Source organism: Bacillus cereus group sp. BfR-BA-01331 (assembly GCF_022663915.1).
In the GTDB taxonomy this organism is placed as follows: domain Bacteria; phylum Bacillota; class Bacilli; order Bacillales; family Bacillaceae_G; genus Bacillus_A; species Bacillus_A mycoides.
The window spans coordinates 1-230,686 of the sequence record NZ_JAKUGJ010000006.1; the positions used below are offsets into that span (position 1 = coordinate 1).

The following is a 230,686-nucleotide window of genomic DNA, read 5'->3' on the forward strand; positions in this document are numbered from 1 at the left end:
GCAACATTCACGCTCGCTATTTCTAGCCACGTTGTAGTTCAATCAGCTTTAGGGATTGCCCGCAGTTAACCCTCACTACTAGCCAATCACTTGACTAGCAGGGCTTACTGATATATTTAATTAACTTTGGTTATAATTGGTTAAATAAATCGTAACAGTTAGTTACCCTTCTCGTTGTATTGTAATCATATTAATCACTATATTAAGTATAATGGATAAAGTTTAAAAATTGAAATTAATTCTCATCTCAATTTGAGTAGAAACCTACTACCACTTGTGTAAAAACAAATAGTTCATTATCCTTAAACTATATAATCTCATTCGTTCGGAGGGAACTATGCTACAAAAATTCGGTTTCTCACAATATGAAAGCCAAGCTTATGAAGTTGTCGTATCAAGCAATGAACCATTAGATGCAACAACTATAGTGAAACATTCAGGTGTTCCAAAAGCAAAAATATACGAAGTGTTAGCACGACTCATTGATAAAGGGATGGTAATGGATTCTGTTTCTGAAAAGAAAAAATTGTATACAGCATTACCACTCAAGTTAGCAATTGAAAAGTTAACGACAGAATTCCAATCTAATATTAAAGAACTTGAAAATAATATTTCTAAAAAATCATTTACAGATGACCGCGTTTGGAGTTTAAAAATGCAGTCTTCTATTAAAGTACAAAGTAGGCAACTTATAGAAGATGCGAAAGAATCCATACGCATCTCCGCATGGAACGATACCCTTTTAGAATATCTTCCTTTACTAGAACAAAAAGAAAAACAAGGCGTCCAAGTCGAGTCCCTCATAGTTGGAAAAGTGGAAACTGACTTAGAAAACATGCATTTTTTAATCCCAGCTCAAGAACCTAACGCATTAGAGCGTTATTTACTACTCATCGTTGACGATCGTGAAATTTTATTTGCTGGTGTAGAGCAAGAATCATGGCAAGCGATGAAAACAATGTCACAACCTTTCGTGAAGTTCTTTACGGAGTTCTTCTATCATGACGTTGCACTTGCGAAGATTACAGAGAAGCACCATGACCTCTTTATGCAGGATGAAGAAATTAAGGAATTGTTGATGAAGTTGAGGTATTAACAAATCCCAAAATCGATTCTACCATTTGAATAGATAATATAATTTTTCATACAAAAAAAGCTGTACCAAACGGAGTTTTACATACTCATTTGGTACAGCTCTTTTTTACGCTTTCGCTAATTTAATTTTATGTAGGTGGTTTTTCGGATGGTTTTGATTTGTAAATACAGAACGTTCATTTTACGATTTTTTTTGCTCCTTTATCTCCCTCAAAAGCTCAATAATCTTCTCATTTTGCTCTACTTGTTTCTCAGAATTTTGATAGATGAAACGAATCCATCTAAATACAAAAATAATAAGAAATAATGGGACTAAAGAAATTAGAAAACCAATAATTGAAAAATTAGACTCCATATACTATCACCTCGCTATATACTTCCTTCTCCATTTCTCTACTAACCCCTGCATTTTTTTACACACAAAAAAAAGAACCTATCAAACGATAGATTCTTCTTTCCTAAGCTGATTCGAGCGTCCTCTCGTAATAGAGAAAATCGCACAAAGCAGTGCCAATATAATGAAAACGCCGCCTACCCAAGCGTTATATATAACAGATGATTTCTCAATAACAACTCCGCCTACTGTTGAACCGAGCGCAATTCCTAAATGAAGTGCAGAGTTATTTAAACCTTGCTGAATACCAGCTGATTCTGGCGCAATTTCAATTAAATAGTTTTGCTGTGCTGGCGAAATTGCCCAGCTCAGCATACTCCAAAGACCCATCATAATAATGAAGAGCGGGAATGAGAATGTCATCATCGGCAACATAAAGATTGCACATGCAAATACGATAATGATGGAAATAATACTTTTCTTCGATCCCCATTTATCAGCAAGCCAGCCGCCAAGGCCACCTCCAAGTACCGCTGCAATTCCGAAAATGAAGTAAAACACACTAATCCAATTTGCTTCAACATGCATCACATCTTTTAAAAACGGTGTTAAATATGCGTATAGCGTTAAATGTCCTGTTAAAAATAAAAATGATGTTAACTGTGCACTTACAATTTTTTTATCCTTTAACGTAGCAATTTGTTCTCTTATTGATAATACCGATGTCGGGGGTACTTTCGTTAAGAATAATGAAATACAAGCAATCGCCATAACCGTTAATATTGAAATTAATACAAATGGTGCACGCCATCCATATGCATTTCCGAGCACAAGACCTAGCGGTACTCCAAGTACGAGTGATCCACTAATACCCATGAAAATGATTCCAATTGCACGCGCACGGAAATGCGGCTCTACTACACTAGAAGCAAGTGTTACCGATAGTGCAATAATAAGCGATCCACTCGCTGCACAAATTACTCTCGAGAACATTAGCATCCCGTAATTCACACTAAATGCCGAAATGATATTTCCAATTAAGAAAATTGATAATGCCACAACATACAATTTCTTTCTTTCAAACTTGCCTGTTAATGCTAATAAAACTGGCCCTGATAGAGCGAATACTACTGAAAATATTGTAATAAGCTGACCAGCTGCACTAATCGACACACCTAAATCATTAGCAACTAAATCAAGCGTTCCTCCTATAATTAGCTCAACCGTTCCGACTACGAAAGCCGCAATAGCTAAAATATATACACGAAAATTCAAGCCTTTCCCCACACTTTCTCTTTTGGTTACTACCATTATAGTAACCAAAAGAGAAAGTGGACGCAAGTACAAATTTTTTTACAACAAAAAAAGCAGGCGTATAATACGCCTGCCCTTCAATCATTAAACTCCAGTTTCTTTCTTCTTATTTAAGTACCAATACACCGGAAGTCCAGTAAATACAATTCCAATTGATAAGAAGCAGCTTACCGGATCGTTAATAATTGCACTTCCAAGTACAAACAACGATCCTAAAATCGCAACGATTGGTACAATCGGGAATAACGGTACACTGTATGCACGCTCTTTATTCTTGTTACGTTTTCTTAAGATGAAGACACCTATAAATGTCATTACATAGAAAATATAAATAATGAATACGGAAATCTCGGATAGCTTATTCGGATCACTAATAATCATTAAAATAATTCCTAATATGATTTCAACAGTAATTGCATTCGCTGGTGTTTTAAATCTCGAATTTTCTTTTGCAATAAACTTAGAAAACGGAAGGTGTCCACGCTCTGCCATCGACATCGGAATACGTGGGAATGTTAAAATCTTTCCATTTAAACAACCGAAAATAGAAATGATAATACCGATACTAATAATTTTCCCGCCATATTCTCCAAGTAACATTCCCGCAGCTGTCGCCGTTGCATTTTCTCCAAGGGCTACGATTTTCGCTGCTGGTAATACATTTAGTAACGCTAAGTTAATTAATACGTAAGCAGCTGTTACAATTAAAATCCCAACTGTCATTGCCTTCGGTAATAACTTTGTTGGATTCTTCATTTCTCCGCCAATAGAAGCAAGCAAAATCCAGCCATCATAGGCAAATAAAGTTGCTAAAATTGCCATCCCGATACTTTGATTTTCTGATATCGGTACAACTACGTTGAAGATATCACTATTCCCTTTCCAAAACCCTAGCACAACAATTAATATAATTGGAATCATCTTCCCAACTGTCGTAACCGTTTGGACGATGCCCCCATATTTTGTTCCCAAACTATTTATAACGCCTAGGAACACAACTGTTCCAATTGCGATTGGTAAATTCCAGACTTTATCTAAATAGAAAAAATTGATCATTAAAGAACTAAAATACAAACCTAACGTTCCAATAATAGCTGGTCCATAAACAATTGTTTGCATCCAGCCAGATAAATACCCCCAAAAACTTCCGTAAATCTCCTCTAAATACGTATACAACCCACCATTTTTCGGAATTTGCGCTCCAATTTCGGCTACTGTTAAACCACTTGCTAACGTCAACAGACCACCAATTACCCAAGCAAGAATAGCCATATTAGAACTCCCTGAGTAATCTAATACGCTCCCTGGTTTCATAAACACACCAGACCCAATAATAGTTCCTACTACGATAGAGAGTGCTACTGTTAAACCAATTTTGTTTTTCTCATCATGATGCATGCTGCGTATCCTCCTTCCAATTCTAGTGTGATGCAAAAATGAAATAAAAAAACACTCCTCCCTAAAAAAGGGACGAGTGTTGTATTCGTGGTTCCACCCTTGTTTCAATTAGTAAAGTGACATACTTCACCAATTTCTCAAGTCTAAATAACGGTTTTTGCCGGCATGCAATTACTAGATATCCGTTCACTGCTGCAGTTCAGAGGTGGTAATCGATTTTTCCGTATTAGGAAGCTCACAGCCAAAGGCCTCCCTCTCTGATAATCGTAAAAAACTGATCATATCCTCATCATCACTTCTTGATGTCGAATTTTTTAGTTATTGTTCATTATATTGAATTGTTAGAAAAAATCAATATATTTTTTTATATAACATAAGAAATGTTTCTCTTCTTATATTATAACAGAAGTTACGACACTTCTCTAATTCCCTAAAAATGGTACAATCTATATAGGAGGTGCACCAATAATGATTGCTATTTTTTGTATCATCGCTACGGTTCTTTCTTTTATATTCGCTATCATGTATCAATATAAGTATCCTGGTTATAGCATTTTAGCGGTAGCTATTATACCAGCTGCTTCCTTCTACGTATTAGGTAAATACCAATATACTGAAGTGTTTATCGGTTTTGTAATCTTCTACTGCATCTTTGGATACATACTAACAATGAAAAGAATTTTATTGAATCATTAAAAGGGACCGATTTCTGCTTACAGAAATCGGTCCTCGCATGCATCATATCCCTCGGTTGCCCACACGAAAGATACGACATAGTTCAATTATTTATCTTCATTTTTCATAAAAAATTTATGATTTGGAAGATCCACATTTAAATCTGCTAATTGTTTCTTTTCCTTTTCTAGAATCGCTTTCGCTTTTTCTTTTGTCGCCTCATCTAAATTTGCAAAGATGTCTTCATGCTTCCCTTTCTCTGGAAGATTCACACCTAGTTTTGTCAATTCTTCTTTCGCTTGCTCGCGAGTTAATTTCCCGGACTTTTCTTGCTCAAAAATGGACTTCGCTTTTTCTTTTGTCGCCTCATCTAGATTCGCGAACATATCACCGTGCTTCCCTTTCTCTGGGAATTTCACACCTAGTTCTTTCAACTTCGCTTTCGCTTGCTCACGAGTTAGTGTTCCAGACTTTTCTTGCTTCAAAATTGCTTCCGCCTTTTCTTTTGTCGCCTCATCTAAATTCGCGAATATGTCACCATGCTTCCCTTTCTCTGGAAGCGTTACTCCTAATTCTTTCAATTTCTCTTTCACTTGCTCATGCGTTAATGCTCCGGACTTCCCTTGCTCAAAAATGGACTTCGCTTTTTCTTTTGTCGCCTCATCTAAATTCGCGAATATATCTTTGTGCTTACCTTTCTCTGGGAATTTCACGCCTAGCTTTGTTAATTCCTCATTTGCTTGTTCGCGAGTTAATTTCCCGGATTTTTCTTGCTCTAGAATCGACTTTGCTTTTTCTTTCGCCTGATCATCTAGTCCTGCAAACATTTCCTTGTGCTTACCCTTCTCTGGGAATTTCACACCTAATCCCTCTAACTGTTTCTTTGTATCATCCATAATCGTTTTTACTTTTTGTTTTGTTGCTTCATCTAAATTCTTCTTCGCAGTTCCTTTTGTAACTTGCTCAGCTGCTGGAGTATTAGTTGCCGCAAACGCTGGTATACCAGCTCCTCCTATAATTCCAAATGATAAAGCACCTGCAATTGCTAAATATCCAACTGTTTTCTTCTTCATAGGAAATTTCCTCCTTCATATTTCTAAAGCATGTACACTTTCGTATACAATGCCAATAGTAATGTTGGTTTCTTAAAATTTCCTTAACGATTTAAATAAAAAACACCGCTCATCACGAGCGGTGTTTTTCTAAGCTTTTTGTAATTGTAATTCTTCACGTTCCATTACTTTTCTTAATACAATTGTTTGTGTCATTGTAAATAAGTTACCTGTAATCCAATACAGCACCAGTCCTGATGGCGCCGCAAATCCCATAAATAGAATCATTGCAGGCATCATAATTTGCTGTATTTTCAGCATTTGAACTTGTTCTCCAGGCGTTACATTTGATTGGAACACCTTCATTTGAATAAATGTTGTTAACGCTGCGATAATCGGTAATATATGATATGGATCTGCATGTCCTAGGTTCACCCATAAAAATGAAGATGTACGAATCTCTTCAGTTCGGCTAATCGCATAATACAAAGCAGAGAAAATCGGCATTTGTATAAAGATTGGCCAGCACCCAGCTAACGGATTCCAACCGCCTGATTTCATTAGTTCTGACATTTCTTTTTGATACTGCTTTTGTTTTTCAAGATCTTTACCCACATCACCGTATTTCTGTTTCAGCTTCTGTAATTCAGGTTGCATTTTTTTCATTTTCGCTTGGCTACGATATTGCGAAACAGCTAATGGAATCATTGCTGAACGAATAACGAGCGTCATGATAATGATGGCAATCCCGAAGCTAGCTCCAGGTATATGATGAGCAACAAATTGAATCATAAATGAGATTGGATATACGAAATAATGGTTCCAAATTCCCGTACTATGTGAATCAATTGTACCTGCATTGCTGCAGCCAGATAAAACAAAAACAAGTAATAATGATAAACTAATGAGCCTAGCTCGGTATGATTTTAACATGTTCATTCCTCCAATGTTTCGTAATTAATTAGCGAAACATTGGTGTATACGGACCTACCTCGTCACTCTCTCCACTCGATTCTTGTCTGCGGACAGAACGAATCATTCCATATTTATAAAAAATAGAAAATAGCGGTACATTTCTTGTACCCTCTTCACACGTATCTACTAGTTTAAAAGCTCTCTGTCTACCGCTCGATGCTTGCTGACGCACAAAGCGAGAAACGTTAGCAAGAAAAAAGACCTCTAATACACAAAGCGCTGTCGTTACAAACGATATATATAGAATTGCATCCTGCAATAAAAATTCCATCGCTTCACATCCTTAATAAAGTCATTTTAGCATATTCAGCAAACATTCTCTATTTCCTTTTGTTCTCAAAAGTTTTTTTTGCATATTTTCTCAAAAAATTATGCTAGAAAACCAATGTATTCGCTTTCTTTAGTATATTCACACGTATCTTTGAATAGGTTTAATTTTTTAGAAATTTATAAAATTTTTGCATTATAATAAAACTATTGCCAGTTTTTGAAAAAAGCTTTATTCTCTTCTTGTAATCAAAAATGAATATGGAGATGAAACATACTATGGGTCAACTAGGAGACGCCGATTACGTTCCCGACACCGCCTTTTTATCCTTCCCAGCAGCTAAAACATTTCATTTAGAATTTATCATACAGTTAGTTGTTATTTTTATAGCTTCTATTTTGTATGCAATTTCTATGAATATGTTTTTTATCCCGCATAATATGATTAGCGGTGGATTCGCTGGTGTAGGGATGATTATCGGTTATTTAATGCACTACAATATCGGAGCACTTATCTTTTTACTAAACATTCCGCTTCTTATTTTAAGTCACTTTTACTTAGGAAAGAAGACAACCTTTTTAACGGCATACTTTGTGGCTGTATCATCTTTAGCGATGAACATTATCCCAGTACACCAAGTTTCAGATGATATTTTGCTGTCTTCTGTATTCGGTGGTGTCATCTGCGGTGCTGCCTCAGGAATCATATTCCGATTTGCTTCTTCAACAGGTGGTTTTGATGTTGTTGGATTGATTGTAGCGAAACATCGCGATGTTTCAATTGGAGCAATCATCTTTGGATTCAACTTAATCTTACTTGTTGCAGCAGGATTTATTTTCGGATGGGATATTACGCTTTATACGTTAATTAGTCGGTTTGTAGTCAGCAAAGTAATTGATGCCGTGCATACAAAACATATTAAATTAACGATAATGACAATTACAGAAAAAGGTGAGGAAATAAAAAGCTCACTATTACATCACGGCATACGTGGCGTAACAATGGTAGATGCTGTCGGCGGCTATACAAACCATAAGAAAAAAATGATTTACACTGTCGTAACTCGCTACGAGTTGGGCGAAATGAAACGTATTATCCGCCAAGTGGATAATAAAGCATTTATGAACATTACTGAAACAGTTGAAATTGTCGGCCGTTTCAAACGTATATAAAAAAGCGCAAGGAACTACAATTCCTTGCGCTTTTTATTTTTTACACTTATTACAAAATCAGATAATTCTATTATTGTATCACTAAATGTGTTATAATAAAACTAGACTAACAAAAAAGAGTATATAGACTTGGAAGTTTCTCTTATTTTTATAAGCAAAAAGAAACGAGCAGTCGGGTATATTTCAGACACCATACACGTAACGGTTTAAAAAAACCGATTATCTTAGTTATTCTTCACTGATCTTTTTATAAAGATACGTACAACTAAAATTCACTTCAATATACTATACCTACCTTTTTGACTTCCAAATCATCTTATTACATAAGGAGATGAACATATGAATCAATATATACGATACACACTAGCTGTCCTATTTGCCATCGTCGGCGGCGTGATCTGTTTCTGGACAAACACAGAGCTTGGAGAGAATATCATTTTTAATGGAATCGAAACCCTTGTAAGCGCTTCAATTTTAGGCGGATACATTTTCTTCCTCTTCAATCCAGAAGAAAATGCTCAAAAAACAATGTTATTAACAATGATCGGAATCGTTGGTGGATGTATTTCCTACTCAATGACAAACTATACATTACCACTTCAATTAAGCTCAGCTTTCTTCCATGGTCTATGGACTTGGTTTATCGCATTCTGCCTAGCAGACGTATTCAACCTATTACAAGACCACGAAGAAGAAAATGGTCAACAAATTGAAAGCAATTCTTAAGCTGGAAGATACTCTTCCAGCTTTTTTGTTTCCTGTTCTTTCCTGTTCATACCCCATCCCCAAAATAAAAAGAAGTTACCCCCACGGTAACTTCTTTTCCACATACCCCATCCGGTACTTACCGGAATATATCAACGATTCTCCAAATATATCGGCGATTTCTCCACTTATATCAACGATTTTTTCATTATATCGATTCAACGACATCCTTCGATAACCAAAACGCACAACATACCCTATCCCCCAAGCAGCTTACTGCCGAACTCTACAATTAAAAAGATAATTAATAGGACTGCGAGTATTTTTACTGCTACATATGCCACTTTAAAAATTACATAAATGAGTAAGACTAGCAAAATAATCGCTAAAATTTCCATATATAACTCCTCCAAACTTTGCTCTTCTTACCTCATTTTACTCGCCCCGATCTTTTTATGGAACGGCATAAGATTACATATAGAAAAGAGGATACCTCACCCATCGTAAGATACCCTCTCCTTCAACTGCTCGAACCACTCTCTATCCAATTGTAAATATCCTATTTCACTCTTCTCAGCGCTCTTCAATTCTTTATCCGCTTTCTTCATATAAATATGGCATGCTTCCATATCTTGCTCTAAATATTTGATAACCCCTTTTGCACGGTAATACCCATGTAAGTCCAGCATTGTAATTGCCTTCGCATGATTCTTCGCTTCTTGCAAGTAAAGATTTTCCTGCTGATAAAGTACTCTATATAAAAGATACCAACTATGAAAACTACCAACAAAATATTTATTTTCTTTTGTCACAGGTAACTGCACAATTTTCTCTAAATGTACTATCGCTTTTTCCATTCCCTCTTGATCAGCTCGGGCATAAAATACGAGCATAAGTCCGCTCATTATTTCTCTTATACTTTTATCCTCTTTTATTTTTTCTTCACTAATTTCTACTAATCTCTCATCCCAATCTTTCGGCCGTTTGTAGCTTAATAATTCACCCGATACTTGAATATTATATAAATGCCCTCTAGCCCTTTCATCATCTTTAATTAAAATGAGAAATTGCATGCCATCGCTCAGGAATGTTCCTTTTATCGGCACTATTGTAACGGCAAAAATCGTAAAGTGTAAAACGGAAAAATATAAAAGATATTGATAATAACTAACCATGTATATGTAACCTGAAGTAATACCGAATAGTGCACTTGTAATCGGACCACCTAAAGTCATCCACGCCCATTTTTTTGAAAGGTTCGATGTCTCTATAGAAGGCGGCACTAGCATCGCAACGCCTCCAAAGTACTCCCATAATTTATTTTCTCGAATTCGTATTTTTCCTTTCTCATTTTGCACAGTAATGGGTCCTACTGTCATAAATTTAAATGTCAAACCACCTATTACACCAAATGCTACATGTCCTAGCTCATGAATGGCTAACACTAACAATGAAATTCCAACTATTGCCCATAGGTTCAAAATTACTTCTAATTTCCCAGTTCGGATTACTCCGTATAAAATGGACAAAACTAGCGCCGCCGTCATGGAACCAGCTGGCCTTCTTAAAATATCCACCTTTTTCTCCCCTTAATAAATCATTTTTCTCTGCATTTCGTACATGAATTTTCCGAGATGCAATATCCAAATAAATGAGATTAAGCCAATTAATACAAAATCGATATCACTAGCTGCTGTATATATAACGGCAGCCCACCATACATATGCCAATATTGTATTCGTAAATTCATATGCTTTATATCCAGCCTCATGCACAATGTGCTTTAATCCTTCATCTGCGTTTTTCGTCCACATTTTCATAGATTCCATATATGTTACACCTTGTTCAGGATATAGCTTATTATAACGATTTTTTGTTATGAGCCCGATAACCACTACAATAGTTAAACAGACAATAGAAGCTACTAAATTCCACACTGCAAATGACACATTTGTATCCTGTAACAGTGCACGTCTACATGTAATAACTGCATATACAAACCATGCCTGCGTAACTATATCACCTACACGTAAATATATACTTATAATGCCTAATTTTCTGCCTTGTACGCTCTCTTCTTCATCGCGTACCTCCGCTAACATACGTGTATTCTTCCAAGTGTAGTACATCATTAAGATTCCAAAAATAGTACATACACCTATAAATGTATTAGATGATAATTTTCTCGGTTCATTCGAGAGTAAATTTAAAGCTATATAAGATGTTAAAAAGCCACCCATCATACTTAATGCTATTTTCCCCACAAAATCAAATTGTTTTTTTCGTTTACTCTTCATCTTCATCGTCCTCTTCCCCCTCCACTAACATAAATATCTCCTCCACCGGCGCTCCAAAAATTTGTGCGATTTTTAGCGATAACACAATAGATGGTGCATAATCCCCGCGCTCAATTAAACTAATGGTTTGCCGTGATGAGCCAATCGCTTTCCCTAAATCCCCTTGTGATAAACGATGCTTTGCTCGAAATTCCCTCACTCGATTTTGAAGCTTCATGTCTTCCCTCTTTTTCATTTATTTAATTAAAATTGTAAATAATATCCTTATCTTTGTCAATTATAATTGTCATTTTGACGCAGATACATGTCAAAAACGAATATATATTATACTAGACATAACGTATATAATAATCTTCAAGAACTACATAATTGAGGTCAACGTAAACTTCCTTATTACTGAAAATAGCACCTACCAAGGTTATAGCACTGGCTTTTCTAATGAATTTAATAAATATGAACCCCTTTCCGAACTAAGCGACGATACGTATGAACTTTCACCTAATAGAACGGGAACGTATTATATACCAGCCACCGGTTACGGTATCGATGGAAAAATAAAAGCAAACTGGAAAATACAATAAAAAAGGCAGTGCTTTTGCACTGCCTCCCTAAAATCTGACATAGAATGGATTCCATATTAACTTGCGTTTTGTAAAAATACTCGTTTTAGTTGCTTGCGGAAACGAATGCTTAACGTAATTGCTACAATGACAATGGCTCCGAAAATGATTTTGCCGATATGATCTCCTAGTAATCCGAAAATATCATGTAAGTTACCACCTAACCAGTAGCCACCGATTAAGAAGAACGATACCCAGAATAAAGCACCTGAATAAATTGTAATCGCAAAGCGGCGAAACGGTAAGTTAATGATACCTGCAAAGTATCCTGTAAAATGACGTACACCAGGAATGAAAAAGCCAATAAAGATAAGGAAATATCCGTATTTATCGAACCACATTCTCGTTAAATCAATTTTTCTTTGTGTTAAAAATACGTACTTCCCGTATTTTTGAACAAAAGGCATACCAAGCTTATTCCCTAAAAAGTATTGAATCGTCATTCCTACACTTGTCCCAATAAAGGATAGGATAATTAAAATAGGTAAACTTAGATCACCCTTCTGTGCTAAAAACCCCGCATATGCTAATGTTGGCTCTCCCGGAAACGGAAGTGCAATATATTCTAACAGCAGGCCTACAAGTACTACATAATACCCATATTGCTGAAATAATTCATGAACCCATTCCATGTCATCTCCCCTTTCATTCACGTACAACTTGTTACTATTATTGTATAAAAAAATTGTCGAAATAACTATCACAATAGCTTACATTTTTATTACATTTTTGTAAGGCTCATTCTAAAGTTTTTTGTTCTCTATTTACTTATATCTATTAGCATTTAAAAACAAGCTAACAACTATATATCACGCGAAGGAAATCCATTAATATACATTTTCCATCCAGTTTTTAACACTCGAAAACCACCTTATTTTGTTCTCTATAAAAAACCACCACAAACTCATATGAACTTCATATTAGCTTCATATACGTATTGTAAGATTATATCGGAATTTGTTGAAAAATTTAGCTAATATATGACTAAACATTAAACTGAATAAATATAAGTCGCTTTTCGAAATTGAAAAAAGGGTGAATAAGAAATGGAAGCTTATAAAATGCACGATTTTATTAATACGAATGTTGAATCTCATCAAAATGAAACCGTTTTTAATTTACAAATATGTGAAACAAATGAATTTGACGTAAGTTTAACAAAATCTACAACGCTGTCTTTTATCGTTTCAAAAAAGAACATTAAGATCGTCACGAGAAAATGGGTTAATTCAAATCAAGAAAGCATGATTGGCAAAAGCTACATCATTCCAACGAAAGCTTTTCACTATTTCTTACCGATTATTTCTGAAACTGAAGATGAACTAAATATTCAAGTTCAAAGTTTTGGACTACATGGTGAGCTTTTATTAAATGAAAGATTACTTATTGATAAAAACAACAAATGTAATACAAAGATTACTACCTTCTTTGAAACATTAGATGAAAATGTCAATCAAGCATTACGAGGATTACAAATTCATTGTATGTAAGACTACTACAATACGTAAAAGGAGAATATAATGAAAAAACTATTATTAAGTGCGCTATTATCATTAGGATTTTTAACTCTTCCATTCACTACTGCAGAAGCAGCTACGACGAAAGATCAGCTTATCGTAAACACAAAAATAAATAAAATGGATTATTATCAAGATGGAAAATTCATAAAAAGTTTCACTGTCGCTACTGGAAAAGCAGCAACACCAACACCTAAGGGTACTTTTCAAATCGTAAATAAAATTAAAAACCGTCCTTACTATACAGGAAAAATTAAAGGCGGCGATCCACGTAATCCACTTGGGGACCGCTGGCTCGGATTAAATATGGCAGGAACTTATGGAACAACGTATGCGATTCATGGAACTAACAATAATCAAGCAATCGGGAAAGCAACAACACTTGGTTGTATTCGTATGTTTAACAATGATATTCACTGGTTATTTGAGCGCGTTCAGCAGCAAGCTACTGTCACTGTAAATTAGCCTAGGAACAAGATTTATGTGTAGCCAAGAATTTTATGTCTTGGCTTATTTTATTTATTCATTTACAGTAGCAAAACAACTGTATTTACATATATAATAAAAATAGATTGCATTCAACATCATCGCAACATTGATAAACATGGATATTAAAATTATACAGTTATAATATTTTATAAATTTTACAATACATACTATAATAGAACTACTGTAATTCTGAACTATTCAATGACACTAAACAATCCCCCTTGCTACTTTCATTACTATTTTATAGCGGGGGCTTATTATATGTATAAACAATCTGAGTCATCCAAAAAATGATGAATTCGAATATTGCAGTAAAAAGCGTTATTTAGGAGGTGTTACTATGACGCATATACTGGTGATTGAAGACAACCCAGATATACAAGAACTTATTCGTGAATTTCTAATGGCACAAAACTTTACTGTTGATGTAGTTGGTGCTGGAACAGAAGGCATTCTTCTTTTCCAAAAAAATTCATACGATCTTGTCCTCCTCGATGTAATGTTACCAGATATAGATGGCTATAGTATTTGTAAAATTATGCGAGGACAATCTGATGTACCAATCATTATGTTAACTGGCTTACATAATGAAGAAAGTGAAATTAAAGGATTTGAGTTAGGTATTGATGACTATATTACAAAACCGTTCCATTACACCGTATTTATAAAACGTGTAGAAGCTGTATTAAGAAGGGCAGCAACAAAGGAAGCAGAAGCTGCAACTATACTACAATTCCATGAATTGATGTTAAATTCTACAGCATATGCCGCTTATGTTCATGGTAATCAAATTGAATTGACTACAAAAGAATTTGAAATTATATATACTTTACTGCAAAATCGGGGAAAAGTACTATCAAGAAGTGATTTGTTGAATAAGGTATGGGGCTATGAACATTATGGTGATGTGAGGGTTATAGATACACATATTAAAAACTTACGAAAAAAATTAGAAATTCCTTATATTAAAACGGTGAAAGGCATTGGCTACAAAATCGAATCGTAGCAAAGACAACATCACCAAAAATATATTCATCAAAACCTTATTATTTTGTATTCTGTTATCACTTTGTCTTTATCAAATTATTTATTTTCTAGCCTCAAATTACGATAAAGATCGTTTGAAAGCTTCTGGAACGCAAACTGCGGAACAAGCGGAATCAGACAAACAAAACGACCAAAGTAAAACAAAGCAAAATAAAGCTGTGTCAGAGAGTAGCATCTCTAATTTTCAATCTTCTCAAATAGACATGAAAGCACTCTCTACAGCCATCAATCATCTTTTGCAGCCTAGCCAAACTGCAAAAGCAAAAGAACATGCACAAAATATTCCAGGGAAAAGTAACACAACGTCTTCACTTACAGAAGCGGAAAAGCAAGTTACTAACAATGATGCCTTACATACACAAAATGCAGCAAGTAAAGCAAATGATACACATGATAATCCAAAGTTAACAGATGTGTTGCAGCAGTTAGCTCCACATATTGGGGCGACAATGCTAGCATTATCTCTGCTTGGATCTTTAATCTACGCAAAAATAATCGCCAAACCTTTCCGATATATGAGCGATGCTTTAAAAGATATTATGAATCTTGATTTCTCAGATAAAAAGCTACTTAACAAAAATACAGATCAAACAGATTTTAATTTGCAAGTAGCTGCCTCACAAGTACCTACTATTGTGAAAAATTTACATGAAAGCAATCAAGATTTAAGAAATGAACTCAAGAAGGAACAACAGTTAGAACAATCTCGTAAAGAATTTATGTCTATGATATCCCATGAATTAAAAACACCAATCGCAGCCGTTATGGGACAACTCGATGGCATGATTCACGGAATTGGCGCTTATAAAGATAGAGATAAATATTTAAAACGTTCATATGAGATGATGCAAGATATTAACATATTAACGGAAAAAGTGTCAGAATTATCCAAAATACAAAACCCTCAATTTAAACCAAATTTAAAAGTTATCTCATTAACTAATATTATTGAGGACGTTATAAAGAAAGTAGATTATTTTGTATCTGTAAAACAATTAAATGTTCAATCTAACATTAAACAAGATGCACAAATTTTAGCTGATCCTAAATTTATGCAAACTGCTATTTTTAACATCATTTCAAATGCAATTCATTATACAATTGACCATCAGCATGTATATATAAAACTTTATGAAAAGCCAAACGGTTACGCATTAGAAGTATTAAATACAGGTTCTCAAATTGATGAAGATAAACTTGCTCATTTATTTGAACCATTCTATCGCGCAAATCCTGACAAACATGGCTTAGTACAAGGTAGTGGTCTTGGGTTATATATTGTAAAACAAATATTAGATAAACATCAGTTTCCTTATGGAATACAGAACACACCTCAAGGTGTAAAATGCTCCATTGTATTCCCAAAAGCAATGTAAATTACTACTACAATTTCATACCCCAAACTCATACTTCGTATGAGTGGCGGAATTTTGTAGAGTCTCTGACTCTGTTTCGTTCGCCCGTTTTCCTTATTAGGATAACGGGCGTTTTTTATTTATCCCGCTATTTGCGGGCAGTAAAACTCCCACCTCAAAATTTGGCTGGAGCAAAGAAGTTAAGTGGGAGCCCTGCTGCCCGTAAACGCCCGATTGGTGCGGGCTGATAATCAGTGGTGGATGAAGAAAACCCCCACTGATTAAAGTTTCACTTTATATAAGGAGGTTTTCACATGGAGAAATTTAAGTATTCATTACTAGTTTTATTCGGCGCTTGTAGCTACGGCGTACTTTCAACTATTTTTAAACTCGGATTCATCGACGGATTTTCCGCACACCAACTACTAGGAGGGCAATATGTCTTCGGATGGATTGGGCTCCTTTTACTCGTTCTGTTCTTTTCACGTCATAAAGTATCAAAAAAACAATTCTTTTCGTTACTAACAGTCGGCACAACAATGAGTATGACAGGTATTTTCTATGCTATTTCCGTAGAAGAATTGCCAGCCTCTATCGCTGTCGTTTTACTCTTTCAGTTCACTTGGATTGGTGTAGTCATCGAAGCGATTGCCAACCGGACATTCCCAAGCCGTGAGAAAGTTATATCTATTATTATTTTATTTACTGGTACATTGTTTGCTGGTGGAGTATTTGAAGGCCTTGGACAAAACTTTTCTACGAAAGGTATTATTTTCGGACTATTAGCTGCCGTCTCTTTCTCATTCTATGTATTTGTAAGCGGGCGCGTTGCTACAGATGTTCCGCCTTATACGAAAAGCTTTCTTATGACAACGAGTGCTACTCTTATTGTATGCTTATTTTTCCCGCCTACCTTTTTAACGGACGGCGCTTTACAAGCAGGCCTATGGAAATATGCTTTCTTCCTTGGACTGTTCGGGGTTATTATACCTGTCATTTGTTTTTCAATTGGTGTACCAAAAGTCGGAACGGGACTTGGTACAATATTAGGTGCAGCTGAATTACCAACAGCAATTATCGCTTCTATTACACTTGTTCATGAAATTGTATCGCCAATGCAGTGGATTGGGATTGTAGTTATATTACTCGGTATTTTTACACCACAACTACTTACTGCTAGGAAAGAAAAAAAACATAATCGTGTGCATAGTGCGTGACAACATCAACTTGTATATAAATGCGAATAAAGTTACGATATGTTAAACTTTATTACTACCTTCAAAATAACATATGATATTGCGGCTATTATTCTCGTAATCCTTGCTGTACTTTTCTTTTTGAAAGATAAGAAAGAGGGATATACAGCATAACAAAAGACCTTTCATTTATTTGAAAGGTCTTTTCCTTATATTTCACTTTACCGCTCCATATAACTTCTCTACCTCATCTTCAATTTGTTTTACATCGATTCGCTCAAATAATGGCTGTACATTATCAATTCGGTTTGGCAACGTATTTTGAGGTTCCCAATTTACTTTAACACTCGATAATGTATTTCTAACTCTTTCACTTGAAAACGGTAAAAATGGTTCAAGCAGTTGTGCAAAGTTTGCTATTAGGTAAACACAATTATAAATTGTTTCCTCACATGAAACTGGGTCGTCTTCTCTTTGTTTCCAAGGCTGCTTTTCATCAAAGTATTTATTTGCAAAGCGTACTGCATCAAATATTGTTTCTAGTGCCACCTTAAATTTAGTTTGTTCAATCGCCTCTCCTACACTTTTATATAATCCTTCTACTTTATCTTTCAGCTCTACATCAATACTTCCCTTCGGTACAGCACCACCATAATATTTTTCAATAAACTTTAATGTCCGGTTCACAAAGTTCCCGTATGCACCTAACAATTCACTATTATGACTGTAAATGAATTCACGCCATGAAAAATCAGTATCACGATTTTCTGGTGCGTTAACTGTTAAAAAGTAACGAATAGAATCTGGATTATAGCGTTCCAATATATCAGGTACCCATACTGCCCAGTTTTTACTTGTCGATAATTTTCTTTTTTCTACTGTTAAATACTCATTCGAAACGATATGACGCGGGATCGCTTCTTCTCCTATTCCAAGTAATACCGCTGGCCAAATGATTGAATGAAACGGAATATTATCCTTACCATGTACATAATATGTTTTCGCTTCTTTATCCCAAAACTCTTGATCAGCTTTCTCTGTTTCTTCAGCCCAATGTTTACTCGCCGAATAATATCCTGCCACCGCTTCAATCCATACGTAAATTTTCTTATCTTCATATCCTGCCACCGGAATTGGTACCCCAATTGGTAAATCACGTGACACTGCCCTATCTTGTAATCCTTCCTTTAAATATCTCTCTGTTAATTGAATTGCATTGTCGCGCCATGTTCCTTTCTGCTTTGCAATTTCTACGACCTCTTTAATTTGCTGCTGAAATTTATGCAATGCAAAATAGAAATGCTCTGTTTCCTGTACTGATGGCGTACTACCACATAACTTACATTTCTTTTCTAACAAATCGAGTGGATCTAAAATAGCGGAACAAGCATCGCATTGATCGCCCCTTGCTGCTTCATGACAATGCGGACAAATACCTTCTACATATCGATCCGGTAAAAATTGCGTACACGTTTCGCAATAAGCTTGTTCAACTACTTTTTTATAAATATAACCTTCTTCTAATAGTCGCAAAAAGACTTTTTGAACCGTTTCATGATGATGCTCGCTATCTGTACGTGTATAGCAATCATAAGTAAAACCAAGGCTACGAAAACATCGCTCAAACTCCTCGTGATACTTATCAGCAATTTCTTTCACCGTCACACCGTCTTGCTTTGCTCTAATTGTAATCGGTGTTCCATTACAATCACTTCCTGAAACATACAACACATGCTCACCTTTTGCCCTGTAATAACGTGCTAAAATATCTCCTGGTAACAAACTAGCAATGTGTCCAAGATGTAACGAACCATTTGCATATGGCCAAGCGCCTCCAATAAAAATACTCATCTTATATTCCTCCTTTAAAATATAAAAAGCCCCGCCCTTATCTTAAAAAAGATAAGGGCGGGGCTGTATAAACAGTCGCGGTACCACCTTATTTCGTCAGTCATTCGCATAACTAACCTTAACAAGTACGGAGCTATATGCTCTTATACTGTGGTTTTGATAACGAGTACCAACTCTCGTCGCCGCCTACTATTATCATTTGATAAGTTCAGGACGAAGCTCAAAGGCCATTGTTCAAATGAATATTCTTGCTTCTTCTCAGCTACCGAAGCTCTCTGGACAGAATGATTTCATTCTACTTTTCCTTTTCAACGCTTTTATGTATAAAACGTATTTTACGACTTAACAACAGAAAAATCAAACTTTTATTCAAAAAAACAGGAAATTCTACTCACCCACCGAATAACTATACGTTCACAAAAGGAGTGATAAGATTGAATCAAAAGCAACTAAGTACTATTAATGAAAAAAGTTGGAACGCAGCTGCTTATGAAGCTTGGACAAATCGCCACGGGGCGCCAGAGGATTATGCGAAAAAGCTCATGGAAGATCCCGTGCGCGAGGTAAATCATTATTTACCTTACATACAATCTCCAAAAGGAACGCGTATTATTAATTTACTCGGATCAAAAGGAAATAAAGCAGTTGCTCTTGCTCTTTTAGGAGCCGATGTAACAGTTGTAGACATTTCAGCAAGTAATGAAAAATATGCAACCGAACTAGCCGAAGCTGCTGGTGTCTCTATTCAATATATCGTTTCCGATGTACTAGATTTAAATCTATCTCAATCATTTGATATCGTGTTACTGGAACTTGGCGTGCTCCATTACTTTTTAGACTTAAAACCACTCTTTCATATAATCTCTCACTTACTAAAACAAGATGGGACCTTTATACTACGTGACTATCATCCCGTTTATACAAAATTATTAGGAGTAGATCATCCATCATTTCGAGCAAATGGAAATTATTTCGACGAGGAACTTATTGAAGATGACGTAGCTTATAGCACTCTCCTTACGGGATCACAGAAATACGCTTTACCGAGAACAAAAATTAGGCGCTGGACACTAGGAGAAATCATTACATCAATGGCAGAAACAAATTTCAAGGTTGAAAAATTGATTGAAGAACACGGATCTCATCAAAAGTGGGTTTTCCCTTCTACTTCACCCGAAGGAATTGAAGAACGTATACCAGGTCTATACACATTAATTGCGACAACATGCAAAAAAGGATCCCTTCACGGATAGGATCCTTTTTTGCATGCTTACGCATATAAGTTGAGGTTGGAGATTACCATAATTCTGTAGAATAGGACACAAGATATTTCAACATTCGTCTCTGACTTACGTCGTCAAAAAGGGGTATGACCAACATAACGAAGAGTAATGTTCAGTTGATAGTGATAATCGTTATCAACTAATTAGAAGTATACAGGATGTTATTTCAAATTACAATACCATTTCTGATTTTTATTTATGAATTTTTTGATATACAAATGTATACATTTTAAGAACATTTACTCACATTAATCTGCCATATTCCATTATCTGCTATAATTTTCATTGAACAGATTAATAACTTCTTAATTATGTTTTTATTAGTTTCGTTCCCAATATTTATAAATTATAATAAATAGTTTTTCAAAAAAGGTAGGGGTAACAATGAAATATGTTAGCATTCGAAAAAAACTACTGTTCACACTCTTAAGCATTTCTTCCTTATTTAGCATTGCTCTTATTGTTATTCTTTCATTCGCGATGAATCAAGCAAGTGAAATCGAAACATTAAAGAATGATGTATCGAAAAGAGCAACGATTTTAAAAGAACGTGGCGATTGGTTCCAAGCGCAGGTCGCTGGTTTACAAGAATATTTACTATCACATGACCAAAAAGGATTGGATAAATTCAACCGGGAAGGAAAAAAACTAGCTGATACTAGGGAGAAAGTAACAAGTGATAAAAAACTCCCAGAAGGAATGAAAGAGGCCATTTTAATGGGAGCAAAATGGCGCAGCGTCGTAGATAATGAAGTCCTCCCTCTTGCACGGGAAGGAAAATGGGATGAAGCATCCAAAATTGCTCTTGCTCAAACAGATTATGTAAATGATCTTTTAAGTCGTTTTACTAAATATGCAAATGAAGAAAATGACAAACGGGACGTATTAATTGCTGACGTAGAGTCTTCTTCATCCCTTATTCAATATATTATTTTCTTCTCACTCATTACATGTACATTAACGTCTATTCTATTGGCATGGTGGTTCTCTGGTAAACTCGTTAAACCGATTCGACAAATTGATGCGAAGTTAAAAGAATTAGCTTCTCAAGATGGCGATTTAACCGCTAGATTACACGTAACGAGTAAAGATGAAATTGGTGACATCGCAAATTCCTTTAATCAAATGCTTGCTAACTTACAGCGTATAATAAAGCAAGTTCAACAAACATCAACAAGTGTAAAAGAAGCTTCTGAAAATGTGTTTATCGAAACAACTGCTTCTATGGAAAATACCGCAAAAACTAAAGAGACTATGAATGCTCTTGAGCACAATATTCGTTCACAAGTTTCTAGCATTGAAGAAAGTTCAACCGCAATGGATGATATGGCAACGAGTGTTCAGCGCATTGCACAAGCTGCCTCTTCTGCCGCTAGCCTAACTGTTACAACTTCTGAAAAAGCAGATGATGGAAATAAAGTCATTGAAAAATCTATTACACAAATGCATACAATTAACGAAGCTGTTAACGCTACATCACAAGTGGTAGAGCGACTCATTACACATACGAATCATATTGATACTGCACTTCAATCTATTTCTAATATTGCCGAGCAGACGAATTTGCTCGCTTTAAATGCTTCTATTGAAGCGGCCCGTGCTGGTGAACACGGAAAAGGATTCGCTGTTGTTGCCGATGAAGTACGAAAACTTGCTGAACAATCTCAGCTAGCAGCAAATGACATTAACCATTTACTTCATCAAATTCAAGCGGACACAAAAATAGCAAATGACATGATGACACAAGGTCAGTCAGAAGCTTCTGAAGGAATTACAGTCATTCGTACCGCTGGATCTTCATTCTCAGAAATTGTTAATCACATTAACAATTTCTCTACACAAATACAAGAAATGTCTGCAACTGCTGAAGAAATGGCCGCAAGTTCTGAAGAAATGAATGCAGCTTTAAATAATATCGCTTCTATTTCAAATGAAGTTGCTGCCGAAACATCGAAAACAGCAACTTCAGCTGGTGACCAAGTAAACAAAATGAGTGTCGTTGCTAAAAAATCATCAGAAATGAAAACAATTGTGCAAGAACTTGAAGTGCTCGTTTCTCATTTCAAAACAAATAGTTAAAATGAAAATTTCATTTATACTTCTACGAACTCTAAATTGTTAGAAAGAGCGATTTAGAGTCTCTCTTTTTTCACGCTAAAATATCTCTTTCTATCTCCCATTCTGTCTGCTATAATTCCTAAAGGAAAGAAGAAAGCTTTATTCCAGATGGAGTAAAGCTTTCTTTCAATTTTTTACATTAATTAATTAATTCTAATACTAAGATTTTACAAGGAGGATTTTTATCATATGAATTTTATTAGCATTCGAAAAAAACTAATGTTTATGATGGGAATGATTTGCGCTTTATTCGGTATCGCCTTAGCTTTTATTTTATTCTTTACCATGGATCAGTCTCATAAAGCTGAAACATTACAAAAAGAAATTTCTCCTCTTGCAACAGAATTGAAAGAGCGCGGAGACGCTTATCAAGTACAACTTTCTGCTTTAAGAGGTTATTTACTACAACATGATCAAGTCGAATTAGACAAGTTTAATGAGATGAGTAAACGTCTTGAAGATACAAAAGGGCAACTTCTTTCTAACCCTAACACTTCTCAGTCCGTGAAAAACACAACGGAATTAGGATCCACTTGGAGAAAGTTCATTGAAGAGAAAGTATTCACTCTTGCAAAAGAACAAAAATGGGAAGAAGCTTTACAAGTAGCTTCTTCAGAGAATGGCACTGTTTATAAAGTAATCGGTGATTTCACAAATTACAGTAATGAACAAGCTAAATTACGTGAACAAGCTATTGAAAAAATCGATCAATCTTCACTACGAATTGAATATGTTGTCTTCTTATCACTTGTTATTTGTATTGTAACTGCAATTATTCTTGCATGGTGGTTCTCTGGTAAGCTTGTAAAACCAATTCAACAAATTGATACTAAACTAAAAGAATTGGCCTCTCAAGAAGGCGACTTAACAGCCCGTCTACAAGTAAATAGCAATGATGAAATCGGTGCTATTGCCACATCATTTAATAAAATGTTAGAAAACTTGCAGCATATCATTAATCGTGTTCAAAAAACATCTGTAGAAGTACAAACGGCTTCTGAAAATATGCTAGAAAAGACTAATACATCACGCGAGGCGACAATAAGAGTTCAAAGCTCGATGTCCAACTTAAATTCAAGTATTCAATCGCAAACTTCTAGTATGGAAGAAAGCTCGACTGCGATGGATGATATGGCAATAAGTGTTCAGCGTATCGCTGAATCTGCTTCATCTGTAGCCGAACTTGCTGTAGCTACATCTGAACATGCTAACGACGGAAGTACTGTTATCCAAAAATCTGTTTCACAAATGACAACGATACATGAAGCTGTAAATGCTACATCAGAAGTAGTCGAACGTCTAATCACCCATACGAAATATATTGATACGGCTGTACAATCTATTTCTAATATCGCTGAGCAAACGAATCTACTTGCTTTAAATGCTTCTATTGAAGCGGCTCGTGCTGGTGAACAAGGAAAAGGATTTGCTGTCGTAGCTGATGAAGTTCGTAAACTTGCGGAACAATCAAAAACAGCGGCAAAAGATATTAACCAATTGCTTCATCAAATTCAAAATGATACGGAAACTGCTAGCTCTATGATGTCTCAAGGCCGCTCTGAAGCATTTGAAGGCATTACTGTCGTTCGTGAGGCTGGTACTTCTTTCACAACAATTGTTGAACAAGTAAATAAAGTATCAACTCAAATGCAAGACATATCAGCAACTGCTGAAGAAATGGCTGCAAGCGCTGAAGAAATGAACGCTTCACTTAATAACATTGCTTCTATTTCAAATGAAGTATCTAGTGAAACAGCCGCAACGGCACAATCTGCTGAACAGAAAGTCATCGTGATGAATGAAATGACTCTCACTGCAAAACAAATGAAACAAACAGTTGAAGAATTAGATCAGCTTGTATCTCATTTTAAAACTGAATAGCTTTTCAAAAAAATATTCCTCTCTCAGAGAGGAATATTTTTTTGAGCTCATTTCCTGCACTTATCCCGCATATCCGTTATAATGAGAACCGATATCATTAATATTTAGGGGGTGCTACACATGTCACAACAAGCGTTTGAAGAAAAGTTATATGCAAACTTAGAAGCTGTTATTGACCCTGAGCTAGGTGTTGATATTATCAATCTCGGATTAGTTTATGACGTTACAGCAGATGAAAATAATAATGCTGTCGTTACAATGACGATGACTTCTATCGGTTGTCCAATGGCTGGCCAAATCGTATCAGACGTTAAAAAAGTATTATCAACGAACGTACCTGAAGTAAATGAAATAGAAGTAAACGTTGTATGGAATCCGCCATGGACGAAAGAACGTATGTCGCGTATGGCGAAAATCGCACTAGGTATTCGTGATTAAATAAGGAAAAGACCTGACAATCCAGTCAGGTCTTTTTTCTCTTATTATTTTACTCCTACAGCGTCATAAGCTTTCGTTACAGCTTGTACCTCTTTAGAGTTTTTACCGAATAAATCTTCTGCTGATTGAAGTGCAGCTTGACGCATCATTTTGAAATCAGAGTTTGCAGTTAAATATTTTGTAAGAGCACGATAGTAAATTTTTTCTGTTGCTTCACGGCCCACTCCAGTTACTTTCACATTGTAATGCGTGCCGCCCTCAGAAACTAAATACGCCGCCTTATTGTTAATACTACTGTTAATATGAACGCCGCCATTATCAGCTGTTCCAGTATAACGTTTATTGTAGTGATCTGGGTAACCTTCACCTGGTTTTAATGGGTTTGGAATAGATGCTGGATCCTTCAGAGAACGAAGTGCATCTCCAGGTTTACCAGGTGTATAAATATCAGCACCTAAATCCCAGCTCTTCTTCTCAACCATGACGCCCATAATATCAGATAACGATTCATTTAACGCTCCTGATTCATTTTTATATACAAGGTTTGCTGTATGTTCAGTTACAGCATGCGTTAATTCGTGGCCAATAACGTCTAGGCCAGCTGATAATGGAATAAATGTCTTACCATCTCCATCACCATACATCATTTGTACACCGTTCCACGCTGCGTTATTCCAAGATTCACCTACGTGAACAGCAGAAATAAGTTTTGCACCTTTATCATCGAAAGAGTTACGGTTAAATGTCTTTTTATAATAATCATATACTTTTCCTGCATTCACATGCGCATCAACTGCCGCTTTATCTTCGAAGAACTTAGATTTACTTCCAATTTCTTCTCCTGTATATCCAAGAATTTGTGAGAATAAATTAAACCAGTCTTCGTTCATATTCTCTGCATCAAATGTATGGACACCTTGTCCTCGTGTACCATCAAATAAGTTGAACGCTCCTGTTTTCGTATCTTGAGCAATTTCAAATGATTGTCTAGCACCTAATACTCCGTAACCAAATCCAGTAATGTTATCTACAGCATTATATTTCTCAATAACATTTCCATTTGTTGCATCAACAAAGTAATGCCAATATCCTGGAGCTGGTTTCGAAACCGACGCTTTTACAAGATATGCAAGATAGTATTGACCATCTTTTTCATACACATATAAATCTTTTTTCACACCATCATAATTCTTTACTTTACCAATTTCTTTCTCAATATTAGCTTTTGCAATCGTTTCTGCTTGTTCCGCACTAATACTTGCAGATGCAGGAATATTTTTATTCTCTAAATTCGGAATAACTTGTCCGAAAAATGCTTTTACATTGTTCTCTTTATCAAGCGTAACTGTTTGATCTGAACCATACACAGGAATGTTATTATGCTTCTCAACTAACTTCACATGTGTTGTACCAGACTCAGCATCTTTTTCTTCACCAACGATATTGAAATGTTTGTCAATATTTCCTGCTAGTTTAAACATATCTTTTTTACTCTCTAAATATTGAAAGACCGTCTCTTTTTTATCTAGTCCTTCCGGCGCTTTCCATTCTTCACCTATGTAAGCTGGTGTTTTAAACTCTTGGTGATACTGGATTTTTTGCTCTTCTGCTTTCGTCGTAGTTGCTCCAAATGCCCCAAACCCACTTGCGATAACAGTTAATGCTAATGCTGATGAAATTACTTGCTTTTTCAATCTAACACTCCCCATTTCCCTAAAAGTTTTTAACACCTTTATAAATATTCTGAATAATCTTTCTAATACCTGCTCTCAAAAATTGAGAAAGTTTTTTCTGATAATTAAACTCACCAAAAAGAGGACATCGAAAAACGATGTCCTCTTTCCTATAACTTTTCATTCCGCTATTTATATGCTGGAAAGCCACCACCGATTAAAGCCTCACTTTATTGCATTTTCATTTCAATTGCTAAATAGTGAGACTTCTCTTTCGCTTGAATGTGAATATCTTCTTCTACAGCCTCCGCTGCATCACGCATTACAAGTGTTTCACCGTTTACAACGCTGCTACCGTCAATTTGTACAAGGTACAATTGACGTCCTTCTTTAACAGGAAAATGAATTTCTTTACCAGCTTCTAATGATAAAGAATATAAATTTGCATCTTGGTGAATATGAATTGGTGCATCTCCATCAGAAGGAGATACCATATGGAACCACTCATTTTCACGTTTACTCCAATCAAATTTAAACTCACCATAGTTTGGTTTATGACCGTCGCGGTCTGGTAAAATCCAAATTTGCAATAAACGTAATGTTTCACTTCCTAAGTTATGCTCACTGTGAAATACACCAGTACCTGCACTCATATATTGAACATGCCCACGCTCAATTGTCCCGCGGTTCCCCATACTATCTTCATGTGTTAATTCACCATCTATAACGTAAGAGATAATCTCCATATCACGGTGCGGATGCATATCAAAACCAGTTTGTGGCGCTATTAAATCATCATTCATAACACGTACTGCTCCAAAATTCATGTTGTTTGGATTATAATAATTTGCAAAGGAAAAATGAAAATGTGTATTTAACCACCCATGATTTGCTCTTCCCATATTTTTATGATCAACTTTTCTAAACATATCCTTCACCTCATATTATCTCGAAATCGAGATAATTATTTTTAATTTTTATCACTGCAACTTCTTCAGTAATTCTAATAATTGTTTTTGTTCTTCTCTATTTAACTTATCAAATTGCTCTGCTTGAAATGTTTCTTGCGGCGGGACTATTTCTTCATATAGAACCTTTCCCTTTTCTGTTAATGAAATATATTTCGTAGTACCTTCTTGTTCACGCTGAATCCAATCTAGTTGCTCCATCTTATTTAAAAGTTGAGTAACATTTCCTTTCGTAACAAACAACTTATTTCCAAGTTCTTGCTGCGTTAAACGATCGTTTCCTCCAATTTGAACTAATACATCAAACTGAGCGGCAGATACATTCCACTTTTTCAAATGCTGATTCGTCTCACGAATACTTCTATTATAAAAGCGTGATAAACGAAACCATAATAGTACTCCAAGTCTTTCCCCTGCTTTCATTCCATCACCTCGCTCATTTGATACTATTAGTTTAGAACTAAACTTATTAAAGGTCAACTACTTATTTTTAATTAGCAATAAATAAAAGCACAGTGATTTTTCTCCACTATGCTTCAGATTAAATTTCTATTTTTATATTCATCTAGCTTCCTCTCCGCGAAATGCCTCGCATCTTTCTCAATCCATCTTTCTTCGTATAGTTCATTTCCAACATATAGTACATCGTCCTTATGCTGCATCGCATGCCTGAATTCATGCAATAGCGTTTTGAGCACTTGCTCATACTCTTCCCACATACAAACGAAAATTAATTGTTTTTCTTTATGATAAAAACCACCTACTGGGAATAAAAACTCCTCTTCTTCTTCTCCTAATGATAAAAGTACATGATTCGCATCACACGTATCACAAAAAATAACTGGCGTTGCACTTACTTCAATAAGAGAAAATAAATCATTTCTTAACTTTTTGACATCCCAAGGAAGCTCCGAATCCAACACATACCAATTCTCAACTTGTTGATATACATTTTGAAACTGGAGTTCCATTTCTCAATAATCCCCTTCCTAAACTCCCTTTTCCTATATATATGCCACAATATGGTAAATATTAAACATACACTTTCATCCTTTAAAAAATGACGATAAAAAAGAATCTATGTCAGCATAGATTCTTTTTCCGTAATCACTTTTTTTTCATCATTTTTTTTAATATAAAATAACCAATTGCACAAACAATAGCAGCAAGTGCAAAGTATTTCACATATGGCCCAGCTACTTTATTAATACTTTCCCACTCTGTTCCTAATTTAAAACCTAAATATACAAATACAATTGACCATGGAATGACAGCTAGTGTAGTTAGCGTAATAAACTTAGCATGTGACATTTTCGCAATACCCGCTGGTATCGAAATAGCATGACGCACAACAGGAATAAAACGCGCTGTAAAAATAACACCAGTTCCGTAACGATTAAACCACGCTTCAGCATAATCAATATGTTTCTTCTGAATCAAAATATATTTTCCATATCGCTCAAGAACAGGTCTTCCTCCGTATCGACCGATCCAATAAATGAATAGTTGTGCGATTACACCACCAATTGTACCGAACGCGACAGCCCCCCAAAATGTAATGCTTCCTGTTGATACTAAATAACCTGCATAAGATAATACGATTTCACTTGGGATAACCTCTATCATTAATCCCAGCATAATTCCCCAATAACCAAGTCCTTCTAGAAAAACTAAAACTGAGTGAATCAACTCTCCTAACATCATTTACCTCTCTTTACTGTTTTCATTGCAAAAAATAAAAGTACAAGCAGTAAATATCTTGTACTTTTATTTTTTCAAAATTTATCTAGTCTTCGTATCCCACTTAAAGATTTTATTTAAAAATTTATATACATTCTTTGACTCTTTCGTCAGAAGTGGACCTAAGATCGATAGTATAAGCACGTATAGTGCTGAGAATGGTTTCAGTACTGACATTAAACCACCGGCGATGCCGATATTAGCCATAATGATGGAGAATTCTCCTCTTGAAACGATTGTTAATCCAATATTTGTTGATGCTTTATGAGATAATCCAGCTTGTCTTCCTGCAATCATCCCTGCAACAAAGTTTCCGACGATTGTAAGAAGGACAGCACCTAACGTTAACCATATCGCCCCGCCTAATGAAAACGGATCGATACTTAATCCGAAACTGAAGAAGAAAATAGCTCCGAAGAAGTCTCTAAATGGAACAACAAGATGTTCAATTCGATCACTATGCTCTGTCTCAGAGAAAACTAACCCTAAAAGAAGTGCCCCGATTGCTTCTGCAACGTGAATTGTTTCTGAAAAACCTGCAATAAAGAATAACGAAGCAAATACTACAATAATGAAAATTTCATCTGAACTAATATTGAGCAATTTATTTAATAACGGCGTCGCCTTTCTAGCTACAATAAAGAAGAGAAGCATGTATCCTAAAGCAATTCCAATTGAAGTAAGAGCACCTAAGAAGGAAGCATGATCCCCAAGAACTAAGCCTGAAACGACTGATAAATATACAGCAAGGAATATATCTTCAAACATAATAATTCCTAAAATTAATTCGGTTTCATTATTACCAGTTCTTCTTAAATCCACTAACACTTTAGCAACGATAGCACTAGAAGAAATCGTAATAATACCCGCAATAATTAAGATTTCGAGTAATGGGAATCCCATTATAAATCCGTATAATAATCCTAGCGAAAAGTTAATCAAAATATAGATTGTTCCACCAATCGCGATAGAACGTCCAGATTTAATTAGTTTTTTCATCGAAAACTCTAATCCCAGATAGAAAAGAAGGTACAGAACGCCAATCCTTCCAAGGAAGGATATCACACTTGCACTTTCAATAAATTTGAGATCGATAACACCTATTGTCGGCGCGTGCGGTCCTACTAACATCCCAAGAACAATTAGAAAAGGAATTACTGAGAATTTAAACTTTCCAGCAATTACCGCCGCAATTGCTACTAAAACTAAAGCTGTACCAACTTCAAAAATTAAAGTATCCATCTAGTCAGTCCCCCTATTCGAAAGTAATTCATTAATAATTTTTTTAATTTCTTCTCTCTCACCTGAAACTACAAGCATATCTCCTTCTTCAATCACCGTGTCTGGACCTGGATTAAATAGCTTTTTCATATTCTTTTTCATAACTGCAATTATCGTTACGCTATATGTTTTTCTTATTTCAAGATCACCAATTGTTTTTCCAATTGCTGGTGCTGCATTCTCCACTTTGAACCACTCAATTGCTAAACCTTCAAAGACCATCTCAACATTTTCTAGTGCCCTAGGCTTATATACCATCCCGCCTAATATTGCTGCAATTTGTCTTGCCTCTGAGTCGCGCAATGAAATGCTTGATAGACTTTCTTCATGGTCTGAATCGAAATGATACATTTCTCTACGTCCATCATCATGAATAACAATCACCATTTTTTCGTTACCTTTCGTAACGATTTGAAACTTGTAACCAATACCTGGAAGTTCACTTTCTCTAATATTCATCTTTAACTCCTCCTCAACGGATTTATATTTAAATTTTCTGTTTTTCTGTCTTTTATTCATCCAATCAATTTTAGAAATTCTAACCATTCAGGATATTTGTGATTTGGAAATCTTTTATTGTAATAATAAGCAGCTCCTAGAAACATACTTGAAGATGTAACGATAAAAAATAAATTACTTCTCGTTTTCAAAATCTTAAGGCTTACTTTTAATAAAGATTCTTCTTTCAAATTATCCCCTCTTTCTCGCTTTAAATTTAGTTTTTTAAAATGTAAATAATTCTAAAAACTTTATGATGTAACTTAATCATAACATAAAACACATTTAAGTAACATATTTTTTTGCAGGATTTGATTCTGGTATACTTTTTGCATATACTTTTCTTATTATGAAAAAAAGGAAGTGTATTATATGGTTGATATCTTTAGCAGATTCCTTGAAGTAACGAATAATATTTTGTGGTCATATATTCTTATTGCAATGCTAATCGGCTTCGGTCTTTATTTCTCTTTTAAATTAAAATTTGTCCAAATTACTCATTTCGGTGAAATGGTCAGTTTAATTAGTAAAGGGTTCAATCGAAAAGAAAAGAAAAAAGATAGCGTCTCTCCATTCCAAGCATTTTGCTTAAGTGCAGCTGCACGTATTGGTATCGGGAACTTAGCTGGTGTAGCACTAGCAATTTCAATGGGCGGACCTGGCGCAATATTTTGGATGTGGTTTATCGCCATTATCGGTGCAGCTACTAGTTTTGTAGAATGTACTCTCGCACAAATTTATAAAGTAAAAGACGGACGTGGATTCCGTGGTGGTCCTGCTTACTATATGGAAAAAGGCTTAAACAAGCGCTGGATGGGTATTTGGTTTTCACTTCTCATTACAGTTGCATACGGATTAATCTTCAACTCAGTACAAGCAAATACAGTAACAATAGCGTTTGAAAATGCTTTTGGACTAGAGCGAACTATCGTAGGAGCTGTATTAGCTTTATTAGTTGCTGTTATTATTTTTGGTGGTATTAAAAGCATTTCACGTATTACAGAATTGATTGTTCCTCCAATGGCAATCATTTATATCGGCGTAGCTGTTTTTGTCGTTATTAACAACTTCAATATGTTACCAAGCATTTTCATGGAAATATTTAACGGCGCATTTGGTTTAGACCAAGCCATCGCTGGTGGTATTGGAGCAGCAATCAAGTTCGGAATTCAGCGCGGTTTATTCGCGACAGAAGCAGGTATGGGTAGCTCTCCTAACGCAGCTGCAACATCAGATGTATCTCATCCTGTAAAACAAGGACTTGTTCAAGCATTAGGTGTTTTCGTAGATACATTCTTAGTATGTACATCAACAGCATTTATCGTATTATGTTCTGGACTTTACAAAGGATCAAATTTACAAGGAATTGAATTAACACAACAAGCATTAAGTTCACAAATTGGATCGTGGGCTAGCACTTTCTTAGCGATTATTATTTTCCTATTCGCTTTCAGTTCTTTACTTGGAAACTACTATTATGGTGAAACAAATATCGCATTCATTAAAGAAAGCAAAACATGGCTAATGATTTATCGTGTTGCAGTTGTAGGAATGGTTTTCTTCGGATCAACCGCTGCCCTTCAAACAGTTTGGAGCTTAGCTGATTTATTCATGGGACTAATGGTACTCACAAACTTAATTGCCATCTCATTCCTTAGCAAATTTGCCTACTCAGCATTAGTAGACTATATAAAACAAAAGAAACAAGGAAAAGATCCTGTTTTCCTTGCAAGTTCTATCCCTGGCTTAAAGAATACTGAGTGTTGGGATGGGCAAGATTTAGAAGAGAAGAAACAAGCTATATAATAATTAAAAGCGGATGCGGCTCGTTCAGAACAAGAGGGTGTTGGAACTCCTGATTCCGAGGCGCTCTTTGCCTCGAATGAAGGAGTGAAACAACCGACTGTTCTAGCCGCTGGAGCTGGATAGCATTAAAAGCGGATGCGGCTCGTTCAGAATGTGAGGAGGATGGAGCTTTTGATGTAGAGGCGCTCTTTGCCTCGCAGGAAGAAGCGAAGCCACCGAACATTCTAGCCACTGGAGCTATATATCAAATAAAAATCCCTATTACTTCACAGTAATAGGGATTTTTTATTTACAACAGTTCATAATTTGTTCAAATTAATTCCAGCAAAAGGGTTGATTTATACAAATTACTAGATTATAATAATTATAAATTAGTAATTCGTATAAAATAATAACTCAAGAGGAGATTGATCATAATGAATACACAAGTAATCGAAGCATTAAACAAACAAGTAGCAAACTGGAGCGTTTTATTTACAAAACTACACAACTTCCATTGGTACGTAAAAGGACCTCAATTCTTCACACTACATGAAAAATTTGAAGAGCTTTACACAGAATCAGCTACTCACATCGATGAAATCGCAGAACGCATTTTAGCAATTGGCGGCAAACCAGTAGCAACAATGAAAGAATACTTAGAACTATCTTCTATTCAAGAAGCAGCTTACGGAGAAACTGCAGAAGGGATGGTCGAAGCAATCATGAAAGACTACGAAATGATGCTAACTGAACTGAAAAAAGGCATGGAAATCGCTCAAGAATCTGACGACGAAATGACATCTGACCTACTACTAGGCATCTACACAGAACTAGAAAAACACGCTTGGATGCTACGTGCATTCTTGAATCAATAATAGATTTTAAAGCGGAGGTGACTTGCTCAGAACAAGAGGGCATTGGAGCTCCTGACGAAGAGGCGCTTTTTGCCTCACAGGAAGGCGCGAAATGACCGACTGTTCTAGTCACCGGAGCTGGATAGATTTAAAGCGGAGGTGGCTCGTTCAGCTCTGACTGGCTAAGGTTCTTTCACATAGAAGGCGCTTTTGCCTTCTTATGTGGAAGGTTCTTAGACACGAAGAGCTAGCCACCGGAGCTGGATACCACTTAAAGCGCAAGCGGCTCGTTCAGAACAGGAGGGTGTTGGAACTCCTGATTCCGAGGCGCTTTTTGCCTCGAATGAAGGAGTGAAACAACCGACTGTTCTAGCCGCTGGAGCTGGATACCACTTAAAGCGCAAGCGGCTCGCTCAGAATGTGAGGGGGATGGAGCTTTTGACGTAGAGGCGCTCTTTGCCTCGCAGGAAAAAGCGAAGCCACCAAACATTCTAGCCGCTGGAGCTGGATACCACTTAAAGCGCAAGCGGCTCGCTCAGAATGTGAGGGGGATGGAGCTTTTGACGTAGAGGCGCTCTTTGCCTCGCAGGAAAAAGCGAAGCCACCAAACATTCTAGCCGCTGGAGCTAGATACCACTTAAAGCGCAAGCGGCTCGTTCAGAGTCGCTTTTTTCTATTGATTGGTCGCACTTGATAATACATAAAATTATATCGATCGCAACTCACGATATATCAACGTTTCGACAAAGAATATCGCTTTACCAACAAATCACGACAATATTAGCCCCCCTCTCCTCTACTTTTATCAATATATTACAATCCCTTTTATGTTAAAATATAGGTAACACCCTTTAGTAAAATAGATCCAAAAAAGCTTTTCCATATTCATCATTTACTACTTAAATGGCGGGAGTGGTTCAGTTGAAAGACTACTTAATTAGAGCATTTTTTGCGTTAATAACAGTTGGGATTCTCTTACTCATAGCTAATATTTTCAACATACGTGTCGAGGTTAAAGACTATGCTTTCCTCGTTGTTGTAGCAATTGGTGGCGGCTGGGGTGGCTGGTACCTGTATAAAAAACAAAGTAATCAAAATGATAAAGGCATTCCGAAGTAATATGGAATGCCTTTTTTTATTTCCGTCTATAGTAGATAACGAAATTCAGACCACTGATCAAAACAATCCCAATAAACATATTAGAAGACTGCACATCGCCACCTAAACTATATTCATCAGCAATAAATCCTAGCATAACAAGTGTTATCGCAGAAACACCAATACATATAACCGAAATAAACCAAAGCGAAAACTCATTAATTAGCTCTTTCTTCTGTCTTAAAACAATTAGCATAACAAGAATAGACGCTGCTAAAATACTTTTAAAAACAGGACGTAAATACACAAACTCCTCCATCTATTTCTCCTTTTTGAAAACTTTATATTTTAACATTAACATATTTAACTATATTAAAAACACATGCCTTTTTACGATAAAAAGACATGTGTTTCTATAAATCGCTATAAAAATGTACTATGATAATTGCTTCCACTTCGTCCCCAAGACAGGACGCTCGTAATTTTGGATTTCATGAATTAGTTTATCTGCCGTCTCAGCGGAAACGATTAACTCTTTATTCGATGGATTCATAAAGCCTTCTTCCGCTGCGCGATCAACCATTTGCAGAATTGGCCCGTAAAAGTCTTTAATGTTTAATAAACCAACCGGCTTATCATGTATACCAATTTGTGACCAACATACAACTTCAAATAATTCTTCAAATGTTCCGTATCCACCTGGTAATGCAATGAAAGCATCCGCAAGCTCTGCCATTTTTGCTTTACGTTCGTGCATCGTTTCTACTTCAATTAATTCTGTTAATCCTGTATGAACGATTTCACCACGGAATAAACCACGCGGCATAACACCTGTTACACGTCCACCTAAACGAAGAACTTCGTTTGCTACTTCTCCCATTAATCCAACGCATGAACCGCCGTATACAAGCTCATAATCGTTCTCAACAAACATTTTCCCTAACTCTATTGCCTGCTCTTTAAATTCTGGTCTTCCCCCTAAATTTGAACCTGCAAACACACAAATCTTTCTCATCCCTACACCCCGAAACTATATATTGTTATGATACAATGAGTATTGTACAACATATTGAAGGGATGAGGAAGAAATGGATATCGTCGCATTTCAAAGATGGGTGGAGGAATTTTACGAAAAACGAAGCTGGTCACAGTACAACTCCTTTATTCGCTTAAATTTCTTAACTGAGGAAGTTGGGGAAGTTTCACGCGTTGTTCGCGCAATTGAAATCGGTCGTGATCGCCCTGATGAACAAACGAAAACACAAGAAGAGCTAAAACAAGAACTAAAAGAAGAACTTGGTGATGTACTATCTAATCTTATTGTTCTTTCACAAAAATATGATTTGGATTTACAAGACATTATGGAAACACACGTCACAAAGCTTTCAAAAAGATTCGAAACATCTAAATGAGAACATTATCAATTGTGATATAATGTTCTTGTCAAAATAATAAGGGGGATTTTATGTTATCTAAAAAATTGCACGACGCACTAAATGAACAAATGAATTTTGAATTTTACTCTGCCCACGCTTATATGGCAATGGCTGCTTACTGTACAGCGGAAAGCTACGATGGATTCGCTAACTTTTTCCTTGTACAAGCTGAAGAAGAGCGTTTCCACGCAATGAAGCTTTACAACTACATTAATGACCGCGGCGAGCGCGCTATTATTACTGGATTTGATCATCCTAATAACGAATATGAGTCTGTATTGAATGCTTTTGAAGTAGCACTTGAGCATGAACGTGAAGTAACGAAGCGCATTTATCACTTATCTGATATCGCTTGGGATGAGCGTGAACACGCAACAATTACCTTCTTAAAATGGTTCGTTGATGAGCAAGTAGAAGAAGAAGCTTCATTTGATAGCATCATCCAAAAATTAAAACGTATTACAAGCGATTCAAACGCACTATTTATGCTAGATGCTGAATTAGAGAAACGTACATTTACGCCTCCAGCTGAATAATATTTCAATCACCTTAATGAATGGATTAAGGTGATTTTTTTATTTCTTCTCTCAGCTTAATAACCTTACCCACATCTTTCTTATAAAACCTTGAAACCTTTTCAACAAAGTCACTATGAGTAAAAGTCCCGTCTCCTTCCTCTACTATGTTCAAATATCCATATATCAATTTTAAAAATGCTCTAGCATCTTCTCCAGTTAATTGATCAATGTTCTCTATAATCTCATCAAACTCCCTTAAACTATCTCGTTCTTTCACCCTAATTCCCCCTCTCTATATTATTTATCATACCAAAATAAAAAAGTCGTTCATCCCTCTAGGCGAGAGATAAACGACTTCTTTACTATTTTATTAAAGCATAACCCCAACGATAATCGCTGATAATATACTTACTAACGTTGCACCGTATACAAGTTTTAGTCCGAATGATGATACAACATTTGCTTGTTTTCCGTCAATACTCTTCGTTGCACCTGCGATAATTCCGATAGATGAGAAGTTCGCAAATGATACAAGGAAGATTGATAAAATACCTACTGTACGAGTTGATAACTCACCAGCTACTTTTCCAAGATCAAGCATTGCAACGAATTCGTTCGTTACTAATTTCGTTGCCATAATTTGTCCTGCTGTTAGCATCTCAGATGTTGGAATACCCATTACGAATGCTAATGGTGAGAAGACATATCCTAAAATGCTTTGGAATGTGATTCCGAAAATTGAATCGAATACACCGTTAATTGCTGTAATTAATGCTACGAAACCGATTAACATCGCCGCTACTGTTACAGCGATAGAGAAACCAAGCATAATATATTCGCCTAACATTTCAAAGAATGTTTGTTTTTTATCTTCTTGTAATTCTAAAATATCGTCTTCTTCTTTTACTTCATATGGATTAATGATATGAACGATAATGAATCCACTGAATAAGTTTAATACAAGTGCTGTTACTACATATTTCGGATCAATCATTTTCATATAAGAACCGACGATTGACATCGATACTGTCGACATTGAAGATGCACATAGTGTATATAAACGATTTCTTGGTAATTTGCTTAGTTGATCTTTTACTGTAATAAATACTTCACCTTGACCAACAATTGCAGCTGCTACCGCATTATATGATTCTAGTTTTCCTAAACCGTTAATTTTACTTAATACGAAACCGACTGCACGAATGATAATCGGTAAAACTTTAATATGTTGTAAGATCCCGATTAATACTGCTAAGAAAATAATTGGTAATAATACTGTTAAGAAGAATGGTGCTTGTCCATCGTTTGCTAGACCACCAAATACGAAATTAACCCCAGCTTCCGCAAATTTTAAAATAGCGCCAAATCCATCTGCAATCCCTTTTACTAATACAAATCCGACCTTTGTATTTAGTAAGAAATACGCAAGTACCAATTGAATGACAAGCATAAGTGCAATTGGTTTATATTTAATTTTCTTACGATCTGAACTTATAAGGAAACCTAGTACAAATACTACAAGTAAACCGACTAGAAACATTACTATTTTCATATGTGAATCCTCCACTTCTCCCACGAGTTATTGGTCGTATAACGTATAACGAATGACGTCTGACCATTGATGTTAAAAAAATTTAAAACCCCTAAATATTATTCAACTGTTTTCTAAAATCAGTAAGCGTTTACATAAATTGCAATTTATAAAAGGTAGCTTCTTCTCTCCTACCATACTTGAAAGTCTGAAATTGATACCACCTACAAATCAAATTGTAAGCGTTATCTAATCGAAATGCAATATAAATTTTAAAAGATTTTCATATGTAAATATATTCCTCACCAATTGGTTTTTTTATGAAATTTACCACAAAAAAATAGCCCTAGCTATGAACTAGGACCACCTTTTTTTACAACATAACACCAACGATAATCGCCGATAAAAGACTTACTAATGTCGCACCGTATACAAGTCGTAATCCGAATGATGAAACAACGTTTGATTGGTTTTCATCGATCCCTTTCGTTGCACCTGCGATAATTCCGATAGATGAGAAGTTCGCGAATGATACAAGGAATACAGAAAGAATACCGACTGTACGAGCTGATAAATCACCAGCTACTTTTCCTAGATCAAGCATCGCAACAAACTCGTTTGATACTAATTTTGTTGCCATAATTTGTCCCGCTGTTACCATTTCTGCTTGCGGGATACCCATTACGAATGCTAATGGAGAGAAAATATATCCTAAAATAGCTTGGAATGTAATACCGAACACTGAATCAAACAAGCTATTGATTGCTGTAATTAATGCTACGAAACCAAGTAACATTGCTGCTACCGTAATCGCAATCGTGAAACCAAGCATAATATATTCGCTCAGCATTTCAAAGAATGACTGTTTTTTCTTATTTTCTAACTTCAGTGTATCTTCTTCTTCCGTAATATCGTACGGATTAATAATATGAATAATAATGAAACCACTAAATAAATTTAATACAAGTGCTGTTACTACATATTTTGGTTCAATCATTTTCATATAAGAACCAACGATCGACATCGATACTGTCGACATGGAAGATGCACATAGTGTATATAAACGATGTTTTGGGATTTTACTTAATTGATCTTTTACTGTAATAAATACTTCTGCTTGCCCAACAATTGCGGCCGCTACTGCATTATATGATTCTAATTTTCCTAAACCATTTACTTTACTTAGCATAGTACCAATAGCACGAATAAATATCGGTAAAATTTTAAAGTGTTGCAGAATTCCGATTAACACTGCAAAGAATACGATTGGTAATAAAGCTGTTAAGAAGAATGAAACCTCTCCTTTATTAACAAGACCACCAAATACGAAAACGATTCCAGATTCCGCATATCCAAGAAGTGCTCCAAATCCATCTGAAATTCCTTTTACTAAAATATAACCAATTGGCGTATTTAATAAGAAATACGTTAACGCTAGCTGAATAACAAGCATAATTGCGATTGGTTTATACTTAATCTTCTTACGATCAGAACTTATAAGAAAGCCGAGTACGAATACAACTAGTAGTCCTACAAGAAACATAACAAACTTCATTAATAAAATCCTCCATTTAACTCTTCATTAACGTTGAACGTCTGACTACTCAAAACAAGGAATAATCCGAACTTTCCATTTCTCCTCCAAAACCTTCAATCGGATATGAAAAGCCATAAAATCTCTTGTCTCAAAGCCATTTTCCATTCTAACACAAATTATAACTCACATCCGCACTTTTCTTAAAAAAAATACATTTTATTATAAAACACTCATTAATGTTCGTATTTTCCCTCTTCCTTTAGTTTATCACCATAAAAAAAACGAGCATCAAATTCCTCTGATGCTCGTTCCTTTTTGTTATACAGCTTTTTCTTTATCTGCTACTGCTGGCTTGTCCCAGCACTCTGTATTGTTTAAACCAGGAATAGACTCCGCATAAAAGACTGGATCTTTTCCTTGTTTCTTTTGTTTTACGTAATCTGATAATGCCGCGAAAGCATACTTAGAAAGGAATACAATCGCCACTAAGTTAATAATAGCCATGATACCCATGAATAAATCTGCTAAGTCCCAAACAATTTGAATTGTTGCTACAGACCCTAACATAACCATACCAAGTACCGCGATTCGATAAACATTTAGTAAAACTTTACTTCCATTTAAAAACTCAATATTCGTTTCACCATAATAATAGTTTCCTACCAATGAACTAAATGCAAATAAGAAGATTGCAACTGCTACAAATACAGAAGCCCATGGTCCGATATGTTGACTTAACGCTTGTTGCGTTAATTGAATTCCGTTTAAATCAGCCGCTCCAGGCACATCTGATAATAAAATGATAAATGCTGTACAACTACAAATTAATAATGTATCTGTAAATACCCCTAAAGTTTGAATGAAACCTTGTTTCACTGGATGCGTTACGTTAGCTGTCGCTGCAGCATTTGGCGCACTACCCATACCAGCTTCATTTGAGAATAATCCACGTTTTACCCCTAGTAAAATCGCAGCTCCTAATCCCCCGCCCACTACTTCTTTAATTCCGAAAGCATGTAAGAAAATTTCTTTAAATACATATGGAATTGCCGTAATGTTTGTTACAACAACGAATAATGCAACTGCTACATATATAATTGCCATTACTGGAACAATCATTTCAACCGCACGTGCAATACGTTTTACTCCGCCGAAGATAATGATTGCAAGTAAACCAGCCATAAACAGACCTACAAACTTACCATCTGTGTTAAATGCTCCATCAAAAGCCGCCGCTACTGTGTTTGACTGCACGGCGTTGAAAATTAATCCGAAACTAACTGTTATTAGAACAGAGAAGACAACTCCTAGCCAGCGTTTCTTTAAACCCTTTTCCATATAATACGCTGGACCACCACGGAACGCATTCCCATCTTTTACTTTATAAATTTGCGCTAATGTGCTCTCTACAAATGCAGAAGCACCCCCAATTACCGCGATTAACCACATCCAGAATACCGCTCCTGGTCCACCTGCTGAGATTGCGATAGCTACACCAGCTAAGTTACCAGTACCTACACGAGAAGCTGTACTCATACAAAATGCTTGGAATGACGATACACCACTTTTTTCTTTTTGCGCTTTTCTTGTTTTTGAACTCGCTCCATCCCCAAGTAAACGAATCATTTCTCCAAAGTAACGTATTTGAACAAACTTTACTCGGAAAGAAAAATAAAGCCCAAGTCCAATTAGCATTGCAATAATAATATATGACCATAGAACATTATTTATATCCCCAATAACACTAGTTAAAAAATCCATCATTGCGTTCCCCCTCTTCATAACACTAAGAAGATTATATTCTAAAAACTTTTAACAATCAAGAATTTTCGACAAGAAATGTAAGGTTTTATGACATGAAAATGTTAACAATTATAACATCCGTATTTTTTATAGACATTATATCAATCATCTTTTAGCCTTAATATCATTAATATCATTAATATCATTAATATCATTAATATCATTAATTACAATAAAAAAACAAGCATCGAATTCATCTCGATGCTCGCCTTTTTATTATACTGCTTTTTCTTTATCAGTTACCGCCGGCTTATCCCAACACTCTGTGTTCATTAAACCAGGGATAGAATCTGCACGGAAGACTGGATCTTTTCCTTGTTTCTTTTGTTTCACATAGTCCGCTAATGCTGCATATGCAAATCGTCCAAGAAGTGTAATCGCAATTAAGTTTGTAATTACCATTAGACCCATAAATAAGTCTGCCATATTCCATACAACTTGAAGCGTCGCAATAGAACCGAATAACACCATTCCCACTACCGCAATACGGTAAATCGTTAACCAAGTTTTACTTTGCTTAATAAACTCAATATTCGTTTCACCATAATAGTAGTTTCCTAGAAGTGAACTGAAAGCAAATAAGAAAATGATAATCGCTAAGAAGCTACTTGCCCATGGGCCAATTTGTGAACTTAATGCATTTTGCGTTAATTCAATACCTTCTAAATTTGTTGCTTTATATGCACCAGAACATAGTACGATAAACGCTGTTGATGTACATACTAAGAACGTATCTACTAAAACACCGATTGTTTGAATAAAACCTTGTTTCGCTGGATGCGTTACATCTGCTGTTGCCGCCGCATTTGGCGCACTCCCCATACCCGCTTCATTCGCAAATAATCCGCGCTGAATACCAAACTTCATTGCAGCACCAATACCGCCACCTACAGCTGAATCTAAACCAAATGCCCCTTTAAAGATTTCTGTAAACATATCCGGTATTAAATAATAATTTTTAATAACGACGAAAATTGCTACTGCAATATAAATAAGCGCCATTGGCGGAACGATCATTTCAGACATACGCGCAATACTTTTTACACCACCAAAAATAATAACCGCGACTAATACCGCAAGTACAATCCCCACAACATAACGCTCAATACCAAATGCATTTTTAAATGCTAATGTCACTGTATTCGCTTGTACGGAGTTGAAAATTAATCCGTAAGTAATTGTAATTAGAATAGAGAACCAAATTCCCATCCAACGTTTATTTAAACCTTTTTCCATATAATAAGCAGGACCACCACGGAAGCCACTGCCATCTTTTACTTTATAAATTTGTGCAAGCGTACTCTCTACGAAGCTCGAAGACGCACCGATAATCGCAATCACCCACATCCAAAATACAGCTCCTGGTCCTCCCATAGAAATAGCTAGCGCTACACCAGCTAAGTTCCCGATTCCAATACGAGCCGCTGAACTCATACAAAATGCTTGGAATGATGATACACTGCCTTTTTTACGTGTCTTTCCAGTTAATCCATCACTCATTAGTCGAATCATTTCCCCTAAATGAGTAAGTTGTACGAATTTCAATTTAATAGAAAAATAAAGACCTAAACCAATTAACATTGCAATAAGAATATATGACCAAAGAATTGTATTCGTTGATGAAACAAATTGCTCTAAAATATTCATACAATTAACCCCTCCTTTTCTCCATAAAACGAATTATATTTAAAAAACATTTAAAAATCAACATTTTTCGACAATTTACACTTTTCCAAATGTTAGTGATTATAACGTAACAATCTTTTTATGACTCTCCTCCCTTTAAATGTACATACTAAAACAAAAAATAAATTTACAAACAACACCATTGACAAAAAGACCAACCTGTAACTATAATGGTTACATCAGGTTGTAACAAACCTAATTACAATACATTCATTTACTTTCAGATATACATTTTAACAAAACACTTTGGAGGGATTTATTATGAAAATCGGAATCATCGGAGCAACTGGTAAAGCAGGAAGTCGCATTTTAAAAGAAGCTTTAGATCGCGGACATGAAGTAACTGCAATCGTAAGAAGCGCTGCAAAAATCACAGAAGAAAATGTAAAGGTTCTAGAGAAAGATGTATTCGCTCTTACATCTAACGACCTACAAACATTCGATGTAGTTGTAAATGCATTCGGTGCTCCAGCCGGACAAGAACATCTTCACGTAGATGCAGGAAACGTACTTATCGAAGCTATGAAAGGTGCACCTAATACAAAATTACTTGTTGTTGGCGGCGCTGGTAGCTTATTTGTAGACGAAGAGAAAACAACACGTGTATTTGATACACCAGGATTCCCAAATGAATATCTTGCAACAGCTCAAAACCAAGGTAAAAACTTAGAAATCCTAAATCAAACAAATGATATTACTTGGACATTCATTAGCCCTTCTGCACTATTTGCATTAGGAAAACGCACTGGCTCTTATACAGCTGGCAAAGACAACCTTCTTGTTAATGCGAAAGGTGATAGCTACGTAAGTTACGAAGACTTCGCAGTTGCAGCACTTGATGAAATCGAAAATCCAAAACATGTAAACGAACGCTTCACAGTTGTTTCAGAAGCTGAGTAATACAAAAATGCGCGTAGATCCAATATCTACGCGCATTTTTTATTACAATGTTTCCTTTACTAGCTCTAATCCACTTTGAGTGATTTTAAATGTAACTTCTGCTGAAGCTACTTGTTCTGCTAACTCATTCTTTTTATACCATTTCAGACGACTTGGTTCTGCATGATACACTTTTACAACATCCCCATACTCAAATGGAGTACCATTTACTTGTTCTGCAAAATTCTTTGAGGTTTCTTGACCGTCTGCTGATATATGCTTTTTCTCATTTCCATTTTGATCATAAATCGTAAAACCCAAATACTGTTCGTTCACAAAACGATAATGAATCACATCATTCGTAAATGTTGCATGTAATTTCTTTTCGTCATGATTTAACGTAACAATAGAACGTGTAACATTGGACACACCTTGATACACCAGGCTATCTCCATACGTCACTTCAATCGGTACTTCTGTTATTGTCTTATTCCCAAAACGATCTTTCGTCTCTACTTTTACTTTTTGCTCACCGAGTTTCATTGTGTCTGGTTTCTCTACAAATCCAATTACTTCTCCGTCTTTTACTTCAACAAAGTTTTTCACTTCTAACTTTTCAGCATCTGTTCCGATTACTACTTTTTGCTGTACTGCCTTTACTTCTTGTAGAGCTTCTATTCTTTCAAAACCTTTTTCTGTTACTTTAAAGAATAATTCTTTTTCTACTTTCGCCTTACCTTGACCAGTAAAGTTATTATTTTGATACCAATTAAATCGATCCGATTCTGCATGATACACTTTTACAACGTCACCGTATTCAAATTCTAAGCCGTTAATCGCTTTTGCAAACTCTTTCGTGTTTTCAACACCTTTTACAATCGCTTTCTTCTCTATTCCTTTTTGATCTAATAATGTAAATTCAAAGTACGTTTCTTCTTTAAAATAATGGTGCACCGGATTCGAATCAGCTGTCGTACTGAATTTTTTCTGATCATGTTGCAAAGTTACAATCGATTTAATATCAGTACTATAATTTAGCCCTTTAAATACCAAGCTATCTCCATACGTTACTTCTAATGATACTTCCGTTACTTTCTTATTCCCGAAACGATCTTTCGTTTCTACCTTTACTTTTTGTTCTCCGATTTTCGTTGTATTTGGTTTCTCTACAAAACCAATCACTTCTCCATCTTTCACTTGAACAAAATCTTTTGCACTTAATTTCGCATCATCTGTTCCGATTACTACTTTTTGCGGTACTGCTGTTACTCCTTGCTGAGCTTCCATTCTTTCGAAACCTTGCTCCGTAACTTTAAAGAACATTTCATGAATGCCATACTGTGCATCCACGAATTCATTCTTTTTATACACTTTAAATCTATCAAACTCTCTTTGATACACTTTTACTATATCGCCATATTCGAACGACATTCCCTTAAATTGCTCTGCGAATGCTTTCGTATTTTCAGACGCTTTTACAGATACTGCTTTCTTCTCTTTCCCATCTTTATCATATACAGTCATTCCCATATATTTCTCATCCGCAAATGAAGTATGCATTTTACCTTCTGAATCTGTTGTACCGAATTTCTTCTCTTCATGGTTCAAAGTTACAACCGATTTAATGTTTGTTCCGCCATAACTTGTACCAAAGAACATAATGCTATCTCCGTAAATTACTTCTAACGGCACTTCTGTCACTTTCTTATTTCCAAAACGATCTTTCGTCTCTACCTTTACTTTTTGCTCACCGATTTTTGATGTATTTGGTTTCTCTACAAATCCAACTACTTCTCCATCTTTTACTTCAACAAAGTTTTTCGCTTCTAACTTTTCTATATCTGTTCCAATTACTACTTTTTGTGGATTTGCTTTTACTGTTTGCTCACCGTCTAACCTTTCAAATCCATTTTCAGTAATTTTGAAGACTAATTCCTTTATCTCCTTACTGTTTCCTTCTCCCACATATAAATCTTTTTGGTACCAATGTAAACGAGAAGATTCTGCATGGTATACTTTCACAACATCTCCATACTCAAATGCAAGTCCATCTACTTCCTTGGCAAAAGCTTTCGTATTCTCCAAACCTTTTACCGCTATATTTTTCTTCTCTGTTCCCTCTTTATCGTACAGTGTGAATTCAAAATACTTCTCATCTTTAAAGTAATCATGAATCAGATTCTTTGTATCTGTTACACTCAGTTTTTTCGTATCATGATGTAACGTTATAATTGACTTCATATCGTCAGTACCATAGCTTAATCCATATACAAGTAAACTATCTCCATATGTTACTGTTAGAGGAACTTCCGTCACTTGCTTATTTCCAAAACGATCTTTCGTCTCTACTTTTACTTTTTGTTTACCGATTTTTGATGTATTTGGTTTTTCTGCAAAACCACTCACTTCTCCATCTTTTACTTGTACGAAGTTTTTCGCTTCTAACTTTTCAACATCTGTTCCGACTACTACTTTTTGCGGGACTGCTGTTACTTCTTGTAAACCATCTTTAAACTCGAACCCTTGCGGAGTGATTTGGAATAATTTCTCTTTTTTATTTTTAGCATTCCCTCGATCTACAAGTGCGTTATTTTGATACCACTTCAAACGGTCTGGTTCTGCATGGAATACTTTTACTACATCACCATATTCAAAATCCAATCCATTTAGTTCAAGCGCAAATCGTTTTCCATTTTCTTGCCCTTCTGCCGATACACTTTTCTTTTCAATCCCATTTCGATCATATACCGTTAAGCCCATATATTCTTCTTTTTCAAAACGGTAATGTATTTTATTATTAGTAAAGTTTACATTTAATTTTTTTTCATTGTGACGAAGCATCACTGTGGACATTACTTCATTTGAAAGTCCTTGAAAAATTATACTGTCACCATAAACTCCATTAACTTGGACAGGAATTGAATTTTTATTTCCTTTCTCATCTTCAATTTCTACTAACACTTCCTGTTTTCCATTCTCTAATTTAGGCCATATGATCTTACCTGTTACTTTTACATTCTCACCTAAATTTTGAACAAGTTTACTCGCCTCGTTTTCATCAGAATCCGTACCAACTAAAAGGTTTTGTACCTCATTAGCAGGCTCACCATACGGAACCTTATACGGTTCAACTTGCCTCTCGCGAATATCATTACTATCAGTAGCTTTCCATATTTCCTTTTCTAATTTAGGTAAATTTAATTTTTCTATCTTCTCTCTAGTATCATCATTTGGCGTTAATCCCCATTCCTCAAAGAAAGGAATTAAATTTTGCCCAACCACTTTTGATGTCATATAAATAAATAGTTGCTTTTTCTCTTCATCAGAATTAGGCATTTCACTCTGAGGCAACAAACGATAAGCTTGATGTAACCTAGGATAAAAATGTTCTCCATACACTACATTTAATTGCCAAAACATTGTAAGAGGATTGATTTCATCAATGACCCTTTCTGCTTTAGGTCTCTCTAAATACTCAAATGATTCTTTATAGTGCTCATCCATTTCTAATTGATTCCCTAATGCCTTTTGAACAGCTAATGAGTAAATATTTACTGTGACTTCTCTTACTTTAGACCACTTCCAAGGTTCTTGCTGATGTAAATGTCCAACTTCATGCCATGGTCCCCAACCATCCTTTTCAAGTACTTCTAAATCTAAAACTCTATTCATTGCCGTCGGGATATATCCTGTATGATAATTTGTCGCAAACATAAAGTTCCCTTCAGCAGGATTCCGTTTTTCAACAAACTGAACATAATGAGTTGGAGATTTCGCAACCCCAACACCGTCCTCAGATAATCCTGCCACTGCGTTTTCCAAACGAATAATCTTATCGTGTAATTTCATTAGCTCTGTTGGATCCGTATTCTTCGTATATTTCTGCACAGAATCATAAGTAGTAGTAATTAAGCTTCTCTCACCTTTTAATTCAACTGCATAAGGATCCTTATATTTTTTTAACATTTCATCCCAATCTTTTTTCGTATGTTTACCTAAAATAAACAAAGGGAAGTGGCTACCACCATTCGTAACTGTAGCTGTTACATTACCTTCGCTATTCATATTGTAAAAATATAAAATACCGCCTCTTGGAGATGAAATAACGTTTTTCCCTGGTTTTAAATCAAACTCTTCTGGATCCTTTTCATCATAAGATCTCGTTCCTATGAAAGCTTGAATAGACTGCGTTCCTTTTATGTCAATTGTAATCTCTTCATTTGGCGCTGCATAAATTCCAGTCGGCTCATTAGCAGAAAGTTTCCAAGTAACTCTTAAACGTTCATTTTCTTCATCTACGCTACCTTTACCCGGCAACTGAAACGCCCTCTGCTCAAATTTATTCTCTTCTAAATTCCCACCTTTATTCTCTTCCAAAGGTGCCGCATATCCTTTTGATGCTTCGAAAGCTACTGGTGATAATAATGTAGATATACATATGCCAGCTACTAATACCCTACTCGTCTTTTTCTTCGACATAATCTGTGTCCCCTATTCTTTTTGTAATGCAAACCACCATAGATATATTCATTTACTGCAAAATCAATCTATCTTTATACAACCATTTAAAATACACAACAAAACTTCGCTTACCAATACCACTTACCTTTATTCCCTATATGTATTCGCTTTCTTATATAACAAAAATTTTAAAGTCTAAAATTCCTCCTCATCTTTCTCTATGTTTTATGATGAGTTCTCCTTTTTTCATCGCGGGATAATGATAAGAAATACATTTTAATAGGTATTGTTGTCTATACATGAAAAATGTGTATAAAAATATCGTTTTTTTACAATTCATTCATAGGCATCCATCTATGGACAGTTTTTCCAAAGTGAATTGTACACGATTTCTTTCTTGTTAGATAGACATTTCAATTAGATTAATATTACAATTTCATGAATTTAATCCAAAAATCTTAATGTTTAGATTCCTAACTTTAATGCTATTTTAGAATAAAAAACCCACCTGAAAGATACTAATCTTCCGGACAGGTTTTTATTAATCCAACATACGTTTCATTATAAATCCTTTTCCGTGTAACCACTCATCCTCAATTTCACCGGTTAAATGGAACCCAATTGATTCATATAATTTTTGCGCGAGTTTGTTTTCTGGATGTATGCTTAAATACATAACTTTGCAATTATATTCTGTTGTAAAATGCTCCATTAGCAAACGCAATAATGGTTTTGCATACCCTTTTCCTTGGCATGCACTATCGATGACAAATTGATTTAAATATACAGCCTTTTCTTCTTCCTCAAACCAGCCATACATTGCATATCCAATAGGTATATCACCATCATACAGACCTATGGAAACCGCATCTTCTTTATATTTTGTTTCAGCATCAACTAAACAATTTTCAACTGTACTTTCAATAAATTTATGCTGCTGTTCTGTTACTTTTAAGTTAGCAATTTCATGCCGATTTTCTGTCGTTATTTCACAAATACGAAGTTTCATTTTTCATCTCTCTCTCTAATTTCTTGTTTCATTATACCGTACTGATCAAAACATTAATGCTGGCGATGTAAGAAATCCGAAGCATGCAAACAAGAACATATATTGTAGCAATACAAGAAAATATATTTTCCTCCATAATTTTCTTTCACTTGAATTTAACCTTTCAAAAAATATCCCCACTCGTTTTTCTAATATAATAATTTGATATATGTACACATTAAGTCCAAACGGTAAAAGGAAACTAAGCCCTCCCCACCACCAAGACTTTTCATACTTATACAGAAGGATCGCTATATAGACTTGTGAGATAAAAAGAAATAGAGCAATCGCTATAAGTACTATCGTTAACATTACAATATCTTTATCGATTATAATTCCCTCCTTTTTACATCTACAAATAACCACCAAACCGTACATTGTAAAAGCGTCAGCCATATAATGAAAAGTACCGAAGATCCATTCATTGCATATACAAACTGTCTTACTAAAGATAATGGCTCTGTAAATAAATGAATCGAATGGAAACGCAAAAACCTTCCAATAAATATCCCGATACTAGAAAGTAATATAAAAACAAAGAGCATACCTTTTCTCCATTTCGTCTGTAAAAGATTGTTCACTTGTTTCAGCATAAGAATGTAATAATAAATTGCGATTATGACTCCACTTGTTAATACAAAAAAGTTTTTCCACTCTTCCAGTACTAGCCCTTTTTTATAATTAAACTCATATATATTTAGATGAATTAAATCTGTTACTACGTAAAATACATTCGGTGATAGTAGTATGAAAATAATATAAAATAGGCTACTCACCGGTATTTCACTTTTCTGTTTCACTTTAAATAATGGCAATAAAAAAGAAAGTTCTAGTGCAGCAAAGGCAAGGAACATATTCAAAATCATAAACGAGTATTTTATATCAAAAATAATTAAAATAGACAGGTAAATAAAAAAACTAATTCGCGCCTTTGAACGTTCATTCACGGTGTATCTCCCCTTATATATCGTAAATTATTTCTTAATTTTAACAGCATGTTGCAAAAACTATAATCTAGATACATTACAGCAACCTTACAAAAATGTAAGCATACAAAAAAAGCACTGGAACATACCAGTGCTTTTCTTTAATCTTTTATCTTTTATCTTGATTTGGTTTATGTGGTTCGTTTGGAGTATATGGTTTATTTGGTTTATTATCATGACCATTTGCTTTTTTCCAACTTACCGCCAACTCTGGACTTGTTTTCTCTTCACTACGCTCAAGTAATACAACTGCATTTTGAATTGTCGGTGTTCCTTTATGTGCAATTCCTTGTAGTTTCGTTAAATTCCCTGATACTTTAAAGCTAAATCCACCCGATGGTGTTTGTTTCGGAATTAAAATGCGGAACTTTTCTCCTACATTAAATTCTGTTTTTCCCTCGCCTTTTTCATTTACGAACTTCGTGCCTTCTGGTGCACCTGTTGCTTGCACTTTATACGTTCCACTTTTTGCATTTGTTTGCACTGTGTATAAACCTGTTTCAAAAAACTCATTTTTTAATACTGCCTCTTGTTCTTCTGATGGTACTACACTCATCGTAATTTCTTGTAGTTCCTCACTAGCGCTTGCTTTTGCAACTATATCTTTCGTTACTTTTTCTACATTTTTATTACGGAAATCTAAATCGTTAATATCAATTTGTTTTAACGCATTCCACACCGCAAGCTGCGTTGCGTAATGTGCCTCTCTCCAATCGGAAACACCTAATTCTTGTGGGCTCTTCTGCGGATACCCGTTTAATAGTACACGGTATACGTCAATATCTACTTTACCCATTTCAGGTAAATCTTGGCCGCTCGGAGATTTCAAATCCACATTTAAGCAAAAAGCAATTTTGCCATCTGCTGTTTTAATAAGCTCTGTTCGAATTGGTTTTTTCTTTGACTTACTATAACTCCAATCCATTTGATACTTCGTGTGATCCATAACCTCTGCGGATGCCTTTTGAAGTGGGAATAATAAGTTCGCAAATACAAATAAAACACTCAAAAAAGCGGCCATTAGCTTGAACGATCGTTTTATATTCATGTCTACAACCCCTTATAAAATAACAAATTTACTACTATGTATTATTTAGTTAGAAAAGTTTTTTATGCATAGACAAAACAAAAAAGAGTGCAAACTTTTTTGCACCCTTTGAACTTACCTCTATTAGAAATCAAAGTTATCAGGATCTGGACCAACGCGGTGGTTCTGATTTAAAGCATCAATCTTTTCCATATCTTCTTTTGTTAATTCGAAGTCGAATATATTAGCATTCGCAATAATACGCTGTTCTTTCGTTGATTTCGGAATCGTTACAACTTCATTTTGAAGATCCCAACGTAAAATGATTTGCGCTGTTGTTTTACCGTACTTATCAGCAACTTCTTGTAAAGTTTCATTATCTAATAATTGCCCTTGCATAAGTGGTGACCATGCTTCCATTTGGATTCCTTGTTCTTTACAGAAAGCTTGTAGTTCTTTCTGCGTTAAACGCGGGTGATACTCTACTTGGTTAATCATCGGCTTAATTTCCGCACCTTCCAGTACGTCTTTCAGATGATGGATTTGGAAGTTACTTACGCCAATTGCACGCACGCGTTCTTCTTTATAAAGTGTTTCTAACGCTCTCCACGAATCTTTATATTTCCCTTCAACAGGCCAATGGACAAGATATAAATCTAAATAATCTAGTTCTAATTTTTTTAAGCTCTCTTCGTATGCAGCAAGTGTCGTTTCATATCCTTGATCTGCGTTCCACACTTTTGAAGTAATGAATAAATCTTCTCGAGAAATTCCTGCTTCTTTTATACCAGCGCGAATGCCTTCTCCAACTGCTTTTTCATTTCCATAAATCGCAGCTGTATCAATGCTACGGTATCCTTCTTTAATGGCTACTTTCACAGCCTCTACAAGTTCCGGTCCATCTTCTACTTTAAATACACCTAAACCGAACCAAGGCATTTCCACACCGTTATGCAATGTTGTTTTACTTTGTAAATTTTTCATTATATTTTTCTCTCCTTTATTTTGCTTGATCTCTTTTTTCTAAGTTCATACTCCAAGCTGTTAAAATAACAGCGCCTACTACCATAATGCCGCCTACCCAAGCTGTATGAATTAATCCTAACGAGTTCGTTACAATACCGCCTAAATAAGCACCGAGGGCAATCCCTGCGTTAAATGCTGCAATATTCATTGCTGATGCGATATCAACGGCACTCGGCACGAAACGCTCAGCCAATATAACCACATACACTTGTAGTCCTGGAACATTCATAAACGCGAATAGCCCCATAAAAATAATTGTGATAAGCCCCGCTACTTGAAACTGCGCTGTAAATGTTAGTACGAATAATACAATTGCTTGAACAAAGAACATGTAAAATAGTGCTCGAATTGGATTATGATTCGATAATTTTCCGCCAATCATATTCCCAATCGCAATTGCGATCCCGTACACTAACAAAATGATTGTAACGGTACTCGATTTAAATCCTGTTACTTCTTGTAATAGCGGAGATAAATACGTAAATGTTACGAATGTTCCTCCGTATCCTAATGCAGTAATGACAAAAACAAGTAAGAGTCTTCCGTTCGTGATAAGTTTGAATTGATCACGAAATGATACTCGTGTACCCTTTTTTAAGTTAGACGGAATTAACATGCTGTTTGCGACTAAGGCAACAATTCCAATGACCACAATCACCATAAAAGATGCTCTCCAGCCAAATTGTTGACCAATAAACGTTCCAATTGGTACACCTGTAATCGTCGCAACGGTTAAACCAGTAAACATAAATGCTATTGCACTAGCACGTTTATTCTCTGGTACAAGTGCAGCCGCAATTGTGGATCCGATCGACATAAAAACGCCATGTGCAAACGCAGAGACAACCCTCGCGATAAGTAACACAGTAAAACTCGTTGCTACCGCTGCAATTCCATTACCGATAATAAAGACAATCATAATCCACATTAATAATGTTTTTCGCGACATACTAGCAGTTAGCGAAGTTAAAACAGGAGCACCGAATGCTACTCCTAACGCGTATAAAGAAACGGTTAAGCCCGCTGTTGTAACAGAAACATGTAAATCTTCCGAAATAGATGGTAATAAACCGACACTAATAAACTCGGTTGTACCAATTCCAAATGCACTAATTGCTAGCGCTAATAAAGCAAACATACTTCGTCGATTCGTCTGAACAGCCGAAGATGATACTGCATATGAATTCAATTGAACTCCTCCTTAATACGAGAAATCCAATCATAATAGTATGATAAAAAGGCCTTTTTATCTTCTACAAAAATAACTTTACTGCTGATAAATGCTATTATGAATGGCTTCACTCTTTTTTTGAAGAACGCACTTTAAAGTACGATAGGTACCCAAAAGTAACATAGGCACTTTTTAGTACCGTACTACTCATTTCCCTCTTACGTATGCTATTATGAAACATATTCAACACGATAAAAAGTACGTACTTTAAAGTGCTATAGGCACTAAAAAGTAACATTTAGCTTCTTTTGTTGAAGAAATGAAATCTACATTCATCAAAGGAGATTTTTATATGAAGAAATATAATATTCCCGTTGAAGCGACTTTAGAGGTTATCGGCGGAAAATGGAAAGTCGTTATTCTTTGCCACTTAACGAAAGGTACAAAGAGAACGAGTGAATTAAAACGTCTCATGCCTGGTATTACACAAAAGATGTTAACACAGCAATTACGCGAATTAGAAGAAGACGGAGTTATTCAAAGAAAGGTATACAATCAAGTACCACCGAAAGTAGAATATTCTCTTACAGACTACGGTTGGTCTTTAGAATCTATTCTTGATTCTCTTTGTACTTGGGGCGAATGCCACCTTGAAAAAAGCGGTAACACATCAATGCTAATTACAGAAGGTGAACAATAAAAAAAGGAAAAAATGAACATAAATTTGTCCATTTCCTCCTTTTTTTCTTTATATATATGTACATTTTTAAGATAGATAAAATAATTTATGCGCTTTCATGCCTTGTCAGTACTAGGTTACAGAATCAATATCAAATAATTAGGAATCATTTTTATGTTAACATACGTGTATATAGTATATAATATAGGATATATATTATATACACTTTCCGATAAGGGAACTTTCCATTATGCGGACAAGCCATGTATCGGACAGTTCATAAATAATAGGTAGGACATTATGGTTTTGGATTTATGATTTCAGCTTACTTGCTATCATAAATTTAAAGGCATTTTATTGTGCTTTGTGAAACTTTGTATAAAGTTTCATAAGCGTTTACTATCTTACCTATAAAAAATAAGAGTATTGCTATCGTAAAGGAGAATTGGAGATGCCAGAAACTATGACTCAAACAAAGCCAGAACAAGAAACTGTACAAATTTCTGCTAGCCAAGGACAACTTGATGTACTTGATCAGTTGTTAAAACCTGAGGTACAAGAATCATTAACAACACTAGTAGAACAGCTTCCAAAATTAACTGAGCTTGTTAACATTTTAACTAAGTCTTATGACTTCGCTCAAACTGTTGCTACTGATGAAGTATTAAAAAGCGACACTGTTAGTGCAATCACAGAGCTTGTAGAACCTGTAAAAGATACAGTAAAAGGCATGGCTGCAACTGCTATCGAAGCGAAAGATCGTGCTGATGAAAGCAACGAAGTTATCGGCCTGTTCGGTCTATTAAAATTACTAAAAGACCCACAAGCACAAAAAATGTTCCGCTTTGTGAACGCATACCTTCAAATTAGTGCAGAACGTAACAATAAATAATTTAACTTATAACAACAATTAGTAAAGACGGGGGATATCATACTATGTCAAAACAAATTGTCATCTTAGGCGCTGGTTATGGCGGTCTTCTTGCCGCTTTAAACGTACGTAAATATTACAGCAAATCAGAAGCACAAGTTACAGTGATTAACCAATACCCAACGCACCAAATCATCACTGAACTACACCGCCTTGCAGCTGGTAACGTTGCTGAGCAAGCAATTGCAATGCCACTTACAAAGCTTTTCAAAGGTAAAGACATCGATCTTAAAATTGCAACAGTTGAGTCATTCTCAGTTGATAGCAAAGAAATCAAACTAGCTGGTGGCACTACTTTATCTTACGATGCACTTGTAGTTGCTTTAGGAAGTAAAACTGCTTACTTCGGTATTCCAGGACTAGAAGAAAACAGCATGGTATTAAAATCTGCTGCTGATGCAAACAAAATCTACAAACACGTTGAAGACCGTATTCGTGAATACGCTACAACGAAAAACGAAGCTGATGCTACAATCGTAATCGGTGGTGGCGGATTAACTGGCGTTGAGCTAGTTGGTGAGCTTGCTGACATTATGCCTAAACTTGCAAAAAGCCACGGCGTAAATCCAAAAGAAGTTAAACTTCTTCTTGTTGAGGCAGGTCCAAAAATCCTTCCAGTATTACCAGACCACTTAATCGAACGTGCAACTGCTAGCTTAGAAGCACGCGGTGTTACATTCTTAACAGGTCTTCCTGTAACAAACGTTGCTGGTAATGAAATTGACTTAAAAGACGGTCAAAAAATCGTTGCTAACACATTCGTTTGGACAGGCGGCGTACAAGGTAACCCATTAATTGGTGAATCAGGTCTTGAAGTAAACCGCGGTCGTGCAACTGTTGATGCACATCTACAATCTACTTCTCACAAAGACGTATTCGTTGCTGGAGACAGCGCTGTTGTCTTCTCTCCAGACGGTCGTCCATACCCACCAACTGCACAAATCGCTTGGCAAATGGGTGAGTTAATTGGATACAACTTATACGCAGCACTAGAAGGCAAAGCATTCGAAGAGTTTGCACCTATCAACTCTGGAACACTTGCTAGTCTAGGACGTAAAGATGCTGTTGCTACAATCGGAGCAAGCAATACTCCGCTTAAAGGCCTACCAGCATCATTAATGAAAGAAGCAAGTAACGTTCGTTACTTATCACACATTAAAGGTCTATTCAGCTTAGCTTACTAATCTGAATATAAGCCCGAATCATGCCCTGCATGGTTCGGGCTATTTTTATCCCGCTATTTGCGGGCTGATAATCAGTGGGGATGAACAAACCCCCCACTGATTAAAGTTTCACTTTATCCGTAATTTTCTCTAACTTATTTATTCGGCAAAAGAATAATATAACCTCTTTAATTATCGAAATATACTGACTTTTTTGTGTCGAAATTGTGTATATGAAAAGAGCGGAAGTAGATATCTTCCCTACTTCCGCTCTTTCACAAGAACTATTCTCCTAATTCCACTAAGCTGTAGTTCTTCTTCCCTTTACGAATAATGATGAATCGTCCATCAAATGAATTTTCTACAGTAACATCCCTACTGACATCCGTTACTTTTTCACCATTCATAGATATAGCCCCATTATTAATATCTTCACGCGCTTGACGTCTAGAAGGTTCAATTCCTAAATCAACTAGCCACTCTACGATATTTTTCGTCTCTTTTGAAGATTGGAATGTCGGCATCTCTTTAAAGCCTTGTTCAATTTCATCAGCTGTTAACGACTTAATATCTCCGCTAAATAACGCTACTGTAATTTTCACTGCCTGTAAAAATGCTTCCTCTCCATGAACGAATTTCGTCATTTCTTCTGCTAATACTTTTTGCGCTTCACGTTTATGAGGCTCTGTTTCTACTTTCACAGCTAATTCATCAATTCGCTCTTTCGTTAAGAACGTAAAGTATTTCAAGTATTTAATTACATCATGATCATTTGTATTCACCCAAAACTGGTAAAATTCAAACGGCGTTGTCTTTTCAGGATCAAGCCAAACCGCACCACCTGCTGATTTACCAAACTTCGTACCATCTGATTTTAATAATAATGGAATCGTTAATCCGAATACTTTCGCTTCATGACCTTCTAACTTACGAATTAAATCTAGACCACTCGTAATATTTCCCCATTGATCACTACCACCAATTTGCAATTGAACATCTTCTTTTGTGTATAAATGATGAAAATCCATCGCTTGCAAGATTTGGTACGTGAATTCTGTGAAAGAAATCCCTGTATCTAAACGACTTGCGACAATATCTTTCGCTAACATGCTATTTATGCTAAAGTTTTTTCCGTAATCACGTAAAAACTCGATAATGTTTATTTTATGTGTCCAGTCATAGTTATTTACCATCTTCACTTCGCTATTCCCGCCAAAGTCAAATAGATTTTTCATTTGTGCTGTTAACGCATCTACATTATGCTGCACCACTTCTAACGTTTGTAGTTGACGCTCGGATTGACGACCACTCGGATCACCAATTGTTCCTGTTGCCCCTCCGATTAAAATAACCGGATGATGGCCAGCTAATTGAAATCTTTTCATCATCATGAACGGAATTAAATGTCCAATATGCATACTATCACCAGTCGGATCCACTCCGCAGTATAGTGAAATCTTTTTCTCTTCTACTAACTTACGTAAACCTTCTTCATCTGTCTGTTGATTCACAGCACCGCGCCATTCTAATTCATCAATAATATTCATCTTTTGTCATCCCCTTTATTTTTTAAAAAACAAAAAAGCCCCTATGTCTACGATAGACATAGGGACGATTATTCACCGTGTTACCACCCAGTTTGCATAAATAGCATAGCTATTCATACCACTCTTAGCAATAATATCGATTGCTAGTCCGCTTAGCGTTACCTAAGATACTCCAGAGTGTAATTCACAAGTTTGTTTGTGCTAGGTTCCAGCAATCCCTAGCTCTCTTTGATAACAGTGACAAACTGCTACTGGGCTCTTTCAACGTATAATTTATTTGTTAAATTATTAGCCATTATATTGAATCAAAATCAAATTGTCAACAATACCCAAATGTTATTTCGAAATAATTCATACTTTTATACGTTTTTTATTCAAAGATTACTGTAGATTTTCTCCAATAATCCTTACTTCTCTCTCTAATTTCACACCGAATTTTTCTTCAACTGTCTTTTGTACAAAATGAATTAAATCGATATAATCTTGTGCAGTTCCGTTATCAACATTCACCATAAATCCAGCGTGTTTTAAAGAAACTTCAACTCCGCCAATTCGCTTACCTTGCAGTCCTGATTCTTGAATAAGCTTACCCGCGAAATTATTTGGTGGACGCTTAAATACACTGCCACATGAAGGATACTCTAACGGTTGTTTTGACTCACGTTTAAACGTTAAATCATCCATTTTTTCTTTAATTTCTTCACGCACACCTTCTTCAAGCTCAAATCTCGCTTCAAGAATAATGTAATGGTTGTTCGCAAATACACTCTTACGATATCCAAATTCAAATGCTTCTTTCGTTAAAGTACGTAGCTCTCCATCACCTGTCATTACGACAGCTTCTGTTAATACAAACGATACTTCACCGCCGTAAGCACCAGCATTCATATATAACGCTCCGCCAACTGAACCTGGGATACCACAAGCAAACTCAAGACCCGTTAAATTATGATCTAATGCAATACGTGATACATCAATAATTGCTGCACCACACTGTGCTACAATCGTCGTTCCTGTTACAGTAACACCTGTAATATGAATTAAACTTACTGTGATTCCACGAAGACCACCGTCTTTAATAATAACATTCGATCCGTTTCCTAAAAACGTAACTGGAATATTGTATTGATTCGCATACTTTATAACTTCTTGAATTTCATCATAATTCGTAGGAGAAACGAACACATCCGCTTTCCCGCCCACTTTAATATGCGTATGATTCTTTAACATTTCATCTTGCTTCACATGACCTTCAGGCAATACTGTACTTAAATATTTATAAACCTCGTGCATATTCATTTTACAATTCCTCTATTTCTATAATCTTTTTATCCCGCTATATACGGGTCCATAATATCCCCACGTAAAAATGCATTACAGAACAACAGCTAACGTGGTGAATACAGTGTACATAAAGCACACCTATAAACCTCTTAAATTATAAGAGGTTCCACTCATATTAAAATATATATCGCATAATAAAGCAACCCAAATGGGCTACTAAACTTGACATGTAACCATATAGACAACAATTTGTAAAATATATAGGCTTTTCAAAGTAATACCCTTCAATATCTTACTATACCATACGAAAGAAAAGTGGTATTTTTTTGTAATCTTTACTTTATTTTCATCAATAAAAAAGAGCACATCCCACAGAATGTGCCCTTTCTATACTTTTTAACTTATTTTTCGTTCTCTTCTTTTTCCTTATCAAACCATAATAGCTCATCGTCATCAACTTCACCATTATAATTGATTAGAATCTCTTCTCCCGCTTTTATATCTTTGTAAGCAAAGAAGTTAAACGTATGATTCTCGAAGACAATATCATACGTTGCATTCGGATTATATGCATGATTAAATAACATGCCGTATCCTAATAGGAATGCCGTATGATTTACCCCATACTCAAATGCGTAGTCAGCAAGTAACGTTTTCTCAATGTGTTCATGCTGTTCATTCGGATAAGAGATAACTGGTGCTGAGTGTATCAACTCACCCTTTTTAATATCACGAGTTGCAAATACCCCTCTATTAAATTCTCCATCACTAAGTTCAGAAGTCTTAACTTCGATCATATGCGTCACCTATATAATTCTTTCTTTGAAGTATTTTATTCCGCTATTTGCGGGGTTCAACTAATAATCAGTAGCGTATAGCCCCACTAATTAAAGTCTCAGTTTATCTCCTTAAGCTTGGCAGAAAACGCGCAGAAAAGCAATTAAATTACTATCAAGTATTCATTTAAATGAAAAAAGAGCACACATGGTGTACCCTTTTAAGAGATATTACTTTTCTAAAATATCTTCTAGCAACTTCACTTGCTCGCTAACAGTATGTAACGTCTTCACCGATGTATCATTTCGATGCTTTTCTTCTTCAACACTCGCTAACACTTCTTCCGTAGCTGCAGAAGTTTGTTGAATTACGTTAGAAGCATGTGTAACGTCCTTTACGATATTCGTCGTTTTAGCTTGGAAACTTTCTTGATGACCAACAATCTCCCTCATTACATCATTAATCGCATCAATAAACTTCCCTAAATCCGTTACATTCGTCAAAACACTTGCTAACATTTCGTTACATTCTTCTTGTACTCTTTCTGACTTCTCTACCTGCACTTCTACTTTACTTGCTTGATTACTAAACTCCTTCAAAATCCCTTGAATTCTCCCCGCAGAACGATTCGATTCTTCAGCAAGCTTTAATACTTCATTCGCTACAATAGCAAAACCTTTTCCATGCTCGCCTGCCCTTGCAGCCTCAATATTTGCATTTAAAGCTAGCAAACTCGTCTGACTTGAAATATTCGTGATTACATCTACAATTTCATTAATTTGTTTCGATTGTGTCATCAATTCTCTAAATATCGTTCCTGATTGTGAAACAACATCATTTAAACTTCTCATGTTAGCTTCAAAATTTCTTAAAGTATTTACACTACCCTTTGAGATTTCCAAACTTTTATCAACACGCATCGACGCATTTCTTACTTGAGAGATGATTTGGTCAATATTTCCCTCCATATCATTCAATACTTCTACTGAACGTGACATCATCTCTGATTGCGATTGAGTTCCCACTGCTACTTCTTCAAAAGCAAAGTTAATTTCACTCATTGACTCCATCGATGTATTCATATTTTGTCTTAAATGATTGAAATTAATATCTAACTTCACAACAGTTTCCTCAATAAGCCTTTGCGTTTCTTCTAACTCCTGAGCTTTCTTCATCACCGCTTGCTTCTCATCCCTTAAACGAGCCAAAAGATTAGAACCAATCTTTGTGACACCCCACATTGCGATCGTTACAATCGCTAACAAGCTTGCGAAATTTGCGGCTTCAGATGACGCTGTATAAGCAAAAAATTGATTTGGCCAATAACTACAAAGTATAAATGTAACAACAACTGCTACCCCGCCAAGGATTAAAATAAGACGTTCACTCAAATAAATAAGTGAAACCGCTAATGTAAAATAGATCATTTGAAATACAGCTGGGCTTTCATTAAATGCTTGTACCATAATGAAAGACATAATAAGTAGCATACATGTCATGATGTATTTATACATTGCTTCCATACTTTCTATAAAAGTAAGCAGCGTTCCAAATACTACGATAGAAATACCACACATCCAAAATGCTATTGCTCTCTCTGTAAAAATATATCCGTAATACCCAATCGCGATTATCCCAAGGAAGAAACTACAAATCGTGATAAACAACAATAAATGATTTTTCTGCGATTCTTTCTCAAGGTTAGAAAAACAAGTTCTCTTTAACCACTCCATATATGAAGCCCCACCTTCTACTCATACGTATCGATTACTTCAGCTTGAATACCGCACTCACTGGGTTATGATCGCTATTTTCAAACTTCAAATCTTTCCCTTGTACATTTACAATTTCAACATTCGGTGAAACGATAAAGCCATCAATAATCGTGACAAAGTTTTCACCTTCCACGTATTTCTTTACATCATCTCTCACAGTCATAACAGACGGATCTACAGCCCACTTAAAGCCACCATCAGTAAAGTCCTTCGGTAATTCTACTAACCACTCAGGACGCTCTTTCACAAACTTAGGATCGCTTAACTGAACGTTAGAAAGTAATTGATTCCAGTCTCCGCCCATTATGACATAATCACCATTTTCATAATGCTTGTTCATATATTTTTTTAAATATTCTACTTGCTGTTTTCTAATTTTCCCGCCTTCATCATAAGCAGACAAATGTAGATTTACGAGTCTAACAAATTTCCCATTATTAACAGGTATTTTATGTTCAACAATCGCTCGGTCTAAATCAAATAAACGCTTTGGCCACGGCTCCATTCCAGGAAGCTGAAATCTCTTCGCTGTTTGAACCGTATATTTAGAAAATGTACTTAATCCAGCTTCAGCATATCCCATTGGATTTGTTATTGGCACCGGAACCCATTTCGTATCGTAGTTCTTTCCGAATGACGAAGCATAATCAGGTAATCCTTTTTTCAAAAATTCATGCCCATTTACATCAAATGATCGCATTGATTTTATATCTGTTTCTTGTAATAGTGCAAAATCACTATTCTCATTTTGTAAAAACGAAAGCATATTCTTTAAGTTAGTTTCCGTTTGTTCTTTACTACTTGAACCAGACCCTTTTCCCCCATCCATAAAGAAGTCTTGATCCTTATCTAGTCCAGCATATCCAATATTAAATGTTGTAACTTTAAATTCATTTCCAGGCGCAATTACGCGCTCCTTATTGTTTTCCACCTTCAAGCTTATAACATCAGCCGGCTGTTCTTTTGTAAGTGTCATATAAGCTAAAAACCCACCTACAACTCCCACACCTACTAAAATACATATAAGTACTATCTTTAATAACCTTTTCAAACAAACGACTCCTTTTCTAAAACATACGATTTTACTTTTCTTTATTTTCAGTTAAATAAAAAAATGACAGACATACGAAATATTTTATCACACTCAAAACCTTATATCATTATATTTAGTTTATAAGTTGATTCTCCCTATCTTAAACCACTATAGAAATACAGAATGCACCAACTTCTCCACTGGAAATTAAACGCAATGTTTAGTAGACTATATGTAATAATCATAGGCGATGGAGTTCGCCATAACCGCTGCTTAGCTAATGACTCCTACCAGTATAACTACTGGTAGGAGTCTATTTTTTTGAGCAAGCTATTTAAAGAGGTGAGAAAATTGATTTATATTATCGTTGGCATCGCCGGCATATTAGGAGCCCTTTCCCGCTATTATTTAGGTCTTACTATTCATACATTTTGGCATCATTCTTTTCCATTAGCTACATTACTCATTAACTTAGCCGGCTGCTTCTTATTAGCATGGCTAACTACGTATATCGCCCGGCTAAACATCTTACCTTCAGAGGTTATCACAGGCATCGGGACTGGATTCATCGGTTCCTTTACGACGTTTTCAACATTTAGTGTAGAAACTGTGCAATTAATCAATCATTCTGAATGGAGCACGGCTTTCTTATATGTATCATGTAGCATACTTGGCGGTCTCATTATGTCTGGACTTGGCTATACACTAGGTGATTTCTTAATTAAGAAGTCACTTACGGAAGGTGATCACTTATGATGGAAGCTTTATTAGTAGCAACTGGAGGATTTTTCGGTGCGATTACACGATTTGCAATTAGCAATTGGTTTAAAAAAAGAAATAAAACACCCTTTCCAATTGCTACATTCCTTATTAATATAACAGGAGCATTTTTACTCGGGTATATAATTGGCAACGGAGTCTCTACAGAATGGAAATTATTATTAGGAACTGGATTTATGGGCGCATTCACCACATTTTCGACACTTAAATTAGAGTCCATTCAGCTTCTCAATCGCAAAAAAATTTACACATTCCTTTTATATTTAAGTACTACTTACATAATTGGTATCCTATTCGCATTCCTTGGAATGAAGCTCGGTGGAATATAAAAAAGCGACTCTATTGAGTCGCTTTCTTTCATAAGAAGTATGTCCCGCCATATGGAATGGAAAATAAAGTGAAACTTTATCGCTCTTGCTTTTTTCGAAACATCGAGAAAATAGCTACGAACAAAATCGTAATAATCCCAATTAAAACAAATAAATACGCTAATGGAATTAAGTAAAATGGTTCTACTAAAGTTCCATCTGGCTTCACTTCAGAACCAATTATATTAAACATAACTATGCATAGCACTCCTAAAAATATTGGACTAGATGCTAATAAGTATTTTTTCCTCATCATAATTCCTCCTTTTTATACTCTAAAATGTCACCTGGCTGACAGTCTAAAACTTCACATATCTTCTCTAAAGTTGAAAATTTAATTGCTTTTGCTTTTCCATTTTTTAATATCGAGACATTCGTCGTTGTAATTCCTAATTTCTCGGATAACTCTGTCACACTCATTTTTCTTTTCGCTAAGATTACATCGAGATTTGCTACAATCGTCATAACAGAGCACCTCAAATCGTTAAGTCGTTATCATCTTTTATTTCACTTGCTTCTCTAATTAAATGAGAAAGTAAGGAAGTAAAAATAGATATAACGACTGAGAAGAATAAAATAAGTAATAGAATAACTAAAATGCTCGTATGATAACTTCCAGCTGCGAAAATATATAGTAATCCTCCGATATATAAAACACCTTCAGTCATAGATAAAATACTAATCCTCTTTAATCGATTCGCATTTTTTACAGTAAAGGCTTGGTGTGAGGCAATATCTGAACATATTTTCCACCCTAAAAATAAAGCGCTAAAAAATGGAATTCCTGTGATCCAAATGAACAGTACGAATGGCTTATATAGCCCCTTCAAATTTTCTGAAACTAACAATACCGCTCTTCCCGTTTCTGGCCCAATATATATGCAGAACAATAAACCAAAACATCCGCAAAGAATGATAATTAACTTTAACCATAATGACAATTCTTTTTGTTTCACAAAAATCCACTCCTAAACTAACAGCATTTATCTATTGCTATTTTTTCAACTTTGAAGTGATAAATCCAACTAGCAACACACCAATACCACTAAAGAACAATAGGTAGCTTACTGGTACTAGGAAAAAGAAAGGTTCTACAAGAAGCCCATTATCCGCCACTTTACTAGTTGTACCGTGCATTAATAAACAGGTAACTCCTAATGATATTAGTACGATAGCTAATAAAAATTTATTTTTCATAATATATTCTCCTTTAATTTCACAATTAATTTTTCCGCATTCCTTTTGCTACCCTCATAATAAGTCCCGACACATTATAAGTCAACAACTATTTATTGTTTTACGATAAATAGTTGTTGACTTATACAATAAAAAGACTATAGACAATCATTGTCTATAGCCTCTTCACTCTAAAATATTCTTTTTGGAACATACACATTCTTATCGCATTATGGTAGTTGCCATCAACGAAGAACTCATCTTGCAACTCACCTTCCACTATAAATCCGACCTTTTTATAAACGTGTACAGCTTTTTCATTCTCTTTATCGACAACTAAATATATTTTATGCATATTTAATACGGAAAAAGCGTAATCCATCGCTAAACGCGTTGCATCAGCTGCATAACCGTAACCTTGGTAACTCGGATCAATAATAATTTGGAATTCAGTTCTACGGTGAATATAATCGATTTCTACTAATTCGACTAATCCCACCATCTCATTATCTTTCTCAACGATAAATCGGCGCTCACTTTGATCATGTATATGTTTATCGTATAAATCCTGCAGCTCCACAAATGCCTCATAAGGCTCTTCAAACCAATACGACATAATATGCGCGTTATTATTAAGTTCGTGTACAAACTTTAAGTCTTCCCGTTCTAAAGGACGTAATTTCAATTCCTGACTCATTTCTATAACCTCCAAGTAAAATAACCTCTTCACTTAATTTCTCAATTTTTTTCGATTTCAAACGCCCTAATTACATTGTAAACCTTCAAGTAACTTGAAGGTCAAGGTACAAAAAGTAGTGCAAACTTATGTCTGCACTACTCTTTTCTCAAATCTCTCATATTTGATATGTATAAAGAAATAACTAAAACAAGAATTGCTCCCGCGTATAATAACGTCTCCATTGGTTCCTCATGAGACACAATAATTAAACGAATTAACGCCGTAATTCCGATATAAATAAAATAACGTAACGGAAAATGATAATTCGACTTAAAATACTTAATAATTAATGCGATGAACTCGAAGTATAGGAAATAGACGATGATACTCTCAACTAATTTATAAGATGTATACTTCTTCGCTGAAAATATGTATTGAATAAAAGTAATTGTTTCGTTAATTAAAAAAATCGATAAAACAATGGACAATATGATTAACGCTATATTTAATATCCACTGTAAAACACTAGCTATAAAATGATCGATATTAAATGACTTCATTTTCTCTTTTAGCTCCCCTTCGTGTAAGTACTTATTCATTATAGCAAAATTATACTTACAGAAATGTTAAATCATATATGATCGTCCTCTTTCACGATTACTTCACCATTCGGATATTTATGCTTAATATAATCGCTTCCCCAATCGCAAAGCACCTTCAAACCCTTTTTTAATGATTCTCCCTGTTCTGTAAGAGAATACTCAACTTTCGGTGGTACTTGATTATATACTTTTCTAGACACAAGCCCATCTTTTTCAAGCTCTTTCAATTGCTCAGTAAGCATTTTTTGTGTAATACCAGTTACCAATCGTTTTAACTCACCCGTTCTTGTCGGTCCGCTTGTTAAATGATATAAAATGTGGGATTTCCACTTACCTCCGATCACATCCAAAACGACTTCAATTCTATTGTTATACTCTTTTTTCATATTGAACTCCTTCTGTATTTTAAGACTTAAAAAAGAAGCTTCATCCAATTGCTTTAAATCAACCACAAGTGCTAGAAGCATCCGCTATGATCGTAATTTTAAGCGAAAAGAACGCCCATGAATTCGAACATATCAATAAGGTGAATGAACGTGCAGTAGCTGCTGGATTCATGACAGAAGAAATTAAAAACAGACTGAACAACAGTATTCGTGAGTTTTATGCACCTGTAAGCGAACAAGGAAAAAGAGAATGGCAAATGCTTGACGGTGGTTTGCTAGCTATGCAATTTATGCTTGCTGCAAAAGCGAGAGGATACGATACAGTCCCAATGCTTGGCTATAAAGTTGAAGAATTCCGCAAAGCATTTAACGTTCCAGAAAACTTAACTGACGTCTTAATGATTGCATTAGGCCAAGCAAAAGAGCCAGGATTCCCAACAGTTCGATTAACTGTAGATGAAGTAACGTCTTGGAATGGCGAGTTTTAATCACAGTATTTATCGTACTTTAGGAATAAAAGTACGATAAACACTACTAACAAGAAAAGAGGTTTTCTTATGAAATTAAGTGTTTTAGATCAAACTCCAGTTTCGAACGGGGTAACTACTCAAGAAACTTTTAAAAATACGATTGAATTAGCACAGCTAGTAGATAAACTAGGCTATCACAGACTATGGTATTCTGAGCATCATGGTTCAGCCAATTTTGCTAGTGCTTCACCAGAAATTATGATTTCTCATATCGCATCTGTAACAGAGCAAATTCGCGTTGGTTCTGGTGGAATGATGTTAATGCACCATTCACCATTAAAGATGGCAGAAGTATTTAAAACATTAACATCTTTATATCCAGATAGAATTGATTTCGGTGTAGGTCGAGCGCCAGGTGGCAATCAATTTTCTACACTTGCATTACATGAAGGAAAACATCCAAATATGCTGAATCTGTACGATAAATTAATGGATACGATGATGTTTATGACAGAAACAATGCCTGCAGATCATTTATACAATCGTACACTTGCTTCGCCATTAGGTGCCCCATTACCTGAAGTTTGGCTATTAGGTTCTAGTGGTAGTAGCGCTGCACAGGCAGGAAGATTTGGTATTGGTTATTCCTATGCTCAGTTTATTAGTGGGGAGTTATCTAGTGAAATGTTAGAATCTTATCGTAAAAATTTCGTCCCTTCTGAGTTTATGGTTAAGCCTAAAATAAACATTGGGTATTTTGCACTAGCAGCGGAAACTGCTGAAGAAGCAGAATATCATGCAGCTTCTTTAGATTTATCTCTATTATTTTTAGATAAAGGTAAGTATTTCCACGTACCTTCTCCTGAAGAAGCACTAAATTACAATTACACTGAAATGGACAAAATGCATATACAGAACAATCGTAAAAAATTCCTTGTTGGAAGTGCTAAAGAAGTTGCAAATACACTTCGCGAACATGAAGAAAAATTCGGAATTAACGAAGCTATGATTGGGACAATCAGTCATAATCATGACGCAAAACTACAATCTTATCGACTACTTGCAAAAGAGCTTCTATAAAAAGAAAGGCGGGAAAACAATGCTTGAAGTTTTAAATCGAATCAATGAACTAGCTAAAAAACAAAAAGAAGACGGTTTAACAAAAACAGAATTACATGAGCGTAAAGCATTACGCGAGGAGTACCTTCAAATTATTCGCGGTCAAATCAGTACCACTGTCACAGGATTAAAAATATTAGATCCTTTAGGAAATGACGTGACACCTGAAAAATTAAAAGAACAACAAAAGCTATCACTAAACACAGATAACAATGCATGAAAATACCGAGACTTTTTGTTACTTAATGATTCATCTAAGTAAACATATGATCAGATGGATCATTAAGTTAACATTACATACCTCATCGACGTATCCTTCAAACTTCTAGTTCTAACTTGAAAATCTACAAACAAAAAACCATACCCCCGCCCCTCCGGCAAAGTTATGGTTTTTATCCTACAATGTCACTCTACCTATAAGTTTGCCGTGAGTTCCACAAAACAGCAAATAAGGTTACTATAACCCTCAAAGAAAAGGAATCTTATTTTAACTTTCCTATTGATAGGTTAACACGATAATTCCCGTACTTTAATAGTCGTCCTAGAAATTTATCTAAGTCTTCATTGGAAGCAAAATGTGTTTTTAATAAATAACATCCCTCACCACTTATACGATGCACTTCAGAAATCCCTTCTTCTCCTTGAAAGAAATTCATAAACTCTTGATGATTAGCTGTTGTTACGAACAAAGTAACAAATGCAGTCACTATTTGTCCTAATTTGATTCGGTTTATTGCAATTGTATATTGTTCAATAATCCCTAAATCCTCTAATCTCCGAATTCGATTTCCTACAGCCTGCCCCGTCATATGTATTTTTTGACCAAGTTCTTTCCATTGTATTCTTGAGTTTTCTCCTAATAATTTCAGTATCTCAAAATCTGTTTGATCAATGATATAAACCAATCCTTTCATCGTGAAAGTAGAAAGCCCGAAAGTGTTTCGCCAACTTATTCTGCTTGTCGATACAATTCACTATACTTAGTTTATCCTCTTACATCACATTGTTTATCAGTTATATTTACTTATAACACAGAGGACGCAACAAAAAAATACATCTAGATTTAAAGGAGGTTACAAATATGTTATTACAAGAGATTTTATCGTTCAATGAACAATTTGTAGAAAATAAAGAATACGCTCCCCGTGAAGCGACAAAGATGCCTAAAAAACGTATGGTTGTTGTTTCTTGTATGGATGCTCGCTTAATTGAGCTACTTCCAAAAGCTTTAGATATACACGATGGTGATGCAAAAGTTATCAGAAATGCAGGTGGTAAAATTGCTTCTCCTTTCGATAGTGTTATGCAAAGTGTTGTAGCATCAGTATATGATTTAAATGCAGATGAAATCTTCCTTATCGGACACCATAGATGTGGTGCGAGTCAAACTAATCCAAAAGGAACACTTCAAAAAATATTAGATCGCGGAGTAGCTTCACCAGAAATTTTATCAGCGATTGAATACGCTGGTGTTGACCTTAAAAAATGGTTATTTGGATTCGATGATGTCTGCGATTCAACTCAAGCTAATGTTGATTTAGTAAAAAATCATCCACTTATTCCAAAAGATGTTCCTGTACATGGTTTAGTTATTGATCCTCACACAGGTAAATTAGATTTAATAGTTGATGGATATAAAGCATTAAATGGTATGAAAAATTAATTATTACTTAAATGAAGGGAAGTTATTAGATATGAATAGACAAGAAGCTACGCAAAAAATTATGGAAGCAAAAATTGCAAAAGGTTTAACATGGGAAGAAATTTCAAAAGTAAGTGAAAACTCTGAGACTTGGGTTGTAACAGCGTTATTAGGACAAGCTACAATGACACGTCCAGAAGCAGAAAAAATCGGTAAACTATTAGAATTAGATGAAGAAGTAGTTCAAGCATTAACAGTAGTTCCACTTAGAGGTCAAGTAATGCAAATGCCTCCTACTGACCCAATCTTATATCGATTATATGAAATGATGTTACAATACGCACCAACTCTTAGAGAATTAATTCTAGAAAAAGCTGGCGAAGGTGTAATGAGTGCAATTAACTTCAATCTAGGTGTGGACACACAAGAAGATCCAAAAGGTGGCGACCCTCGTATCGTGATTACACTTAACGGGAAATTCTTACCGTTCCGTACATGGTAATTAATTAAAAATCTATCTATATAATTAAAGTGATTTTATAGATTTACAAAATCCATCCTTTTTAATCTAGCTGTGTAGAAAGGATGGATTTTTACTATGAGATTCTTTTTATACAAGGGAGAATAATATGAATAAAAAATACGTCGATACGAGCTTTAGTATTCTACAGTGGTTTGTGTTTTTATTAGCAAATGCAATTGCATTGCCTATCATTATTGGTGGCATATTCCATTTATCAATAGAAGATATCTCAACATTAATGCAACGAACTGTTTTAGTTGTAGGAGTAAGTTCATTTATACAAGCATGGTTTGGGCATCGCTACCCCATAGCGGATGGGCCAGCCGGTTCATGGGTAAGTATATTTGTCATATTGGGACAAGTCTCTATGCATCAGGGACAAAGTGCAAAGGATGCATTACAACTTCTAGAAGGCGGATTAATTATTGCAGGTATATTACTCTTCGTCCTTGGTATAACAGGGCTTGCTCATCGAATTCTACGTTTATTTACACCCTTGGTTACAGGAACTTTTCTTTTAATATTATCTCTTCAGCTTAGTGGTGTGTTACTAAAAGGAATGATGGGATTACAAGGAGCTGTAACTCATTCTGATTATACAACGGCTGCTATTGCGCTCTTTGTTTTTGCCCTTATTACTTTCTTATCAATTAAAGGGAACGGATGGATGAAAAGTTACGCTGTGTTACTTGGAATTTCATGTGGTTGGCTTTTGTATGCTGTATTAGGAAAATCATCTCATATGCCTTCACACACACCGTTAGTTAAGTTACCAGAGCTATTTTCTTGGGGCACACCTAGATTAGATATTGGAATGGCTCTAACTGCAACTTTATTTACATTTCTTTTAGTTGCAAATACAATCGCTGCTATTTCGGCTGTAAAACAAGTGGCTCCGTTATCTAAAGAAAATGAAAAGCAAATACTGAACCGCGGCGTGTGGGCCGGAGGTATATCGCATATTATCTCGTCGTTGTTTTCTACAATTGGAATTGTACCATTACCTGCATCAGCAGGATTTATTCAACTAACAGGACAAAGAAAAGTGAAGTCGTTCCTTATAGCAAGTCTTATATTAGCAGGAATTTCTTTTATTCCTTCAATTGTAAACTTTATATCCTTGCTACCAGGTCCTATTGCTAATGCCGCACTTTTAGCAACATTTGTCCAAGTAATAGGCATTTCATTTCAATCCATTTTACGTGAAGAATTAAATCAACGCCGATTAACTATATTAGGAATTTCATTATTAATCAGTTTGGGAATAATGTTTCTTCCAGAAAGTGCATTTAGCGGAATTCCTTCTTCCTTACAATATGTTTTAAGTAATGGATTACTTGTGGGTACCATGCTTGTCATTCTATTGGAACAGTTTTGGAAAGAGTAAAATTTGTGACTAAGTAAAAAAGCGCCCTGTTTACAGGGCACCTTTTTATACCTAATGACTAATACTAGCAGTTGGGTATAATGTTGTTCCTCCAATTGAAACTTTTATTTCATTTGTTAATGGAACATTTTGTTCATTTTTTATTGCTACGAAAATGTGATGTATCTTTATGCCCTCATTATAGTGACCCCTTACACTTTTATCAATACACTCTTATATGCAATATTACATACAAAAAACAAGCTGAATTCTTATAAAAAGTTATACAGAGATAAATCTTTTCGTTTGGTAAATACTTGAAAAGGTGAAGCGTTCCTTTGCATTTTATGAGTAATTTACAAGTTTATTGTTGGAAGCGTTGCAGGACTGTTACGAGCATCCAGAAATATTAAGAGTCCTCATGGGCAATCACATAAAAAAAAGCTGCTGCCTATAAAATACAGACAGCAACTTCAACTAGAGTAGCTGGCATGATTTACGCAAGCTACAGTATTTTTTTGACATACTCATTTTTTACACTTTGTAACTAATAAACAGCGATTGGCCCATAAGGACCATTGATAATTTCTATTTTTGTTTCAAAAATATCTGTCAAAATTTCCGGGTCCATAACCTCTTCTACTGTTCCAAAAGCAGCAATTTGTCCATCTTTCATAGCACAAATTTTATCAGAATATTTGGCTGCAAAATTTATGTCATGCATAACAGTCAAAATTGTTCTTCCAAATTCATTAGCCGCACGTCTCAAATGCTCCATCATTTGAACAGAACGAGCAACATCAAGATTGTTCAGAGGCTCGTCCAAAAGTACATATTCAGTCTCTTGGCACAACACCATCGCTACATATGCCCTTTGTCTTTGACCACCAGAAAGCTCATCTAAATATCTATTCTCTAAATTAGTTAAATCTAGAAAATCGATATATTTAGAAATAATAGCTTCATCCTCTTTAGTTAATCTTCCCTTTGAATAAGGAAAGCGCCCAAATCCAACTAATTGTCTAACAGTAAGCCTAGTTACAAAATGATTTTCTTGTCGCAATATAGTCAAAACTTTTGCTAAGTCTTTTGATTTGGATTCAGAAACATCCATATTTGCTACCTGAATTTGGCCTTCATCCATATCTAAAAGTCTTCCAATCATCAATAGTGTCGTTGACTTTCCAGCGCCATTTGGTCCAATTAAAGAAGTAAAGCCCGCTTTTGGTATTTCAATATCCAAAGGTCCTATTTTCACCTTATCAGTATAGAACTTTTTAACATTATCAATTTTTATCATAAAGCCCTCTTCCTTAAAACTATAGTTAAGAATATTATTCCACCAAATAATTCAATAATAACTGAAACTACACCTTGAGCATGGAATACATGATACATTAAAAAGTATGCACTCGTCATTATCAAAAATCCTATTGCAAAAGCCATTGGAAAAATATATCTATGATCATAAGTTGACGCGGCCTGATAACTCAAAGTTGCTACTAAAAAGCCGTAGAAAGTAAGTGGCCCAATTAGAGCTGTTGAAATGGACATCAAAATAGCAACTAATACAAGCGTATAAATTACACTAGGTTGATATTTAACTCCAAAAGAAGTAGCAACATCCTTTCCTAGTGACAAAACATTCAAATTCTTAGAATGAGCCAAAATTAATACTGCTACAATTATGACCATAGGAATTACAATAGGAAAATATGCAGGATCTGCATGATTAACAGAACCAAATAACCTTGCTTGTAAAATATCAAACTCTGAAGGCGCAAGTAGTTTTCTCATGAAAGTTGACACAGAATTTAGCCCGGTACCAATAATAATTCCAACTAAAAGCATAAGTTGTAAATTCCCGTATTTACCGGAAAGTAACCATCCATAAAGTATCAAACTCATGAAGACCATAACAACAACTTGAAATAAAAATGATCCAATTCCACTAAAATTTATCAATGCACTAGCACCAAAGAAGAATATTGTACTCGTTTGAATTGCTGAATAAAGTGATTCGAAACCTAAAAGCGAAGGAGTAATAATTTTATTATTCGTAATAGATTGGAAAGCAACTGTCGACAAACTATGACAAACTGCAGCAATAATCATAGCAACAATAGCTACTATCCTTCTCTTAACAACTGGGATAAAAGAAGGTGAATCTATCGGAACTGGATTGTTATAAACTAAAAGTCCATATGAAGAAAGGAGGCCTAAAGCAATCAATGTTATCAGTAAAATCCAATAACGTCTTGCTTCCTTCTTAGAACGAAAAGCACTAGCTGATCTACTTTCATTATGAAGGCTAGAATCGATTTCGACATTTTCTTTATTTCTATATTCTAATGTGATCATCGTAGCCTCCTTGGTTTTCTTTGTCTCAATAAAATAGTAATAAACACGACTGCTCCCACTGTTGCAAGTATTAAAGAAACAGGTACTTCAAAAGGCTGTATAATTGTTCGAGAAATGATGTCACAGGCAGTTATTGACCCCATTCCGATCACACAAACCCAAGGTAAATTACTCCTAAGATCATCACCTCTAAACATTGAAACGATATTTGGCACAATTAATCCCAAGAAAGGTAAGTGTCCAATAACAGCTGCAACAACTCCAACTGCAACAGAGATAAGGCCAGTCCCAAAAAGAACAATTCTATTGTAATTAACTCCAAGGCTTGTTGCGACATCTTCTCCTAGTCCAGCTAAAGTCAATCTATTAGCATACATAAAAATAAGAAAAGTAATGATAACAATTAGCCATAAATATTCATATCTTCCCACCTGAACGTTAGCAAATGAACCTACAAACCAAGTTTCAATACTTTGCGTCTTTTGAAAAAGGAGTCCCAAAAAAGTAGACACTGCAGAAATAACTGCTCCAAGCATCAATCCAATAATCGGGACAATTAAAGACGAACGAAGTTTAACTCTTCTTAAAAATAAAAAGAAAATCATAGTTCCTATAAAAGAAAAAATGATTGCACCAGTCATTCTTTGAAGTAAAGTCGGGGCAGGAAACAGTAAATATACAAAAAGCAGGCCTAAGCCTGACCATTCAATAGTCCCCGTTGTAGTAGGTTCAACAAAGCGATTCTGTGTAATGAGTTGCATTACGAGCCCTGCCATCGCCATTGCAGCTCCAGTAAGCATTAATGCAACTGTTCTCGGAACACGAGTGATGAAAAACATCTCCATTCCGTCCTCTTGTCCACGTATATCATAAACTCCAGTAAACAGTGATATAATCCCTAAAATTATAACAACTATAATCGCTATTATAAAAGGTTTTGTCCATAATTTATTGTGATTATAAAACTGGGGTTGAGAAATATTCTCAACCCTAGAAATTATATTTTTTGACACTGCTTCGTACTCCTTTACACTACTTAGCTAAAGTTTTTGCAATATTTCCAAATAACTCTGTATAAGTTTGAATTGATTCATTTGTGTAAGTATCTTCTGGTGCATAAATAACCTGGTTTTTAGAAACAGCAGTTGTGTTTTGAAGAGCAGGTGATTTAGAAATAACATCCTTAGCTGGAGCTGAAGTAGCTGCATCAGATGTTGCAGCATCACGATCTAATACGAAAATCCAATCAGGATTTGTTTGTGCAATAGCTTCAACAGAAACATCATCACCTTTATGACCTGCAGTAGAATTAGCAACTTCTAGTGCTGGAGTCCAACCGAAAATTTCATACATCGGTCCCCAAACGCGACCAGAATGTGGAGCAGCAAAACCAATATTTCCACCAGTAACGATAACACTCATAACTTTATCTTTTCCATTATAAGCAGATTTTGCTTTTTCAATAGATTTATCAAAATCAGCTACTACTTGTTTAGCTTCTTTATCTTTATCAAAGATTTTCCCTAAAGTAATTGTAGAATCTTTAAGTCCTTTTACTAAGTTTTCGCCAGGCTTAGTAGCTTTCTCAGAAACATCAACATTAAGATCAATAACAGCTGCTTTTGGCACTAATTTTTTGATTTCTTCGTAATGACCAGCAAATCTTTGACCAACGATTACAAGGTCAGGATTTGCAGCTGCTAGAATTTCAAAATTTGGTTCGCGGTGATTTCCAATATTTTGAACTTTACTATCCTTTACATATGCTGAATCTGCAGGCATTACATCCTTTGGAGCAGCCGCTAATTTAATTCCCCAATCAGATAAAGTTTCAAAAGTTCTATTATCCAAAGCAACTACATTCTTTGGGTTTACAGGGACTTTAACAGTTCCATGAGCATCAGTGATTTCAACTGTTTTTGGCTTATCACTACTATCACCTTTATTAGCTTTCGAAGTTTCCTTACTTGAATCTGAGCAAGCTACTAACATTAAAGTGAAAATTGCTAAAATACTTACTAATTTTAAAAGCATAGTTTTTTTCATACGTATACTCCTTATAATGTAATTTAGTTCGAAAATGATAACGTCCATAGATTAAATTAGATAGTAACTTTTCTGCATCTAAATTGCTATTGATAATCATTTTCATTTGAATATCCTGTTAATAAGTATAGTCATTAATTATGTGAAAATCTTGTGAATGGTGTGAGTTAATAAAATTAAACATAAATTAGATACAGTCTCATCTAATGCGCACCAGAGTCATCCCCCACACGTACTAATCAATAGATTGGGCACCTTATAAACCATGATTTCTACTGCAAAAAAATGCCCATTAATAGCTTGTTTTTTCATAATCCATTGCCTGATAGCAATCTTCTTTTTATAGTTTCCGTCTTTTAATATTTCACAGAAACTATTTGATTATCAGGTTTAATAGAAAAAAACGAGTAAAACTGTATGAAATAGTTTTACTCGTTTTTTCTATTATGACAAACTGTACTTTACCTATTATCTTATTTTTATCATTCAACCATTGAATAGCCTCTGCCATGTATCGTTTGAATATATCTACCTTTCTTCTCGCACTTTAACTTTTTTCTTACATACCCAATATATAAATCCACTACATTAGGATTGACTACTACGTTATATCCCCAAACCTGGTTCAAAAGCATTTCACGGCTCAATATTGTATTTTTATTCTTGATTAAAAATACAAGTAAATCGTACTCGCGCTTAGTAAGCGTGAGATTTTTACCACCTTTTTTTACAATATGGCTAGATGCATCAACAAAGAGATCTTTAAACTGAAAAAAGTTTGTCTCATTTTGTTGGATACAGTCACTTCTCCTTAAAATAGCTTGAACCCTCGCTACTAATTCTTCTTTCACAAATGGTTTTCTTATATAATCATCTGCTCCTGCTTGTAGCCCTGCTATGCAATCCTTGCTAGAAATATTGTCGGTCACAATAATTATCGGTGTCGTTTTAACAAGTCGTATTTGTCTACAAATTTCTGGCCCCGATATACTTAATGAATCCCAATCCAATATGATAATATCCCAATCTTGTTCATATACTATATTTAAACCTTGGTTTTCATTGTGAAGTTTTAAAATGAAATAGCCCTCTTGCGTTAGACCGCTTACGATTTTCTTTGCAAAAGACCGTTCATTCTTAATTACTAACACCTGCTTCACCGATGGTTCACCTCTACTTCAATATAACTTAGTTAGATAAAAAGTTATCCCCAAAAAATAATTTAAGATTTATAAATATTAAATCCCTAAAAAAGCCATTATAACAGCTTATTAGGAGAACTCTATATAATCTTACAATAGATATGGATAAAAACACAAAATATATGAAGATTTAAATACATATTATTTAATCATTAAGAGCAACTATATTATCTAGCTGCTTATTATCAATAACGATTCCCTCAGTTTCTGTTTCAAGGGTACCGTCCTCAACTTAAGCATTTTATCAAACCACAAAACAAAAAGAACCATACCCCCGCCACTCTGGCAAAGTTATGGTTCATATCATACAAAATAAAAAACCACCAAACAGTTATGTATTGGTGGAGACGGTGGGAGTCGAACCCACGTCCAAAAATATCGGCACTTAAGCTTCTACGAGTGTAGTCGATATATTAGCATTTCGCGAACTCTTCGGCCTATCGACAGGCTTCCAAGTTGCTAGTCTGATTGTTCTCTTCCTTCGCCCTCAGACGGCGAACTCCGGCGTAGTCCACTTAGTTTGAGTCCCTTACCCTACCACATGGACGATGGAGGGAGGAACCTTTAGTGCAATTAAGCAGCTAAAGAAAGATTGTTTTGTTTGCCAATTATAGGCTTTGACGTTTTAACGAGGCCGATCCCCTCGACTCGCAACCTAAGCTCGAACTATCCCTGTCGAATCCGTAACGTCCCCATGATAAAAATGGAGCATACGAAGAAATATCGTGATAGCTACTAAGAGCTGTTTTTCAATGTGCAACAAGCTTACATAAGTTATTATATCATACGCGCGCCGTTTTACAAATGTAAATATCTGTATTACATCTTTTGACGATCACGGAACACGCGTGCAATTTCACGTTTAGCTTCTTTCTCTTTTAAATCGTGACGCTTATCATATTGCTTCTTACCTTTTGCTAAACCAAGTGCCATTTTCGCAAATCCATTTTTCAAATAGATTCTAACTGGAACTAATGCATATCCTGTTTCTTTTGCGTAACCTGCTAGCTTATCAATTTCTTTTTTATGAAGAAGTAACTTCCTTGTACGTAGCGGATCGTGATTGAAACGATTCCCTTGTTCATATGTATTAATATGCATATTATAAACCCATACTTCACCGTTATGTATACGTGCAAACGCATCTTTCAAGTTCACGCGTCCAGCGCGAATCGACTTAATTTCCGTTCCTTGAAGGACAAGCCCTGCTTCGTATGTTTCTTCGATGAAATAATCATGAAATGCTTTTTTATTTTGCGCAATAACCTTACCTGTACCCTTTGGCATATAACGTCCCTCCTCTATTTTTACCATTGTAACAAATGTTAATAAAAAGCGAAAGTGGCTCGCTCAGAATCTTTGGACATTGGAGCTCCCGACAAAGAAGCGCTTTTTGCTTCGTCCGAGGGCGCGAAATGGCCAATAGATTCTAGCCACTGTAGCTGGATTCAATAAAAAGCGAAAGTGGCTCGCTCAGAATGTGAGGCGAAGCCACTCTTCTCTTACTTGCGCTTTTTCTTTTTCTTCTTGAATCCTGGTACATTTTCAAAGAATCCTTTTTTCTTCTTACCATTACTATTACTATTTCCATCTTTTTTCCCTGGCTGACTAGCGGATGTGGATGCAGATGCTTTTCCTTTTCCTTGTCCACCACGATCAAACTTTCTTCCTGTGCCGCGTTCACCACCGCGCTCATTACTACGTTCGCTACGTCCACCGCGTTTCTTTCTGCCTGTTCTTGGCTGTTCAATCACAACTGGACGATCTTTGAACTTACGACGAGGTGTGCCTTTCATGCCAACGATTTCAAAGTCGATTGCGCGCTCGTCTTTATTTACGTTAATAACACGAATTGTAATTTCGTCACCGATGCGGAATACGTTACCTGTACGTTCTCCAATCATCGCAAAGTGTTTTTCGTCATAACGGTAGTAATCATCTGTTAAATAGCTAACGTGTACAAGACCTTCAATTGTATTTGGAAGCTCTACGAATAAACCGAAGTTTGTTACAGAGCTAATCATACCGTCATACTCTTCACCGATCTTATCAACCATATACTCTGCTTTTTTCATTTCGTCTGTTTCACGCTCTGCTTCAACAGCGCGGCGTTCCATATTAGAAGAATGCTCTGCAATCTCAGGTAAGTTTTCACGCCATTTCGCTTGCGTTTCGTTGTCTACTTTACCATTAATGATGTATTCACGAATCAATCTATGAACAATCGTATCCGGGTAACGACGAATTGGCGATGTGAAATGCGTGTAGAACTCAGTTGATAAACCAAAATGTCCTAAGCTGTTCGAATCGTAACGTGCTTGCTTCATAGAACGAAGCATAACTGTTGAAATGACTATTTCTTCCGGCTGACCTTGAACCATTTCAAGAATTTGCTGCAATGCACGAGGGTGTATTTCATTCGCACGTCCCTTTACTGCATATCCGAAGTTTGTTACAAACTCGAAGAAACGCTCAAGCTTATCTTCTTTCGGATCTTCATGGACACGGTACATAAACGGTACGTTCATCCAGTGGAAATGCTCCGCTACTGTTTCGTTCGCAACAAGCATAAACTCTTCAATTAGCTTCTCTGATACAGAACGATCACGCATTACAACATCAGTCGGTTTTCCTTCTTCATCTACTAGTACTTTCGCTTCTTTAAAGTCAAAGTCAATCGCACCACGGCGCATACGTTTTTCACGTAAAATTTGTGCTAACTGCCCCATTTCTTTAAACATTGGTACTAGCGGCTCGTAGCGTTCAATTAGCGCTTCGTCTTCATCTTCTAAAATGCTTCTTACGTCAGCATACGTCATACGCTCTGTCGTTTTAATTACACTTTGGAAAATCTCGTGTTTTACAACATCGCCTAGATTGTTGATTTCCATTTCACAAGATAGTGTCAGACGGTCTACTTTCGGATTTAATGAACAAATACCGTTTGATAAACGATGCGGAATCATCGGAATTACACGGTCTACAAGATATACACTCGTTGCTCTCTCTGCTGCTTCAACATCAATTGGAGAACCTTCTTGAACATAATGACTTACATCCGCAATATGAACGCCAAGCTTATAGTTACCGTTCTCAAGCTTCGTTACTGTAACAGCGTCATCTAAGTCTTTCGCATCCGCACCATCAATTGTAACAATCATTTGATCACGTAAATCACGACGATCTTTTATATCTTCTTCTGAAATCGTTTCTGGTACACTGTTTGCATGCTCCATCACTTCTTCAGGGAATGCTAAAGGTAAATGATGTTTATGAATGACAGATAAAATATCTACTCCTGGGTCATTTTTATGACCTAGAATTTGAATAACTTCACCTTCTGCGCTTAAACGGTTCTCTGGGTAGCCCGTAATTTTCACAACTACTTTATGGCCTTCTACAGCGCCCATAGATGCACTTTTCAAGATAAAAATGTCACTTGTCCAGCGTTTATTATCAGGTATAACAAATCCAAAGTTCTTTGACTCTGTATATGTACCAACTAGTTCCTTCGTTCCACGCTCTAAAATACGAACAATCGCGCCTTCTTGGCGTGATCCACTTGATTGTGCGCTAACACGTGCTAATACTGTATCACCATGAAGTGCACCATTTAATTCTGTCGGCGGGATGAAAAGATCATCATCTCCTGTTTTCTTCTCTTCTGGAACGACGAACGCAAAACCACGTGCGTGCCCAATTAATTTACCGCGTACTAAATTCATTTTTTCTGGAAGACCGTAGCGGTTACTACGTGTGCGGATAACAAGCCCCTTCTCTTCCATCATTACAAGTGCCTTTACGAAATCTTTAAAGCCCTCAGAGCCTTCGATTCCAAATGCCGATTCTAATTCTTGTATCGTTAACGGTTTATACGCTTCTTCCCTCATAAATAATAACAACTTATCAATATGTTCTTGCATGATTTCTTCCAAGCAGAAATACCTCCTTTAAACCCTTATATTATTTAGTGTATCCGAAAGATGGGGGATGTATAAAGTGAAACTTTAATCATCTCCCAATGATTTTTTACAGCTTTCATAAAGTGTAACTTTAACCAGTAGTTTTTTGTCCGTCCCCACTGATTATTAGCCCACAAATAGCGGGATAAAAATTCCCTTATGAAAAAAAGAGGCAACTAGACCTTACCAATCTAGTTGCTCCAAGAAGTTATATACATCCTCATGTAGCACATCACGTTCTTTATCAAGTGTAATGACATGCGTAGAGTCTTCATACCATTTAATGTCTTTTAACGTAGATTCTACACCGTTATAAATAATGTTAGCACTATCTGTATTAATCATCTCATCATGACGTGCTTGTACAACGAATGTTGGAGCATAAATCATATCAACATTATTGCGTACGTCACGAATCAACTCCTGTAATGCTTTTAATGTATTCATTGGTGTCTGTTTAAATTCAAACATTTCCTGCTCAATTCGTTCTGGTGATTTTTGCTCACGCTTTTTATATTCGCGGGCATATGCCAATATACCTTGGTACATAATTTCTTCACTTTTAATGTACATCGGTGCACACATTGGTACAACACCTAAAATCGGTAATGTATAAGCAAGTTTTAATGAGAATACTCCGCCTAATGATAATCCAACCGCAGCTATTTTCTCGTAACCTTGATCTTTTAAATGCTGGTAGGCATTCATTACATCTTTCCACCAGTCTTCAGGTCCTGTATGAACAAGCTCTTCTGGTGGTACGCCGTGTCCTTTATAAATTGGCGCATGACAAGTATAGCCTTTCTTCTCTAAGAAACGCCCTAGCATGCGTACGTCAGCTGAGTTTCCTGTGAATCCATGTAATAATAAAACAGCGCGGTCTCCACCTTCAAATGTAAATGGTTTCGGAGATGCTAATTTCATCATGTACTTCTCCTCTTTCTCTTCTGTAATCTAGTCGTATTCTTTCTATTCTTAGTGTACCATATTTATAATTCTATAATCTAATTAGAAACTTTTTTTGAATAACAAATCAAAAAAAGAAGAACCATTAGCATAATCCGCTAACGCTTCTTCTTTTTATTTTATAAATTTAAGTACGTAACACCAATTGTTAGTACGAAGAATAGTACAGCTAAGACAACTGTAACACGGTTTAATACCGCTTCAATTCCACGTGCTTTTTGCTTACCAAACAATTGCTCTGCACCACCTGAAATAGCGCCTGAAAGGCCTGAGCTATTACTAGACTGCATAAGTACCATAACAATCATTAAAATCGATACAATAATAAGTAAAACTGATAATAACGTATGCACTTGGCGTACCTCCTACAAAGATTCAGTTATTTTAAATGTAGCATAAATCCTATAGAAAAGCGAGAGCTATAGAATCGCTCTCGCTTTTCTTCTATTACATGAACATCATTGCGAATAACGGTCCAAGCAAACATGTCAAAATTGCTGTTAATGTCATTGTTACCGATCCAATAACACCTTCATGCTCATTATTTTTCATCGCTCTCATAACACCCATAATATGAGACGCACATCCAAAGCCAATCCCTTTACCAACTGAGTTTGTAACACGGCTCCATTTTAATAAAATTGGTCCTGAAATCGTTCCAGTAATCCCTGCGATAACGACGAATGCTGCTGTTAAGGACGGGACACCACCAACTTGTTCAGATACACTCATCGCAACTGGCATTGTCACTGATTTTGGTAAAGAAGATAAAATTAAGCTTTTATCTGTTCCCATAAGTGTGGCGATAGCAAAATCACTTGCAATAGCAACTGTTGTACCTACTAATACACCACCAGCAATTGGTACAACATATTTTTGCAGAACATGACGTTGTTTATAAAGCGGGATTGCAAATGCTACAACACCTGGTCCTAGTAGCTTCGCAATCCAGCCACCACCACTTTCCATATAATTTTGATATGGTATATCAAGCATTATAAATAAGAAAGCCATTAATCCTGTTGCAACAAGCATTGGAATGGTAAATGGTGTTGGAAATAATTTGTAGATTTTTTTAGATAATTGATATAATAGCACCGTAAAAAGAACCCAACCGATTCCGATTAATATTTGGCTCATTGTGTCTCTTTTTCCTTTCTATTCGCAAGATATTGTCCTGTATGTCCTGCGACAATAATAATTAAAAACGTACTCGCTACAACTGTAATGAAAAGGGAAATTCCTTTACTCATAAAAAAAGCACCGTAATTCATTAAGCCAAGCGTTGGCGGAATTAATAAAAACGGCATAATAGCAACGAGTGTTTCTGCTCCTAAATCAAACCATTTCACTGGAAGTACTTTTAGGCTAAGCAAAACAAGTAGGAGGAACATCCCAATCAAACTTCCTGGAATCGGAAGATTCAACATTTCTTGCACCCAATTTCCAACCATATAAAATACATAAAGAGCAGCAATTTGGACAAGAATCTTTGTAAGTTTCATGTTCATCATCCCTCATGTTTATACGATCTTCTGTTAATATCCTTATCATAGTATAAATTGTAAAAACCTGCAATTTATCAAATCGACAACGAAAACCCACTATATTATACGCTTACACCCTTGATATGACTGCGTTTCCCAATGTAATTTACGTCAAAAACATTGACCTAATATATAAAGTTTATATTTTCTGAATTTTGATGGTTATTATTTTAATAAAACAAAATCCTTCACTCCATTTTTATTCTGCCTTCTCTCTAGCACACATATATATATAAAGATAGGTGGTGAACGCATGTCTAAAAAAATTCTCATTTTTTGTGATCCTGGAATCGACGATGCGATAGCCCTCCTCCTCGCATTCTTTATCGATGAAATTGAAATTGTTGGGATTGTCGCTGATTACGGCAATGTTCCAAAAGAAATGGCCGTACAAAATGCTCATTTTCTTAAACAAAAATCAAGAAATAGAGATATGAAAATATTTGGTGGTTCAGACCGTCCTCTCAATGGAGGTCCACCTGCTTTTTTTACCAATATTCACGGTAAAGAAGGGTTAGGGCCAATCATCCCAAATGAAAAGTTACAAAACGGAGAAATGGAGAATTTTTTTGAAGTTATCCCTCTTATCGAGCAGTATAAAGACGAACTAATCATTGTAAGTTTAGGGCGACTCACTTCCCTAGCTGCTTTATTTATTTTATGTAAAAACTTAATGCAGCAAATTAAATCTTATTATGTAATGGGTGGTTCCTTTCTGCACCCAGGTAATGTAACTCCCGTATCAGAAGCGAATTTTTATGGCGATCCAATCGCGGCTAACATTGTATTACAATCTGCATCCAACATGTACATATACCCGTTAAATGTAACTCAGTATTCCATCGTTACACCTGATATGGCTGAATATATTGAGGCGAAAGGAAAGGCTTCTCTCGTCAAACCTCTATTCGATCATTACTACTATGGATATTACGAAAAAATTTTACCACAATTAAAAGGCTGCCCTTTTCATGACACGATACCGATATTAGCTTTACTCGATAATTCTATGTTTACCTACTACAAATCACCAATTACCGTCATGACCGAATCTTACGCTCAAGGAGCAAGTATCGGTGATTTCCGCTCTTTAGTAGGATCGAGCCCATTCACCAATCGGCCCTCGCAGCAAATCGCTATCGATTTTGATTATAATCTCTTCTTTAAATACTTCATGTCACTTATGACAGACGAACAATTTTAGCATAAAAAAACAGACCGTGATTTCTCACGGTCTGTCGTTATTTTCTACAATTATCGTTTGATGTTGTAGAAAGATTTGATACCATCGTAAACAGCGATTTCGCCTAGTTCGTCTTCGATGCGTAATAATTGGTTGTACTTAGCAATACGGTCAGTACGGCTCATAGAACCAGTTTTGATTTGGCCAGCGTTAGTTGCAACTGCGATGTCAGCGATTGTAGCATCTTCAGTTTCACCAGAACGGTGAGATACAACTGCTGTGTAACCAGCACGTTTAGCCATTTCGATTGCTTCGAAAGTCTCAGTTAAAGTACCGATTTGGTTAACTTTAATTAAGATTGAGTTAGAGATACCTTTTTCGATACCTTCAGCAAGTTTTTGAGTGTTAGTTACGAATAAATCGTCACCAACTAATTGTACTTTATCACCGATACGCTCAGTTAATAATTTGTGACCATCCCAGTCGTTTTCGTCTAAACCATCTTCAATAGAGATGATTGGGAAGTCTTTGCAAAGCTCTTCGTAGAAATCAACCATTTCTGCAGAAGTTAAGCCAGTACGGCCTTCGCCTGCAAGGTCATATTTACCAGTTTCTTTATTGTAGAACTCAGAAGAAGCAACGTCCATTCCTAAGAATACGTTCTCGCCAGCTTTGTAACCAGCTTTTTCGATAGCTTCGATGATTACTTCTAATGCTTCACGGTTAGAACCAAGGTTTGGAGCGAATCCACCTTCGTCACCTACTGCAGTGTTAAGACCTTTGTCATGTAATACAGCTTTAAGTGCATGGAATACTTCAGCACCCATACGGATTGATTCTTTGAATGTTGGAGCACCAACTGGTAAGATCATGAACTCTTGGAAGTCAACGTTGTTATCAGCGTGAGAACCACCGTTGATGATGTTCATCATTGGAGTTGGTAATTGTTTTGCATTGAATCCACCAAGGTAACGGTATAATGGAAGACCTACGAAGTCAGCTGCTGCGTGAGCTACTGCCATAGATACACCAAGGATAGCGTTAGCGCCTAGTTTACCTTTGTTTGGAGTGCCATCTAATTCGATCATAGCACGGTCGATACCAGCTTGGTCAGTTACGTCGAAACCAACGATTTCTGGAGCGATTGCTTCGTTAACATTGTTTACTGCGTTAAGAACACCTTTACCAAGGTAACGAGATTTGTCACCGTCACGTAATTCTACTGCTTCGTGCTCACCAGTAGATGCACCACTTGGTACGATAGCGCGTCCGAATGCGCCGCTTTCTGTGTAAACTTCTACTTCTACAGTTGGGTTACCACGAGAGTCAAGGACTTCGCGAGCATAAACATCAATAATTGTTGACATAATAAATTCTCTCCTTTTTATATAAGCAAATTATTTAATAATTGTTTTACCTGTCATTTCTTTCGGTTGTTCCACATTTAAAAGTGTAAGCATTGTTGGGGCGATATCTCCTAAAATACCACCTTCACGAAGCTCTACATCATTTTTTGTAACGATGAAAGGAACCGGGTTAGTTGTATGAGCTGTCATTGGTCCACCTTCAGCAGTTAACTCCTGATCGGCATTACCATGGTCAGCAGTAATAAGTGCTACACCATCTTTTGCAAGAATCGCTTCTACAACTTTTCCTAAACATTCGTCAGTTGCTTCTACTGCTTTAATTGTTGGTTCCATCATCCCAGAATGGCCAACCATATCACAGTTTGCAAAGTTAAGAATGATAACATCATGTTTATCATTTTCGATGTCATTTACTAAAGCGTCCGTTACTTCATAAATGCTCATTTCAGGTTTCAAGTCATACGTTGCAACCTTCGGTGAGTTAATTAAAATACGCTCTTCTCCTGGGAATTCAGCCTCACGACCACCGCTAAAGAAGAATGTAACGTGCGGATACTTTTCAGTTTCCGCGATGCGAAGTTGCTTTAATCCCGCTTGCGCAACAACTTCACCTAATGTGTTATCAAGGTTCATTGGCTTGAATGCCACGTAACCATCTACAGTTTCACTGAAATGTGTCATACAAACGAACTCAGGAATGTGAGGTACTTTTTCACCACGATCGAACTCACGGAAGTCTTCGTTTGTAAATACACGAGCAATTTGAATTGCACGGTCTGGACGGAAGTTATAGAAGATAACTGCGTCATCATTATTGATTGTTGCAACTGGCGTGTCATCTTCGTTAACAATTACAGACGGCAATACGAATTCATCATGAATACCATTTGCATAAGAGTCTTCTACACACTCTTCTGCTGATTTATAAGTAGGGCCTTCACCATTCACCATAGCACGGTAACATTTTTCTACGCGATCCCAGCGCTTGTCACGGTCCATGGAGTAATAACGACCAGAGATAGTCGCGAATTGTCCTACTCCTGTTTCTTTAATTACTTCATTTGTTGCATCGATATAACCTTTTGCTGTTTGTGGTCCAACATCGCGGCCATCTAAGAATGCATGGATATATACTTTCTCCACGCCTTCTTTTGCTGCTAAACGAAGAAGAGCAAACATATGGTTCATGTGACTGTGCACACCACCATCAGAAAGTAAACCGAATAAATGAAGAGCAGTACCTTTTTCTTTCACGCTTTTAATTGCATTTTGGAAAGTTTCGTTCTGATCGAACTCACCTTCACGAATTGCAACGTTTACGCGTGTTAAGCTTTGGTATACGATGCGGCCAGCACCGATATTTAAGTGACCAACCTCTGAGTTACCCATTTGACCTGCTGGAAGACCTACTTCCTCACCAGAAGCTGTAAGCGTTGTGTGAGGGAATTTGTTCCAGTAACCATCAAAATTAGGTTTCTTAGCTTGTGCTACAGCATTCCCGTAAGTTTCTTCACGTAGTCCGAAACCATCAAGAATGATTAAAGCTGTTGGCTTTCTCATTTTACCGCCCCCAGAAGACCTAAGAACGAAGCAGGCTCTAAGCTAGCACCGCCAACTAAAGCGCCGTCGATGTCAGATTGTGCCATATACTCTTTAATGTTTTCTGGTTTTACGCTACCGCCGTATTGAATACGAACAGCTTCTGCAGCTTCTGGAGAAACAGCTTCTGCAACAACTTTACGGATGTGCGCACATACTTCATTTGCATCTGCAGAAGAAGAAGATTTACCTGTACCGATAGCCCAGATTGGCTCATAAGCGATAACAGTTACTTTAACTTGCTCTTCTGTTAAACCTGCAAGTGCTTTTGTTACTTGACCTGCTACTAGATCAAATGTTTTTCCGCTTTCGCGCTCTTCTAAAGTCTCACCACAACAAACGATTGGTGTTAAACCATGTTCAAATGCTGCAAGAGTCTTTTTGTTTACTGATTCGTCTGTTTCAGCAAACATTTCACGACGCTCAGAGTGGCCAAGTACTACGTAGCCTACTTTTAAGTCGCTAAGTGCTACTGGGCTAATTTCGCCAGTGAATGCACCATTTTTTTCGAAGTGCATGTTTTGTGCACCTACTTGTAAGTCAGTTCCTTCAGCCTTAGCTACTAAGCGCTCTAAGAATAGAGCTGGCGAACAAACTACTGCATCAACAGCTGAAGCTGCTGGGATTTGACCTTTAACTTCCTCTACGAAGCTAACTGCTTCAGCTAGAGTTTTATTCATTTTCCAGTTACCTGCGATAATTGGTTTACGCATGCTTTGCACCGTCCTTTTTCTTTGGCTGCTACTTATTTGTCGTTAAGACAAACTACACCTGGAAGCTCTTTACCTTCCATGAATTCTAATGACGCACCGCCGCCAGTAGAAATGTGGCTCATTTTATCAGCCATACCGAATTTTTCAACAGCTGCTGCAGAGTCACCACCGCCGATAACAGAGTATGTATCTTCTGCATCTGCTAATGCTTGCCCTACTGCTTTTGTACCTTCTGCGAATGGAGTCATTTCGAATACACCCATTGGTCCATTCCATACAACAAGCTTAGAGTTTTTAATTACATCTGCATAAATTTCACGTGTTTTAGGACCGATGTCCACGCCTTCCCAAGTAGAAGGGATAGAGTCGATACCAACGATTTGAGTTGTTGCAGTTTCAGAGAATTCCTCTGTGATTACAACATCAACTGGCATATAGAAGTTTACGCCTTTTTCTTTTGCAAGTTGCATAAATTCTTTAGCTAGTTCAACTTTGTCGTTTTCACATAGTGATTGACCAATTTCATGACCTAAAGCTTTAACGAATGTATAAGCAAGTCCGCCACCGATGATTAAGTTATCTACTTTATCTAATAGATGACGAATTACACCGATTTTATCTTTTACTTTCGCACCACCGATAATAGCTGTGAATGGACGTTCTGGGTTAGAAAGTGCTTTACCTAATACATCTAACTCTTTTTCCATTAATAAACCAGATACTGCTGGTAGGTAGTCTGCGATTCCTGCTGTAGAAGCATGAGCACGGTGAGCTGCACCGAATGCATCGTTTACGAAGATATCAGCAAGAGCTGCAAATTCTTTCGCAAGTTCTGCATCGTTCTTTTCTTCGCCCGCATAGAAACGTACGTTTTCAAGAACTAATACGTCGCCTTCGTTCATTGCTGCAACCATTTCTTGTGCAACTGGTCCGAATGCTTCGTCCGCTTTTTTAACATCTTTACCAAGAAGCTCGCCTAAACGTGCTGCTACTGGAGTAAGACGTAATTCTTCTACTGCTTGACCTTTTGGACGGCCTAAATGACTTGCTAAAATTACTTTCGCACCTTGCTCTACTAAATATTGAATTGTAGGAAGAGCTGCACGGATACGAGTTTCATCTGTAATTTTGCCTTCTTTCATAGGTACGTTGAAATCAACGCGGCAAAATACACGCTTACCTTTTAAATCTACGTCACGAATTGATTTTTTGTTCATTGGATTTCCCTCCGACTACTAGTTAGGATTGACAAAACCCATTCAAAAGCTTAACACATTTGCTTCTAAAACGAAAGAAGAGAGAGAGGGAACAAACCCTCTCCCTCGTTTTGTCATTGATTGCTTATATACTTAAGAATTAAAGACCTTTAGAAGTCATGTATGCAGCTAGGTCTACTACGCGGTTAGAGTAACCAGTTTCGTTATCGTACCAAGAAAGTACTTTAACCATGTTACCTTCCATTACCATTGTAGATAATGCATCGATTGTAGAAGAAGCTGTACATCCGTTATAGTCGATAGATACTAATGGCTCTTCGCTGTATCCAAGGATACCTTTTAATTCGCCTTCAGAAGCTGCTTTGAATGCTGCGTTTACATCTTCAACTGTTACTTCTTTGTCAAGTTCAACAACTAAGTCAACAAGAGAAACGTTAGCAGTTGGAACACGTACAGCGCCGCCGTTTAATTTACCTTTAAGTTCTGGTAATACTAATGCTACAGCTTTAGCAGCACCAGTAGATGTTGGGATCATGTTTTCAGCTGCTGCACGAGCACGACGTAAATCTTTGTGTGGTAAGTCTAAGATTTGTTGGTCGTTAGTGTAAGAGTGAATTGTTGTCATCATTCCGCGTTTTACGCCGAATTTTTCGTTTAATACTTTAGCGAATGGAGCTAGACAGTTTGTAGTACAAGAAGCATTAGATACTACGTTGTGGTTAGCTGCATCGTATTGTTCGTGGTTAACACCCATAACTACAGTGATATCTTCGTCAGAAGCTGGAGCTGAGATGATAACTTTCTTAACTGATCCACCTAAATGTTTCTCAGCGTCTGATTTTTTAGTGAAACGGCCAGTAGATTCTACTACTACTTCTACTCCGTAGTCGCTCCATGGTAATTGAGCTGGGTCACGCTCAGCGATAACTTTAATTTCTTTACCGTTAACAACGATGCTGTTTTCGTTAGCAGATACTTCTGCATTTAAAGTTCCGTGAACTGTATCATATTTTAAAAGGTGAGCTAATGTTTTAGCATCTGTTAAGTCGTTGATTGCTACTACTTCTACCTCAGAGTTGTTAAGAGCTGCGCGGAATACGTTACGTCCGATACGTCCAAATCCATTAATACCAATTTTAGTCATTTAAATTTCCTCCTTGGGGGATTATATTAAAGGGTAATACCCTTTGTTAATTGTTTTGCTGCACCTTCATCTGTAATTAGAATTGAAGTGTGCCCTTGCTTTATTACAGCCTGTATTGCTTTTGCTTTTGAAGAACCTCCAGCGACTGCAACAACGTGAGATACATTTTGTAAATCTTCAAGTTGCATACCAACCGTTCTTACTTTATGAACAACATTCCCTTGTTCACTAAAGTAGTAACCGAAAGCTTCGCCAACTGCTTCGCTTGCCTGAATCTTTAACCAATCTGCTTCTGAAGTATTTCTGCGACGTGCCATTGTTAACGCATCACCAATTCCATGAATGACGATATTGGAAGATCGAATCAACTCAAGAACTTCTTTCACGGAGGGCTCTGTTACAATAGACGCATATGCTTCGCTACTAACGTGATCTGGAACATACAATAAGCGATAATTACTCATCGTATTTTGTGCCATTTTGGCGCATATGGTATTGGCTTCTAACTCGACGCCTTCTCCAATTCCACCACGTGCTGGGACAAATAGCATATGTAAATCTTTGCAATCAAGTTGCATCATGTCCGCAGCAGCAGCTAGCGTAGTTCCTCCAGCCACAGCAACGATATTATTCACTGTCAGACGGTCTTTTATACAAGTCACACAAGCACGGCCCATCTCCAGTTTGACCCAAGGTGATTCATCACTATCACCAGGGACAACGAAAACTTCATCCAAGTCTAATGTTTCCTTAAGTTGTTTTTCTAAAACCTTTAACCCGGAAATTTCTTTCATAAAGTCTTCCAAAGCAAGAACTAAAGCTGTTCCTTCTTCTGTCAAAGTCATTCCAGAAGAAGCGACGTGAACTAAGTTTTGTTCTTTCAAAACTTGAACTTCACTTCGCAATACTCGTTCTGTCATACCGAGACTTGCAGATAAGTTTCTTCTTCCAATCGGCTGCATAAGCCTAATGTACTGAAGCACTTGCATTCTCGTTTGCATAACAGGTAGCAGATCAGGTAATAATTTTTTTGTGTTCTGAATCCATGAGCGCATATCTTTTCTCCTCACTGCATCGGTTCATTTCCCTTCGTGGTCACTTTATGTCCCGTAGTGACATTTTGCGTCCCACTTAGGTTAAAAAAATAATCCCTGCTACGTGTATTATTGTAACAGGAGACAGAAACTTATTCAACTCTTAACTGCATTGTTTATATAGTTTATTATGACACCTTTGTGAATGTTACCATATTCTACTTGTCTTCCGCCTATTTCTACAACAGGAATCATTAGATGGTATTTCTCTAAAAGGTCATTATCTTCATATATATCTATTTCCTCAATTTGAAAAGAATATTCATATTGTACTTCTTTTAAAACTTGTTTCGCCTTCACGCAAAGGCCACAATCTTTTTTTGTATATAGTACAACCTTCATCTTCTTCACCTATCCAATTGTTTTTCTTAGAGACGAAGCAGGAATATGCATTTGTTCTCTATACTTCGCAACCGTTCTTCGAGAAATAACTATTTCATGCTCTTCTTCTAATAATTTTGAAATCTTTTGATCCGAAAGTGGCTTTTTCTTATTTTCTGCTCCAACAAGCGTTTGAATGAATTGTTTCACACGCTTTGTAGAAACCGCCTCATCTTCCGTCGTAGAAATAGAATTACTAAAGAACGATTTCATCTCAAATAAACCGTGCGGCGTTTGCACATATTTATTACGCGTTGCGCGACTAATTGTAGACTCATGCACACCTAACTCTTCCGCCACCTCTTTTAAAGCAAGTGGTTTTAAATACTCTGGACCTCCCCAGAAGAAATCATGCTGTTTTTCCATAATAATATTCATCACTTGTAAGAGTGTTTGTTTTCTCTGTTTCAAACTGCGCATAATCCATTGCACATGCTGATACTTCTCCGATACGTAAGAAGCCACTTCACTTTCACTATTATTTAGTAACGCACTATACTCAGAATGAATTTCAATTCTTGGCATATTTCTCTCATTCATCTGTAAAACGAGATGATCGCCATCTTTTTTTACCGCCATATCAGGCACAATATAAAGTGGTTTATCAGAAGAAAATGCAAGACCTGGTTTCGGCTGCAATGATGTAATACAGTTCACCGCATCCTGTAATTCCTCGTTAGTACACTTCAACACTTGAACGAGCTTTCGCCAATCTTTCTTAACGAAATAATTAAAATGATCATCTATAATTTCTTCCGCTAACCCATTCCTTCTTTGTAAGCGCTTCAATTGGATTGATAGACATTCCTGAATATTACGCGCACCTACCCCTGCTGGCTCTAACGATTGAACAAGCTCCACGGAACAGTCCACTACATCAATTGGCGCAGAAAGAAGCTCTGATAACTCTTCATTTGTTTCTTGTAAATAGCCATTTCCATCCATGTTCATAATAATGAAAGAAGCTGCTTTTCGCTCTTCTTCATCTATTTTATAATACTGTAGTTGATTTAATAAATGTTGCTGAATCGTTGTAGAATCCACACTGTAGATTTCCATTTGATTCTCGACTTGTTTTCGGGTACTTTTACTTGTGTTAGAGCTCTTTTTCTTCTCCCTCTCAAAACCACCTAACTCAATAAGGGGATTCTCTAACGATTGCTCATACAAAAACTCCGATAATTCTTGTACATTATACTGGAGCATTGTAATCGCTTGCCTTAACTCTTGTGTCATTGCCAAACGTAAGCTTTGTTCTTGTAAAAGACTTGCCTTCAAACTAATCTCCCCCTTGTTTCTATTGTACAATAAGTTTGGTAAAAGGAGAATCCTATCGCAGACACCCATTCCAAAATATTATTAATTTATATGTATTAATGAGATTTACATCTTACAACCGAAATTTGAATAATATTGAAAGAAAATAATAGCGCAATAAAAATTATTACCACATACTAATAGTAAATCTTATAACCAGATATAACAAGAGAGAAATAAAAAAAGGTCCTAACTTACAAATGTAAGTTAGGACCTTTTGACGCGCCCAGAGGGATTCGAACCCCCGGCAGACGTGGTACCGGAAACCACCGCTCTATCCGACTGAGCTATGGGCGCATGATTATAAAAACACTTCATTTTCTTCTCATAATAATAGCAATAAAATCCATCTAAATCAATAAAAATATCGCCTTAATCCTTTATATCCCTTAGCTAGGAGCCTATAAAACACATCCTTCTCCTAAATTTTCCAATCATAAATTCACCCCAACTCACAAATTATAATCTTTGAATTGATATTCCAAAGGGGGCTTCATTCAATGACTGTAATTACAAAACTAAAGCAAACTGTTTCTGGATTAAAAAGTGCACAAGCTAGCTTAGAGGGATTCGCTCTTGATACGGATAACCAACAAGCAAAGCAACTTTTCCAAACAGCTGCGGAGCAAACACAAACTATTATCGATTCTTTAAACCCACGTGTTGAAGAAGTCCAGCAAGAAGAACCACAATACACACAGCAATAACCAAAAGTGCCATTTCATCTAATGGTACACAATTTGAGAAAAAGGATGATATGCAATCATCCTTTTTCTCTCACATTACATACTGCAATAGAAATGGAATGATTATAATGCGAAAACTTGGAATCATAACCGTGTTATTTATGCTCCTATTCGGTTCACTTACCGGATGTGATAATAGCCCGTTAGATAAAAAAGTAAAGAAAGAAGAAGCTAAGCGGGCAGATGAGAAAAAGGGCCCTAAATTAACAAAAATGAGTACAGAATCCTTTAATCAATCTATATCGCAAGACGCTAAGAAAAAAGCTCTTGCTATGGAGGGGATTATAGAAGCTACCGCAGTTAATACAAATTTAGATCTTTACATAGCCATCAAACCTGAACATCACGAAAGATTTGGTTTAAAACCTTTACGAAGTAAATTAAAAAAGAAGCTAAGTGATGAAAACCCTACTTTCGATATTCGTGTAAGTACAGACAAAAAGATTTTTATGCTCATAGAAGAACTTGAAAACAAAATTAAGAACAAGAAAATAAGCAAGGATGGCATTAAAGATCAATTGAAACTCATTCAATCAGAAATGGGATCTAATATTTAAGTTTTCTAAAAGAGAAGGAAGGATTCAAATGTCTAGTAAAGATAAAAATTTAACACCTGTGCAACAAGAATATAAAAAATTCGAACAACAGCGCGAACCGAAGCGCCCCGTTTTAAAAAATTGTATAAAAGCTTTTTTCGTCGGGGGATTAATTTGTCTAATAGGTCAACTGATTTCCACCTTTTATATTACCTATTTTGATTTCACTGAACGCTCTGCCGGGAACCCTACTGTTGCAACTCTTATTTTTATCTCCATGCTATTGACGGGATTTGGCGTCTACGATCGCCTTGGGCAATTTGCTGGTGCTGGTACCGCAGTTCCCGTTACTGGATTTGGTAACTCTGTTATTGCCGCATGTATTGAACACCGGACAGAAGGATTCGTTCTCGGCGTTGGTGGTAACATGTTTAAACTAGCAGGATCGGTCATCTTATTTGGCGTATTTTCAGCTTTTGTCATCGCTCTTATTAAAACAATTCTCTTTCAATGGGGAGGGCTGTAAATGTTACAAGGACACCGAACATGGGTATTCGAAAACAAACCAGTTATCATCTCAACAGGTGTAGTCGGCGGCCCATTTGAGGCAAATGGAAAAATCCCTGAAGACTTCGATACCCTGCATGAAGATTTATGGCTCGGACAAGATTCTTACGAAAAGGCGCATAAAATTTTATTTGAAGAAGCTTGTAGCCGCGCTACCGAAAAGGCGCAGCTCCGTAAAGACGATATTCAATTCGTACTCGCAGGGGATTTAATTAACCAAATAACTCCAACGAGCTTTGCATGCCGCACACTCGGAACACCTTATCTCGGTTTATTCGGCGCCTGTTCTACCTCTATGGAAGGCTTAGCACTCGGCGCAAGTATCGTAAATGCAAAAGGTGCAAAGTATTTATTAACTGGGGCATCAAGTCATAACGCTGCGGTAGAAAAACAATTCCGCTATCCAACTGAATATGGTGGTCAAAAACCTCCTACGGCTCAGTGGACAGTGACCGGTGCAGGCGCGGCTATTTTAAGCGACACTGGATATGGTCCACAAGTAACATCGGCCACCATTGGACGAGTTATTGATATGGGACTAACAGATCCTTTTAATATGGGTGGCGCGATGGCCCCAGCTGCTGTCGATACGATTGAAGCTCATTTACGCGAACGACAAATTGACGCCTCTTATTACGACTTAATCGTAACAGGTGACCTTGGACATGTCGGTCGCGAAATTGCTTACGACCTACTACATAAACATGGAACAAAGGTAAAGAGCGAGCAATTTCAAGATTGCGGAATCATCATTTATAGAGAAGGTCAACCTGTCATAGCTGGTGGAAGTGGTCCAGGCTGTTCAGCAACAGTCGTATACGGACATTTATTAAACCGAATGAAAAGAGGAGAATTCAAAAAAATACTTGTCGTTGCGACAGGCGCTTTACTATCTCCACTTACATTCCAACAAGAAGAAACGATTCCGTGTATCGCTCACGCTGTTTCGATTGAATTTGGAGGTGCAACGCAATGATTTTTTTCTGGGCTTTCGTCATTGGTGGACTCATATGCGTAATCGGACAGCTTATGTTTGATGTCGGCAAACTAACCCCCGCTCATACGATGGCAACACTCGTTGTTGCTGGAGCTATATTAGATGGATTCAATCTGTATGAACCATTAATCGACTTTGCAGGCGCTGGCGCAACTGTACCTATTACAAGTTTCGGTAATGCCCTCGTTCATGGCGCGATGGAGGAAGCAGCCAAACATGGCATCGTCGGCGTTATTACCGGCATGTTTAAAGTAACGAGTGCTGGTGTATCAGCTGCCATTATTTTCGGCTTCATTGGAGCATTGCTATTCAAACCGAAAGGATAAGGTGTTCGTATGACAGTTATCGCTAGCGTTAAAACCTGCCTTGCCAGTGTAAGGGGCGCTCAAGCAAGTTTAAGCTCCCTTTCACTAAATTCACAGGACGCGGAATCAAAACGTGTATTTCATGAATGTATGTTAGAAATGGACAGCATCATCACCGATTTACAGAATAGAGTTTCAGTATTAGAACGTGAAGAACCTCAATATAAAGGGTTTTAAGTAGACTGGAGGAAATGACTATGTCTCACCTGCCGGAATGGACACTTGTCATTCTTCGCTCTGTATTCATATTAATTATTTTATTCGCTATTACGAAATGGTTAGGAAAAAGACAAATCTCTCAGCTCTCCTTTTTTGAATACATAGCCGGAATGACAATCGGTGACATCGCTGCCCAAGTATCTACAGGGCTCGATTCAAAATTTTTCCACGGCGTCTTTGCGATACTCATTTTCGCTGTGGTACCTTTTTTCACAGGAATCCTCTCTTTAAAGAACAAAACAGCTCGAGATTTTTTTGAAGGAAAATCTACCGTATTAATAAAAGATGGAAAAATACTTGAAGATAACTTAAAGAAAGAAAAGTATACAAGTGATGAATTACTTGAGCTTCTCAGAGGAAAAAATGCGTTCAGCGTAGCTGATGTTGAATTTGCTGTACTAGAACCGAGCGGTGAATTAAATGTATTATTAAAGAAAGATCGCCAACCACTTACAGCAAAAGATATCAGCTTAAAAGTGCCAAACGAAAAAGAACCGCAAACTGTTATTATGGATGGAAATGTACTAGATGAACCTCTTTCTGCTAGCGGACATAATCGCGCTTGGTTACATTCTGAGCTAGAAAAACTCGGTGTTGTCATTGAAAATGTCTTTCTTGGTCAAGTTGATTCATACGGACAACTTACTATCGACATCTATAATGATAAACTCCAAATGCCTTCTCCTCAAAACAAGCCTTTATTATTTGCATCCTTAAAGAAATGCAATGCTGATCTTGAATTATTCTCTTTAGAAACGAAATCAAAATCAGCGAGTGATATGTATAGTAAAAACGCAAAACAAATCGAGAAAATCTTAAATAAAGTAACCTATCTGTTAAAAGAATAAAAAATGAAAGAACGCTTCTATACAAAAGGCGTTCTTTTGCCTTTTCCACACCACTAATCACGTTTAAATTTATGTAATTCGGTTATGATGTTGAAGATACATAAGCAGGGAATTTTAAAAACATAGCGAATAAATCATGATACAACTACATATTTTTTGATTTAAAGTGGTTTCGTTTGACCTTCATTGACCATAATTGTATTATAAGACTAAGAAAGCTTTTAAAGGAGGAAATAACAGATGAATTTAATTCCTACAGTAATTGAACAAACAAATCGTGGAGAACGCGCTTACGATATTTACTCTCGACTATTAAAAGATCGCATCATTATGCTTGGTAGCGCAATTGATGACAACGTAGCAAACTCAATCGTTTCCCAGCTTTTATTCTTGGAATCTCAAGATCCAGAAAAAGATATTCACATTTACATCAACAGCCCTGGTGGTTCTATCACAGCTGGTATGGCAATTTACGATACAATGCAGTTTATTAAACCACAAGTATCAACAATCTGTATCGGTATGGCTGCATCTATGGGTGCATTCTTACTTGCAGCAGGTGAAAAAGGAAAACGTTACGCACTTCCAAACAGTGAAGTTATGATTCACCAACCACTTGGCGGAGCACAAGGTCAAGCGACTGAAATCGAAATCGCTGCAAAACGTATCCTATTCTTACGTGAAAAATTAAACCAAATTCTTGCTGACCGCACAGGTCAACCACTTGAAGTTCTACAACGCGACACAGACCGCGACAACTTCATGACAGCAGAAAGAGCTCTAGAATACGGCTTAATCGATAAGATCTTTACAAATCGTTAATAACTAAAAGCGGAAGCGGCTCGTTCAGAATCGCAGGGCGTTGGAGCCCCTGATTCCGAGGCGCTTTTTGCCTCGAATGAAGGGGTGAAACGACCGACTGTTCTAGCCGCTGGAGCTGGATACATCTAAAAGCGGAAGCGGCTCGTTCAGAATGAGAGGGGGATGGAGCTTCTGACAAAGAGGTGCTTTTTACCTCGACGGAAGAAGCGAAGCCACCGACCATTCTAGCCGCTGGAGCTGGATACAACTAAAAGCGGAAGCGCCCTATTACAGGGCGCTTTTTTTATTATGTACAAGGGTATCACATACCCCCACCACTCAAACTCGACTCACCCCACAAACAGAAAAATAAAAAAAGCTATCGCACATTCGCGATAACCCTTTATTGTACATATGCAGTTAATGCTTCCAAAGCCTCTTCTGCATCTGAACCTTCTGTTGTGATTGTAATCATGCTACCAGTTCCGATTGCTAAGCTCATAATCCCCATTATGCTCTTTGCATTCACTGTCTTTCCATCTTTCTCGATGAAGATATCCGCATGAAAGCGATTTGCCTCTTGTACAAACAACGCAGCCGGCCGTGCTTGTAAGCCGTTTTTTAATGCCACTTTAACCAGTTTTTGAACCACAGCTCCATTTCCCCTTTAACCTTTTATTTTTTTGCTACTGTTTCCCCCGCGCGTAATTTCTCTGCAATTTCATCGATTTTACGCAAACGATGATTAATACCCGATTTACTAATTTTCCCCCCGGATACCATCTCACCTAACTCTTTCAATGTTACATCTTGATAATCTCTTCGTAACTGTGCAATTTCTCTTAATTTATCTGGCAAAATATCAAGCCCAACCGTCTCATCAATATAGCGGATGTTCTCAATTTGCCTTAGCGCTGCACCAATTGTTTTATTTAAATTAGCTGTTTCGCAGTTAACTAAACGATTTACTGAATTACGCATATCGCGAACAATTCGAATATCTTCAAATCTTAAAAGTGCATTATGAGCACCTATAATATTTAAAAACTCTGTAATTTTTTCAGCTTCTTTCAAATACGTAATGTACCCTTTTCTTCTTTCCAACGTCTTACTATTTAAATCAAATCCGTTCATCAGTTCACATATAGAATCATTATGTTCCTTATATAACGAAAAGATCTCTAAATGATAAGATGATGTTTCTGGGTTATTTACTGAACCACCTGCTAAAAATGCACCGCGTAAATACGATCGTTTACAACATTTCTTCTCGATTAATTCCTGCGATATATTTCGAATAAACGAAAAGTCATCTCGAACAATGTGAAGATCTGCTAATATTTCGCGAGACTTCTCAACAAGCCGCACGATATATACATTATTTTTCTTCAATCGCATTTTTTTACGAACAAGTAATTCTACCGTCACATCATATCCTTTTTTCAAAAGCGTATAAATCCTTCTTGCAATTGCTGCATTTTCCGTTTGAATATCGATAGATAGGCGACGGTTTGAAAAAGAAAGCGATCCGTTCATTCGAAGCAACGCCGATAATTCCGATTTCTCACAGCATTCCTTCATTTCAAGGTTGGTCAACTCTTTCTTTGTTTCTGATGCAAATGACACAGTCAACACCTCCTTATACTATTACTTTGGAACAAAAATCTTGTCCTATATGAATGAGGAGCGTTACCTCAAACGAGGCAACGCACATTTATAACAATGAATATAAAATAGAAGCTAACTTTAATGTATCATGCCTTACAACACGCTCATCATATTTCGCTAATCTATCTTGAATGATTTCGATATTATGTTCAGCAAAACGATTTGTATCCAGTGCAACTGGTTCCGACATCTCTTCCTCATATAACTTACGTAATTCATGAGGAATATCACGATTATTTACAATCGCAGTGTCGATAAATGGTTTACCTAAATGATCATGTAACGCCTGCACATGATCAAACGCAGTATAACCCTTCGTTTCGCCCGCTTGCGTCATAACATTACATACATATACCTTCTTCGCTTTTGCAGCAAGAACAGCGTCTCCAATTTTGTTAACAACTAAATTCGGTAATATACTTGTGTACAGACTTCCTGGACCGAAAACAAGCAAATCAGCTCGTTTAATTTCCGTCAACGTTTCACATAACGGTTCTACATCTTCTGGAGTTAAAAAGACACGATTAATCTTCTTCCCGAAATGAGGAATCTTTGATTCACCTGTTACAATTTCTCCATCTTCTAATTCTGCATGAAGTACCGCACTTTGATTCGCTGCTGGTAATACACGTCCTCTGACATTTAATACTTTACTCGTTTCCGTAATCGCGTGGTAAAAGTCTCCTGTAATCGAAGTCATACCTGCCAACAATAAATTTCCTAACGCATGCCCTTTCAGTCCGTCTCCAGTTGTAAAACGGTGCTGAAATAAAGCCTCCACTAATGGTTCTACATCCGATAACGCAACAAGTACGTTACGAATATCACCTGGAGGTGGAATTTCTAGCTCATCACGTAGTCTACCTGAACTGCCTCCATCGTCGGCTACTGTTACAACTGCTGTAATATCAACAGGATATTGTTTTAATCCCCTTAATAAAACAGAAAGTCCAGTTCCACCTCCCATGATAACAATTTTAGGTTTTCTCTCTTTTTTCATCCCCTAATGGCCCTTTCTCTTCTCCACATCACGATGAGATACATGAACGCTATACTCTGGTTTCAAATGTTTCCCAAGGTACTCTGTAAGCGTAACAGAACGATGTTGCCCACCTGTACATCCAATCGCAATTACAAGTTGACTCTTACCTTCTCTTTTATAATGAGGCAGCATGAAAGTGATAAGATCCGTCAATTTCTCTAAAAACTTATGTGTTTCATTAAATTTCAACACATACGACGAAACTTCTTCATCCAGTCCTGTTAATGGCTTCATATGTGGAATATAATATGGATTTGGTAAAAAGCGAACATCAAATACTAAATCAGCATCAATTGGAATTCCGTACTTAAATCCAAATGACATAACATTTACACGAAATGCTTGCTCAGTTTCTGTTGAGAATAAGTGAACAATTTTTTCTCGTAATTCTTTCGGTTTCAAATCAGATGTATCAAGCACAATATTCGCTCGTGCCTTCATATCAGTTAAGAGACCACGCTCAGCTTCAATTCCCTTTAACGGCAAGCCAGTTGGCGCAAGTGGATGCGAACGTCTCGTTTCTTTATAACGAGTTACAAGTGTGCTATCTTTCGCATCTAAAAATAAAATATGAGGAATAATCCATGTACGTTCTGATAAATCATCAAGCGCTCCCCATAAATATTCAAAAAACTCTCGGCCACGTAAATCAATACCGAGTGCCACTTTATTCATTTTTCCTTTTGAATCTGCCATAAGTTCAATAAACTTCGGCAATAACATCGGTGGTAAATTATCTACACAAAAATATCCTAAATCTTCGAAACTTTGTAACGCTACCGTCTTTCCAGCTCCAGACATCCCTGTAATAATTACCATTTTTATATCATTATTCTCTGTCATCGTATCCTCTCCTTGCAGGTTTAACTCGGATCTAATCGATATGAAAGCAACTCAAAATCTGGGGTATATACAAATGTACCGTAGATTATACCATTCCCTTTAATTAAATAATCAATAATGTGATAATCTCCTGGTGCCATTGCTAAATCATCAATTTTATCAAATGTATGCCAACCAATGATGCCTTCTTCGCTCTCTAATTTGTTTTCTCCTGCAAAATCTGTTGCTAAAAAGGAGAACATCATCCATTCAGAAACAACTTTATCACCTTCTTGGATGACAAAAGTGAAGACCCCTTTTAATGCTGGATTCTTTAAATAGATACCTGTTTCTTCACGATACTCGCGAACAACGGAATCTCTTACTGTCTCACCACGCTCCATTTTCCCGCCCGGTGCAACCCACCAATTTCGGCGAGGTTTTTGGAGTAAGAGTACTTCATTATCTCTAATTAACACACAGTTTGTCACTCTTTGCATGTTTCTTCACCTCAGCTACTTGCAGCAAAATTTCTCACTGCATACTCATTTCATTATACTATCAAAAACAGTTTGCTACAACGAAGGTGCCAGTCCCCTTTCGCTAAGCAATTGTAAAAATTCTTTCTATAGCAAGCAATCAAAATACCTTACTTCCCATGAATAGCACATAAAAATCCCCTTAACGATTTTTATCGTTAAGGGGATTAAAACACTTATTTCTTACCGAAATAAGTAACAACCGCAAATCCTAAAATAAAAGTAATAATTGAACTTACAATTGAAATTCCACCAGTCGGAATGCCAGGGAACACAATGACAATCGACCCGATAACGAGCCCAATAATTGCCGCAAATGTCATACTTTTATAACGATCTAACAAATAACTAATTCCTTTACTACTTACAACAAATCCGGCCATCACGCCGGCACCGATAACTACGATTAACGGTAAATTGAGTGTAGTTAAAGCGTTAATTGCTGTCGGATACACACCAATAATTAATAAAATAAACGATCCACTAATTCCAGGAAGAAGCATAGCCATACTAGCCATCCATCCTGCGAAAAATAAACCAATTGCATTTAAAATTGTTAACGTCGTAATCGGATCAGCTGCCTTATCTGGTTTAAAGAATGCTGTTATTGCAACAAGAATTGCTGCAATTATTAATAAGGCAATATGACTACCTTTAAACGTTGCCTTTGCATCAGCTTCTCTCATTAACATCGGTAATATACTAATAATTAAACCGAGGAAGAAAAATTGAGTCGGTTCATAATGATTTGCTAATAAATATTTAATAACATGACTTAACGTTAGAAAAGCTGCCGCTACACCAGCTGCAAGTGGGATTAAAAACGCTAAATGTTTTTTCCATTCACGACTAAAGAATCCGCTAATTGCTGCGAGCAATTGTTCATAAATCCCCAACACAACAGCGATTGTTCCGCCGCTCACACCAGGAATTAAATCACTAACGCCCATACAAAATCCACGATATATATTACGCCATTCCATACTGAATAAATTCCTCATTTCTTATAGTGATTTTTCCCGTAAATTCTAGTATAACAATAAGAAACACTATATTCTTAATTATTTTTGACAAAAGTTTGACATTTGAACAAAAAAAAGAAAGCCACCTATCGGTCGCTTTCTTCCAAAAAGGAAAAAACACCCTTATTTTTCTGTTACAGTCTTTAGTTCCTCTACTAACTCTTCTATATAATGCTGTGCACTCTGCGCTGCAATACTACCATCGCCTGTTGCCGTTACAATTTGACGAAGCATTTTTTCACGAACATCACCAGCTGCGAAAATACCAGGAACTTTCGTTTCCATACGCTCGTTCGTTTCAACATAACCATTTTCATTTGTAATACCTAGCTCAACAAACGGTTTTGATAATGGTAACATACCGATGTATATGAAAACGCCGTCAGTTTTAACTTCTTGTTCTTCTCCGCTGTTTACATCTACAAGTGTTACGCTTCCTACTTTACCATTTGCATCGTTAATTTCTTTTATAGTGTGATTCCAAATGAAATCTACTTTCTCATTTTTGAAAGCACGATCTTGTAAAATTTTCTGTGCACGAAGAGTGTCACGACGGTGAACGATCGTTACTTTTGATGCGAAGCGTGTTAAGAATACACCCTCTTCAACAGCAGAATCTCCGCCGCCAATAACAACAAGTTCTTTCCCTTTAAAGAATGCACCATCACATACTGCACAATATGATACACCGCGGCCGCCAAGTTCTGTTTCACCTGGCACACCAATTTTTTTATACTCTGCACCGCTTGCAACGATAATTGCACGTGCTTTATATTCTTTTTTACCAGCAATAATTGTTTTGTACTCTTTACCATCGATGATTGCTTTCACATCACCGTATGCATATTCAGCACCAAATTTCTTCGCATGCTCAAACATTTTATTTGATAAGTCTGGTCCTAAAATAGACTCATAACCTGGATAGTTCTCTACATCTTCTGTATTTGCCATTTGTCCACCTGGGATACCACGCTCAAGCATCAGTGTGCTTAAATTCGCACGAGATGTATATACCGCAGCTGTCATACCAGCTGGTCCTGCACCAATAATAATGACATCATAAATTTTTTCTTCTGACACACTATTCACTCCCATTCATTCATACACATTAAGTTACCCTCATTATACTGTTAGCATCATTTTTTTCCCAATGATTTGCCTACCCTACGTGTGCGTGCGCTTAACAGCCTGCACATACTTTCGTACAGTCGCTACAGATACATTATATACATCACCAAGCTCTGCCTGTGTCATCTTATTTCTTTGTTCGCCGCGCACAATGTATTCAATTGCCGCTGACCAACCGTACACATTTGTAAAAGTCGCTCCAGATGTATATAAACGTATGAACGTGCAAAACCAAAAATTTAAACACTCTTCGATTAATTCATCGTCTTTTTTCGTATAATTGTATAATGCATCCGCGATTCGTACGCACTGTTCAAATTGCTGTAAATCAGCTGGGATACTTTTATGACTATTAAGTAAAAAGAAATATTTTGCAAGTTGCGATACGATTGGAACACCATTTTTCGCTTGCGTTACATCAAAGAAGAATCCAACCTTCTCTGGTGTTGACAATTCATTCATTAAATATAAAGCTAGCATTTTCTCTTCTAGCGTCGTACTTTGCTGAAATGATTTTCGTAACTCTTCAAATAAAAGATTTTGTCCTTCATCTGCTAAATTCAGTGCATTCCACGGTTCTTTTCCTTTTTTATCAGGATGCAATTCTACAACATGTTGCCACATTTTTTCAGCTACTTGCTGTTCCTTCACCATATACGCAGAGTATGCAAACCAGTAATAAAAACTGACGTCTCCTTCATACCCTTGACGCTTTAATACTTTGAACCATTTATATGCAGGTTCAAAATGACCAATTGTTGCAAGTGTTGTTCCAAGTTTCAAACGATGCTCAAATGAAATTGGATATACCGAAACTAACTGCCCCGCTAATGACTCTACTTGCTTATGCTCTCCAATTGAATATAGAAAAATAAGCGTATTACAAAGCGCATGCATATTACCAGGATTTTTCTCTAAAATCATTTCTGTTAACTTAAGCGCTTGATCTACATTCCCTGATTGAAAATGTGCAATCGCTAAATTATTATGTCCTGACCAAAATTCTGGATATTCTTTCGTAACAACTTCTAGTGTAGCAATCGCCTCTTCTAATTGTCCGTTACGAATGTAGCGGTTCGCTTCTTCTTGCATAACAATTAGCTCATCTTCATCCTCAATCTCTTCCGCACCCATTGCATCTTCTTCCATAATCTCAAGCAATTCTAATGTATCTTTTACAAATTCCTTCTCTTCCGCAACTTCTAAATATCGCTCTGCATACTTCTTCGCCTGTTGAAACAAGCCCATATATGCATAATTATTTGAAATAAAATAATAGCATTGCTCAAGTTCAGGATTGGATCTAACAAGCTTTAGAAATATCTGATTCGACTCTTGATATTCACCAGATTCAGATAATGCTATTGCTAGTTGGCATAAAATAAACGGCTCCTTTTCGCTTTGTGCTGCTCTTCGAAAATATTTAATTGCATCTTGCAATTTTTGCCCTTTATAAGCCCTCATCCCTTTTTTATAAAAGAAGTCCGCTAACTGATTAAAAGAGATAACTTGTCCGTTCTCCTTATATATTCTTTGATTTTTCCCCATATATCCTCCAGTTTTTTGTTTTCTTCGTTCACACATTCTTCTATCTATAAGTATAAACGATTCCGTAAAAAACAAAACAGTATATTATAATCAATTATTTCCTTTTTATTCATAAAAACAGAAGGGAAATGTTACATTTTTAACATCAACCTTCTCTAGTGGCCATTTCCTCTTTCGTATAAATAATACGCATCGGATTTCCGCCTACGAAAGCGCCGCCTGGTACATCTTTATGGACAAGTGTGCCTGCAGAAACGATAGCTCCATCTCCAATTGTCACACCTGGTAAAATTGTCGTATTCGCTCCAATCATAACTTCATTCCCTATGACGATTTCTCCGAGTCGATACTCACGAATTAAATATTCATGCGCTAAAAGCGTTGTATTATAGCCGATAATTGAATTGTCTCCCACAGTAATCTTTTCTGGAAACATAATATCTGGCATTACCATAAGTGCAAACGACGTTTTCTTTCCTACTTCCATCCGTAAAAACGTGCGATATAACCAATTCTTTACGGATAAAAATGGCGTGTAACGTGCGATTTGGATGATAATAAAGTTTTTCATTACCTTCCAAAAAGAAACTGTTTTATACACATTCCACAATGAATTTTCTCCTGAAACAGGATAGCGCGTTGTCCGTCGCACTGAACTCTCTCCTCTACTTATATAAAGTGACACTTTAACCGGCAGGAATCTTACTACCCGTTAATGCGGGACAAAATCGGTAGTAAATCACTCATTTTATCTAGCACATAATCTGGTTTATACGCTTCTAAATACGCTCTACCTTTCAATGTCCATGAAACCGCTACTGTTTTCGTACCTGCATTTTGTCCACCGACGATATCATGATGATTATCACCAACCATCAATGTTTCTTCTGGCTTTGCATCTAATAATTCGAGTGCTTTTTGAAGTGGTTCTGGATGTGGTTTCACATGTTCCACATCATCAATCGTCACGACAACATCAAAAAACTGATCAAGTTTCGAAATCTTTAATCCCATTTCAACCGTCTGTCTCGCTTTCGTTGTAACGATGCCGATCTTATAACCTTGCTTCTTCAATTCTTGAACCGTTTCATATACAGTTTCATACTCTTCCACTAATTCATCATGATGCTCATGATTAAATTGACGATAACATGTAATCATCTCTTCAACCTTACTTGCATCAATTTTACTAAAAGTATCATGCAAAGATGGACCGATAAATGGCAATACATCTTCACGCTTATACTGATTAGAATAATAGTGATTTAACGTATGTAAAAAAGAAGAGATAATAAGTTCATTTGTATTAATTAACGTTCCATCTAAATCAAATAACACTGTATTTATTTTCATCGTCCTTAATCCTTTCATTACCTGAATATGAAAGAAGCAGCATCTTATATAAGATGCTACTTTTCTCTAATTTTCTAAATATCTTTTATCAGCTTGCCCCATTTTTCGTCTCACAATAATGAAAATGATAGAAATAACAACAATTCCAATAGACATTACTTGTGCAATACGAAGTGGTCCTAACATTAAACTATCTGTACGCAAACCTTCTACGAAGAAGCGTCCCACTGAATACCAAATTAAATATGTGAAGAATAATTCACCACGGCGTAAATTCACTTTTCGTAACGCGAGTAGTAAAATAACACCTGCAAAGTTCCATAATGATTCATATAAAAACGTTGGGTGATAATACACACCATCAATGTACATTTGATTAATAATGAAATCTGGTAAATGAAGACCTTCTAAAAACTGTCTCGTCACTTCATCACCATGCGCCTCTTGGTTCATAAAGTTTCCCCATCGGCCAATTGCTTGTCCTAGTAAAATACTCGGCGCAGCAATATCCGCTAACTTCCAGAATGAAAGCCCGCGTCGTTTCGCAAAAAGGATTCCTGTAATAACAGCACCGATTAAACCACCATGAATCGCCAAACCACCTTGACGAATATTAATAATTTGACTCGGATTTTGCGAATAATATTCCCATTCAAAAATGACATAATACATTCTCGCAAAAAGAATGGCAATTGGTACTGCGATTAATACAAGGTCGATAAATGTATCTTTGTGAATACCAAGCCTTTCTCCCTCGCGAGTTGCTAGCCAAAGACCTAATAGCACACCTGTACCGATAATAACCCCATACCAATAAACAGGGAACGGTCCAAGTTGGACTGCTATACGGTCAAGCTGTGGTACAGAACCTAACAGCATATATATGACCTCCCTCTCCAGAGTCTACTCTTGATTTCCTAACTCAATCGCACTCATTAATCGTTCAGAGAACTGTTGTGCCGCATTGACTCCCATACGTTTTAATCTGAAGTTCATCGCTGCTACTTCAATAATAACAGCCAAGTTTCGACCAGGACGAACTGGAAGTGTAATCTTCGTAAGTTCTGTATCAATAATCTTCATCTTCTCTTCATCAAGACCTAAGCGATCATAATTTTTCTTTTGATCCCAAATTTCAAGATTAATAACAAGTGTAATACGTTTATAATTTCGTACTGCCCCTGCACCGAATAACGTCATTACGTTAATGATACCTAGACCACGAATTTCTAATAAGTGCTCAATTAAATCAGGTGAGCTCCCTACTAATGTATCTTCATCTTCTTGACGAATTTCTACGCTATCATCCGCAACAAGGCGGTGACCACGCTTTACAAGTTCAAGCGCTGTCTCACTTTTCCCGACACCACTTTGACCTGTAATTAAAACACCAACACCATAAATATCTACTAACACACCATGAACAGCTGTTGTTGGCGCTAACTTACCTTCTAAATAGTTTGTTAAACGACTTGATAATCTCGTCGTCGTTTGAGCAGAACGTAATAAAGGCACGCCTGATTCTCGTGATGCTTGTAATAACTCATCCGGTACATCTTGATTACGAGTTACAATAATACAAGGCGTCTCCTCAGTACAAAGCGCTTTCATTCTCTCTTGCTTTTGCTCTGTCGTTAACGTATCAAAGAACGTAAGCTCCGTTTTCCCAAGAAGCTGCACGCGATCAGCTGGATAATATGTAAAAAATCCTGCCATTTCAATTCCAGGTCGCGATAAATCACTCGTATCAATCGGACGATGAATCCCTTCTTCACCACTTACTAACTCCAATTGAAATTGTTCAATTAAATCTTTTGTCCTTACTTTCGGCATATGTATAAACCTCCACTCCGCTGCGGGTTCAGTCTCATTTGATGTAAAATTCCATTCTATCGGATATTGTACCATTTTTTTCTGGAAACAAGAAACTCGGTTTCTAATAAATAGAAAAAAACATTTCATATGAATCATGAAATGTTTTTCTTTTTGTCATTTTCTCTTTTTTTCATGTAATGGTTCAACAATTACTTTTTCAATTATCATATTAAAAATAGAAATACAAATTGCCGCAACAATCGCTACACCAAACCCAGATATATTAAAGGCGTCCCCTAATAACGAATCCGTCATCTTTAACGTAATCGCATTAATAACAATTAAGAAGAAACCGAAAGTTACAAGAGTAATCGGTAGCGTAATTAAGATTAAAAGCGGCTTTACAAATACGTTTAAAATCGCCAATATAATACTCGCAATAATTGCAGTTTGTATATTTGCTATGTAAAATGCGTCTGGTGCAACCCCTTTTAAAAGTCCGGATACAGCGATTAACACAACGCTATTTACAAGAAGTGATACAATCCATCTCATTTCCTTACACATCCTTTTAACATATATATTTCATCATACGCTAATAGACAATAAACGCAAGTATCATACGAGCGCTTATATCAACTTATTCTACCCTTCATGCTTGTATACCTATTAACAACCTTACTAGTTTTCCTTAGTGAAATAAAAACCGAGTGTAATTCCCACTCGGCTTTCATTAACAACTTATTGTGATAACTCTACTTCTTTTATTTTCTCTTTCATTCTTGCTTTATCACGATTTAAAATCTCTTTTAAATACTTACCTGTATAAGAGCGCTCTTCTTTCACTACTTGCTCTGGCGTTCCGGAAGCAACGATTTGTCCGCCTTTGTCTCCGCCTTCTGGTCCAAGGTCAATAATATAATCAGCTGTTTTAATAACATCTAAATTATGCTCAATTACAAGTACCGTCTCACCACTCTCAACAAGACGTTGCAACACTTCTAGAAGGCGTGCAATATCATGTGCATGTAAGCCAGTCGTTGGCTCATCTAAAATGTATAACGTGCGCCCTGTAGAACGACGATGTAATTCAGAAGCTAATTTCACACGCTGCGCCTCACCACCTGATAACGTCGTAGCTGGTTGTCCTAATTTCATATAACCAAGCCCTACATCTACAAGAGTTTGAAGTTTACGCTTAATTTTCGGGATATTAGCAAAGAACTCTACCCCATCTTCAATTGTCATCCCTAACACTTCAGAAATATTCTTATCTTTATATTTCACTTCTAACGTTTCACGGTTGTAACGTTTACCGTGACAAACTTCACATGGAACATACACGTCTGGTAAGAAATGCATTTCGATTTTAATAATTCCATCACCGCGGCACGCTTCACAACGGCCGCCTTTTACGTTAAAGCTGAAACGTCCTTTTTGATACCCACGTACTTTCGCTTCATTCGTGTGCGCAAATACATCACGAATATCATCAAATACGCCAGTGTATGTCGCCGGATTTGAACGTGGTGTACGCCCGATTGGTGATTGATCAATATCAATCACTTTATCTAACTGCTCAAGACCTTTAATTTCTTTATGAGCCCCTGGCTTTGCTTTCGCTTTATATAGCTTTTGAGCTAATGATTTGTATAGTACTTCATTAATTATCGTACTTTTTCCAGAGCCAGATACGCCTGTTACTGCTACAAATGTTCCTAGAGGGAATGACATTTTCGCATTCTTTAAGTTATTTTCTTTCGCGCCGACAATCTCCACTTTACGTCCGTCACCTTTACGTCTTTCAAGTGGTACCGGAATAAACTCTTTACCGCTTAAATATTTCCCAGTTAATGAATTCTCGTCTTGCATAACTTCAGCTGGTGTACCTGCTGATACAACTTGACCACCATGAATACCTGCACCAGGTCCGATATCAAGTAAATAATCAGCAGCCATCATCGTATCTTCATCATGCTCAACAACAATTAACGTATTTCCTAAATCACGCATTTCCTGCAATGTACGAATAAGACGATCATTATCACGCTGATGCAAACCGATAGAAGGCTCATCAAGAATGTAAAGTACGCCAGTAAGGCGAGAACCAATTTGTGTCGCTAAACGAATACGCTGCGCCTCACCACCTGATAAAGTTCCTGCGGCACGACTTAACGTTAAATAATCTAAACCGACGTTCACTAAGAACCCAACACGTTCCTGAATTTCTCTTAAAATTAAATGAGCAATTTTTTGTTGTTTCTCCGTTAACTCAACAGTTGAGAAGAACTCCTGTACTTCTTGAACAGAATATTTCGTTACATCGGCAATCGTTTTATCACCAACGAAAACAGCTAAACTCTCAGGCTTTAAGCGTCCACCTTTACACTTCGGACAAGCTTGCTCTGCCATATATTTCTCCATTTGCTCGCGAATATAATCAGAACTCGTCTCACGATAACGACGCTCAATATTCGGGATAACACCTTCAAATAAAATCTCATTTTCCTTTACTTGACCAAATTCATTCACATAGCGGAAATAAAGCTTCTCTTCTCCGCTTCCGTACAGCACTTTATCAAATAAATCCTTCGGTATATCTTTCACCGGCATATCCATATCGATGCCGTAATGATTACACACAGATTTTAATAATTGCGGGTAATATTGTGAACTTGTCGGTTCCCAAGGAGCAATCGCATGTTCATTTAATGATACATCCCAGTTCGGAATAACAAGTTCTAAATCTACCTCTAACTTCGATCCAAGCCCATCACAAGAAGGACACGCGCCGAACGGACTATTAAACGAGAACATACGCGGCTCTAATTCTCCGATTGAAAAACCACAATGTGGACAAGCATGATGTTCACTAAATAGAAGTTCTTCCTCTCCCATTACATCGATTAAAACTCGGCCCCCGCCAAGCTTTAAAGCACTTTCTAGTGAATCTGCAAGTCGGCTTGCAATTCCTTCTTTCACAACAATACGGTCAATAACAACTTCAATTGAATGCTTCTTATTTTTTTCTAAAGTAATCTCTTCAGATACATCCAGCATCTCTCCATCAACGCGCACACGAACATAACCTTGCTTCTTAATATCTTCTAATACTTTCGCATGCGCACCTTTACGCCCTGACACGATAGGCGCTAGCACTTGCAACTTCGTACGTTCAGGATATTCAAGAACACGGTCTACCATCTGTTCCACTGTTTGTGATGTAATTTCAATTCCATGATTCGGACAAATCGGCGTACCAATTCGTGCGAATAATAAACGTAAATAATCATAAATCTCCGTTACCGTTCCAACCGTTGAACGAGGATTACGACTCGTTGTTTTTTGATCAATTGAAATCGCTGGAGATAAACCTTCAATCATATCAACATCCGGCTTATCCATTTGCCCTAAAAACTGGCGCGCATACGCAGATAAAGATTCCACGTATCTACGCTGTCCTTCTGCATAAATCGTATCGAATGCTAACGATGATTTCCCCGAACCAGACAATCCCGTCACAACAACAAGCTGATTTCTCGGAATGGTTACGTCAATATTTTTTAAATTATGCGCTCTAGCACCTTTTACAACAATAAAATCTTTACTCACTCTTTTCACCCTTCCGCTTTTAATTCTAATAGTAAATCTCTTAATTCAGCTGCACGCTCGAAATCTAATGCCTTTGCTGCTTCTTTCATCTCTGCTTCCATCTTCGCAATTGTATTTTCACGTTCTTTTTTCGTCATCTTCTTAGCTGGTGTTGCTTCATATATTTCCGTATCCTCAGCTGCTGTTGTCGCACGAATAACGTCACGTACTCCTTTTTGAATCGTTTTCGGCGTAATACCATGCTTTTCATTGTAAGCTTCTTGTATACTACGACGACGCTGTGTTTCTTCAATTGCAATTCCCATTGATCTCGTTATGCGATCTGCGTACATAATAACGCGGCCGTTTGCATTACGCGCCGCACGACCAATTGTTTGAATTAATGAACGCTCTGAACGTAGGAACCCTTCCTTATCAGCATCTAAAATAGCTACAAGTGATACTTCTGGAATATCTAATCCTTCTCGTAATAAGTTAATACCGACAAGTACATCAAACTTACCAAGGCGAAGATCACGGATAATTTCAATACGCTCTAATGTTTTAATTTCAGAGTGAAGATAATTCACTTTAATTCCTACATCTTTTAAATAGTCCGTTAAATCCTCTGACATTTTCTTCGTTAAAGTCGTAATTAATACACGTTCATTTTTCGCAATCCGGTCATGGATTTCTCCTAATAAATCATCTATTTGTCCTTCAATTGGTCGTATATCAATTGGTGGATCTAAAAGCCCTGTTGGACGAATAATTTGTTCTATTGCTTTCGGTGACTGCTCTAACTCGTACGGTCCTGGCGTTGCCGAAACGTAAATAACTTGATTCGTTTTCTCTTCAAACTCATCAAACGTGAGCGGTCTATTATCTAAAGCTGATGGCAGACGGAATCCATGATCAACAAGCACTTGCTTACGTGCTTGGTCCCCGTTATACATCGCCCTTACTTGCGGAACCGATACGTGCGACTCATCCATAACGATTAAGAAATCCTCTGGAAAATAATCTAAAAGCGTATACGGCGTTGAACCTGCTGGACGAAGTGTTAAATGACGGGAATAGTTTTCAATCCCTGAACAAAAGCCCATCTCTCGCATCATTTCTAAATCATAACGCGTTCGCTGTTCTATGCGCTGCGCCTCTAACAACTTACCGTTATCATTTAATTCTTTTAAACGCTCTTCTAATTCTTTTTCGATATTTTCAATAGCGACCTTCAGCTTTTCTTCACGTGTAACGAAGTGAGATGCCGGGAAGATTGCTACATGATCACGTTCTGCTAATACTTCACCCGTTAATGCATTTACTTCTCGAATACGATCTATTTCATCCCCAAAAAATTCAATTCGAATACAATGCTCATCAAGTGATGCGGGGAAGATTTCAACTACATCTCCGCGCACACGGAATGTACCACGCTTAAAATCAATATCATTACGTCCATACTGTACATCAACAAGTTCACGAAGCAATTGATTGCGGTCCTTTTCCATACCAATTCGTAGCGAAACAACTAACTCGCGGTATTCTTCCGGAGAACCTAAACCGTATATGCACGAAACACTCGCAACGATAATAACATCATCTCTTTCAAATAAAGAAGACGTTGCCGAGTGGCGTAATTTATCAATTTCATCGTTAATTTGCGCATCTTTTTCAATAAACGTATCCGTATGTGGTACGTACGCTTCTGGCTGATAATAATCGTAATAACTAACAAAATACTCCACAGAATTGTTAGGAAAGAAATCTTTCAGCTCACTATATAACTGTCCTGCTAACGTTTTATTATGAGCCATTACAAGTGTTGGCTTCTGCACTTCTTTAATGACATTTGAAATCGTAAATGTCTTACCCGTTCCTGTCGCTCCAAGCAACACTTGCTTTTTCTTCCCACTATTAATTCCCTCTACAAGCTTCTCTATCGCTCCCGGCTGATCACCTTGCGGGGAATACTCTGAGATAATTTCAAATGGATGTTCCAACTAAAAACCGACCTCCTCATAAAAATCTGTATTATTATTTTACCACGAATGCCCATAAAAAACCTAAAAAAACGAACAGATATTCGGTAAAATTTTCGACAAGATATACATAAAAAAAGAAGGAATAAATACTTCCTTCCTTTACAAATTTTATTTTAAAGGCACATGTAACAAATCATATCCATTACGCATTTCCTCATTCATGTACTCTACTAACCTATAAGCAATATCTACCTCACATGTCTCTTTAACAATCCTTTTACAACTATCTCTTTTTCCTACTGTCATCCTCTCCCACACAAACTATTTGTATACCCAAAAAAGAAACCTATACTAAATTCACAAAAAGCTACTTTCCTCTATGAAAGTAGCTTCCCTTTTCCTTTCTCCTTCTTCGGAAAAATCACATATGAAAATGAAATCACAGTATCCGCTAAAAGAATAATAGCCCACACTTTGCTTACACGGCTTGCTGCTTTATTTAAAACGATTCCTGACTCTAACCAATTTCCCCACTGTTCTACTGGAATAAGCCCATACATGAAGAAAAAGAATATATGAACCGCAACAAACAAAATAAGATGTAAAACCCAATTTTTTATTTCCTGCTTCGCATGCGTCATCCCTGTTACTTCAAGTGGTTCTTCGATAATAGGCGCCGGTTCATTCCGCCACTTCGCAACTAATTTTTGTACATATATATCTAATTTCTTCAAATCCTTTTTCCCATAAAAAACTGCATATAATAAAATGATTACCGTAATGATTTGAAAATTAGAGAACTTCCCTGTTTGATAATAGTCCACTACCCCTAAAGTTAAAATAAACACTTCATTTACGAGGAGTACAATCCCCATAATAAAACTCGCCTTTTTCAAACGGAATCCGTAACGAAGTAAAAAGAAACCGATAGCTGATAACCAAAATACAATTTCTGCCCCAATTAAAAAATACCAACGATATTCTGCGAGTATACTCATTTATCCCTCTCCTTCTCATCATATATACGAAAAGCCTCATCCATATATAATAAAAGTTCTTCTTCAATTGGATACATGCTCATTTTCTGTGAATCTTCCTTCGATTTTCTAACTTCCCATAACTTATCTAAAAACGCTTCGTCACCATTGGCCATTTCTAAACACTTCTGCATTAATCTCTTCGTTGCCCCTTGTACCTCATCACTCACGGCTTCTTTGCCGTCTTTCATAAAAGTACGTAATTGCTTTAATAAATCTACCCATTCTAAAATATTCGGATCCTCTTCACTCATATTCGGCAAGTTATGAAGCAATTTTTGTTCTTCCTTTGAAAATACTTCATTTTGAAATATTTCACGTATACGAGACGACTGTTTCGAAAGCTGAATAAGTTCAAACATAACTTTCCAATCAAGTTCTCCTTCCACATCTACCGAATAAACAACAGCTTGTAAAACACGCTCCATTCGATTGAATTTCTTTTGTTCTTCCTGTACAAACCGAAGTTGTTTTTCAAGAGAATCCTTTAAGTTAAGCTCACCTTTTACTAACATATTCGCAGCCTCTTTTAATGAAAATCCCATTTCCTTTAAAAACAAAATTTGTTGTAGTCGAATGACATCAGTTTCACTATATAACCGATGTCCACCCTCCGTTTTCCCGCTCGGCTTTAATAAATCTATTTGATCATAATAACGTAATGTACGTACTGTTACCCCTGTCTCTTTCGTCAATTGTTGTATTGAAATCACTACCATCACCTCTTCCCCTTCATTATAAAAGATGACGTTACGTAACTTTCAAGACTTTTGTAAAAAAAATACAAAAAGCTGTTTATACTCTTTGTATCAACAGCTTTTACGGAAATAATCCCTTTTGTATAGAGCGCCCACAAAATAAAATAAGTGCGCCAACAACAACACTCGTTGCTGTTTTATGATAATGAGCTGAAACTAATAAATAATATGATAAACCTACAGTACCAAGCATAATACAAATACTTGGCACTGGATTACGAGAGAAGTTTTGCATCCCCCAAAACAAAGCAAAAATAGCCGTAGCGACACATAATACCGGTAATCCCATCCCAGTTCCCCTTTTTCTATCTATTCCTTGTTGCTAACACACTCGTCGATGCCATACTTATTAATAAACCAAAAATAGCAATATATAATAACTCATTTACATGTACTGCTTGCCTATCTAAATACTTATTTACACAAAGATACATAATGAACAAGAAAATGAAGCTTGTAATACAAATCGTAAAATACGACTTTATCTTATTCACAACTCGCTCATCAATCGACGGTACTCCCTCTTCTTTCAAACGCTTTTGTTCTCTATATTCCGAAATACCATATAAAATGACTAGTGCTACATTCGATATGAAGATCGTTCCCCACGAAATATTTAAAATCATTAAACTCACATTTAAAACAAGACCCGCTAAAAATAAACTTCCTATAAACCGTATAATATCTTGTTTACTCATACATGATCAGCCTCTTTTTGATTTCTATATTTCCACTTCGGCCAATAGTTCACAAGAAAATACACCCACTGCCCTATTACAAATAAAACAAACGGCATGCCCGCATTTCCATCAACAATTAAATTATACAAACTCCATATTGCTAAACTAATCGTAAAAAATAACCCTACATATTTAAACGCTTTATCCGACTGAAATCTCTCAAACTCATCTTGCATTTTCATTCCTCCTATCGTTATGCTCGTTTTCCCGCCATTACTCCTATGATGAGACTACCCGCAAATAAGGAACTACATATCATAAATATTTCTTGCACTGGTATAACAGCTCTGCCTATTGCTTTACTCGCAACAATATAAACAATAAGCAATAAAAACGCGCATACAAATGAAACATTTACATACCTTTTTATGTTTTCATTTACTCGCTCATCTATATCTGGAAGTTCTTCTTTTTTGTACTTACGCTTTTTGTAATACACACACACTATCAAAAATGCAATTGCTAAAATGTTACTCACTACGAGTGATAAAATTGGTATAGCCGGATTCATAATATGAACTACAATGTCTCCCAAAAACAATCCAAAAGTCACACCGGTAAATAATTTTTTAGTATCGTTCATTTTTTCTCCCCTTACTCTAGCGTAAATATTTCCTCCACCTTCATCCCAAAATATTTGGCGATTTTTAAGGATAACTCTAGACTCGGGTTATAATGATGGTTTTCAATCGCCACAATTGTCTGTCGCGTCACTTGCATCGCCTTTGCCATTTCAACTTGCGTTATATGATTTTGCTTTCTTAACTCTTTTATTGTATTTTTTACACCCATAGGCTCCACCTTCGAAAGTAAAGATATCTTTACTTTAATTATAAATATTTTCCAATTGCAAGTAAAGATATCTTTACAAAAAAAGTAAAAAAAGAGACATCTATAAGATGCCTCTTTGCTACTACATAAATCCTAATGCATATACAAGAACGTACCCAAGAACAGATAAGCAAACCGAGCCAATCAATCCTGCCACGAATGCCCTACTTCCTAATTTGCGGAACGTTTTAAACTCTACATTTAAACCGAGTCCTGCCATTGCCATTGCAATAAGCATGTACGCAATGACTACAATATATCCAGCAACAACTTCTGGGATAATCCCAATCGAATGCACTGCACTCATCGCTAAAAATCCAAAGATGAACCATGGAATTGGAAGGTCGCGCCACGATCTTTTTTCCTCGCTATCTTCACTCTTACCAAACCATAATCCAATTAAAATTGCTACTGGCACAAGCATCGCAACGCGCGTTAATTTCACAATAACCGCGATGTCTACAGCCGTGCTACCTCCTGGCGCCGCCGCAGCGATAACGTGAGCGATTTCGTGCAATGTCGCACCTGAAAACACCCCGTAACCGTACGGTGAGAAGCCCAGCACTGGGTATAATAGCGTATAAATAAGTGTAAATATTGTACCTAAAATTGCAATAATCGCTGCCCCAACTGCCGTTTCTTCATCTTTCGCTTTCACTTGCGGTGCAATCGCGACGACTGCGGCCGCACCACAAATCGCCGTCCCGCATGCTGTTAAAATCCCAAGTTTCTTTTCTACTTTAAATACTTTCGTTAGTCCATATACAACGAAAATTGTAAATGTAATAACAACCGCTGCGATGACCAATACTTTCGGCCCCGCCTTCGCAATATCTACAAGATTTAACCGCATTCCAAGTAAGATGATCCCAAAGCGTAGCAACTTCTTGCTCGCAAAGTTCGTTCCCGCTATCGCTTCTTGAGGAATCCCGATTGCCGCGCGCCAAACCATCCCGATTAGAATAGCGATTACTAATTGTCCCATAATATTTAAAAATGGAAGCTCTGCTAAATATTTCGCGGCGATTGCGATTAATAACGTAATCCCAATACCTTGCGAAAATCCAAAGCCCTTCTTCTTTTGTATAACAAGTGTTTGTTCCACTTTGTACCACCCCAATAATCGTATTGGAACATGCATGTTCTTTCTAGTTACATTATAAGAGAGTTTTAATAATAAGTTTAATATCAATATTGAATCCCTATCATCAGAAATACTTATGATAAAATAAAAGCAAAAATAAAGGGGCCTAACAAATGAACGTCGACATTTTAAAGATTTTTGTTACTGTCGTTGAACAAAAACATTTTTCGCGTGCTGCGGAACTATTAAACCTTTCACAACCTGGCGTTAGTATGCACATTCGCAACCTGGAAAATGAATTTGGGACTACACTTATTCAGCGGTCCCCAAAGCACGTCCAAGTTACGGAAGCTGGAAACATATTATACATACACGCAAAGCAAATGCTTTCACTTTATGAAGATGCAAAACAGGAAATTAATGCGCTGCATAACGTCGTAACAGGGACACTTCGCATCGGCGCTAGCTTTACAATTGGCGAATACTTACTTCCAAAAATACTTGCGCGCTTTGCCAATGAAAATGCACACGTCGAAGTTCATACATTTATCTCCAATACGGAAGAAGTTTTGCAAAGCCTCCGCTCTAATCAAATTGATATCGGCTTAGTGGAAGGCCAAGTCGTATACGCTGACGTAGATGTTGAAACTTTTATGCAAGATGAAATGAAACTCGTCGTCCCGCCAAACCACCCATTGCTCCATATCAAGGGAATTAACGAAAATACATTGCAAGACCAAGTCTGGGTATTAAGGGAGAGCGGCTCTGGCACACGTGCCTATAGCGATCGCTTTATACACCAACATCATTTAAAAATGAAACGCTTCTTTACATTTAGCAGTATTCAAAGCGTGAAGGAAGCCGTTGCAGCCGGTCTTGGCATCGCTATCCTTTCAGATTGGACTGTTCGAAAAGAACTATTAGCAAAAGAACTATTCCACATCCCTGTTCCGAACGAAGAGCTAATCCGTCCATTCTCCATCGTGCGCGGCAAATATTTTATCCCGTCTAAAGCTATTCAAGTCTTTTTAAAACACGTAGATTCTTTTGCGAAAAAACAGAGTTGACCTTCACATTAGTGTGAAGGTTTACAATACATGTAAAAGGAGTGAAACGCATTGCGAATTGGAGAGTTATCAAAAGAAACTGGGGTTAGCGAAAGGGCACTAAGACATTATGAAGAGAAGGGATTACTCCCTTCGAAACGCCTAGCAAATGGCTACCGTGATTTTGATGAAAGTGCAATCGAAAAAGTAGAGCTGATTCAAATGTACTTGCAAATCGGCTTAAATTTAGAAGAAACAGAACGAATGCTACGTTGCCTTGAAATCGAGCCACATCTTTACGAAAATCCGTGTAGTAGTATCCTTGCACTTTACGAAGACAAACTTGATGAGGTAACGAAGCAAATCACATTACTTTCCAACATTCAAACGAATTTACAAAAACACGTTTCACTCCTAAAACAAGCAAAAGAAAAGGGATGATTACATGTTTGTTATACATGGCAGTTCAAGACAAAACGGAAATACGGAAGCTTTAACACATATGGTGATTGATGGGATTGAAACAGAACAAATTTACTTGCGTGATCATATCGTCCACCCAATCATAGATCAGCGCCATGATGTAGAAGGATTTCAACCTGTAAATGATGATTACGAGCAGTTAACCAAACGCATGCTAGAGCACGACACGATTATCTTCGCTACACCGCTATACTGGTACGGAATGAGCGGCCACATGAAGAACTTCGTTGATCGCTGGTCACAAAGCTTGCGTGATAAATCTCTTCATTTCAAAGAAAAAATGAAAGGCAAAAAAATGTACGTTGTCATCGTTGGCGGAGACAGTCCAAAACTGAAAGCATTGCCGCTTATCGCCCAGTTTCAATATATCTTTGATTTTGTTGGTTCATCATTTGAAGGGTATATTATTGGGGATGCGAATGGACTAGATGAAATCAAGAACGATGCTGAGGCGCTAGCAAAAGCACAATTGTATAATAATAAATTCAAAAATAGCAACCAGAAATAAGTTTGACAAATCCATTTGTATGCGCATACAATAAAAATAATATTATGAAAGGAAGGTACTTTGACCAATGAAGTTCTAATTCTCTTATTTATTTCATCCATCACAAATAGTGAACAAAAATGATGAAAACTAGCAGAGGATTAGTCTGTCCATTTGTCGATACTTTCTTTCGATACGATCATGTAAAAAATCGTTTATTTATGTACGATTTTTACATTGAAGGGCGACATTTATCCTCTCTAGTGAAACTAGGGAGGTTTTTTTATGACTATTTTAATCGCACGTAATATCGAAAAGGGCTTTGGTGATCGCACCATATTTACGTTACCATCACTAGAAATTAAAGCAAACGATCGTATAGGAATTGTCGGAGTCAACGGAGCTGGAAAATCTACGTTATTACAAATATTAAGTAAAGAAATAGAAGCTGACAAAGGAACAGTAACTCATCATAGTTCTATCGCCATCATTCCACAGCTTAGCGAGGGGATACCGGAAACCGCTTCTTCCCTCGCTAAGGGCAAATGGAATATTTCAAACGTCGCAAATTCAATGAGCGGCGGTGAACGAATGCGCCTAAAGATCGCCCATGCCCTCGAACAAGATGCAGGCATTCTATTTGCTGATGAGCCAACAAGTCACTTAGATATGTTCGGTACAGAGCAATTAGAAAAGGCACTTTTATCTTATAAAGGTGCACTTGTTTTAATATCGCATGATCGTGATCTTTTAGATACCATATGTACAAAAATCATCGAAGTTGAAGACGGTACTATTCACGAATATAAAGGTAATTATTCAAACTATCGAAAGCAAAAAGAACGTGAGCGAATACAAAAGCAGGCAGAATATGATCAATATATACAAGAAAAAAATCGGTTAGAACAGTCAATTTCACAAAGAAAGCAACGTGCTTCTAGCATGACAAAAATCCCAACACGGTTCAGTTCATCTGAATCTAAACTTTATAAGTGCAGCGGGGCTCATGGGCAAGAAAATGTTAGCAAAGTAGCGAAAGCACTAGAAACACGCCTTGAAAAGTTGGAACAGAAAGAAAAACCGAAGGACTTTTCTCAAGCTCAGTTTGACGTACAATATCACACACCAATTCATAGTAAAGCAGTTGTTCAGTTTAATAAAACAACGAAGAAAATAGGGGATCGCACATTATTTAAAAATATGAATGGAACAATTGTCCCTGGGGCAAAGCTTGCTATTTTAGGGGAAAACGGAAGCGGAAAAACAACTTTGTTCAAAATGCTTCTCGCGAACGAGCGTGGCATTCAGCTTTCGAAAAGTTGTAAAATTGGATACTTTGAACAAACATTATCTATTTTAAAAACAGATAAAACAATTTTAGAAAACGTTCTAGAAGAAACAAACTATACAGAATCGTTCGTTCGAACAATACTTGCAAGGCTCCTATTCCGCCGTGAAGATGTTCATAAACCTGTGCACATCTTAAGTGGTGGAGAACGCATGAAGGTTGCACTCGCAAAAGTATTTTTAGGAAACTATAATATGCTTCTGCTCGACGAACCGACAAACTATTTAGACTTGGCAACGCAAGAAGAATTAGAAAGCATGTTACAGGAGTATCCTGGTACAATACTTTTCATTAGCCATGACCGTGCCTTTATTCGTTCTGTTGCAAACCATATTCTACAAGTAGATGAGAGCGAACCAAGAATATTCCACGGCAATTACGAGCAATACACAAAAAGAACCACCCAAGCTTCTGTAAACGTTACTGAACAAGAATTATTACGATTACAAACAAAATTAACAGAAATCATCAGCCGGATTTCTATTCCAAATCAGCATGATGACATCACATTTCTCGAACAAGAATACGAAAAATTATTAGTTCGAATTCGGCAGTGTAAAGAAGCGCTCTAATGTCTTCCCCATATATCGACGGGACCTTCCACATTTCCCAAGAAATATCGAGGCTTCGACATAGAATATCACCCTACCTATCATGTTAGACACAATAACAACAAAAAGCCGTGCACCAGCACGGCTTTTCACTTTATATACGAACAGCAGTCCCACTCACCGCAACCATTAGCATCCCTTCGCGAACTACTTCGTAGTCCACGTCGATACCAACAATGGCGTTCGCATTTTTTTGTCTTGCGAGAGTTTTCATCTCTTCCATTGCAATGTCGCGCGCTTCTTTTAATTTACTTTCGTAGGCGCCTGCGCGACCACCGACAACGTCACGGACAGAAGCGAAAAGGTCACGCACGATATTCGCACCCATGATTGCTTCGCCATTAACGATATCGATATACTCAATAATTTCTTTCCCTTGAATGGTAGAAGTTGTTGTTACAATCATGCTTTATAGCCTCCCATATAAGATTTTCACTTACTTATGGTGCACTAATTCAGCAGAAATTATATTTACGAACTAAACTGCGCCTCATACAATCGGCTGTAACCCTCGCCTCGTTCGATTAGTTCCTCATGTGAACCTTGTTCTGCAATACCGTCTTTATTTACAACGACGATGCGATCTGCATTTTTAATAGTTGCCAGCCTGTGAGCGATAACTAATGTTGTACGACCGACAGATAGTTCTGCAAGTGATTTTTGGATAGCAAGTTCTGTCTCTGTATCTAGCGCAGAAGTTGCTTCATCTAAAATTAAAATTGGCGGGTTCTTCAAGAACATACGGGCAATTGCTAAGCGCTGCTTTTGTCCTCCTGAAAGTTTTACACCACGCTCACCGATAACTGTATCTAAACCATCTGGTTGCGAGTAAATTAAGTCCTCTAGCTGAGCACGTTTTACCGCCTGCCAAATTTCAGATTCTGAAGCTTTTAAGTTTCCGTAAGTGATATTTTCACGAATTGTTCCTGAGAATAAGAAAACATCTTGCTGTACAATTCCGATTTGCTTACGAAGTGACGATAACGTCATCTCTTTAGTGTCAATGCCATCAATTTGAATTGATCCAGATGAGTGTTCATAAAAACGAGGTAATAAACTACATAGTGTTGTTTTCCCTGCCCCTGATGGTCCAACGAAAGCAACTGTTTCACCTGCATGTATTTTCAAACTAATATCGTTTAAAATCGGCTCTTTATTTTCATATCCGAACGTGATGTTATTGTATTGAATATCGCCGTGTACATGTTTAACTTCTATTGCATCTTTAGAATCTACAATATCCGGCTCTGTTTCCAGAAGTTCTACATATCTTTTAAAACCAGCGATCCCTTTCGGATAACTTTCAATAACCGCATTAATTTTTTCAATTGGGCGGAAGAAAATATTCGTTAATAAAACGAATCCAATAAATCCACCGTACGTTAATTCACCTTGCAGAACAAACCATGTACCACATATTAATACAAAGAGTGTTACAAGACGCATCAGCATATAACTAATCGATGAATTTAACGCCATAATTTTATACGCCATTAATTTTGTTGTACGGAAACGAGCATTATTTACAGCAAATTGCTCTTGCTCAAACTTTTCATTTCCGAATGCTTGTACAACGCGGATACCACCTACATTGTTCTCGATACATGCATTGAAATCAGCAACGTCTGAGAATAAACGTCTAAACGTACCTGTCATTTTTTTATTGAAGTAAAGTGCCAACCATAATAAGAACGGGATTACGAAGAATGTTAGAAGTGCTAACTTCCAGTTAATCATCATCATAAATGAAAATGCTCCAACTAAAGTCATAATGGCAATGAATAAATCTTCCGGTCCATGGTGAGCAATTTCCCCAATTTCCATTAAATCGTTTGTAAGACGTGAAATTAAATGACCTGTTTTATTATTATCAAAAAATCTGAATGATAGCTTTTGAATGTGATCAAATAATTTCTGCCTCATATCTGTTTCAATGTTAACCCCAAGCATATGTCCCCAATATGTAACGACATATTGCAAACCTGCATTTAGCACATAAACTATGAACAAACCGAAACAAGCCCATAAAATAAGCGTCCAGTTTTGTCCTGGTAATAACTTATCAATAAATTGATTTACGATAAGCGGGAAACCAAGTTCGAGTAAACCTGCGATAACCGCACAGGAAAAATCGAGTACGAATAAACCTTTGTACGGTTTATAGTAAGAAAAAAATTTACGTAGCATATCTTTCCTCCCTTTTCCAAATTAAAAGACTCTCTAAATGATAACCATTATCAAATAATTATTCAAGTTATCCGTCTATGAAACTAAAAAAGTGAGAAAATCTATAAAAAAGCCTAATCCCTCATTTATATCAATGAGAAATTAGGCTTCATTTATATATATTACTTATCGTATTCAAATAAATGTGCCCACTTATAGCGTGCGATCCTTCTATTTTTTCACAAATACATCTTGTGAACAATTCGAAACTTGTAATACCTTCGACACACCTTTTGCTTTTCTACGTTCTTATCCGTTTATTTCCCACTGTGCAATAAACAGTTTAACTTGTAGATCTAAAGTTATATATTAACCCTCCCTAAAGTTTCCCCACTACATTTGGATTTGGAAATAGCGACGAACAGTTTCTTCAATCTCATGCTTTTCTAGTTTTTCTTTTGTTTTTTCTTTTCCATCAACGATAATTAGCGTGTCTCCTAACAAAGTGATACGCCCATTTTCTGTCACTCTTGAAAGGAAATACATCTTGTTGAACATTGATTCTGGAGCTGTTTCAGTTAAGACACAGATTGGATGAATGTTCAACAAGTTCCATTTATGGGAAGGCTGCTCAAATCGATATAGAATCTCCCATTCACCATCAGTCTTTTTTTGCAAATGATAAAACGATGTTGTTTCATCTTTATTTACTCGGTAAAGGCCATCACTATCTACAACTTCCTCTCCATTCAGCGGAACAGGAATTCGTGGCGAATTACCGCCCATACCTACATCCACCAAGTATTCTTTATTATCAATTGGTACGATTATGAATAAGTGAGCATTTTCAAGAGCCCAAATTCCTTCTCTTACATATACAGTTCCTGCCATAAGATACGGGTCAAAACCTAATTCTTTTAGCAGAAAATAAAATATTCCGTTTAACTCGTAGCACACGCCACCCTGCTTCGCATGAACAATTTTTTGATATAAATCTTCTTCACGCAAAGATAGCGGTTTTCTTGCCAAAATATCAAGATTCTCAAAATGAACGTTGAGTACATGTTGTTTTTGAAGATGAGATAAGTAAGGGAAACTTACCTCTCTTTTTTCAGATTGAATATGTTCTAAATATTTTTGAATATCCAAAAATCATCCACCTCATTTTTTTATTTATATTTCTTTTTATAATGTTTCTTTTCACACTCATATTATAAAATTGATTATTGATAAACAAAAATATAAAATAACTATCATATTAATAACTTTGAGTATATAAGAGAAGGTGAACACATTTTATGGAATTACTGCAGCTCAAGTATTTTAAGACAGTCGCTCGTACGGAACATATAACAAAAGCGGCACAGGAACTTCATATCTCCCAACCAGCTTTAAGTGTTACTATCGCTCGATTAGAAGAAGAATTAGGAGTTCCCTTATTCGATCGAGTCGGGAGGCAAATTCGTCTAAACACTTTCGGAAAAGCTTTTCTCAAGCAAGTAGATACAGCCCTTGAGGCACTGGAAGTAGGTAAACGACAAGTTACAGACATGGCTGGATTAGAACGTGGAAGTGTTTTAATAGCTACTACGACCTTAAATCGAGTATCTGAATTACTAGCACCTTTTCTAGACTTATATCCACATATTAACTTCCGCATAACGCAGGCATCCACAGAAGAATTGAAAGTTCAACTCCTTGAAAAAGGCGAAATCGACTTTTGTCTTACTCCTTCACCTATTGATCGACTAGGAATCTATAGTCTTCCATTAATGACCGAAGAGATTGTACTAGCTGTGCCGAGTACACATCGTCTCAAAAATCGCCACCGTATCAAGCTAAGTGAAGTAGCAGATGATCCGTTCATCTCCCTAAAGCCAGGATACAGCTTCCGTGAAATTACAGACAAGTTCTGCAGGCGGGCTGGGTTTACGCCCAATGTCGTATGTGAAGGGGATGAACCTGCAGCCATCAGCGGCTTAGTACGCACCGGTCTTGGTGTTGCCTTTTTACCAATTGCAGCAAAAAAGGAATTACCCCCACTGACGCTTCTCCATATTGAAGAGCCCGTTTGCCATTGGACGCCTCATTTAGTGTGGAATGAAAAACACTATTTATCACTTGCTGCACAAACGTTTCGCGAGTTTGTTGTACAACATTATGCTCAAGTAAAACCGTAAATTGTAACAAAAAAGAAGAGTCTGTATAACTACAATGTTATACAGACTCTTCTTTCATTTCATTTTAATGATTATATAGCTTCCGAATCCCACTCGTGCTCTTGCTGAACAAATACAACACCTAATTCATGATGTCCCCCGGCGTATAATGCCGTTTGAGCAAGGCGAAGCTCTCCATTTGTATCTACTACTTCTAATTTACAAAACGCTCCTGTCGTCTTCGTTTGAAGCGCGTCATAAAACTCTTCGGTACTTCTTGGAATGATTCCATTTACTTTCGTAATAACTTCTCCAGGCTTTAAATTCATCTCTGCCCCAATTGTATTAGGAATTGTATCTAACACAACAAGTCCATCATTACGTGCGGCAAAGTATGCTGGTCTTTTCTCGTCTGCAATTTTCTCTTGCATCGAGATTGTAAAGCGTCCAAGCATTGCGACTCCCATCGCGATAATTGCGAATACGTGCCACCAGTAACTTGCGATACCTAAAACGAGTACGAGCCCCGCTAAACCATAGACACGTCTTCCTGTAAATAATAAAGCTTCCGTCGGCTCATAACTTCTAATCTTTCTCATAAATCCAATTAAAAATGGAACGAGGAATAAAGAGTATGTAGTCGAACCTATTGCAACGACAGGCCACCAAGAAATAAATCCTGTCACCGCGTCTCCTGGTATAAGAATAAATACTGGTACAAGCCATAAACGATTGGATTCATGTAGTCCAATTCGTAGCCCACGCTTACCTTTGTTAATTTTCGGCGTAGAATAACGAACTGCATTTTTAGAGATTAATAAACCCTCTACAACGAGCATAACGCCTAGTAAAATAGCAAGGGATACAATTGTACCCTCTTCACCTTCTCCAAGCTGTAAGAAAGAAACTGGCATCTTAGACGATAACAACACGAGTGCAATCGCGATTCCGAAAGTATAAGCTACAGATAAATATCGATACATAGCAGTTAATCCGAATAATAACGTCCAAAGTAAAATTGCCCATAAACTCGCTTTTGAAACAACAAGCCCAAGCCCAATCGTAATAATAGATACGATTAATCCGTACCCAATACCTGCAAATAGAGTTGTTCGTAGTTCAAACCAAATATCATATACTTTAAAAGAAAAATCTTTTCGTTCTCGTAATATACGTAAGTATCCAACGAAGATACTACTAATTAAAAATACATAGACAGCAGGGTGTAAGAAAAAACGTCCAACTGCTCGTAGTATTTCAAAAATCCATGCCTCCACGAATTCATTCACCACCATTTATATCATTCTTTCTTTTTATTTTATCATATTTAACACATAAAAAAATACAGGCATCCAAGTGCCTGTATTCTTTCTTATTTCGCTATTAATTTCAATGCCGTCTGTAATTGTAAATCGTTTTCTCCAGAACGGATTTTTTCAATAATTTTATTTTGAATTACTTCAGCTGTCTTTTTATCAAGTTGCCCTGTTGCTTCCATCTCATTCGCATTTTGGAATGCTTTTAGTGCTGATTCTGTCTCTTTGCTAAAGTATCCATCTTCACGTCCTGGTACATATCCTAAACTCTTAAGCATTTCTTGCGCGTGTTTTACTTGTACATCATTTGAATTGTATGAAAGTGTCTTTTCAATTTGAATTGGTGTCGCATGATAATAATCTGGTTGCTTCACTTCTACAGTTGGCGCGATTCCTTTTTTATGAATCCAATTGCCATCTGGTGTTAACCATTTAAACATTGTTAATTTAATATTGCTGCCATCTTTAAATGGAACAGCCTGTTGAACAGTACCTTTACCAAACGTTTTTTCACCAATTAAATCGTATCCTTCTCCTTCTTTTAGCGCACCAGCTAAAATCTCTGAAGCAGAAGCACTTCCGTTATCAATTAATACTGAAATTGGATATGGCTTTCTCTCTTTCAGTTCCGTAGAGAATTTCTTCTTCTCACCATTTCGCTGTTCTACTTGTAGCATTGGCTTTTTATCTGTCATGATGTCTCCTAGTATATCTTCTACACTATTTAAATAACCGCCAGGATTACCACGCACGTCAATAACTAAGCCTTTTATGTTTTTCTTCTCTAGCTCTTTTAACTGATCCTTAAATTCTTTCGCAGTATTTTCAGCGAAAGAAGTAATTTGCATATAACCGATATCTTTTCCGCTATCTTGCTTTACGGAACTAAATACAGTGAAAATCGGAATCTTTTCACGCTTAATTTTAAATTCTATCGGATCAGCCACTCCTGCGCGCTTAATTTCAATTGCAACAGTCGTTCCTTTTTTACCACGAATTTTTAATACTGCTTCTTCACGTGATAAATCTTTCACACTATTTCCATCTACAGATAAAATTTGGTCATTCGGTTTAATCCCTATCTTTTCTGCTGGTGAACCTTTAATTGGCGATACGATAATAAGCTTACCGTCCGTCTTGTTCACTTCAGCTCCAATCCCTTCAAGTTCAGGATCCAGTGACTGACTAAACTGTTTTGCCGTTTCTTTATCCATATACGTGGAATAAGGGTCCTTCAGCGTAGACAACATTCCCTGTATCGCACCTTCGACTAATTTGTCGTCTTTCACGTCTTCCACATAACGTGAATCAATTAGTGCATACGCCTCATTAATTTTTACCAAATTTCCTTGCGCTGTGCCAGCATTACCATTCGATACTGTTTGTGTTACATACGCTGGGTTTATCCCAAACCAGTACATACCACCAAACATCCCGCCAGCACCAATTAAAAATGCAACAACCATTCCAATAATTGCAACTCTACGTTTCAATGCGGAATTCCCCTTTCCAGAACACACAGGTGGTGTAGCAAAAGGCATCACACGATGTGTGATGCCTTTACCTATTTCTACTATATGATAAGCTTGTACGAATTATGTTTGCAACTTTTTATACTTTTAAGAAGCGACGAATTGACATTACACTTCCCCACATACCGATTAATGCACCGATTAACATTAATAAACCAGCTAATTGGAATACGAATGGGTTGTATGGTAAAAGCTCGAAAATTGTTCCGCCAAGTTTTTCATTAAACACACCTTGCAACGAATTATACATAACTAAAATTAGGCCAATTGGAATAATTGATCCTAATACTCCTAGGAATAATCCCTCTAACAAGAACGGCCAACGAATAAACCAGTTTGTTGCACCAACAAGTTTCATAATTTCAATCTCAGTACTACGAGCATAAATTGTAATTTTAATTGTGTTAGAGATTAAGAACATCGCCGTGAATAGAAGACCCGCAATTAACGCAATCCCGATGTTACGACCAGTTTTTACAGTATCAAATAATTTTTCAACTTGACCTTTACCGTATTGAACATTACTTACAAACTGCATTTTCTCAATCTTTTTCGCAATTGTTGCCGTATCTGTTGGTTCTTTCGCCTTTACAACAAATACGTTTTTCAGTGGGTTATCTTGCTCAAATAACTCGAACGTTTTTCCACTATCGCCTAAGCTTTTAATTAAACGTTTCAACTCTTCTTCTTTAGAAGAATATTTAATAGAATCTACTTTCGCAATTTTACTCATATCTTCTTCTAATTTCTTTTGATCAGCTTCTTTTGCTGCTGGATCAACATGCACACGAATTTCTACATCTTGCTCTACTTTCGTCGCAAAATGGTTCATATTCATAATCGCTGTCAAAAAGACACCTACAAGTAATAATGTAACTGTTACTGCACTTACAGAAGCAAATGTCATCCATCCGTTACGGGATAGATTTTTCACACCTTCTCGCAAATGTCGACTAAGGGTTTTAGCCTTCATATCCGTATCCTCCCTCAATCTCGTCTCGAACAATTCTTCCGCCTTCAATTGCAATTACACGATGACGAATTGTATTTACGATATCTGCGTTATGTGTCGCCATAACAATCGTTGTACCACGCTCATTAATACGTTTAAAAATCTTCATAATATCAAGAGCTGTTTCAATATCTAAGTTACCTGTTGGCTCATCGGCAATTACAACCTTTGGCTTATTTACAATCGCTCTTGCAATCGCCACACGTTGTTGCTCTCCGCCCGAAAGCTCATTTGGAAGTGCATCGGCACGCTCTTCAAGACCAACAAGACCTAACACTTCTGTAACGCGCTCACGAATCGCTTCCTTCTCTTCTTCAATTACTTCTAAAGCAAACGCAACATTCTCATATACCGTTAATTTAGGTAGCAATTTAAAATCTTGGAAAATTACGCCTAATTGACGACGGAAATACGGAACATCTCTTTCTGCTAATGTTTCAATTACAAGTCCATTTACATTAATTGATCCTGTAGATGGCTTCTCTTCACGATACATCATTTTAATAAATGTAGATTTTCCGGCTCCACTCGGTCCAACTACGTATACGAATTCACCTTGTTTAATGTTAACTGTGAGACCAGCAATGGCTTTCATACCATTTGGGTACTCCTTATAAACATTCGTCATTTTTATCATTATTTATCACCCAATACTTAATGATTTTTTTCGAAATACTTTTCTGTACATTTGAAAATAAAAGAACAACCTTTATTTTCGCTCGACCATTCTTGTTGAAGGTAGCTTCCATACATGCTCTTTATTAGCAACGCTACTCTATGTAATATATTTCATCAAAATTCTACAAACCCCATTGTAACATCAATCGGTTTCCAATTCGGATACAGTTTTGTTACAGTTCTGTTACATCCCAAGAAAAGGTAAACGAGCTCATGTAATTACTTAACCCGAAGCACTTTTCGGTCAAGTTATACAATCAGCTCGTTTATTAATTACGTTTCTTATTTATGCTCCGCTAACCATTCAGCTACTTTTTTTGCGTCTTCACCTTGAATAAGTCCAGGTGACATTGAGCCGCGACCTTTTTTAATAATTTCTTCGATATCTGCAGCGTCATACTTACTGCCTACTTTTCTTAAATCAGGTCCAGTTGCTCCTGATAAATCTTTAGCGTGACAACCTATACAACTTTTTTGGTAAATTTGCTCTGCGCTATCTGTGCTTGCAGATTGTTTTGATGGTTTACTCTCTTCTTTATTTCCACATGCTCCTAAAGCAAAAACGACTGATGTCCCCAGCGTAATAGCCAACAATTTCTTTTTCACTTCTATCGCTCCCCATTGTTGATATTCTTTTCATTCATAACTAGGCAATAGTTTTCATAACACATTCAATATTCATTATAAGCATTATCTTTATATAGAAAAACTAAGGTGTATTTCATATTTTTTACAAATATAGTGAGAAGCCTAATGAAATAAGCTTTCATAAATTGTTTCAATTCTGTGAACACCTTAGAAAGTTCTATAAAGAGCCTTTTTCTCCAATCAAAACTGAGAAATTCTATATAAAGTCCTACTCTATTACCACTTTGTTTTACTATTCTCTACCTTTTACAAAACAATATACGGCATTGTATTCTACATATAATCTCATCAAAAAGAGAAGTTGTCGTTTCCAACTTCTCTTCCTCTTTATTTCATCAATATAAATAAGATAAGCCTCTTTATATCCTCTTGGACCTCAACATGTGCCAACAATTCTGTTGGCTTTTTCTCTTATTAAATACGAGAACGTAAATACGCATCAATAAACGGATTAATTTCTCCATCCATAACTGCTTGTACGTTACCAACTTCTGTATTTGTACGATGGTCTTTCACAAGAGAATACGGGTGGAATACGTAAGAACGGATTTGGCTTCCCCATCCAATTTCTTTTTGCTCTCCGCGAATCTCATCTAATTGTGCTTGTTGTTCTTCTAATTTCTTTTGATATAATTTCGCTTTTAGCATTTTCATCGCATGCTCACGGTTTTTAATTTGAGAACGCTCTGACTGACATGTTACAACCGTGTTTGTTGGTAGATGAGTTATACGAACTGCTGAATCTGTCGTATTAACGTGCTGTCCACCTGCACCACTTGCACGATACGTATCTATTTTCAAATCTTCTGTACGCACTTCAATTTCAACTTCATCATTGAATTCAGGTACAACTTCACAAGATACGAACGATGTATGACGACGACCTGAAGAATCGAACGGTGAAATACGTACAAGACGATGTACACCTTTCTCCGCTTTCAAGTAACCGTAAGCGTTATGACCTTTAATTAATAATGTAACACTCTTAATACCAGCTTCATCGCCCGGTAAGTAGTCAACCGTTTCTACTTTAAACCTACGTTTTTCAGCCCAGCGCGTGTACATACGTAATAACATAGAACCCCAGTCTTGTGACTCTGTTCCACCTGCACCTGGGTGTAATTCTAAAATAGCGTTATTTTTATCATAAGGATCGCTTAATAGTAACTGCAGCTCGTACTCATTCATTTCTTGAATTAAAGTTTTCACTTCAGATTCTAGTTCCTCATGTAAATCTTCATCATACTCTTCTTTAAGTAAGTCATGCGTCATTTCTAAGTTTTCGAACGTCTCATCTAACTGACGGAACCTTCCAACCATATCTTTCAGCGCATTCGCTTCATTAATTACAGCTTGTGCGCCTTGTTGGTCATCCCAAAATCCTGCGCCCATCATCGTTTCTTCTAATTCTGCAATTTGTTTTTCCTTAGTAGGAAGGTCAAAGAGACCCCCTAAAAGCCGCTAATCTCTTAGCCATTTTTTCTAATTCTTGCCTAATTTCTACTAATTCCATTTCCTTCACCTCTATGTAATTGCTGTTACTTTCATATGAAAACAAGGGAAACTCTCTCCGCTTATTACGGAGAGAGTTTAATCCTTTTCATTATACATTTTTGATGTAAAAATTTGCAAAGCAGTCTAAACTACAGTTTCTTATTACTGCCCAATGCCACAACAGTTTTTATATTTCTTGCCACTACCACATTTACATAAATCGTTGCGTCCCATTTGGTCACCTTTTACAACCGGTTTTTTCTTCGCGTCTTCGCCATCGCTTGATGGATGAACAGCTTCACCTTGAACAACTTCTTGACGCTCTAAGTTTTGCTCAATTTCAGCTTTCATAATGTAACGAGAGATTTCCTCTTCAATAGAAGCGATCATCGACTCGAACATTGCGAATCCTTCCATTTGGTATTCACGAAGTGGATCGATTTGTCCGTAAGCACGTAAATGAATACCTTCACGAAGATGATCCATTGCATCGATATGATCTGTCCATTTCGTATCTACAACACGGAATACAACAACCTTTTCGAATTCACGCGTCTGCTCTTCAGGTAGAAGCTTCTCTCTTTCATTATAACGCTCTAACAATTTCGCGATAATTGATTCGCTCATTTCTTCTGGAGCAAGGCGACGTAACTCTTCTTCTTTTACATCTCCTTCTTCAAGAAGGTTTGTATTTAAGTAATCGACAAGACCTTTAATGCTCCAATCTTCTTCGATTTCTTCTTGCGTATGAAGTGCAACAGCACGTTCTATCGTAGATTTCATCATACCTTCAATAATACTGCGTAAGTTCTCTGAATCCATTACTTCTTGACGCTGTTTATAAATTACTTCACGTTGTTGACGAAGTACATCGTCGTATTGCAATAGTTGCTTACGTGCATCATAGTTATTTCCTTCCACACGTTTTTGTGCAGATTCTACAGCACGAGAAACCATTTTACTTTCGATTGGCTGTGAATCATCCATACCAAGACGATCCATCATCGCTTTCATATTGTCAGAACCGAAGCGGCGCATTAGTTCATCTTCCATTGATAAGTAGAACTGTGTTACACCAGGGTCCCCTTGACGACCAGAACGACCACGTAACTGATTATCAATACGACGGCTTTCGTGACGCTCTGTACCGATAACTGCTAAACCGACGTTTCTAATATCGTCGCCTAACTTAATATCCGTACCACGACCAGCCATATTCGTCGCAATTGTTACAGCGCCTTTCATACCAGCTTCTGCAATGATATCAGCTTCACGCGCATGGTTTTTTGCATTTAAGATATTATGACGTACACCTTTACGTGTTAACATTTTTGAAATAAGCTCTGACGTTTCAATTGCAACTGTACCAACAAGAATAGGTTGCCCTTGCTTATGACGATTTACAATATCCTCAACAACTGCATTGAATTTACCTTCCATTGATTTGAAGATTAAATCAGCACGATCATCACGAATAATATCTTTATTCGTTGGAATTACGATAACATTCATATTGTAAATACTACGGAATTCTTCTTCTTCCGTTTTCGCTGTACCAGTCATACCAGATAATTTTTCGTACATACGGAAGTAGTTTTGGAACGTAATTGTTGCAAGCGTCATACTTTCATTTTGAATTTCTACGCCTTCTTTTGCTTCAATAGCTTGATGTAAACCTTCGCTATAACGACGACCTTTCATAAGACGGCCAGTGAATTGGTCTACGATTACGATTTCGCCTTCTTGTACAACATAATCTGTATCAAGGTGCATAACAACATGTGCACGAAGCGCCTGATTAATATGGTGAAGAAGTGCTACATGTTTTAAATCGAATAAGTTATCGATATGGAAAGCTTTCTCAGCTTTCGTAATACCATCTTCTGTTAACATTACATTTTTCGTTTTCACATCAAATGAATATTCTTTTTCATTTTCTAATGTACGAACGAATGCATTTGCAAACATGTATAGCTCTGCTGATTTTTGAGCTTGTCCCGAAATAATAAGCGGCGTACGTGCTTCATCGACTAAAATAGAATCGACTTCATCGATGATAGCAAAATTAAGTGGACGCTGAACGCACTGCTCTCTATATAACACCATGTTGTCACGTAAGTAATCGAACCCGAGCTCGTTATTTGTGCTATACGTAATATCAGCAGCATAAGCAGCTTGTTTCTCTTCACGTGACATACTATTTAAGTTAATCCCTACAGTTAAGCCAAGGAACTCATGAAGTTGTCCCATTTCGCTCGCATCACGTTGCGCTAAGTATTCATTGACTGTAACAACGTGAACACCTTTTCCTGTTAATGCGTTTAAATATACAGGTAAAGTAGATGTTAACGTTTTACCTTCACCTGTTTTCATCTCAGAGATATTTCCTTCATGTAAGGCGATACCACCCATTAGCTGCACGCCATATGGACGCATTCCAAGAACACGATTCGCTGCTTCACGAACAACCGCAAAAGCTTCAGGAAGTAGATCATCTACTGTCTCACCTTTTGTCAGACGTTCTTTAAATTCAATCGTCTTTCCTTTTAATTGTTCATCAGTTAGCGGCTTAATAGATGATTCTAATGCATCAATTTGCTCCACTGTCTTCTGCATACGTTTAATTTGGCGTTGGTTGACATCAAATACCTTTTTTAAAATACCGATCATAGGAAATACGCTCCTCTTTTATTAAAATAAAACTTCCGATTGCTTTTTTTTTCTCTTTACAATCAGTCGTTATAAAAATCAAATTTATGTTATGCCAATTTTTCTCCTAATTAAAAAACTAAAATGTATAAACCTAATGATAATTGTAACACTTGTCTTATAACTATGACAACAATCGTCCAAATGTCGAGCCATAGATTCAGAAAAAGTTTTTATTTTATTTTATTTTTTCCAACAAACTACTATCTCTTCGTTACAAATTTTGTATTAAATCTAAGTAGTATTCTTTCAAGTTCTCTTTTAAAGAAGATGGCTCAATTATTTTTATAGTTTTACCAAAACTAGCTAGATATGAAATGATAAAGTTGATTTCAGCAGGCTCATAAGTTCCTATTAAATATGTATCTTCACATTCTTCCCATAATTTCATCGAAGGATATTGTTGTTGCTTGAATATCTCTATCCCCCTCGCAGTAATTGAGCATTTAAATTGAATAGCTTGTTCAGTTGCCTTCCAAAGACTATGTGCGTTATGTATATTTATATTTTCCAAATCCAGACTATCCTGAGCATCTACCATTTCTAACGACCTAATACGATCACAGCGAAACACTCGATAAGTCGCTTTATCTAAATCGTAAGCCTGACAATACCAATAACCTTTCATTGCATAAATCGAAATCGGCTGAATACGGCGCATTGTCGTTTGTTTCGGCGTTACATAGTTTATAGTTAAAGCCCTATTTTGAACAGCAGCTAACAAAATCTCTTCTAGATAACCACATTCATGTGCTTGTTCCAAATGAAAAAAGGATACTCTTTTTTGCAAGTTTTCAATTTGCTCACGCTGTTTTGACGAAACACTATCTAAAAATTTCTTATTAATGGAACGAAACGAGATTTGAAAAGGAATACTTACAAAACTACTTAGTGCCTGCATTGCAAAATAAAGTGCAAAAACTTCATGATTTGTAAATGAAATCGGTGGTAATGTCATCGTTTTTATTAAACGATACCCTCCATACCGACCATACTCTGCAAAAAGAGGTACACCCATTTCCTCTAATGATGCAATATCACGTAAAGCTGTCCTTTTTGAAATTTGAAATTCATCCATTAAATCTTTCAATGTGAATATTTGTTTTTGATTAATAAAACGTAGCATCTGATTTAAACGCTCAACTTTTTTCATAAACTCTCCCTATAGGTGCCACATATTGGCACCTTATATTTGTATAGTAATAAGTGTAAACATATATGAAGGAGGCAATACAATGAACTTTGAAGTAATCCCTTTTTTATCATTAAATGGGCAAGGTGCTAAAGCAATTGCATTTTACGAACAGTATTTAGACGCAAAAGTTTTATTTAAAAAGAATTATAAAGAAATGAAAGAAATAGATCCGAATTTCACGTATAAAGAAAGCCAGGAACATTATATTACCCATTCCGTTTTACAAATTGGCACTAATAAAATTATGATTGCAGAACAGGCAGTGGATTCCACACGCCCTTGGCAATTAAGTAATAGCTCATCATTATGCATTCAATCTAAAGATTTCCAAACCATTGAAGCACTCTATCACAATCTAATTCAACATGATGAGGTTTATATTTTAACACCTTTTGAAAAAAACTCCTTCAGCCCTGGTTACGCCATTGTGCGAGATCCTTTTGGAATAGTAATACAATTGACCGTTACAAAACATGACTTCTAAATTTCATTACGAATAAGCCATTTAAATTCATATCAATATTACAAGATAGGAAGGCAAAAACATATAAAAAAGCGCAGCCATTTCGGCTGCGCTTTTGAATGATTATTTAGTTTCGATTAAACCATATTTCCCATCTTTACGGCCATATACAACATTAGTTTCATTTGTATCAGCATTTGTGAAGACGAAGAAACTATGTCCTAGCATATCCATTTGCAAGATCGCTTCTTCAACGTCCATCGGTTTTAAATCGAATCGTTTTGTACGTACAAGTTCTAATTCATCCTCTTCTACCGCATCCAGAACAGCTACTGCTTCTGGAAGGATAAAGTTAGTTTTCACAGAACCTTTCTCACGTAATTTACGGTTTACTTTTGTTTTATGTTTACGAATTTGTCGCTCAATTTTATCAACTACTAAATCAATCGCAGCGTACATATCGCTATTTGTTTCTTCTGCACGAAGTAATAAATCTGTAAATGGAATTGTTACCTCGATACGTTGCTTGTCAGAGTATACTTTTAAATTAACCTTAATCTCTGGGAATGTATCAAAATAACGCTCTAATTTACTTAGTTTTTTCTCTACATATTCCTTTAATGCTGGAGTTACTTCAATATTTTCACCACGAATGTTGAATTTCATAGATGAATTCCTCCTTTCAAGCCTATGTACTATAATTTCGACATTGGCTTAAAAACTCCTTCTAATTTTTTTGAAAAATTAGTGGAATTGCGATTTTTTTATCGTTTTTTGTTGAAATGAAAAGATGCATCGTTTCTATCTTTATTTTATCCTATTAACATCATGAATAACGAATGTAACTGTGGACAATTAGTTACAGAAAAGAAACAACTTTTTGACAACTTACCTACAACAAAAAAGCCCTTGTTACGAGCAAGAGCTTTCGCCATCTATATAATGCTGTTAAAAATACAGCTCTATCTTTTCCAAAAATTTAATTTTTACAGTTTCACAACATTAGCCGCTTGTGGCCCACGTGCTCCATCAACAATATCAAACTCCACTTGTTGACCTTCTTCTAACGACTTATACCCATCTTGTTGAATAGCAGAAAAATGAACAAACACATCGTCACCATCCTCACGCTCAATAAACCCAAATCCCTTTTCTGCATTGAACCATTTTACTCGTCCTTGCATGTTCATTCCATTCCCTTCACTCTTAAAATCAGGGCATTCGCCCCATATTCTGACTATAGCGAATGACAAGACTGTAAGTCAAAGAAGACCTGTCGTCTTTTTATTACCCCTTTCGACATTCACATATTAACCTCTACAAAGCGTCAAACAAGAAACCTCTCTCGCTCCTCGATCATACAAAAGGCTTCCAATTTGCCTAACAGTAATTCCTGTCGTATACACATCATCCACGATTAAAACATGTTGCTCATGAAACATCTCTTCTCCCTGAAAATAAAAAGGATTAACTCCCGATATCCTTTCTTTACGCTTCTTCTTACTTTGTTTTTCTGTTTCTATTCTTCTTAATGATGTACAAAACATTTTGATAGGCAAACAAGAAGCTAGTAACTCCGCTTGATTAAAACCACGCTCGTATTCTCGCTCTTCACTAAGAGGAACAGGAATGGCAACTGAAACATTCGCAAAATATTTTTGAAAAAGACTTCGAAAAGGCTGATGAAAAATATGCACTAATTCAGCATCTCCTCGAAATTTAAACTGTGCTAATATTTCTTTCATCGCTTCATCATACACATACAACGAACGATTTATGAGAGGCGGAAACCCCTGCTCGTTCGTCCACCTTATGCAGTCCATACAAATATCCCCGTTTTTATATTCAGCTGGTACAAGTTCTAAAGGCCGACCACACTCCTTGCAAATATCTCCTATAATATAGGAAAGTTTTTGTTCACATCTATCACATATATACTTTTTATGAAGCTTAACAAAAAAAGTGTACCAACTAATCGCATATGAAATATACTCATCACAAAGTAGACAATGCATCAATCTATCAATCCTTGTTCTTTAGCATTCTTATTCATACTTTGAATATGTTTTTTCGCACGCACCATCGCCTCTGTCTTTCCATAATGAAAATAGATAACATCTCCATGCGGTTCATCAGAGCTTCTACCAGCACGCCCTGCAATTTGAACGAGAGCACTTTCTGAAAATATTTCTTCCTCAGCTCCTAAAACTGCAACTTGTAAATTTTTCACAGTTACTCCTCGTTCCAAAATCGTCGTTGTAACTAATAAAGGGATTTCTCCTTTTCTGAAAGCTGCTACCTTCTCTTTTCTCGCCGGATCTTCTGCATGCACACCGTCAATTTGATTGTTTAATGATTTTAATAACTGGCTAATTTCTTCTACATATCGCACATGAGGAACAAATAAAAAAATGGGGTATCGTTTCGATAAGTACAGATTTAACCATTGTAATAAAGCACGAGGAATTTTTTTACGTATAAGACCCTTTTTCCAATTTCCGCACCACTGAAATATCGGAACTGGCAATGGATGACGATGGTATCGCCCTGAAATAATAACCCCTTTTTGCTTACCACTTCGCAACTTACGCTTCCACTTTTCATCTGGAGTTGCAGTTAAATAAATACGTGCTGCCTTCTCTTTCATCGCTTCGTTTACTGCATACTGCAACATCTTATCTGCATGATACGGAAAAGCATCTATCTCATCTACAATCATGACATGGAACGCCCTATAATAACGTAACAATTGATGTGTAGTTGCAACGATTAACGCCGCATCTTTTTCTCGGTCTAAACTCCCTCCATATAAAGCAGCTACATTTATATTTGGAAACACTTCTTGTAATCTCGGTGCTAATTCAAGTACAACGTCCGTTCTCGGCGTTGCAATACAAACCCTTTCTCCCTTTTGTAGTGCCTCTGCAATTCCGCGAAACAACATTTCTGTTTTTCCAGCCCCGCACACCGCCCAAATAAAAAATGATTCTTTCTGCTTAACAGCGTCAACGACACTTTGCGCAGCTAACTCCTGACCGTCAGACAAAACGCCTTCCCACTGTAACGGATTCAAATAACTTTCTCCGCTTATTTCAGCAATCCCGCGAACAAGTACAGTACATTCACTTACCCTGCCCATCGTTATACATTTCCGGCAATACGTACATACTTCATTGCATCTTTTACATAGCAATGATACAAATAGTCGCTGCTCTATATTTCCGCAGCGCTGACACATATATTTTGAAGACTTCTTAATTACCCCTTGTACACAAACGACGTCTCGATTCCTTTTCAGATGATCCAATTTATCCTGCAAATCTGAAGAGAGTTCTTCTAACAGTAACTGTCTACCAGCTAACATCATCAATAGCCACCTCCAGCACTACTATAAATCCTTCTCTTTATCTCGTAAAAACTCAAAAAAGCCGATAACCTACTTATAAAATAGTAAGCTATCGACTTTATACACGTTTTTTATTCAGTTATAAATCCTAGAATCTACCGTATCCTAAGAAATGTTTTTGGTTGTAGCTACTGCTTAAGCTAGCGTAAGCAATCCCTTTATCACCTGCATGAATCATTTGGTCGTTACCAACGTAAATACCGATGTGAGATGGACCGTCTTTATAAGTATTTTGGAAGAATACTAAATCTCCCGGCTGCGGGCTACTTACTTTAGAAACTGAATTCCAATATCCATTAACATCTTGACGTCCTACACCAAATACGTAAGAAATGAATCCACTACAGTCAAAACCACCGTTTGATGGAGATGCACTTGCCCAAACATATGGCATACCTAAGTATTGTCGTGCTTTACCAATCACGCCAGGATCCGGAGTTGGCCCTGGTGCTGGTGCTGGCTCTGGTGCTGGCTCTGGTTTTTTGTTTTCTTGTTTAGGTGTCTCTTTTTTAGGCTCTTCTTTTTTAGGTTCTTCTTTTGGAGCTTGTCCAGCATTGTTTGCTGGTACAGCTTGTTGAGCTTGTGCTTCTTTAGCAGCTTGTTCTGCTTGTTTTTGAGCAGCAGCTTCTTGTGCCGCTTTTGCTTGCGCTTCTTCTTCCGCAATACGTTGTAATTGCAGTGCTTGTTTCTCAAGATCTTTCAATTGACCTTCCGTACTTGTCATTGTAGTTACAACTGTATCCATTTTACCGCTTAAATCGTTTACTGCTGTTGCTTTTTTCTCTTTTTCAACGTCAAGTTCTTTCTTAGCAGTTTCAATTTGAGCTTGTGCTTCTTTTAATTCTTTTTGTTTTTCTTTTACTGTCTCAACATCTTTTTTCACGTTCGTTTGATCTTCTTGTTGTGTTTTCATGATATCTTCGTCAGATTCCATAATTTTAGACACAGAAGCTAAACGATCAACTAAATCTGCAACGTTTTTAGAGTTTACAAGAACTTCTGTTACAATGTTCGTATTTGGCTGTTCTTGTAGTGCAACTAAACGTTTTCTTAATAACTCTTCACGTTTTGCAATCTTTGTTTGTAGTTCTGCAATATCTTTATTTTTATTTTCGATTAATTGCTCAGTATCAGAAACTTTTTTTGTTGTTTCATCAAGTTTTGAAGCGTTCTCTTGAACAGACTTATCCAAACCTTGGATTGTTTTGTTTAAGTCATTCATTTGTTTTTGTAATTCATCACGTTCTTGTTGTTGTTTATGTAAAGTATCATTTTGTGTGTTAATTTGTGATTTCACGTCAGAAATTTTATCTTCTGCAAATACATTTGGTGTTAGCCCTGAAAACATTAACCCTGCAACTAATGCGCAAGATGCCATTTTTAGCTTTTTCATTTTATTTTTTACACCGCTTTCCTTTTTTCATTTTCCGTATATAACCTATTAAAATTTATACCATAATTCGGGAGTTTTTTTGCTAATGTTACGGTTTTGTAAAATAAATGTAATATTACATTTATCTCTATAGCAAAGTATATCTAAATTTGTATATATATGTAGAATTTCAAGAGCCTTACACCGTTTTTTATAGGATTGAAAAAAAAAACGTAAGGGAACCCCTTACGTTTTGAAAATACTACAATATGAATGAAATAGAAACGTTACTTCATCCATTTTTCAGCCCAATTTTGGACCTCATCCATAACACTTTCCAACGCTTTCCCTTTATCAGTTACACCGTACTCGATTCTAACTGGTACTTCTGGATAAACATTACGAACTACAATACCTTCGCCTTCTAATTCCTTTAAACGTTCTGACAACATACGATCGCTCATATTCGGTATAATATCTGCGATTTCTCTGAAACGTTTCGGCTCTTCGAGCAAAGATTTAATAATTAAGCCAGTCCATTTCTTACTAAGCATTGTAAAAGCTGACTCAAACTTTGGACATAAACAAGAATTATGCTCCATATGTTTCACCTCTCTTCTATTATAATATAGTTTCTTGTAAAAAGTAAGTAATAAAACTTTCCTCATTATTTAATTTTACATACATTTTACCATTTCCAAATATTAACTTGTCAAATACCCGTAAAATACCCGTAAAAAAACCCTCTTCAAGTAAGAGAGCTTTTATATCTTTATCACTTCGTATACCAACCTAAACCAAGCGCACCTTCACCTAAATGCGTCCCAATTACAGCTCCGAAATAACTCGTACGAATTGTAACATGAGGGTATATCTCTTCTAATTCTTGTTTCCATTCATTAGCTTCCTCTTCACGATTCGCATGAATAATGACAGCTTCCATAGGCACACCTTTATTTGCCTGCTCATCAAAGATTTCAACGATACGCTTTAACGCTTTTTTACGCGTACGAATTTTTTCGAATGGAATAATTACTTTATCTCTAAAGTATAATACTGGTTTTACTTGTAACAAACTACCAATAAAAGCTTGTGCACTATTTAATCTTCCACCACGTTGTAAATGATGTAAATCATCCACTACAAAATAAGCATCCATCGTTTGCTTCATTTCATCAAAGCGAGCGATAATCTCTTCTGGGGCTTTCCCTTCACTTACTAATTTTGCCCCTTCACGCACGTAAAACCCTTGTACTTCACAACTAATTTCAGAGTCGTACGTATATACATCAATACCATCTACCATCTGTCCAGCTGCCGTTGCTGTTTGATATGTACCACTAATTCCACTGGAAAGGTGAATGCTAATAACTGCATCATATTCTTTAGATAACTCTTCATATAACTCTAAAAACTTTCCAATTGCTGGTTGCGAAGTTTTCGGAAGTTCCTCTTGTTCACGTACTTTTATATAAAAATCATTTGCTGAAACTTCAGCCTCTTCTTGATAAGACTCCGTTCCAAACACAACGTTTAATGGAATCATATATATATTGAGTTCGTCACGAATATGCTTCGGTATATATGCTGTACTATCGGTAACAATAGCTGTTTTCATTTTCGTACCTGCCTTATAAAAAATTTTTATCCCCTAATTTTACACGAAAACTAGAAAAGGTGCATCCATACATAAAAATGCCGGCTAGAAACTACAATCACTCGCTCGACAAATTACAACAAAAAGATAAAATACTCACCAAAAATTTCAACATATTTGTAAAAAATGTTTGAATATAAAAACACTCGCTTTTAAAATGTAAAGTACTAGTTATTTTGAAAGATAGGGGCGTATACCATTGTTATTACAATATTTAACAATAAAAGGCTATGGAGAGCACGAAATTGTGATTCAAAAATCAAGATTCATTTGCTATGTGAATCGCGCCACAACGGAAGAGGAAGCTCAAACATTTATACAAAAAATAAAAAAACAGCATTGGAATGCAACACATAATTGTTCCGCATATTTAATCGGCGAACAAGATCAAATTCAAAAAGCGAACGATGACGGTGAACCGAGCGGCACAGCTGGTGTGCCTATGTTAGAGGTATTAAAAAAACGAGGTCTAAAAGATACTGTCGTCGTCGTTACGCGCTATTTTGGCGGCATTAAACTTGGTGCTGGCGGATTAATTCGCGCATATGGAAAATGTACAAGTGAAGGTCTTAACCATGTAGGCGTTGTTGAACGAAAACTAATGCGCGTTATGCAAACAGAAATTGATTACACTTTACTTGGCAAAGTTGAAAATGAATTACGCAATTCAGAATATGCCATTAAAGATATACATTATCTAGAAAATGTCACATTTGATGCGTATGTAGAAGAGGACAAAAGACAACCATTCACAGATTGGATGATTGAATTAACAAACGGGAAGTGTACAATTAAAGAAGGAGATATGTTGTACTTAGAACAAGGTGTTATCTAAGAATAGCTAACGTCTCGCCTTTAAAGATTAATGTAGTGAATTAATTCCCTACAAATGAACTAAGGAGATTATATATGGAAGAACGTTATAATCATCTCCAAAATAGCAGAATAAAAAAGAAACGTAGAAGAAAGTTTTTCTTCTTTCTTATTTTCGCATTTTTATTTGGTAGCGTAGGACTTTATGTGTTAAATTCCTACACTTCTCTCATGGGGATGTACAGTGGATTTAGCCGTGAAAAATCTAAATTACGAGCAGCAGATGTGGAGATCACAAAAAAACCTTTCACTATACTCATTATGGGTATTGAAGATTATGCAACTGATGGCCAAAATGGGCGAACGGATTCACTTATGTTGGCGACAGTTAATCCAAACTCAAAAAAGGTTTCACTTATGAGTATCCCGCGCGATTCTCGTGTTAAGATTGTTGGCAAAAATAAAGAGGACAAAATTAACGCCGCTCATGCTTACGGTGGAGTACAAATGACAATTGACACCGTCGAAGAATTTTTAAAAGTTCCTGTTGATCATTATATTAAAATTGATTTCCAAGGATTTAAAGGTATCGTTGATGCTGTTGACGGTATTACCGTTGATGTCCCCTTCGATTTCTGGGAACGCTCTGACGTGGATTACTATAAAAAAATCCAATTTAAACAAGGTCAGCAAAACTTAAATGGTGAAGAAGCACTCGCATACGTCCGTATGCGAAAGCAAGATCCTAACGGTGATTATGGTAGAGCTGCTAGACAAAGACAAGTACTGGCTGCTGTTGCCCAAAAGCTAAACTCTGCTTCTACCGTATTTAAAATTAAAGATTTAACAAAAGTAGTTGGAAAATATATAAAAACCGATATTCCTATTTCAGACGGGCTTGCTCTTTACAATAAAATCTCTGGATTCGACCCTTCTACAATACAAACGTTAAAAATTGAAGGAGAAGACAGAAAAATTGGCGGTATTTATTACTTCCTTCCAGATCCAAACAGTGTAGAGTCTGTACGTAACGAAATTGAAAAGGAAATAGGAGAAAAAGCAAAAGTCCCAACAGAGACTACGAAAAATGAGAATACAAATTCCGATTCAAATTCTAAATCCAGCGCAAAAGCAAAGAAGGAGCCGAGTGAGAACAAAACACCACCACCTCCTCCCCCTTCTACAAATGCTCATGCAGAGTGGATTATGAGAAATCAGCAATAATAAAAAAGAGCCAAATCAAATACGATTTGGCTCTTTTTTCATTTCCCACGATTGGTGCGAGCTAATAATCAGTGGGATAAACACCCCATTGATTAAAGTTTCACTTTACTTTTTAAAGTGTTGTAAAATCGCTTCTACAATACGCTCAGACGCACGGCCATCACCGTAAGGGTTAGATGCTTTCGTCATCTTATCATGAGCTTCTTTATCAGATAACAACTCATCAGCAAGACCAAAGATTGTCTCTTCATCTGTTCCTGCTAATTTCAACGTACCTGCTTCGATACCTTCTGGGCGTTCCGTCGTATCACGAAGGACAAGGACTGGCACACCTAGTGATGGTGCTTCCTCTTGTACACCACCAGAATCAGTTAACATTAAGTATGAACGAGCTGCAACGTTATGGAAATCAATTACATCTAACGGCTCAATTAAATGAATACGGCTATGCTCGCCTAAAATATCATTCGCTATTTCGCGAACAACAGGATTCATATGAACAGGGTATACAACTTGTACATCTTCGTGCTTATCAACAAGACGCTTAATTGCACGGAACATATTGCGCATTGGTTCTCCTAAATTTTCACGACGGTGTGCTGTCATAAGTACAAGACGATCATTTCCAAGTTTCTCTAACACCGAATGGCTATAAGTTTCTTTTACAGTTGTCTTCAGTGCATCGATCGCTGTATTTCCTGTTACGAAAATGCGTGACTCATCTTTATTTTCTTTTTGTAAGTTCGTTGCTGATTTTGTTGTAGGTGAGAAATGAAGATCCGCCATTACACCTGTTAGTTGGCGATTCATCTCTTCTGGATATGGAGAATACTTATCCCATGTACGAAGTCCTGCTTCAACATGTCCTACTGGAATTTGATTATAGAAAGCAGCTAAGCTTGCAATAAATGTCGTCGTTGTATCACCATGCACAAGTACGATATCAGGCTTCGCTTCTTTCATTACTTTATCTAAACCTTCTAAACCACGTGTTGTAATATCGATTAACGTTTGACGATCTTTCATGATATTCAAATCGAAATCTGGCGTAATTCCAAAGATATTTAATACTTGATCTAACATTTGACGGTGTTGTGCTGTTACAGTCACAATTGATTCAATCTTTTCTGGATGCTTTTGCAACTCTAATACAAGAGGTGCCATTTTAATTGCTTCTGGTCGTGTCCCGAAAATTGTCATTACTTTTAAACGTTCAGTCATTTCATTGCCTCTTTTCTTTCACTAGTTAAAACTTCTATTATCGCATATAAAAATATGCATGTGAAAATACAGTTTTTAACGCGCCTGAGAAACATTACTATTACAGACGTCTTTTCGCCCAACTGAGTAATAATCTAATCCATGCTTCTCGGCATCCTCATTAGTATAACAATTTCTCCCATCAAATAGAATAGGTTCCCTCATAAGCTGTGCATACTTTTCTAGCGGATAATTTCGAATTGATTCCCATTCTGTTACGATAAAAACTGCATGCGCCTCTCTAATCGATTCATCTATACACTCAGCGTATCGTATCGTATTTCCAAATAAACTTCTTACATTTTGAATAGCTTGCGGGTCATATAAAACCACATCCGCACCTATATTAATTAATTCCTCTATTATAATGAGAGATGGCGCTTCCCTAATATCGTCAGTATTCGGTTTGAATGCTGCACCAAGAACCGCAATTCGCTTCTTCTTCATATCTATAATTTTCTTCGCTTTTTCAACTAACAACAGCTGTTGTTTATTATTCACTTCAATGACTGCTTTCAACAAGCGAAAATCATGAGAAACATTCCCTGCAATTTGCACAAGTGCTTTCGTATCTTTTGGAAAACAAGATCCTCCATATCCGATGCCTGCATTTAAAAAAGATGCACCAATTCTCTTATCCATCCCCATCCCTGTAGCTACATCTACTATATCTGCACCCACTTGCTCACATATATTAGAAATTTCATTAATAAAACTAATCTTCGTAGCTAAAAAAGCATTAGATGCATATTTAATCATCTCAGCACTTCGAATATCTGTAATATACGTTTGTAAGCTTAATTTACTGTACAAATTCTCTACTTTCCTTGCAGCTTCTTCACTACATGCTCCAATTACGATACGATCACCCTGAAAAAAATCATAAATACCAGAACCTTCTCTTAAAAACTCTGGATTCGATACAATATATAATTCATGTCTACCTTGTAGTTTATCCTCAATCCATTCTCTCATTACATCATTTGTCCCTACAGGAACCGTACTTTTCGTAACAACAATAATATCGTTATTCACATATGTTCCAATATCATCACAAGCGCTACGAATATACGTTAAATCTGCTGTTCCATCTAATAAAGATGGCGTTCCAACTGCAATAAATATAAACTCTACATCATTAAATGCCGCTGATTTACTTGCTGTAAAAGTTAAATGATTATTCTCGTATGCTTCATTTATTAATTCATTTAATCCACATTCATAAATAGGTAACTCGCCTTGTTTAATCCGTTCAATTTTCCCACTATTTATATCGAAACATGTGACTGAATGTCCCAATCTCGCCAATCCTACTCCTGTAATCAATCCAACATATCCGGTACCTATTATCGTAATTTTCATTTTCTTTTCGCACAGGAATATACATAAGAAAATATACGAATACATAGAACTCCCCCTGTGCTTCCCCCTCTCACACTAAGAATGAGAAAACTCTTTCACTTCTTTATTATATGAATCGTTTTTTTATTATTTTTTAAGATTTTGTAAAGTTGAATGATGCAATATATACAAAATGTAAATTCCCACAATTTAACACGGAACTTACTCATTTTACGTGCAACACTTATAATACTGAAACAAAAGTCATCGCTATATGAGAGGAGAGTACAATGTCATATTACAAGCCACAATATGAAATCAACCTTCTCAAAGGACACAACATTCCATATCCAATTGTCATATATTCTATTCACTCCCCTTTACAGTCAAAAGAAAAAAAGATTGAATTCTAATCTTTTTGTGATACCATATGTTATGAGCCTGTAAACAAACATCATAATTTTCAGATAAATACGATTGAAAAAATTACGTTAAACTATAAAGGGTGGGGTATTAATGGACTCACAAGTGATTTATGCCATTTTGGCATCTTTCATCACTGTACTCGTCGTTACTCCTTTAGTTATTAAATTAGCTTTCAAAATAGGAGCAACAGACAAGCCAAATGCGCGTAAAGTACACCAAAAAATTATGCCTCGTCTTGGCGGGTTAGCAATTTTCATCGGTGTAGCCGTAGGATTTGTTGTCGGTGGATTATACGAACAAAGAATGTTATCGATAACTTTAGGTGCTATCATCATTGTTATCATCGGGATTTTAGATGATATGTACGAACTATCTGCGAGGGTAAAATTCGGTGGACAACTATTAGTTGCCATCATGATTGTAAAAAGCGGATTATTAGTGCAAGTATTATATATTCCAATTCTTGGAGATACTGAACTCGGATGGCTTGCTTATCCAATTACTGTATTTTGGATTGTAGGTATTACAAATGCCATCAACTTAATTGATGGATTAGATGGATTATCCGCAGGGATTTCATCTATCGTACTTGCAACGCTAGCATATATGGCCTTCACTAGCCCATGGGGTACTGGAGCAGCTATTATATTACCTCTAGCACTGATTACATTAGCAAGTACAATTGGATTTTTATTCTACAACTTCCATCCAGCAAAAATTTTCATGGGAGATACAGGAGCACTATTTTTAGGATACTGTATTTCTGTTATATCGTTACTTGGATTATACAAAAGCGTAACGTTATTCAGTTTTATCGTTCCAATCATTATTTTAGGTGTACCTATATTTGATACGACGTTTGCAATTATTCGCCGTATCGTAAATAAAAAACCTATTTCAGCACCTGATAAATCGCATTTACATCACCGTTTGCTTGCAATGGGATTCTCTCATCGTAAAACGGTACTAATTATTTACGCATTGGGTATTTTCTTTAGTGTAAATGCAATCATTTTCAGTAGTGCAACATTATGGTTATCCATTATTCTTCTTTTCATTTTAATCTTCTTTACAGAAATCATTGCTGAAGTAATCGGTCTTGTACACGAACGTTACAAACCAATTATTTCCTTCTATAAAAAAGTGAAAAAACGCGAAGACTAATTGTAGTATAGCCTTTACTCTTATGAAATATTCAAATAGCATCCTCTTTTCATAAGAGGATGCTATTTTTTATTTTTTAATCCTTATTCCCCATTTCCAAAATATAGATTGTTTGAGAGTGCCTCTATTGGAGAAAGATATACGTATAACGAAAAAAGTATCAAATTTTCATTTTTACATCTTGATTGTCAAACTGAGGGTGAATGTTATGATCAAGCGATTACTTCAATGTATAATTTTATTTTTAACTATTACTATGTACGCATCATCGAATACAAAAGCAACTACAGACATTCAAGTAAAAGATTACCAAAGTACTCAAACTACCTCTCCTACAACAAAAATTGCGTACTTAACATTTGATGACGGACCAAATAAATACACACCACAAATTTTAAATATTTTAAAAGAGAAGAATGGAAAAGCAACTTTCTTCGTTATTGGCGGAAAGGTGCCACATTATAAAAAAACGATGGAGCGATTGATTAAAGATGGACATTATATCGGTCTCCATAGTATGTCGCATGATGTAAAACGTCTTTATACTGGCGATCCATCTGTTTTAATTGCAGAAATGGAGCAAACCCAAAGCATTGTCCAGCAAGTTACACATTTAAATACACATCTCGTTCGGGTCCCATACGGTAGCATGCCTTACTTAAAAAAGAATTACCGTGACGCACTCGTATCGGCCCAGTATAAAATGTGGGATTGGACAATTGATACATATGACTGGAAAAGCTATGATAATCCTTCCGCAATACTAGAAAGAGTACGAAATCAAAGCGATGAACAAGTAGAGGTTATTTTAATGCATGATTCTAGTGTCACAGTGCAAATACTCCCAAAAGTAATTGATTATTTACACTCACAAGGATATAAACTACTTCCCTACAATCCATCTTCACATCTCGAAGTGAATTTTTGGAAAGACACAAGATTGTAACAGCTTTAGTGCCTATGTACTAAAGCTGTTTTACCCCGCGTTAACGGGCAATTGGTGAAGGCTAATAATCAGTGGGAATGAACAAAAACCCCACTGATTAAAGTTTCACTTTATTTTTCTCTTCCCACACTTCTCATTTTTGTGTAAAATTTTAAATAGTGATGAAGTTTCGAGGTGAATAGAAATGAAACGAATAGATCTCATTTTTAACGCAATACAAAAAGGGAATTATACAGAAGGTATAACAGCATCAGAAATCGCTACACTTCTACAGTTAGACCGTGCAAATGTTAGTAGCGATTTAAACAAGCTTGTGAAAGATAATCGTTTATTAAAAACGAGTACACGCCCTGTCCGTTTTTATATAGAAACGAACTCTTCATTGGAAACGCATTCAACAAAGGGCACTTCATTAGATACATTTGCTATTGAAAATACAAGCCTAAAAATTGCAATTGAAAAAGCAAAAGCTTCTATTCTCTATCCTCCAAACGGTATGCATACTTTATTACTTGGAGAAACAGGTGTCGGAAAATCGATGTTCGCTTCTTTAATGCACGAATACGCAATTGAAGTGGAACAACTTCCAAAAGATGCACCTTTTATCGTCTTTAACTGTGCTGATTATGCAAACAATCCACAACTACTACTTGGACAGTTATTTGGGATAAAAAAAGGAGCTTACACAGGTGCCAGTGATCAAAAAGGGTTAATTGAAAAAGCACATGAAGGAATCCTCTTCTTAGATGAAGTACATCGCCTTCCTCCAGAAGGACAAGAGATGCTCTTCACATTTATTGATCGCGGAGTATACCGCCGCCTTGGAGAAACGGAAAATGAACGTAAGGCACGAGTGTTGATTATTACTGCAACAACCGAAGAACCGAATTCATTTTTATTAAAAACATTTACAAGACGTATTCCGATGACCGTTACGCTTCCACCACTTCGTGAGCGAACACATAAAGAACGGTTTGCTTTACTACAGCTATTTTTCACAAATGAAGCAATTCGTCTAAGGAAAGAGATTCATGTTAGTCCAAATACAATGCGTGCTTTCGTCTTTTACAATTGTCCAAATAACATCGGCCAATTGAAAACGGACGTACAAATTGCCTGTGCAAAAGCTTATTCTGATTTCGTAACAAAAAAACGTGATTCTGTCTGTGTTTCAAGTACAGATTTACCTTGGTATATGAAAGAAGGATTATTTATTGAAAGAAAGAGCCGTCATCTATATCAAATACCAAATGAAACATTTGTATTTACAGGTGATGAAGGTTGGAGTAAACATACAATAAAACCCGAAGGAAGTCGCTCTTCTATTTACGATTATATTGATTATAAATATGAAGAACTTCAAGCACGCGGCATTGAAGAGGAAGAATTAGAATTACTAATAGAAAATGATATTCAAAGCTTTTTCGTCCAATACTTTAACCAAATATCTAAAAAAACAAGTCATGAAAATGTTTTTAAAATTGTGGATCGTAATATCGTTTCCGTATGTGAAAAAATTGCGGAACTAGCTGAAAAATATTTATCTAAAACTTTCGATGAAAAAGTATTTCTCGCTTTAAGTTTACATGTACAGACAACTCTACAACGTTTACAGGGCGGGAAACAAATTCACCACCCACAATTAAATCAAATTCGCACGAAATATAAAGAAGCTTTTTCCGTAGCTATGCAATGTATTCAGCTATTAGAAGAAGAATTACAAATAACAATACCTATTGATGAAGCTGGCTTTTTAACAATGTTCTTCGTTGTTGATCCAATTCCTGCCTCACAAACAGAAGTAAAAGTATTAATATTAGCACACGGTAATGGTATCGCAACAGAAATGGCAAACGTTGCAAACGAACTTCTCGGTATTGATGAAGTAACTGGTATCGATATGCCCTTGCATGAATCACCAAAAGACTTCTTAGAGCGTGTTAAAGTGTATATGAAAACACTTCAAAATGTAAACGGGCTTCTCTTACTTGTTGATATGGGGTCTCTCGCTTATATTGGTGATATATTAGAAACTGAATTCAAAATCCCTGTACGTGTTCTTTCCATGACGAGTACACCACACGCACTAGAAGCAGCTCGAAAAGCTCAGCTTGGCTATTCATTAGATGCACTATACGAAACAGTGAAGAACTTAACGCCGTTCTATTTAAACGTACAGGAAGAAAAGAAAAAGCCACTATCGCCAATGAAATCCGTGATTTTAACAGCTTGTTTAACCGGTGAAGGAAGTGCTTTAGCAATTCAAAAAATGTTAGAGAACTATTTACGCTTTGATAAAGACTTAATTGAAATTATTCCGATTAGCATCGTTCATGAAAAAGATTTAACGAAAATGATCGAGAACATAAAAAAAGAGCGTAATATCATTTGTATCGTCACGAATTTCGATATGCAAATACCTTGCTTAACATATCATTTCCAAGATATTGTGAACTACACAGCTATTCAACCAATTCAAGAATTGATTACGTATGAAGAAACCTATGCAAAAATGGCTGATATTCTTGAACAACAAATGCAGCGTAACGATGGAGCATTACTTATTAAAACAATTCGTTATGCATTAAATACAATTCAAGAATTGATTTCTTTACAGCTAACTCCCGACAGTTTAATGGGTGTGATTTTGCATATGAGCTGCATGGTTGACCGTCTTCAAAAAGGCGAAAGTCTCCTCCCTCATCCTGATAAAGAGAAACGAAGACAAGATGAGTACTGGATGTATATGAAAGTGAAAAAAGCATTGCAACCTATTGAAAATACATTTGAGATACAAATCCCAGATGACGAAGTATTTTATATAATGGACTTCTTCATTAAAAATCAGCCTGTAAAAAATTAAACTAGGCAATTTTTTAAATATATCGACCGTAACGCGAATTATATCAGCGATTTTTTAAATATATCGGCGTAACCCGGATTATATCAGCGATTTTCAAAATATATCGATTTACTGACAATAATCGCTAAAATTTGCACCTTATAGCAGAAAAGGCTGTTCCAAAATGTTTTTTGGACAGCCTTTTCGCTTACTTCTTTACTTCCCTTATTCTCCCCCTTATTTCTCCCTTTTTATTAGATTTCGTATTAACATTTACATATACATTTGCTTGCATTATCTCTTGAAACAAGCTGTCAAATGCTCTCCCCTGTAAAGGCCCTTCAAAATCCTCTACTCTAGCTACACCAGTAACGACTCCTTCATTCACACTAATTCCTTGCTCTAACGGACCAAACAAACTTAAAATAACTGGACCAATTTGATTCGCTTTTCCTAAATGAATTTGGCATGACGTGATTTTCTTTATATTTTTTAATATGACCCGATATTGCAACTTCTTTAAATCTTCACTAAAAATGAGCTCTGTTACACCGTAAGCTTCTGTATTTACAGGAGGTACTTCCCTCTTCCCTGTTAACCTAGCAAAGAAATGTGTTGTCATACGGGCATTCTCCTCATATAAATTTCCCAGCACTACTTCTACTACTTTATGGTTTAGACATAATCATTTATGACTTTTTCAAATTTTAATTACGAAGAAAAGATTCACACAATCTTTACATTAAAATCGTTTCTTTTGCTTTACTCCCTCTTGTATAATGCACTTAGAAAAACAGTCTAGGAGGAAATTTTGAAAAATAATAACTACTCTTTCCAATCATTAATAGAGATTTTTCTCGTATCATTTAAATTAGGACTTACTTCATTTGGTGGTCCCGTCGCCCATCTTGGTTATTTTCATCATGAATACGTGCAAAAAAGAAAATGGATGGATGAACGAAGTTACGGAGACTTAGTAGCACTATGTCAATTCCTTCCTGGCCCTGCTAGCAGCCAAGTCGGTATGGGAGTTGGCTTATTGCGCGGCGGATTATTAGGAGCCATTATTTCATGGATCGGATTCACTCTCCCATCTGTGCTCGTTTTAGTTTTCTTCGCTTCATTTCTTAACCAATTCGAGCTTGGAAGTACTGGCTGGATTCACGGACTGAAACTTGTAGCGGTCGCAATTGTCGCTCATGCAATATGGGGAATGGCTCAAAAGTTAACACCAGACCGAAACCGTGCAACAATCGCAATTGCAACTGCCGCAATCGCCCTATTATGGCCAAGTAGCTGGACACAAGTAATTCTCATTATAGTAGCTGGTTTCATCGGTTGGTTTTTATATCGTGACCGGCCAGTTAGCCAAGCTCATAAAATAAACGTACCTATTTCAAAAATGGTAGCCATATCTTGTCTCGTCTTATTCTTCGGACTATTAATACTGTTACCGATGTTACGACCATACTCTTATTTCATCTCTTTATTTGACAGCTTCTATCGCTCTGGTGCACTTGTATTTGGCGGAGGGCACGTCGTACTTCCTCTTCTTGAAAGTGAGTTTGTACAAAACGGGATGATGACAAAAGAACAATTTCTTGCTGGATACGGATTAACACAAGCAGTGCCAGGGCCACTATTTACATTCGCTTCTTATATAGGAGCAGTGCTAAATGGAACCGCCGGAGCAGTTGTTGCAACGATCGCTATCTTTCTTCCTGCCTTCCTGCTCGTTGTTGGCGTTTTACCATTTTGGGACAGTGTAAGGAGAGTATCTTACATACAAGGTGCACTACTTGGAGTAAACGCAGCCGTTGTCGGCATTTTACTTGCAGCTTTTTATGATCCAATTTGGACGAGTACAATTATGAATTCTGTAGATTTCGTTTTTGCTTCTCTTCTATTTTGCTTACTCGCTTTTTGGAAAACACCACCTTGGGTTATCGTTATACTCGGGGCCTTCGGTGGATATGTTCTATCCATTTTGTAAGCACAAAAAACGACGGCCCCATTTAGCCGTCGTTTTCCTATTAAAACTTCACAAGCTCCATTCCCTCAGGCAGCTCACTCTCCGTTAAAATACGCAACTCTTTCACGCGATCCATTACATAAGAAGAACGCTTCACAAGCTCTGGGTCAATATAAGCTGGATGCACCATAATTTCTACCGTTTGCTCGTCCTGCACTCTTTCCTTTAACTTCACAAAGTAATCTTCCGTCACACCGTCAGCGTAAAAGTCACTGTAAAATACATCTGAAAATGGGTGCACCGCTCGCTCTTCCTCACAACGACGAATTGGAACATTGTATTTACTTGCTAATCTCTCAAGAACGTCGTGTAAAAGCGGTAATCCATGCACGTGATGATGGCTATCTAAATGAGTTGGTGTTAATCCGTAAGATAAAAACTTCTCAATTTGAGCAGTCCATTCTTTTTCTACCTCTTCTGGATTTATATTTCCTTCCCATACAACACTTTGTTTATGAAACAATCCATCGCTACTTACAAGTGATGGAACGTCTTTAAGAAGCGGTTCTCCTGCCGTTAATACGAGATGAACTCCTATCCCTAACGTTTTATACTCTTTCGCTAAGCGTACGGCATGCTCTGTCCCTGGCATATTCATCATCATCGTCGTTGAATTTACAATCCCGTTTTTATGTCCATCAATAATTCCGTAATTTGTACCTTCCGTAAGACCGAAATCATCTGCATTTACAATTAGTTTAATCATCGCAATACCTCCTACTAGAATTAAAAAAAGCGGGCTAAACAGCGCCGCTTTTTATTTCTCTATCTTCTTAAAGAATTGTGGAAGATGTTCTTTATGTGCTTCCAACATTTCATCTAAAATTTGTTTTGCAACTTTATCTGATGGTACAAGTGGGTTAATTGTCATAGCAAGCAGCGCTTTATGATAATCCCCTGTAACAGCAGCTTCAATTGTTGTGCGCTCAAATGATTTAATTTGCTGTACTAAACCGCGAACTGGTACCGGAAGATCTCCAACCGCAATTGGTTTTGGACCTTCTTTCGTAATAATACAGTTCACTTCAACAGCCGAATCATGTGGCAAGCTTGCAATTGTTCCGTTGTTTCGTGTATTAACAGGCTGGATATCACCTTTATTATTGTAAATAGACGTAATTAAGCTACATGCTGCGTCACTATAATAAGCTCCGCCGCGCTTTTCTAATTGTGGTGGCTTAATATCTAAATTCGGGTCTTTATATAGCTCGAATAAATCATCTTCTAATTGTTTTACTACTTCTGCACGTGTACCTTTTTCAATCGAAGCTGCTTTCTCTTCTTCCAACATTTCACGTGTTTTATAGTAGTAACGATGATATGGACACGGAATTGCACGAAGACCGCGAATAAAGTCTGGCTCCCAGTTAAGCGCAGCAATGTTTTCCATCGTAATTTGCTTTTCTGGATCTGTTACAAGTTCTAATACACGATCCATTACGCTTACGCCATCCAAGTATACATCTAATCCGTATACCATGTGATTTAAACCTGCGAAATCAACGTGTACCCGGCTTGCATCTACTTCAAGTAATCTCGCAAGACCCATACGAATTCCAATTGGAACGTTACACAGACCAACTACTCTTTGAATGTTTGTATAACGAAGGACAGCTTCTGTTACCATACCAGCCGGATTCGCAAAGTTAATTAACCATGCATTCGGACAAAGTTCCTCCATGTCCTTACAAATATCTAAAATAACAGGAATCGTTCTCAGCGCTTTGAACAAACCACCAGGACCATTCGTTTCCTGACCAATTACATCATATTTTAATGGAATTGCTTCATCTTTTGCACGTGCTTCTAACAAACCAACGCGAAGCTGCGTTGTTACGAAGTCAGCATCTTTTAATGCCTCACGGCGATCAAGTGTTAAATGAATATCAATTGGTAAACCTGATTTTTTCACCATACGTTTCGCTAAGTCACCAACGATTTCTAACTTCTCTTTTCCTGCCTCAATATCTACTAACCAAATTTCACGAACAGGAAGCTCGTCATAACGTTTAATAAACCCTTCAATTAACTCTGGTGTATAACTAGATCCACCGCCGATTGTAGCAATTTTAATTCCAGTCATGCTTTATTCCCCTTTCGCTTCTAGCTTTTTATAAAGGTCAATAAATTCTGCTGCTAATTCTTTTACTGTAATCGCATTCATTAAATGATCTTGCGCATGAATTAAAAGAACACTAATCTCTGTTTTTTCTCCTCTTGCTTCTGATTGTATGAGCTCTGTTTGGAAATGATGCGCTTCATTAATCGCTTCTTTCGCCTTTACCATCGCTTCATCAGCTTCTGCCATTTTCCCCTGTTTGGCAAATTGCAGTGCCTCCATTGCAAAGCTTCGTGCATTACCACTATTTAAAATCAATTGGAATGGAATTTGTTCTGCTGTAGTCATCATAATTACCGCCCTCTCTATTATGGTTCAACCGATTTAAATACCCCTTCAGTTTGAACATGTCTATTAAATTATTATTTTATTAATGATAGTTTGGTGTTCTTGTAGATGGGTTTCATCTTTTTGAACATGATATAAAAGTTAGTTGTTCTGACGAGCTATAAAAACTCGTCAGAACAATACCTTTTAAAGTGATACTGAATTGTCATTTCCTTTTGTTTCAGCTTTTGCAGCTTGTACGTACGTACGGTCACACATTAATACGAATGGATAGTAGATTACTACCGCGATTGCAAAGTTTACTAGCTGCAATGCAGCACCAGCGATGCTTCCGCCCGCTACAAGATAACCACTAAAGATTGGTGGCATTGTCCACGGAACTAAAGCAACTGTTTTTGGTACCCATCCTAAGGAAATTGCTGTATAAGAAGTAATAACTAATACAACTGGTGTAAGTACGAATGGAATGATTAACGCTGGGTTTAATACAATTGGTGTACCGAAAATAACTGGCTCGTTAATATTGAAGAAACCAGGACCGATAGATACACGGCCTACACCACGAAGCTGTGCACTTTTCGCAACAAGCATTACTGCTACTAGGAATGCTAATGTCGCACCTGATCCACCGATGTATACATATACATCAAAGAATGGTTTTGTGAAAATGTTCGGTACATCATACGCAGACATACCACCATCAAATAGTTTCATGTTTTTTTCTAATGCTGGTAAATAGATTGGATCAATAATGCCACCGATAATATTAGGACCATGTAATCCGAAGAACCATAATACATGAATAAGTAAAGCAACAATAATTGCACTTGGTAATGTACCTGCTAAACCTTGTAATGGTACTTGAATTGTTTCAAATACCATTTTATGAATACTTGTACCTGCTAATTTCACCGCTAATTGAATACTTGCTGTTACAATTAAAATAACGAATGCTGGTACTAACGCTGCAAATGACTTCATTACTGCTGGTGGAACACCATCTGGCATTTTAATTGTAATATCTCTTTGAACAAAGAATCGAAATACTTCCGTTACAAGAAGGGCGACAATTATGGAAACGAATAAACCTTGTGATCCTGTCCAAGCTAAATCAATACCGCCTTCTTTTGGCGTTGTGGGAGAAATAATAATTAATGCACCGAATGTAATGATTGCTGCTGACAACGCGTCTACACCGTAAGATTTCGCTAAATTATAACTTATCCCTACCGCGACTATGAGGGCGAGTATAGCGAAGGAACCTGCCCACATACCACCGCCGATATCTTTCCAAACGTCCCCGAATGCACCCTTCATAAATTTTTGGAATGCATCAATTGGCAAGTTATTTATAAGTATTGCAAACGATCCAACTAAAATAAGAGGCATAACTGCGATAAAACCATCACGGATTGCAACTAAATGACGCTGCGATCCGATTCTTCCTGCGACTGGAACTAAATATTTCTCCATAAATGCAATAAACTTTTGCATTTCGCTTCCCCCCTAATTATTTTTTTAGTGTTAATGCGTGATCTAAAACTGCTTCTCCATTCATCATGCCGTAGTGCATTGAGTTAATAACATCGACTCCAACATTTTTCTCATCGGCAAGCGTTTTCATTGTAGAAAGCATGTAACGAACTTGTGGTCCTAGTAATAATACATCTGCTTGGTCGATATTGTTTTTTACTGCATCCCCAGATACAGCCCAAATTTTACCTTCTAGACCACGAGCTTTTGCAGCCGCTTCCATTTTTGTAACTAGTAAACTTGTAGACATCCCTGCTGAACAACATAATAAAATATTCATTTATAAATCCCCCTTGTGTAGTATAAAAATTTTATGTTTTATTTATTTTTCTTTACGCTATTTATTAATGCAATTAGCGTGCCAACTTTTCAAAACGCCTAAAATCAGCGTTTTTTCGAGTGATTTCTTTGTGTGTTACCGCTTTCAATCAGTGTGTCCCCAAAAAAACACACAGTGTGTTATAAAACACCTCACTTTTAACACATAACTGTATGAAAATAGATTAGTGTTTAGTTGTCTAGTTGTGTTTAAACAAAAAAAACACTAAATTATTTTTTAACACATAAAAAAACCTTGCATATGCAAGGTTCATTTATCATCTTCTAATTTCCTATATAATTCTACAAACTCACTCGCCAATTCCTTCACTGTAATTGCGTTCATTAAATGATCTTGCGCATGCACCATCAGAAGGGTAACTTCGGTTTTTTCCCCGGCAGCCTCTTTCTGTATGAGCTCTGTTTGTAAGCGATGCGCCTCTTGCAATTCATTTAAAGCTTCTTGTAGTTTAGCTTCCGCTTCCTTAAATTCACCGCGCTTCGCACAATCAATTGCTTCCATTGAACAACTTCTCGCATTTCCTCCATGCAAGATTAAATGAAAAGCTTTCGTCTCTATCGTATCCATGTTATTTCTTTACTCCCCCTTTTCTTCCGCTACTTTTTGTTTATCCCATATTTTTAAGAATGGCAAATAAATAAAGAATGCAAGCGCAAAGTTAACGAGCTGCAAAACAACTCCTGAAATTTTCCCGCCTGATCCTAAATATCCACTAAAAAGAATAGGTGTAGTCCAAGGTACAGCAGCTCCGCTCGGACGTGCAACCCATCCCCATTCCATCGCAAAATAAGAAACAACCGTTAACACGACTGGAACCAGTATAAATGGAATAAGTAAAAGCGGGTTCATTACTATCGGCATACCGAAAGTCACCATTTCATTAATATTAAAAATACCTGGTGCAATCGATAATCGCCCTAAACTTTTCAATTGCTGACTTCGCGCAAATAATAACATTCCTACAACTAAAGCAAGTGTTGCACCAGAACCGCCCATATAAATCCATAAATCAAAGAACTGTGCAGTAATCGTATTCGGTACATCTTGCCCTGCCTGAAATGCAATTCGATTTTGATCCATTAATGACAACCAAATCGGACTCATTACACCACCAACAATTGCAGCTCCATGAATTCCGCACGCCCAAAGTACATGGACAATGATAACTGCGATTATCGCACCCCAAATGCTAGCCCCAAGTACACTAAGAGGCTCCTGTAAAAGCTTTCCTATAACATTATGGATGCTACCGAAAGTCGTATGTTCAAAAATCAATCTAATGATCCAAACAACCGTCACAACAATAAAGCCTGGAATAAGCGCAGCAAATGAACGCGTTACTGCTGGCGGAACTGTCTCCGGCATCTTTATAATCATCTTTTTTTGTACAATAAACCGATAAAGTTCAGTAGATATAATTGCAATAATCATCGCTACAAATAAACCTTGGCTTCCCATTAGCGCCGCTGGGATTGCTCCATCTACAATCACACTTTCCTTCGTGCTTGGTATAATATATGCAACTTGAAATGGAGTTGCAAGCAAGAAGGTTACAAGCGATAATGCACCAGATGCTAAAGCATCTACTTTATAATACTCACCAAGTCTGTAAGCGATTCCAAAAACAGCTATTAAAGCCATTATATTAAAAGTTGCACTAACTGGATACCCTAAAGCTCTCTGCCAATTCTCACCAAATAAACCTGCCATAAAATCATTATATCCTGGTATTGGTAATGCACTAATAATAAGGAAAAATGATCCAATAATTAAGAAAGGCATCGTTAAAATAATTCCATCACGAATAGCCTGTAAATGCCTCTGCTCTGCAACCTTTCCTGCCACTGGCATCACATATTTCTCTAAAAACCCTATCATCTATCCCACTCTCCTCATGGTTTCATGGACAAAGCTGCTTGTAAGATAGCCTCTCCATTACAAAGTCCGTAATGGACGGATTGAATGACATCAACAGGTATTCCCTTCTCCTTACATAATTCTTTCATTTTCGGTAATAAATAACGTACTTGCGGTCCAAGTAAAAGTACATCTGCAGTATCAATATGATTTCGCACTTCTGAACCTGATACAGCCCAAATCTTTACCTCTATCCCTCTTGCCTCTGCTGCTTTCTCCATTTTTGTAACAATCAAACTGGAAGACATTCCCGCTGCACAGCAAAGTAAAATATTCATCTCGCTCCCCTCCCCCTTTTTCCAAACCTAAGTTATGGTGTAGCACTTGCCACCACTAGGTTACAAATATATATGTCTAGATTTCTAACTGTATGCCGAGCTTAAAAACAAAAATTTCTCGGTTTTCACGCTATTCCATCTATCCGTATTTTCCTAGTAAAGAAGTCTCTAACTCGCTATAATGATTCAGTATGATTTTTTATAATCGATAGGAGGGTATATTTATGAAGGCATATCGCTTTCCGCTTATTTTATTATCTTCTATCCTAATTGGTGGTTTCATTGGTTATTTCATGGGTGCCGATGCAGTTGCTTTAAAGCCGCTTGGTGACATTTTCTTAAACTTAATGTTTACGATTGTTGTACCTTTAGTATTCTTTAGCATCGCGTCATCTATTGCTAATATGGATGGATTAAAACGTTTCGGTAAAATTATGTCTAGTATGGCTGGAACTTTCTTATTTACAAGTATTTTAGCTGCTATTTTTATGATTATTATCGTGAAAGTATTCCCGCCAGCACAAGGTGTTGTATTAGAACTAACGCAGCCTGATAAAGCTGAAAAAGCAGTTAGCGTTGCTGATCAAATTGTTGGTATCATAACAGTATCGGACTTTTCAAAGTTACTATCTCGCGAGAACATGTTAGCTCTTATTTTCTTCTCTATCTTAATGGGGGTTGCAACTTCAGCAGTTGGTGAAAAAGGGAAACCATTCGCTACATTCCTACAAGCTGGTGCAGAAATTTCAATGAAAGTTGTATCTTTCATTATGTACTACGCTCCAATCGGACTAGCTGCCTACTTCGCAGCATTAGTTGGTGAATTCGGACCACAACTTCTTGGAACTTACTTCCGAGCAGCAATGGTATACTATCCAGCTTCTCTTATTTACTTCTTTGTATTCTTTACATTCTATGCGTACCTTGCAGGTCGCAAACAAGGTGTACAAGTATTTTGGAAGAACATGGTCTCTCCTACAGTTACATCACTTGCAACTTGTAGTAGTGCCGCAAGTATTCCATCGAACTTAGAAGCAACGAAGAAAATGGGTATTTCTTCTGACGTTCGTGAAACAGTTGTCCTTCTTGGATCTACACTTCATAAAGACGGATCTGTTTTAGGCGGGGTATTAAAAATTGCTTTCTTATTCGGTATTTTCAACATGGAATTCGAAGGACCGAAAACATTAGCAATTGCACTTGTTGTTTCTCTATTAGTAGGAACAGTAATGGGTGCTATTCCGGGCGGGGGTATGATTGGTGAAATGTTAATCGTTTCTCTATACGGATTCCCACCAGAAGCATTGCCAATTATCGCAGCAATTAGTACAATCATCGATCCTCCTGCAACAGTGTTAAACGTAACAGGAGATAACGCTTGTGCCGTAATGACAGCTCGCCTTGTAGAAGGTAAGAACTGGATCAAAAACAAATTTGCTTAATAAATAGAAAGAGGATGCTCCTAACAAGCATCCTCTTTTTTGTTGTGATAGATATATTGGAACAATCCATTCTGCCACAAATTTGTTATAATCTTCACAAATATTCCACACCTATTATCCATTCTCCGTACTATAATCATGTATGGAAAAGGAGATGGATATAGTGACACAAAGCGCACCAGAATTCAAAGTTTTGCAAAGCATTGCATTTCTTGCTGTCGTTTTGCAAAGTTCCTTATTATATACAATGAATCAAGGAAATGTCTTACTCGAGCAATCCCTCATTATGGGCATGCTATTTAATCTTGCAAAATTTTCAGCACCTGCATTCATATTTATCGTCGGCTTCCATTTAATTCGGCAATATACGAAGAAACTCGTTTATACAGAGTATATTTATGAAAAATCCACACATTTACTCATCCCTTATTTCTTTTGGTCTATTCTTTATCTATTAACAACAAACGATGTCATTACACTACAAGGCGGAATAAAAAGTTTATTACTCGGAACAGCTGCACCTCATCTTTGGTACGTTATTATGATGTTCCAAATTCACTTATTGTTCCCGTTACTATGCACACTATTTTATTGGTTTCAAAAACGAACAGAAAATAAAAAAGACATATATAAATATATGACCATTTTCGCTTGTCTATATTTCTTCTTAATGTGGTATTCTTCTCACTACATTTTTAATGGAGAGAAACTGACTAGTTCAACCATTTTACATTATACAGATCGTTCCTTCTTCTTCTACTCATTCTATTTCGTCATGGGAGGAATAGCTGCTGTATCATTAAAAACTTGGCGTATATTTGTCATGAAACATATTCCGCTTATCACAATACTATTTTTCATCTTATTTTTATTCATCAATTATGAGTTATTTAGTTTTTACGGCGCCAATTCTATTCATTTAACGGTTTCTACTTATTTAAAACCGTCCATGTTTTTATATATTGTTTGTGAAATTATGATACTGTACGTGTTATCTATTACAATTGTACAGCGACGTGGTTTCTTATATAAAGCTTTACGTTTTATCGGGAATTACACGTATGGCGCTTATTTAGCTCATTTTTTCTTCTTGCAACTATGTACAAAATTTCTTTCCTTATTCGCACTGCAAGAAAACACAATATTATATAGCCTATTACTATTTATATTAACGACCACAATCTCTATTTCAGCAATGGTCATTGGCAGCATACTACCATTTCATACGTGGATTACAGGGCCTTCCCCTACGACAAATATGAAATGGGCGAAGATTGCCATTCGGAAAAATCATGAAAAAGTATTTAAACCATATATTTGATATAATAGTATTCCATACAAGAAAAGAAAGTAGGACACACCTATGATTAATCAAATTGGACAAATTATGTTATATGTAAATAACCAAGATGAATCAGTACAATTTTGGACAGAAACAGTAGGATTCCAAATCGTTGCGGAAGAAAATAACGGTCAAGGATTTCGCTGGATTGAAATTGCGCCGGCAAAAGAAGCTGGAACAAGCATCGTCCTTCACGATAAGGCGTTAATTGCGAAGATGCAACCTGAATTAAACTTAAATACACCTTCACTTATGTTCTTCTCTAATAACTTAGATCAACTGTATAAAGATCTTTCTGAGAAAAACGTTACAGTTGGACAAGTTGTAGATTTACCTACAGGTAGAGCATTCAACTTTGCTGATAATGAAAATAATTACTTTGCGGTAATGGAACGTAAATAAAAAAGAAGCTATCCTAAAAAAACGGATAGCTTCTTTCATTTTAAGAAACTTGTTCTGCATTCGTTTCCCTATGCTGTATATGGCTCGTGATCCAAGCAATTCCGCCAGCAACAACGAGATAGCATAATAAAATTAAAATCTGCATTCGTAATTGCGACCAATCTCCTAAAGAGATAACATCTTGTAATCCTCTAAGAGAATGAGACATTGGGAGAAACTGTCCAATTTTGCTAAGCACAGCTATATTTAACTCTCCTGGGAAAGTACCCCCGCTCGTCGCTAATTGCAGGACGAGAAGTGTTACCGCCGCGAACTTCCCAACAAGACCAAATACCGTTACTAACATAAGAATAAATGTCATGAACGTAAGGGAAATAACAATACTTGATAAAACAAAGAGTGATACACTTGCAACTTCTAATCTCATAACCCCTAACACTACCACATCTACAAGTAGTGCTTGAATGAGTCCAATTAAATATACTAATCCTAGTTTATTAATAAAATGTACTGTTCCGCTTACCTTCATATTTTGTCTACGGCCAAGAGGTAAAATATTCGATGCCATAATTCCGCCAACATAAAATGCCAGTGATAAAAAGTATGGTGCAATACCTGAACCGTAGTTAGGCACATCAGAAACTGTCGACTTCACTAATTGAACCGGCTCTGAGAACATCGTATTGCGTGCATCATCATTGCGAACATCCGCTATCTTCTCTGCGCCCTCTCCCAATTTCGTAGAAAGTTCTTTCGCACCATCGTCAAGTTTAACAAGTCCGTCCGTTAACTTATCAGCACCATGATTCAGCTCTGTTCCGCCACTCGCAAGGTGATTTACACCTTCTTGTAATGATGTAAATCCATTTCCCCACTTCGTAAATCCATCAGCTAAATTCGAAGTACCATCTGCTATCTTTTTCGTTCCAGCGGTAGCTTCGTTTAACTTAACTCCGAATGTATTCATGCCTTCCTCAATCTTATGCTGACCATCAGTAAGCTTCCGCGCACCTTGTGTCAATTGTTGTTGGCTATTATTTAAAGTGTTTGTTGCTTTAGCTAATCCGTTAGAAGTAGCAATGATCTTTTGAAAAGCAGGATCTTGCTGCACTTCTGGATGACTTTTCACGTACTCTTCTAATTGTTGTTTTACACTATTTGCTGCATTGTCCGCTTTCACTTGCCCTTCAGCAAGTTTCTCACTTCCGTTCACCCATTCATTTGTACCAGCACTTAATTCACTAACTCCTGATTGTAAAGACTTCTCACCCTGTGCTAGCAGCTCCATACCATTATGAAGTGATGTCCCGTCACTTAAACGATGAATACCATCTGCAAGCTGATTTGCCCCATTTCTTGCATCTATCGTTCCTTCATGTAACTTCTCAGCGCCATTTCTTGCATCACTCAACCCTTGTGCCAAATCTTGAAACTTCGAAAAGACACCTTCTGTATAAGATTTCGTAATACTATTTGAGATTTTTGTTTTCATATTTTCAACAGCTGTCGTTCCAATTTGAGCTGCTACAAAGTTTTTCCCTGGATTTACTTTGTACTGCAGCCTCGCCGGCTCTGGTTTCTCATCCATTAGTGTACTTACCTTTTTAGAGAACTCCTCCGGAATCGTAACCACCATATAATACTTATCTTCTTTTAGCCCTTCATCAGCATCTTTTTCTGATACGAAATGAAACGCCAATTCCTTATTCTCTTTTAAATTTTTAACAAAATCGTCTCCAGCCTGGATTGTTTTTTCATCCATCACAGCACCCTTATCTAAATTAACAACTGCAACAGGTAATTTATCTAATTTTCCGTACGGATCCCAATATCCAGCTAAGAAGAATCCTGAATAAATTAAAGGAACGATTAATAAAAAAATTAAAGCGATACGTCCATGTTTATGGTTCCACATCGCCTTCCAATCTTTAAATATAAGTTGAATTCCCTTCATGAAACATACTCCTTCTCCTAATTTAACACCCTTCGAATGGTTTAACAGATTTACTATACACGTCACTTTCCATACTGTATAATACATCTTTAATTATCAATTCATTCCTTTTGGTCTATAGAAAGGAGATTCGAAGTGGAACTTCTTCAATTAAAATACTTTCAGACAGTCGCACGACTAGAACATATGACAAAAGCAGCTGAAGAATTGCATATCGCGCAGCCTTCACTCAGTAAAACAATCGCTAGACTAGAAAAGGACTTAGGCGTCCCCTTATTTGATCGCCAAGGTCGACAGATTACATTAAACTCTTTCGGCAAAGTATTTTTAAAACGAGTAGAACGCATTTTTCATGAATTAAGTGAAGGGGAACGTGAAATTAAAGATTTAGCTGAATTACAACAAGGCTCTATTACGCTTGCAGTTTCTATTCCAAGAATATTACCCGAGCTACTCGGTTCTTTTTTACTAGAACACCCTAACGTTCGATTCCAACAATTTCTCGCATCTACTCCTTCTATGAAGCGGCAACTAGATAATATGGAAATTGATTTTTGTATCTCCTCTGTACCAATTGAAGGCGAGGAAATGGTTTGGGAACCACTTATCACAGAAGAAATTTTCTTAGCTGTTCCTTCAGGACATCGGTTATCAAACCGCGAAAGTATCTATTTGCATGAAGTAAAAGACGAATCGTTTATTAGTATGAACACTGGTTACGGATTTCGGCACTTAACAGATGAATTTTGTAAAAAAGCTGGTTTCACTCCACATATCGCTTTTGAAGTAGATGAACCAACCGTGATTAGCGATCTCATTAAGCAAGGTCTTGGCATCGCCTTTGTCCCAAGTTTAACTTTATTAAAAAACTCTACTTTAGCATCAAATAAGTTACGTATTATTGAACCTAATTGCGAACGAACTATCGGCTTAAGTTGGTCGAAGAAGCGCTATTTATCAAACACCGCCCAGCAATTTCGTGAATTCGTGATTGATTACTTCTCCAATATTAGGGCGTAAAATTATATCGCTTTACAAACAAATAACGACACAAATAGAAGGTACCATCCCCATAGGATGGCACCTTCTATTTTTTACTCTTATCCAATTCCATTTCCGCTAAAAGCGGCAATACGTTATCGAAAATATGCGTATTATTATTCTCACCTGTTACATATCCACCATAATATCTACTAAATACATTATCATTTCGGAATGTAGTCATCCGCTCATATAATTCCTTCGCAAACTTTGTATCACCTGTTTGTAGTACGTACAAAATTGTTAATCCGTAAGATGCTGGTGATTCATAGTTCACAGCTTGTTTTCCCGTTTCTAAGTTATAACGACCGTATAACTTTCCATCTTCGCGAAATTTCTTCTTTATAAATTCCAAATAAGCATCTGATGAAAGACTGCCTAAACTGCGATGATAAGCAACGTATGATTGATCAATAAGATTCACTTCTTGATCGTACGTAAATGTCCCATCATCTTTATACTCTTTCGGGAATGCCCAGCCCTGCCTTGGATAATCCGCTAAAAACTGAACAACTTCCTGATACTGCTGTGCAGAAATTTTTCCATACTTTTTCATATAAGAGAATGCATGCGGATTTATGTAAGATGTTGTTGCAAAGTTATTTTGTTTCCCTGTATCTGCATCGTAATAATCAACGTAATAATTACCTTTTTTATTATAACGAAGTACAGAATCACTCAATTGATCTGCAAGGTTTTTATAGCGATCTTCCTTGTACATTTCATAAGCACGATATAATTGTTCTATAATACGAAGATCATCGATAAGTGCATTAGTAGCTGACTGCATTTCTCCCTTTTCAGAGATTTTCCATATAACGATGCGATCCTTGTGTACAAAGTTATTTTGAATAACCTTCACTTGTTCATCAAATAAAGCTTGATCATCTTTATCAAGTGTATATTGTAGCCATAACCCTGCAGATTCTGATAAAGCTTCACGGCCCTTCGCTTCACCCTTACCTGCCTTTGTATCCTCTAAGCGATACGTTGCAAGTGTTCCATTTTCATTCACCATATGTCGTAAAATAAAATGCTCGGTACGATTTCCTTGTAAATCTGACCAAAATACAACTCCACCTAAAGCGATTAAGAGAATAACCCCAATCCCTATATATAAACGTTTTCGCAAGCTTTTCACCTCCTTTTAAGGCTAACCTTAATTTTACCAGAACATACGCAAATATAAAAAAGACAATCCTTTAGATTGTCTCTCCCACCTTATCCTTCGCAAGCCTCTTTAGAAGGTCTATATAGCGATTCCACAAGTCGATCATATTCACGACGCGTAATTTCTTTATTATACAACTTTAATAATAACTCTCTATGCTCTCTTGAAAATGCCATCTTTTTAATGACTTCAGGATACATAAAACACCCTCTCCATTTCACATAAACTTCTTCATCCCGGAAACAGAACTTACGTTCGCATAAAAGATTATAAAAGATTCAGCCCTAAAAAACAAATAAAATATTACCAAATATCAATTTCTTTTTCTTTAGAATATTTAAACATTAAATTATCGTACTCATTTTTTAAATACATATATATTTTTGGTAGTTTTTTGAATAAATTTTCCAATTAAATCAGAAAATAATGGCAAAAAGAAGAGGAGTATACATATGGATACCGTAACATTAGCAAGGGCATTTTTTGGTTCTTCATTAGCATTCCACATTATCTTTGCAACGCTTGGAGTCGGGCTTTCTTTAATGATTTTTATAAGTGAAATACTCTATCACTGGAAGAAAGATTCCGACTATGCCATTATGGCAAAAAGATGGACAAAGGCTTTTGCTATCCTTCTCGGTGTAGCAATTCCAACTGGAACAATTGTTGGTGTACAAATTTCACTTCTTTGGCCTGGTTTCGCCAAAATTGTTGGGCAAGTTATTTCCGTTCCGTTTCAAATTGAGATTTTCGCCTTCTTTTTAGAGGCTTTATTCATGTCTATTTACGTATATGCGGCTGATAAACTGCCTCCAGTTATGAGATTAATCTCGCTATTTTTCGTTATGATTGGCGCCACTGCATCTGCCGTGCTTATTACATCGGCAAACACATGGATGAATACACCTGCGGGCTTTTCAATGAATCCAGATGGCTCAGTTTTTAACGTTGATCCGTGGAAAGCTTTCTTTAATCCGAGCTTTGGCACAAGTGCATTCCACGTCGTTATTACGGCCTATACAACTGGAGCAGCTGTTATTGCTTCTATCGCTGGATTTAAATTATTAAAGAAAAATTTAAGCGCTCGTGAAATTGCTTACCATAAAAAAGGATTATTGCTCGGGCTTGTCGTTACATTTATCACAGGTGCTACGATGTGGCTTTCAGGACACGAATCTGCTATTGCCTTACATAAACATTCACCTGAAAAACTAGCATCTGCTGAAGCTTTGTTTGAAACGACATCACACGCGCCTTTATCGATTGGCGGGGTTGTGGACCCTAACACACTTGAACTAAACTATGCCCTTGAAATTCCGAACATGCTTAGCTTATTAGTGGGACTAGACCCTAACACCGTTGTAAAAGGTCTAAAGGAATTCCCACAAGAAACATGGCCACCATTTTACACACATACACTGTTCAACTTAATGGTTGGCACCGCTGCCTTTACCTTTGCAGTTGCAGCTATTGCCCTCTTATATTGGTACTTTGTTTACCGAAAAAAAGGAATAGAGTTACCGAAGTGGCTTCTTTGGGGAGCTGCCGCCTGTGGACCCGTTATGTTGCTCGGTATTGAATTCGGATGGATTTTTAGTTGTAGTGGTCGTCAGCCATGGACAATTTATGGCATGCAACGCACGGTAGATGCTTCTACGCGCGCTGATTTCGTCGGTCCTTTATTTGTTTTATTCATCATTTTATATATCGGACTCGGTATTTTAACAGTCTTTGTACTACGGACATTCTTTAAGAAACATCCATTAAAGAATGATTTACATCACGAAGGAGGCGATTCTCGTGCATGAGGAAAGCATTGCAATCATCATCTTATGGGCTCTTATTTTCGTATATAGCATACTAGGTTCTATTGATTTTGGAGCTGGTTTTTGGGGCATGGTATACGCTAAACACCCGACACTTGCTGCCAAGCTTGCTAATCGGTACTTATCACCAACTTGGGAAGTAACAAATACGTTTCTTGTCTTTGTCGTCGTTGCTTTTCTCGGTTTCTTCCCAAAAGCGGCCTTTACCCTTGCAACCGTTATGTTTGTACCAGTTATGTTAATTTTAGTACTCGTTGCGATTCGTAGTACTTTTATGGTATTTGCTTACTCCCTGCCAAAATACCAACACCTTCTTCGGATTATTTCAGGTATTACTGGGCTCTTAATCCCAGCTCTATTAATTACCGTTCTGCCAGTTACAGAAGGTGCCTATATTACGATGTCTGAAGGAAAAGAAGTGCTCCTTTACGGAAAACTTCTTTCTAGTCCCGTTATTTATTGTTATATGCTCTTCGGACTAACTTCGGAACTATTTCTATCATCTCTCTTTCTTGCTGATTTTGCTAGGGAACAAGGTTCTGAAGATACGTACCGAATTTATAGAAGAAATGCCATCATACTTGGTCCTGCAACGCTCGTGACTGCTATTATCGCTCTCGTTGTAATGGACCCTGAAACACACTGGCTTATGCAAGGACTCATAAAGCAATTCCCATGGTTTACAGTCTCTATCATTTTATTTGTTATCGGATACTCTTCCCTTTGGTGGACAAATAAGAAATATGGCACACTAGGCTTTCCTCGCATTGCAGTTTTAGCTGTCGTCGCTCAATATGCATTTGCAAGCTACGCTTACGGCGTCGCCCATTTACCTTATATCATTTACCCGGACGTAACTGTATTTACAAGCTTTACGACGGTCGAAACATTCTATGCACTTCTTATTCTTTACGCAATCGGGATTGCAATTTTACTACCAGGATTTATTTTCTTCTGGAATTTATTCTTAAAAGATCGAACATTTTTAAAGGAAAAATAGTAAATGAGGGGCATTCACACATTGAATGCCCCTCATTTATTAGACTCCTCTCCTAATAGTTATTACACTACTACTTATACTTGCCTTATTGCTCAAAATACACATATTCACTAGATTCAGGTAGATGCCTAGTTCTTCTTATTTTCTTTTGAATATAATGCTATATAAACTTGAGACAAGCTACATTTGTTCAAGGGAAAATAGAAAGGTAGGTTAAATATGAGCATTGAAATATGGATTACTATTATTGTATTCTTCTTAACGATGATTGTTATCTTTTGGCGCCCTCGTGGTATAAATGAGGCGTGGCCGGCAGCAGTCGGCGCCGGCATTATCCTCATTACTGGACTTGTATCAAAACCAGACGTCATAGACATTATAAGTAAAATTGGAGGCGCCTCCATAACGATATTAGCGACCATCGTTATGGCAGTTATATTAGAAAGCTTCGGCTTCTTCCACTGGTCCGCAGCAAAACTCGCAAATTTAGCGAAAGGTTCCGGACACCGCCTATACTGGTACATTCAATTACTATGTTTTCTTATGACTCTTTTATTTAATAATGACGGTAGTATTTTAATTACAACTCCAATTTTAATCCTTCTTCTGAAAAATCTTCAATTAAAACCTCATCAACAAATCCCTTATTTATTAAGCGGTGCTTTAATCGCCACTGCATCTAGTGCACCAATCGGTGTAAGTAATATTGTAAACTTAATTGCATTAAATATCGTCCATATGACTCTTTATATGCATACTGCTATGATGTTTGTACCTGCAACACTAGGACTACTGTTTATGTCATGGCTCATGTATACAGTTTTAAAGAAAAAACTTCCAGAAAGATTACCTGTTTCTTCATATGATATTGAAGAAATTTTCTTCACGAAAAACTTCCATCCGTTAAAAGGACAAAATTCTGTTAATACGAAACAAAAACGTACGAAATTCATGTTAAAAGTATTAGGCTTCGTCTTCCTTATGCGCTGTCTTCTATTCGTTGCATCCTTCTTATCGATTCCAATCGAAATTGTTGCCGTACTCGGTTCACTCGTTCTTCTCATCTGGAGATGGTACTACTTACGAACAAACCCAGTCGATATTTTGAAAAAGACACCGTGGCACATTTTAATTTTCGCCTTCTCTATGTACGTAATTATTTACGGGCTTCATAACGCAGGATTAACAGCGGCGCTTGTCCATTGGCTCGAACCAGTTGTAAGTCAGCATCTACTCTATGCCAGCTTTGCAATGGGCGGACTCGTTTCCCTCCTCTCTAACGTCTTCAATAACCACCCTGCACTTATGATTGGTACAATCACATTAACAGAAATGGGACTAGATCCAGTCACATTAAAAACGATCTACCTCGCAAATATCATCGGTAGTGACATCGGTTCACTATTATTACCAATCGGTACACTAGCTTCCCTCATTTGGATGTATATCTTAAGACAAAACAAAATTAAAGTGAAATGGAAAGATTATTTAAGCGTATCTCTCATCGTAATCCCACTCACAACAGTCGTCACATTATTCCTCTTATACTACTGGGTACAATTATTCTTCGCCTTATAGACGACAGAAGCCCCCTTTGCTACCGTCTTAGCAAAGGGGGCTTCTTCTATATTTAAGTTAGGTACAGTGTGATCAATCAAGTAAAGAGGTGTGACGTGTTATTGATATAAATGACTACCAGTTTCTTTGAATTCTACCGCTTTCTCTTTCATTCCTTTTTCAATTGCTTCTGTCGTTTCTAAGTCATTTTCTTTCGCATATTCACGAATATCATGTGAAATTCTCATACTACAAAACTTTGGGCCACACATTGAACAGAAATGCGCTGTTTTCGCCCCTTCTGCTGGCAACGTTTCATCATGGTACTCCATCGCGCGTTCAGGATCTAAAGATAAATTAAATTGGTCGCGCCAACGGAATTCAAATCGTGCTTTTGAAAGTGCATCATCACGCTGATGAGCCGTTTTATGCCCTTTCGCAAGATCGGCTGCATGCGCAGCGATTTTGTACGTAATAACCCCTTCGCGAACATCATCTTTGTTCGGTAAACCTAAATGTTCTTTCGGTGTTACATAACAAAGCATCGCCGTTCCAAACCAGCCGATCATCGCAGCACCAATCGCTGAAGTAATATGGTCATAACCTGGTGCAATATCTGTCGTTAACGGCCCAAGTGTATAGAACGGCGCGCCCTGACAAATATCAAGTTCTTTCTCCATATTTTCTTTAATTAAATGCATCGGTACATGCCCAGGTCCTTCAATCATAACTTGCACATCATGTTTCCAAGCGATTTTTGTTAATTCACCAAGTGTTTCAAGCTCAGAAAACTGCGCTTCGTCATTTGCATCTGCAATAGAACCTGGACGTAATCCATCTCCAAGAGAGAACGAAACATCGTACTGCTTCATAATTTCACAAATCTCTTCAAAGTGAGTATATAGGAAGTTTTCTTTATGATGGAATAAACACCACTGCGCCATAATCGAACCACCACGCGAAACAATACCTGTCATACGCTTTGCAGTAATCGGAATGTAACGAAGTAATACACCAGCGTGAATCGTGAAGTAATCAACACCTTGCTCCGCCTGCTCAATTAACGTATCACGATACACTTCCCACGTTAAATCCTCTGCAATTCCGTTTACCTTTTCAAGCGCTTGATAAATTGGCACAGTTCCAACTGGTACCGGAGCATTACGAATAATCCACTCACGTGTTGTATGAATGTTTTTACCTGTAGATAAATCCATAATCGTATCTGCACCCCAGCGAGTCGCCCACGTCATCTTCTCTACTTCTTCTGCAATAGAAGACGATACAGCAGAGTTTCCGATATTTGCATTTACCTTCACGTGAAAATTACGTCCAATTATCATCGGTTCCGCTTCAGGATGGTTAATGTTCGCCGGCAAAATCGCACGACCTTCTGCAATCTCCTTACGAACAAATTCAGGCTCTACCCCTTCACGAATCGCAACATATTCCATCTCAGACGTAATAATGCCATTACGCGCATAATGCATTTGCGAAACATTTGCACCTTGCTTCGCTCTAAGCGGCTTACGATCCATTTGCGGGAAAACAGGTGTATGTTTTGAAGCCACTTTCACACCGTCATCCTCTGGTTTCACTTCGCGCCCTTCGTATGCTTCTACATCACCACGCCCCACAGTCCAAGAGTGGCGCGGCGCCTGCAACCCTTTTTCCAGCTCCACTTTATACTCTGGATCTGTATAAGGTCCACTCGTATCATACACACGGATTGGCGGATTTTGAACACCGTTCGTATCGCTTTGTTCAATCTCGCGCATTGGTACTTTCATACCTTCACGTGTTCCATCCACATACACTTTCTTACTTCCTGGTAAACTCGATTTCAATTCAATTTGCTCAGCTGAAACAGACTGTTTCATAACCTTTGTTGCCCCCCTGTTCGTGACAAGGACAAGATATGGCCAGCGCATGCCAAAATAAAAAGAGCCAGGTCCATAAAAGAATAAGGACCTGGCTCATAAAGACATAATTATGTAAAGCCGTTAACTTCCCTACGCTGGTACGAGCCAGATCAGGTCCAAAGGGTTAAGAAGTTCACACGCTTCTCTCTCAGCCTACGCATACGTTAGGCACCCCTAGTTTATCACTGATTTAATTTTCAATACTTTCCCATCATACACTATAATCTGAAAAATGCAAAGTTTATTTCTTTTGTTGTTTACGGAATCATCCAAGTTAAATAATAAGCCTGCACATACGTCATAATCCCAACAATAGTAACGAAGAATAAACTATGCTTCAATGTAAAGCGGAACAAATCTGACTCTTTCCCAGCAAGTCCAACTGCCGCACAAGCAATCGCAATTGATTGCGGAGAAATCATTTTACCTGTTACACCGCCCGTTGTATTTGCTGCAACGAGAAGTACTTCAGATACACCGACTTGCTGCGCTGTAATTGCTTGTAAATTCGAGAACAGTGCGTTCGCTGACGTATCTGATCCTGTTAAGAATACGCCAATCCATCCTAAGAATGGTGAGAAGAACGGGAATAGTCCGCCAGTTCCTGCAAGTGCTAACGCTAATGTAGAAGATAGACCAGAATAGTTTGCGATAAATGCGAATCCTAATACGAATCCAATAGATAGAATTGGCATTTTTAGTTCGTTTAACGTTTCTTTAAATGTTGCTACTGCATCTTTTGCACTCATTTTCAAAATAAAGATAGAAATGATACAAGCAATTAAAATTGCTGTTCCAGTCGCTGATAAAATATCTAATTTCAAGATTGCTTCATAAGGTGTTGGTTTATTTACAATAGGCTCTGCTTTCATTACTAAATTGTGCAAGCTTGGAACTTCAAATTTAAATACGAGACTTTCTAAAGCGCCGCCCGGAGCGAATAACGCTTTAAAGAAACTCTGGCTCCAGATGACTACCATCACAGTCAAAATAATGAACGGAGACCACGCTTTTACTACTTTTCCTACCGTTAGTTTCGGCATAGATGTCGTTGTCGTCGCCGCGGCTACTTCACTATTCGCTTGCTTAGTTTGATAAATTTCTTTCGGCTGCCAAACTTTTAAGAATAGCGATAAACTTACTAAACTTACAAGCGCTGACGTAATATCCGGAAGTTCTGGTCCTAAAAACGTCGCTGTAATAAACTGTGTAATTGCAAATGAACTACCCGCTACAAATAAAGCAGGCCACGTTTGTTTTACTCCTTTAAAGCCATCCATTAAAAATACGATAAAGAACGGAACAAATAAAGATAAGAACGGTAATTGATGCCCAGCCATTTGTCCAATTTTATGCGGATCAATGCCTGTTACTTGTCCAGCAACTGTAATCGGAATCCCCATCGCTCCGAACGCTACTGGTGCAGTATTTGCGATTAAACAAAGACCTGCTGCATATAAAGGATTTAGCCCAAGGCCTGCCAGAAGCGCTGCCGTAATCGCTACTGGTGCACCAAATCCTGCTGCCCCTTCCAAAAATGCTCCAAATGAAAATCCGATTAAAATAACGAGTAAACGATGATCATTCGTAATGGATAATACAGATGCACGAATGACATCAAATTGACCTGTTTTCACAGAAATTTTATATAAAAATACTGACATAATGATAATCCACGCAATTGGCCATAATCCGTATAAGAAACCGTATCCGGTCGCTGCCATTGCCATTGTGAATGGCATTTTATACGCAAATAACGCCACCAAAATCGTTAATACAACTGTAATAAATCCTGCCACATACCCCTTCATGCGGAAAACTGCTAAAGCTAAGAAAAAAAAGATGATTGGAATAAGTGCGACTGCTGCCGAAATCCAAATGTTACCGAACGGATCGTAAACTTGTGTCCATGTGTTCATTGTTCTCTCCCCCTAAAGAATCCCCTTTTAAATAAGATATAACCTTATCAATAGACTACCAGGTCATCATACCTTTAAGTCTAAAAAATATAAAACGTCTAAGAAAACGTTTTCAATAATTTTATCACAACAATTTTCATTTAAAAAGGAAATCTTACAAAAGCGTCACGTTCTTGTAATGTTAATCGATAGGAAGGTTGCCAAATTTATCGCATACTAAAAGTATAACAACGGACATTACTTATGAGGTGGATATATATGAACGGAAACAAAATATTAGCAGCTTTATCATACTTTAGTGTATTATTTGCACCTATCTTATTCCCTATTATCGTGTGGATTGTGGGCGATTCTGAAACGAAACCACATGCGAAACGTGCTCTATGGACACATATCGTTCCAAGCATCGCTTCATTTATTGGATTAGTTATTTTAGGAATTATGGGCATCGGATCTGATCAACCAGACGTAACACTTGGAATTGGGGCAATCATCGTCTTATGCATTTGCGGAATCATTAGCTTATACTACTTCATTTGGAATATCGTGAAAGGTATTAAGATACTGAAAGCTTAGTTTTAAACAAACGTTTGATTAAAAAGGAACTGCCCAAAAATTAATGTCGCATGATTGTAAATAAAATTTTATCGGCGATACGACAAGAATAACCTACCTATTAATAAGAAAAAACCGTCCCAAAATACCTTTTGGGACGGTTTTTTTATCTTCTGCGTTTCTTCTTTTTTCTCATCATTTTCTTTCGGCGCGTATTCGCTTTATCCGCTATAATGTGGAGCGTACTCGCCACAACAATCCCCATTACAAACGTTACAATTTCAACCTCGTGTTCCTTCGCAATTTCTATTAAATTTCCACCGAATGCGATTATATTTAATAGGAATAAAAACGGAGAAAACACGATTAACATGTATGCAATACGAATAATATCACCAATTATAATCGTATGTGTGAAGAAGGAACGATGGGGCATTACGCTCCTATATGGATACCAAAAAATACGGAGGAATCCCCATTTATTATACGCATTACTGTACGTATCTAAATCCGGTGTTAAAAATGAAGTACCTACTAAAAAGCCAATTGCAAAAGTTAATAAAAAATCAAAACTTGTTAATCCATACGAAAAGAGCATAAACAAAACAATCGGAAGGGATATTAAGTTTATTTTCGTATGCGTTCTTCCTGATGGCATAATGCACTTCCTCGCTTACGTTCGCCCTGTCATCCTATGACAGTTCTCACCTATTGATCTAATTTTTGATCGATAAATGATGTGTCTATATCCGAACCAAACCATTCTGCCAACTTCACTCGCGACTTATCTTTCACATCTTCATTTACGTATATCGATGCTTGTAATAGTGCGGCCATTAACGCACCTAAATCATCCGTATAACCGACTCCAGCAATGAAATCTGGAATGGCATCAATCGGTGCAATGAAATAAGCAAGTGCTCCGATTACAATAATTTTCACTCGTTTTGGAACATCCGGTCTTTGCAAAACGTAAAACAACAATAAACTCGCATAGATTACCGACTGCCCTGCCTGCTTCGCAACATGTTTTATTTTCTTCCAAAACGCTTCAACTGAAAATTTTTGTTTCATTCAAAAGCCTCCCTATTTTCAAAAGAAATAAGCTACAATATGTTATGTTATCAGTAAAAGTTCATCAAAATTACACATAATCTATCAATGAAATTTCATTGTAACAAACAAAACCAAAAAGAACAAGTGTTCGTTAATTTTTTCATATTTTCCTTCATATAATAGTTTTCTAGACAACCACTTAAAGATTTCTATTCCATATTTCTCAACCAAAAAACTTTCAATTCCGCTTAACATTCTTTTCTATTTTTGTTATATTTTCTAGTTGACGGGCATATAAACGAATGTTAAAGTTTTCTCTGGTAGTGACAAATCACATACAAAAAATGTAAAATGTTATAGTGTTTCTCAGAAATGAATTTTGTTGTATAATACAGAAATGACGTTATGCTTATGAGCAGCACAAGAAACCAAAAAGGGTATGCATAGTTAAAGTCGTATATGGGTGAATATAGAAACTCTAATTATGGCCAAGAAAACTATGTATTTTTTATTTTAGCATTTTTCGCTCCAAAATCGACCAAGCCTGATAGAGAAAGGGTGGAAATGAATGAAAGAAACCATGAAATCACAATTTCAAAATGTGCGTTTCACTTTATTCGTAGCTTTGGCCGTATGGCTAAAATCCTACATCATTACACGCACTAGCTTCGATTTAAAACTTGAATCTTTCATGCAAGAATTCATTTTATTCATTAGTCCATTAGCAGCATCATTACTGTTTGTGGGTCTTGCATTATTTGCAAAAGGGAAAAAACGTAACTATATAGCACTAGGAATTAACTTTATCTTAACGTTCATTCTTGTTGGTAACGTAATGTTCTACGGATTCTACAATGACTTCGTTACTTTACCAGTACTAGGACAAACGTCTAATTTCGGAAGTTTAGGTTCCAGTGTGAAAGAATTATTTAACTTCAAAATCATCCTTGCATTTGCGGATATTATCGTATTCTTCGTTCTATTGAAGAAGAAGAAAGATTTTGCACCGACAGAGCGTGTAGCACGTCCGATGCGTTCCCTATACTTCGTGTCAACAGTTGCTATTTTCTGCGTAAACCTAGGATTTGCAGAAGCTGAGCGTCCAGAACTATTAACACGTTCATTCGACCGCGTTATGCTTGTTAAAAACTTAGGATTATATGTACACCAAGCATACGATCTTGGCCTACAAGCAAAATCAAGTTCACAAAAAGCGTTTGCTGATAGTAGTAAATTACAAGAAGCAGAAAACTATGTGAAAACAACACAAAGTAAACCAGATCCAAATATGTATGGTACTGCAAAAGGGAAAAACGTAATTGTTGTCTCTCTTGAATCATTACAAACATTCTTAATTGGTGCGCAAGTTAATGGACAAGAAGTTACACCATTCCTAAACCAATTTGCGAAAGAAAGTTATTACTTCGATAACTTCTTCCATCAAACTGGGCAAGGTAAAACATCTGATGCTGAATTCTTAGTAGATACTTCGTTATATCCACTAGACCGTGGTGCTGTATTCTTCACACACGGTAACAACGAATATACAGCAACTCCAGAAATTTTGCGTGAGCAAGGGTATCACACATCAGTATTCCACGCAAACAACGCAACATTCTGGAACCGTAACATTATGTATCCGGCACTTGGTTATGATCGTTACTACAACGAACTTGACTACAAGATTACGCCAGAAACAAAATTAAACTGGGGACTAAAGGATATCGAATACTTCGATCAGTCTATCGATATGTTAAAACAAGTGAAGCAGCCGTTCTATACTCGCTTCCTTACTTTAACAAACCATTACCCATTCACTTATGATGACGGTACGAAGTTAATCGATGAATACAACTCTGGCGATGGCGTATTTGACCGCTACATGGTAACAGCTCGCTACTTAGACGAAGCAATGAAGCACTTTATTGAGCGTCTAAAAGCTGAAGGTATTTACGACAACTCTGTTATCGTATTCTACGGTGACCATTATGGTATTTCTGAGAATCATAACCGTGCAATGGCACAGTTCTTAGGAAAAGAAGAAATCACTACATTTGACCATATGAACTTACAAAAAACACCGATGTTTATTCACGTTCCAGGTCAAAAAGAGGGTAAAACAATTTCAAAACCAACTGGTGAAATTGACATTAAACCAACAATTCTAAACCTACTTGGTGTAGATTCTTCGAATCAAATCCAATTCGGTCATGATGTATTCTCACCAGACAATAAAGGATTCGTTGTTCTTCGTGACGGTAGCTTCATTACAGATAAGTACATGTACACAAACAGTACATTCTACGATCGTAACACAGGTGAAGTTGTACAATTACCGAAAGAAGAAGCTCAACCACTTATTGATCGTGCACAAAATGAATTGCACATGTCTGACAAAATCATTGAAGGCGACTTACTTCGCTTCTCTGAAAGCAATAAGATCAAAACTGGTGAAGTAAAAACGGTTATTAAAGAAGAAAAGAAGAGCGCTGAGTAACCTCAGCCTCTTTTTTATTTTCCTCTCTACACATTCTTCTATACATTAACTTTAAAATTACATAACCTTCACCTAATATTTACACCACATTAACGAAACATCTTTATAATAAAATATGTAAACAAGGTTCTACATATTTCTTATCTCTCATCTTCAATAAGATCCCTTAAAGAAATATGTTCATCATTTGTTTTCAACTTTCTTATAATTGTCTTTCCAAGTGTTTTGTTTGCATAAATGAAACCTTTAAAGACGATGTCCCTATGAAAGATAGCTACCCTCCTTTTGCAACATTCCATACGAATGTTGCTTTTTTTTTTCAAAAAGCAGGATTCTTATTTCTCATTTCCGAATTTGTATATACAAAATGCTATAAAGTGAAACTTTCATCAGTGGGGGTTTTGTTCATCCCACACTGATTATTCGCCCTCACCAATCGGGCATTTACGGGCAGTTAATGCGGGATAAATCACCACTACTTCTCTGTGATTTACAAAATACATATACGTCATATGTATAGAATTGCTTACATAAAAATTACTATAGTGATTTTTATTCATGTACTAACGAAAGGATGGGACGAAAATTGGCATACGAAAGATTTGTACTATGGAATGATGCAGTTATTGATACAACAAAACATCGCGCGTACATAGAACTTGAAGAAAGAGGTTTACAATTTGGCGATGGCGTCTATGAAGTTATTCGCCTTTATAACGGAAACTTTCACTTATTAGACCCACATTTAACAAGATTATATCGCTCCCTTGAAGAAATAGAATTATCACTTCCTTTCTCAAAAGCCGAACTCATCATCTTACTCTACAAATTAATTGAAAACAATAATTTCCACGAAGACGGAACAATTTACTTACAAGTATCTCGTGGTGTACAAGCTCGAGCACATGCATTTTCATATGACACATCTCCGACAATCTATGCTTATATTTCAAAAAAAGAAAGACCATCTTTATGGATTGAATACGGTGTACGTGCTATATCAGAACCTGATACACGTTGGCTCCGCTGTGATATTAAATCGCTAAATTTATTACCAAATGTATTAGCTTATACGAAAGCTGAACGCAAAGGTTGTAAAGAAGCACTTCTCGTACGAAATGGTATTGTAACTGAAGGTAGCCACTCTAACTTCTTTCTCATAAAAAACGGAACACTGTATACGCATCCAGCCAATCACCTTATTTTAAACGGCATTATTCGTCAGTACGTCCTTTCTTTAGCTAACACTCTTCAACTTCCTGTAAAGGAAGAGCTTTTCAGCGTTCGCGATGTTTATCAAGCAGATGAATGCTTCTTTACGGGAACGACTATTGAAATTTTACCGATGACCCATCTCGATGGAACTGCGATTCAAGATGGTCAAGTTGGCCCTATCACCAAATTACTACAAAGGTCATTTTCTCAAAGCCTTTTAAAATCCAACAGCACATCTTCCTAAATACGAATAATCTTCTCATTTTCCACATCAAATATATGTATTTAAATGGAAATCAAGGTGCAGATTTATACCTTGATTTTTTTTTGTAACCTTTTTGTCATATTCAGATTACCACATAAGTCTTGACAGTAATCGACATGCTCTTTAGAATTTTTAACAGTTGGTAAATATTTCTTCACTACATTACAGACAGAAAGGAATCGAAAAATTATGAAAAAATACCTTGCCGGTCTTGCGGCAGTGTCTGTAGCAGGAGGAGCAGCTCCTACACTTGATAGTGTTCAAGCTGCCCCTGAACAAAATACACAAAAAGCTGCTACACAAACTGTCCAAGCTTCCGCATCAAACAATTCATCATATACGGTGAATGCTAGCGTACTACACGTTCGTGCAGGATCAAGTACTTCTCACGACGTCATCTCTCGCGTTTATAATGGTCAATCATTAAACGTAATTGGAGAAGAAAATGGTTGGTTCAAAATTAACGTTAATGGACAAACTGGTTTTGTTAGTGGCGAGTTTGTATCAAAAAACGGAGCAACGAATAACAATGTAAGCACAGGTGGAAACAATAAAGTTACTGCTGATGTATTACGTGTACGTACAGCTCCTAACACTTCTAGTTCTGTTTCAGGACGTGTATATGAAGGACAAACTTTAAACGTAATTGGAGAAGAAAATGGTTGGGTGAAAATCAACCATAACGGACAAACTGGTTATGTTAGTAGCCAATTTGTATCAGGCACTTCTTCAAATACTGGCTCTACAAGCAATAACAACAATAACAATGAAACAACTGTTCAACCAGCAAGCGGAAACTATACAGTAAATGTATCTTCCCTTCGCGTTCGTACAGGCCCTAGCACTTCTCATCCAACTGTAGGTTCTGTTAAACAAGGACAAGTAGTACAAGTTGTAGGCGAAGTTCAAGATTGGTTCAAAATCAATTACGCAGGACAAACAGCTTACTTAAGCAAAGACTACGTAACAAAAGGCGGTTCTAACGAAAACGTCACTCAAGGTAACAACCAAGAGCAAAATAATAATGAAACTGTTCAAACTGGCGGTACTTACGTTGTTAACGCAACATCTCTACGTGTTCGTACAGGCCCTGCTGCTTACCATAGTGTAATTGGCGGCGTGTTAAATGGTACAACATTAAACGTAGTTGGATCTGAAAACGGCTGGTTTAAAGTAAACTACCAAGGAAAAACAGGCTATGTTAGTAGCGAATTTGTAAAATTCGTTAAAGGTGGCACTGCTACTCCTGAACAACCGAAACAACCTGATCAAGGTGCAATTGGTGACTACTACATTAATGCTTCTGCACTAAATGTACGTAGCGGCGAAGGTACAAATTATAGAATCATAGGCGCACTTCCACAAGGACAGAAGGTTCAAGTAATCTCTGAAAACTCTGGATGGAGCAAAATTAACTACAACGGTCAAACTGGTTACATCGGAACACGTTTCCTATCTAAAACACCAGTTGGTGGCGCAGTAGATAATAAGCCTAACGACAACCAAAATAACAATCAAAATAATAACAACAATAACAATACTAATAATAGCGGTGACAGTTCTTCTCTACTTGCATACGCGAAATCTATGCAAGGCGTACCATACGTTTGGGGCGGTACTTCTGCTAACGGTGTTGACTGCAGTGGTTACATCTACCACGTATTTAAGAAATTTGGTCATAACATCAGCCGTCAAAGTGTTGCTGGATATTGGAGCAGCTTACCACAAACTTCAAGTCCACAACCTGGAGACTTAATTTATTTCAAAGACACTTATAAAGCAGGTCCTTCTCACATGGGTATCTACCTTGGGGGCGGATCATTTATCCAATCTGGAGATAAAGGTGTAGCAATCGCTTCATTAAGCAACTCTTATTGGAAAAGCCATTTCTTAGGGTATACGAAAGCACCTTAAGTTATAGTTTCAGAGCCTTCTAGTTTACTAGAAGGCTCTTTTTAAAGGACTCGATATAGTACTTCCCTTTCATTCTCTCTACGAAAAAATTATGCGTTCATTTTCCTATTTCATACACTATATTCTATTAAAATTCCCCAAAATGTTATCATAATGAATATATTCCCACAAAAAACATAACCTATTTCATGTCTATTCATTTTATATGTGTTTTTTCAAAGAATTTTCTTTTTATTTAAACTTTTCGTTAGACGTTTGACCTCCGATGTCCATTATGATAAGTTACTTAAGATGTTATATTCGCAAAAGTATAGACAACTGGTTTATACACTTTTTTACTATGAGGAAGGAGCATACACTGCATGAATGTTTTATGGGGAATTGGCGGCGTGATTGGAGTATTAGCAATTGCTTTCTTACTATCTTCTAACCGCAAAGCTATTAATTGGCGCACAATTTTAATCGCGCTAGCATTACAAATGACATTTTCATTTATCGTATTGCGATGGGATGCTGGAAAAGCAGGCTTAAAAGTTGCTGCTGATGGCGTTCAAGGATTAATTAATTTTTCTTACGAGGGAATTAGGTTCGTTGCTGGGGATTTAGTCAACGCAAAAGGCCCTTGGGGATTTGTTTTCGTTATTCAAGCACTACTTCCAATTGTATTTATTAGTTCATTAGTTGCAATCTTATATTACTTAGGTATTATGCAGAAATTTGTTAGTATCGTTGGTGGTGCATTAAGTAAACTTCTTGGAACTTCTAAGGCAGAAAGCTTAAATGCAGTAACAACTGTATTTTTAGGACAAACAGAAGCACCAATTTTAATTAAACCATACTTAGCACGTTTAACTAACAGTGAATTCTTCACTATTATGGTAAGTGGTATGACAGCTGTTGCCGGATCAGTTCTTGTCGGATATGCAGCAATGGGAATTCCACTAGAACATTTATTAGCAGCAGCAATTATGGCAGCTCCATCAAGTTTATTAATTGCAAAACTAATTATGCCAGAAACAGAAAAAGTAGATAATAATGTTCAACTTTCAACAGAGCGTGAAGACGCAAACGTTATCGATGCAGCTGCACGCGGTGCATCTGAAGGTATACAACTTGTTATTAACGTAGCTGCAATGTTAATGGCCTTCATTGCATTAATCGCTTTATTAAATGGCTTATTAGGATGGGTTGGTTCTTGGTTCGATATTAAACTTAGCCTTGATTTAATCTTCGGTTACTTATTATCACCATTTGCAATCTTAATCGGGGTTTCTCCAGGTGAAGCTATCCAAGCAGCAAGCTTTATCGGTCAAAAACTTGCAATCAACGAATTCGTTGCATACGCAAACTTAGGACCACACATGGCAGAGTTCTCTGCAAAAACAAATATGATTTTAACATTTGCAATCTGTGGTTTTGCAAACTTCTCTTCTATCGCAATTCAATTAGGTGTAACAGGAACGTTAGCTCCTACTCGCCGTAAACAAATTGCACAATTAGGGATTAAAGCAGTTATCGCTGGTACACTAGCGAACTTCTTAAACGCAGCAGTCGCAGGTATGATGTTCCTATAAACTCATGTAAAGTCTCCTCTTTTAAAGAGGAGGCTTTTTTATATAACATAAATATAATTTTCATATATATTAAATACTTTATGTATAGATGTATAGACGCTATGTTACAATAATTAGTATGCCTGTTTATTTTTTCTTATAAAAGAGGGATACTACTTGATGTATCTCGCCCCAAAAAACTTCCAGCTACATGGTCATTTCTTAATAATTGTGCATACTACAAATATCCAGCACGAATTATTTTTAAGGAGGAAAGTTTCGTGAAAGATAAGTCCTATAAAGTCCTCTCTATGTGGATTTTACAAATTTTATTTTATTTTACTACTGTACATGTGACGAAATATGAGCACGCGCTCATTTTTACAATTATATATGTCATCATAAATGTACTATTCTTATTTTTACCTGATAAAACAGCATTTATTTTCTTCATACTGGGAACAATCATTTCAGTATTCTATTTATTTTATCAAGCGTGGCTTCACTTATGGAGTACATCAGATCAATGGGAATATATTATTACCCACTTCCTGATGGCAGCTAACTTCTTCATTGTTTATATTTCAACCCATCTATTAAAAAAGGTTATCCTTAAAAATAAAGAGTTAACTGAACGGGTAAGAGTGCTTGAGCAATACATTGGAGAATCAAAATTATTAACAAGACAAGAATTCGAAAGACGACAAGCTTTATTAACAACTGCGATGAATCGTCGTAATGAAACAGGCATTATCATTTTCTTTGATTTCACTTCCTTTAGTAAATATACGAAAGAAAGTGTCATGGATCGTGTAGCTTCATTATTAGTTGATACAGTCAGAGCTGACTTTGACCTTGCTGCTGAATATGACAGCAACACATTAGTTATTTTATTACAAAATACAAATGAAGCCGGTGCTGACATTGTAATGAACCGTCTACATCCAAAAATGGCACAATGGCTTGCTGCTGAAGCAATTCAAGATATTAAAATAAAACGAGAACAAATCAATACAAAGGGACATATCACATTATGATGACACTCGTTATGCTTCTTTTATTTATTTTGTTTTGTGTACTTGTTTTCTGGATTAGCATCACATTTTCAATTAAATATGTATTGATTTTTACGGCCTTTCTATTCTCTGCTTTACTCGTTTATTACTCTTTCTTAACAATTGCGGGTTTAATTCATCGAAATAGTAAACGAAAAGATCGTACGCTAGAACATTATCCAAGTGTAGATATTTTAATACCTGCCCATAATGAAGGGGTTGTTATTAAAGATACATTAGAAGCAATGGCAAAGATTGAATACCCAGGCAAACTAAACGTTTATTTATTAAACGATAACTCTCAAGATGAAACACCTGAAATTGGAGATGATTTCGACAAAGCTTATGCTCATATTCATCACATTCGTGTACCACCTGGTGAACCGAAAGGAAAATCGCGTGTATTAAACTACGGCCTTAGCATTTCGGATGGTGAATATTTCTGTGTTTACGATGCAGATAATCAACCTGAACCACATGCACTGCGAATGCTCGTAGAACATGCTGAAACAACAAAGGATGCCGTTGGAGCAGTTGGACACGTTCGTACAGTAAATGAGAAAAGAAACTGGCTTACACGAATGATTTCATTAGAATTTCAGATTTTCCAGCTCCTTATGCAATCTGGACGCTGGCTATTATTCCAAACAGGTTCACTAACCGGAACAAACATGCTTCTTCGTCGTTCCGCATTAGAAGAACTTGGCGGCTATGATCCTTATGCAATTGCAGAGGATGCCGAATTAACATTAAGAATTACCCAAAAGGGCTATCTCTTACCAATCGTCCCGGAATCGATCACATGGGAACAAGAACCTGAACATTTAAAAATCCTTATAAAACAGCGGACACGTTGGCTTCAAGGAAACTTATACATTTTAGAAAAAATGTTTTCTTCGTTAAGCTTCTTTAAAGGAAAACTTCTCGTCCATTCTTTACAACAAGTTTTAGTGTATGTCGTATTTTGGCTATTCCTAATCATTTCAAACGTTTGGTTTGTAATTGGACTGCTCGGCATATTCCAAATTCAATATAGCATTCCATTACTATTTATGTGGTATGTCGCATATATTACATATGTTTCTCAATTATTTAGTGCCCAGAGCGTCGAACGAACCTTTACACCGACCAACATTTTCATAAGCGTCATTATGTACTTTACGTACGCACAGCTCTTTACGTATTTGTTTATTCGCAGTCTCATTCTTTACTTACGCGCAAAGAGCAAGAAACAAGTAATTGGTTGGGATAAAACAGTACGATTTAAAAAAGAAAAATAGATTTCATTAAAAAATAAGCACAGAGCGCCGTATGCTCTGTGCTTATTTTTTACCGTAATACTATATATATCAGACAATACCCCTTAGCTGAAAGTTATTTCACGTCCATCCCCCAACGAACGATCGACCTTCATTTATATACGAAAAAGTGATTGCTATTTTTGTAGAACCAATTGCTTCTCTTGATGCTCTTTACGAGTTTCAGTCTTTGGTTCCGTGCTTTCTTGGGCATTTCGATGTGCCACACGTTTCAAACAAATATGCTTCCACTTTCTTTCGTAACGTTTCATTATTCTAGTTGTCCCCCTTGAATGCGCTTTAAAACTATTTGAAATCGCTTACAGGAAATAATATAGCACATATACATAAAAGTAACAACACATTTCCGACATATTTTTGTCAAAAATATGAATATAATGTGTAAAATATCGGATATTGTCGAACTATATCGATTTTTCTTTTTAAATTACCGATATCTATAGTATTCCGCAACAAAGTAATGCTTTTCCTACAATAGTATAGAACAGTGAAAAAGGACTGCCGAATGTCAGCAGTCCTAATACTATTTATATATACAGAATTTTTTTCTTCTATTATTAATGTTGTTTCATGCGTCCTTCTTTTTGCAACTCTTTAAATAGTGCTGCAATCATAAAGAAAATAACAAATACGAACGGGAAGGCCGCAATAATCGACGCAGTTTGCAGCGCCTCTAATCCTCCGACATACAATAAGATCGAAGCTAACGCCGCTAGAACAATACCCCAAACCATTTTAATACGATTTGGTGGGTTTAAGCTACCATGTGTCGTTAACATCGCTAGAACAAACGTAGCAGAGTCTGCCGATGTAATAAAGAATGTTGAAATAAGTAAAATGGCTAACACACATAAAGCCGGTCCCATACTACCCATTTGGTCTAACATCGCAAACAATCCTACTTCTGTGCCCATTTCTTTAATTTGTCCATATATATTTGCATCATCAAATAGCTCCATGTGAATACCTGTTCCTCCGAAAACAGAGAACCAAAGCGCACCAATTACTGTTGGTACGAGTAACACACCAACAACAAATTCACGAATTGTACGCCCGCGTGACACACGAGCAATAAACGTACCTACGAATGGTGACCATGCAATCCACCATGCCCAGTAGAAAATTGTCCATGACTGAATCCATTGATTTCCGCCTTCATTTAATGGACTTAAACGGAAACTCATACTTGGCAATTCTTGAATGTATGAACCGATTGTTGAAGTGAAATAATTCATAATAAAGTTTGTTGGACCTGCAAATAATACAATTATCATAAGTGCAAACGCTAAAATAATATTCGCATTACTTAAATATTTAATTCCTTTATCGAGTCCCGTTTGCGCAGATAGCATATAAAGAACAGTTACAATTCCGATGATTACTAGCTGCGTTGGTAATGAGTTTGGAATGGATGTTAAATAACTAACACCACCCGCAATTTGCTTTGCCCCAAGTCCTAATGATGTCGCCACACCAAATACTGTCGCAAATACAGCTAGAACATCAAACGTATGTGCAATACGGCCATGTTCACCGCCTTTAAATAGCGGACCCACTGTCGCACTAATTGTACTTGCTCTTCCTTTTCTAAATGTAAAATACGCAATACATAATGCTACAAGTGCATATAATCCCCACGGATGTAATCCCCAATGGAAAAATGAGAAACGAAGTGCAAGACGTGCACTCTCTTCAGTCGCACTCTCTCCAAACGGAGGTGTGTATAAATGGTTCATCGGTTCTGCGACACCCCAGAAAACCAAACCGATTCCCATACCGGCACTAAATAACATAGCAAACCATGTCATATAACTATAATCAGGTTCATCATCATCTTTACCTAAACGAATCGAACCGTACTTAGAAACAATTAAGAAAATAGCAATTCCTAAGAAAATAGAAACGGAAATAATATAGAACCATCCAAACTTACTAACTAACGCAGCTTGAATTACAGTCGTTACATTTCCTAAGCTACCTTTTCCAATAATAGATTCGGGAATAATCCCCCAAAGTGTAAATGCAATACATAATGTTAATGAGACAATAAATGTTTTCGTCAGTTTCCTCATCAAATCCCCCTTCGTATGTTTCATTTCTTGTAAAAATCATAAATTCCGATATGTTAAATCGGATAGAAAACCATAGTTTTTTGTGGTGATTTTCTTTCGGCTCTCTCAAGTTTGCCTTCACCAATTAGAGTTCTTATGGACAGCCTTACCTTCCGTACAACCTTTCCACTCTGCAAGAGCTACAAGATTGGAATACTACTGTCAAATTGTGTGAGAAAAATGCGGATGGGAAGAGATTTTCCCAAAAAAGGATGTGTTACAGTTTTAAAAAAGGGCAGATTTATTCTTTACAACCCTTTCTTCTTGTAACAATTATGCGGTTTTTTGCTAGTATATAGCGCGTGTTTATAACTTCACAAACGAGATGTTTATGTTTATATAACTATATTACCCATAAAACGGGAAAATACTCAAGGAATGTAACTGTATAGTAATCATTATGTAACACCTCTGTAATATTTTTATTTACACCGAAAAAAATATGTTGTATTAAATATTTTGAATATAACTAGAAACCTACTAATTATATGGAATGAAAAACGCTTTCCTCTCATTCTAGCTATATTACAAAGTGTTAACGACTTATTACGAATGGTTTGTAATTGTGTGTTTTCCCAAAATCCGAAAAAATCTGTTGCTATAATGAGGACACGAAAACAAACGCAATGGAGGCTATCATGAAAAAATTAATTGGAATAGCAACAGCAGCAGTTTTTGGTCTTGGGATTTTCACCGCATCTGCTAATGCAGAAACTGTTGTAACAACAGACGTACTAAACGTACGAGAAAACCCTACTACTGAATCAAAAGTTGTCGGTAAATTACAGAATGGTCATAAATTAGATGTTCTAAATACAGAAAACGGATGGTCACAAATCAAATTAGATGGTAAAGACGCATTCGTAAGTGCAGAGTTTACAAAGAACTCTTACTATGTAACAGCTAACGTATTAAATGTACGTGCTGAAGCGAACACAAACTCAGAAATTCTTGGAACGCTTAAGAAAGACGATATGATCGAAACAACGAACCAAGTACAAAATGAGTGGTTACAATTTGAATATAACGGGAAAACGGCTTATGTTCATGTTCCTTTCTTAACAGGTACAGCACCTGTTATCGAGAAACAAGAAACGCCTGCTCCTGCTAAAGCTGCAGCACCAGCTAAGGCTCAAGCACCTGCACCAGTAAAAACAGCTGCTAAGCCTGCTGTGAAAGCTGCTGAAACTAGCGAACCTTCTAATGGTCGTGAGTTAACAGTTGTAGCTACAGCATATACAGCTCATCCGAGCGAAAACGGTGGCACATACGGCGGCCGTGTATTAACTGCAATGGGTCATGACCTAACAGCGAACCCAAACATGAAAATGATCGCTGTTGACCCGAAAGTAATCCCATTAGGATCTAAAGTATGGGTAGAAGGTTATGGAGAAGCGATCGCTGGTGATACTGGCGGTGCAATTAAAGGTAACCGTATCGACATTCTACTTGGATCAGATAGCGCTGCTAACAAATGGGGACGCAAAACTGTTAAAGTGAAAATTTTAAAATAACCAATGACTGCTAAGTTACAGCCGGTTCTCTTTATTGAGAGCTGGCTTTTATTTTTTATATAATACATATAAGGAGGTGACGTCCATGAATTTACAAGCTAAGGTAGACTGGGTCGGTACACCAAAGCCGTACATATATAAAGATGATGTCACATATGATGCAATCGCAATTGACTTCTCACTAACAAACGATGACAATCGCTATAAATTAATTGTGCTCAAGTCTGAAAAAAATACACATTACAAACTCGTACAATACGGAATAAAACCAGGCTCTCAAAAGCCATTCCCTATTGATATTCCATTCGAGCAAGAAATGCTACCGCTCATAAAGCAAATATTAAATGATCCATATGTAGAAGCGATATTAAAGGAAGCCCGCTTCTAATTGCAAAAAAGGATATCACCTAGTAGGATTTTCCAACTAAGTGATATCCTTTTTACTTTCCCTTCATGAACACGAGTAGAGAAAATTATATCAACGGTTCAACATGGAATATCGATTTACCGACAAAGATTGACAATAACGGCAAGCTACCTAAAGAAAGAGGCTGTTCAAAATTGAACAGCCTCTTTCTTATATTAACGAGTCGGACCAGATACTTCCTCTGATTTCAGCGTATTATTCGCTCCAAGAGAATGGTACAATATCTTTCCATTTCCATTAACAGTAACGATATGGTCATTATTAAAGCTCTTGAATTTTACAGAGCCGTCACCGTAACGAATATGATATTCTTCATATGTCGTTACTTTATATTTCGTTGCACTTTGACGTTCTACATTGCGGATATTCATTGTCAATAAATCTTCTGTGATTCCTTTTTTGTGTAGATATTGTAAGTAATCATGGTCTTCCTTATACGATTTCCCGCTCTTATCATAATTATTTTCAATTAAACTAAAATCGTTTAATGCAATTGCACGCACGTTATTATAAATATGATTTTGTACAAAATCCCCAACCGCTGAACTAGAAGCTTCTTTTGGGAACTTTAAGTAATATGTACTTTGATCTCCAACTTTAATACTTTCAGATTTCATCACACCAAATTCAGCGTTTTTCTCCAAATGTACTTCTACCGTTTCATCCGTCGGTACAGGACCAAGTTTATAACTTCCGTAATTTAACTTTCCGCGTTTCTTGCCATTAACAAATACAGTTGCATCATTTTCATCAGACGAAATGGTTACATAATTTCCTTCAAGTGATAAATTCACTTCTACTGTCCCATTCTTTTCATCTGCTAAATCCACTTCTTTTTCTGTCTCTAATTCAGCAAGTTCCGTCTTCGCCTTTGCCTTTACAACATAAGCACCCGGGAAGTATGGACCTAATTCTTTCGAAGTTTTATCACTAGAAAGCTCTGTTTCTTTTTTATCATTCACATATATTTCAGCATTCTTTGCAGTTGTGCTAACATTCATGTAATACGATTTCATGCTGAACTTATACTTCGGATACAAGAACCATTCTTTCCCGTCTTCTATAATTTTCCCATCTTTAAAAGATGCTTTATCACTTGCTAACTTTTGATCTACTGTCTCTCTTTGCAAATATGATAACAGTTCTTTATTATAAGAAGGATTCTCTTTTAAATAACGGATATACGCCTTAATATCTTCTGTCTTAACCTTTAAGGTTGGATCGTCTACTTTCAAAATCTCATCGATTGCATTCACATCTTTATTTTGGAATGCTTCAATCATTGCATTTACTTGCTTTTCCTTCGAAAACTTGCTCGCACCGAATTTATATGCGCCAAACAAAATAGCAAAAACAATGACAAAACCTATAAGTAAAAACATGTTTTTCTTACTTTTCACTGGCTTTGTTTCTCTCCGCATTTCTGAATGAGAAGAAGCTGTTTGATCAACAATTTCTTCTACTTTACTTCCGCAATCAGGACAAAAGTTCAAATGATCCGCAACTTGTTTATTGCATGTTCCACAAAACTTCAAGTATTTCTCCCCCTTATTTTTTTACTAATTTCATACCCACGAATGTTAATACGTAAGAAATAAGAAAACTACCTACTATTAAATATAGCGTGTTACTTTGAATAGATAATATCGGTCCAGAAATTCCAGCGAACTCCTTCATAATTTCCTTACTTCCTGAAGCTGTAATATGAATTTTTGCTAATCCATTTACACAAAGCATCATCACAGTATAAACAGCGCTAAACACTGCTATAGTTACGTACATATTTCGCATACGATATTGAGCCAATTTCATTCCAGCCCTAACTAGTAGAATACATGGTAGAAGAATTAATAATCCCCACCAATGTAAATATGAATTAAAATCATCAATATCTTTTATACGATCAGCACTAGCACCATTAGCGATTTCCAGGTCTTTTAAAGACGTACCCTGTATTGATATGCCTGACATATACGATACATGCAGCGGCCCTTTTTCGACTGAATATCTATGCATTTCTCTCTCCATATTTCCCCACTCAATTTCAGTTGGAGAAAGATGGGCCATATTCCACATGAAAGGTGTTGCTTCTAAAGAAAGTAATACTTTATACGCCTTCTCTGGAAAATCAATTGGACCCATTGATTTTGAACTACTAAATAAAATCGTAATAAGCATAATACCAAATGTAATAAGTAGTCCTTTCAAAACAGTCACTATACTATAATAAATAGACGTTACATACGGGACAAACTGACTAGTAGAAGAAAGCATACGATGCGGTCCTGCTTCAATACTCATACCAATAAAGCTGAATAATAGGCCAAATATAATACCAAACAATAAACTAACAACATGAGAATATACAACATCAATAGTCATCGTTTGATAGAAATAAGAAATAGATGTAGAAGAACTTGCCATAAAGCTTACAATACATAAGAAAATACCGTATATCATGCCAATTACACATGATGTCATGAACTTCTCTCGCCAACTAATTGAAGGTTTTTTTCTTTCAACAAAAAATCCACTTCCACCTAATATAAGTGCCGGAATAGTTACCAAGATGAATAACGGGATATGAAGAAGGAATGACATCGTGTATGCCCCGCTCCCGCTAATTTCAATACCTATTAAATGACACATTAAAATTAATGGTGCTATACCAATAAATGATTGATTAATGGTAGTCATATTCAACATACCATCTGTATTTCTAACCGCTGTCTCCACTACATCATTTATAGCAGAATCTATTATTAAACTGCCAATGAAGCCTGCAATGAACATACATACAATTGCAAAAGCACCACCGAATAATCCTTTTTTCAGCATACTTCCTGATGCATTTACATGTAATTGCGCTCCTGCATTTGGTAACTTTATGTTCGATTCTTTTTGGGCGACTCCTAATAAAGAATCACCGCATTTCTCACAATATGTAGCATATTCTTTACTTTCCTGTCCACATGTTCGGCAATACTTCGAAGATTGCGGGACTAACATAACATGGCTATCTATACTATCCGTACTTGAGCCGTCATGTGTACAATAGTTTACTGCCTCAGGCTGTTCTAAACCGCAAATTTTACAATACATGTTCCTCACTCCTTACTTTGCTTCATACCACATGCGGGACAGAATGTAGCTTCCGTTGCAATTTGTTCACCACATGAAGAACATGCTTCTTTTTCAATATTTTTTGATTGAAGGAGTAACTCATTTTCTTTACCGCACTGCCCGCAAAATTTATCATTTAATGATAATGGACCACCGCAACTACACTGTCCTTTTTGTTCTTGTCTCTGTAAATTAGAAATTTGTCTGCGCGTGTTATAAATAGCAACATCAAGCTCTTGCACTGGTGCTACAATAGCTTTCAACAAATCTACTCGAACTTCATCATCACGAAGTTGCATATACACCGTTTGACCAAGTTCAAGTAAAATTTCAGTTTTTTCTTGTAACTTCTCTTGTGTAATCTTCTTTAATTGCGCCATTTCCTGTGCTACTTGCAACTTCATCTTGCCTTGCTCAAGTCCCTCTTGCAACTTATTCATGCCATTACCAAACTTCGATTGTAAATCTGACAAACAAATTCTCTCCTTTTAATTACATAGTAATATACAAAATTAACATTATATATATTACCATGATTTTCTAATTGTGTAATTAGAATTTCATTTTTTCTGTTTTGAGCATTTTTTGTTTATAATGGTAAAGGAAAGAAATCTGTGTACGGAGGAATATTATGCTGCAAGACTCAATTACGAAAGATGAAATTATGATGATTGCGAATGAGTTCGTTCAAGGGCTTGATCCACAGCAAGTTGCTGATCAAGAGCATGTCGCTACAGCTCGGCAACTATATCGTAGTGGTGTTGTCTATAACGTTGACTTTGATGGCTATACGCTATCCGGAACTGTAAATGCTGAAGGCAGTGTATATAGCGTTCACATCCCGATTCGTAATGTCACTGAAAGCTATTGCGATTGCTTCGCGCCAACGCAATGTCAGCATATGCTTGCTGTGTTACTATCTGCAGCTTCTAGTTTTGGGCAAGTAGGAGATGTATTAACTTTATTCAAAAATAATACAAAACCTTCTCTTCCTCCTATTCGAACTGCACGACAAGTATTGCAATCATCAGCTTTTGAAGAAATGGATTATAAAAGTTGGCAAACATACTTTGAAAATGAATATGAATCATTTAAAAAAGAACAAGCGCGGCTCACTTATAAACAAATGTATTTTCTTATGAGTCTTTTTACAGACTTCTATACAAAATTAGAACGGAAAGCTCCGCGCATCGTTGCTATTCATGAATTATTTAAGTTGCACGCGGCACTTTATTGCTTTCAAAAATTATTAGAAGAAATTCAAGAATTTGAAGCAAACAAACTATATTCTTATCACCAACCAGTTAACGTCGTTCGCCTATTCGTTGATAAAGTTGAATCTACCGTTAGGGACCTAAAAACAGAGGCGATTCCAGAAGAATCCAAACCGATTTTAGAAGAAACAGCGCGGCTCATACATGAAGCATTCTTCTCTACCGATGCCTATACACAAGAGCGATTCTTCATTTATCGTCACGTATGGGGTGAACTGTTACGAACAGAAGAGCAGCTACAAGAAGAAAAAAAACGAATCGATACTAAAATCAATCCACTTTCCAAAGCATTAGCATCTTCTCACCTGCTCTTTTTAAACGGTGAAGATGTATCGGCAATGGAATTACTGGAAAAACAACCTTCTTCTGTTGTGAGCCTTTACTTCTATTGGTTAGAAGAGTTATTAAGTGCGATGGAGTGGGACCGCGCTAAAGATTGGCTTTCCTTTACTTATAAACAAGTAAAAGAAACGATAACGGAACAAGAGAATACCGTCTTCATACAAGATATCGTTCGATTATTTGTGATGATGTATGAGACATATGCAACGCATACGAATGAACAAGCGGGATTAGAAATGATTTTACAAGAACTATTACCGTATAGTTTCACAAATTATGAACAATATGTACTTGCGAAGAAACAATACCATGCATGGACGGAACTTCAGCTCTTATATGGATTCGAAGTAATCGAACTTTTGAAAGAACCATTGAAAGATATTGAAAAAGAAGCGCCCGAAGCAGCACTTCCTCTCTATCACCATGCCGCAATGGAAGCAATTGAAGAGCGAAATCGCAAATCATATAAACGTGCCGTTCGTTACTTAAAGAAATTACGTATGCTTTATAAACGACTGAAGCGAACTGATGAATGGGATGCTTTCATTATTCATATCGCTAACTTACATTCACGTCTGCGTGCACTACAAGAGGAATTACGGAGAGGAAAATTAATCGATGATCATACAAACTGAAGTAACAATTAGGCTCCAGCACGTTAGTCAAGGTTGGTTCCTTTGGGGAGAAGATGATAGCGGTACTCTCTTATCCGTAGCAACTTGGAAAAAAAATGCATTCGCATGGCACTCTACTTCTTTCTACGGAACGTTTTTAAAAGAAGCAACGTACGAGGGAAAACAAGGCGTTATGTTAACGAATGCCCAGGCATTTGAATACATCGCAAATAAACCGATGAATTCATTTGCAAATATGCAAATGAACGGTCCTATTACGGCACTTACAAAGGACGCAAGTGAATTATGGGACGCTTTCGTCAGCGGCAGCTTCACACCTGACATGAAGCATTGGTCTCAGCAGCCATCTTGGAAAGTTCAGAATACCTCAATTGAAGATGACATGTTAGCATCTCTTTTCTCTGCCGCTGTGAACGAAAGTATTTTGCAAGATGCTCGCTCAAATGACGGATGGGAAGATGCAAAGAGACTATATGAACATTACGACTTTACGAAAAGGCAATTGGAAGCAGCACTACATGAAGAAGATTGGCTTCGAAAAATTGGTTACATTGAAGATGATCTTCCATTTACAGTCGGCTTAAGACTACAAGAACCGCAAGAAGAACTTGAAATGTGGAAGCTTGAAACAATCGTTACACCAAAACGTGGTGCACATCGCATATATGTATATGAAAGTATCGATTCCTTACCAAAACGATGGCACGATTACGAAGAACGTATCCTTGAAACACAAGAAGGATTCAGTAAGCTCGTACCGTGGCTAAAAGAGGACGACAAGTTCCGAGAAGAACTCTTTGAAACGGAAGCCTGGAACTTCTTAACCGAAGCAAGTAATGAATTACTGGCAGCAGGTATTACAATTTTACTACCATCATGGTGGCAAAATTTAAAAGCAACAAAACCGAGGTTGCGTGTACAGCTGAAGCAAAGTACAGCACAAACACAGTCTTTCTTCGGCATGAATACGCTCGTTAATTTCGACTGGCGCATTTCAACGGACGGAATTGATTTATCAGAAAGCGAATTTTTCGAACTCGTTGAACAAAACAAACGTCTTTTCAATTTAAATGGTCAATGGATGAGACTTGATCCTGCCTTTATTGAAGAAGTAAAAAAACTAATGCACCGTGCCGATAAATATGGACTTGAAATGAAAGATGTGTTGCAGCAACATTTATCTAATACGGCAGAAACAGAAATTGTAGAAGACGATAGTCCGTTTACCGATATTGAAATCGAGCTAGATGGATATTACGAAGAGCTTTTCCAAAAACTTCTGCACATTGGAGATATTCCAAAAGTAGATGTACCATCTTCGCTACAAGCAACACTCCGCCCGTATCAACAACACGGTGTTGAGTGGTTGCTATACTTACGAAAGCTTGGATTTGGAGCATTATTAGCCGATGATATGGGACTCGGAAAAAGTATTCAAACGATAACTTACTTACTATACGCTAAAGAAAACAATCTCCAAACAGGTCCTGCATTAATTGTGGCACCAACATCAGTCCTTGGAAATTGGCAAAAAGAATTTGAGCGTTTCGCACCAAGCTTACGTGTTCAGTTACACTATGGAAGTAACCGATCTAAGGATGAGTCATTTAAAGATTTTCTTCAATCAGCAGATGTTATATTAACTTCTTATGCATTAGCTCAGCTTGATGAAGAAGAACTTAGTACGTTATGCTGGGACGCCGTTATTTTAGACGAAGCACAAAATATAAAAAACCCACATACGAAACAGTCGAAAGCAGTAAGAAACCTACAAGCAAATCACAAAATTGCTTTAACCGGTACACCGATGGAAAACCGACTTGCTGAGCTTTGGTCTATTTTCGACTTTATCAATCATGGGTATCTCGGAAGCTTAGGACAATTCCAGCGCCGCTTCGTCACACCGATTGAAAAGGACCGCGATGAAGGAAAAATCCAGCAAGTTCAGCGGTTTATCTCGCCTTTTTTACTGCGTCGTACGAAGAAAGATCAAACGGTCGCATTAAACTTACCAGATAAACAAGAACAGAAAGCTTATTGTCCACTAACTGGCGAACAAGCTTCCTTATATGAACAACTTGTTCAAGATACATTACAAAATGTAGAAGGATTAAGCGGAATTGAAAGACGCGGATTTATATTACTTATGCTGAACAAGCTAAAACAAATTTGTAATCACCCAGCCCTTTATTTGAAAGAAGAAGAACCACAAAATATCGTCGAGCGCTCTATGAAAACAAAAACGGTAATGGAGCTCATCGAAAATATAAAAGACCAAAATGAAAGTTGCTTAATCTTCACTCAGTACATTGGCATGGGGAACATGCTAAAAAGTATGTTAGAAGAAACATTTGGTCAGCGCGTCCTCTTCTTAAACGGAAGCGTACCGAAGAAAGAGCGTGACAAGATGATTGAGCAGTTCCAAAACGGAACGTATGACATCTTCATCTTATCGTTAAAGGCCGGCGGAACAGGATTAAACTTAACTGCCGCCAACCATGTCATTCACTATGACCGTTGGTGGAATCCAGCTGTAGAAAACCAAGCAACAGACCGTGCTTATCGCATCGGTCAAAAACGCTTCGTTCACGTTCATAAGCTTATTACAACGGGAACACTTGAAGAGAAGATTGATGAAATGTTAGAACGAAAACAATCATTAAACAACGCCGTCATTACAAGCGATAGTTGGATGACCGAACTATCAACCGACGAACTAAAAGAATTACTTGGCGTATAAGGTGGATAAATGAAAAAGGAGCAAATCTCTAACTGAGATTAGCTCCTTTTTCTATGCCAAAACCAATTGCTTATTATAATTCCTGTTAACCCGCCGCACGTATCAAGCAATGAATCTTGCCACATCGGTGTACGGTCTCCTGTAAACCATTGATGAATTTCATCAAATGTTGCATACCCCGCAACGAAAAGGAGGGTGTATGCAAAGCACCTTTTTCTCGAATAACCCGATCGATGAAAAGCATAATACGTCAGTGAACCGAGCATAAAGAACACCATAAAATGAGCACCTTTACGAAGGAAAAACTCAACAAATCCACCTACACCTTTATTTGCGATACTAACAGGCGTACCTCCGCCATAATCGATAGATACCCATGAAAAATGCTCTTTCACAAACTCAACATTTACATATTGCTCAATATCCGAGCGCATATCCTGTTTTTTATATGGCTGTGCTGAAGAATAGAAAATAAGCCCCATCCATAGTAATACAGGAATCCAAAATAACCATTTACGATTCATTCTCCCGAAAACCCCTCTCTTAGTCTTTTAAGAGTACCAAAAAAAAGAAAAAATTTCACGCCAAAACATGACATTTACACCCTATTTATAAAGTGAAAGGGGGTGATAAACATGGCAGTTGAAACAATCGTAATGGATTTAACTTTACGCCTTGTATTAAACGGAGGATTAGACAAAAACGGTAAAACAGTTTTTAAGAACAAGCAATTCAAACGTGTAAAAACAAATGCAGATTTAGGAAAAGTACATGAAGTAGCACGTGCTCTTGCTTCACTACAACAATCATCACTTCACACTGTACAACTTGTAAGCACGTCAGATCTTTCTAATCTATAATTAAAAGGAGGGAATAAAACATGCAAGTACTAGAGTTAGTTTTCGTGAAAGAAGATGGAAAAACAGTTGCCTTTTCTATTGAAAATCCCATTACACCAGTAAATGAACTAGTCGTAAATCAAGTAATGGATACCATTCTTTCTTCATCTGTATTTTCATCAATTAGTGAAAATACTCGTAAAAAAGGGGCTCGCCTCATAGAAAAAAACGTATCTGAAGTTCAAATCACTCCGTAAATCAAAAAGACGAATCTGCATTATTTTGCAGATTCGTCTTTTTTCTTCGGCATTTCAATTGGAATAAAGATGTTTGAAAAACCAACACAAACATACTTATAATTCTCTCCGCCTAAATCAAACTCTGTCGTATATGTTGAGAAGAAAATATAATCATTTCGCTTTGTATAATGCTCAATTAATAATCCAACTTGTGGTTCAACATACTTATTTGCCAATTTTTTTCCCGCCGATGCTAAGTCGCCAAGTATACCCTCTTTGTTTTCTTTCTCAACCTCTTCTAGCTTCTTACTCACATCATTACGCTTCATAAATTGTTTTGCTGCCCAATCCGTATATTCTCCCTTACCCGGATTACTGTTTGCTAAATAAACTAAGAGAACAACAGCTAGAGCCATAATAATATACTTTTTCTTCATGCTATATCACCGCCTACTCTTTTCTATTTTCATATATATGTACAAGCGATGCAAATTAGAAAGACTATCATCTATTGATTGTAAACGAACCTTGAGACTCCCACGACTAAAGTCGCAAGCCCGAATCCTTACGGATTTACGGGTGGGATTCTTGAATGACTAAACGTTCGCAGTCCATTTCTGTTTTAAACAGCCTTCAAGATGAGGGCATCTCATTGCCCCTCCTAAACCAGACCATATAGGTGCTTAGGCTGATTGACTGTTACCATCAATCACAGTTGCGTAGCGAATATTCATCGCCCCAACGATATCACGATGTGTCCCAAACCCACATGGACACTTGTATTTTCTGTCTTGTGCCTTATTCTTTTCAGCACATTTCGGACAGCTTTGACTTGTATAAGCCGGATTTACATATTCAACCTGAATACCAACTAATGTTGCTTTATACGCAATAAATCGTGACAAACGATAAAATGACCAAGCGTGTAGGTTTTTTTCGTTTTTACGGCTTGTTCTTGCCGTCTGTCTTATATTCGTTAGTTGCTCTAAACGAATGACAGAAATATGATTAGCAATTGCAAAATCAATGATTTCACGACTTATTTTATGATCTTTATCTTGCATCCATCTTTGTTCTTTATCATCAAATCGCCGAATCGCATTCACTTTTTTGTCTTTGCCTAACTTCTTACGAACACTACGAAACTTACGCTTCCTATATTTATTTTGCCTACCATTCCCAAAGAAACGAACCTTGTCATCGTCTGTGATTGCTACCGCAGGGACTTTGAGACCTAGGTCTACTCCTAAAATTTTCGTCCCTGCTCTTTCATTTGTAGGAAGTGTGACAGATATTTGGGCCATCCACTTATTCGATTTCTTTGTGATACGAAGTGTACCTAACTTATGTTTTAACAAATCCAAATTGCGATTTTTTTTATCGATTAATAAAGCACGGACCTTTAAACGAGTTGACTTTCCTTTTACCTTAAACGGGATTGAAATATGAGTGGAGTCAAATGAATAATTTTGATTGTTCCATACACAAACAGGTCTCTTTAAAATCGGAATGATTTTATACTTGCTTTTCTTTACTTTTGTAGCAAATAAGCCTTTCGCGTCTTTAATTGCTTGATTCTTCACCGCACTTGGTATATTCGCTTCAATATCTTTCGTACTTTTTTTCGTACTTTCCTTTGTTTCAACCATTTCAGATATAAGTGAATTTATGAGTTTAATGTACTCTCGGCTACTTTGTTCCAATAAACGAATTTGTTCTTTTGTGGGAAGCAATTTCACTTTCACTGTTAGGGTCCGTGACATACGTTTCACCCCTTTGTTTTTTGATTCTCAACATACTATTTTATTGTCTCATTTGATACATTTCCAGCAGTAGAAACAAAATGGGAACGCGTCTATAAACTTTGCAAGTGCTTGTGATGAGGGAATTCTTCTCTCAAACACTTTGATGTTACTCCTTTTATTTTTGCCATTGTATCAGCAGAACTAAGTGTTGACAGTGTATTTAAAAACAAATGAACGTGGTTAGTATCCTATTCCATTGCGATACTAACAATATCAAGATCGTTACATATCTCTTCAACCAACACTTTGCAACCTTCTTCTATAATCATTTATCATAGTTACAATGTATCATTTATTTCCGAAAAATTACAACAAACAGGCCCAAAGAAACTACCTATTCTTTGGATACTTAAAGTACCACGAACCTTACGATTTTTAGTGGTACTCAGTATCCAACCTCACTTTCATCCCATGCCTAAAGGCAATGGGCTTTCTCGTTCGGAAAGGGCTGTAAAAATTTACAATACGAAACAAAAGATTAATAATAATTTTACATAATTAGTATATAATTATATTCAGAATAACAATTTTTATAAGGGAGGATTTTAGAATCATGGATAATGAGAATGATATTTTTATTTCTAGTTCTACAATGATGCTCGAACCTTGCAAACACCCTTATTACCGGACAAAAATTATCGACAGTAGCAGAAACCCTCTGTACTCTTGCCAAACAGCTATCCAACTCATAAAGAAATCTTGTCTAACACATGTTCATTCTACTTATCAAGGTAGACGTCATGCAGTCCAAATAAACTTTAAGCTCAAACAAAATGTTCCAATTCCGATTAATCACAAAGAATATATTTGCGTTTTCCCTACAGAATCTCCTTCTTCTCCAAACTGCATTTGGTTGTTCTATAACCATATAGAGGAGATAGAGTTTCCCCAAAAAACTAACAAAGCAAACATTCATTTTTTTAACGGAACTACCATAACAATACAAATAGGCTCTCATAAGTTACAGCAACAATTTTTGAAAGCTGGACATATATTATCCCGAATGAACATAAAAGATTCACTACACTTAAAAAACCCCTTGCCACATTTACTGCCTTAAAGTAAATAGAATGGAACGCAATATTTCCTTTGCCTTCCATTCTACTTATTATTCTTATCCCCTTACACTATCTCTCATTTTCTCAAGTGCTTGTCGATATACCCATCTCACTTGATAGTACGTCATCCCCATTTCAGAAGCTATCTCTCCCATATTTTTCCCTGTAAAAAATCGCTCTGAAATGATATGCTTCTCCCTCTCATCTAACACACTCATAAAGTCCTTCGCCCTCGTTCCAGCATCGTCACACTCAAATCGTTCCTCATACTCGTCCGTGCATACATAGCGCTCTTGCACTACGCATTCTTTCTTCAACCTCTCCAATATATAACCACGTACCGTTACAACAGCATAAGCAGGGAAACTACCTTTCTCCTCCTCATACCTTTCATAAGCATGCCAAAGACCAATTAAACCACATTGATAATACTCTTCATAATCCTGGTAAATATTTAACCTCTTTATTTGATTTACAATCATACCTTCATACAAAACAACCGTATCTGCAAAAATCGCTGGCTTCACACAGTGCCCGTTTCTAAAAGGTATACCTCTTCAGTATTCCGCGGTACCTCTACAATATAAAATGAGAAAGGAAATTTCATTGTGGGTAATTTCAAATACTGCTGCCGTAATTTGAAATTATACTAGGCAGTATTTGAAATTCTAATAGGGGTATTTGAAATAGGGGTAAAAATAAAAAAGGTTCCTCCTATACATTAGAAGCAACCTTTTGTTTATATATTGGCAAACTATATTACTCTTTAGCTACGCTTTTGAAAAATCTATCGATCGCATATAAACCAGTAGCTAAAATACAGCTTGTAACCCCAACAAATATATAAGGATTTTTATTCGGCATATATTCTACAGCTAACAACGTTACGACTAACATAAACAAAACATTTGCTAAAAACTTCTTAAGCATATTTATCTCTCCTTACAAAAATAATGCAGCAATTATAAAAATAATTGCTGCATTTCTTTCTAGTGACGTAAAACATCACTATTATTGGAACATTCCTTTTACTGCGCCAAATCCAATAGTTAAGATAAAGAAGACAACCATAAGAATTGTTGCTTTCTTTTTACTTAAACCAGCCGTAATTTGAAGACCTAACCATGTAATAACAAATCCCCAAATCGTGAACACTTCAATGCTATTTGCAATACCTTTTGCAACACCACCACTTGAAGCGAAAATCGGTCCTAAACCAGTATACATTTCTTTCCCTGATCCGCCTAAAACAAGTGCTAATACTGTGTTTATTAATAAACCAAGTAATGAAATAATGCTTGAATACACACTAATCGTTAATAATTTCTTATAAGAAGTATCATTGCTCATTAACATCATAAATATTTTATACACTGCTGCACTAATAAAGAAACTAATCGCCATACCAATAGCACCAAATACTGCACCCATACCAAACGACATTATAGGTGTAACGCTAATACCCAAATCCTTATTCATCTTAATCGCCTCAGGGGTTAAAGAGCCTACATAAGCAGCAAGTCCACCAACAACTGCTCCTAATAAAACAAGTATCCAAAACGCACCCCAAACCGCATTACTAGTCTTCATTCTCTCAAACTGTACACCAGGAGATGTAATCATTCCAAATAATGACGGCTTCTCTCCACCAACTTTTTGCGTATTCAAATTCGCTTCCATCATAACGCCTCCTTCTATTTATATAACCCGTTCTAACGGGCGGTTCACATCCTCATGCAAGAGGATACGAACCGCCCACTAGAACGGTAATGTGTATTAGAGAGTTTTCTCTCTAATACACTAGTAAATTACTCATAACGCAGTGCTTCAATTGGATCTAATTTCGCAGCTTTGTTCGCTGGAATTAATCCGAAGATAATACCTAGTGTCATAGAGAACAATACGCCCCCAACGACAACTTCCCATGAAACGAGCGGTGGCCACTTCGCAAATGTGGAAACGATATATGCCCCTCCATACCCAAGACCGATTCCGATTAAACCACCTAGAAGCGTTAACATAACTGCTTCAATTAAAAACTGTAATAAAATTTTACTACGTGTTGCTCCAAGCGCTTTACGCACCCCAATTTCACGTGTACGCTCTGTTACAGATACGAGCATGATGTTCATTACACCAATACCACCAACGACTAATGAAATACCAGCGATACCACCGATGATCATCGTCATGATATTAGTAACTTTAGAAACATTTTCTTGGAACTCTTTTAAATTCACCAGTTCATATTTACCTGGAATTTCACTTGGCTTACGACTATTTAATACATCAACAGCTTGTTTCCCTGCTGATTCTAAATTGTCTACATTTTTAGATTGAATTGCTATACTTTGAATCTCATCTGTTCCGTATAAAACAGGCCATAAAGTAAGGGGAATTAACGCTTCTTCCATTTCAAATCCCATAAACTCATTATCAGATGTATACACACCAATAATTTGCATTGGCTGCCCCTTCATCTCAATAATTTGTCCAACTGGGTTTACGTCCTTAAATAACGTCTCTTCTGTTTTTGTACTAATCATCACAACGTTATTTGCATGAGAAATATCGGATTCATTTAAAGTACGTCCCTTTACGACCTTTACTTTATTAACCGCAAAATATTCATTATCAAGACCAATAACATTTAGATTTGCTTTTTTATCATTTACATCAAGTACCTCTGAATTCTGGTTTGTCGTAATAACATGTGAAACATCTTTCACTTGTTTTACTTCCAAAATATCCTCTTCAGTTAACTTCGGTATTTGAAATCCACCTATAGCAAACTCATCATTAATATCTGGTTTAAACTGAATTGGCATAAGGTTATTACCACCAGAACCTGCGAATTTCGACTTCAGCATCGCTTCCCCGCCTTGCCCAATCGCAACGACAGTAATAATAGAACCAACACCAATAATAATACCGAGCATCGTAAGAGCTGAACGCAGTTTATGAGCTAAAATAGAAGATAGGGCAATTTTTATACTATCTAGTAAACTCATACTGCACACCTTCTATCTTCTGTAATTTTCCCATCTCGCAGTACAATGCGGCGGGAAGAATACGCCGCTACCTCTTCTTCATGCGTAACCATAACAATCGTCGTACCTTCTGCATTTAGCTTCGTGAAAATATCCATAACTTGTGCACCAGACTTCGTATCAAGCGCACCTGTCGGCTCATCGGCCATAATGAACGTTGGATTATTTGCAATCGATCTCGCAATCGCTACACGTTGCTTCTGTCCACCTGATAATTCACTAGGTAAATGGTGTACTCTATCTGATAATCCAACTTTTCCAAGCGCTTCAAGAGCTCTCTGACGACGCTCTGCTTTCTTCACCCCACCATAGATGAGCGGAAGTTCAACGTTTTCCACTGCGGAAAGACGCGGCAGTAAATTAAAATGCTGGAACACAAAACCGATATATTCATTACGAATTAAAGCTAGTTTTGACTCGTCTGCTGTTAAGATATTCACATCATTGAGTATATATTCGCCCTCTGTTGGACGATCTAAACAACCGATAATATTCATAAGCGTTGATTTACCTGAACCAGATGGTCCCATAATCGAAATAAACTCACCGCTTTGAATCGTTAAACTAATACCATGTAAAATCGGCACTGCCAATTTACCTTGATAATACGTTTTAGAAATATTATTTAACGTAATCATTTCTCTTTCACTTCCATTCCGTCATACACGTTGTCGGAAGGATTTTTAACCACCTTTTGCCCCACTGTTACGCCTTCAACAACCTCTGTCCAATCTCCATCAGTAGAACCTTTTTTCACATTTTGTTTACGAAGCTTTCCTTTCTCTTCGATATAAACAAATGCATCTTCGCCTTTTTCTACAATGCTCTTACTTGGAACAGCAATCATCGTCTTATTCTCTAAATTTACTTGCAGAGAAACGTGATAACCTGGAGATAAACCATCTTGGCTATCAAGACTTGCTTTATATGTATATTGAGACATATTTTGAGTTCCCTCACCAGCAGCTTGAGCCATCTCTGCACTCGTTGGGAATTCACTTACTTCCGTAATCTTACCTGTCCACTTTTTCTTATTATTTGCTTTCGCAGTTACAGTGAACGTTTGATCTTTTTGAATTTGTGACTTTTGAAGCTCTGTTAAAGTCCCTTGAACTTGGAACGGGTCTTTAGAAGCAACTTGTAAAAATGCTTTCCCTTGACCACCTAACGCTTGAGATGAACTTTGTGCCGCATCTTTGTCTAACTTTTGTACAACACCAGTGAAATTACTATAAATCGTAAGTTCTTTCTGTTTTTTACTTAACTCTTCTTTTTGTAACTTCCCTTTTTCTTTCTCAAGGTCCGTTGTTTTCTGAGCCATTTCTAACTCACTTACTTGCTCTTCCATTGGGTCTGTTACTTCTTTCCCAGCCCCGCCATCTTTTACCTTCTTAATTTCTTTCTTCAATGAATCAATCTTCTTTTTCCCTTGATCGTAACGCATATCAGCCATCTTCTGATCAAGATCAGCTTGCTTCATTTGAAGATTAATTTCTTCATTATCATAAGAGAATAATTTCGTTCCCTTCTCTACCTCTTGTCCTTCTTTCACTGCGATATCTTTCACTTTTCCTTTAGTCGGATCTGCATAGAAACTTTCAATATTCCCTGGCTTCACCTGACCCGAAATTAACTTCGTATTATTAAGCTTTCGCTCTGTCACCTTCTCAAAGCTCACAGCATCAGTCGTTGTTGCTGCGCCTTTCTTCTTGCCTTGCATTACAAAAATATTAACTGCTGCAACAATAACAATTAGTGCAATAACTCCGATGATAATCCATTTCTTCTTCTTGTTTGGAGTACGAACCGTATTTGGTAACATATTCTCGCTCCTTTTTATATCTTATAGTTTAATAGATATTTAACTATATAAAACTTTCTGAAAACAAGAGTTTCAATTACATTGTTACACTCATTTTACAAAGTTTTACACAATCATTTATATTGTAACAAAAATACCAATGATTAGAAATATGACATTCTATCTTTTAAGATAGTTTTAAGGAAAAGAAAAATCCAATTTAAATTAGTTTTTTTGTATTTAGATGATACATTTTCATCTTACACAACATCAATTTCATGCTCCCTCCTTTACTAAAGAACTTCCTACTAATTTGAATTATTAAACTAAATTCCCCAATTGTATCGCCCTCATTTTTGTCATATATATTTGACATTTTATTTATCCAAGTGTAGAGTGTCATATATATTTGACACTTTGGTACACGAAGCCTACAACTATTAATAGGAGGTTTATATTTGAATAACGTTAAAAACTATCGAAAATCTGAAGGCCTGTCTCAGCTAGAATTAGCTAAAAAAGTTAATGTGGCTAGACAGACAATAAACTTAATTGAAAACAATAAATATAATCCTTCTTTAGCTTTATGTATCGAATTAGCAAAAGCGTTAAAAACAGATTTAAACAGCCTATTTTGGGAGGGAGATTAAATGATGAAAATTGAATGGAAAGAAAAAGTTTATAATAATTTTATTGGAACAATTAGTGAAAGAGATGAGTATCAAAAACAAGAAATCAATAAAGAATTAGCTATAGCTGGAATTGGTTTATGGTGGTTAAATATGTTGGTAATGCTTATTATGTTACTCGTCGATACTATGAACCATACAATATCTATAGGTACTATATTTATTTTTCTTATTAATATGATTTATGCTAATTATTTAATCTTTAAATTGAAAAAAAAGGGCCTAAATGATACTGAGTGTGCAACAGAAGAAGAGTATTTAAAACATAAAAAGGCATTAAAAAAAGCTGGCTTAAAAGCAGGTGCACTTTGGGGATTCCAAATGTTTGTATTTATGACTTATATCCTTCCTTATTTAGGTTCAGAAGAAATCTCTGTCTCTTTATTTGATGTTGTACTTTGGGGCTGTGCTGGGGCTTTTTTCGGTCTATCCATGTATGTAATTGCTTTATTAAATCTAAAAAAATTATATTAAATAACTAGCCCCTTAGTAACTGAAAGTGCTATTTATTATATAAGCGATTTACACATAAAACTTTAATTTTACATATGGTCGTCCTTTCGATTATTAAAAAAGCGATCCAAAATAATGATTGGATCGCTTTCCCGAATAAACTATTACGCCACTTTAGGACCTTTTCTCTCATGTCCACGTTGAACGATAAATAAGAATACTGTTGATAAAATACCGCCTGCTAATAGTAAGATGAAACAGCCATCCCAGCCAGAACGATCAACAATAACACCAATTGCTGCGTTTGCTACAAGACTTCCGCCTACATAACCGAACAGACCACACATACCAACTGTTGTACCTACTGCAAATTTCGGTACTAATTCCATCGCACTTAAACCGATTAAAAACTGTGGTACGTAAATTAAACAACCGATAATAGAAACTGCAATACTTACAACAAGTACGCTAGATGCTTGCCAATATACAACCGTACCAACAACAACTCCGGCCATACTCATAATACATAATGGCATACGTTTTCCTTTAAATAACTTATCACTTAAAAGACCAACGATTAATGAACTTGGAATTGCCATACCTTCAAAAATCGCGTATGCAGCATGCGCTTCTGCTTTTGAAAAACCTTTAACTGTCGTTAAATAAAGCGGAACCCAGTTAATAACACCGAAACGAATTAAGTAAACAAATGCATTTGCAATACATAAATACCAAACGAACTTATTTGTCACTACATATTTCATTAAAATTTCTTTTGGTGACATCTTATTAGCATTATCTGCTTTTTCAAGATTTTCATAGTCATTACGATACTCATCAATTGGAGGAAGACCTTCAGATTCTGGTGTATCCTTCGCATTAATCCAAACAAGAACTGCAATTACCATTGCGATAATCGCTGGGAAAATAAATACTCCGCCCTGCCAATGATTTTCACCGAAAATACCTACACCAATTCCGACAAGGGGCGGCACTAGCATTCCACCAACGTTATGTGAAATATTCCAAATACCTGTTTTCGTACCACGTTCTTTCTTCGAGAACCATTTCGTCATAACGATACTACAAGGTGGTGCTCCCATACCTTGTACAATACCATTTAAGACAAGTAATGTAACAATCATCCCAAATGAAGATGCAAAACCGAAACAAATATTTACAAGCCCTGATAAGAATAATCCGACTGCGATAAAGCGCTGGGCGAAAGCTTTATCCGATAAATTCCCCATAAAGAACTTACTGAACCCATAAACAATTGCCATTACTGAACCTAGCAATCCAATTTCAGCTGTACTAAAACCATATTCTTGTACTAAATACGTACTTGATAACGTAAAGTTACTGCGCACTAAATAATAAGCAGCATACCCAACTGAAATTCCCATTAACACACGAATACGTAATAATTTGTATACCCTGTCAATCATATCTGCCGGCAATCTCTCAATTGCAGGTGCTGGCTTAAGCCATTTAAACATATTCTTTCGTCTCCTTTTCTCACTGCTGAGAGAGACGCTGTCTATTCCATATCTCGATTATTCCACTATTTGATATATTTTTGTTCGTCCTTCTAACCGGCTGACCTTCTATCTCTTTCTGATTCTTCGCAAACATCGTTGGTACGCCAAACGAAACTTTTTCTAAAATGTGCCCCGCTTCTTCTGATAAACAATAATCAATAAATAAGTCCGCTATAAAACCACTCGGTGCACGCTTCAGTTTCGAAATCGCATTAACAGATAAGCCTGTTTGCTCAGGTTCCTTACTTAAAATAGGAAAGCCTCGTTTCTGAAGCATTCTCTGATCTCCCGCAAAATTGATGCCTATCATATATTCACCACTTGCCACAAGTTCTGCTGGTATGTAACCATTCACTGTTACTTCTCCAACCTGTCCTGCAAGATGCTTCACATACGCCTTCGCTTCCTCTTCACCTAAAGTATCAATAAGTGATTGAAAAAACGTATATGCTGTACCGGAAACATTTGGATCAGGCATTGCAATCTTACCCGTATATACCGGATCTAATAAATCTTGCCACCTTGATGGATATGGAAGACCGAGCGGCGCTATTTCTTCATTCCACCGCTCTTTATTAATCGCGATTGCCAGTTTCTCCACTTCATAACCGTACCAATAACCATCTTTATCTTTAACAGTCTTTGAAATACGATTCGCATGCTGGGTCGTAACAGGAATAGAAAGGTTCTTTTGCTTCATCATTTGATGCGCATCTACTGTACCGCCAATAATAATATCCGCCTTCGGATTTCCAGCTTCCTCTTCTACTCTCCGAAGAAGTTCTTCTGTCGATAGACGAATAAATTCATATGTACACCCGCGTTGTTTACAAAATGACGAAAGCAAAGCTTCACCAACTTCCTCGCGGGCCGCTACATACGCAACGAGATGACGATCATCCAAAATAGGGAGACCACTTTTATTATATTTAATAGAGGTTGTATCTCGAGAGCAACTAGACATCGCTCCTCCGATTACTAGCAAAAAGAAGAAAAAGGCTATCTTTCTCATGACACATTCTCCTTTACAAGGAATTCTGCTAGGGAGCCCTTCATATACATGACATTCCCGTTATTATCACCGAGATATTGCACAACAAAGTACGATGGATACACAGAAATAGTTAGAATATCCTCCCGCTCATTCTTTACACGCTTGCCTGTTTTATAGGCAGTAATATAAGCAATCGGCTCATTCTGTGATTGTAATAATTTCTGAATTTCTCCGTAATCTGTAATTTGCTTTGCGTATCGAATAGAATCAAATATTTGCGTAAGATCTATAGTACGTATTACATCCCCTTGCCTCACTACAACTTCCTTTGCCTCCGCAAAGAAATTACTAATGCGCTCTGGTGTATAATACAGACTTAACAAATACGTTTGCAATGCTGAGATCATCGGATCCGTACCATTCTTTCCGTATACATTAGCCTCATACTGGAACAAGTCACCTACTGCAAAAGTACGTTTATGTCCATTCAAGTACGTTACTTCTCCAGTAAATACTTGTTCTTGATTCCTCGCTTCTCTCGGTTCTATTCGAATTCGGTCAAAGAATGAAACAATCGTATGCAAACGAACTTCATCCGTTACAACAATTTCTCCCCACTTCTCATGCCTTACTTTCACTTCAGTAGGAAGGGATTCATTCACTCTTTGTAAAACGGCTTGTTTGTCATCCACAATTGTAATTCGATTATATATTTGCTTCTCAATAACATAAAACAAAATAAGAGAAACAATCATACAAAAGACAAACATAAGAATTTGAAATGATAGCCTTTTCATTTCTGCCTACCTCCAAGATAAAAAAACGTTGTTTCGAAAATACCGCATAATTGTTTCATAAATGTATCATTTAACCGCTTTCAAGTTTTTTATGTCTTCCATCCGTCTCGGAAGTAAAAATGTAATACATATTGTAGTCCCAATCTCTTCACTACTCTCAATTCGCATACTTCCGCCTTGCTTCTTCATAATCTCCTGACAAATGTATAAACCATAGCCATTCCCGTAACTTGAAGGAAGCACCTTACCTTCCGGAGACTCATTCCATTCTGCAAGCACACATTCGTCCATACCAATACCATCATCATGAACAAAAACCTTTGCTTCCTGCTCATTTATAATTACATTCATACGAACTTGCGTAGCATCACTATATTTAATCGCATTATCAAGCACATTCAAGAAAATTTGCTTCGTCTTATCAAAATCCGCAACGACGTGTACTTCCGTTAACTCATTCATAACTTCAATTTCAAACTGCTGCAACCTGAGTTTCACAATCGAAACCGCTTCTTCTGCCAATTCTTTAATATTCACGACTGTAGGTGACACTTCAAACGTACTCTTCCCGTACTTTGAAGACTTAAGTAATTCCTCTACAAGTGATAATAGACGCTCACTTTCTACAGACACATAACGGAGGCTCTCCTGCACATCCTCCTTCGACTGCAACTTCGGAATTAAATCCACATAACCGATAATTGCCGTAAGCGGTGTTTTCAGCTCATGCGTAATGCGGTCCAAGAAATCTTTCTGTTTCTCTTTCTCTTCCTTCAGCTGCTTAATATGCAGCTCAATCCCATCAGCCATCGCATTAAAGGACGCTGAAAGCTGCGCAATTTCCACATACTCATTCAGCTCAATCTTACTTTCATAATCTCCATTCGCAAGCCGATATGCCATTTGCCTTAACTGATCAATTGGTTTATGAAGAGACTTCGCCAAACGAATCGCAAAGAAAATACCAGCAGCTACTAAACAAATCGACGTCATTAAAAACGTCCAACTTACATTTGTTAAAACTTCCTTTTCATCCGCTAACTCATTTATAAAACGAATACTCCCAATGACATCGTTTCCATAATAAACCGGACTTGAAAACAAAAGAATTGGAGCTGGGTCTCCCTCCTCGAAAACATAAGATTTCTTTCCCTTCAAAGAACTCTCAATGTCAATATTCCGATGAAGTAACGCTCCTTTTTGTGTATCTGCAACAACATCCCCATTCTTCCCAATCATCTGCACCCGGACATCCATTCGCTTCGCTAAATACGAAGCAATTAAAAGCGAATTAGGACCTAACGTCTCTACTTCTGCTTCCTTCTCTAAATAATTCATCGTATAAATTTGCGCTTCCACACTTAACTTCTCTAAGGAATCTGCCGCATTATGATATACATTCTTCTCCAGTGCAATATAAACAACCGCATACAAAAGAACAAGAATTGGAATCAACAACCCAACTATTCCAAACACCATATTTCGTTTTAAAGACATATCATCACCTTTTAGCAATCAAGCTTATACCCCACACCATAAATTGTCTTAATATACTCCCCGCTCGCGCCGAGTTTCTTCCGAAGCCTTTGCACCATAATATCAACCGCTCTCGTATTTCCGATATACTCAAACCCCCATACCTTCTCGAGTAACTCATCCCTCATGAACACACGCTGCGGATTCGAAACAAACAACTGACATAAATTAAACTCTCGGTACGTTAACTGAATCTCCTGCCCACTCACATGAAGCTTTCGTTCCTTTGGACAAATAAGTAAATCACCAACCCCAATCACCTCATGATTTAAAGGAACCTCCTTCTTCTTCACGCGCCGCGCCATATTCTTCACCCGAAGAATAAGCTCCGCATAATTAAAAGGCTTCGTCACATAATCATCAGCTCCAAGCTGAAGACCAAGTAACTTATCATTCATCTGACTCTTCGCTGTCAACATAAGCACCGGAATATCACGCTCCTTCTCTCTGAATAAACGTAACAACTCATATCCATCCGTATCAGGAAGCATCACATCTAAAATAAGTACATCCGGCTGCTCATTCCATCTCTCTAAAGCTTCTCTCCCATCAGCCGCCGTCAATACTTCATACCCTTCCATCTCTAACTGCATCCGAATCAAATTACGAATACTCGATTCATCATCTACTACAAGTATTTTCATCATTCTCCTCCTCTCGTCCTGTATTATAGTACAGTTTAGTATAGCAAAAATCATACAAAAAAAGAGAGGGTATTGTCGAACATATTTTGTCGACGATACCCTCTCTCATTTATTAAAACTTATTTCTCATATCCATTAGGTTTCTTCTGATGCCAATCCCACGCATGCTCGATAATTGTCTTCACATTTACATACTCAGGATTCCATCCTAACTTCTCTTTCGCTTTCTGAGCAGAAGCAACTAAACGTGCTGGATCCCCCGCACGGCGTGGTGCCATCTCAGCCGGAATCTCATGATTCGTAACTTCACGAACTGCATCAACGATTTCTTTTACACTAAAGCCATTACCATTTCCTAAGTTGTAGAAATCACTTTCCCCACCATTTTGCAGGTCTTTAAGTCCTAAGAAATGAGCTGCCACTAAATCTTCAACATGAATATAATCACGGATACAAGTACCATCTGGTGTATTATAATCATCACCAAACATCATAATCTTCTCACGTTGACCTAACGCCACTTGTAAAACAAGCGGAATTAAATGTGTCTCTGGACGGTGATCTTCCCCAATAATACCACTTGGAGTTGCACCAGCCACATTAAAGTATCTGAAAATCTTATAGCGTAAATTTGAAGCTTGGCTATACCAATGAAGCATCTTTTCGATTGCTAACTTCGTCTCTCCGTATGTATTCGTCGGATTTGTCGTCGTTTCCTCAGTAATAAGGTCTACATCTACCTCACCATAAGTCGCCGCAGTAGAAGAGAAAATAAACTTATCTACTTTAAACTCATCCATTACTTCTAGCAAGCAAAGTGCGCCATACACATTGTTATTATAATATTGAAGAGGCTTCTCCATGCTAACGCCAACTAAAGAATCAGCTGCAAAATGCATAACCGCCTCGATACTTTCTTGTTTAAAAACATCTCTTAAAAATGCTTTATCACGAAGGTCACCATTATAAAACTTCGCACCTTCTGTAATTGCATCTTCATGCCCTGTTTGTAAATTATCAACTACTACTACAGATAGACCTTCATCCACTAGTTTTTTAACAGCATGAGAACCGATATAGCCAGCTCCGCCGCAGATTAAGATTGAGTTCATTGTTTTCCTCCCACATATTTATTAGGATTTCTATATTACTTTACTAATATAGAAGGTATACGATTGCTCGTATACCTTCTATATACCCTTCATTACTTAGCTACAAAATAATCCGTTACATATTGCGCCCAAACTTCATACCCTTTAGCACTTGGGAAACCGAACTCTGTTTGTAAGTACGGTAAAATCGCTTTCGTTGTTGCATCAGGCCACGCTCCCCAATGATCAACATATGTATAACCATTTTGCGTCGCAAATTGTTTTAATGCTTCAATCGCTTTCGGATAATTCTTCGCACCATACACCGGGTTTGATGGTTGAATCATAATTGTAGCGCCTTTTGCACTAGTAGAAAGTGCCTGAACAAACTTCTGTGTATTCGCAACAGAATTTCCATTACCATTTTTTCCGTTATCAGTAATAAATGGTGGCTCAAACAAAATTACATCTGGATTGTCTTTCGCAATCTCTTTATCACGTTTATTCGCGATTAATTCCTCTGTACTTTCACCCTTATATTCCTTTACCGTCACATTCCATAAACCTTTACCGTAAGAAGCCTCTAAATTAGCAGTGAACTTAGCTACCCAAGCATCTTTTTCAGATGAAGAAGCTTCATCACCAACAATAACAAGATTTACTGCCTTTTTATCCTGAGCAGCTTTTTTTAACTTCTCTTTCACTGCATCTGGCAAGTTCTTTGCGTATGCTTCATTAAAAGATGATTTCGCATCTTGCTTTTTCTCTTCTTTTTTCTCTTCCTTCTTCGCTCCGCTATCTTTCACTTCAGCCTTTGTTTTCGTTACTTCACTTGTTTGTCCTGTTGCATTCGCAACCTTCTTATTCCAATATAGTTTACCGCTTACAACCGAAGCAATAAACAATACAAAAATAAATAGGACAAGTACCGCTTTCTTATTCATCGATTCACCTCATCTATTAATCTCACAATATATAATACTAATATAAACCTACGCAAAAATAAACCCAACTCCTTCCAAAGGAGTTGGGTTATTACATATTACTTAGTCAATTCAAGATGTGCTCTTAACTTATTCGTTATATCTTGTTTTGCTGCATCTGGAACATAGTAGTACCAAATACCATCAGCGGCTTTGTGGCCGTCACCTGGAATTTGGATTTCTTCACTGTTCTCCATACAATCTTTATAGTTCTTTTGAATCTCAAACATTTGATCTTGAGTTAAACTTGTTTTTACGTTTTTCTCAATTGCTTTTAATACGTCACCGTAACTTGCTAGAGAAGATACACTTGCGCCCTTTTTAATTACAGCTTGGATCACTTGACGTTGGCGCATTTGACGTCCGAAATCACCACGTGGGTCAAGTTTTCTCATCCTAGAATAATGTAATGCCTTAGTACCATCTAAATGAATATTTCCTTTTTCAAAATGTATTCCCTCATAATTAAAATCTAAATCATTATTAACATCTACACCACCAACAGCATCTACAATATCTTTAAATCCATCCATGTTTACTTCAATATAATGATCAACTGGCACATTAAGAAAATTCTCTACTGTTTTTACAGCCATATCAATCCCGCCAAATGCGTAAGCATGGTTAATTTTGTCCTTTGTACCTTTCCCAACAATTTCTGTATAAGAATCACGTGGAATACTAATGATTTTCATAGATTTCGTCTTAGGATTTAATGTAAATAACATTAAAGAATCTGATCTTCCTTGATCTTCACCACGTTGGTCCACACCCATCATTAAAATAGATATTGGCTTTTTATCCGAAACATCTACCTTTTGATCTCGTTTTTCAGATTTCTCGCGATCTAATGGTTTATGGACAGCATCTAATGTATTAGACACATTGGAATAAACAGTATATGCATATACTCCACCACCGACAATAAGAACGCCAATAATACCCAGAATCCAGAATAAAATTTTCTTTTTCATTTTTTTAACCCTCTTTCGAAAATCGAAATCTTTTCTCAAAAAACATAGTTACAATTATAACTTAAATACATTCAAAATATCTATAACTATGATAAATATTCGAATTCCCTTATGCAATTAATCCATTATGCTCGTACACTTTCTAAGCTTCTTAGTTTATATAGATTATTAAAATTGTAATAAGAAATTTGTTTACTACTTATATTCATACAATTACGCGTATCAAATATAATAGCCTTTCTTGCGTTATTAATAATGATTTGTTCGTCTACTTGTTTAAATTCATTATGGTCTGTTAGTACCAAAATACATTCTGCATTTTTCACAGCATTCTCTAGACTATATAAATTAAAATGCACCTGATTTTCATGAACATGGGGATCATGTACAGCAACTTGATAACCCTGTTCTGTAAGCAAATCTACAATTGTCATAGCTGGGCTTTCTCTGACATCATCAATATTACCCTTATATGTAATTCCTAAAACTGCAACTTTTGCATTTTTATCTGGAATAATTTTCGCTAATTGTTCTACAACAAATGCAGGCATAGAATTATTTATAAAGCGCGCATTAGAAATTAATTGAGATTCTTCAGGTGCCTTTTCAATAATGAAATATGGGTCTACTGCTAAACAATGTCCTCCAACACCTGGTCCTGGAAGATGTAAATTTACTCGAGGATGATGGTTAGCTAGCTTAATAACCTCTAAAGCATTTACGCCAAGTTTTTCGGAAATTTTTGCTAATTCATTTGCTAATGCAATATTTACATCACGGAATGTATTTTCCATAAGCTTAGACATCTCTGCTGTTACAGCAGTAGTTTCAAGGATTTCTCCTTGTACAAAACTACCATAAACTTCGGCTGCTTTTTGTGTAGATTTCTTATTAATCCCACCAACTATTCTTGTATTTTCTACTAATTCAATTAAAATGCGTCCAGGTAACACACGTTCTGGACAATGTGCAAGGTAGATTTCTTCTCCTACATCCCATCCTTGTTCCTTAAGAATTGGAGCTACTACATCATCAATAGTTCTTGGTGGAATCGTAGATTCTACAATTACAATACTTTCTTTCTGTAAGAATGGTAAAATAGACTTAGTTGCTTCTACAACGTAGTCTAAATTTGCAGTGTGATCAGCATTATGTGGTGTAGGAACAGCAATAATAAATACATCCGCTTGTGTTGGATGTACACTTGCGTTCAATTTCCCTTTTTCTACTACATCTTTAACTAATTCTCCTAGTCCAACTTCTTCAATATGAACTTTACCTTGATTAATCATTTCAATTGCAACTGGGTTAACATCTACCCCTATAACATCATACCCTGTTCTTGCAAATATAGCTGAAGTTGGTAAACCAATGTAACCTAAACCTATTACACAAACTTTTTTATTCATCTTCATCAATCCTTATCTTTTTTATTATTTAACTCATATATCAAAGTTATAATGAATATAAAATCTTAAAAAATGATACTTACTCAAATAATTTCATATAGACGCACTATACTTTATTATCCTTCCAGTTAATTAAATCCTATTATTACGTATCATTGATTATCCAGTCCTTAATTATAAACTTCTTTGCACTACCTATAATCTTTTATTTCGAATATACCCCTTCTATTGAAGATAGCATCTTTTCAATCGTAAAGTTTTCCTCAAATGACCTAAAGCCATTATTAGAAAGCTCATTATATAGACTAGGGGTTTTTATAATGTCTAATATTTTTTGTGTGCCTTCTTTAGCATTATCTTTATCAAAAAGATAACCATTATAATCATCAACTACTATTTCATTATTACCTACAACATCCGTTGCGATAATAGGTTTTTTATATGATAATGCCTCTATTAATGAATATGGCATACCTTCGTATAAGGAAGTAGATAAGAATATATCAAAACAAATTAATTCTATATCTGGGTTTGAATGAAATCCTTTTAATTTAATAAATTCACTTAAATTATTCTCTTTAACATAATCAGAAACTTCTTTAAAATAATCTCCATCTCCAATATATACAAATTCAACGTTTTGATTTTCCTTAATCACTTGTTCAGCTATACGAATAAATAACCATGGGTTTTTTTGATAATCCATTCTCGCAATTGTTCCCACTACCAATTTCTCTTTACAACCTTTTAAAGGAAGTTCGCTATCTGTAGAGGGTGAAGAAATACCATTATATACTACCATTGATTTATTTAATGAAATGACTTTATGCCCCAAAGCAAATGCTTCTTCACCCTTAGAAACATGAAGGACCTTCGTGGTTAAAGAACCTAATAATTTTTCAATATTCTTGTATATGAATTTTTTCTTCGCTGATAAATTCGGGTTTTGAAATACATATGCATGTGGCGTATAGTATACTTGTTTTACTCCACATATTTTTGCTGCTATTCTACCTATTGCACCTGCTTTAGAGCTATGGCAATGAACAACCTGTGGCTTAATTTCCCGTAATATTTTTATAATTAATTTTGTAGCTCCTATGTCATTCTTAACTGATAATTCCCTCACCATTTCTTTGACTTCGTAAAAGTAGAGCCCCTTTCTCATAAGATCCTTTTTTGCCGATAGAAATACATCATCTACCCGCCTAGTACCATGTATAACATGTACTTCATATTTATTTAGGTTTAAATTTGAGAGTACGTCTACTAAATGCCTTCTAACTCCTCCACCTAATGCCTCACATATAAAAACAACCTTTTTCATTCCTCACTGCCCCTTTTATCATTAGTTAGATCTGCTTAATAAAGATTTAAGACCAATAATTAGCTTATTAGGAGCTACTAGCAGGATAAAAGATTTTATTATTCCCACATAACTTTCTAAAACTAGAGGGTTAAAATATTTTTTTTGAATTTTTATTCTGCTATACAACTGTCTTTTTCGCCTACTTAATGAGATACTATTTGGATTGATTTCTTTACAGATGAGAACTTCATCTAAATTCGAAACCTCATATTTATTCATTATCCTGAAGAAAAACTCATAATCTTCTGCTGCTGGAAAATCAGTGTGATATATACCAATCTCTTCAATAATCACTGTTCTAAACATAACGGATGGGTGTGGGAAACAACTATTAATATGCATCCTCTTTTTTATCTCATCTGTTGAAAGCGGCACACGCTCTATAAACACTTCTTTACCATTCATATCCGTATGCCTCACGTTTGATCCTATCAACATGTAATTAGGATTATCTAACATATATTTTTTCTGCTTATAAAATCGATTAGGCTCAATTGTATCTCCTGCATCTATCCTGGCAACAAATGTATAGCCATTATCACAAATATACTTTAATCCTAAATTTAAGACATGCTCAATTCCTTTATTAACCTCAGACTTTATAAAAATAATATGGTGAATTCCAATAGTCTTAGGAACATGGATTGATTCTTTACTACCGTCATCAACAACCACTACATCTATCTTCTCTTTCGTCTCCTTCAATAAAGATTCTAAGGTTTGATTTAAACCAACTTGATCGTTATATACGGGAATTAATAATGCTATTTCTGACATATATTCTCTCCAATCCACTTATTAAACACACATAACAAAAAGGGACTTAAGATCTTAATTAATACAGATTCTCAAATCCCTCTTAATATAAAATTAGTCTTATACCTTTAATTAAATACACCTTTGAATTCATCAATCTAATCAATCTTAGCATTTAGCTTATTACTTTTGAATATATTCATATTATTAGCTGCTACAATTCCTCCCATAAATATAAGCCAATAACTTAGTGTAAAATCATAAGGTCTTTGATAAATCGATAATAAATAAATCATAGTAAAAATCCATACTTTCCTACTTTTCAAAGTAAATGCATAACCCATAAAATATAAAGTATGGAGAACAAATAATAATAATCCATTTATCACTACAAAGGTTTTCCAAGATAGCGCCTCTGAACCATACGCGTTTGCTTTATAAAGGTATTCTTTCTCTTTAATTCCTAATAATATATTTCCATCTTGCTTAAATTCTCTGTATATTTGCTCAAAACCAGCATTACCTCTATTATTTCCGTCTATATCGTTATTTCCTAAATCTAATCTATACAAAATTTTGCTATATACATAACTATCTTTAGGTACTGTATTCATCAATATTATTAAAGTTCCCAATATCACTAATATATATTTGTATTTTTTTATTGCTAAAAACAGTAGTAATATCATGAAGAAAGCGAAAGAAAACGATAATGTACCAGCAATAAAAATTATCTTCTCATAACTTCTACGTAAAGAAAATCCCTTTGAAGCTAAAATCAAACCACTAACTGTTCCAACAACACCCGGTTCATCAAACATTCCACAAATTCTATCAATACTTCCCCCCCATGGAAAGAAGTACCTTTGGTCTGCACCATTAAAGAAATGGTAGATAGAAAGATTAAAATAGTTTCTATAATATGGCTTTGTCCATGATGTACTAGATAATTGTGACCACTGTATATCAAATCCTACAAATAAGAAAACAGCTATAATTATAGCCGGAATAAGCGATATAGCAATTATTTTAATGAAGTTATCATAAATCTTTAAACGATCTTCTTGTTTTATTAATACTAAAGGAATTAAGGACGCTGAGTATAAACATAAATTACGTACTATATGCTCATCCTTAAAACTAAACAGAAAAATTAACATTAAAGCAAAAAAAGCACTTAATATACCAGCTTTATTAATTTTAAAATCTGATATAAAAGCCCAAAATAAAAATATCAAAATATGGATTACCCCAAAAAGAGGAATTATGGAATTATTCCAAGTGAAAAAAGGATTCAACCATAAAAAACCATAAAATGCTGCGATATATATATATATATTATAAAAGAGTAAATCTATTCTCCCTCTTTGCATTTACTTATATCATCCTATCTTAAATTCTATTAGATACATTTAGTACTCAAATTCCCATTAATATATAGTATGATCAAACAAAAATAATAATATTATTTTCAAAACCCTATTTTAACAAATTTAAATATTTACTAGAATTAAAATCATAACTATAAAATCTCTTTAATTGATCATAATTGAATTCTAAAGGATTTAAACTAATTTCCACTAATTTATTAGCGATTTTTTCCTTCTCATTATCTACATTATCAAATAATCCATTCAAGTTATTTCCAACATTTAAAATTCGTTTATTAGCGTAAAGATAATCAATAATTTTACTAGGAATTTGACTTGTACTTTTATTATTTAAATTAATTAGTAAATCCATTTCTCTCATAATATTAAGAATCTCACTTCTACTTTTAAAATTATTAATTTTAATAGGAAGTTTTTCTATATCCAATCCTTCCATATTTAAAAACTCTTCTAAAGCCGTCACATTCCCAAAATAATGAAATTCTATTTTTTCATTCTTCTTACTAGCCAAAGATAACGCATGGATAAACTCTACTGGACTACGTATGCCCCTATAAAAAGATCCTGCATACATTATATTAAATTTATCTTTATCTACCTCATAATTACTTTTTCCCTGCTCCTCCTCAAAGAGTTGAGGAATAACATGAATTTGCGACTTATTTACGCCTAAACTAGTATAACAATCTATCGCACTTTCTGTTGGTATTACAATCGAATCTACATTATTAAGTATCCTTGATTCCAGAAATTTATCATATTTTCTTATCTCCCGATCTGGATTATAAGAGAATGGATCCCCATAATCAGCTATCCATTTTACATGAGGAGCATCTTTTTTTAATAAATGTCCTGTAATATGAGTAGACACTGGTAATCCCACCGTCACCATAGCTATACTATTGCTATGTAACTGATTTTTTTTAGTATAACGATAAGCATTTATTGCCCATTCAATTGTTCTATCTGGCCAAATAAGTAGATCGTATAATTTTTTCAACCCTTTAGTAAGGAGGTTACTATGAGAATTGTTTAATATATTTCTGTTAACATCCCATCTATTTTTTTCTTTATGGAGTAAAATACCTGGTTTAACCTGATGTAAAGTGATATTATCCATATTTTGATTCTCTATTTCTTGGTACATAGCATTTTGGGGGATTACTAAATCCACATGATATCCATCTTTTAACAAAGATGAAACTATTCCTTTCACATGAAAGGCTCGAGCTACATTTTCTGGATAATACCAGTAACTGATTACTAATACCCTTTTCATTTTCTATACTAGCCACCTTTACAGTTTATATAATAATTACATTTTTTATATGTACCATTCGCGAAAAATTTATAAGTTTTTCTTATCAAGTAAAGTACATCTTATTTTTCATTTATAATATCCATATATAAATTTAATTCTTTGTCACTATTTCTATCCCAATCAAAATTATTTAACCAATCATTAGAGAGGTTTACACTATATTTATTTTTAAGAATAGATGAAATTTTTTCAGCAAACTTCTCTTCAAAATATTGGTCATCTTTTATAACACAAGTTTTATCAATAATTACTTCTGGAATTCCACCATTACCACTTCCTACTACGGGTATACCACACGCTTGTGCTTCTAATAAAACTGAACCTAATCCTTCCTGGCGACTAGGTAAAATTAATACATCCATTACACTAAGATAGTCGATTACTTCTTGAGGTGCTACCTTACCAGTAAACAAAAATTTAGCATCAATTTTATTAAAATTTTGTTTCATCTCTTGCTTTAAATCTCCGTCGCCTATAATAAGAAAAGTAAATTCTTCGTCAGTAATTTCATTAAGTTCCTTATATATTTGAGGGATTTTATCGACTCTTTTCACTTCAACTAAATTACCAATATAACCGACTATATACCCTTGAAGACCAAAATCAGTTCTTAATTCACTCTTCTTTTTTGAACAAACTGGATAAAATTTTTCTCTATCAATACCATTATAAATAATTGCAAAATTATCTCCACTATACCCAATATCTCTAGCTTCTTTTTTTAAATATTCACTCACAAAAATAGTTCTATCCGCATATTCCAGGTTTCGAAGAATTACTTTTTTTAAATTCATACTTTGTTTAGGCATAGTATGGATATCACTACCATGTAATGTCAATGTATATGGAATTCCCAAAAAGCGTTTAATATAGTATGCTAAACTTCCTTGAGTATGCCCCCAATGAGCACTTACGATATCAAACTCTCGTATTTTCATCTTATTTCTTAAAATAACCTCTAAATAGACTAAAAAGTCTAGTCCTAATTTTTCTAAAACCTTTTTCGTTAGGGTATTTTTCAAAAAGAGTTTTCTATATTTAATATCTTCATAAATAAAAAACTCTCCCTCTTTTTGATAAATTTTTTTCTTCAGTATTTTCTTCAATATTTTCAATACTATTCCATCATAAAAATTCACACAATATTTTTCACTATCAACCTTATTATTATTCAACTTAATCCTCTTATGAGTCGCATTGAATAATCCGGTTTTATTTTGAGGATCCATATTGACAAGATATAAAATCTTCATAGATTTCTCCCTTTTAATCTTAATTCTATATACATAATGTACCGAAAAGAAAAAATAGAATGAGGGACCTTCTCCTCATTCTATTTTTAAATTTTTTTAAAATAAATTCTATTGATGAAAATGGTTACAAAATATGTAGCTGTCGTAGCTATGGCTGCGCCTAACGCTCCAAATTTATAGATTAATATAAAATTAAGACTTATATTAAATACAAAAGATATACAACTTACTTTAAAATTCAAGTCTACTCGCCCTATGCTAAGTAATGTGATTCCTTTAGGTGAATAAACGCTCCAAAAGAATAATCCTATTACAAGGATTTGAAAATAAGGTACTGAATTCACATACTCTTTTCCAAATATCAGTGGCATCATTAACGGTATTATAAAGAATGTTGATGTACATAATAACGCCGTTATCATTAACATTCTACTTTCAAATTTTTTCAACATCTTTCTTATTTGAACCCTATTATCTGTTTGCTCGGATATATACGGTATCATTAATTGATTTAGCGTATTAGGAATAATCATCATAGAAGTGATTATAAGCTGTGCTATGCCGTAATAACCTACTTCTTTTTGGTCCACATTCATGTAATTTAAAATGAGAATATTAAACGTAAGTATTAATTGACCTAATAAATTTGTAATAAACGAATAGCTACCTAATTTTAATGGTTTGGCG

The 230,686-nt window shown here is 36.4% G+C and carries 228 protein-coding genes, 1 tRNA gene, 1 other RNA gene, 2 pseudogenes, 2 riboswitches and 3 other annotated features (1 of these 237 cut by a window edge); of the genes and pseudogenes, 74 read left to right on the forward strand and 158 right to left on the reverse strand.

From position 1 onward, the window contains the following. Positions 1-337: 337 nt before the first annotated feature. On the forward strand, positions 338-1,096 hold the full coding sequence (locus MR155_RS12750) for a TrmB family transcriptional regulator (protein ID WP_242310056.1): 759 nt from the start codon (positions 338-340) through the stop codon (positions 1,094-1,096). 180 nt (positions 1,097-1,276) lie between these two features. Here MR155_RS12750 and MR155_RS12755 read toward each other — a convergent pair whose 3' ends face one another. The 3 genes from MR155_RS12755 to MR155_RS12765 all read right to left on the reverse strand — a co-directional run bounded on the left by MR155_RS12755 (position 1,277) and on the right by MR155_RS12765 (position 4,141). Next, positions 1,277-1,450 carry a hypothetical protein gene (locus MR155_RS12755; RefSeq protein WP_215597022.1) on the reverse strand — a complete coding sequence of 58 codons (174 nt, stop codon included), beginning with the start codon at positions 1,448-1,450 and terminating at the stop codon, positions 1,277-1,279. Positions 1,451-1,531: 81 nt separating this feature from the next. Further along, positions 1,532-2,716, reverse strand: a complete 1,185-nt coding sequence (locus tag MR155_RS12760; protein ID WP_242310293.1) for an MFS transporter — start codon at positions 2,714-2,716, stop codon at positions 1,532-1,534. 111 nt (positions 2,717-2,827) lie between these two features. Then, a complete protein-coding gene (locus MR155_RS12765) occupies positions 2,828-4,141 on the reverse strand; it encodes an APC family permease (RefSeq protein WP_002015963.1) in 1,314 nt (437 codons plus the stop codon). Between the two features lie 65 nt (positions 4,142-4,206). Next, positions 4,207-4,443, reverse strand: a binding site (T-box leader). Between the two features lie 166 nt (positions 4,444-4,609). On the opposite strand from MR155_RS12765, the gene MR155_RS12770 reads away from it, so the two are divergent. Beyond that, entirely contained in the window at positions 4,610-4,837 is a 228-nt protein-coding gene (locus tag MR155_RS12770; protein WP_242310058.1) for a hypothetical protein, read from the forward strand. Between the two features lie 86 nt (positions 4,838-4,923). Here MR155_RS12770 and MR155_RS12775 read toward each other — a convergent pair whose 3' ends face one another. The 3 genes from MR155_RS12775 to MR155_RS12785 form a co-directional block, all read right to left on the reverse strand. Next, the gene (locus tag MR155_RS12775; RefSeq protein WP_219374967.1) at positions 4,924-5,889 is read right to left on the reverse strand and encodes a hypothetical protein; all 966 of its coding nucleotides are present in this window, start codon (positions 5,887-5,889) and stop codon (positions 4,924-4,926) included. A 129-nt stretch (positions 5,890-6,018) separates the two neighbouring features. Beyond that, positions 6,019-6,801: a membrane protein insertase YidC gene (gene yidC, locus MR155_RS12780; RefSeq protein WP_002015966.1), complete on the reverse strand. Its 783-nt coding sequence runs from the start codon at positions 6,799-6,801 to the stop codon at positions 6,019-6,021. A 28-nt stretch (positions 6,802-6,829) separates the two neighbouring features. After that, positions 6,830-7,114, reverse strand: a complete 285-nt coding sequence (locus MR155_RS12785; RefSeq protein ID WP_002015967.1) for a hypothetical protein — start codon at positions 7,112-7,114, stop codon at positions 6,830-6,832. Positions 7,115-7,389: 275 nt separating this feature from the next. On the opposite strand from MR155_RS12785, the gene MR155_RS12790 reads away from it, so the two are divergent. Then, positions 7,390-8,283: a YitT family protein gene (locus MR155_RS12790; RefSeq protein WP_000530031.1), complete on the forward strand. Its 894-nt coding sequence runs from the start codon at positions 7,390-7,392 to the stop codon at positions 8,281-8,283. A gap of 339 nt (positions 8,284-8,622) precedes the next feature. Next, positions 8,623-9,009 (forward strand): DUF3938 domain-containing protein, encoded by a 387-nt coding sequence (locus MR155_RS12795; RefSeq protein ID WP_002015968.1) that lies wholly within the window; start codon positions 8,623-8,625, stop codon positions 9,007-9,009. 75 nt (positions 9,010-9,084) lie between these two features. On the opposite strand, the gene MR155_RS12800 is transcribed toward MR155_RS12795, so the two are convergent. The 6 genes from MR155_RS12800 to MR155_RS12825 all read right to left on the reverse strand — a co-directional run bounded on the left by MR155_RS12800 (position 9,085) and on the right by MR155_RS12825 (position 12,537). Next, on the reverse strand, positions 9,085-9,210 hold the full coding sequence (locus MR155_RS12800; RefSeq protein ID WP_313897555.1) for a hypothetical protein: 126 nt from the start codon (positions 9,208-9,210) through the stop codon (positions 9,085-9,087). 35 nt (positions 9,211-9,245) lie between these two features. After that, positions 9,246-9,386 (reverse strand): DUF3985 family protein, encoded by a 141-nt coding sequence (locus MR155_RS12805; RefSeq protein ID WP_002034639.1) that lies wholly within the window; start codon positions 9,384-9,386, stop codon positions 9,246-9,248. Positions 9,387-9,482: 96 nt separating this feature from the next. Further along, positions 9,483-10,535 (reverse strand): zinc metalloprotease, encoded by a 1,053-nt coding sequence (locus MR155_RS12810; RefSeq protein ID WP_219301297.1) that lies wholly within the window; start codon positions 10,533-10,535, stop codon positions 9,483-9,485. A gap of 42 nt (positions 10,536-10,577) precedes the next feature. Continuing rightward, entirely contained in the window at positions 10,578-11,285 is a 708-nt protein-coding gene (locus MR155_RS12815; RefSeq protein WP_242310297.1) for a DUF3169 family protein, read from the reverse strand. Continuing rightward, on the reverse strand, positions 11,275-11,520 hold the full coding sequence (locus MR155_RS12820) for a helix-turn-helix transcriptional regulator (RefSeq protein WP_002067963.1): 246 nt from the start codon (positions 11,518-11,520) through the stop codon (positions 11,275-11,277). Before MR155_RS12820 ends, MR155_RS12815 begins: the two co-directional genes overlap by 11 nt. Positions 11,521-11,922: 402 nt before the next feature. Next, positions 11,923-12,537 (reverse strand): DedA family protein, encoded by a 615-nt coding sequence (locus tag MR155_RS12825; RefSeq protein WP_002143668.1) that lies wholly within the window; start codon positions 12,535-12,537, stop codon positions 11,923-11,925. A gap of 414 nt (positions 12,538-12,951) precedes the next feature. Between MR155_RS12825 and MR155_RS12830 the strand changes: the two genes are divergently transcribed. From MR155_RS12830 to MR155_RS12850, 5 genes are all read left to right on the forward strand, one after another. Next, entirely contained in the window at positions 12,952-13,395 is a 444-nt protein-coding gene (locus tag MR155_RS12830; RefSeq protein ID WP_219301018.1) for a DUF3978 family protein, read from the forward strand. A gap of 30 nt (positions 13,396-13,425) precedes the next feature. Continuing rightward, entirely contained in the window at positions 13,426-13,887 is a 462-nt protein-coding gene (locus tag MR155_RS12835; protein ID WP_002015973.1) for a L,D-transpeptidase, read from the forward strand. A gap of 364 nt (positions 13,888-14,251) precedes the next feature. Next, positions 14,252-14,917, forward strand: a complete 666-nt coding sequence (locus tag MR155_RS12840) for a response regulator transcription factor (protein ID WP_000148832.1) — start codon at positions 14,252-14,254, stop codon at positions 14,915-14,917. After that, positions 14,895-16,334 carry a sensor histidine kinase gene (locus MR155_RS12845; RefSeq protein WP_012261947.1) on the forward strand — a complete coding sequence of 480 codons (1,440 nt, stop codon included), beginning with the start codon at positions 14,895-14,897 and terminating at the stop codon, positions 16,332-16,334. Before MR155_RS12840 ends, MR155_RS12845 begins: the two co-directional genes overlap by 23 nt. Positions 16,335-16,627: 293 nt before the next feature. Continuing rightward, on the forward strand, positions 16,628-17,530 hold the full coding sequence (locus MR155_RS12850; RefSeq protein ID WP_002167423.1) for an EamA family transporter: 903 nt from the start codon (positions 16,628-16,630) through the stop codon (positions 17,528-17,530). A 195-nt stretch (positions 17,531-17,725) separates the two neighbouring features. Here MR155_RS12850 and metG read toward each other — a convergent pair whose 3' ends face one another. Further along, entirely contained in the window at positions 17,726-19,360 is a 1,635-nt protein-coding gene (metG, locus tag MR155_RS12855) for a methionine--tRNA ligase (RefSeq protein ID WP_242310061.1), read from the reverse strand. A 50-nt stretch (positions 19,361-19,410) separates the two neighbouring features. Next, positions 19,411-19,681, reverse strand: a binding site (T-box leader). A 113-nt stretch (positions 19,682-19,794) separates the two neighbouring features. Here metG and MR155_RS12860 point away from each other — a divergent pair. From MR155_RS12860 to MR155_RS12875, 4 genes are all read left to right on the forward strand, one after another. Then, on the forward strand, positions 19,795-20,613 hold the full coding sequence (locus MR155_RS12860; RefSeq protein WP_242310064.1) for a class I SAM-dependent methyltransferase: 819 nt from the start codon (positions 19,795-19,797) through the stop codon (positions 20,611-20,613). Positions 20,614-21,027: 414 nt separating this feature from the next. Further along, positions 21,028-22,722 (forward strand): methyl-accepting chemotaxis protein, encoded by a 1,695-nt coding sequence (locus MR155_RS12865; RefSeq protein ID WP_219301014.1) that lies wholly within the window; start codon positions 21,028-21,030, stop codon positions 22,720-22,722. 228 nt (positions 22,723-22,950) lie between these two features. Beyond that, entirely contained in the window at positions 22,951-24,642 is a 1,692-nt protein-coding gene (locus MR155_RS12870; protein WP_242310067.1) for a methyl-accepting chemotaxis protein, read from the forward strand. Positions 24,643-24,762: 120 nt separating this feature from the next. Continuing rightward, entirely contained in the window at positions 24,763-25,080 is a 318-nt protein-coding gene (locus tag MR155_RS12875) for a metal-sulfur cluster assembly factor (RefSeq protein WP_002015982.1), read from the forward strand. 44 nt (positions 25,081-25,124) lie between these two features. Here MR155_RS12875 and MR155_RS12880 read toward each other — a convergent pair whose 3' ends face one another. From MR155_RS12880 to MR155_RS12915, 8 genes are all read right to left on the reverse strand, one after another. Beyond that, the gene (locus MR155_RS12880; RefSeq protein WP_133116626.1) at positions 25,125-26,774 is read right to left on the reverse strand and encodes a M4 family metallopeptidase; all 1,650 of its coding nucleotides are present in this window, start codon (positions 26,772-26,774) and stop codon (positions 25,125-25,127) included. Between the two features lie 209 nt (positions 26,775-26,983). Further along, positions 26,984-27,682 carry a pirin family protein gene (locus MR155_RS12885; protein WP_242310070.1) on the reverse strand — a complete coding sequence of 233 codons (699 nt, stop codon included), beginning with the start codon at positions 27,680-27,682 and terminating at the stop codon, positions 26,984-26,986. Between the two features lie 51 nt (positions 27,683-27,733). Further along, the gene (locus MR155_RS12890; protein WP_002129828.1) at positions 27,734-28,144 is read right to left on the reverse strand and encodes a MarR family winged helix-turn-helix transcriptional regulator; all 411 of its coding nucleotides are present in this window, start codon (positions 28,142-28,144) and stop codon (positions 27,734-27,736) included. 113 nt (positions 28,145-28,257) lie between these two features. Beyond that, positions 28,258-28,692: a DUF3920 family protein gene (locus MR155_RS12895; protein ID WP_002015986.1), complete on the reverse strand. Its 435-nt coding sequence runs from the start codon at positions 28,690-28,692 to the stop codon at positions 28,258-28,260. A gap of 136 nt (positions 28,693-28,828) precedes the next feature. Next, complete coding sequence (gene uptA, locus MR155_RS12900; protein ID WP_000900199.1) at positions 28,829-29,422, reverse strand: undecaprenyl phosphate transporter UptA; 594 nt, start codon at positions 29,420-29,422, stop codon at positions 28,829-28,831. An 81-nt stretch (positions 29,423-29,503) separates the two neighbouring features. Further along, positions 29,504-30,703, reverse strand: coding sequence for a cation:proton antiporter (locus tag MR155_RS12905; RefSeq protein ID WP_242310073.1), 1,200 nt, complete (start codon positions 30,701-30,703; stop codon positions 29,504-29,506). Next, complete coding sequence (locus MR155_RS12910; RefSeq protein ID WP_002015988.1) at positions 30,704-31,201, reverse strand: cation:proton antiporter regulatory subunit; 498 nt, start codon at positions 31,199-31,201, stop codon at positions 30,704-30,706. A gap of 56 nt (positions 31,202-31,257) precedes the next feature. After that, positions 31,258-31,431, reverse strand: a complete 174-nt coding sequence (locus tag MR155_RS12915; RefSeq protein ID WP_002143679.1) for a hypothetical protein — start codon at positions 31,429-31,431, stop codon at positions 31,258-31,260. Between the two features lie 181 nt (positions 31,432-31,612). Here MR155_RS12915 and MR155_RS12920 point away from each other — a divergent pair, with 181 nt between their 5' ends. Further along, complete coding sequence (locus tag MR155_RS12920; RefSeq protein WP_219301011.1) at positions 31,613-33,046, forward strand: alanine/glycine:cation symporter family protein; 1,434 nt, start codon at positions 31,613-31,615, stop codon at positions 33,044-33,046. 416 nt (positions 33,047-33,462) lie between these two features. After that, complete coding sequence (locus tag MR155_RS12925; RefSeq protein WP_088008515.1) at positions 33,463-33,903, forward strand: Dps family protein; 441 nt, start codon at positions 33,463-33,465, stop codon at positions 33,901-33,903. Positions 33,904-34,115: 212 nt separating this feature from the next. Here MR155_RS12925 and MR155_RS12930 read toward each other — a convergent pair whose 3' ends face one another. Further along, entirely contained in the window at positions 34,116-34,286 is a 171-nt protein-coding gene (locus MR155_RS12930; RefSeq protein ID WP_242310075.1) for a hypothetical protein, read from the reverse strand. 517 nt (positions 34,287-34,803) lie between these two features. On the opposite strand from MR155_RS12930, the gene MR155_RS12935 reads away from it, so the two are divergent. After that, the gene (locus MR155_RS12935; protein ID WP_000656312.1) at positions 34,804-35,001 is read left to right on the forward strand and encodes a hypothetical protein; all 198 of its coding nucleotides are present in this window, start codon (positions 34,804-34,806) and stop codon (positions 34,999-35,001) included. Positions 35,002-35,017: 16 nt separating this feature from the next. Here the strand turns inward: MR155_RS12935 and MR155_RS12940 are convergent, their stop codons facing one another. Both MR155_RS12940 and MR155_RS12945 read right to left on the reverse strand, forming a co-directional pair. Next, a complete protein-coding gene (locus MR155_RS12940; RefSeq protein WP_002015993.1) occupies positions 35,018-35,299 on the reverse strand; it encodes a hypothetical protein in 282 nt (93 codons plus the stop codon). Between the two features lie 117 nt (positions 35,300-35,416). Beyond that, positions 35,417-35,995 carry an LOG family protein gene (locus tag MR155_RS12945; RefSeq protein WP_012261956.1) on the reverse strand — a complete coding sequence of 193 codons (579 nt, stop codon included), beginning with the start codon at positions 35,993-35,995 and terminating at the stop codon, positions 35,417-35,419. Positions 35,996-36,068: 73 nt separating this feature from the next. Between MR155_RS12945 and MR155_RS12950 the strand changes: the two genes are divergently transcribed. Next, positions 36,069-36,392, forward strand: a complete 324-nt coding sequence (locus tag MR155_RS12950) for a MazG nucleotide pyrophosphohydrolase domain-containing protein (protein WP_002089472.1) — start codon at positions 36,069-36,071, stop codon at positions 36,390-36,392. Between the two features lie 53 nt (positions 36,393-36,445). After that, positions 36,446-36,952: a ferritin gene (locus MR155_RS12955; RefSeq protein ID WP_002015996.1), complete on the forward strand. Its 507-nt coding sequence runs from the start codon at positions 36,446-36,448 to the stop codon at positions 36,950-36,952. A gap of 25 nt (positions 36,953-36,977) precedes the next feature. Here MR155_RS12955 and MR155_RS12960 read toward each other — a convergent pair whose 3' ends face one another. The 5 genes from MR155_RS12960 to MR155_RS12980 all read right to left on the reverse strand — a co-directional run bounded on the left by MR155_RS12960 (position 36,978) and on the right by MR155_RS12980 (position 43,452). Continuing rightward, positions 36,978-37,211, reverse strand: coding sequence for a hypothetical protein (locus MR155_RS12960; protein WP_242310077.1), 234 nt, complete (start codon positions 37,209-37,211; stop codon positions 36,978-36,980). Between the two features lie 93 nt (positions 37,212-37,304). Then, positions 37,305-38,486 carry a NupC/NupG family nucleoside CNT transporter gene (locus MR155_RS12965; RefSeq protein WP_242310080.1) on the reverse strand — a complete coding sequence of 394 codons (1,182 nt, stop codon included), beginning with the start codon at positions 38,484-38,486 and terminating at the stop codon, positions 37,305-37,307. Between the two features lie 352 nt (positions 38,487-38,838). Beyond that, a complete protein-coding gene (locus tag MR155_RS12970; RefSeq protein ID WP_002089478.1) occupies positions 38,839-40,020 on the reverse strand; it encodes a NupC/NupG family nucleoside CNT transporter in 1,182 nt (393 codons plus the stop codon). Between the two features lie 300 nt (positions 40,021-40,320). Beyond that, positions 40,321-41,763, reverse strand: coding sequence for an alanine/glycine:cation symporter family protein (locus MR155_RS12975; RefSeq protein ID WP_242310082.1), 1,443 nt, complete (start codon positions 41,761-41,763; stop codon positions 40,321-40,323). A gap of 258 nt (positions 41,764-42,021) precedes the next feature. Continuing rightward, positions 42,022-43,452, reverse strand: a complete 1,431-nt coding sequence (locus MR155_RS12980; RefSeq protein ID WP_219301007.1) for an alanine/glycine:cation symporter family protein — start codon at positions 43,450-43,452, stop codon at positions 42,022-42,024. 300 nt (positions 43,453-43,752) lie between these two features. Here MR155_RS12980 and MR155_RS12985 point away from each other — a divergent pair, with 300 nt between their 5' ends. After that, positions 43,753-44,391 carry an NAD(P)-dependent oxidoreductase gene (locus MR155_RS12985; protein ID WP_219301006.1) on the forward strand — a complete coding sequence of 213 codons (639 nt, stop codon included), beginning with the start codon at positions 43,753-43,755 and terminating at the stop codon, positions 44,389-44,391. Between the two features lie 42 nt (positions 44,392-44,433). On the opposite strand, the gene MR155_RS12990 is transcribed toward MR155_RS12985, so the two are convergent. The 6 genes from MR155_RS12990 to MR155_RS13015 form a co-directional block, all read right to left on the reverse strand. Then, complete coding sequence (locus tag MR155_RS12990; RefSeq protein WP_242310086.1) at positions 44,434-48,849, reverse strand: putative mucin/carbohydrate-binding domain-containing protein; 4,416 nt, start codon at positions 48,847-48,849, stop codon at positions 44,434-44,436. Positions 48,850-49,372: 523 nt separating this feature from the next. Continuing rightward, positions 49,373-49,840, reverse strand: coding sequence for a GNAT family N-acetyltransferase (locus tag MR155_RS12995; protein ID WP_242310089.1), 468 nt, complete (start codon positions 49,838-49,840; stop codon positions 49,373-49,375). Between the two features lie 368 nt (positions 49,841-50,208). Continuing rightward, positions 50,209-50,826 (reverse strand): DUF1361 domain-containing protein, encoded by a 618-nt coding sequence (locus MR155_RS13000; protein WP_219301003.1) that lies wholly within the window; start codon positions 50,824-50,826, stop codon positions 50,209-50,211. Between the two features lie 148 nt (positions 50,827-50,974). Further along, the gene (locus MR155_RS13005; RefSeq protein ID WP_242310092.1) at positions 50,975-51,913 is read right to left on the reverse strand and encodes a thioester domain-containing protein; all 939 of its coding nucleotides are present in this window, start codon (positions 51,911-51,913) and stop codon (positions 50,975-50,977) included. A 123-nt stretch (positions 51,914-52,036) separates the two neighbouring features. Continuing rightward, positions 52,037-52,876: an aldo/keto reductase gene (locus MR155_RS13010; RefSeq protein ID WP_002068247.1), complete on the reverse strand. Its 840-nt coding sequence runs from the start codon at positions 52,874-52,876 to the stop codon at positions 52,037-52,039. Between the two features lie 16 nt (positions 52,877-52,892). Further along, positions 52,893-54,056 carry an MFS transporter gene (locus MR155_RS13015; RefSeq protein ID WP_201039234.1) on the reverse strand — a complete coding sequence of 388 codons (1,164 nt, stop codon included), beginning with the start codon at positions 54,054-54,056 and terminating at the stop codon, positions 52,893-52,895. A 385-nt stretch (positions 54,057-54,441) separates the two neighbouring features. Between MR155_RS13015 and MR155_RS13020 the strand changes: the two genes are divergently transcribed. The 3 genes from MR155_RS13020 (at position 54,442) to MR155_RS13030 (ending at position 56,883) form a co-directional block, all read left to right on the forward strand. Further along, positions 54,442-54,789: a winged helix-turn-helix transcriptional regulator gene (locus tag MR155_RS13020; protein ID WP_000760478.1), complete on the forward strand. Its 348-nt coding sequence runs from the start codon at positions 54,442-54,444 to the stop codon at positions 54,787-54,789. A 430-nt stretch (positions 54,790-55,219) separates the two neighbouring features. Continuing rightward, on the forward strand, positions 55,220-55,660 hold the full coding sequence (locus MR155_RS13025) for a DUF1641 domain-containing protein (protein WP_001115312.1): 441 nt from the start codon (positions 55,220-55,222) through the stop codon (positions 55,658-55,660). Positions 55,661-55,704: 44 nt separating this feature from the next. Beyond that, positions 55,705-56,883, forward strand: a complete 1,179-nt coding sequence (locus tag MR155_RS13030) for an NAD(P)/FAD-dependent oxidoreductase (RefSeq protein ID WP_044439292.1) — start codon at positions 55,705-55,707, stop codon at positions 56,881-56,883. Positions 56,884-57,146: 263 nt separating this feature from the next. On the opposite strand, the gene tyrS is transcribed toward MR155_RS13030, so the two are convergent. The 5 genes from tyrS to MR155_RS13055 form a co-directional block, all read right to left on the reverse strand. Continuing rightward, entirely contained in the window at positions 57,147-58,409 is a 1,263-nt protein-coding gene (gene tyrS / locus MR155_RS13035) for a tyrosine--tRNA ligase (protein WP_219301001.1), read from the reverse strand. A 57-nt stretch (positions 58,410-58,466) separates the two neighbouring features. Next, positions 58,467-58,683: a binding site (T-box leader), on the reverse strand. 107 nt (positions 58,684-58,790) lie between these two features. Next, positions 58,791-59,708 (reverse strand): UDP-N-acetylmuramate dehydrogenase, encoded by a 918-nt coding sequence (murB, locus tag MR155_RS13040; protein ID WP_113936298.1) that lies wholly within the window; start codon positions 59,706-59,708, stop codon positions 58,791-58,793. A gap of 386 nt (positions 59,709-60,094) precedes the next feature. Continuing rightward, a complete protein-coding gene (locus MR155_RS13045; RefSeq protein WP_000573650.1) occupies positions 60,095-60,490 on the reverse strand; it encodes an SET domain-containing protein in 396 nt (131 codons plus the stop codon). A gap of 210 nt (positions 60,491-60,700) precedes the next feature. Next, positions 60,701-62,203, reverse strand: coding sequence for a DUF4077 domain-containing protein (locus tag MR155_RS13050; RefSeq protein WP_242310095.1), 1,503 nt, complete (start codon positions 62,201-62,203; stop codon positions 60,701-60,703). Positions 62,204-62,237: 34 nt separating this feature from the next. Further along, on the reverse strand, positions 62,238-63,296 hold the full coding sequence (locus tag MR155_RS13055; RefSeq protein ID WP_242310098.1) for an endonuclease/exonuclease/phosphatase family protein: 1,059 nt from the start codon (positions 63,294-63,296) through the stop codon (positions 62,238-62,240). Positions 63,297-63,515: 219 nt separating this feature from the next. After that, positions 63,516-63,575: riboswitch (Fluoride riboswitch) on the forward strand. Positions 63,576-63,629: 54 nt separating this feature from the next. Here MR155_RS13055 and crcB (MR155_RS13060) point away from each other — a divergent pair. Together crcB (MR155_RS13060) and crcB (MR155_RS13065) are read left to right on the forward strand one after the other, a co-directional pair. Then, entirely contained in the window at positions 63,630-64,034 is a 405-nt protein-coding gene (gene crcB, locus MR155_RS13060) for a fluoride efflux transporter CrcB (RefSeq protein ID WP_002143706.1), read from the forward strand. After that, positions 64,031-64,387 carry a fluoride efflux transporter CrcB gene (crcB, locus tag MR155_RS13065; protein ID WP_193652119.1) on the forward strand — a complete coding sequence of 119 codons (357 nt, stop codon included), beginning with the start codon at positions 64,031-64,033 and terminating at the stop codon, positions 64,385-64,387. Before crcB (MR155_RS13060) ends, crcB (MR155_RS13065) begins: the two co-directional genes overlap by 4 nt. Before the next feature lie 76 nt (positions 64,388-64,463). Here crcB (MR155_RS13065) and MR155_RS13070 read toward each other — a convergent pair whose 3' ends face one another. From MR155_RS13070 to MR155_RS13100, 7 genes are all read right to left on the reverse strand, one after another. Continuing rightward, positions 64,464-64,679 (reverse strand): DUF3955 domain-containing protein, encoded by a 216-nt coding sequence (locus tag MR155_RS13070; protein ID WP_242310101.1) that lies wholly within the window; start codon positions 64,677-64,679, stop codon positions 64,464-64,466. After that, positions 64,679-64,891 (reverse strand): helix-turn-helix domain-containing protein, encoded by a 213-nt coding sequence (locus MR155_RS13075; protein ID WP_242310104.1) that lies wholly within the window; start codon positions 64,889-64,891, stop codon positions 64,679-64,681. Before MR155_RS13075 ends, MR155_RS13070 begins: the two co-directional genes overlap by 1 nt. Positions 64,892-64,902: 11 nt before the next feature. Next, on the reverse strand, positions 64,903-65,382 hold the full coding sequence (locus tag MR155_RS13080) for a DUF2975 domain-containing protein (protein ID WP_242310106.1): 480 nt from the start codon (positions 65,380-65,382) through the stop codon (positions 64,903-64,905). Between the two features lie 37 nt (positions 65,383-65,419). Continuing rightward, positions 65,420-65,623: a DUF3955 domain-containing protein gene (locus MR155_RS13085; RefSeq protein WP_215576656.1), complete on the reverse strand. Its 204-nt coding sequence runs from the start codon at positions 65,621-65,623 to the stop codon at positions 65,420-65,422. 154 nt (positions 65,624-65,777) lie between these two features. Beyond that, the gene (speG, locus tag MR155_RS13090; RefSeq protein WP_002112781.1) at positions 65,778-66,299 is read right to left on the reverse strand and encodes a spermidine N1-acetyltransferase; all 522 of its coding nucleotides are present in this window, start codon (positions 66,297-66,299) and stop codon (positions 65,778-65,780) included. A gap of 137 nt (positions 66,300-66,436) precedes the next feature. Further along, on the reverse strand, positions 66,437-66,841 hold the full coding sequence (gene psiE / locus MR155_RS13095) for a phosphate-starvation-inducible protein PsiE (protein ID WP_219374976.1): 405 nt from the start codon (positions 66,839-66,841) through the stop codon (positions 66,437-66,439). 71 nt (positions 66,842-66,912) lie between these two features. Continuing rightward, positions 66,913-67,269, reverse strand: a complete 357-nt coding sequence (locus tag MR155_RS13100; RefSeq protein WP_016121030.1) for a winged helix-turn-helix transcriptional regulator — start codon at positions 67,267-67,269, stop codon at positions 66,913-66,915. Positions 67,270-67,313: 44 nt separating this feature from the next. On the opposite strand from MR155_RS13100, the pseudogene MR155_RS13105 reads away from it, so the two are divergent. From MR155_RS13105 to MR155_RS13115, 3 genes and pseudogenes are all read left to right on the forward strand, one after another. Then, positions 67,314-67,757 (forward strand): annotated as a pseudogene (locus tag MR155_RS13105) (nitroreductase family protein); the annotation flags it as partial. 69 nt (positions 67,758-67,826) lie between these two features. Beyond that, the gene (locus MR155_RS13110; protein ID WP_242310110.1) at positions 67,827-68,819 is read left to right on the forward strand and encodes an LLM class flavin-dependent oxidoreductase; all 993 of its coding nucleotides are present in this window, start codon (positions 67,827-67,829) and stop codon (positions 68,817-68,819) included. Positions 68,820-68,838: 19 nt separating this feature from the next. Beyond that, positions 68,839-69,078: a DUF896 domain-containing protein gene (locus MR155_RS13115; protein WP_061673712.1), complete on the forward strand. Its 240-nt coding sequence runs from the start codon at positions 68,839-68,841 to the stop codon at positions 69,076-69,078. A 262-nt stretch (positions 69,079-69,340) separates the two neighbouring features. Here MR155_RS13115 and MR155_RS13120 read toward each other — a convergent pair whose 3' ends face one another. Continuing rightward, positions 69,341-69,772 (reverse strand): Lrp/AsnC family transcriptional regulator, encoded by a 432-nt coding sequence (locus tag MR155_RS13120; RefSeq protein ID WP_242310112.1) that lies wholly within the window; start codon positions 69,770-69,772, stop codon positions 69,341-69,343. 167 nt (positions 69,773-69,939) lie between these two features. On the opposite strand from MR155_RS13120, the gene MR155_RS13125 reads away from it, so the two are divergent. The 3 genes from MR155_RS13125 (at position 69,940) to MR155_RS13135 (ending at position 72,410) form a co-directional block, all read left to right on the forward strand. Then, a complete protein-coding gene (locus tag MR155_RS13125; protein ID WP_242310114.1) occupies positions 69,940-70,521 on the forward strand; it encodes a beta-class carbonic anhydrase in 582 nt (193 codons plus the stop codon). Positions 70,522-70,552: 31 nt separating this feature from the next. Next, positions 70,553-71,002, forward strand: coding sequence for a cyanase (gene cynS, locus MR155_RS13130; protein ID WP_001081567.1), 450 nt, complete (start codon positions 70,553-70,555; stop codon positions 71,000-71,002). A 127-nt stretch (positions 71,003-71,129) separates the two neighbouring features. Continuing rightward, positions 71,130-72,410: a purine/pyrimidine permease gene (locus tag MR155_RS13135; protein WP_242310118.1), complete on the forward strand. Its 1,281-nt coding sequence runs from the start codon at positions 71,130-71,132 to the stop codon at positions 72,408-72,410. Between the two features lie 526 nt (positions 72,411-72,936). Here MR155_RS13135 and MR155_RS13140 read toward each other — a convergent pair. The 12 genes from MR155_RS13140 to MR155_RS13195 all read right to left on the reverse strand — a co-directional run bounded on the left by MR155_RS13140 (position 72,937) and on the right by MR155_RS13195 (position 84,440). Next, positions 72,937-73,689, reverse strand: coding sequence for an iron ABC transporter ATP-binding protein (locus MR155_RS13140; protein ID WP_002139178.1), 753 nt, complete (start codon positions 73,687-73,689; stop codon positions 72,937-72,939). Further along, positions 73,686-74,750, reverse strand: coding sequence for an iron chelate uptake ABC transporter family permease subunit (locus MR155_RS13145; RefSeq protein ID WP_002144933.1), 1,065 nt, complete (start codon positions 74,748-74,750; stop codon positions 73,686-73,688). Before MR155_RS13145 ends, MR155_RS13140 begins: the two co-directional genes overlap by 4 nt. After that, on the reverse strand, positions 74,747-75,763 hold the full coding sequence (locus MR155_RS13150) for an ABC transporter permease (protein ID WP_242310120.1): 1,017 nt from the start codon (positions 75,761-75,763) through the stop codon (positions 74,747-74,749). The genes MR155_RS13145 and MR155_RS13150 overlap by 4 nt, the downstream gene beginning before the upstream one ends. Positions 75,764-75,782: 19 nt before the next feature. Continuing rightward, a complete protein-coding gene (locus tag MR155_RS13155; protein WP_242310123.1) occupies positions 75,783-76,796 on the reverse strand; it encodes a siderophore ABC transporter substrate-binding protein in 1,014 nt (337 codons plus the stop codon). A gap of 482 nt (positions 76,797-77,278) precedes the next feature. Then, positions 77,279-77,956 carry a response regulator transcription factor gene (locus tag MR155_RS13160; protein ID WP_002139175.1) on the reverse strand — a complete coding sequence of 226 codons (678 nt, stop codon included), beginning with the start codon at positions 77,954-77,956 and terminating at the stop codon, positions 77,279-77,281. A gap of 381 nt (positions 77,957-78,337) precedes the next feature. Continuing rightward, positions 78,338-78,692, reverse strand: a transfer-messenger RNA (tmRNA) gene (gene ssrA / locus MR155_RS13165). 125 nt (positions 78,693-78,817) lie between these two features. Further along, positions 78,818-79,285: an SsrA-binding protein gene (gene smpB / locus MR155_RS13170; protein ID WP_242310126.1), complete on the reverse strand. Its 468-nt coding sequence runs from the start codon at positions 79,283-79,285 to the stop codon at positions 78,818-78,820. Between the two features lie 215 nt (positions 79,286-79,500). Further along, the gene (rnr, locus tag MR155_RS13175) at positions 79,501-81,921 is read right to left on the reverse strand and encodes a ribonuclease R (RefSeq protein ID WP_396027166.1); all 2,421 of its coding nucleotides are present in this window, start codon (positions 81,919-81,921) and stop codon (positions 79,501-79,503) included. Between the two features lie 222 nt (positions 81,922-82,143). Beyond that, a complete protein-coding gene (locus MR155_RS13180; protein WP_162836430.1) occupies positions 82,144-82,884 on the reverse strand; it encodes an alpha/beta hydrolase in 741 nt (246 codons plus the stop codon). Positions 82,885-83,045: 161 nt separating this feature from the next. After that, the gene (gene secG / locus MR155_RS13185; RefSeq protein ID WP_002016062.1) at positions 83,046-83,279 is read right to left on the reverse strand and encodes a preprotein translocase subunit SecG; all 234 of its coding nucleotides are present in this window, start codon (positions 83,277-83,279) and stop codon (positions 83,046-83,048) included. 94 nt (positions 83,280-83,373) lie between these two features. Then, the gene (locus MR155_RS13190) at positions 83,374-84,066 is read right to left on the reverse strand and encodes an LrgB family protein (RefSeq protein ID WP_002129877.1); all 693 of its coding nucleotides are present in this window, start codon (positions 84,064-84,066) and stop codon (positions 83,374-83,376) included. Further along, on the reverse strand, positions 84,063-84,440 hold the full coding sequence (locus tag MR155_RS13195; protein ID WP_002016064.1) for a CidA/LrgA family holin-like protein: 378 nt from the start codon (positions 84,438-84,440) through the stop codon (positions 84,063-84,065). Before MR155_RS13195 ends, MR155_RS13190 begins: the two co-directional genes overlap by 4 nt. Before the next feature lie 286 nt (positions 84,441-84,726). Here MR155_RS13195 and MR155_RS13200 point away from each other — a divergent pair, with 286 nt between their 5' ends. Beyond that, positions 84,727-85,677, forward strand: coding sequence for a nucleoside hydrolase (locus MR155_RS13200; RefSeq protein WP_063218051.1), 951 nt, complete (start codon positions 84,727-84,729; stop codon positions 85,675-85,677). 50 nt (positions 85,678-85,727) lie between these two features. Here the strand turns inward: MR155_RS13200 and eno are convergent, their stop codons facing one another. The 9 genes from eno to MR155_RS13245 form a co-directional block, all read right to left on the reverse strand. Continuing rightward, positions 85,728-87,023, reverse strand: coding sequence for a phosphopyruvate hydratase (eno, locus tag MR155_RS13205; protein ID WP_000103948.1), 1,296 nt, complete (start codon positions 87,021-87,023; stop codon positions 85,728-85,730). A gap of 30 nt (positions 87,024-87,053) precedes the next feature. Further along, positions 87,054-88,583: a 2,3-bisphosphoglycerate-independent phosphoglycerate mutase gene (gpmI, locus tag MR155_RS13210; RefSeq protein WP_002129880.1), complete on the reverse strand. Its 1,530-nt coding sequence runs from the start codon at positions 88,581-88,583 to the stop codon at positions 87,054-87,056. Next, on the reverse strand, positions 88,580-89,335 hold the full coding sequence (tpiA, locus tag MR155_RS13215; RefSeq protein WP_002159914.1) for a triose-phosphate isomerase: 756 nt from the start codon (positions 89,333-89,335) through the stop codon (positions 88,580-88,582). The genes gpmI and tpiA overlap by 4 nt, the downstream gene beginning before the upstream one ends. Positions 89,336-89,367: 32 nt before the next feature. After that, on the reverse strand, positions 89,368-90,552 hold the full coding sequence (locus tag MR155_RS13220; protein ID WP_113936281.1) for a phosphoglycerate kinase: 1,185 nt from the start codon (positions 90,550-90,552) through the stop codon (positions 89,368-89,370). Positions 90,553-90,691: 139 nt separating this feature from the next. Next, a complete protein-coding gene (gene gap, locus MR155_RS13225; protein ID WP_002016071.1) occupies positions 90,692-91,696 on the reverse strand; it encodes a type I glyceraldehyde-3-phosphate dehydrogenase in 1,005 nt (334 codons plus the stop codon). Positions 91,697-91,722: 26 nt separating this feature from the next. Next, positions 91,723-92,751, reverse strand: coding sequence for a gapA transcriptional regulator CggR (cggR, locus tag MR155_RS13230; RefSeq protein ID WP_044738071.1), 1,029 nt, complete (start codon positions 92,749-92,751; stop codon positions 91,723-91,725). Between the two features lie 135 nt (positions 92,752-92,886). Further along, positions 92,887-93,132 carry a glutaredoxin family protein gene (locus tag MR155_RS13235; RefSeq protein WP_002089547.1) on the reverse strand — a complete coding sequence of 82 codons (246 nt, stop codon included), beginning with the start codon at positions 93,130-93,132 and terminating at the stop codon, positions 92,887-92,889. A gap of 9 nt (positions 93,133-93,141) precedes the next feature. Next, the gene (rpoN, locus tag MR155_RS13240) at positions 93,142-94,449 is read right to left on the reverse strand and encodes an RNA polymerase factor sigma-54 (RefSeq protein WP_002016074.1); all 1,308 of its coding nucleotides are present in this window, start codon (positions 94,447-94,449) and stop codon (positions 93,142-93,144) included. A 260-nt stretch (positions 94,450-94,709) separates the two neighbouring features. Further along, positions 94,710-94,785: transfer RNA gene (locus MR155_RS13245), tRNA-Arg, on the reverse strand. Positions 94,786-94,988: 203 nt separating this feature from the next. Here MR155_RS13245 and MR155_RS13250 point away from each other — a divergent pair. From MR155_RS13250 to clpP, 8 genes are all read left to right on the forward strand, one after another. Further along, positions 94,989-95,195, forward strand: a complete 207-nt coding sequence (locus MR155_RS13250) for a DUF1657 domain-containing protein (RefSeq protein ID WP_002124076.1) — start codon at positions 94,989-94,991, stop codon at positions 95,193-95,195. Between the two features lie 107 nt (positions 95,196-95,302). Further along, the gene (locus tag MR155_RS13255) at positions 95,303-95,791 is read left to right on the forward strand and encodes a YhcN/YlaJ family sporulation lipoprotein (RefSeq protein ID WP_242310128.1); all 489 of its coding nucleotides are present in this window, start codon (positions 95,303-95,305) and stop codon (positions 95,789-95,791) included. A gap of 28 nt (positions 95,792-95,819) precedes the next feature. Continuing rightward, positions 95,820-96,296 (forward strand): stage V sporulation protein AC, encoded by a 477-nt coding sequence (gene spoVAC, locus MR155_RS13260; protein ID WP_002034730.1) that lies wholly within the window; start codon positions 95,820-95,822, stop codon positions 96,294-96,296. After that, on the forward strand, positions 96,297-97,313 hold the full coding sequence (gene spoVAD, locus MR155_RS13265) for a stage V sporulation protein AD (RefSeq protein ID WP_002089557.1): 1,017 nt from the start codon (positions 96,297-96,299) through the stop codon (positions 97,311-97,313). Next, complete coding sequence (spoVAE, locus tag MR155_RS13270) at positions 97,310-97,660, forward strand: stage V sporulation protein AE (protein ID WP_000575919.1); 351 nt, start codon at positions 97,310-97,312, stop codon at positions 97,658-97,660. The genes spoVAD and spoVAE overlap by 4 nt, the downstream gene beginning before the upstream one ends. Positions 97,661-97,669: 9 nt before the next feature. Further along, positions 97,670-97,876: a DUF1657 domain-containing protein gene (locus MR155_RS13275; RefSeq protein WP_002034728.1), complete on the forward strand. Its 207-nt coding sequence runs from the start codon at positions 97,670-97,672 to the stop codon at positions 97,874-97,876. 20 nt (positions 97,877-97,896) lie between these two features. Next, complete coding sequence (locus MR155_RS13280) at positions 97,897-98,766, forward strand: DUF421 domain-containing protein (protein WP_219300933.1); 870 nt, start codon at positions 97,897-97,899, stop codon at positions 98,764-98,766. A 240-nt stretch (positions 98,767-99,006) separates the two neighbouring features. After that, positions 99,007-99,588 (forward strand): ATP-dependent Clp endopeptidase proteolytic subunit ClpP, encoded by a 582-nt coding sequence (clpP, locus tag MR155_RS13285; protein ID WP_001049163.1) that lies wholly within the window; start codon positions 99,007-99,009, stop codon positions 99,586-99,588. 382 nt (positions 99,589-99,970) lie between these two features. Here the strand turns inward: clpP and MR155_RS13290 are convergent, their stop codons facing one another. The 23 genes from MR155_RS13290 to MR155_RS13400 form a co-directional block, all read right to left on the reverse strand. Beyond that, positions 99,971-100,219, reverse strand: coding sequence for an HPr family phosphocarrier protein (locus MR155_RS13290; protein ID WP_002016081.1), 249 nt, complete (start codon positions 100,217-100,219; stop codon positions 99,971-99,973). A 23-nt stretch (positions 100,220-100,242) separates the two neighbouring features. Continuing rightward, on the reverse strand, positions 100,243-101,193 hold the full coding sequence (whiA, locus tag MR155_RS13295) for a DNA-binding protein WhiA (protein WP_002016082.1): 951 nt from the start codon (positions 101,191-101,193) through the stop codon (positions 100,243-100,245). Positions 101,194-101,281: 88 nt separating this feature from the next. Further along, on the reverse strand, positions 101,282-102,235 hold the full coding sequence (locus MR155_RS13300; protein WP_113936267.1) for a gluconeogenesis factor YvcK family protein: 954 nt from the start codon (positions 102,233-102,235) through the stop codon (positions 101,282-101,284). A gap of 3 nt (positions 102,236-102,238) precedes the next feature. Continuing rightward, on the reverse strand, positions 102,239-103,120 hold the full coding sequence (rapZ, locus tag MR155_RS13305) for an RNase adapter RapZ (RefSeq protein ID WP_002016084.1): 882 nt from the start codon (positions 103,118-103,120) through the stop codon (positions 102,239-102,241). A 20-nt stretch (positions 103,121-103,140) separates the two neighbouring features. Beyond that, on the reverse strand, positions 103,141-103,599 hold the full coding sequence (locus MR155_RS13310) for an NUDIX hydrolase (RefSeq protein WP_001190080.1): 459 nt from the start codon (positions 103,597-103,599) through the stop codon (positions 103,141-103,143). A gap of 215 nt (positions 103,600-103,814) precedes the next feature. After that, positions 103,815-104,621, reverse strand: a complete 807-nt coding sequence (locus tag MR155_RS13315; protein WP_002016085.1) for a DUF368 domain-containing protein — start codon at positions 104,619-104,621, stop codon at positions 103,815-103,817. A gap of 162 nt (positions 104,622-104,783) precedes the next feature. Beyond that, the gene (gene trxB / locus MR155_RS13320) at positions 104,784-105,740 is read right to left on the reverse strand and encodes a thioredoxin-disulfide reductase (protein ID WP_242310130.1); all 957 of its coding nucleotides are present in this window, start codon (positions 105,738-105,740) and stop codon (positions 104,784-104,786) included. 84 nt (positions 105,741-105,824) lie between these two features. After that, positions 105,825-107,336, reverse strand: coding sequence for a tetratricopeptide repeat protein (locus tag MR155_RS13325; protein WP_113936266.1), 1,512 nt, complete (start codon positions 107,334-107,336; stop codon positions 105,825-105,827). A 145-nt stretch (positions 107,337-107,481) separates the two neighbouring features. After that, the gene (locus MR155_RS13330; protein WP_002139159.1) at positions 107,482-107,988 is read right to left on the reverse strand and encodes an acyltransferase; all 507 of its coding nucleotides are present in this window, start codon (positions 107,986-107,988) and stop codon (positions 107,482-107,484) included. A 53-nt stretch (positions 107,989-108,041) separates the two neighbouring features. Beyond that, positions 108,042-108,689 (reverse strand): pyrophosphatase PpaX, encoded by a 648-nt coding sequence (gene ppaX / locus MR155_RS13335; protein ID WP_242310133.1) that lies wholly within the window; start codon positions 108,687-108,689, stop codon positions 108,042-108,044. Positions 108,690-108,755: 66 nt separating this feature from the next. Beyond that, positions 108,756-109,568 carry a prolipoprotein diacylglyceryl transferase gene (gene lgt / locus MR155_RS13340; protein ID WP_002034719.1) on the reverse strand — a complete coding sequence of 271 codons (813 nt, stop codon included), beginning with the start codon at positions 109,566-109,568 and terminating at the stop codon, positions 108,756-108,758. 24 nt (positions 109,569-109,592) lie between these two features. Next, positions 109,593-110,522: an HPr(Ser) kinase/phosphatase gene (gene hprK, locus MR155_RS13345; protein ID WP_002016091.1), complete on the reverse strand. Its 930-nt coding sequence runs from the start codon at positions 110,520-110,522 to the stop codon at positions 109,593-109,595. A gap of 156 nt (positions 110,523-110,678) precedes the next feature. Beyond that, positions 110,679-111,059, reverse strand: a complete 381-nt coding sequence (locus MR155_RS13350) for a phage holin family protein (RefSeq protein WP_002089574.1) — start codon at positions 111,057-111,059, stop codon at positions 110,679-110,681. Between the two features lie 186 nt (positions 111,060-111,245). Beyond that, the gene (uvrA, locus tag MR155_RS13355; RefSeq protein WP_098167525.1) at positions 111,246-114,116 is read right to left on the reverse strand and encodes an excinuclease ABC subunit UvrA; all 2,871 of its coding nucleotides are present in this window, start codon (positions 114,114-114,116) and stop codon (positions 111,246-111,248) included. Positions 114,117-114,121: 5 nt separating this feature from the next. Further along, the gene (uvrB, locus tag MR155_RS13360) at positions 114,122-116,098 is read right to left on the reverse strand and encodes an excinuclease ABC subunit B (protein WP_242310135.1); all 1,977 of its coding nucleotides are present in this window, start codon (positions 116,096-116,098) and stop codon (positions 114,122-114,124) included. Positions 116,099-116,457: 359 nt separating this feature from the next. Next, on the reverse strand, positions 116,458-117,078 hold the full coding sequence (locus MR155_RS13365) for a hypothetical protein (protein WP_242310138.1): 621 nt from the start codon (positions 117,076-117,078) through the stop codon (positions 116,458-116,460). After that, positions 117,075-117,836 carry a MerR family transcriptional regulator gene (locus tag MR155_RS13370; RefSeq protein ID WP_242310140.1) on the reverse strand — a complete coding sequence of 254 codons (762 nt, stop codon included), beginning with the start codon at positions 117,834-117,836 and terminating at the stop codon, positions 117,075-117,077. The genes MR155_RS13365 and MR155_RS13370 overlap by 4 nt, the downstream gene beginning before the upstream one ends. A 100-nt stretch (positions 117,837-117,936) precedes the next feature. Further along, the gene (locus MR155_RS13375) at positions 117,937-118,164 is read right to left on the reverse strand and encodes a hypothetical protein (RefSeq protein WP_242310144.1); all 228 of its coding nucleotides are present in this window, start codon (positions 118,162-118,164) and stop codon (positions 117,937-117,939) included. A gap of 16 nt (positions 118,165-118,180) precedes the next feature. Beyond that, on the reverse strand, positions 118,181-118,573 hold the full coding sequence (locus MR155_RS13380; protein ID WP_219300928.1) for an ATPase: 393 nt from the start codon (positions 118,571-118,573) through the stop codon (positions 118,181-118,183). Then, on the reverse strand, positions 118,570-118,791 hold the full coding sequence (locus MR155_RS13385) for a hypothetical protein (RefSeq protein ID WP_088064793.1): 222 nt from the start codon (positions 118,789-118,791) through the stop codon (positions 118,570-118,572). Before MR155_RS13385 ends, MR155_RS13380 begins: the two co-directional genes overlap by 4 nt. Positions 118,792-118,808: 17 nt before the next feature. Next, positions 118,809-119,198: a hypothetical protein gene (locus MR155_RS13390; RefSeq protein WP_215587063.1), complete on the reverse strand. Its 390-nt coding sequence runs from the start codon at positions 119,196-119,198 to the stop codon at positions 118,809-118,811. 11 nt (positions 119,199-119,209) lie between these two features. Continuing rightward, positions 119,210-119,407 (reverse strand): helix-turn-helix transcriptional regulator, encoded by a 198-nt coding sequence (locus MR155_RS13395; RefSeq protein WP_002143740.1) that lies wholly within the window; start codon positions 119,405-119,407, stop codon positions 119,210-119,212. A 121-nt stretch (positions 119,408-119,528) separates the two neighbouring features. Next, positions 119,529-120,551, reverse strand: a complete 1,023-nt coding sequence (locus tag MR155_RS13400; RefSeq protein WP_219300926.1) for a YeiH family protein — start codon at positions 120,549-120,551, stop codon at positions 119,529-119,531. Between the two features lie 152 nt (positions 120,552-120,703). Between MR155_RS13400 and MR155_RS13405 the strand changes: the two genes are divergently transcribed. From MR155_RS13405 to abc-f, 4 genes are all read left to right on the forward strand, one after another. Continuing rightward, positions 120,704-121,597 (forward strand): LysR family transcriptional regulator, encoded by an 894-nt coding sequence (locus MR155_RS13405; RefSeq protein WP_012261980.1) that lies wholly within the window; start codon positions 120,704-120,706, stop codon positions 121,595-121,597. Positions 121,598-121,648: 51 nt separating this feature from the next. Beyond that, positions 121,649-122,017, forward strand: a complete 369-nt coding sequence (locus MR155_RS13410) for a MerR family transcriptional regulator (protein ID WP_002016114.1) — start codon at positions 121,649-121,651, stop codon at positions 122,015-122,017. Between the two features lie 4 nt (positions 122,018-122,021). Further along, a complete protein-coding gene (locus MR155_RS13415; RefSeq protein WP_242310147.1) occupies positions 122,022-122,567 on the forward strand; it encodes a flavodoxin family protein in 546 nt (181 codons plus the stop codon). A gap of 264 nt (positions 122,568-122,831) precedes the next feature. Next, complete coding sequence (abc-f, locus tag MR155_RS13420; protein ID WP_242310150.1) at positions 122,832-124,466, forward strand: ribosomal protection-like ABC-F family protein; 1,635 nt, start codon at positions 122,832-122,834, stop codon at positions 124,464-124,466. A gap of 133 nt (positions 124,467-124,599) precedes the next feature. Here the strand turns inward: abc-f and MR155_RS13425 are convergent, their stop codons facing one another. From MR155_RS13425 to MR155_RS13435, 3 genes are all read right to left on the reverse strand, one after another. After that, a complete protein-coding gene (locus MR155_RS13425; RefSeq protein WP_002068307.1) occupies positions 124,600-124,911 on the reverse strand; it encodes a heavy metal-binding domain-containing protein in 312 nt (103 codons plus the stop codon). 65 nt (positions 124,912-124,976) lie between these two features. Continuing rightward, positions 124,977-126,692, reverse strand: a complete 1,716-nt coding sequence (locus MR155_RS13430; RefSeq protein WP_219300924.1) for an ABC transporter ATP-binding protein — start codon at positions 126,690-126,692, stop codon at positions 124,977-124,979. 372 nt (positions 126,693-127,064) lie between these two features. Beyond that, the gene (locus tag MR155_RS13435) at positions 127,065-127,820 is read right to left on the reverse strand and encodes an arylamine N-acetyltransferase family protein (RefSeq protein ID WP_107887213.1); all 756 of its coding nucleotides are present in this window, start codon (positions 127,818-127,820) and stop codon (positions 127,065-127,067) included. Between the two features lie 149 nt (positions 127,821-127,969). Here MR155_RS13435 and MR155_RS13440 point away from each other — a divergent pair, with 149 nt between their 5' ends. Continuing rightward, positions 127,970-128,851, forward strand: a complete 882-nt coding sequence (locus MR155_RS13440; RefSeq protein WP_242310152.1) for a LysR family transcriptional regulator — start codon at positions 127,970-127,972, stop codon at positions 128,849-128,851. A gap of 71 nt (positions 128,852-128,922) precedes the next feature. On the opposite strand, the gene MR155_RS13445 is transcribed toward MR155_RS13440, so the two are convergent. From MR155_RS13445 to MR155_RS13480, 8 genes are all read right to left on the reverse strand, one after another. Further along, complete coding sequence (locus MR155_RS13445; RefSeq protein ID WP_242310154.1) at positions 128,923-130,107, reverse strand: PDZ domain-containing protein; 1,185 nt, start codon at positions 130,105-130,107, stop codon at positions 128,923-128,925. A 95-nt stretch (positions 130,108-130,202) separates the two neighbouring features. Then, a complete protein-coding gene (locus MR155_RS13450) occupies positions 130,203-131,639 on the reverse strand; it encodes a S41 family peptidase (protein ID WP_444992483.1) in 1,437 nt (478 codons plus the stop codon). Between the two features lie 118 nt (positions 131,640-131,757). Beyond that, positions 131,758-132,651, reverse strand: coding sequence for a permease-like cell division protein FtsX (ftsX, locus tag MR155_RS13455; protein ID WP_002089596.1), 894 nt, complete (start codon positions 132,649-132,651; stop codon positions 131,758-131,760). Further along, positions 132,641-133,327, reverse strand: a complete 687-nt coding sequence (gene ftsE, locus MR155_RS13460) for a cell division ATP-binding protein FtsE (RefSeq protein ID WP_002016128.1) — start codon at positions 133,325-133,327, stop codon at positions 132,641-132,643. The genes ftsX and ftsE overlap by 11 nt, the downstream gene beginning before the upstream one ends. 323 nt (positions 133,328-133,650) lie before the next feature. Further along, positions 133,651-133,974 (reverse strand): cytochrome c551, encoded by a 324-nt coding sequence (gene cccB, locus MR155_RS13465; RefSeq protein WP_002089600.1) that lies wholly within the window; start codon positions 133,972-133,974, stop codon positions 133,651-133,653. 456 nt (positions 133,975-134,430) lie between these two features. Continuing rightward, a protein-coding gene (gene prfB / locus MR155_RS13470) for a peptide chain release factor 2 (RefSeq protein WP_100248371.1) occupies positions 134,431-135,529 on the reverse strand; the annotation gives its coding sequence in 2 pieces (ribosomal slippage) (positions 134,431-135,456 and positions 135,458-135,529; 1,098 coding nt in all). A gap of 143 nt (positions 135,530-135,672) precedes the next feature. Then, positions 135,673-138,180, reverse strand: a complete 2,508-nt coding sequence (gene secA / locus MR155_RS13475; protein ID WP_002034761.1) for a preprotein translocase subunit SecA — start codon at positions 138,178-138,180, stop codon at positions 135,673-135,675. 253 nt (positions 138,181-138,433) lie between these two features. Continuing rightward, complete coding sequence (locus MR155_RS13480) at positions 138,434-139,372, reverse strand: helix-turn-helix transcriptional regulator (protein ID WP_085312788.1); 939 nt, start codon at positions 139,370-139,372, stop codon at positions 138,434-138,436. A gap of 82 nt (positions 139,373-139,454) precedes the next feature. On the opposite strand from MR155_RS13480, the gene MR155_RS13485 reads away from it, so the two are divergent. After that, complete coding sequence (locus MR155_RS13485) at positions 139,455-139,898, forward strand: VOC family protein (protein ID WP_002139133.1); 444 nt, start codon at positions 139,455-139,457, stop codon at positions 139,896-139,898. 102 nt (positions 139,899-140,000) lie between these two features. Here the strand turns inward: MR155_RS13485 and hpf are convergent, their stop codons facing one another. From hpf to MR155_RS13520, 7 genes are all read right to left on the reverse strand, one after another. Further along, complete coding sequence (hpf, locus tag MR155_RS13490) at positions 140,001-140,543, reverse strand: ribosome hibernation-promoting factor, HPF/YfiA family (RefSeq protein ID WP_002034758.1); 543 nt, start codon at positions 140,541-140,543, stop codon at positions 140,001-140,003. A gap of 320 nt (positions 140,544-140,863) precedes the next feature. Beyond that, positions 140,864-141,061, reverse strand: a complete 198-nt coding sequence (gene cspC, locus MR155_RS13495; protein WP_001990088.1) for a cold shock protein CspC — start codon at positions 141,059-141,061, stop codon at positions 140,864-140,866. 126 nt (positions 141,062-141,187) lie between these two features. Then, positions 141,188-141,892 carry a ComF family protein gene (locus MR155_RS13500; protein WP_107887211.1) on the reverse strand — a complete coding sequence of 235 codons (705 nt, stop codon included), beginning with the start codon at positions 141,890-141,892 and terminating at the stop codon, positions 141,188-141,190. After that, positions 141,892-143,241 carry an ATP-dependent helicase ComFA gene (gene comFA, locus MR155_RS13505; RefSeq protein WP_242310158.1) on the reverse strand — a complete coding sequence of 450 codons (1,350 nt, stop codon included), beginning with the start codon at positions 143,239-143,241 and terminating at the stop codon, positions 141,892-141,894. Before comFA ends, MR155_RS13500 begins: the two co-directional genes overlap by 1 nt. A 130-nt stretch (positions 143,242-143,371) precedes the next feature. After that, a complete protein-coding gene (locus tag MR155_RS13510) occupies positions 143,372-144,676 on the reverse strand; it encodes a C40 family peptidase (RefSeq protein WP_242310161.1) in 1,305 nt (434 codons plus the stop codon). A 266-nt stretch (positions 144,677-144,942) separates the two neighbouring features. Further along, the gene (locus MR155_RS13515; RefSeq protein WP_002089608.1) at positions 144,943-145,257 is read right to left on the reverse strand and encodes a winged helix-turn-helix transcriptional regulator; all 315 of its coding nucleotides are present in this window, start codon (positions 145,255-145,257) and stop codon (positions 144,943-144,945) included. A gap of 173 nt (positions 145,258-145,430) precedes the next feature. Then, on the reverse strand, positions 145,431-146,273 hold the full coding sequence (locus tag MR155_RS13520; protein WP_002016143.1) for a DegV family protein: 843 nt from the start codon (positions 146,271-146,273) through the stop codon (positions 145,431-145,433). Between the two features lie 238 nt (positions 146,274-146,511). Between MR155_RS13520 and MR155_RS13525 the strand changes: the two genes are divergently transcribed. Both MR155_RS13525 and MR155_RS13530 read left to right on the forward strand, forming a co-directional pair. Then, a complete protein-coding gene (locus MR155_RS13525; RefSeq protein WP_088033387.1) occupies positions 146,512-147,147 on the forward strand; it encodes a YigZ family protein in 636 nt (211 codons plus the stop codon). Between the two features lie 74 nt (positions 147,148-147,221). Beyond that, positions 147,222-148,349 (forward strand): LCP family protein, encoded by a 1,128-nt coding sequence (locus tag MR155_RS13530; protein WP_219300918.1) that lies wholly within the window; start codon positions 147,222-147,224, stop codon positions 148,347-148,349. Positions 148,350-148,454: 105 nt separating this feature from the next. Here MR155_RS13530 and wecB read toward each other — a convergent pair whose 3' ends face one another. Both wecB and MR155_RS13540 read right to left on the reverse strand, forming a co-directional pair. Then, positions 148,455-149,570 (reverse strand): non-hydrolyzing UDP-N-acetylglucosamine 2-epimerase, encoded by a 1,116-nt coding sequence (gene wecB, locus MR155_RS13535; protein ID WP_002034751.1) that lies wholly within the window; start codon positions 149,568-149,570, stop codon positions 148,455-148,457. Between the two features lie 75 nt (positions 149,571-149,645). Further along, positions 149,646-151,016, reverse strand: a complete 1,371-nt coding sequence (locus MR155_RS13540) for a UDP-glucose dehydrogenase family protein (RefSeq protein WP_242310163.1) — start codon at positions 151,014-151,016, stop codon at positions 149,646-149,648. A 450-nt stretch (positions 151,017-151,466) separates the two neighbouring features. On the opposite strand from MR155_RS13540, the gene MR155_RS13545 reads away from it, so the two are divergent. The 3 genes from MR155_RS13545 (at position 151,467) to MR155_RS13555 (ending at position 156,349) form a co-directional block, all read left to right on the forward strand. Beyond that, a complete protein-coding gene (locus MR155_RS13545; protein ID WP_002068377.1) occupies positions 151,467-152,540 on the forward strand; it encodes a glycosyltransferase family 4 protein in 1,074 nt (357 codons plus the stop codon). Positions 152,541-152,748: 208 nt separating this feature from the next. After that, on the forward strand, positions 152,749-153,486 hold the full coding sequence (locus MR155_RS13550) for a polysaccharide deacetylase family protein (RefSeq protein ID WP_107887206.1): 738 nt from the start codon (positions 152,749-152,751) through the stop codon (positions 153,484-153,486). 184 nt (positions 153,487-153,670) lie between these two features. Next, the gene (locus MR155_RS13555) at positions 153,671-156,349 is read left to right on the forward strand and encodes a sigma-54-dependent transcriptional regulator (protein ID WP_107887205.1); all 2,679 of its coding nucleotides are present in this window, start codon (positions 153,671-153,673) and stop codon (positions 156,347-156,349) included. A 187-nt stretch (positions 156,350-156,536) separates the two neighbouring features. Here the strand turns inward: MR155_RS13555 and exsM are convergent, their stop codons facing one another. Then, complete coding sequence (gene exsM, locus MR155_RS13560) at positions 156,537-156,950, reverse strand: exosporium regulatory protein ExsM (protein ID WP_002166452.1); 414 nt, start codon at positions 156,948-156,950, stop codon at positions 156,537-156,539. 189 nt (positions 156,951-157,139) lie between these two features. Between exsM and MR155_RS13565 the strand changes: the two genes are divergently transcribed. Continuing rightward, on the forward strand, positions 157,140-158,321 hold the full coding sequence (locus MR155_RS13565) for a chromate transporter (RefSeq protein WP_242310165.1): 1,182 nt from the start codon (positions 157,140-157,142) through the stop codon (positions 158,319-158,321). A 40-nt stretch (positions 158,322-158,361) separates the two neighbouring features. On the opposite strand, the gene chbG is transcribed toward MR155_RS13565, so the two are convergent. The 8 genes from chbG to MR155_RS13605 form a co-directional block, all read right to left on the reverse strand. Then, entirely contained in the window at positions 158,362-159,066 is a 705-nt protein-coding gene (chbG, locus tag MR155_RS13570; protein ID WP_088040431.1) for a chitin disaccharide deacetylase, read from the reverse strand. 51 nt (positions 159,067-159,117) lie between these two features. Further along, entirely contained in the window at positions 159,118-160,443 is a 1,326-nt protein-coding gene (gene celF, locus MR155_RS13575; RefSeq protein WP_002034744.1) for a 6-phospho-beta-glucosidase, read from the reverse strand. A gap of 3 nt (positions 160,444-160,446) precedes the next feature. Then, positions 160,447-160,770, reverse strand: a complete 324-nt coding sequence (locus tag MR155_RS13580) for a PTS lactose/cellobiose transporter subunit IIA (protein WP_000989050.1) — start codon at positions 160,768-160,770, stop codon at positions 160,447-160,449. Between the two features lie 183 nt (positions 160,771-160,953). After that, positions 160,954-162,261 (reverse strand): PTS cellobiose transporter subunit IIC, encoded by a 1,308-nt coding sequence (gene celB, locus MR155_RS13585; RefSeq protein WP_088033398.1) that lies wholly within the window; start codon positions 162,259-162,261, stop codon positions 160,954-160,956. Positions 162,262-162,277: 16 nt separating this feature from the next. Next, positions 162,278-162,580 (reverse strand): PTS sugar transporter subunit IIB, encoded by a 303-nt coding sequence (locus MR155_RS13590; RefSeq protein WP_002089627.1) that lies wholly within the window; start codon positions 162,578-162,580, stop codon positions 162,278-162,280. Between the two features lie 309 nt (positions 162,581-162,889). Next, on the reverse strand, positions 162,890-163,207 hold the full coding sequence (locus tag MR155_RS13595) for a PTS sugar transporter subunit IIA (RefSeq protein ID WP_113936243.1): 318 nt from the start codon (positions 163,205-163,207) through the stop codon (positions 162,890-162,892). A 9-nt stretch (positions 163,208-163,216) separates the two neighbouring features. Continuing rightward, on the reverse strand, positions 163,217-164,518 hold the full coding sequence (celB, locus tag MR155_RS13600; protein ID WP_242310167.1) for a PTS cellobiose transporter subunit IIC: 1,302 nt from the start codon (positions 164,516-164,518) through the stop codon (positions 163,217-163,219). A 14-nt stretch (positions 164,519-164,532) separates the two neighbouring features. After that, positions 164,533-164,835: a PTS sugar transporter subunit IIB gene (locus tag MR155_RS13605; protein WP_002139105.1), complete on the reverse strand. Its 303-nt coding sequence runs from the start codon at positions 164,833-164,835 to the stop codon at positions 164,533-164,535. 224 nt (positions 164,836-165,059) lie between these two features. Here MR155_RS13605 and MR155_RS13610 point away from each other — a divergent pair, with 224 nt between their 5' ends. The 3 genes from MR155_RS13610 (at position 165,060) to MR155_RS13620 (ending at position 168,021) form a co-directional block, all read left to right on the forward strand. After that, entirely contained in the window at positions 165,060-166,277 is a 1,218-nt protein-coding gene (locus MR155_RS13610; RefSeq protein WP_002139104.1) for a dicarboxylate/amino acid:cation symporter, read from the forward strand. 163 nt (positions 166,278-166,440) lie between these two features. After that, positions 166,441-167,598, forward strand: coding sequence for an acyltransferase (locus tag MR155_RS13615; RefSeq protein WP_002139102.1), 1,158 nt, complete (start codon positions 166,441-166,443; stop codon positions 167,596-167,598). 42 nt (positions 167,599-167,640) lie between these two features. Beyond that, the gene (locus MR155_RS13620; RefSeq protein ID WP_219300911.1) at positions 167,641-168,021 is read left to right on the forward strand and encodes a VOC family protein; all 381 of its coding nucleotides are present in this window, start codon (positions 167,641-167,643) and stop codon (positions 168,019-168,021) included. 40 nt (positions 168,022-168,061) lie between these two features. Here MR155_RS13620 and MR155_RS13625 read toward each other — a convergent pair whose 3' ends face one another. Continuing rightward, positions 168,062-169,975: a YhgE/Pip family protein gene (locus tag MR155_RS13625; protein WP_242310170.1), complete on the reverse strand. Its 1,914-nt coding sequence runs from the start codon at positions 169,973-169,975 to the stop codon at positions 168,062-168,064. A 135-nt stretch (positions 169,976-170,110) separates the two neighbouring features. Here MR155_RS13625 and MR155_RS13630 point away from each other — a divergent pair, with 135 nt between their 5' ends. Then, entirely contained in the window at positions 170,111-170,995 is an 885-nt protein-coding gene (locus tag MR155_RS13630) for a LysR family transcriptional regulator (protein WP_002129960.1), read from the forward strand. Positions 170,996-171,062: 67 nt separating this feature from the next. On the opposite strand, the gene MR155_RS13635 is transcribed toward MR155_RS13630, so the two are convergent. Beyond that, the gene (locus MR155_RS13635; protein ID WP_242310172.1) at positions 171,063-172,148 is read right to left on the reverse strand and encodes a transcriptional regulator; all 1,086 of its coding nucleotides are present in this window, start codon (positions 172,146-172,148) and stop codon (positions 171,063-171,065) included. Between the two features lie 89 nt (positions 172,149-172,237). Continuing rightward, complete coding sequence (locus MR155_RS13640) at positions 172,238-172,387, reverse strand: hypothetical protein (protein WP_242310174.1); 150 nt, start codon at positions 172,385-172,387, stop codon at positions 172,238-172,240. Between the two features lie 252 nt (positions 172,388-172,639). Between MR155_RS13640 and cydA the strand changes: the two genes are divergently transcribed. The 3 genes from cydA (at position 172,640) to MR155_RS13655 (ending at position 176,591) form a co-directional block, all read left to right on the forward strand. Then, the gene (gene cydA / locus MR155_RS13645) at positions 172,640-173,995 is read left to right on the forward strand and encodes a cytochrome ubiquinol oxidase subunit I (RefSeq protein WP_002129965.1); all 1,356 of its coding nucleotides are present in this window, start codon (positions 172,640-172,642) and stop codon (positions 173,993-173,995) included. Continuing rightward, positions 173,988-175,013 carry a cytochrome d ubiquinol oxidase subunit II gene (locus tag MR155_RS13650; RefSeq protein WP_002089640.1) on the forward strand — a complete coding sequence of 342 codons (1,026 nt, stop codon included), beginning with the start codon at positions 173,988-173,990 and terminating at the stop codon, positions 175,011-175,013. The genes cydA and MR155_RS13650 overlap by 8 nt, the downstream gene beginning before the upstream one ends. Positions 175,014-175,232: 219 nt before the next feature. Next, positions 175,233-176,591: an arsenic transporter gene (locus MR155_RS13655; protein WP_113936238.1), complete on the forward strand. Its 1,359-nt coding sequence runs from the start codon at positions 175,233-175,235 to the stop codon at positions 176,589-176,591. A 98-nt stretch (positions 176,592-176,689) separates the two neighbouring features. Here MR155_RS13655 and thiC read toward each other — a convergent pair whose 3' ends face one another. Then, positions 176,690-178,450, reverse strand: coding sequence for a phosphomethylpyrimidine synthase ThiC (thiC, locus tag MR155_RS13660; RefSeq protein WP_242310176.1), 1,761 nt, complete (start codon positions 178,448-178,450; stop codon positions 176,690-176,692). Between the two features lie 112 nt (positions 178,451-178,562). Next, positions 178,563-178,678, reverse strand: a riboswitch (TPP riboswitch). Between the two features lie 71 nt (positions 178,679-178,749). Further along, complete coding sequence (gene lldP, locus MR155_RS13665) at positions 178,750-180,411, reverse strand: L-lactate permease (protein WP_061688709.1); 1,662 nt, start codon at positions 180,409-180,411, stop codon at positions 178,750-178,752. 258 nt (positions 180,412-180,669) lie between these two features. Here lldP and MR155_RS13670 point away from each other — a divergent pair, with 258 nt between their 5' ends. After that, positions 180,670-180,987, forward strand: coding sequence for a magnetosome magnetite crystal formation protein family (locus MR155_RS13670; protein ID WP_002167374.1), 318 nt, complete (start codon positions 180,670-180,672; stop codon positions 180,985-180,987). 145 nt (positions 180,988-181,132) lie between these two features. On the opposite strand, the gene MR155_RS13675 is transcribed toward MR155_RS13670, so the two are convergent. Together MR155_RS13675 and MR155_RS13680 are read right to left on the reverse strand one after the other, a co-directional pair. Next, complete coding sequence (locus MR155_RS13675; protein WP_113936236.1) at positions 181,133-181,624, reverse strand: metal-binding protein; 492 nt, start codon at positions 181,622-181,624, stop codon at positions 181,133-181,135. 50 nt (positions 181,625-181,674) lie between these two features. Beyond that, a complete protein-coding gene (locus tag MR155_RS13680) occupies positions 181,675-182,040 on the reverse strand; it encodes a YkvA family protein (RefSeq protein WP_002089647.1) in 366 nt (121 codons plus the stop codon). 550 nt (positions 182,041-182,590) lie between these two features. Between MR155_RS13680 and MR155_RS13685 the strand changes: the two genes are divergently transcribed. The 6 genes from MR155_RS13685 (at position 182,591) to MR155_RS13710 (ending at position 191,801) form a co-directional block, all read left to right on the forward strand. Continuing rightward, the gene (locus MR155_RS13685; protein WP_219300907.1) at positions 182,591-184,519 is read left to right on the forward strand and encodes an LTA synthase family protein; all 1,929 of its coding nucleotides are present in this window, start codon (positions 182,591-182,593) and stop codon (positions 184,517-184,519) included. Positions 184,520-185,093: 574 nt separating this feature from the next. Beyond that, positions 185,094-185,978, forward strand: a complete 885-nt coding sequence (locus tag MR155_RS13690; RefSeq protein WP_242310178.1) for a D-amino-acid transaminase — start codon at positions 185,094-185,096, stop codon at positions 185,976-185,978. Positions 185,979-186,188: 210 nt separating this feature from the next. After that, positions 186,189-187,913 carry a C40 family peptidase gene (locus MR155_RS13695; protein ID WP_242310180.1) on the forward strand — a complete coding sequence of 575 codons (1,725 nt, stop codon included), beginning with the start codon at positions 186,189-186,191 and terminating at the stop codon, positions 187,911-187,913. Between the two features lie 362 nt (positions 187,914-188,275). Continuing rightward, positions 188,276-189,487, forward strand: a complete 1,212-nt coding sequence (locus MR155_RS13700) for a NupC/NupG family nucleoside CNT transporter (protein ID WP_002016182.1) — start codon at positions 188,276-188,278, stop codon at positions 189,485-189,487. A gap of 260 nt (positions 189,488-189,747) precedes the next feature. Then, positions 189,748-190,503, forward strand: a complete 756-nt coding sequence (locus tag MR155_RS13705; protein WP_201053373.1) for a diguanylate cyclase domain-containing protein — start codon at positions 189,748-189,750, stop codon at positions 190,501-190,503. Then, positions 190,500-191,801, forward strand: coding sequence for a glycosyltransferase family 2 protein (locus MR155_RS13710; RefSeq protein WP_002139087.1), 1,302 nt, complete (start codon positions 190,500-190,502; stop codon positions 191,799-191,801). The genes MR155_RS13705 and MR155_RS13710 overlap by 4 nt, the downstream gene beginning before the upstream one ends. A gap of 155 nt (positions 191,802-191,956) precedes the next feature. On the opposite strand, the gene MR155_RS31785 is transcribed toward MR155_RS13710, so the two are convergent. After that, the gene (locus MR155_RS31785) at positions 191,957-192,091 is read right to left on the reverse strand and encodes a hypothetical protein (protein WP_002068447.1); all 135 of its coding nucleotides are present in this window, start codon (positions 192,089-192,091) and stop codon (positions 191,957-191,959) included. A gap of 306 nt (positions 192,092-192,397) precedes the next feature. Then, positions 192,398-193,912, reverse strand: coding sequence for a glycine betaine transporter OpuD (opuD, locus tag MR155_RS13715; RefSeq protein ID WP_242310182.1), 1,515 nt, complete (start codon positions 193,910-193,912; stop codon positions 192,398-192,400). Positions 193,913-194,589: 677 nt separating this feature from the next. Here opuD and MR155_RS13720 point away from each other — a divergent pair. Further along, complete coding sequence (locus MR155_RS13720) at positions 194,590-195,465, forward strand: cell wall-binding protein EntA (RefSeq protein ID WP_242310184.1); 876 nt, start codon at positions 194,590-194,592, stop codon at positions 195,463-195,465. Positions 195,466-195,550: 85 nt separating this feature from the next. Next, positions 195,551-195,853, forward strand: coding sequence for a DUF3910 family protein (locus MR155_RS13725; protein WP_242310186.1), 303 nt, complete (start codon positions 195,551-195,553; stop codon positions 195,851-195,853). Positions 195,854-196,047: 194 nt separating this feature from the next. On the opposite strand, the gene MR155_RS13730 is transcribed toward MR155_RS13725, so the two are convergent. Genes MR155_RS13730 through MR155_RS13740 form a run of 3 tightly spaced genes read right to left on the reverse strand, consistent with a single transcriptional unit; the run spans position 196,048 to position 199,488 of the window. Further along, positions 196,048-197,427, reverse strand: a complete 1,380-nt coding sequence (locus MR155_RS13730; protein WP_242310188.1) for a zinc ribbon domain-containing protein — start codon at positions 197,425-197,427, stop codon at positions 196,048-196,050. 13 nt (positions 197,428-197,440) lie between these two features. Further along, positions 197,441-198,994: a hypothetical protein gene (locus tag MR155_RS13735; RefSeq protein ID WP_242310190.1), complete on the reverse strand. Its 1,554-nt coding sequence runs from the start codon at positions 198,992-198,994 to the stop codon at positions 197,441-197,443. Positions 198,995-198,999: 5 nt separating this feature from the next. Continuing rightward, positions 199,000-199,488: a zinc ribbon domain-containing protein gene (locus MR155_RS13740; protein WP_242310192.1), complete on the reverse strand. Its 489-nt coding sequence runs from the start codon at positions 199,486-199,488 to the stop codon at positions 199,000-199,002. Positions 199,489-199,646: 158 nt separating this feature from the next. Here MR155_RS13740 and MR155_RS13745 point away from each other — a divergent pair, with 158 nt between their 5' ends. After that, positions 199,647-201,266, forward strand: coding sequence for an SWIM zinc finger family protein (locus MR155_RS13745; RefSeq protein ID WP_002068435.1), 1,620 nt, complete (start codon positions 199,647-199,649; stop codon positions 201,264-201,266). Then, positions 201,250-204,006 carry a DEAD/DEAH box helicase gene (locus tag MR155_RS13750; RefSeq protein ID WP_242310195.1) on the forward strand — a complete coding sequence of 919 codons (2,757 nt, stop codon included), beginning with the start codon at positions 201,250-201,252 and terminating at the stop codon, positions 204,004-204,006. Before MR155_RS13745 ends, MR155_RS13750 begins: the two co-directional genes overlap by 17 nt. A gap of 38 nt (positions 204,007-204,044) precedes the next feature. Here the strand turns inward: MR155_RS13750 and MR155_RS13755 are convergent, their stop codons facing one another. Then, complete coding sequence (locus MR155_RS13755; RefSeq protein WP_242310197.1) at positions 204,045-204,530, reverse strand: VanZ family protein; 486 nt, start codon at positions 204,528-204,530, stop codon at positions 204,045-204,047. Between the two features lie 111 nt (positions 204,531-204,641). On the opposite strand from MR155_RS13755, the gene MR155_RS13760 reads away from it, so the two are divergent. Beyond that, positions 204,642-204,866, forward strand: coding sequence for a DUF1659 domain-containing protein (locus MR155_RS13760; RefSeq protein ID WP_002198819.1), 225 nt, complete (start codon positions 204,642-204,644; stop codon positions 204,864-204,866). Between the two features lie 20 nt (positions 204,867-204,886). Beyond that, a complete protein-coding gene (locus tag MR155_RS13765; protein ID WP_113936226.1) occupies positions 204,887-205,102 on the forward strand; it encodes a DUF2922 domain-containing protein in 216 nt (71 codons plus the stop codon). Between the two features lie 20 nt (positions 205,103-205,122). Here MR155_RS13765 and MR155_RS13770 read toward each other — a convergent pair whose 3' ends face one another. The 3 genes and pseudogenes from MR155_RS13770 to tnpA all read right to left on the reverse strand — a co-directional run. Then, complete coding sequence (locus MR155_RS13770; protein ID WP_002034805.1) at positions 205,123-205,521, reverse strand: DUF4359 domain-containing protein; 399 nt, start codon at positions 205,519-205,521, stop codon at positions 205,123-205,125. Between the two features lie 246 nt (positions 205,522-205,767). After that, positions 205,768-206,847 (reverse strand): RNA-guided endonuclease InsQ/TnpB family protein, encoded by a 1,080-nt coding sequence (locus tag MR155_RS13775; RefSeq protein WP_242310199.1) that lies wholly within the window; start codon positions 206,845-206,847, stop codon positions 205,768-205,770. Between the two features lie 35 nt (positions 206,848-206,882). After that, positions 206,883-207,152: pseudogene (gene tnpA / locus MR155_RS13780) on the reverse strand (IS200/IS605 family transposase); the annotation flags it as partial. Positions 207,153-207,442: 290 nt separating this feature from the next. On the opposite strand from tnpA, the gene MR155_RS13785 reads away from it, so the two are divergent. Then, on the forward strand, positions 207,443-207,949 hold the full coding sequence (locus MR155_RS13785; RefSeq protein ID WP_242310201.1) for a competence protein ComK: 507 nt from the start codon (positions 207,443-207,445) through the stop codon (positions 207,947-207,949). Positions 207,950-208,003: 54 nt separating this feature from the next. Here MR155_RS13785 and MR155_RS13790 read toward each other — a convergent pair whose 3' ends face one another. From MR155_RS13790 to MR155_RS13815, 6 genes are all read right to left on the reverse strand, one after another. Further along, entirely contained in the window at positions 208,004-208,474 is a 471-nt protein-coding gene (locus MR155_RS13790; RefSeq protein ID WP_242310203.1) for a sigma-70 family RNA polymerase sigma factor, read from the reverse strand. A gap of 232 nt (positions 208,475-208,706) precedes the next feature. Continuing rightward, positions 208,707-208,877: a hypothetical protein gene (locus tag MR155_RS13795; RefSeq protein WP_181777898.1), complete on the reverse strand. Its 171-nt coding sequence runs from the start codon at positions 208,875-208,877 to the stop codon at positions 208,707-208,709. Between the two features lie 81 nt (positions 208,878-208,958). Then, entirely contained in the window at positions 208,959-209,627 is a 669-nt protein-coding gene (gene yknW / locus MR155_RS13800; RefSeq protein WP_242310205.1) for a YknW family membrane protein, read from the reverse strand. A gap of 128 nt (positions 209,628-209,755) precedes the next feature. Further along, positions 209,756-210,958 (reverse strand): ABC transporter permease, encoded by a 1,203-nt coding sequence (locus tag MR155_RS13805; protein WP_002089681.1) that lies wholly within the window; start codon positions 210,956-210,958, stop codon positions 209,756-209,758. Continuing rightward, on the reverse strand, positions 210,955-211,635 hold the full coding sequence (locus MR155_RS13810) for an ABC transporter ATP-binding protein (protein WP_242310209.1): 681 nt from the start codon (positions 211,633-211,635) through the stop codon (positions 210,955-210,957). The genes MR155_RS13805 and MR155_RS13810 overlap by 4 nt, the downstream gene beginning before the upstream one ends. Next, positions 211,632-212,819 (reverse strand): efflux RND transporter periplasmic adaptor subunit, encoded by a 1,188-nt coding sequence (locus MR155_RS13815; RefSeq protein WP_242310211.1) that lies wholly within the window; start codon positions 212,817-212,819, stop codon positions 211,632-211,634. The genes MR155_RS13810 and MR155_RS13815 overlap by 4 nt, the downstream gene beginning before the upstream one ends. Before the next feature lie 437 nt (positions 212,820-213,256). On the opposite strand from MR155_RS13815, the gene MR155_RS13820 reads away from it, so the two are divergent. After that, the gene (locus MR155_RS13820) at positions 213,257-213,448 is read left to right on the forward strand and encodes a helix-turn-helix transcriptional regulator (RefSeq protein WP_002089683.1); all 192 of its coding nucleotides are present in this window, start codon (positions 213,257-213,259) and stop codon (positions 213,446-213,448) included. Next, entirely contained in the window at positions 213,449-213,961 is a 513-nt protein-coding gene (locus MR155_RS13825; protein ID WP_242310213.1) for a DUF3278 domain-containing protein, read from the forward strand. It abuts the gene before it with no gap. Between the two features lie 143 nt (positions 213,962-214,104). Here the strand turns inward: MR155_RS13825 and pgtP are convergent, their stop codons facing one another. The 15 genes from pgtP to MR155_RS13900 all read right to left on the reverse strand — a co-directional run. Next, on the reverse strand, positions 214,105-215,439 hold the full coding sequence (gene pgtP / locus MR155_RS13830; RefSeq protein ID WP_002184617.1) for an MFS transporter: 1,335 nt from the start codon (positions 215,437-215,439) through the stop codon (positions 214,105-214,107). Between the two features lie 19 nt (positions 215,440-215,458). Further along, positions 215,459-216,493 (reverse strand): ABC transporter substrate-binding protein, encoded by a 1,035-nt coding sequence (locus tag MR155_RS13835; RefSeq protein WP_242310214.1) that lies wholly within the window; start codon positions 216,491-216,493, stop codon positions 215,459-215,461. Continuing rightward, complete coding sequence (locus tag MR155_RS13840) at positions 216,490-217,272, reverse strand: DUF3919 family protein (protein ID WP_242310217.1); 783 nt, start codon at positions 217,270-217,272, stop codon at positions 216,490-216,492. The genes MR155_RS13835 and MR155_RS13840 overlap by 4 nt, the downstream gene beginning before the upstream one ends. A 66-nt stretch (positions 217,273-217,338) precedes the next feature. Beyond that, positions 217,339-218,769, reverse strand: coding sequence for a HAMP domain-containing sensor histidine kinase (locus MR155_RS13845; protein ID WP_242310299.1), 1,431 nt, complete (start codon positions 218,767-218,769; stop codon positions 217,339-217,341). Between the two features lie 11 nt (positions 218,770-218,780). Continuing rightward, a complete protein-coding gene (locus tag MR155_RS13850) occupies positions 218,781-219,452 on the reverse strand; it encodes a response regulator transcription factor (protein WP_242310218.1) in 672 nt (223 codons plus the stop codon). 119 nt (positions 219,453-219,571) lie between these two features. Further along, positions 219,572-220,564, reverse strand: coding sequence for a UDP-glucose 4-epimerase GalE (gene galE / locus MR155_RS13855; protein WP_242310220.1), 993 nt, complete (start codon positions 220,562-220,564; stop codon positions 219,572-219,574). Between the two features lie 92 nt (positions 220,565-220,656). Beyond that, entirely contained in the window at positions 220,657-221,487 is an 831-nt protein-coding gene (locus tag MR155_RS13860) for an SGNH/GDSL hydrolase family protein (protein WP_242310222.1), read from the reverse strand. 98 nt (positions 221,488-221,585) lie between these two features. Then, positions 221,586-222,500 (reverse strand): polyisoprenyl-teichoic acid--peptidoglycan teichoic acid transferase TagU, encoded by a 915-nt coding sequence (gene tagU / locus MR155_RS13865; RefSeq protein ID WP_242310224.1) that lies wholly within the window; start codon positions 222,498-222,500, stop codon positions 221,586-221,588. A gap of 125 nt (positions 222,501-222,625) precedes the next feature. Continuing rightward, on the reverse strand, positions 222,626-223,909 hold the full coding sequence (locus MR155_RS13870; RefSeq protein ID WP_242310225.1) for a nucleotide sugar dehydrogenase: 1,284 nt from the start codon (positions 223,907-223,909) through the stop codon (positions 222,626-222,628). 205 nt (positions 223,910-224,114) lie between these two features. Further along, on the reverse strand, positions 224,115-225,236 hold the full coding sequence (locus MR155_RS13875; RefSeq protein WP_242310227.1) for a glycosyltransferase family 4 protein: 1,122 nt from the start codon (positions 225,234-225,236) through the stop codon (positions 224,115-224,117). Between the two features lie 21 nt (positions 225,237-225,257). Beyond that, on the reverse strand, positions 225,258-226,055 hold the full coding sequence (locus MR155_RS13880; RefSeq protein ID WP_088040459.1) for a glycosyltransferase: 798 nt from the start codon (positions 226,053-226,055) through the stop codon (positions 225,258-225,260). Positions 226,056-226,192: 137 nt separating this feature from the next. Next, on the reverse strand, positions 226,193-227,407 hold the full coding sequence (locus MR155_RS13885; RefSeq protein ID WP_242310229.1) for a transcriptional regulator: 1,215 nt from the start codon (positions 227,405-227,407) through the stop codon (positions 226,193-226,195). Positions 227,408-227,513: 106 nt separating this feature from the next. Then, positions 227,514-228,704 (reverse strand): glycosyltransferase family protein, encoded by a 1,191-nt coding sequence (locus MR155_RS13890; RefSeq protein ID WP_002130024.1) that lies wholly within the window; start codon positions 228,702-228,704, stop codon positions 227,514-227,516. A gap of 101 nt (positions 228,705-228,805) precedes the next feature. Then, complete coding sequence (locus MR155_RS13895) at positions 228,806-229,999, reverse strand: glycosyltransferase (protein ID WP_242310231.1); 1,194 nt, start codon at positions 229,997-229,999, stop codon at positions 228,806-228,808. Between the two features lie 86 nt (positions 230,000-230,085). Continuing rightward, positions 230,086-230,686, reverse strand: partial view of a flippase gene (locus MR155_RS13900; protein ID WP_242310233.1) — the 3' portion only. The gene runs 683 nt beyond the window's last position; only the last 601 of its 1,284 coding nucleotides appear in the window; its start codon lies beyond the right edge, outside the window — the gene reads right to left on this strand; its stop codon occupies positions 230,086-230,088.

What these genes read in the sequence shown, in the direction of transcription:
- MR155_RS13500 (WP_107887211.1), bottom strand. Translation starts at nt 141,892, where the DNA reads ATGCATTGTCTACTTTGTGATGAGTATATTTCATATGCGATTAGTTGG.
- MR155_RS13325 (WP_113936266.1), bottom strand. Translation starts at nt 107,336, where the DNA reads ATGGGGAAAAATCAAAGAATATATAAGGAGAACGGACAAGTTATCTCT.
- MR155_RS13315 (WP_002016085.1), bottom strand. Translation starts at nt 104,621, where the DNA reads ATGGAATGGCGTAATATATATCGTGGATTTTGTATGGGCGTTAGTGAT.
- MR155_RS13685 (WP_219300907.1), top strand. Translation starts at nt 182,591, where the DNA reads ATGAAAGAAACCATGAAATCACAATTTCAAAATGTGCGTTTCACTTTA.
- MR155_RS13300 (WP_113936267.1), bottom strand. Translation starts at nt 102,235, where the DNA reads ATGAAAAAAGAGAGAAAACCTAAAATTGTTATCATGGGAGGTGGAACT.
- MR155_RS13580 (WP_000989050.1), bottom strand. Translation starts at nt 160,770, where the DNA reads ATGATGACTACAGCAGAACAAATTCCATTCCAATTGATTTTAAATAGT.
- tyrS (WP_219301001.1), bottom strand. Translation starts at nt 58,409, where the DNA reads ATGAATATTATTGATGAATTAGAATGGCGCGGTGCTGTGAATCAACAG.
- gap (WP_002016071.1), bottom strand. Translation starts at nt 91,696, where the DNA reads ATGACTAAAATTGGTATTAATGGATTTGGACGTATCGGACGTAACGTA.
- MR155_RS13590 (WP_002089627.1), bottom strand. Translation starts at nt 162,580, where the DNA reads ATGAATATTTTATTATGTTGTTCAGCAGGGATGTCTACAAGTTTACTA.
- MR155_RS12925 (WP_088008515.1), top strand. Translation starts at nt 33,463, where the DNA reads ATGAATACACAAGTAATCGAAGCATTAAACAAACAAGTAGCAAACTGG.
- MR155_RS13550 (WP_107887206.1), top strand. Translation starts at nt 152,749, where the DNA reads ATGATCAAGCGATTACTTCAATGTATAATTTTATTTTTAACTATTACT.
- MR155_RS13695 (WP_242310180.1), top strand. Translation starts at nt 186,189, where the DNA reads ATGAAAAAATACCTTGCCGGTCTTGCGGCAGTGTCTGTAGCAGGAGGA.
- MR155_RS12975 (WP_242310082.1), bottom strand. Translation starts at nt 41,763, where the DNA reads ATGGATTTTTTAACTAGTGTTATTGGGGATATAAATAATGTTCTATGG.
- MR155_RS13390 (WP_215587063.1), bottom strand. Translation starts at nt 119,198, where the DNA reads ATGAACGATACTAAAAAATTATTTACCGGTGTGACTTTTGGATTGTTT.
- MR155_RS13025 (WP_001115312.1), top strand. Translation starts at nt 55,220, where the DNA reads ATGCCAGAAACTATGACTCAAACAAAGCCAGAACAAGAAACTGTACAA.
- MR155_RS13370 (WP_242310140.1), bottom strand. Translation starts at nt 117,836, where the DNA reads ATGGTAGTGATTTCAATACAACAATTGACGAAAGAGACAGGGGTAACA.
- MR155_RS12830 (WP_219301018.1), top strand. Translation starts at nt 12,952, where the DNA reads ATGGAAGCTTATAAAATGCACGATTTTATTAATACGAATGTTGAATCT.
- cspC (WP_001990088.1), bottom strand. Translation starts at nt 141,061, where the DNA reads ATGCAAGGACGAGTAAAATGGTTCAATGCAGAAAAGGGATTTGGGTTT.
- hpf (WP_002034758.1), bottom strand. Translation starts at nt 140,543, where the DNA reads ATGAAATTCAACATTCGTGGTGAAAATATTGAAGTAACTCCAGCATTA.
- lldP (WP_061688709.1), bottom strand. Translation starts at nt 180,411, where the DNA reads ATGAACACATGGACACAAGTTTACGATCCGTTCGGTAACATTTGGATT.
- MR155_RS12865 (WP_219301014.1), top strand. Translation starts at nt 21,028, where the DNA reads ATGAAATATGTTAGCATTCGAAAAAAACTACTGTTCACACTCTTAAGC.
- MR155_RS13605 (WP_002139105.1), bottom strand. Translation starts at nt 164,835, where the DNA reads ATGAATATTTTACTTTGCTGTGCAGCGGGAATGTCTTCCAGTTTGATT.
- MR155_RS13825 (WP_242310213.1), top strand. Translation starts at nt 213,449, where the DNA reads ATGATGAAAATTGAATGGAAAGAAAAAGTTTATAATAATTTTATTGGA.
- smpB (WP_242310126.1), bottom strand. Translation starts at nt 79,285, where the DNA reads ATGCCAAAGGGTACAGGTAAGGTTATTGCGCAAAATAAAAAAGCATTT.
- MR155_RS13680 (WP_002089647.1), bottom strand. Translation starts at nt 182,040, where the DNA reads ATGAAACAAAAATTTTCAGTTGAAGCGTTTTGGAAGAAAATAAAACAT.
- MR155_RS13870 (WP_242310225.1), bottom strand. Translation starts at nt 223,909, where the DNA reads ATGAATAAAAAAGTTTGTGTAATAGGTTTAGGTTACATTGGTTTACCA.
- spoVAD (WP_002089557.1), top strand. Translation starts at nt 96,297, where the DNA reads ATGTTACAAGGACACCGAACATGGGTATTCGAAAACAAACCAGTTATC.
- MR155_RS13510 (WP_242310161.1), bottom strand. Translation starts at nt 144,676, where the DNA reads ATGAAAAAGCTAAAAATGGCATCTTGCGCATTAGTTGCAGGGTTAATG.
- MR155_RS13595 (WP_113936243.1), bottom strand. Translation starts at nt 163,207, where the DNA reads ATGGATACGATAGAGACGAAAGCTTTTCATTTAATCTTGCATGGAGGA.
- MR155_RS12965 (WP_242310080.1), bottom strand. Translation starts at nt 38,486, where the DNA reads ATGAAAATAGTAATGTTTCTAGTCGGTTTACTTGTAGTATTTGTACTA.
- MR155_RS13015 (WP_201039234.1), bottom strand. Translation starts at nt 54,056, where the DNA reads ATGTTTGCTTTATTAGCGCTAGCAATTAGTGCATTTGGAATTGGTACA.
- MR155_RS12770 (WP_242310058.1), top strand. Translation starts at nt 4,610, where the DNA reads ATGATTGCTATTTTTTGTATCATCGCTACGGTTCTTTCTTTTATATTC.
- MR155_RS13750 (WP_242310195.1), top strand. Translation starts at nt 201,250, where the DNA reads ATGATCATACAAACTGAAGTAACAATTAGGCTCCAGCACGTTAGTCAA.
- MR155_RS12920 (WP_219301011.1), top strand. Translation starts at nt 31,613, where the DNA reads ATGGTTGATATCTTTAGCAGATTCCTTGAAGTAACGAATAATATTTTG.
- gpmI (WP_002129880.1), bottom strand. Translation starts at nt 88,583, where the DNA reads ATGAGAAAGCCAACAGCTTTAATCATTCTTGATGGTTTCGGACTACGT.
- MR155_RS12815 (WP_242310297.1), bottom strand. Translation starts at nt 11,285, where the DNA reads ATGAAGAGTAAACGAAAAAAACAATTTGATTTTGTGGGGAAAATAGCA.
- MR155_RS13010 (WP_002068247.1), bottom strand. Translation starts at nt 52,876, where the DNA reads ATGAAAAATTTACAAAGTAAAACAACATTGCATAACGGTGTGGAAATG.
- MR155_RS13555 (WP_107887205.1), top strand. Translation starts at nt 153,671, where the DNA reads ATGAAACGAATAGATCTCATTTTTAACGCAATACAAAAAGGGAATTAT.
- MR155_RS13895 (WP_242310231.1), bottom strand. Translation starts at nt 229,999, where the DNA reads ATGAAGATTTTATATCTTGTCAATATGGATCCTCAAAATAAAACCGGA.
- MR155_RS13005 (WP_242310092.1), bottom strand. Translation starts at nt 51,913, where the DNA reads ATGAATATAAAACGATCGTTCAAGCTAATGGCCGCTTTTTTGAGTGTT.
- MR155_RS13425 (WP_002068307.1), bottom strand. Translation starts at nt 124,911, where the DNA reads ATGATTGTAACAACAACTTCTACCATTCAAGGGAAAGAAATTATTGAG.
- MR155_RS13100 (WP_016121030.1), bottom strand. Translation starts at nt 67,269, where the DNA reads ATGAAAAAAGAGTATAACAATAGAATTGAAGTCGTTTTGGATGTGATC.
- MR155_RS13135 (WP_242310118.1), top strand. Translation starts at nt 71,130, where the DNA reads ATGAATAAAAAATACGTCGATACGAGCTTTAGTATTCTACAGTGGTTT.
- MR155_RS13110 (WP_242310110.1), top strand. Translation starts at nt 67,827, where the DNA reads ATGAAATTAAGTGTTTTAGATCAAACTCCAGTTTCGAACGGGGTAACT.
- wecB (WP_002034751.1), bottom strand. Translation starts at nt 149,570, where the DNA reads ATGACTGAACGTTTAAAAGTAATGACAATTTTCGGGACACGACCAGAA.
- thiC (WP_242310176.1), bottom strand. Translation starts at nt 178,450, where the DNA reads ATGAAACAGTCTGTTTCAGCTGAGCAAATTGAATTGAAATCGAGTTTA.
- MR155_RS13890 (WP_002130024.1), bottom strand. Translation starts at nt 228,704, where the DNA reads ATGAAAAGGGTATTAGTAATCAGTTACTGGTATTATCCAGAAAATGTA.
- MR155_RS13485 (WP_002139133.1), top strand. Translation starts at nt 139,455, where the DNA reads ATGAACTTTGAAGTAATCCCTTTTTTATCATTAAATGGGCAAGGTGCT.
- MR155_RS13125 (WP_242310114.1), top strand. Translation starts at nt 69,940, where the DNA reads ATGTTATTACAAGAGATTTTATCGTTCAATGAACAATTTGTAGAAAAT.
- MR155_RS13810 (WP_242310209.1), bottom strand. Translation starts at nt 211,635, where the DNA reads ATGATTACGTTAAATAATATTTCTAAAACGTATTATCAAGGTAAATTG.
- MR155_RS12825 (WP_002143668.1), bottom strand. Translation starts at nt 12,537, where the DNA reads ATGGAATGGGTTCATGAATTATTTCAGCAATATGGGTATTATGTAGTA.
- MR155_RS13115 (WP_061673712.1), top strand. Translation starts at nt 68,839, where the DNA reads ATGCTTGAAGTTTTAAATCGAATCAATGAACTAGCTAAAAAACAAAAA.
- MR155_RS12755 (WP_215597022.1), bottom strand. Translation starts at nt 1,450, where the DNA reads ATGGAGTCTAATTTTTCAATTATTGGTTTTCTAATTTCTTTAGTCCCA.
- MR155_RS12790 (WP_000530031.1), top strand. Translation starts at nt 7,390, where the DNA reads ATGGGTCAACTAGGAGACGCCGATTACGTTCCCGACACCGCCTTTTTA.
- MR155_RS13775 (WP_242310199.1), bottom strand. Translation starts at nt 206,847, where the DNA reads ATGTCACGGACCCTAACAGTGAAAGTGAAATTGCTTCCCACAAAAGAA.
- MR155_RS13710 (WP_002139087.1), top strand. Translation starts at nt 190,500, where the DNA reads ATGATGACACTCGTTATGCTTCTTTTATTTATTTTGTTTTGTGTACTT.
- MR155_RS13395 (WP_002143740.1), bottom strand. Translation starts at nt 119,407, where the DNA reads ATGGGTGTAAAAAATACAATAAAAGAGTTAAGAAAGCAAAATCATATA.
- galE (WP_242310220.1), bottom strand. Translation starts at nt 220,564, where the DNA reads ATGAACTCAATCTTAATCTGCGGCGGAGCTGGCTATATCGGTTCTCAT.
- MR155_RS13620 (WP_219300911.1), top strand. Translation starts at nt 167,641, where the DNA reads ATGATTAATCAAATTGGACAAATTATGTTATATGTAAATAACCAAGAT.
- celB (WP_088033398.1), bottom strand. Translation starts at nt 162,261, where the DNA reads ATGCAAAAGTTTATTGCATTTATGGAGAAATATTTAGTTCCAGTCGCA.
- MR155_RS12850 (WP_002167423.1), top strand. Translation starts at nt 16,628, where the DNA reads ATGGAGAAATTTAAGTATTCATTACTAGTTTTATTCGGCGCTTGTAGC.
- MR155_RS13700 (WP_002016182.1), top strand. Translation starts at nt 188,276, where the DNA reads ATGAATGTTTTATGGGGAATTGGCGGCGTGATTGGAGTATTAGCAATT.
- yknW (WP_242310205.1), bottom strand. Translation starts at nt 209,627, where the DNA reads ATGGAAGCGAATTTGAATACGCAAAAAGTTGGTGGAGAGAAGCCGTCA.
- MR155_RS13755 (WP_242310197.1), bottom strand. Translation starts at nt 204,530, where the DNA reads ATGAATCGTAAATGGTTATTTTGGATTCCTGTATTACTATGGATGGGG.
- celF (WP_002034744.1), bottom strand. Translation starts at nt 160,443, where the DNA reads ATGACTGGAATTAAAATTGCTACAATCGGCGGTGGATCTAGTTATACA.
- MR155_RS13875 (WP_242310227.1), bottom strand. Translation starts at nt 225,236, where the DNA reads ATGAAAAAGGTTGTTTTTATATGTGAGGCATTAGGTGGAGGAGTTAGA.
- MR155_RS13145 (WP_002144933.1), bottom strand. Translation starts at nt 74,750, where the DNA reads ATGATCACATTAGAATATAGAAATAAAGAAAATGTCGAAATCGATTCT.
- MR155_RS13250 (WP_002124076.1), top strand. Translation starts at nt 94,989, where the DNA reads ATGACTGTAATTACAAAACTAAAGCAAACTGTTTCTGGATTAAAAAGT.
- ftsX (WP_002089596.1), bottom strand. Translation starts at nt 132,651, where the DNA reads ATGAAGGCTAAAACCCTTAGTCGACATTTGCGAGAAGGTGTGAAAAAT.
- MR155_RS13085 (WP_215576656.1), bottom strand. Translation starts at nt 65,623, where the DNA reads ATGAAAAATAAATTTTTATTAGCTATCGTACTAATATCATTAGGAGTT.
- rapZ (WP_002016084.1), bottom strand. Translation starts at nt 103,120, where the DNA reads ATGACAGAGAATAATGATATAAAAATGGTAATTATTACAGGGATGTCT.
- MR155_RS13640 (WP_242310174.1), bottom strand. Translation starts at nt 172,387, where the DNA reads ATGTATCCTGAAGTCATTAAAAAGATGGCATTTTCAAGAGAGCATAGA.
- MR155_RS12890 (WP_002129828.1), bottom strand. Translation starts at nt 28,144, where the DNA reads ATGAAAGCAGGGGAAAGACTTGGAGTACTATTATGGTTTCGTTTATCA.
- lgt (WP_002034719.1), bottom strand. Translation starts at nt 109,568, where the DNA reads ATGCTGTTAGGTTCTGTACCACAGCTTGACCGTATAGCAGTCCAACTT.
- MR155_RS12835 (WP_002015973.1), top strand. Translation starts at nt 13,426, where the DNA reads ATGAAAAAACTATTATTAAGTGCGCTATTATCATTAGGATTTTTAACT.
- exsM (WP_002166452.1), bottom strand. Translation starts at nt 156,950, where the DNA reads ATGACAACACATTTCTTTGCTAGGTTAACAGGGAAGAGGGAAGTACCT.
- MR155_RS13020 (WP_000760478.1), top strand. Translation starts at nt 54,442, where the DNA reads ATGAAGAAATATAATATTCCCGTTGAAGCGACTTTAGAGGTTATCGGC.
- MR155_RS13845 (WP_242310299.1), bottom strand. Translation starts at nt 218,769, where the DNA reads ATGTCTTTAAAACGAAATATGGTGTTTGGAATAGTTGGGTTGTTGATT.
- MR155_RS13430 (WP_219300924.1), bottom strand. Translation starts at nt 126,692, where the DNA reads ATGCTACGTAAATTTTTTTCTTACTATAAACCGTACAAAGGTTTATTC.
- metG (WP_242310061.1), bottom strand. Translation starts at nt 19,360, where the DNA reads ATGAGTATTTTTATTGGAGGCGCTTGGCCATATGCAAATGGTTCGTTA.
- MR155_RS12795 (WP_002015968.1), top strand. Translation starts at nt 8,623, where the DNA reads ATGAATCAATATATACGATACACACTAGCTGTCCTATTTGCCATCGTC.
- MR155_RS13860 (WP_242310222.1), bottom strand. Translation starts at nt 221,487, where the DNA reads ATGAATAAGAAAGCGGTACTTGTCCTATTTATTTTTGTATTGTTTATT.
- MR155_RS13195 (WP_002016064.1), bottom strand. Translation starts at nt 84,440, where the DNA reads ATGATGAACATGAAACTTACAAAGATTCTTGTCCAAATTGCTGCTCTT.
- spoVAC (WP_002034730.1), top strand. Translation starts at nt 95,820, where the DNA reads ATGTCTAGTAAAGATAAAAATTTAACACCTGTGCAACAAGAATATAAA.
- celB (WP_242310167.1), bottom strand. Translation starts at nt 164,518, where the DNA reads ATGATAGGGTTTTTAGAGAAATATGTGATGCCAGTGGCAGGAAAGGTT.
- MR155_RS13200 (WP_063218051.1), top strand. Translation starts at nt 84,727, where the DNA reads ATGTCTAAAAAAATTCTCATTTTTTGTGATCCTGGAATCGACGATGCG.
- MR155_RS13690 (WP_242310178.1), top strand. Translation starts at nt 185,094, where the DNA reads ATGGGACGAAAATTGGCATACGAAAGATTTGTACTATGGAATGATGCA.
- comFA (WP_242310158.1), bottom strand. Translation starts at nt 143,241, where the DNA reads ATGTTAGCTGGTAGACAGTTACTGTTAGAAGAACTCTCTTCAGATTTG.
- MR155_RS13540 (WP_242310163.1), bottom strand. Translation starts at nt 151,016, where the DNA reads ATGTATTCGTATATTTTCTTATGTATATTCCTGTGCGAAAAGAAAATG.
- tagU (WP_242310224.1), bottom strand. Translation starts at nt 222,500, where the DNA reads ATGAAAAAGAAAATTTTATTCTGGATTCTGGGTATTATTGGCGTTCTT.
- crcB (WP_193652119.1), top strand. Translation starts at nt 64,031, where the DNA reads ATGATGGAAGCTTTATTAGTAGCAACTGGAGGATTTTTCGGTGCGATT.
- MR155_RS31785 (WP_002068447.1), bottom strand. Translation starts at nt 192,091, where the DNA reads ATGAAACGTTACGAAAGAAAGTGGAAGCATATTTGTTTGAAACGTGTG.
- MR155_RS13375 (WP_242310144.1), bottom strand. Translation starts at nt 118,164, where the DNA reads ATGGGATTACCGGTATTATGTGTCGCTACGGCTATTTTTGCTTTGTTT.
- MR155_RS12765 (WP_002015963.1), bottom strand. Translation starts at nt 4,141, where the DNA reads ATGCATCATGATGAGAAAAACAAAATTGGTTTAACAGTAGCACTCTCT.
- MR155_RS12995 (WP_242310089.1), bottom strand. Translation starts at nt 49,840, where the DNA reads ATGAAACTTCGTATTTGTGAAATAACGACAGAAAATCGGCATGAAATT.
- MR155_RS13380 (WP_219300928.1), bottom strand. Translation starts at nt 118,573, where the DNA reads ATGAGTAAACAAGATATTATACGGTTTATAGGAAGTTTATTTTTAGCG.
- MR155_RS13140 (WP_002139178.1), bottom strand. Translation starts at nt 73,689, where the DNA reads ATGATAAAAATTGATAATGTTAAAAAGTTCTATACTGATAAGGTGAAA.
- cydA (WP_002129965.1), top strand. Translation starts at nt 172,640, where the DNA reads ATGGATACCGTAACATTAGCAAGGGCATTTTTTGGTTCTTCATTAGCA.
- MR155_RS13350 (WP_002089574.1), bottom strand. Translation starts at nt 111,059, where the DNA reads ATGAGATGGATTGTATCACTTCTTGTAAATAGCGTTGTGTTAATCGCT.
- MR155_RS13735 (WP_242310190.1), bottom strand. Translation starts at nt 198,994, where the DNA reads ATGTATTGTAAAATTTGCGGTTTAGAACAGCCTGAGGCAGTAAACTAT.
- MR155_RS12870 (WP_242310067.1), top strand. Translation starts at nt 22,951, where the DNA reads ATGAATTTTATTAGCATTCGAAAAAAACTAATGTTTATGATGGGAATG.
- MR155_RS12990 (WP_242310086.1), bottom strand. Translation starts at nt 48,849, where the DNA reads ATGTCGAAGAAAAAGACGAGTAGGGTATTAGTAGCTGGCATATGTATA.
- MR155_RS13885 (WP_242310229.1), bottom strand. Translation starts at nt 227,407, where the DNA reads ATGCAAAGAGGGAGAATAGATTTACTCTTTTATAATATATATATATAT.
- cynS (WP_001081567.1), top strand. Translation starts at nt 70,553, where the DNA reads ATGAATAGACAAGAAGCTACGCAAAAAATTATGGAAGCAAAAATTGCA.
- MR155_RS13480 (WP_085312788.1), bottom strand. Translation starts at nt 139,372, where the DNA reads ATGAAAAAAGTTGAGCGTTTAAATCAGATGCTACGTTTTATTAATCAA.
- MR155_RS13220 (WP_113936281.1), bottom strand. Translation starts at nt 90,552, where the DNA reads ATGAACAAAAAATCAATTCGTGACGTAGATTTAAAAGGTAAGCGTGTA.
- MR155_RS12950 (WP_002089472.1), top strand. Translation starts at nt 36,069, where the DNA reads ATGGATATCGTCGCATTTCAAAGATGGGTGGAGGAATTTTACGAAAAA.
- MR155_RS12970 (WP_002089478.1), bottom strand. Translation starts at nt 40,020, where the DNA reads ATGAAGTTTGTTATGTTTCTTGTAGGACTACTAGTTGTATTCGTACTC.
- MR155_RS13725 (WP_242310186.1), top strand. Translation starts at nt 195,551, where the DNA reads ATGAATTTACAAGCTAAGGTAGACTGGGTCGGTACACCAAAGCCGTAC.
- yidC (WP_002015966.1), bottom strand. Translation starts at nt 6,801, where the DNA reads ATGTTAAAATCATACCGAGCTAGGCTCATTAGTTTATCATTATTACTT.
- pgtP (WP_002184617.1), bottom strand. Translation starts at nt 215,439, where the DNA reads ATGTTTAAATGGCTTAAGCCAGCACCTGCAATTGAGAGATTGCCGGCA.
- spoVAE (WP_000575919.1), top strand. Translation starts at nt 97,310, where the DNA reads ATGATTTTTTTCTGGGCTTTCGTCATTGGTGGACTCATATGCGTAATC.
- MR155_RS13795 (WP_181777898.1), bottom strand. Translation starts at nt 208,877, where the DNA reads ATGCTTAAGAAGTTTTTAGCAAATGTTTTGTTTATGTTAGTCGTAACG.
- MR155_RS13785 (WP_242310201.1), top strand. Translation starts at nt 207,443, where the DNA reads ATGGATAATGAGAATGATATTTTTATTTCTAGTTCTACAATGATGCTC.
- MR155_RS13880 (WP_088040459.1), bottom strand. Translation starts at nt 226,055, where the DNA reads ATGTCAGAAATAGCATTATTAATTCCCGTATATAACGATCAAGTTGGT.
- tpiA (WP_002159914.1), bottom strand. Translation starts at nt 89,335, where the DNA reads ATGCGTAAACCAATTATCGCAGGTAACTGGAAAATGAATAAAACTCTA.
- MR155_RS13180 (WP_162836430.1), bottom strand. Translation starts at nt 82,884, where the DNA reads ATGAAATTAGCATCTCCGAAACCATTTACATTTGAAGGTGGAGACCGC.
- cggR (WP_044738071.1), bottom strand. Translation starts at nt 92,751, where the DNA reads ATGCGCTCATGGATTCAGAACACAAAAAAATTATTACCTGATCTGCTA.
- rnr (WP_396027166.1), bottom strand. Translation starts at nt 81,921, where the DNA reads ATGCAAGAACATATTGATAAGTTGTTATTATTTATGAGGGAAGAAGCG.
- MR155_RS13805 (WP_002089681.1), bottom strand. Translation starts at nt 210,958, where the DNA reads ATGAGTTTACTAGATAGTATAAAAATTGCCCTATCTTCTATTTTAGCT.
- MR155_RS12885 (WP_242310070.1), bottom strand. Translation starts at nt 27,682, where the DNA reads ATGTTTAGAAAAGTTGATCATAAAAATATGGGAAGAGCAAATCATGGG.
- MR155_RS12775 (WP_219374967.1), bottom strand. Translation starts at nt 5,889, where the DNA reads ATGAAGAAGAAAACAGTTGGATATTTAGCAATTGCAGGTGCTTTATCA.
- MR155_RS12955 (WP_002015996.1), top strand. Translation starts at nt 36,446, where the DNA reads ATGTTATCTAAAAAATTGCACGACGCACTAAATGAACAAATGAATTTT.
- murB (WP_113936298.1), bottom strand. Translation starts at nt 59,708, where the DNA reads ATGAATATGCACGAGGTTTATAAATATTTAAGTACAGTATTGCCTGAA.
- chbG (WP_088040431.1), bottom strand. Translation starts at nt 159,066, where the DNA reads ATGATTAAACTAATTGTAAATGCAGATGATTTCGGTCTTACGGAAGGT.
- MR155_RS13835 (WP_242310214.1), bottom strand. Translation starts at nt 216,493, where the DNA reads ATGAGAAAGATAGCCTTTTTCTTCTTTTTGCTAGTAATCGGAGGAGCG.
- MR155_RS13515 (WP_002089608.1), bottom strand. Translation starts at nt 145,257, where the DNA reads ATGGAGCATAATTCTTGTTTATGTCCAAAGTTTGAGTCAGCTTTTACA.
- MR155_RS13045 (WP_000573650.1), bottom strand. Translation starts at nt 60,490, where the DNA reads ATGATCGAAGTTAAGACTTCTGAACTTAGTGATGGAGAATTTAATAGA.
- MR155_RS13530 (WP_219300918.1), top strand. Translation starts at nt 147,222, where the DNA reads ATGGAAGAACGTTATAATCATCTCCAAAATAGCAGAATAAAAAAGAAA.
- MR155_RS12840 (WP_000148832.1), top strand. Translation starts at nt 14,252, where the DNA reads ATGACGCATATACTGGTGATTGAAGACAACCCAGATATACAAGAACTT.
- MR155_RS13760 (WP_002198819.1), top strand. Translation starts at nt 204,642, where the DNA reads ATGGCAGTTGAAACAATCGTAATGGATTTAACTTTACGCCTTGTATTA.
- MR155_RS13190 (WP_002129877.1), bottom strand. Translation starts at nt 84,066, where the DNA reads ATGAGCCAAATATTAATCGGAATCGGTTGGGTTCTTTTTACGGTGCTA.
- MR155_RS13765 (WP_113936226.1), top strand. Translation starts at nt 204,887, where the DNA reads ATGCAAGTACTAGAGTTAGTTTTCGTGAAAGAAGATGGAAAAACAGTT.
- MR155_RS13840 (WP_242310217.1), bottom strand. Translation starts at nt 217,272, where the DNA reads ATGAAAAGGCTATCATTTCAAATTCTTATGTTTGTCTTTTGTATGATT.
- MR155_RS13745 (WP_002068435.1), top strand. Translation starts at nt 199,647, where the DNA reads ATGCTGCAAGACTCAATTACGAAAGATGAAATTATGATGATTGCGAAT.
- psiE (WP_219374976.1), bottom strand. Translation starts at nt 66,841, where the DNA reads ATGAAGTCATTTAATATCGATCATTTTATAGCTAGTGTTTTACAGTGG.
- speG (WP_002112781.1), bottom strand. Translation starts at nt 66,299, where the DNA reads ATGAGTCAGGAATTGAAATTACGTCCTTTAGAACGGGAAGACTTAAAG.
- MR155_RS12895 (WP_002015986.1), bottom strand. Translation starts at nt 28,692, where the DNA reads ATGGAACTCCAGTTTCAAAATGTATATCAACAAGTTGAGAATTGGTAT.
- MR155_RS12945 (WP_012261956.1), bottom strand. Translation starts at nt 35,995, where the DNA reads ATGAGAAAGATTTGTGTGTTTGCAGGTTCAAATTTAGGGGGAAGACCA.
- MR155_RS13365 (WP_242310138.1), bottom strand. Translation starts at nt 117,078, where the DNA reads ATGAGTATACTCGCAGAATATCGTTGGTATTTTTTAATTGGGGCAGAA.
- MR155_RS12820 (WP_002067963.1), bottom strand. Translation starts at nt 11,520, where the DNA reads ATGAAAAAGAGGGAAGACATGAAGCTTCAAAATCGAGTGAGGGAATTT.
- MR155_RS12875 (WP_002015982.1), top strand. Translation starts at nt 24,763, where the DNA reads ATGTCACAACAAGCGTTTGAAGAAAAGTTATATGCAAACTTAGAAGCT.
- MR155_RS12805 (WP_002034639.1), bottom strand. Translation starts at nt 9,386, where the DNA reads ATGGAAATTTTAGCGATTATTTTGCTAGTCTTACTCATTTATGTAATT.
- MR155_RS13815 (WP_242310211.1), bottom strand. Translation starts at nt 212,819, where the DNA reads ATGTTACCAAATACGGTTCGTACTCCAAACAAGAAGAAGAAATGGATT.
- MR155_RS13030 (WP_044439292.1), top strand. Translation starts at nt 55,705, where the DNA reads ATGTCAAAACAAATTGTCATCTTAGGCGCTGGTTATGGCGGTCTTCTT.
- uptA (WP_000900199.1), bottom strand. Translation starts at nt 29,422, where the DNA reads ATGTTAGGAGAGTTGATTCACTCAGTTTTAGTTTTTCTAGAAGGACTT.
- MR155_RS13385 (WP_088064793.1), bottom strand. Translation starts at nt 118,791, where the DNA reads ATGCAAGATGAGTTTGAGAGATTTCAGTCGGATAAAGCGTTTAAATAT.
- MR155_RS13440 (WP_242310152.1), top strand. Translation starts at nt 127,970, where the DNA reads ATGGAATTACTGCAGCTCAAGTATTTTAAGACAGTCGCTCGTACGGAA.
- MR155_RS13670 (WP_002167374.1), top strand. Translation starts at nt 180,670, where the DNA reads ATGAACGGAAACAAAATATTAGCAGCTTTATCATACTTTAGTGTATTA.
- MR155_RS13610 (WP_002139104.1), top strand. Translation starts at nt 165,060, where the DNA reads ATGAAGGCATATCGCTTTCCGCTTATTTTATTATCTTCTATCCTAATT.
- MR155_RS13655 (WP_113936238.1), top strand. Translation starts at nt 175,233, where the DNA reads ATGAGCATTGAAATATGGATTACTATTATTGTATTCTTCTTAACGATG.
- ppaX (WP_242310133.1), bottom strand. Translation starts at nt 108,689, where the DNA reads ATGAAAATAAATACAGTGTTATTTGATTTAGATGGAACGTTAATTAAT.
- MR155_RS13720 (WP_242310184.1), top strand. Translation starts at nt 194,590, where the DNA reads ATGAAAAAATTAATTGGAATAGCAACAGCAGCAGTTTTTGGTCTTGGG.
- MR155_RS12750 (WP_242310056.1), top strand. Translation starts at nt 338, where the DNA reads ATGCTACAAAAATTCGGTTTCTCACAATATGAAAGCCAAGCTTATGAA.
- MR155_RS13520 (WP_002016143.1), bottom strand. Translation starts at nt 146,273, where the DNA reads ATGAAAACAGCTATTGTTACCGATAGTACAGCATATATACCGAAGCAT.
- MR155_RS13770 (WP_002034805.1), bottom strand. Translation starts at nt 205,521, where the DNA reads ATGAAGAAAAAGTATATTATTATGGCTCTAGCTGTTGTTCTCTTAGTT.
- MR155_RS13545 (WP_002068377.1), top strand. Translation starts at nt 151,467, where the DNA reads ATGGACTCACAAGTGATTTATGCCATTTTGGCATCTTTCATCACTGTA.
- secA (WP_002034761.1), bottom strand. Translation starts at nt 138,180, where the DNA reads ATGATCGGTATTTTAAAAAAGGTATTTGATGTCAACCAACGCCAAATT.
- MR155_RS13120 (WP_242310112.1), bottom strand. Translation starts at nt 69,772, where the DNA reads ATGAAAGGATTGGTTTATATCATTGATCAAACAGATTTTGAGATACTG.
- MR155_RS12985 (WP_219301006.1), top strand. Translation starts at nt 43,753, where the DNA reads ATGAAAATCGGAATCATCGGAGCAACTGGTAAAGCAGGAAGTCGCATT.
- MR155_RS13280 (WP_219300933.1), top strand. Translation starts at nt 97,897, where the DNA reads ATGTCTCACCTGCCGGAATGGACACTTGTCATTCTTCGCTCTGTATTC.
- MR155_RS13850 (WP_242310218.1), bottom strand. Translation starts at nt 219,452, where the DNA reads ATGAAAATACTTGTAGTAGATGATGAATCGAGTATTCGTAATTTGATT.
- MR155_RS13415 (WP_242310147.1), top strand. Translation starts at nt 122,022, where the DNA reads ATGTTTGTTATACATGGCAGTTCAAGACAAAACGGAAATACGGAAGCT.
- MR155_RS13310 (WP_001190080.1), bottom strand. Translation starts at nt 103,599, where the DNA reads ATGCAAAGAGTGACAAACTGTGTGTTAATTAGAGATAATGAAGTACTC.
- MR155_RS13075 (WP_242310104.1), bottom strand. Translation starts at nt 64,891, where the DNA reads ATGACGATTGTAGCAAATCTCGATGTAATCTTAGCGAAAAGAAAAATG.
- MR155_RS12905 (WP_242310073.1), bottom strand. Translation starts at nt 30,703, where the DNA reads ATGGATACTTTAATTTTTGAAGTTGGTACAGCTTTAGTTTTAGTAGCA.
- MR155_RS12940 (WP_002015993.1), bottom strand. Translation starts at nt 35,299, where the DNA reads ATGGAGGAGTTTGTGTATTTACGTCCTGTTTTTAAAAGTATTTTAGCA.
- clpP (WP_001049163.1), top strand. Translation starts at nt 99,007, where the DNA reads ATGAATTTAATTCCTACAGTAATTGAACAAACAAATCGTGGAGAACGC.
- hprK (WP_002016091.1), bottom strand. Translation starts at nt 110,522, where the DNA reads ATGCCGAAAGTAAGGACAAAAGATTTAATTGAACAATTTCAATTGGAG.
- MR155_RS13405 (WP_012261980.1), top strand. Translation starts at nt 120,704, where the DNA reads ATGAACGTCGACATTTTAAAGATTTTTGTTACTGTCGTTGAACAAAAA.
- MR155_RS12910 (WP_002015988.1), bottom strand. Translation starts at nt 31,201, where the DNA reads ATGAATATTAGAGAAAGTGAACTTCCAGGTATTGGTTACAAGTTTCAA.
- MR155_RS13235 (WP_002089547.1), bottom strand. Translation starts at nt 93,132, where the DNA reads ATGAAGGTTGTACTATATACAAAAAAAGATTGTGGCCTTTGCGTGAAG.
- opuD (WP_242310182.1), bottom strand. Translation starts at nt 193,912, where the DNA reads ATGAGGAAACTGACGAAAACATTTATTGTCTCATTAACATTATGTATT.
- abc-f (WP_242310150.1), top strand. Translation starts at nt 122,832, where the DNA reads ATGACTATTTTAATCGCACGTAATATCGAAAAGGGCTTTGGTGATCGC.
- MR155_RS12810 (WP_219301297.1), bottom strand. Translation starts at nt 10,535, where the DNA reads ATGACGGCGGCGCTAGTTTTGTCCATTTTATACGGAGTAATCCGAACT.
- MR155_RS13070 (WP_242310101.1), bottom strand. Translation starts at nt 64,679, where the DNA reads ATGAGGAAAAAATACTTATTAGCATCTAGTCCAATATTTTTAGGAGTG.
- MR155_RS13255 (WP_242310128.1), top strand. Translation starts at nt 95,303, where the DNA reads ATGCGAAAACTTGGAATCATAACCGTGTTATTTATGCTCCTATTCGGT.
- MR155_RS13625 (WP_242310170.1), bottom strand. Translation starts at nt 169,975, where the DNA reads ATGAAGGGAATTCAACTTATATTTAAAGATTGGAAGGCGATGTGGAAC.
- MR155_RS13675 (WP_113936236.1), bottom strand. Translation starts at nt 181,624, where the DNA reads ATGCCATCAGGAAGAACGCATACGAAAATAAACTTAATATCCCTTCCG.
- ftsE (WP_002016128.1), bottom strand. Translation starts at nt 133,327, where the DNA reads ATGATAAAAATGACGAATGTTTATAAGGAGTACCCAAATGGTATGAAA.
- MR155_RS13275 (WP_002034728.1), top strand. Translation starts at nt 97,670, where the DNA reads ATGACAGTTATCGCTAGCGTTAAAACCTGCCTTGCCAGTGTAAGGGGC.
- MR155_RS12980 (WP_219301007.1), bottom strand. Translation starts at nt 43,452, where the DNA reads ATGAATATTTTAGAGCAATTTGTTTCATCAACGAATACAATTCTTTGG.
- eno (WP_000103948.1), bottom strand. Translation starts at nt 87,023, where the DNA reads ATGTCAACAATTATTGATGTTTATGCTCGCGAAGTCCTTGACTCTCGT.
- MR155_RS12785 (WP_002015967.1), bottom strand. Translation starts at nt 7,114, where the DNA reads ATGGAATTTTTATTGCAGGATGCAATTCTATATATATCGTTTGTAACG.
- MR155_RS13155 (WP_242310123.1), bottom strand. Translation starts at nt 76,796, where the DNA reads ATGAAAAAAACTATGCTTTTAAAATTAGTAAGTATTTTAGCAATTTTC.
- MR155_RS13050 (WP_242310095.1), bottom strand. Translation starts at nt 62,203, where the DNA reads ATGGAGTGGTTAAAGAGAACTTGTTTTTCTAACCTTGAGAAAGAATCG.